Source organism: Mycobacterium sp. NGS59 (assembly GCF_059812345.1).
The window spans coordinates 1-230,686 of the sequence record NZ_JCALCN010000003.1 but is presented as its reverse complement, the minus strand read 5'-3'; the positions used below and the strand labels follow the sequence as shown (position 1 = coordinate 230,686).

The following is a 230,686-nucleotide window of genomic DNA, read 5'->3' as shown; positions in this document are numbered from 1 at the left end:
TGATTTCCTGATCGCCTCGGCCTGCCTGAATTCCACTGTCTCCGGGCTGGTGTCCCGCACCGTCCTCAACCGCCGCCTGCTGGCACCGGGGCAATTCCACGGTGCCAAGTTCTACCGAGAACTCGCCGACGACGACCAATCCGCGACATTCCTCGACTCGGTGTCTGCCCACTTCGAAACCGTGGTCGACGACGTGCGGCGCGGTGTCGCAGACGTTCAGGCCGGCGACCGCGCGCCGACATGGTCGGGTTGGGCGACGGTCGAACGGATTCAGCACCAATACGGCATCACCACCGCCAATTTCGTCAAGCCTGGCATTGGCGAGACCACGCGCGTCCTGCTGCGGCGGGTGCCGTGGCGCATTCTGCTGCGTGACCTCGACGGGCCAGAGCACCGGCACATCAGGATGTTGGCGCAGGCGCGCAACGTGCCGATCGTGCACGATCCCGACTTGGCATTTTCCTGTGTCGGGTTGATCAAGGACGTCAGCACATGAGCGTCCTGATCGCCTGCGACCTGGACCGCACCCTGATCTATTCGGATCGCCACTTCGCTGGCGAGGACCGTGCCTGTGTGGAGATCTACAACGGGTCGCCGGTGTCGTTCATGACGCTGGAGGCGGTCGAGCGGCTGCGCGCACTGGCCGTTCGGGTCCCGTTCGTGCCGGCCACCACCCGCACCATCGCTCAATATCAACGAATAGAGCTGCCGGGCAGCCCATTTCGCTACGCGGTGACCAGCAACGGCGGCAACATCCTGGTCGACTCCGCCGCGGATGGAGCGTGGAGCGCAGCGATGGCCGCCCGGATCCGGGACGGCGGGCCGCCACTGGAAGAGGTCGTCGCCGCGCTGCGGACCCGGATCAGCGACGAGTGGGTGCACAACCTCCGCATCGCCGAAGACCTGTTCTGCTACCTGGTGGTCGACGAGGACAAGATGCCCGTCAGCTTCCTCGACGACTGGACCGGCTGGTGCGCGGGCCGCGGCTGGGTGGTTTCCCGGCAGGGCCGCAAGATCTATGCGGTCCCCGAGGCGCTGCGTAAGTCGCATGCGGTCGCCGAGGTGCGCCGACGTCTCGTCGAGGACGGTGCCTTGTCCGATGCGGCGCCGTTGCTGGCCGCCGGAGACGGGGCGTTGGATGCCGATTTACTTAGCTACGCTGACGAGTCCATCCGCCCGGCGCATGGCGAGCTGCACGCACTCGACTGGCGTTCGCCGCGCACGGTGGTGACTTCCTCGAGTGGGGCCCGCGCGGCCGAGGAGATGCTAGCTTGGCTGGCCGAACGCAGCAGCGCTCAGTTGTAGGCGGTGCTGCCGTCCACTCCATGCGTCGTGCTGATCAGCTTGGCGATGCAGTGGTCCCGATCGATCTTCTTGCTCCGGCACCAGGCCAATGCGCCCTGCGGGCTGGAGTAACTCACATCCGCGATCGTCACCCAGTAATTCGACTCCGAGAACGTCGACCATTGGCCCGACCACAGCAGCCGGGCGCCGCCGTACGCGCTGTCCAGCTGCCGGTATTCGTTGAGCGCCATCCCGAGATCCCAAGTGACTCCATTGTCGACCGTGCCGGGTCGTTTAGAACTCAGCTGAGGAACCCAACGATTCAGATGTTGGCTGTACACGAAAGGCCGGTCACGGTCCGCGAGCTGGATGAGTTGTTGTTCCGGCGAATAGACCGCGGAGGGTCTGCGGCTTGTCGTCTCCGGCATCCGTGTCGTCGTCGTTTGATAGCTCGGCTGCGTGACCGTCTGCGTCACCGTTGTGCCGTCAGGCTGCTGATAGGCCGGGTACCCGGAGGTGGGGTAAGCGACCGTCGGTGACGATCCGCCTGAGTCGGACTTGTTGTTGGACACGACACCGACCACCAAGGCGACGACCGCAACGACCAACGCGGCGGCGATCACCATGAGCGTGGGCAGCAGGTATCTGCTGTTGTTGTTCTCCGCACGCTCTGTCGGGGCGAACCCAACGTCGAATCTCGGGGCGGAACCGAAGTAAGCCTGTTGCGTGGGCTCTTCCGGCTGCGGCGGGATGAAACCCGTTCTCGCCGAACTCGATTCGCTCTTCGGTGCGTTGAACGCGCGCTTGGCGGCACGCGCCAACGCCCCCGCGCTGCCATACCGGTCGTCCGGCTCTTTGGCCATACCGCGGGCAATGACGTCGTCGAGCGCAGCCGGCACTCGGGGATTCACCACGCTGGGCCGGGGCGGCGGTTGAGTCATGTGCGCCACCATCAGCTGATGGTGGCCGCCGGAAAACGGGGGACGACCGGTCAATGCTTCGTACAACACGCAGCACAGCGAGTAGACGTCAACTGCCGACGTGCTTTCCCTGTCGTCGAAACGCTCGGGCGCCATGTAGGCGAAGCTGCCCACCGCATACCCCGCCATCGTCAGGTGCGGATCGCCTGCGGCTTCCGCTATGCCGAAGTCCAGAAGATACGCAAAATCGGTGGGAGCGACGATGATGTTCTGCGGCTTGACGTCACGATGTACCAGCCCCTTGGCGTGCGCGGCGTCCAACGCGGCAGCAACTTGGCGGACGATCTCGACGGCCCGCTGTGGTCGGAGCGGCCCCTGCCGCAGCAGCTCGTGCAATGTCGGACCCTGCACCAGGCGCATGTCGATGTAGAGCGTGTGATCAATCTCGCCCCAGTCATGAATCGGGATGACATGCGGTTCATCGAGGATTGCCGCGGCGCGCGACTCGCGCAGAAACCGGGTGCGAAACGTCTCGTCGTCCGCGTACTCCTCGGGCAGCACCTTCAACGCGATCCTTCGGCCCTTGTCGGTGTCGAAGGCCTCATAGACCTCGCCCATGCCGCCCTTGCCGAGCAACTTGTTGACCTCGTACTTCCCGAAGGTCTCGCCAACTAGCGACTTCACAACTCCCCCTACTGCTTCTTCCCGGACAGTATCCATCGGGGGTCTGACACTTCGCAGAAGTTTGCCGAGAATGCCTGAAAGCGAGGCGGACGCGGCTGGGTCCTTGACGTCACGATGTCCAGGCACCGAAACAAGCGAGGCTGTTGAGAGAGTTGTTGCGGATGATTCAACTGGCCACGGCAAGCGCCTGCCGCCGAGTTTCAGCACTGCAACGGTGCCGGGCACTCATTTGCTGTTAAGCGTCACTTCTTCGGCTTGAGCGCCACGATCTTGTTGTTGCGGCCACCGACGTAGACGGTGCCGTTCCTGTCCACCGCCAAACCCCACGGGTTGTCGAGGCCGGTGAAGTGCAGCTCGACCTGGGTCGTCGACTTCGCGGGCAGTTTGAGGACCCGATCGTTCCCGGTGTCGTTGACGTACACCGCGCCGTCGCTGTCCAACGTGACGCCGCCGGGTTTCTTCAGACCCTGGAACTTCAGCTCCTGTTGATCTTTCGAGCCCGCGGGCAACATCAGCACTCGATTGTTGCCGCCGTCGCCCACATAAACCGTTCCGCCGCTGTTCACCACCAGACCGGTCGGACTGCTGAGGCCGGTGAACGGCACCTCCTCCTGCTGGTTCGAACCGTTGCGCAGCATCACGACCCGGTTCGTTGCGGTGTCGGCGACATAGACGGTCCCGCTGCCATCCACCGAGAGGCCGGTCGGATTCTCCAGGTCCTTGAACGGCAGCACTTCTTGCTTCTGTGAGCTCGCGTGAAGCACCAGCACCCGCCTGTTGCCGGAGTCGTTGACGTAAACCGAGCCGCCGTGGTCCGCTGTCACCCCGGTCGGGTAGTTCAGCCCGTCGAATGGCAGTACGTGCGGGGTATCCGAGCCCACGTACAGCGCCAGGATCCGGTTGTGTGGGCTGTCGGCGACATAGACCGTACCGGCGTAGTCCACCGACAGGCCTTGCGGTTCGGTCAAGCCGGTGAACGGCAGTGTCACCTGTTCGAACTCTTCGGTAGCGGGTCCTGAGTTGCCGCCGAAGGCGACCAGCCCCGCCACGACAGCGACCACGGCGACCAGAGCGCCCGAGACCGCGACGGCCTTGCGGCGCCACCACGGCTGCGACGGCGGACGCTGTACCTCCGGCGGCCGCCCCGCGGTCGGGGTTCGCACCGGGGACGGGGGCGGAGACGTCACCGGACGCGCCATGGTGGGTGGGCCGGGGTTCTGTTGTGGTGGTGGCGTCCGCGGGGCCGGTGCCCGCGGGGGCGGGGGCTGCGGCGGGGGAGTCTGAACCGGCGCGAATGCCGGTGAACGGGCGTCGGAGCGGGCTCCGTAGTGCGCATGGTCGACCACAACCGGTCGCATCTGGGTGGGCGACTCGTGCGGCGACGTGAGGGCCTGGCTGGCGGCGCGGGCCAACTCCACGGCGGTGTCGTAGCGATCGTCGGGGTGCTTGGCCATCCCTTTCGCGACGACGACGTCCAGCCCGCCCGGCAGGCCAGGATTCGTGCTCGACGGTCGCGGGGGAGGTGCGGTGAGGTGACTGGTGACTTGTTGCTGCAGGGTGGTGCCGGGAAAGGGGTGCTGCGCGGTCAGGCACTCGTAAAGCACACAGGACAGGGAGTAGACGTCCGAGCGCGCGTCGACGGTGGCGGTACTGAACCGCTCAGGGGCCATGTAGTGCCACGTCCCGACGAAGTCCCCGGCTTTGGTCAAGGCCAAATCGCCTGCCGCGCGCGCGATTCCGAAGTCGATGAGGTAGGCGAAATCGTCGTGGTCGAGCAAGATGTTGGACGGTTTGACGTCCCGGTGCAGCAACCCGTCGCGGTGCGCGGCGGTGAGCGCCTTGGCAACCTGATCGATGATGCCCACCGCCCGAACCGGAGCCAGCGGGCCGGTGTTGAGCTCGGCCTGGAGGTCGCGGCCCTCGATCAGTCGCATGTCGACGAACAAGCGTCCGTTGATTTCGCCGTAGGTGTGGATGGGAATCAGGTGTGGATTGTTCAGCCGTGCGGTCGAGTGCGCTTCGCGTCGGAACCGTTGCTGGAAGACCGGATCGTTGGAGATTTCGGAGGGCAGGATCTTGAGCGCGACGACCCGCTCGGTGCCGGTGTCATAGGCCCGCCACACCTCGCCCATGCCGCCACGCCCCAGCAACTCGATCAACTGGTACTTACCGAACGGAGTTCCCTCCAACGAACCCCTCCATCCATTTCCGCCAGCATCCGGCCAAACCATAATGCTCCCACTTTGGGGTGGATCGCTAGGCTGGTCCTGCCTGGCAGCGTCTTCGACGTAGCTTGTCTGCATTGCTCTACCTCCTGAACTCACTGCACCCGCGAGACGAAATGCGCTGTGGCGTACCCATGCGACTGCATGATCCGTGGCGAGACGGCTGACCACTCGCCAATATCTTTGTTGCCCATACTTTCCGAAGCCGCCCGTCCGATGCGCAGCGCCGAAGCTCGGGCCTGGGACAAGCCAATCGTGTTCTCGTGCAGCACTTCCCGTTTGCCGCGACTGAGGACGCACGGGCCGTCAGCGCGCCGGTTCTACCGGTTCGGCGCACCCGAACGTCCGGTTGGTTGCTCATGACAGCCAGCATCGCGGCAGCCGCAGCGCAGAACATCGGCGCAACCGCGCAGATCTTCGCATCTGGAGCGCGTAGTTGGGACCGGTAGCGGCGCGAGCAGCATTGACTGGCGCGCAAGCCCAGGAGAGGGGACGTCAGTGCGAGCGAGGCTCACGACCGGGCTCGGCGTCGTTGCCGTCGCGGTGTCTGCGGGGTGTTCGCCGGCCCATCGTGAAGTGCGGCCGTCGCCGACCATCACCGCGAGCCCCGGGCCGACGACGGTGCAACAGCTGTGCGACTCCCAATCGTGGCCACGGCCGCTGCCGGACGTCGTCGGCGGGCTGCTCTACCAGGCTAAAGACGGAGCCCTGGGGTGCTGGGACAACCTTCGGGCGGTCGCTTCCGACGGGCACGACCCGCTGCGCAACCCGGGCCGCGCCGGGGAGAAGACGTATCGGATCGTCGCCGTGTCGCCGGCGGTCGGCGCCCCGACCGGTCGCCATGCCCCCGTGACGCTCGAACTCGCCGAGGTCGTCCCCGCGGCGCCGCCCGCGTTTCGGCCGTGCGATTGGGTTACGACCGTCGAGGCTGCCGGCATCATGGGCGGTGCGGTCCGCGCGGAGCCGCTGGGCATCGACACCGGGTCGGTCGACATCGCCTGCCTCTATGACAAACCGGGCGACGAGGTAGCCGATGTGGAGATCGACCTGCAGCTGCCCGGCGCTTTCCCGGTCGACGCCGCCGCACAGTTCGCACTGACGACTGCGACGGGCCCCGGGACCGTTGTCGACGGGATCGGGATCAGGGCCGACTGCCTGGAAGAACTCACGACCACTCCGCCGGCCACCACGCTGCTCGTCCTGCTGGACGGCGGCCGCCTGCTGCGAGTGACCCAGGGCTACGGGTCCTGCGACAGGCTACGGCTATTGGCACAATTGGCGATCGGCCGCATTGGCGCGTAAGGCCACGCATTTCGGCCTGTGCCGGTCAGGCATCAGCAGCATCGATCCCGCCATGGGTCTGGCGCACCCATACGAACTGCCGAATAGCGGCTGCGCGCAACGTTATTCGAGACCCGGCCGGCCACGCCCGCAACGGCTCGGCGCCGCACACGATCTCGGGCCATTCCACCTGATACGTGCGAGCTCTCCAGGTGAGTGTGCCGCGTTGAGCGGTACGGAGATTCCGGTACCAGTCCGCCGTCGTGCGAACGCGCTTGGGCGGCAACGAAATCGATTAACCCAGCTCGAAAGAGTCTCGCGAGACCCGGAAGAAATGCTTGCTGTTGGTGTCGGTGCATTGCACACCCGACTGCTCGCTGACACAGGTGAACGTGCCGACGGTGATGCTCTGGCCATAGTTCAGCGTCGGCTCACCGGGCAATTTCGTTGTGTCACCGTGGCATTCGATAGCCCCCCGCCGGCCCGGGGTCAACGTGAATCTGTCCCCCCAGCTGATGTGTTTGGCGCATTCGGGAGGCGGCGGCGGTGTGTAGGTGTAGTCGCTGATGTCGCATTGGACGAGCTGGGCGTCCAGCGCGCAGGTGATGTTCCCCGACGGCGACTGGAAGTACTTCGACTCCGCGTGTGCGGCGGCCGGCAGGGCCAGAGCAGTCCCTGCCGACACCGCAGCCAACGACGTTATCCACCAGATCCGCATCGCCGAAGCCTAGCCGCCCGGGGATATCGGTGGGTGCCGTTACCCTGCGAACCATGCAGAGATCAGGCGGCCGGTTTGGTGCGTTGTTCTAAGCCGGCGCCGAAGTGATACGCAGGTTGCGGCGTCTCGGGTGAAGGGCGCATCACCGGTAGCGGTTGTTACCATCGCGCGGTGAGCCGAGTATCCAGGCGTGACGTGCTGAAATACGCGGCCGGGGCACCACTGGTCCTGGCTGGTCTGGTCACCGGGCCGCCCGCGGCGGCGGCCGGTATCGCCGGAATGACCGTCTTTCTCGACCCGGGCCACAATGCTGTCGCCGACGCGTCGATCAACCGGCAAGTCCCCAACGGTCGAAATGGCACCAAGCCGTGCAACACCTCGGGCACCGCCGCCGGCGACGGTTATCCCGAACACGCCTTCACCTGGGACGTCACCAACATGGTCGCGGCCAACCTGAACGGGATGGGCGTCAATACCCCGCTCTCCCGCGGTGACGACGCCTCCGCCGGTCCATGCATCGATGACCGCGCCGCCCGTGCCAACGCCGCGCACCCCGACGCGATCGTCAGCATCCACGCCGACGGCGGCCCCGCGTCCGGGCACGGCTTTCACGTCAACTACTCGGCACCCCCGCTGCAGCCGTCCCAGGAAGGCCCGTCGATTCAGCTCGCCAACGCGATGCGCAGCGCCCTGCTCGCCGCCGGCTTCTCCCCGTCCAACTACATCGGCTCCGACGGCTTGTACGGGCGGGCCGACCTCGCCGGCCTGAACTTCGCCGAATACCCGGCCGTGCTGGTCGAACTCGGCAACATGAAGAACGCCGACGACGTCGCCACCATGGAAAGCGCCGACGGGCGCGCCAGGTACGCCGCCGCGGTCACCCAAGGGATAGTCGCTTATCTCCAAGCCAAAGCGCGGTAGCCGTCGTGCGATCGTGGTGGTCGCCGCGCTGGTCGCGGCCGCCGCGGTCGTGACCGTCACCGCCGTCTACACCTACCGGACCGCGCCGTCTCAGGCTCCGGCTCCGGCTCCGGCGACGATGCCGCCCGGCTCGCCAGCGCCACCAAGGCCGTCGCCCCCGCAACCGGTCGATCTGGCCGCGGAATTCGTCGAGATGGCCCGCACGCTGAACGCCACCATGGGCCTGGCGGTCACCCCGGTCGGCGCCGCGCAGCCGGTGACCACATTCGGCGACTGGCACTCGGGCCCGGCCTGGTCGACCATCAAGGTGCCGCTGGTGATCGCCGCCTACCGGCAACAGGGCAGAGTCACCGAGCAGATGAGAGCCGCCATCGTCGCATCCGACAACGCCGCCGCCGAAGCGCTCTGGGAGCACCTGGGCGATCCGGGCGCCGCGGCGCTGAAAGTCGAGCAGGTCCTGCGGGAGACCGGCGATCCGACGACCGTTGAATCCCGAAGGCTGCGAAAGGAATTCACGGCGTTCGGGCAGACGATCTGGTCGCTGTCCGATCAGGTGCGATTCACCGCCAACGCATTCTGCAACCGGGCCAACGCACCCGTATTCGCGTTGATGGGCGAAATCGAGCCGCAGCAGAGCTGGGGAATCGGCACCATGCCCGGGGCGCAGTTCAAGGGTGGCTGGGGTCCGTCGCCGGCCGGCAAATACCTGGTGCGCCAGCTCGGAATCGTCGGTAGCTCCACCGGCAAGGTCGCGGTCGCGATAGCCGCAGAGCCGGCGTCGGGAACGTTCGAGGACGGCAGGCATGCCCTCGACGCCGCCGCCACGTGGCTGACCAGCCACCTCGACCAGCTGCCCGCCGGCCAATGCCAGGAGAGTGGTTAAGAAATCCTGGGCGCCGTGCCGCATAATCCCTACGGGAGGCGATAACGGTGTCAGCGGCAGATCAGCGTGTCGGCACGACCTTCGGCAAATACACGATCACCGGCGTGCTCGGCAAGGGCGGCATGGGGGAGGTCTACGAGGCGTACGACAACCAGATCGGCAGGACCGTCGCCCTGAAGATCATCAAGAGTCAGTACGCCAACGACCGCAAATACCGCACCCGCTTCGAGCGGGAGTCGCACTCCGCGGCGACATTGCAGGAACCGCACGTCATCCCCATCCACGGCTTCGGTGAGATCGACGGTTCGCTCTTCATCGACATGCGCCTGGTTCGCGGCAAAGACCTGGAGAGCTTGTTGGCGAAGGGTCCGCTCGAACCGGCGCGGGCCGTGATGATCGTCAACCAGATCGCGGCCGCCCTCGACGCCGCGCACGCCGACGGCCTCGTTCACCGCGACGTCAAACCGCAGAACATCCTCGTCACCCCGGCCGATTTCGCCTACCTGGTCGATTTCGGGATTGCCGAGTCGGTAGGTGAGAACACCCGACTGACCGCTACCGATATGCGTATCGGCTCGTGGGCGTACATGGCGCCCGAACGCTTCGCCAGCTCCGACATCACGCCCGCGGCCGACGTCTACTCGCTGGCTTGCGTCTTGTACGAAGCACTGACCGGCCAGTTGCCGTTTCCGGGCTTGACGCAGGGCGGTCTGGTCGCGGCCCATCTGTCGTCGCCGCCGCCGCGGCCGAGCTTGACGAATCCGAGGGTGCCGCCGGCACTCGACGACGTGATCGCCCGCGGTATGGCCAAGGAACCCGACGACCGTTACGGGAGCGCCGGGGCACTGGGCCGCGGTGCCGAACGGGCGCTGCACGCGGGCGCGCGCACCGCTACCGGCCCGATCGAACAGCCGACGACACAGGCCGCGACCCGGCCGCCCGCGCCGCCGCCACAGCAGTTGCCGTACCGATCACAACCGCCGTATCAGCAGGTCCACCCGCAGGCATTTCGGTCGTCGGAGCCGCAACCGATGGTTGCGAGCCGAACGCCGGAGCGCGACGCGCGGGGCTGGGTGGTTCCCGCCGTCATCGGGGGATGCGTGGTGTTGGTTCTCGGGGCGCTCGGCATGATCATCGGACTGCTGGCCCAGCGGGATTCGCCGCGGGCCCCGGCCGCGTCGTCGGCGGCGACGGTTCCGGCGACGATTCCGCCGTACACGGGGGACCCGGCAACATCGTCGAGTCCGCCGCAGCCCAGCCCGTCACGCCCCGCCAATGTCGCGCCGCCGCTGGTGACCGGCCCGGACCAGAGTGCCAATCGACAGACCTGCGACCAGGGTGTGCAGCTGAACGGGTCCCGCGGCGGGCGGGGTTCGCCGCAGACATCGTGTTATTTCGCCGAGTCAGTGCTGCAGGCGTATCTGTCCGCCTACGGCAATCTCACCAACGCGCCGCGAACGGTTTCGGCGCGCGGAGCCGTTTCCTGCTCGACGGTCCCGGGCGCGGAATGCGATGGGGGGAACTTCGTGATGCACTGCGTCGGTGACGGTCCGAACCCCTGGATCAGGTGCGCCGGCGGCAAGGAGGCGGTGGTCTACCTCTGGTAGCCCCCCGATGTTGCGGGGTATAGGGGCGCGTCGCCTTAAAACCGCCGCGAGTGCAAACCTGCACGACACCGACCTGCGGGGTATCGCTAGGTGAACCATCCCGGAGGGAGTACGGAATGAATGCACCCGTGACATCCACGATCGATGCGCTGGAATTGGACGAACAGCTCAATTCGGCACACCCGCCGCGCGTGGTCGACGTGCGGACCCCGGCGGAGTTCGAGACCGCCCACATCGCCGGGTCTTACAACGTGCCACTCGACATATTGCGTCAACACCACGGCGAGATCATCCGGCACCTCCCCGAAGATGTTGTGCTGGTCTGCAAGTCGGGTCAACGCGCATCCCAGGCCAATGACCTGCTGAGCAAGGCAGGGGTGAGTTCCGGCCGGGTCCTCGACAAGGGGTTCACCGGGTGGGAAAGCCGGGATCTCGACGTCGAGCGCGGCGCCGAACGGTGGGACCTCGAGCGCCAGGTGCGGCTCGTGGCGGGATCCGTCGTGCTGTCCTCGGTGGTCGGCAGTGTGGTTGTGCCGCAACTCAAGTGGTTGGCCGCCGCGATCGGAGGCGGACTGACCTACGCCGCCCTCTCCAACACCTGCGGGATGGCTGCTGCGCTGTCCAAATTGCCGTACAACCGGGGCGCGAATTCCGACGTCGGCACGATCGTGGCTCAGCTCAGGGACAACGGCTGATCACGATTCGGCACCGCGGTCAATGAGCGACCTTTCGTCTCCGGCAGCAGGTAGGTGCAGACCAGGCTGATGACGACCAGCGCCGCCAGCATCAGCCCGATCGCCCAGACTCCGTAGCCGCTCAGCAGTGGTCCGGCGATCAGCGGTGGCACCGCGCCACCCAGAATGCCGGCGATGTTCAGCGCCAGTCCGGCGCCGCTGTAGCGGTACTCGGTGGCGAACAGCTCTGGCACGAAAGACGTCATCGGCGCGTAGGCCGAACCGGCAATCGCGTAGGTCCCGACGATCGCCGCCGCGAACAGCACGGGATTCCGGCTGTCCACCAACGGAATCAACGCGAAAGTCCACGGCAACCCCACCGCCCACCCGCACAGGATGACCGGCCGCCGTCCCACCCGGTCACTCATGGCGGCCGACAACGGCACAACCGCGATCCAGGCCAGGCCGCCCAGCACCCCGGCGAACAGGATCACACTGCGGGACAAGCCGATATTGCTGTGCGCGTAGGTCATCAGGTAGCTGCCGGCCATGAAGACGAACGCGAAGACGGCCACGAAACTGCCCGACGAGAGCGCGACGACCCCGGATTGCCTGCCCAGCACCTCACGCAACGGAGCCCGATTGGCCGCTCGCCCTTGCTGTTCGGTGAACACCGGGGTCTCGGCGACGTTGATCCGGACGTACAGCGCCACCGCGATCAGCAGCCCGCTGAACAGGAACGGCACCCGCCAGCCCCAACTCGTGAACGCCGAACTCGTCTCTCCGATAGTGAGATTCACCGCCAGGAACGTCAGGCTGGTCAACAACATGGCGACCCCGGCGCCCAGCGCGGTGAACATGCCGTAGCGGCCCCGCAGGTCCGCCGGCGCGTACTCGGCGGCCAACAATGCCGAACCCGCCCATTCGCCGCCGACGGCGAACCCTTGCAACAGTCGCAACGTCAACACGATCACCGGTGCGGCGAGACCGATCGACGCGGCGCTCGGCGTCAGCCCCACCGCGACGGTGGCCACGCCCATAATCAGCATCGTGGCGACCAGCGTGGCTTTGCGGCCGAGCCGGTCCCCGAAGTGCCCGAACACCGCACCGCCCAACGGCCTGGACACGAATGCGGCCGCGAACGCGCTCATCGAGGCAACGGTTGCCATCGCGGGGCTCAGCTCCGGAAAGAACACCGTCGGGAACGTCAATGCCGCCGCGGCACCGTAGATGTAGAAGTCGTAGAACTCGACCGTCGTGCCCACCATGCACGCCAGCGCAATGCGTTTGGGGTAGCGGGCCACGGAGGGTCAGCGTATTCGGCCAGGGGGTGCCGTGTCCTCTGCTACGTTCGGCTCAGATGTTTCGTCGCAAACTGTCCGAAGCGAAGCACGTCATGCAACCTGCCGTGCGGCTACGCGACCAGGCAGAGGCGCTGGCCGGGCTGGTGAGCCGGGGAGAGAGTGTTCTCGACGTCGGCTGCGGTACCGGACACCTCTCGGCGTATCTGCGCGACATGTACGGGGCGGTGCCCACCGGCATCGACGTCAAGGATTCCCGGGTGGCCGACGTCGCGTTCGTCGAATTCGACGGGACCTCGATTCCGTTCGGCGACAACTCATTTGACATCGTCGTCCTCAGCGAGGTACTGCACCACAGCCACGACCCCGTCGGCTTGGCCGCCGAATGCCGACGGGTCGCGCGCCGCCGCATCATCGTGTTCGAGGACATGCCCGACGGTCCGCTCGGCAAGATCGCCCTGTACGCCCACGTGCACGCGTTTGCGCGATTTCACCGCTACCCGTTCGCCCCGGCCGGGTTCGACGAATACCGTAAGGCGCTGGCCTGGCTTCGGACGACCGCGATCAGCGTCGCCCGCATCCCGCAGCCGCCCGAATGGTTGACCGTGTACCCGCGGGTCTTGTTCGTCTACGAACTGACGCCCTGATCGCCGCGGATCGTTTCGACGGCGCAGGCCGGCATCACCGGCGGTCGGGTCAGGACCACGCGACCGGCAAGCTCTTGATGCCGTGAATGAACTGCGACAGCAGCCGCGCCGGTTCCTCGATGGCGACGATGTCGGGTATCTCGCGTCGCAGTTCGTCGAATACCACCCGGATCTCGCGGCGCGCCAGGTTCGCGCCCAGGCAGAAGTGCGCGCCGCCGCCGCCGAAGCCGACGTGCGGATTGGGGTGGCGAGCCACATCGAACGTCCACGGGTCGGCGAACTTGGACTCGTCCCGGTTGGCCGAGCAGTACCACAGCGAAACCTTGTCGCCCGCAGCCATTTTGGTGCCGCTGAGCTCGAAGTCGCGGGTCAGCGTGCGGCGCATGTAGATCACCGGCGAGGCCCAGCGCACGATCTCCTCTACCGCGGTATGTTCCAGTCCCTCGTAGTCCGCCCACCACTTCTCCCGCTGCTCGGGGTAGCGGGACAGCGCCAGCACGCCGTGACTGATCGCGTTGCGGGTCGTCTCGTTGCCGGCCACCACCAACAGGATGAAGAACATCGCGATCTCCGACGACGACAGCCGCTCGCCGCTCACCTCGGCTTCGACCAGCGCGGTGGTCAGGTCGTCGTGGTGGTTGACCCGGCGATCTTCAGCCAGAGCGGCGGCGTAGGCGCCGATGTCCATCGACACCTGGATGAACTCTTCGTAGTCGGTGGTCAGGTCGGGGTCGCCGAAGCCGAGAATCACGTTGGTCCAATGGAATATCCGTTGGTGGTCTGCCTCGGGGATGCCCATCATGTCGCAGATGATCTGCAACGGCAGCGGCCCGGCGAGTTCGCTGACCAGGTCGGCTTGCCCGTCGGGATGGTCGGCGATCATCGAGGTCACCAACTGGTGCGCGCGGTCGCGGACGGAGGCCTCGATGCGGGCAACGACCTTCGGGGTGAACGCCCGGCTGACGATCGAACGCAACCGTTGATGACGCGGGTCGTCCATCACGATCATCGATCCGAAATACTCGGCCAACTCCGGTGTCTGATCGTTGATGGTGATGCTGGGACTCGAGCTGAACACCTCCGGGTGTCGACTGGCGAAGAAGATATCGTCCAGCCTGGTCAACGCCCAGTGCCCGTTGCCGGCATCGAAACCGTCCATTTCGACCGCGGGCCAGAACGAGATCGGCGCCTCGCGTCGCAGCGTGGCGAAGGCGCCGTCGCGGTAGTCGTCGTCGCGGGCCCAGAAATCCAGTGAACCCAGCGCGATCTCGGAAATCGGAATCTCGGGCGGTCGCGTCCCGTTCACCCGCGGAACCAGGTTGCCGTGCGACGCCGAGCCCGGCCTGACTTTGAGGTCCATGCGATCCTCCTTGGCCCCCTTCGCCGTTGAAGGGGTCACACTCGCGAGCCTAGACCTCCGGGCCGATCCGGTGCGCCCGCTTTCCTCAGCCCGTCAGTGCGAACAGATCGCCCGCCCGGGCGTCCCGGTGGAATGCGCATCGTTGACCACATTGCCGTCGACCATGATCTTGCAGGCGATCGTGCCCTGACCCTGGGCGCTGAGCACGAAGACCTGCCCACCGAAAGCCTGGAATTCTGTCGACCACGGCAGCGCGACGTTCACCGCGCGCTGCTGACCGCTTCGGGACTGCCAGGAAATGTATTCGGCGACGCCCGGTCCGCTGACCTCGTAGCGAATCTGCGGAAATTCGCCCGGCTTGGGGGTGGCGTTGGCGACTCCACAGGTGGCCGCGAATGCGGTACCGACGGCGAACACGATCGAAGCTGCACGACGACTGGTCATGGTTGTCCATGTTGTCATCACCGAGGGGTGAATACGAGACCCTTTGGACGCAGAACTTAGGGTGAATCCCGAGACGGGGTGACGTGGAGGTGCTGATGTCGAAGCAGAGCGCGAAACGGGTCGTCGTGTGGGGCACCGGTTTCGTGGGCCGGATGGTGATCCCGGAAATCGTCAAGCATCCGCTGTTCGAGTTGGTCGGCGTCGGGGTCAGCAACCCGGACAAGGTCGGTCGCGACGTCGGCGACATCTGCGGGTTGCCCGAATCGATCGGCGTCACCGCCACCGATGACGTCGACGCACTGATCGCGCTCGAGCCCGACGCGCTGGTGCACTACGGACCCACCGCGATGCACGCCAAGGACAACATCTCGTTGATCAGCCGATTCCTGCGGGCCGGCATCGACGTGTCCTCCACGGCGATGACGCCGTGGATCTGGCCGACCATGCCGCAGAACCCGCCGAACTGGATCGAACCGATCACGCATTCCTGTGAACTCGGAGAGTCGTCCTGCTTCACCACCGGCATCGATCCGGGATTCGCCAACGATCTGTTCCCGATGACCCTAATGGGGTTGTGTTCGGAGGTGCGCAAGGTGCGGGCCTCGGAGTTGCTGGACTACACCAACTACGAGGGTGACTACGAGCGGGAGATGGGCATCGGACGCGAACCCGAGTACAGCCCGATGCTGGAAAACAGCGACGTGCTGATCTTCGCGTGGGGTGCCACCGTGCCGATGATCGCCCACGCCGCCGGCATCATGCTCGACGAGATGACCACCACCTGGGACAAGTGGGTGACCCCCAACGACCGTGAATCCGCCAAGGGGGTGATCAAGGCCGGTCACGTCGCCGCCGTCCGGTTCACCATCAACGGGATCTACCAGGGGGAGACGCGCATCCAACTCGAGCACGTCAATCGCATCGGGTTGGACGCGGCGCCGGACTGGCCGACGGGCAACGACAACGACGTCTACCGCGTCGAGATCGAAGGCACCCCGAGCATCGTTCAGGAGACCGCGTTTCGGTTCACCGACGGCTCGGGCCGGGACGCGGCCGCGGCCGGCTGCCTGGCCACCGGATTGCGGGCCCTGAACGCCGTGCCCGCACTCAACGAACTCTCCCCGGGCTGGGTCACCGCCCTCGACCTGCCGCTGATACCGGGCGCGGGCACCATCCGCTAGCCGGCCCGGCCGCCGTACAGCTTGCGCATAGCCGACACAAAGATTGGCTATAGGCCTTACCGCAAAAGTTGAGGTTAGGTGAGAATGCAGAGCGTTCCACCGCACACGGGGATTGGACCAGATGGCAGACGGAATTAGGCTCGCGCTGGGTCTGTCGATCGGCGCCACCAACCTGGCCGCCGTGACGCCGGACCACGCCATCACCCGCAAACCCGTGCTCACCCTGTTCCGGCAGCGGGCACCCGAAGTCGGGGTGCCGTCGGAGAATCCGAGGCTGGATCAGCCCGGCCTGGTGATCAGCGACTTCGTGGATCGGGTCGGCGACCGGGTGGGGATCGTAGCTGCCGACGGATCGACGCACCGCAGCGAAGCCCTGGTGGCCGACGGGTTGCGCGCGCTGGCCTATGCCGCCACCGGTGGGCGCGCGTTGCCCGAGAACGTTGCGGTGACCTACCCGGCCCACTGGAGCGCCTCGGCGATCGACGCCTTGGGCGCCGCGTTGAGCAGGGTGTCGGAGTGGTCGCAGTCCGGCAAGCCGTTGACGTTGATTCCCGATGCCGCGGCGGCACTGTTCGCGGTCCGCGCCAATCCCGGTATACCGGCCCGCGGGATCGTCGCGGTGTGCGATCTCGGCGGCAGCGGCACCAGCATCACGCTGGTCGACGCCGGTGGCGACTATCAGCCGGTGGCCCCGACCTTGCGGCACCACGACCTGTCCGGGGACCTGATCGACCAGTCGCTGTTGACGTACGTGATGTCGGAGTTGCCCGCGACCGGTTCGTTCGATCCGGCCGCCACCTCGGCGATCGGTTCGCTGAGCCAGTTGCGGACCGAATGCCGCAACGCCAAGGAACGGCTCTCGTCCACCACGGTGACCACCCTCGCCCACAATGTTCCCGGGATGCGCGGCGAGGTCCGGTTGACCCGCAACGAACTCGAGGAAACCATTCGGGGCGCCCTCGATGGATTCGTCGATGCTGTCGGACAAACGTTGAGCCGCAACGGGATTCACATATCCAACTTGGTCGCGATCGCGACGGTCGGGGGCGGTGCCGCCATCCCGGCGGTGACCACGTCATTGTCCGGGCGGTTCGGGGTGCCGGTGATCACCACACCTCGCCCACACCTGACCGCCGCCATCGGCGGCGCGTTGCGGGCAGCGCGCGGTCCCGCAGACACCAGCGCGACGGTGTTGACCCCAGCCGCGTCCGCCGCCGCCGCCGCGCTGGCGGCCCGATCTCAGGACAGCCCCGTCGACGGCGGATCAGAACTGAACTCCGACGCGCCGGTCTCGTTGATGCAGCCGGCGCTGGCGTGGTCGGAAGCCGCCGACGACGAATCGCGGGTGATGCCGGTGGCCTCAGACGAGGCACGCGGTTCCAGGCTGACTTCCGCGCGACCGCAGATGGCGTTCGAGCAGGAAAGCAAGCCGCAGCCGGAAGCCAAGAAGTCGCCGATTCCCTGGTATCGGTTGCCTGCTGTGCTGATCGTCGGCGCAATCGTGGCGGTGCTGATCGTGGGGGCGGCGGTGACGATCGCGCTGAACTCTCATGACCAGCGCACCACCCCGCCGGCGAGCACAACGTCGGTCGCTCCGAGTTCGTCGGCGCCGCCGCCGTCTTCGCCGTCGCCTTCGCCGACGCCGTCTCCGTCGTCGGAGACCCCGACCCCGGAACCGGCACCGCAGACGGAGACACCGCAACCCCAACCGACGCGGCAACCGACTCGACAGGCTCCGCCACCGACTACCCAGGCGCCTCCCCAGACGACACAGCCGCCGGCTCCAACTCAGCCGCCGGCCACCACTCAGCCGCCGGCGCCGCCGACGCCGCCGACCACCCCTCCGGCGGCGCCGCAACTGCCGCAGTTACCGCAGATTCCCGGGTTACCGCAGATTCCCGGGCTGCCAGGAGCGCCGCAGGGCCCGGGCTAGTTGCTCCCCGGCGTTCCGTCGGGTTTCCAGTGTGGGTCCCTGGTTTCCAGGGTGAAATGTTGGCTTTGCGGGTGCAGCCTGGGCGGGTTTTTCGGCCGATTTTCCCACCGTGGGCGCACACCGAACGCCGCCTCTTCACAATGAAAGCCAAGGATTCACACCGAAGTGTGGAATGGAAAGTCCGCTAATGTGCGGTTGACCGACCAGCCCAAGTCAGGTGTTCGCGGCTTCTTTCTCTTCCTTGTCTTGCTTGTCTTTGGACTCTTCTGACTTGTCTTTGGACTCTTCTGACTTGTCCTTGGACTCATCGGACTCGTCTTTCGCCTCGTCTGACTTGTCTTTCGCCTCGTCCGAGTCGCCTTCGTCCTCATCGTCCTCGTCGAACTTGCCGTCTTCCTTCGCGACCTTGATGATCTCTTCGTTGAACTCTTTGTCGCGATCGATGTTTTCTTCGGCGGTTTTCTTGGCGTCCTCTAGCAACTCCTCGTCGGACTTGTCCGCGAGCTCCGCGGTCTGGTCGGCCTCGGCGCCCCGCTCGCTGGTGTCGTTCAGGTCCTTTTCCTTGCCGCCGTCGTCACCCTTCGAGTTTTCTTCCTTGCCGCCGCCGTCACCCTTCGCGTTTTCTTCCTTGCCGCCGCCGTCGCCCTTCGCGTTTTCGGTTTTGTCCGAATCATCCTTGGAGGCTTCGTCTTTCGCCGATGAGTCGTCGTCGTCGTCGGAGTCCGACTTGTCGCGTTCGGCTTCTGCCTTCTTGGCCGGGGAATCCTCGTCGTCGGCGTACTTGGGATTGCCGTCGTCGTCGAGCCATTCGTTGACGGCCGTGCCGGTGATGGTTCCGCCGGACCCGGGCAGCACCAGCGTCGGCTGGTACTTGTAGGCCTCCCGCATCTCGGCGGCCTTTTCCTTTGCTTCGTCATCGGGTTCGGGTGCGCCGGACGTGTCGACCCCGCCACCGTCGTCGTCGCTGTTCTTGCCGCTTTCGCCTTTTTCGTCAGACTTCTTTTCGTCCTTCGGCTCCTCAGCAGTGTCCACGCCGCCGCCGTCGGTGGTGTCCTCGCTGTCCTTGTCCGCCGAGTCGTCGTCGTGTGCGCTCATGCTGATGCCCCTTTGAGTTGCGTTTGCGACCGATGCTCTGGGGGGTTACCCACTACGGCGTCACACCAAAACGCGCCGTTACCGCGAACCGCGCTTGACCAGCACGATCGAGGCCAGCGGAATGCGCATCGGCTCGGGCGCACGGGTCAACTGCTCAGCGACGGCGGTCTCGAGTTGCGTGACGAATTCGCCGGCTCGCGGGTCGCCGGTGCCGCCGTCGAGGCCGGCCGTCAACGTCGGGAACAGGGCTGCCCGGGCGAACGCCGCCCACTGAGCGCCGAAAGCCTCTGCGTCGGAGTCGGTTCGGTACCGGGCCCAGAAGCGGTCCTCGGCGTTGAACATCTCGAGCTGGTCGATCCGCAGGCCCTCGAACCAACCCCGCGGCGCGAACGGAGCCCGAAAGTCCTTCTCGGTCCGGGCAACCACCGGAATCACCATGCGCCGTAGCTCCTCGGGTCGCAGCAGGTGGTCATCGGTCAACTCGTGCAGAGCCGTCATGAGAGCCTCGTTCAACGGGCGATAGCCGAATTCGCCGTCGTCGTCGAGGGCCATCGTGAGCACCACCAGTCGTCCGCCCGGACTCAGTTCGCGTCCCCGGAACGCCACGAAGTTGTTCCAGTCGACCGCGGACTGGTGCTCGAAGGCCTTGCGGGCGTCGACGTTCTTGCTGAAGGCGACCTGTACGTGGTCGTCGAATTCCGGGGCGCCTTCTGGGACCCGGCTCAGCCATTGGACCGCCCACGATGTCCAGCCGAGGTTGACCGCGCAGGTCGGCAGGATCTGGTCGTAGAAGGATCGGCCGATGGCGGAGGTGAAGCTGGCCGCGTCGTGGTGCAGATAGCTGTCCGGGTCTTCGGACAGGGTCTGGAACAGGGCGGTGAAGTCGTTTTGCGGCACATCGGTGTGCGTCACCAGGATCGGGTGGTCGTGACGGGTGGTGCGGGCGCGCAACACCTTGATCGCGGCGCCCATCGGCTTCAGTGAGTTGTAGCCGGTGGCGGCACCGTAGTCGGCGACGACGATCGGCTGGGGAGGTCTGGGCAGCGGCACCTGGTGAGCGGCCTGCTCGAACAGCGCCACGGCCGGCAACAGTCCGGCCGCCTGCAGGCGCGACGATTGCGAGTACGTCGCGCTCTCCATCGGCTCTGGCCGCACGACGATGCTGGACTCAGGCAGTTCCATATCAGCCTTGCGTCGGGTAGCTCACCCCGGTGAGCCGTTCGGAGATGTCCCAAAGTCGTTGACAGTCAGCGTCATCGGCGGCGCGAGCGGGGATCTTGGCCTCGGTCACACCGCCGCCGGCGGCCTCGTACACGCCGCGCGGGCCGTAGAACACGCCGCCCTCGGCCGCCGGGGTGGCGGCGGCGTAGAGGGCGGGCAGGATCCCTTCGTCGATCTCCTGCCACATAAACGGCGCATAGCGCCAGGACGTTGTGTACAGGCGTTGCATCAGCGAAGGCTTCTCGCGACCGCGTGAGGGACCGCTGATCTGCAGGTTCGTCTTGGTCAATCCCGGGTGCGCGGCGTTGGAGACGATGCCCCAGCCGCCGGCGCGACTGCGCTTGTCGAGTTCCCGGGCGAACATCAGGACCGCCAGCTTGGACTGACCGTAAGCCGTCATCGGAGCGTATGACTTCTCGAACTGCAGATCGTCGAAGTGGATGCGGCCCCGGCGTGCGGCGAGACTGCTCAGCGACACCACCCGAGCGTTGGCGGCGGCACGCAACAGCGGCAACAGATGGCCGGTGAGCGCGAAGTGGCCCAGATGGTTACTGCCGAACTGCAATTCGAAGCCGTCCGAGGTGGTGTCGCGTTCCGGTGGGGTCATGACGCCGGCGTTGTTGATCAGGATGTCGATGGGTCGGCCCAGTGCGGTGAGGTGCTCGCCCAGGGCCGCGACCGAGGACAGTGACGACAGGTCCAGCGATTTGATGGTCAGCTTGGCATCGGGTACCACGCTGCGGATCTCCTCGATGGCCGCCTCACCCTTGGCTTGGTTGCGGATGGCCATCACCACGTCGGCCCCGGCCGCCGACAACCGCTTGGCCAGGCCGAACCCCAGGCCGCTGTTGGCTCCGGTGACTACCGCCAACTTGCCGGACAGATCGGGCACCGAGGCGACGAGATCGCTGGCCATCGGAGGGCTCCTTTTCGTTGTCGGATCGGGCGTGCAACCAGTGTCCCCTCCTGGGTCGGGTTAGCGCGCGGGACCCTGCTTTCTGTTGCCTTGTCGCGGTGACACACTGCGTGGATGAACAGCAGACGGGTCGCCAAGATCACGCTGGTGATGGCCATCGTGATGTTGGTGGTGTCGGTGGTCGGTTTCGTCACCACCCTGGTGCTCAACGCGTTCGTCCTCGACGATTTCGACGCCTATGGTGAGGTGCCCGTCCCCGGCAGCGGCAGCGTGCAGCTGCCGGCCGGCGACGTGACCGTCAGCCTGCACGCCCTGGTGGCCGGTGGGGGAAGGGGAGGCGGCCTACCGGTACCGCCGCTAGGCATCACCATCCGGCCGCCCGAGGGCGTGGCGCAGCCGCAGGTAACCGAAAGTATCGGCAGCACAACGACAATCAACAACGATGCACACGTGCGGGTGTGGAACGTGCGGGTGCCCGCGGAGGGCACCTATCAGGTGGTGACTGACGGTAAGGTCGGCGGATACATCAACCCGCGCCTGGCCTTCGGGCATCAGAGCTCATACGGGTATCTGGTGTGGGTGTTCGTCGCGATTTTCGTGATCGGGCTGATCGACCTGGCGGTGTCCATCGGCTGGCTGAGCCGGAGTCGGCGGGTGCTGCCGGTGAGTCAGCCGTTTCTGTCTGTTCCGGCGCCCCAAGCGTACGAGCCCTCCGGGGAGGGTGTGCGAGTCGAACGGCTCAAGACACTTGCCGCGTTGCGGGATTCGGGTGCGCTGACCGAGGACGAGTTCCAGGCCGAGAAGCGGCGCATTCTGGACGGGTTCTAGACCTCCCGCGCGAGGGTCCGCAGATGTACGCCGACACGCCGCTACGGCTGGCATTTTGCGCGCGCTCGCCAAGGGGACCGCGAGAGGACGGGTCGCGCTGGACGCTGCTCAGTGTCCGCGCTTGACCCACTGCTCGTAGTTGACGATCTCGTCGCCGATCGTCGTGTCGTCACCGTGGCCGGTGTGCACGACGGTGTCGCCGGGTAGTTTGCCGAGTTGCTCGGAGATCGACTGCAGGATGGTCGGGAAACTCGAGTAGGAGCGCCCGGTAGCGCCGGGGCCGCCGGAGAACAAGGTGTCGCCGCTGAACACGACACCGAGATCGTGGGCGTACCAGCACACCGAGCCGGGGGAGTGGCCGGGCGTGTGCAGGGCACGCAGTTCAGTCCCCGCGATCTTCACTGTCTCGTCGTCGGCAATGGCGCGAAAGTCGCTGTCCGGGTGCGTCATTCGCCACAACACCTCGTCGGCGGGATGAAGCAACACCGGCGCGTCGAGCGCTCGGCCGAGTTCGGGTGCCACGGTCACGTGGTCGTTGTGCCCGTGCGTGCACACCACCGCAATCACATGACGACCACCGACCGCTTCGATGATCGGCTCGGCGTCGTGAGCGGCGTCGAACACGATGACATTGGAGTTGTCGCCGACCAGCCAGATGTTGTTGTCGACTTCCCAACTGCCGCCGTCGAGTTCGAAGGTGCCGTGCGTCACTACGCGATCGATCGCCACCATTACAGCATCGCCACCGAGCGCAATACCTTGCCGTCGTGCATCTTGTGGAAAGCCTCCTCGATGTCGTCTAACCCGATCCGCTCGGAGACAAACTCCTCCAACGGCAACCGGCCCTGTAGGTACAGGTCGATCAGGGTGGGGAAGTCGCGCTCGGGCAGGCAGTCGCCGTACCACGACGACTTCAGCGAGCCGCCGCGGGAGAAGAAGTCGACCAGCGGCATGTCCAGGCGCATGTCGGGTGTCGGGACGCCGACCAGCACCACGGTTCCGGCGAGGTCGCGGGCGTAGAACGCCTGCTTCCACGTCTCGGGCCGGCCGACGGCGTCGATCACCACGTTGGCGCCGAAGCCGTCAGTCAAGTCCTGGATGGTCTCGACGACATCGAGTTCGCGCGCGTTGACGGTGTGGGTGGCGCCGAACTTGCGGGCCCAGTCCAACTTCGTGTTGTCGGTGTCGATGGCGATGATCGTGCGGGCCCCGACGAGCGCGGCTCCGGCGATCGCGGCGTCACCGACACCGCCGCAGCCGATCACCGCCACGGTGTCGTCGCGGGTGACGGCCCCGGTGTTGATGGCCGCGCCGATGCCGGCCATCACTCCGCAGCCCAGCAACCCGGCGACGGCGGGATCGGCCTCGGGATTGACCTTGGTGCATTGGCCGGCTGCGACGAGCGTCTTGTCGGCGAAGGCTCCGATGCCCAGCGCGGGCGTCAGTTTGGTGCCGTCGGTCAGCGTCATCTTCTGCTCGGCGTTGAAAGTGTCGAAGCACAGATGAGGCCGGCCGCGTTTGCAAGCCCGGCACTGTCCGCAGACCGCGCGCCAGTTCAGCACGACGAAGTCACCCGGCTCGACGGCGGTCACGCCCGGGCCGACCGCCTCGACCGTGCCCGCGGCCTCGTGTCCGAGCAGGAACGGGTATTCGTCGTTGATGCCGCCCTCGCGGTAGGTCAGGTCGGTGTGGCAGACGCCGCAGGCGGTGATGTCGACGACGACTTCACCGGGTCCCGGGTCGGGGATGACGATGTCGACCAACTCGACGGGCTCGCCTTTGGCTCGTGAAATCACGCCTCGCACTGTCTGACTCATGGGTTCAACCTACTGTTGGTCGCCATACATCGCGCGGCCGCCCGTCTAGTCGGCCGTCACGGTGTAGCGTCGCCCGCGTGACGGTCTCTCAAACCGAAACCGCCGAGGCGTTCAGTGAGCGAATAGTCGCCGCCATCGACAGCGCCAGCCTCGCGTTGTTGTTGAGCATCGGACATCAGACCGGTCTGTTCGACACCATGGCCGGCCGGGCGCCCGCCACCAGCACGCAGCTCGCCGAGGCGGCCGGACTCGACGAGCGCTATGTCCGGGAATGGTTGGGCGGCATGACCACTGGCCATGTCGTCGACTACGACCCCGCGACTTCTACCTACTCGCTGCCCGACCACCGGGCCCAAGCACTGACGCGCGCGGCAGGGCCGAACAATCTGGCCGGAGTGGCGCAATTCCTGCCGCTGCTGAGCAACGTCGAGCAGCAGATCATCGGTTGCTTCCGGGACGGCGGCGGGGTGCCCTACAGCGAGTTCCCGCGCTTCCACAAGCTGATGGCCGAGGAGAGCGGTGCCGTATTCGACGCCACTCTGGTCGACGTGGTGCTGCCGCTGGTTGACGGTCTCGTCCAGCGGTTGCACGACGGGATCGACGTCGCCGACTTCGGTTGCGGCAGCGGACATGCGATCAACGTGATGGCGCAGGCGTTCCCGGCGAGCCGCTTCACCGGCATCGACTTCTCGGACGAAGCTATCACCGTCGGCAAGGACGAAGCGGCCCGGCTGGGTCTGACCAACGCCGCGTTCGAAAGTCGCAATCTGGCGCAGCTGGATGACTCTGCCTTGTTCGACCTGATCACCGTCTTCGACGCCATCCACGACCAGGCGCAGCCGGCGCGGGTGCTGGAGAACATCCACCGGGCGCTGCGGCCGGGCGGCGTCCTGCTGATGGCCGACATCAAGGCGTCGAGCCGGCTCGAGGAGAACATCGGCCGGCCGATGAGCGTCTACCTCTACACGACATCCCTGATGCATTGCATGACGGTGTCGCTGGCTCTGGACGGCGCCGGGCTGGGCACCGCGTGGGGAACGCAGCTGGCGGTTTCAATGCTGCAGGACGCCGGGTTCGCCGACGTCACTGTGGCCGAGATCGACGGGGACCCGCTCAACAACTACTACATCGCGCACAAATGACCGCTCTCGAAGCGCTCGGCGACTGGCCCGTCTCCAACGCCGCCGCCGCCGTCGTCGGCCCGGATGGCGTGCTGGCCACCCACGGCGACACCGCCCGCGAGTTCGCGCTGGCGTCCGTCACCAAACCGGTCGTCGCGCGTGCCGCGCAGATCGCCGTCGAAGAAGGGGTGGTCGACCTCGACACTCCGGCAGGCCCGCCGGGATCCACCATCCGGCACCTGCTGGCGCATGCGTCGGGACTGGTGATGCTCTCCGGTGACGTGCTGGCCAAGCCGGGCGCCCGGCGCATCTATTCCAATCACGGCTTCGCCGTGCTGGCCGAGACGATCGAGCGGGAGTCCGAGATCGGCTTCGCCGATTACCTGGTCGAGGCGGTGTGCGAGCCGCTGGGCATGACATCGACCCGGCTGGATGGCGGCGCGGCCGAGGCGGGGTTCGGGGCGACCTCGACGGTCGACGACCTGGCGCTGTTCGCCGGCGACCTGCTGCGTCCGGCGCTGGTGTCCGAGCAGATGCACGACGACGCGACCAGCGTGCAGTTCCCGGGTCTGAACGGGGTGTTGCCGGGGTACGGCGCCCAACGGCCCAACGATTGGGGGCTGGGCTTCGAGATCCGGGACTCCAAGTCGCCGCACTGGACCGGTTCGCGCAACTCGGGACGCACCTACGGCCATTTCGGGCAGTCGGGCGGATTCATCTGGGTGGACCCGGACGCGGACCTGGCGCTGGTGGTGCTCACCGACCGCGATTTCGGCGACTGGGCTTTGGAGCCGTGGCCCGCACTCGCCGACGCGGTGCTGCAGCAGGAAAATGCACACTAGCGCAACACAGGCATCACAGGGCACAATAGACACGCACGACACACGAAAAATTGCTTGCTCGGGTTCACCAGGTCGTTGGGGAAGACGTCCCTCGTGGAACCGAAGGAGCAAAAGATGCGTGCGTCGAATCAGTTTGCCGACGTGACGGCCGGTGTGGTGTACGTGCACGCCTCGCCAGCGGCGGTGTGCCCGCATGTGGAGTGGGCGTTGTCGTCGACCCTGCAGGCCAAGGCGAACTTGGTGTGGACTCCGCAACCGGCCATGCCCGGACAGTTGCGCGCGGTCACCAACTGGGTGGGGCCGGTCGGGACCGGTGCCCGGTTGGCGAACGCGCTGCGCTCCTGGTCGGTCTTGCGGTTCGAGGTCACCGAGGACCCGAGTCCCGGTGTCGACGGCCACCGATTCAGCCACACCCCGCAGCTCGGGTTGTGGAGCGGAGCGATGAGCGCGAACGGCGACATCATGGTGGGGGAGAATCGGCTGCGCATGCTGATGGCGCAAGGCGCCGACACCCTGGCCGCCGAGATGGATTCGGTGCTGGGTACTGCGTGGGACGACGCACTCGAGCCGTACCGCGACGGTGGTGACACCGGTGAGGTGACCTGGCTCAGCCGGGGCGTGGGTTAGTTCCCCCCGCGAGCAGACGCAAAAGCCCCCAATTCGTGCCGAATTGAGGGGCTTTTGCGTCTGCTCGGCGGGTTAGGTGACCGGTTTCGCGGAGACGGGGATGTCGACGTTGCCCTTGCATGTCCCACTGGCTATGTCGGTGTGGAAGACGCCGGTGAGAATCCCGTACTGCCCCGGCGTGTAGACGGTTATCGATTTCGCGGGCGCGTACTCGACGGTGCCGTCGGGCAGCAGGCAGTCCCACTGCCACGTCATCTCCCGCACCCACTGCGCACCGTTCCAGGTGAATTCGATTGTCGGCGGCATGGATTCGTTTTTGGGTGGCGACGGGTTTGTCACGGTGGCGACGCAGACACCCGCCGCGCAGGTCGAACTGATGGTGACATTGCTGCGGTGCGCGAATTCGTTCTGACTGGCCGCCACGCTGGTGCCGCTCTTTGCGTTGGCCGACAGCGTGACGAGGTACTCCCCGTTCCAGGACGCGACTTCACTCGCATAGGCCACCGGCACCTGACACAGCAGAGCAACGAGAGCGGCGGACCCAACCAAGGCGGCGCTGCGGAAACCCGGCATGCCCGAAATGTCGCGGGCAGCGACCCTTTCGTTACACCTTGTTGGGGCGCAATACCTGCAGTGCCGCCGGCACGGCGGAGATCTCGGCGGGCAACGGGCAGGCGAAGTCGCCATCGGCGTACACGTTGATGCCGGGACATTCGACTGCGACCGTCTTGGCTCGCGCGGTGGTCACCGCATCGAGTTCCACGTGCGTTCCCTTGAGTGCGGTAGGGAAGAAGCGGACCAGTTCCATCCGCGACTCCGACTTGACCATGGTCAGGTCGAGCAATCCGTCGGTGCGATCGGCGTTGGGGCAGATCAGCATCCCGCCGCCGTAGCTGCGAGTGTTGCCCAAAGCCGTCATCGTCAGATCTGTTTCGATTTCCTGCTTTCCGTCGAGCACCAGCCGGAACGGCAACATGCGCAGCTGGGAGAGTTCGGCGAACATCGCGAGGTAATACCGGAGCCGGCCATGAGGCCACCTCATCCGGTTGGCCCGGTCGGTGACCAGCGAGTCGAATCCGGTTGCCGCCACGGTGCCGAACCATTTCTCGACACCGTCGGTGTCCTTGATGCGGCCCAGGTCGATGGTTTCCGCCCACCCGTCCACCACGACATCCGCGGCGGCTTCGGGATCCTTTGTGGGGATACCGAATTCGCGCGCGTGGTCGTTGCCGGTGCCGGCTGGGATGATCCCCAACGGCACGTCGGTACCCGCGAGCACCTGCAGCGCGTTGGTGATGACGCCGTCGCCACCGGTGACCATGACTGCGTCGGTGCCCTTTTCAACGGCGGCGCCGAGCAGATACCGGGCGCCCTCGGCGTTCTCGCCGACGATCTCGATGACGTCCACACCGCGCTGGTGAAGCCGGGCGACGGCCCGCTGCGATGCCTCGACCGCAGCGCCGTGCCCTGACAGCGGATTGGTCAGGGCGGTGACTTTCGCGATCTCGCGCCGACCCAACTGTCCGGTTGCCGGCTGCTGTCGCGTCACGGAATCAGCTTGCCGGGGTTGAGGATTCCGCTGGGGTCGAGCGTCGCTTTCACTGCGCGCAACACTTCGACGCCCAGATCGCCCACCTCATCGCGCATCCAGGCCCGGTGGTCGGCGCCGACCGCGTGGTGATGGGTGATGGTTCCGCCGGTGGCCATGATCGCGTCGCACGCGGCCTTCTTCGCGGCCCACCACTGCTCGAGCGGGTTTCCGCGCTGCCCGGCGACCACGGTGAAGTACAGCGAAGCGCCGGTCGGGTAGACGTGCGAGACGTGACACATCACCAACGCCGGGGTACCCGACTCACCCAGCGATGTCGTAAGTGCTTCGGTGACAGCGGCTTTGAGCGCCGGGATGTTGGACCAGTCGGTGGCGGTCTCCAGGGTCTCACAGAGCGCACCGGCGGCCAGCAGCGAGTCGCGCAGGTAGGGCGCGCTGAACCGGCCGTGTTCCCAGGTCTTGGCGGGTTCTTCGCCAAGTGACTTGCCGCCGTGGGCTTCCAGCACGGCGCGGGTCTCGGCGTGCCGGCTTTCGGTGTGTTCCGGGGTTCCCTCGAACAGGGTAAGGCCCAGGCAGCCGCCGGTGTCTTGCTTCTCGCCGATCGTCTCGTGGGTGGCCAGGCTGATTCCCGTCTCGGCTTCGTCGGACAGCCGCACGACGGTCGGTCCGGTGCCGGTCTGGGTGATCGCGCGCAAGGCTTCGACACCGGTGGCGAAGTCGGGGAAGGACCACGCCTCGTAACGGGTGGTCTCGGGGACCCGGTGCACCCGGAGGCGGACTTTGGTGATGACGCCCAGGGTGCCTTCGGAGCCGATCGCGACCTGCCGCAGGTCCGGCCCCGCCGCCGAAGCCGCCACCCGGCCCAGATCCCAGATCCCCACCGGGGTAACCATGCGCAGCCCGAGGATCATCTCGTTGAACCGGCCGTAACCCGCCGAATCCTGGCCCGAGGACCGGGTCGCGGCGAAGCCGCCGATGGTGGCGTACTCGAAACTCTGCGGGAAATGACCCAACGAGAAGCCGTGTTCGCCCAGCAGGCGCTCGGCTTCCGGGCCGGTGACGCCGGCGCCCAGTTCGGCGATCCCCGATACCTCGTCGAGGGAATGCAACTCGTCGAAGCGGCGCAGATCCAACGAGATCACCGCATTGAACTGACCGCGGGTGGGATCCAGGCCGCCGGTGACATTGGTGCCCCCGCCGAACGGGACGACCGCGATGCCGTGGTCGGAGCAGTAGCCCAATATTTCGAGCAACGTCTCGTCATCGCCGGGCAGCAGCACCGCGTCCGGCGCATCTTGGACGCCGCGGTCCTTGCGGCGCAGCATGTCCGGAGTGGACTTGCCCCCGGCGCGCAGCACCCGGTCGCGGTCCGCGGCGCGCAAGTACTGGGCGCCGACGATCTTGGCCAGCCCGTCCTGATCCTGTTTCGACAGACTCGAGGGACGCACCTTCACCTCGTCGAGACTGAGCTCGGCCTCGTCGGATTCCTCGAGCCCCACAACTTGTTTGAGCAGGGAACGGATTCCGTCGGAGAGTGGCTTGGCCGCAGCGGGATCTCCCCACGCGTTCCATTTCATCGGCGGAAGGTATTCCTCGGTGTGCGTCATGCGTTACAGTATTACACATGCTGTCAATCAGTAACGATGCGAATGTGGATGCCGGGGATCGCATCCTGGCGGCGGCAGCGAGCTGCGTGGTGGATTACGGTGCCGACCGGGTGACCCTCGCCGAGATCGCCCGTCGTGCCGGTGTTAGCCGCCCGACGGTATATCGGCGCTGGCCCGACACGCAGTCGATCATGTCGACAATGCTGACCAACCACATCCGAAACGTGATGCGGGAGGTGCCATTTGACGGCAATGATCGCGAGGCCGTGGTCAGACAGGTGGTGTCGGTGGCCGACCGGTTGCGTCGTGACGACGTGATCATGTCGGTGATGCACTCCGAGCTGGCCCGCGTCTACATCACCGAGCGGTTGGGCACCAGCCAGCTCTTTCTGATCGAGGGACTGGCGTCCCGGTTGGAGATGGCGCAACGGTCCGGCACGGTGCGGGCCGGCGATCCGCGTCAGCTGGCGACGATGATCCTGTTGATTGCCCAGTCCACCATCCAATCCGCCGACATCGTCAAACCGATCCTGGACGACGAAGCGCTCGCGACTCAACTCACCTACACACTGAACGGATACCTGTCCTGATGGCTGCCTCGACCGCTCTGAACGCCGCGCGCCGCACCGCAGACCTCGAGGCTCTGGCCGACGGGGAGCCGTTGGACGTCGTGGTGATCGGCGGCGGTATCACGGGCGTCGGCATCGCGCTGGACGCTGCGGCGCGCGGGTTGCGGACGGCGCTGGTAGAGAAGCACGATCTGGCCTTCGGCACCAGCCGGTGGAGTTCGAAGCTGGTGCACGGGGGGCTGCGCTACCTGGCGAGCGGCAACGTGGGCATCGCCCGGCGCAGTGCCGTCGAACGCGGAATCCTCATGTCGCGCAACGCTCCTCATCTGGTGCACGCGATGCCGCAGCTCGTGCCGCTGTTGCCGTCGATGAATCACGGGAAGCGCGCACTGGTGCGCGCCGGCTTTCTCGCCGGGGATGCGTTACGGGTGCTGGCGGGCACGTCGTCGTCGACACTGCCCCGGTCGCGCCGGATCTCGGCACGTCGCGTCATGGAGATGGCCCCGACGGTTTCGCGGGACGGACTGGCGGGCGGATTCCTCAACTACGACGGGCAGTTGATCGACGACGCCCGATTGGTCACCGCCGTCGCCCGCACTGCCGCCCAGCACGGCGCCCGCATCCTGACCTATGTCGCGGCCTGCGACGCCACCGCCACCTCGGTGCGACTGACCGACCAACGCACCGGTGAATCGTTCGACGTGTCGGCCGGCGCGGTCATCAATGCCGCCGGGGTGTGGGCCGGTGACATCGATCCGGCGCTGAAGTTACGGCCAAGCCGGGGAACACATTTGGTATTCGACGCCAGCGCATTCGGTAATCCTGTTGCGGCCCTGACGATTCCGATTCCAGGCGAGCTCAACCGCTTTGTGTTCGCCATGCCCGAACAGCTCGGCCGAATCTACCTCGGGTTGACCGACGAAGACGCGCCGGGACCGATTCCCGATGTGCCAGAACCCACTTCGCAAGAAATCTCGTTCCTGTTGGATACGGTGAACACCGCGTTGGGGACCAAGGTCGGGCCGCCGGATGTGATCGGCGCCTACGCCGGATTGCGGCCGCTCATCGATGCCGGCGGGGGCAAGACCGCTGACGTGTCGCGTGATCACGCTGTTTTCGAGTCTCCGACCGGAGTCATCAGCGTGGTGGGCGGCAAACTGACCGAATACCGCTACATGGCCGAGGATGTGCTGAACCGCGCCGTCGCAGTACGCCAGTTGCGCGCCGCTGAGTGCCGCACCCGCAACCTTCCGTTGATCGGGGCGTCGGGCAACCCGGGTTCGACGTCGGCGCCGCGTGCTGGGCTGCCGGAGTCGCTGGTGGCACGCTACGGATCCGAGGCGTCCGCCGTCGTCGCCAACGCGTCCTGCGAGCGGCCGACGGAACCGGTCGCCGACGGTATCGACGTCACCCGGGCGGAGTTCGAGTACGCGGTGACCCACGAGGGTGCCCTGAGTGTCGACGACATCCTGGATCGCCGCACCCGCATCGGTCTGGTGCAGCGTGACCGCCTTCAAGTGGTCGCCGTGGCCTCGGAGTTCCTGGCGGGCGTGGGTTGATCCGGTTCGACTCGGCCGGGTTCGGGTACGAATCCTCACGATGAACACCGACTGCTCACCGCAGAAGTGGGCGCGCGACGAGATCACCGTCACCGATCCCAGCGCCATGCGCCAGGCGATTGCGGGCACCGCGATCGGAAACATCATGGAGTGGTACGACTTCGGCATCTACGGCTTTATCGCTACCACGCTCGCGCAGGTGTTCTACCCCGGCAACAGCGCCAGCGCCGTCCACCTCATCGCCACCTTCGGCACGCTGGCCGCGGCGTTCGTGGTGCGTCCGCTCGGCGGCATGATCTTCGGACCGCTCGGTGACCGCATCGGACGCAAACGGGTGCTGGTGATCACGATTCTGATGATGACGGCCGGGACGACGATGAGCGGCTTGCTGCCCGGGTACAGCGCGATCGGGATGTGGGCGCCGATCCTGTTGGTCCTCGCGCGAGTGTTCCAGGGCCTGTCCACCGGCGGCGAGTTTGTGGGGGCCATGACGTATCTGGTGGAACAGGCGCCAGATCGTAAGCGCGGCATGCTCGTCGGATTTCTCCCGTTGGGCAATCTGATCGGATTCGTCGTCGCCGGATTCTTCGTGACGGGTTTGCAGGCGTGGCTGCCCTCGGAGGACTGGTTGGCGTGGGGGTGGCGGGTGCCGTTGCTGCTGGCGGCGCCGATGGGTCTGATCGCGCTGTACATGCGGCTGCGACTCGACGAGTCGCCGGCGTTCAAGCAGATGAGCGAGACCGCTGAGGAAGGTGGGCAGTTTCGGCGCACGGTCGTCGAGCAGTGGCGGCCGATGCTGATCTGCGCTGCCCTGGTGCTGACCTCGCAGGTCGCCGATTTCATGGTCACCGGATATCTGCCGACCTATCTGAAAACCGTTGTGCGAGTGAGCGAGACAGCGGCGCTAGTGATGATCGTGGCCACCTTGGCGGTGCTGATGGCGACAATCGTGTTCGTCGCGCGGTTGTCGGACCGGGTTGGCGTGAAGCCGATCATGCGGACGGGATGCGTCCTGCTGATCGTGGCCTCGATACCGGCGTTCCTGCTGATGCGATCCGGCGGGGCTTACCTGGTGGTCTTCGGCGGTGTGCTGCTGGTCGGGCTGATGGAACTGTGCTTCGACAGCACGACGCCTTCTGCGTTGCCGGCGCTGTTTCCGACCCGGGTGCGCTACGGCGCGCTGGCCATCTCCTACAACCTGTCGATTTCCACCGTCGGCGGTGTCACTCCGCTGATCGCGCAAGCGCTGATTTCGAGCACGGGCAACACCATGGTGCCCGCCTACATGCTGATGGTCGCCGGGGTGGTGGGCGTGGTGACACTGCTGTTCACACCGGAAGTCGCCGGCAAGCCGCTGCCGGGGTCGGGTCCCTCGGTCGAGACCGAAGAAGAGGCGGACGCGCTCGCCTGCTGATTTCTCCTCGCGAGCAGACGCAGAATCGCACTGTGAGGGGTTCCTGGATGCGATTCTGCGTCTGCTCGCGGGGTCAGCTGACCATGCGCGCGCGGCTCAAGTGAGTGGCAAGTCGCTCGGCCAAGCGGTGCGGTCGGTGTCTGACATCGGTGACCACAATTGGGACGATGGTCCATCCAGCCTCCTGGATGTCACCCAGGCGGTGCTTGTCTGCGAGCATCTCGTTGCGGCCCGCATGCCAATCGATGCTTTCGTATTCGGCCGCGAGACGTGCTTCGGGCCAGGCGAAGTCGACTCGCCAGAGTTTACCGCTGCGACCGTAGATCGGATATTGGAGCTCTGGACGGGGGAGCCCGTAGTCGATCATCACCAGCCGGGCTTCGCTTTCCATCGCCGATTCCGAGCGTCCGTCGGCGAAAGGCAATAGATCGCGCACAGCGACGATGCCGCGTCGCCCTCGCTGTTCGGCTGCGGCAGATTCGATTTCGTTACGGGTGCACTGCATTGAGCGTAGGGCGGCATCGAGAGTTGCCAGCGACCGCGGTCGACGGAGCTGCCGTGCGACCTCGACGGCGGTCCATGCGGGGGCGGTGGCGAGACGTCCGGCGACGTGCTGCAATCGTGCGCCATTGCGTTGATGCACCATCAGGCCGACTGTGGGACGCATGCGCACGCCTGGGTCGAGCACGTGAATCGCGACGGTGTTCTCTGTGTCAAAGCCCCAAAGCGCCGCGGCGGTGCCCAGACAGGGGACTGCTTGCCGCCCCATGAATACGTCTAGAGCTGCCAGGCGGCCGAGAAGATCTGGCTCTCCGGCCGCGTACACGCCGTACCACACCCGGACAAGTCGGCCGTTCTTCACGTTGACGTCGAGTTGTTGACGAGTCATTACCGTGAGCAACTGCGCGGTGGTGGCGAATCCGCCGGAATTCTCGAGTAGGGCTCGCGGGTCGGCGTGCATCGGCAAAGCATGGGACGCCGATGCCGCAGCGGTTAGTCACCGCTGGGGATAGGTGGTGAGCAGACGCAGAATCGCACGTTTTCTTGGGAAAACGTGCGATTCTGCGTCTGCTCGCGGGACAAAGGTGACCCCTGCGCGCGGTGGGGGGCGCCCCTGCTCGCGGTAGAGAGGTGACCTACAGGGGGATGTTCTTGTGGCGGCCGCGGCGGGCGGGAGCCTGAGCCAGCGCCTCGGTCAGCTTGCTGCGGGTGTGCGACGGGTCGATCTTCTCGTCCACCACACCGATGTCGATGGCACTGTCCACGCCACCGGCAATGCGCTCGTGCTCGGCGGCCAGCTCGTTGTGCAGCGCCTCGCGCTCGTGCTCGGGCGCGGCGGCCAGCTTGCGCTTGTGCAGGATGCCGACCGCGGCCTTGGCGCCCATCACCGCAACCTCGGCGTCCGGCCAGGCGAACACCTTGGTCGCGTTCAGCGAGCGGGAGTTCATCGCAATGTAGGCCCCGCCGTAGATCTTTCGCGTCACCAGGGTGACCCGCGGAACGGTGCACTCACCGAACGCGTGCAGCAGTTTGGCGCCGCGTCGCACCACGCCGCCCCACTCCTGGTCGACACCGGGCAGGTAACCCGGCACGTCGACGATGACGACCAGCGGGATACCGAACGCGTCGCACAACCGCACGAAACGTGCTGCCTTCTCGGCACTTTCGGAGTTCAGGCAGCCACCCAGGCGCAGCGGGTTGTTGGCCAGCACGCCGACGGTGCGACCCGAGAGCCGGCCCAACCCGACCACCATCGACGGCGCCCACTTGGCCTGGAATTCGGCGAACGGCGCGTTGTCGTCCAGGATCGCGGTGACGATCGGGTGCACGTCGTAGGCGCGGCGGGCCGACTCGGGCAGCAGCGCCCTGATGTCGGTGTCGCCGGCCTCGGCTTTGCTGCGGTCGAAATGCCCTTGCTGGCAGAACAATCCGACCAACTCGCGGCCACGCTGGTAGGCGTCGAGCTCGTCGTCGGCAACGATGTGGCACACACCGGACTTCTTGTGGTGTGTTTCCGGACCGCCCAGCGAGGCCATGTCCACGTCCTCGCCGGTGACGCTGCGCACCACGTCGGGTCCGGTGACGAAGACCCGGCTCTCCGGGGCCATCACGATGACGTCGGTCAGCGCCGGTCCGTAGGCGGCGCCGCCGGCCGCGAAGCCGACGACCACCGAGATCTGCGGAATGTAGCCCGACGCGCGGATCATCGCCTCGAACACCGTGCCGACCGCGTGCAGCGCCCGCACACCCTCGGCGAGCCGGGCACCGCCGGAGTGCCAGATGCCCACGATGGGGCTCTGTTCCTCGATGGCGAGGTCGTAGGCGTCGACGATGTGCTGGCAACCCTCGGTGCCCATGGCGCCACCCATCACGGTGCCGTCGGTGCAGAAGGCGATCGTGCGCACGCCGTTGACGGTGCCGGCTGCGGCGAGCAGACCGGAACGGTCCCGCTCGTGCAGCAGCTCGACACTGCCGTCGTCGAAGAACGTGTTCAGACGCAACAGCGGATCGCGTGGGTCGAGCGACTCGCCAACCGTCTCCGGGGCCATGATTGTCATCGCAGGTCTCCTAGTTCCGGGTGTTGCTCTGGTTTATCCGACGGACCTTGGCTTTTTCTTGGTGCTCCGTCAGTAACGCCCGAACGCGATGGCCACGTTGTGGCCGCCGAATCCGAACGAGTTGTTGATCGCGTAGTTGTAGTTGCCGTTCCGCGGCTTGCCGTGCACCACGTCCAGATCGATCTCCGGGTCCTGGTTAACCAGGTTCAGCGTCGGCGGAATCACCTGGTCGCGCAACGCGAGCACGGTCAGGATGGACTCCACCGCGCCGACCGCACCGACCGAGTGCCCGAGGGCGCCCTTAGGTGCGTACACCGCCGGCTTGTTGCCGCCCAGCGCGTTGTTGATTGCCCGGCCCTCGGCCACGTCGCCGACCTGAGTGCCGGTGGCGTGGGCGTTGACGTGGTCGATGTCGTCGGGGGACAGACCCGCGAGCTGGATCGCCCGGGAGATCGCGTGCCCGGCGCGGATTCCGTTGGGGTCGGGAGCAACCATGTGGAAGCCGTCGGAGGTGATGCTGGCGCCCATGATGCGCGCCAGGATGTTGGCGCCCCGGGCCTTGGCGTGCTCCTCGGTTTCGATCGTCATCAACGCCGCGGCCTCACCGAAGACGAACCCGTCCCGGTCCTTGTCGAACGGGCGACAGGCACCGGCGGGGTCGTCGTTGTTGGTGGACATGACAATTCGCATGTTGGCAAAACCGGCGATCGGCACGGCCTCGATTTTGGTCTCCACACCACCGCAGATCGCCATGTCGGCTTCACCGAGCGCGATCTGCTGCCACGCGTGGGCAATACCCTCGGCGCCGGACGCGCACGCCGAAATCGGGGTCATGACACCGGCTTTGGCGTGCCGTTCCAGGCCGATCGCCGCGGCCGCGCCGTTGGGCATGTACTTCTGCACGGTCAACGGGGAGATGGCGCGGAAGCCACGCACCCGCATGTCGTCGTAGCCGAAGACCAGCTCTTCGGCAGACCCCAAGCCGGTGCCGACGGACACCATCAACCTGTTGGTGTCGACCTCCGGCGAGCCGGCGTTCTCCCAGACCCGACGGCCGAGGATGGTCGACATCCGCTGCAGATAACCGGTCCGGCGCAGCTCGACGCGCGTGAGCTGGTCGTCGAACTCCTCCAACAGATGGCCGCCGATCTTGACCGGCAGATCGAACTCCTCGACGAAGTCGTCCTCGAGAGTCCGGATCCCACTTTGGCCGTCGAGCAGGCACTTCCATGTGTTCTCGGCGTCGGTTGCCAGAGCGGTCGTCATGGCAATGCCGGTAACGACGATGTTCGGGAAAGCCTTCCCGGTAACCAACTCTGTCATGGTTGTTGCCAACGTTCCTTCCTACTTGTCCGGCTCGTACCGGGCCGTGTGCGGGCCCGCGTCTCGCCGGACGCCGTGCTCAGTAGCGCCCGAAAGCAAGCGCCACGTTGTGACCACCGAAACCGAACGAGTTGTTGATCGCATAGCGGTACTCGCCGGAGCGAGGTTCGCCCGCGACCACATCAAGGTCGATCTCTGGATCGGGGGTCTCATAGTTCAGCGTCGGTGGAATGACTCCGTCCCGAAGGGTCAACACCGTCAGCACTGATTCCAGCGCGCCAACAGCGCCGATCGAGTGCCCGAGCGCCGACTTCGGCGCATAAACGGCGGCGGATTCGCACCCGGCCGCCCGGATCGCGTTGGCTTCGGCCGCGTCGCCGATCGGCGTCGCGGTCCCGTGTGCGTTGACGTGGTCGATGTCACCGGGGGACAGGCCGGCCAGCTCCATCGAACGGGTCATGGCCTTGCCGGCGCGTTCGCCGTTGGGGTCCGGCGCCACCATGTGGAAGGCATCCGAGGTGATACCGGCGCCCATCAGCCGGGCCAACGGCTTGGCGCCGCGGGCCTTGGCGTGCTCTTCGGTCTCGATGATCATCATCGCCCCGGCCTCACCGAACACGAAGCCGTCCCGGTCCTTGTCGAACGGACGTGACGCACGCTCGGGCTCGTCGTTGCGTGTCGACATGGCCCGCATCATCGAGAACGCCGCGATCGGCAGCGCTTCGATGGGCCCTTCGACCCCACCGCAGACGGCGAAGTCAGCATCGCCCATGACGATCTGTCGCCACGCGTGCGCGATGGCCTCGGAGCCCGACGAACAGGCCGACACCGGAGTGATGACACCGCCGCGGGCGCCGAGCTGCAAGCCCACCACCGCCGCGGCGCCGTTGGGCATGATCATCTGAACGGCGAGCGGGGACACCTTGCGGGGGCCGCCCTCGTTCATCAGGTCATAGCTCTCCACGATGCGCTCTGCGCCACCCAGTCCGGTGCCGACCACGACGCTGAAGCGGTCGGGATCGACCTCGGGGGCGCCTGCGGTCTCCCACAGTTGCCCGCTGAGCAACTTGGCCAGCCGCTGGACGTAGGACATACGCCGCAGGTCCAGTCGGCCCATGTGGTTGTCGACGGGTTCCTTCAGGTGCCCACCGATCTTGGCTGGTAGGTCCCATTTGGTGACGAACTCGTCTTCGAGGACGCGGATGCCGCTTTCGCCGGCCAACAAGCCCTTCCACGTGCTCTCGACGTCCGGCGCGATCGAAGTCGTCGCCGCGACGGCGGTTACCACAACGCTGGGGTAACCGCCATTAGCAGTGGAAGGCTTGGTCACTTGCTGTCCGCTTCCAGCCTGGACTTGACGTTGGCGACAGCCTCGGGGTTCTCGGTCTCCAGCTTGGCGCGCAGCGCCTCGGCGGCCTCGGGGTTCTCTTCCTCGAGCTTCTGGATGTAGGCGACGACGTCACCGACGGTGCGCAGACCGGCCAGGTCCTCGTCGGGGATCTTCACGCCGTACTTGTCCTCGGTCTGCACGGCGATCTCGACCATCGACAGCGAGTCGATGTCCAGGTCGTCGACGAACGACTTCTCCGGGGTGACCTCGGAGGGCTCGATGCCGGTGACCTCTTCGATGATCTCGGCAATACCGGCGATGATTTCTTCCTGACTGACGGCCACAGTAGTTCCCTTCGTGATGTGTTGTGTGTAAACCGATTTGACGTACTTTTGTGGGTTCTGGATCAGCGGCTGTTACAGATTCGCCAACTCGTCCAGATCTGCGGGTGACTTGACGGCGCGCGCCGGAACCCCCCGAAGTTCGCGTTTGGCGATACCGCTCAGAGTGCCCGCGGGCGGGAACTCCACGATCGCCGTGACTGTGTGCTCGCGGATGAACGCTGTGCACAGATCCCAGCGCACCGGCCGGGTCAGCTGAGAAACCAGGGTGGTCATCGCCGCGGCCGCATCGGCGACCGGCTTCCCGTCGTAGTTGGACAGCAGTGTGGTGGTGGGCTCGGCGGTGGTGATGCCGGCCGCGGCCGCGGCGTAACCGTCCAGCGCGGGTGCCATGAACTCGGTGTGGAACGCCCCGGCGACACCCAGCGCGCGCACCCGGGCCTTGGCCGGCGGGTCCTCGGCGAGCTTCTCCAGGGCGGTCAGCCGGCCGGCCGCGACGATCTGGCCGGCGGCGTTGCGGTTGGCCGGGACCAGGTCGAGCTGCTCGAGACGGGTCAGGACCTCGGTTTCGTCGCCGCCCAGGACCGCGGACATGCCGGTGGGCTCGGCGGCACAGGCCTTGGCCATCTCGGCGCCGCGGGTGGCGGCCAGCATGACGGCGTCGTCGGCGGCGAGCACCCCGGCGATCGCGTAGGCGGCGATCTCGCCGACGGAGTGACCGGCCACGATCGTGTCCCGGTCCGCCAGCAGGCCGCGCCTGGTCAGCTCCTGGTGGGCGAGCAGGGTGGTGGCCACGATCAGCGGCTGGGCGATCGCGGTGTCAGTGATCTCTTCCGTCGACGCGGTGGTGCCCAGTCGGGCCAAGTCCAGGCCGCTGGCCTGTGACCATGCGGCGATCTGGTCTGCTGCACCCGGCAGTTCCAGCCACGGCGACAGCATTCCTTCACTCTGGGAGCCCTGTCCGGGCGCAAGCAATGCGATCACGTGTCTAAGAGAACACTGTGAAGACGGTTTTGCGGGGTGTAACAGATTATGAACCTCGTCTTAGGTTTTTGTATACCTTCTACAAAATAGCCTCGTAAGCTACATGTTTGATACCGGGTCGCGATCTGTCATCTGAGTCACTATCTGCCCGAGGGGGCTCCGATACCCCCTCTGACCGGGGACGGAAGCTGCGGGACAGCAATGTTGGCGGCGTTCGCGGGATGCGTTGGGTAGTTGAGCTGACCGACCGTCGCCGCCACGCGCAGCACATATGCGTCACGCGGCTGAGTGGGATCGCGCCCGGTGAAGTCGGTGATCCGCTTGAGCCGGTAGCGGACGGTGTTTGGATGAACGAACAACTTCCTGGCACAGGCCTCAATCGCGCCGCCAGAATCTAAGAAAGCGTCCAAGGTTTCGACCAGGGTCGGGCCGGCGTCGGCCAGGGGGCGCATGACGTCGGTATGCAGCGCCACGATCGCCGAGGCGTCCCCCATCAAGGCCCGCTCCGGCAGCAATTCGCGGGCTAGGACGGGGCGCGGCGCCCCGCGCCACCCGGCGACGGCGTTCATCCCGGAGATCGCTTCGCTGGCGCTGTGGTACGCGGCCGTGAGCATCGGCGCGGTAGGGCCGATCACCACCGGGTCGTCGGAGAAGGCCGTCAGCAGTTCCTTCAAGAACTTGTCGGTCGGTGACAGGTGGCCGGAGACGATGGCAACCAGCCAGGTGCCGTGCACGTCGGTGAGGGCTGCGCGACCGTGCCGGGCCGCGATGTCGCGGACGTCCTGGCTGGCGCGGCCGCTGTCGGCGCTATCCCGCCCGGGTGCCGGGGTGCCCACCACAACGGTGGCCGGCGCGGTGGTGTCCCAGTTCAGCGCGGCCGCCCGGGACAGCAGTTCGGCGCCGGTGTCGCCGCGGACGACGGCGTCGACGACGCTGGCCTCCATCCGGCTGTCCCACGCGCCACGGGCCTCGGCGGCGTCGGCGTAGGCGGTGGCGGCGGTGAACGCCAGATCCCGGCTGTACTTGAGGATCCCCACTGTCAGGGCGGTCAACTGCTCTTCTGAGCGGGCCAGCAATGGCACCACCTCTTCGAAGAACTCCATGGTCACCCGGACCATGTCCACGGTGTGGCGCAGCGCGATGCGCCGGGTCAGGTCCTGGGGGACGAGCTCGAAGGCCTGGGCGGTGTAGCTGACGTTGCTGTGCGGGTCCTGCATCCACTCCACGAAGTTGACCACCGCCGTCTGCACCACCAGTGCCACGCTGGCGCGCTGCGAGGCTTCCAGGTCGGCGAAGAACGGCAACCGTTCCTGCATGGCGGAGACGGCCTCGGTGGACAGCCGGCCGGAGTACTGCTTCAACCGCCGCAACAGGGAGTCGGGCACGGTGTCCAGCATCTCCAGCGGCGACCGGAGGCGTTCACGCTGCGCAAACTGGTTGTCGTTCACACCTAAAAGCTACGCCCGTTTTCTGGAAGGTTCCGCCAAAGTCTCCGCTGGGGTGCGTCACGCTGGCGTGACGTTCGCCGACGAGTGCCACTCCAGCGTGACGCTCGGCGGCGTGCGGGGCCTCGACTCCCGGCGTGCGGCTGGCCGCGCGCTCGGCGGCGTGGAGGGAGCAGCTAGGCCACGCCTGGGTCTGAGGTCTGCTCGGGCGCGGCCAGCACGTCGTCGATCTTGTACTGCTGGGCGGCCTTGACGGCCACCGACTGGTCGATCTCACCGTCGCGGGCCAGCGCCTCGAGCACCGCCACCACCTGGGATTCGGCGTCGGTGTTGAAGTAACGCCGCGCGGCGGGCCGGGTGTCGGAAAACCCGAACCCGTCGGTGCCGAGGGTGACGTAGGTGCCGGGCACCCACGGCCGGATCTGTTCGGGCACCGCGCGCATCCAGTCCGAGACCGCGACCACCGGGCCGCGGCAGTCGGCGAGCACCTTGGTGACATAGGCCTCGCGCGGCGCCTGGTCCGGGTTGCGCAGCCGTTCCTTCTCCACGGCCACACCGTCGCGGTTCAACTCGCCCCAGCTGGTCACCGACCACACGTCGGCGGCCACGCCCCACTCTTCGAGCATCCCGGCCGCCTTGAGCGCGGCCGGCATCGACACTCCGGACACCAGGATGTGCGCGGAATGGCCGCGCTCCTCTTTGGCGGCGCGGTAACGGTAGATGCCGCGCAGCAGGCCGTCGGGATCGAAGTCTTCCGGTTCGGGTGGCTGCGCGTAGGGCTCGTTGTAGAGAGTGATGTAGAAGTAGACGTTCTCCGGGTTCTCGCCGAACATCCGCGCCAGGCCGCTCTCCACGATGTAGGCGATCTCGTAGGCGAACGCCGGGTCGTAGGACACCACCGCCGGGTTGGTGGCGGCCAGCAGCAACGAATGCCCGTCGGCGTGCTGCAGCCCCTCACCGACGAGCGTGGTGCGCCCGGCGGTGGCGCCCAGCGCGAACCCGCGGGTCATCTGGTCGGCCGCGGCCCACAGGCCGTCGCCGGTGCGCTGGAACCCGAACATCGAATAGAAGATGTAGACCGGGATCATCGGCTCGTTGTGGGTGGAATACGAAGTGCCGGCCGCGGTGAAGGACCCCACTGATCCGGCTTCGTTGATGCCTTCGTGCAGGATCTGGCCGACTTCGCTTTCCTTATAGGCCAGCATCAGCTCGGCGTCCACAGCGGTGTAGAGCTGGCCGTTGCGGTTGTAGATCTTGAGCGACGGGAACCACGAGTCCATCCCGAACGTGCGGGCCTCGTCGGGAATGATCGGCACGATCCGTTTGCCGATCTCTTTGTCGCGCAACAACTCTTTGAAGGTTCGGACCAGCGCCATGGTGGTGGCGACCTCTTGTTTGCCGGAACCCTTCTTGAGCGCTTTGTAGGTGTCGCGGCCGGGCAGCGTCAGCGCTTTGGCCTTGGTGCGGCGCTCCGGGACGAATCCGCCCAGGGTGCGGCGACGGTCCAGCAGGTAACGGATTTCGGGGGCGTCCGGGCCGGGGTGGTAGTACGGCGGCAGGTACGGGTCTTCTTCCAGCTTGTCGTCGCTGATCGGGATCCGCATCGAGTCGCGGAAACGCTTGAGGTCTTCCAGCGCAAGCTTTTTCATCTGATGGGTGGCGTTGCGACCCTGGAAGTGCGCGCCCAGTGAATAGCCCTTGATGGTCTTGGCCAGGATGACCGTGGGCTGTCCCTTGTGCGCCATCGCGGCGTGATAGGCGGCGTAGACCTTGCGGTAGTCGTGCCCACCGCGCTTGAGATTCCAGATTTCGGAGTCACTCATGTTCTCGACCAACGCCTTGGTGCGCGGGTCGCGGCCGAAGAAGTGGTCGCGCACGTAGGCGCCGTCGTTGGCCTTGTAGGTCTGGTAGTCGCCGTCCGGGGTGCTGTTCATCAGGTTCACCAGCGCGCCGTCCCGGTCGGCGTGCAGCAGTGCGTCCCACTCGCGACCCCACACCACCTTGATCACGTTCCAGCCGGCACCGCGGAAGAACGACTCCAGCTCCTGGATGATCTTGCCGTTGCCGCGCACGGGGCCGTCCAGGCGCTGCAGGTTGCAGTTGATCACGAAGGTCAGGTTGTCCAGGCCCTCGAGCGCGCCGACGTGGGCCAGCCCGCGGCTTTCCGGCTCGTCCATCTCGCCGTCGCCCAGAAAGCACCACACATGCTGATTGGAGGTGTCTTTGATGCCACGGTCGTGCAGGTAATGGTTGAACCGTGCCTGGTAGATGGCGTTGAGCGGGCCCAGGCCCATCGACACGGTGGGAAACTCCCAGAAATCAGGCATCAATCGCGGGTGCGGATAGGACGGCAACCCACCGCCGGCATGGCTGTGTTCCTGGCGGAAGCCGTCCAGGCGGTCTTCGCTGAGCCGGCCTTCGAGGTACGCGCGGGCGTAGATGCCGGGGGAGGCGTGGCCCTGGATGTAGACGTGATCGCCGCCGCCGGGGTGCGACTTGCCGCGGAAGAAGTGGTTGAACCCGACCTCGTAGAGCGCGGCCGAAGACGCATAGGTCGAGATGTGGCCGCCTACACCGACGCCGGGCCGTTGCGCGCGGTGCACCATGATCGCGGCGTTCCACCTGATCCAGGTCCGATACCGGCGTTCGACGTCCTCGTCGCCGGGAAACCAGGGTTCCAGCTCGGTCGGGATGGTGTTGACGTAGTCGGTCGAGGTGAGCGCCGGGATGGAGACCCGCTGCTCGCCGGCCCGCTCCAGCATTCGCAGCATCAGATAACGCGCGCGGGCCGGACCGGAACGTTCCAGTAACGCGTCAAATGACTCCAGCCACTCCGAGGTCTCCTCGGGGTCGATGTCGGGCAGGTAGGACGCCACACCCTCGCGGATGACCCGAACGCGATCGGGTTCGCTTGTGCTGCTTGATGTTTTGGCCAGATCGTTGCGGGCGAACTCGGTTGTCAACGCACTACTCCTGTAGTTGGCGGCGTAGCTACTTGATCGATCTCCCCCTATCGTGCCGCACTTGCGTCCCTGGCGGGTACCCACCGCCCGCCACTCCTAAGTCGATGCTCATGGGGCAATTGGGATAGCCACGCGGTAACGTCACATGCCGTGCTCATCGGATGGCGTGCCGTCCCTCGCAGGCACGTGGGGGAGTTCCCCAGGCGAGGCGCCCTGGCTCTGGGCTGTATTGCGCTGGTGACGATAGGGATCGTCGGCTGTACCAAGGTCACCGACGGCAACGGCGCGGCCGACACCAACCTCGCTCCTGCCTACCGGTCGTCGGTGTCGGCATCGCTCTCGGAGTCCGCGGTGTCCTCCAGCGCCAGGGAATCCCAACGGCTGCAGTCGGTGACCACGCGGGCGATGCGCACGTCGTGCGACGCGCTCGCGACCACCAGCAAAGAGGCGATCGACAAGGTCAACGCCTTCGTGGCCGCGTTCAACGCGGGAAAAAACACCGGCCCGACCGAAGGCCCGGCCATCGACGCACTCAACGCCAGCGCCACCGCGGTGGAGAACAGCTACAGCGACGCCCTGCCCGGCCAGATGCGCGACGCGTTCAACGCTTACAACGACGCCGCTCGCCAGGTGGCCAACGCGATCGGCACGCACGCCTCGACCGGCGAGTTCAACCGGCGGGTGGATCGGCTCAATGACACCAAGACCAAGGCACTGAAAATGTGCACGGGTTAGTCGTATGAACTCCGGTGGTGCCTGTGCGACGATAACGTCCATCGCGGTGGCGATCGCAAGCGCGGCGAAGCCGGCGCAGCGGGTCGCCACCATCCGGCTTTGTCGTGCGGTTGGTTGAGGGAGGTTTCACGGTGGTCGCGGCGGATCACGCCCCGAGCTACGCTCGCAAACTGGGCATCCAACCGGACCAGGTCGTCCAGGAGTGGGGCTGGGACGAGGACACCGACGACGACATCCGCGCCGACGTCGAGGATGCCTGCGGCAGCGAGTTGCTCGACGAGGACACCGACGAGGTCGTCGACGTCGTGCTGCTGTGGTACCGCAACGGTGACAGCGACCTGGTGGACATCCTGATGGACGCGATCAGCCCGCTCGCCGAAGACGGCGTGATCTGGGTGCTCACCCCTAAGACCGGCCGTCCCGGGCACGTGCTGCCCGCCGACATCGCCGAGGCGGCGCCGACCGCGGGCCTGATGCCGACGTCGTCGGTCAATTTGGGTAATTGGAGTGCGTCTCGTCTGGTTCAGCCGAAGTCGCGGACCGGGAAGCGTTGATGCTCGACGTCGGAGCCACCGCCCCCGACTTCACCCTGCGCGACCAGAACAACCAGCCCGTCGCGCTAAGCAGCTTCCGCGACAGCAAGAACGTGCTCTTGGTCTTCTTCCCGCTGGCCTTCACCGGAATCTGCCAGGGCGAGTTGGACGCGGTGCGCGACAACCTGCCCGAATTCGAGAACGACGACACCGCGGTGCTGGCCATCTCGGTGGGGCCGCCGCCGACCCACAAGATCTGGGCGGTGCAGAGCGGATTCACGTTTCCGGTGTTGTCGGACTTCTGGCCACATGGCGAGGTCAGCCAGGCCTACGGGGTGTTCAACGAACAGGCCGGCATCTCCAACCGCGGCACCTTCGTGGTCGACCGCTCGGGGATCATCCGGTTCGCCGAGATGAAGCAGCCCGGAGAGGCACGCGATCGGCGACTGTGGACGGATGCGCTGGCGGCGTTGTCGTTTTGAGTGCCGCGGGTGTGGGCGTGTAACCTGCGCCGGGGCATAGGGCGCGTAGCTCAGTGGTAGAGCTCTGGTTTTACACACCAGCGGTCGGCGGTTCGATACCGTCCGCGCCCACTTTCCGAGTCGCTCGAAAAGTCGGTCTGCACGAGACCTTCGATCAGGTTGGCTCCGACGCGCTTGCTCGCGGCTTCGCTTGTCCCAGGCAAGCGGATAGGACGGCTTCCCGCGCTTAATTGCGCTCAGCCGGAGGATGTCTCGCAAATCTGCCTCCGATAGCGACTCAGACACAAAGCTTTTCGGCGGGGCCGACTCTCAAGCGTCAGGGAGTTCTCTCGGTCGGCGCGGGCGCCGCACCGGCGGCTGACTGTGCCAGGCGCCACCGGCGCGGAACAATTCCGGTGGTCGGCCGCCGCGCGGGCTCGCTTTGGCCCGCTCACCGGTCGGCTCGACGTAGTTGTCCGGGTTCGCGACCGTCGGCGACGAAGTGGTAAGGCTGCGACGGAAATTGGCCGGATCGATCTCGGTTTGCCACAGCTCCTCGTACACGTTCTGCAGTTCCGACAGCGCGAACGTCTCGCCGACGAACGCCGTCGCCAAGTTGGTCTGCTCGAGCTGTTCAGCCGCCCGGTCTACCGCGTCGGACAGGATCCGGTGATGGTCGAAGGCCAGCGGGAGATTGCGCACCGCGTCGGTGACCGGCCATAAGCGGGCCGCGGCCGCATCGGTGCCGGCGCGCAACTCGCCCGGGTCCGGCGTCACCGCGAGGTACGCCACGGTGACCACATTGGTGCGCGGGTCGCGCCCGGGATCGCCGTAGGCGCCGAACTGCGCCAGGTGTTTGGGTGCGATCACACCGGTCTCTTCACGCAATTCCCGCCACGCCGCGTCGTCGAGAGTCTCGTCGGGCCGTTTGAACCCGCCGGGCAGCGCCCACATGCCGGCATACGGCTCGCCGCCACGCTGCACCAACAGCACGTGCAGACGGCCTTCCCGCATGGTCAGGATCACGATGTCGACAGTCACCGCGAAGGACGGGTAGGCCGAGGCGTCGTAGCCCTCCGGTGCGCGGTGCTCTGGTCTGTCCATGTGGGCATCGTAGGCAGATATTTGTCAGAATGACAATTAGCTGTTATAGTCATGCGGACAAATACCGGACGGACGAGGGGAGCGTCATGACAAATCACGCAGACACAGACGTAAACGAACTGCTTGCGCGGATCGCGAAATTGGAGGCCCTGCTTGCGCAGCAGTCGGCGGAAGAAGCCTCACGCGCGGACATCTGGTTCCTGCTGGACCGGTCCGGATCGATGAACACGATCGCCGAATACGTCGTGCAGGGCTACGACGAGTTCATCGCCGAGCAGCGCAAAGAGAAGGGCGAAGCGACGATGACGCTGGTCCAGTTCGACGGCGAGGACATTCACGACGTTCTTGTCGACGCCGAACCGCTCGACCGGGTCCAGTCAATCACCGGACGGTTCAGTCCCCGCGGGATGACGCCGCTACACGATGCGATCGCGCTGTTGCTGGACCGTGCCGAGGCGCACCTGAAGCGTGCAGGCGCCGATCCGGCCGATCAATTGGTGGTGATCTTCACCGACGGCCTTGAGAACGCCAGCCGGCGCTGGACCGCCCGGGCGATCAACAAACGCATCGCGGGGCTGCGGAAGGCCGGATGGACCTTCGTCTTCCTGGGTGCCAACCAGGACAGTTACGCCACCGGCTCGGCGATCGGCGTGGGTGCGGGCAACACGTCCAACTACACCGCCTCACCGACGGGCGTGCTGACCACCCATCGTGGGTTGAACCGGTCGGTGCGGGAATGGCGCGGCAAGTCCCGCAGTACCCGGCTCGCCGATGCCGACGACTTCTGGGGCGGAGTCAAGGAAGGTGAGGAAGAGGGCGCCCGTCGATAACAAACAAGAGGGGTCGCAAGGCGAGCGAGTCAGCGTGACCGGTCGAAAGTCAGGAGTTCATATGGCGACGTCTAATCCGTATCGCGAAGAGATCGAGCGGATTCTGCTCACTCACCAGCGCACGCGATACGCGAAAGTCCTTGATGGAATGAACCGAGGGCTCTCCGACGTCGAGATGTCACGTGAAGCTTCCGCTGCCGCAGAACCGTGCAATCCCGACAGCATCGGGTACGTGCGCAAGTTAGTGCGCCTCACGTTGGACGACGCCTTTGTCCCGGCGCCGTCCGACGCCGAAAGCCAGGCCGGCATTTATCGGGAACTGCTCAATTACTCACACTCGCCGGGGTTGCATCAGCACATCCTGACCCGTTTGAGGCAGCTTCAGCAGCGCGACCCGTCCATCAAACTGACCCCATTGGGTGACGTTCGTTTGGGTGCCAATGACGCCGCAAGGCCAAAGAAGCCAGAGCAGCGGTGTCCGGACTGCTTCGAAATCCACGCCGGGGAATGTTGGTGACGAACGCGGCGATGTCCCGGCCCGCCAATGTTTATCGCCGTGCTGGTTCGAGTCGCAGATTGTGCATGACAGCGCGAATCAGCTACGTGCAGGGAGGAATTCACATGAATAAAGTCGTCGAACGCCGTTTGGCGCTCTGGCCTGACTCGCGGACGCGCGCCAAGGCTGTGCAGCTTCTCTTTGTTAAAGGGTGGGAGCTACGGAAGGTGTTGGCGCTGTACCCAGATGAGGTAGTCAGGGAGGATCGAGGCGTCTTGCGTGGAGCTGCGCGCCGCGCGATCTGGGCGCACTACGCGCTGCTGCAGGAGGCCGTTGGTGAGCCCGACGTCGACCCTGAAGATGCTGCCGAAGTCAAGCGTCTGGTCGAAACGAAAGGGGTTGAGGTTGCTCGGTGTCGCACCGGCAGCCACCTGCCTGGATACGACACTTTCCCCGACCTAGCTTGGTACGAACGCCAGGCACCGCCAAGTTGGCCTATTGAGGCTGACGACGGGCGTCGCGCCCAGGTTGAGCGCGCAGAAATTCGCAGCGTCATGTGCCCACAGTGCTTCTGCATCCATGTTGGCGAATGCCCGTGACGGATGCTGAAAGCGGTTCGGTGAAACTGCTGGCGTGGTGAATGGCCATCGTATTTTGTCAAGCTTCCCTCAAAGCTTGCGCCATCGAACACCCGACGATTTCGGCCCCGACGCGGGTGACCACCCGTGTAATGCTCATCGGCACCTGATGCACAAACATGTGCGGGCGATATCGTGCTGGGGCATAGTGTCGCTGTGTATTTCGTAGGTTTGGACCTCGCCTGGGGTGCTGTCAGCCGCACCGGCATTGCGGTTGTTGACGACGCTGGCCAGCTGCAATTGCTCACCTCGGTGGTTACGGACGACGAAATCCTTTCTGCCGTAGCGCCTTACGTTGTCGGCGACTGCTTGGTGGCCATCGATGCGCCCTTGCTGGTCACTAACGAATTCGGCCGTCGACTGGCGGAGGCGGAATTAGACAAGCAGTTTCGGCCATTCCAGGCCGGCCCACGCCCGGCATATAAGTCGCACCCGGCCGGCATGTTCGATCCGCCTCGCGGCGCCGTGCTGACTCAAAAGCTGAAGCTCGACATCGATCCGATGTCGAGCGCGCCGCGACGCGCAATCGAGGTCTACCCACACCCCGCGATCGTGGTGCTGTTCAGGCTGGGATGCACATTGAAATTCAAGCGCGGTCGCGGTGCGAATGCCGCGGAGCGAACCATTGATCGGCGAAGCGAAATGCTCAGACTGATCGATCACATCGAGAGTCTGGCTAGCGCGCCGCTGCCGATGCAGGTAACCGGCCACAGCAGTTGGATGACTTTGCGTCGTTCGGTCGAGATGGCCACTCGGCCAATCCAATTGGATCGTGCGGAAGACCAGCTTGACTCGGTCATCTGCGCTTACGTGGCGATGCTCTGCACGTGCCGACCCGACCAAGTCGCCACCTTCGGCAATTTCCCCGACAATGGCTACATCGTCACGCCGGCTCTTCCGGCCGACTTGAAAGCCGACCGCCGACAGAGTCTGCGCGACGAAGCGGGCGAACCAGTGCTGCCAACTTGCCCCTGCGGATGTGGGCGGCCCGTCAGCAAACCCAACAAATTCGTCCCTGGTCACGATGCGAAGGCACTCCATCAACGAATCGCCCAGCAATGGGGGAATACTCTCGGCTTCATCGAATGGTTCGATGCGACATACGGATTCACTCCGCAATGAGCGACAGACAGCCGACGCCACGACATGAACGCGAGTCGGCACGTTCCTTGACGCCAGCGCTACGGCATCAAAGTCCACGGATCACGGTGCCGCCCGGGCGGTTCTGAGATCCAGGACCGGGCGCCGGCACGTACCGCAGCGTGCACCGCTCGTGCGATCCGGGCGCCGAATGTCGAGCGCGGTCCGCCGTATGCCTCCGCAGCCCCGTCCGTCGGGCAATGCACGACGATCGCGTCCGAGGCGGTGCCGGTGGCCCGTACCCCGGTCTCCTGCAAGGCCTGCACCTTCGCTTCGGTGGCGGTGGCCACCGCGTTGACCAGGGCGGCCGTCGACAGCCGTGCCGGCACCGCGACCACGATGTTGATCGTGCCCACCTGGTAGCCGTTGGTGAATGGTCGGTACTCGACGGACTGGTAGTCGGGGAACAGCGTCGTTTGCACGCCGGACGGTAATTCGCGGCGGAAGTCCCCGTCGGGCGCGGCCGCCCAGGCCGGGTTGGAGAGCCCGACCGTTGCGGAGGCATGCACTCCGCCGTCCGCGGCGAGGTGGTGGCGGGTCACGTCGACGGCGGTGAGCAACCCGCAGCCCGTCCCGACGAGGCCCAGCGCCGTACCGATCTCGGTGAGGTGACGGTCCGGATCGGTCCGGTCGTAATCCAGCGGGACGGTTGCGTTCACCACCCAGTCCCGGACGTCGATACCGCCGCCGAGCGGTCCGGAAGAGATGCACAGTCGAGGCTCGGCAAATTGCCACAGCAGGACCGGGATCTGCCGAGCTTGTTCCACCCGCGCCGTCAACTTGGGATGCATGGTCCCATCCTCGTGCGGGGGTGCAACGTCGCGAACGTCGGGCACCTCGTCGGATCTGCCCAGCACGACGTCAACACATCATCGGCCCACCGCGTGCGCATTTCGGACGGACGCTTGTCATAGTTGGCCGGTGGATGAGGCGCTCGTCGGGTTCGGCGCGGGCGTCGTCGTCGCAGTCTTGACCACACCCGTCGGAGTGTCAGGCGCAGTGTTTCTACTGCCATTGCAGATGAGCCTGCTCGGTGTGCCCAATCCCGCCGTGACCCCGACGAACCTTCTGTTCAACGTCATCTCCATCCCGGGAGCGCTGGCCCGGTATGCGCGGGTGGCGCCGCTGGGTAGTTCGCTGACCCGTTTGATGCTGCTCGGTACCCTGCCTGGTGTCGTCGTCGGCGCCGTGTTGCGGGTGTTGTTGGTTCCGGACCAGCAGACGTTCAGACTGTTCGCCGCCGCGCTGCTCTTCCCGTTAGGGGTGTGGCTGTGGCTGCAGCGCGCTTCGTCTCTACCCGTGCGCGCGCGCCCGGGGCCGTCGAACAATTTCGTCGTCACGCTCGCACTCGGTGTGGGCGTCGTCGGCGGCATCTACGGTATCGGCGGAGGCTCGTTGCTCAGCCCCATCCTGGTGGGCCGCGGCGCGCCCCTTGCCGAAGTTGCCCCGGCCGCACTGGTTTCGACGTTCGTCACGTCGATAGCGGGTGCCGCCACCTACGCCGTGTTGTCCGTGATCGCCCCGGGACACGACATCGCTCCCGACTGGACCCTCGGCATCGCCGCAGGCTTGGGTGGACTGCTGGGCGGGTACGCCGGTGCCCGGTTGCAACCGTGGGTATCCGAAGGTGCACTCCGACGTCTGTTGGGAACGTTGGCTGTCGGTGCAGCGGTGCTGTACGTCGTTCAAAGCTCCCGCTGAACCAAACGTGCAACTCTCCATATCGACCCTCCCGGTCGTACATTGACCAGATGGCAGACGCGGCAGACCGGGCCCAAGAGCTACGCCAGCGGCATTTTCAGTTGGAGCACAACCAACCTGTCACCGAGCGTGACGTCGAGCAGGCCGCGCAGCGGGCCGACGAAGCCCATGAGCGGGCCGCCCTCGCGCACCGCAAAACGGCCGAACGACACGACGAGTCGGCGCAGGTGCACGAACGAGTCGCGCAGGTCCACGAGGACGCCGCGTACGCCGGTGTGGGAGATCCCGACAAGCATCACGCGGCCGCCGAGCGGCACCGCCAGGCGGCCGCGGCCGACCGTGCAGCTGCGGCCGAGGACCGCCAGGCCGCGGACGAGGAATAACCCGGGACCCGACCGGGGTTGGGCTCGGGCCGCCGCTTAGCGCCCGTTGGTCCAAGGGGTGCAGCCATGCGTGATGAAGTGCCCGACCGCAGGCGCCGAGAGGTCCGCGGTCAGCGTTTGCCCCGTCCCCACGCTGTCTCCGGTGAGAAACGTCCAGTCGCCGGTCCACGTGCTGAACGTGCACTGCTGCACCGCGGGATCGCGCACCTCGACGCGGGCGGTGTAGACGCCGTGCGGAACCTGCCCGGGCACCGCGTACGTGCCCGGTCCGAACGTCGCATCTGCTTCGGCAACCGGACAGCCGATGAGGCCGAACAGCAGTAGGGACATCGCTGTCGGCGCCAGAATCCGCATCACCCAACGATAAGTTCCCGCAACCGGTCCCGCAGCGCGGGATCAGCGCTGGTGCAGCGGCAAGCGCAGCGCGCCTCATTTCAGGAATGACTCATCTCGTCGGCGTTTGCCGACCGCAAAGGCGGGTATCGCAGGCCCGACGAAGGAGCGCCCCGTGAGTTATCTGGACAGTGCAAAAAACCAAGTGCTGAGCGCAGTCAGCAAGGTTGTCGACATGCAGCAACCCAAAGCGACGGCGCAGACGGTGACCATCGCGGCACCCGTCGAACGTGTCGAACACTTCTGGCGTGACACCGACCAGCTGTCCGTCGTGCTCGGTGACATCGCGGACGTCGAACCCGGGGGAGAAGATCGCTACCGCTGGCGTCTGCAGGACCAGCCGGACGTCAGCTGGGAATCCCGGCTGGTCGTCGAGCCCGGCCGGATCCGCTACGTCGGTACCGCCGACGACAACGAACTCGTGGTGAGCTGGCAAGCCGCGCCACGGGATCTGGGCACCGAGGTCACGCTGCGAGTCAAGACGCCGGCGCCGGGCCTGCTGTCCGGGGCGGCGGCATACAAGGTCCTCTACCGGGTGCGCGCCCTGCTGCAGACCGGCGAGGTGCCGACCCTCCAGTCCAACCCCAGCGCGCGGAACTCCGCGCGGTAAGGAAAGGTTCATCGTGCGCGCACTGTGCTGGAACGGCGTCAACGACCTGTCGGTGGAGACGGTCGACGATCCCAAGATCCTCAACCCACACGACGTGATCGTCCAGGTCCGGCTGACGACCACATGCGGCTCGGACCTGCATTTCATCGACGGCTACCTGCCCGGCATGCGCCAGGGCGACGTCTTCGGCCACGAATTCATGGGAGTGGTGGTCGAGACGGGCTCGGAGGTGCGCGACACCAAAGTGGGTGAGCGGGTGGTGGTGCCGTCGTTCATCGCCTGCGACAGATGCTGGTACTGCGAGCACGAGTTGTATGCCTGCTGCGACACCACCAACCCGAACGCCGAACTGCAACAGCCGCTGCTCGGCTACCCGTCGGGCGGAATCTATGGCTACACGCACCCGTTCGGCGGTTACGCCGGTTCGCATGCCCAGTACGTGCGGGTGCCGTTCGGCGACGCGAACTGCTTTGCCATCCCCGGGGACATCACCGACGAGCAGGCGCTGTTCCTGTCCGACGCCGTCCCTACCGGTTTCATGGGCGCGGACTTCTGCGACATCTCCGGCGGTGACACCGTCGCGGTCTTCGGCGCCGGGGGAGTGGGTCTGATGGCGGCCCGCAGTGCGCTGCTGCTCGGCGCCGACCGGGCGATCGTGATCGACCGGATCCCGGAACGACTCCAATTGGCGCGCAACGGATTCGAACTGGAGACCATCGACTACACCGCCGTGGACAGCGTGCACGAGACGCTGCGGGAGATGACCGGTGGGCGGGGTCCGGATGCGTGCATCGACGCGGTCGGCATGGAAGGACACGGCACCGGGGTCCAGCAGCTCTACGACAAGGCCAAGCAACTGCTGCGGCTGGAGACCGACCGCGCCACCGCCTTGCGGCAGGCGATCCTGGCCTGCCGCAAGGGTGGGGTGGTCTCGGTGCTCGGGGTGTACGGAGTGACCGACAAGTTCCCGATGGGTGTGCTGACCAACAAGGGCCTGACCCTGAAGACCTCGCAGCAACACGGCCAGCGCTACATCGCTCGGTTGTTCGACTACGTCGAACAGGGTGATCTGGATCCCGCCAAGCTGATCACCCATGACCTGCCCCTCGAAGAAGGGGTGCGCGCCTACGACCTGTTCAAGAACAAAGAGGACAACTGCATCCGGGTGGCGATGCGGCCGTAGGGGGTTAGAGCGCTACGCAGCGGGCATAGCTGGTGGCATGACAATCGAGGCTGACGACGTCCGGCGCCTGCTCGACGCCGAGGACGCAGACGCTGCACTGGTTCTCATCGAAGGTCGGGTCGAAGTGAAGACACCGGCCGAACTGGAATCGCCGGATTACCGCGGCGCGTTGCAGGTCGCGACGCGCGCCGAGGTGCTGCAGGGCGTGGGCGATGCGGAGTTGTCGGACCGCGAACTCGCTGAGCGGGCTGAGGAACTCGACACGGCGGTGCGCAACTTGGGCGGCTGACAGGGGGGTTGCCTGTTCGCCGGCGCGTTGCTGAGATCAGGGCATGACTCAGCAGGAACCACTGAGCCACTCGAAGAGTTCGTGTCGCTGGATCGGTACGGCAATCGGGCGTTCCTGCATGGCCGCGTATGACTTCATCGTGGTCGGAGCCGGATCGGCCGGGTGCGCGGTCGCCGGACGCCTCGCCGATGAATCCTCGGCGACCGTGCTGCTCATCGAGGCCGGCGGCTCGGACCGGAAGCTGACAGTGCGTGCGCCCCTGGCGTTTCCGCGGCAGATGGGCACCGCACTGGACTGGGCGTACGAAACCGAGCCGGAGCCGGCGTGCGCGGACCGGCGCATCCAGCAACCCCGCGGCCGGGTGCTCGGTGGCACCAGCGCGATGAACGCGATGTTGTGGGTCAAGGGCAGCGACCTCGACTACGACGGGTGGCAACTTCCGGGCTGGACGTGGGACGACGTGGCGCCGGTCTTCGCTCGCATCGAGCACGGGCCGATGCGCGTCACCCGGGTGACCGAGCCCGACGAAGTGTCCCGCCGGTTTGTCGCTGCGGCGCGGGCGGCGGGCGTCGCCGCGGATGACGACGTGAGCGGACCGGGTCTCGACGGGGCGACCATCAGCCCGGTCACCATCTACAACGGGCAGCGCTGGACGACGGCACGGGCATATCTGCGGGGGCAGCGGAATCTGAGTATCGCGAAGAAGGCCACCGTCCTTCGGTTGATCATCCGCAACGGACGCGCGGTCGGTGTCGAGTTCCGTTGCAATCGGCGAGTGCAGCAGGTTTTCGCCGATCAAGAGGTCGTGCTGAGCGCGGGGGCATTCGGCACCCCGCAATTGCTGCAACTTTCGGGCATCGGACCCGCCGATCACCTGCGTGCCGTCGGGATCACACCACAGGTGGACAGCCCGAACGTCGGGCAAGGCCTGTCCGACCATCCCAACATGTTCGGCATTTGGCGGCTGGCCCCCGGATATATCGGGCTGGCCGACGCGGCCAATCCAAAGTGGTTGCTGCAGTGGCTGTTACACCGGACAGGCAAGCTGTCGAGCAACGGGTGCGAGGCGGTCGCCCACATCCGGTCCATGCCCGATCTGCCGGCCTGCGACTTTCAGTTGGTGATCACCCCGGGCGACGCGCTGGCCGACATCAAGACCGCCGCCTTCCCGCCGTCGTTGACGGTGATCCACTCCTACTGGACCCCGCAGAGCCGCGGCAGCGTGCTGATCCGCTCCGCCGATCCGGACCGGCCGCCGGCTATCCGGCTCAACCTGCTCCGCGAGCGCGCTGACATGGAGGCGATGATCCGGGCGGTGCAGCGGTCGCGGGAGATCGTCTCCACCGAGCCGCTCGCCTCCGCCGTCGACCGGGAGGTGTTACCCGGACCGGCCGCGGACCTCGAAGCGTGCATCAGACAGACCGTGATCACCACCGCGCACCCGGCCTGCAGCGTCGCGATGGGTTCTGAGCCCGACAGCGCGCTCGACGAGCAGTTGCGGGTGCGGGGTGTGGCGGGGTTACGGGTCGCCGATGCGTCAGCGCTGCCGCGGATTCCGCGGGCCAACACCAACGCGCCGTCGATCATGATCGGTGAACGGTGTGCCGATTTTCTGCTCGCCCCCGCTTGATGTCTTGGACGCGTCTGACGCGGTGTGGCAAGGTCGTGGGCGTGAGCGACCTCTCTGGCTCTCAGAGCAACAGGCAGACCTCGGGGCCGCCGGTGCGGCCGTTGTCGGCCGACCAGCAACCGGCGACGAAGGCGGACCTCTACGCGGCGGTGGACGCCATGCGCGCCGACATGCGTCAGCTGCTCGAGCAGATCAGCACGCTGATCAAGGACGCGCAGAAGTAGGTGAAGCCGTTTCGCATCGACGTGCCCGACGACGTCCTGGAGGATCTGCAGTCGCGGCTGGCGCGCACCAGATGGCCGGACGCCGAATGCGTGGACGACTGGAGCCAGGGCGTCCCGTTGCGCTACACCCGCGACCTGGCCGCCTACTGGGCCGCTGACTACGACTGGCGCGTCCGGGAGGCGGCGCTGAACCGGTTCGACCAGTTCGTCGACCAGTTCGACGGTCTGGACATTCATTTCATCCATCAGCGCTCGCCTCACGATGATGCTTTCCCGTTGGTGATCACCCACGGCTGGCCGGGCTCGGTCGTGGAGTTCCACAAGGTGATCGAGCCGCTGACCGATCCCACCGCGCACGGCGGCCGCGCCGAGGACGCCTTCCACGTGGTGTGCCCGTCGCTGCCGGGGTACGGCTTCTCCGGGAAGCCGGGCCGCACGGGCTGGGGCGTGCAGAAGATCGCGCAGGTGTGGGAGGAGCTGATGGGTCGCCTGGGCTATGACCGTTACGGCGCCCAAGGCGGCGACTGGGGCGCGGCGGTCACCACCCAGATCGGCCGCAACGGCGGGAACTGCGCGGGGATCCATCTGAACATGCCGCTCGGCACGCCGACGAAGGAAACGCTGGCCAACCCGACACCGGAGGAGCAGGCGGCGATGGCCGCGCTTGCCGAGCACCGCAAATCGGGGACCGGCTATTCCAAGCAGCAGTCCACCCGACCGCAAACGCTGGGCTACGGGCTGGTGGATTCGCCGGTGGGCCAACTCGCCTGGATTGTCGAGAAGTTCTGGGCGTGGATGGACTGCGACGGACACCCCGAGAACGTGTTGACGCGGGATGAGTTGCTGGACAACGTGATGATGTATTGGGTGACCGGCAGCGGCGCGTCCTCGGCGCGGCTGTACTGGGAGAGCTACAAAGTGTGGGGGGACAATTCGCGGGTCGAATTGCCTACGGGCGTAGCGGCTTTCCCGAAAGAAGTGCTGCGCGCGCCGCGCTCGTGGTGTGAGCCGAACTTCAACCTGACGCACTGGACGACGATGCCGCGCGGCGGGCATTTCGCCGCGTTCGAACAGCCGGAGTTGTTCGTCGAAGACCTCCGGAAGTTCTTCGCGACGGTGCGCTGACGGGATCAGACGATCCTGCGACCCCGTCGCGCCCGAGATCTCATGTCCCACAGATACAGCTCGTATCCCAGGATCCAGACGCGGTGCGGGATCAGCCGGTCGGCCAACCGCAGCGCCGCCAGCAGCCATTCGAATCGCCGCTGTTGAGATTCCGACCAGTCCAGCCGCATCATCGCCCGGAACTCCGGCGCCAGGAATCCCGTCGTCGCGAACAGATTGAACGGTCCGGCCAGCATCCGCACCGGCCACGGCATGAACGCCATCGAAGCCACCCCGCGCAGGTGCTCGCGCACCGGCGGGTCGATGCGCAGTTCGTCGAGGGAACGCTTCCAGTATTCGTCGAACGCGACCCGGTCGGCGGGCCACATGCGCTCGGGCACCTGCAGTGTGGTGGCCAGCCGCTTGGCGTCCTGGAACACCACGTCCGAGCTCGCGTCGTCGAGCGGGCCGTGCAGGTACTCGTGCTGCTCGACGAAATAGCGGTACAGACAGGCGGCGACCCACAGCTGCAACTTCGGGTCGAAGGCGTTGTAGGACACCGGGCTGGACGCCGTTGAACGAACCTGCCGGTGCGCGGTGTCCACGGCGTCGCGGATCAGCTTGCGGTCGGATTCGGTCCCGATGGTCGCCACGGCGAGGTAGGTGCCGGTGGTACGCGCCCGTTTGAACGGGTGCTTGTAGACATTGCCGCTGTCCACCGGGCTTTCCAGCACGCCGTAGCCGACACCCGGCAACGACAACTGCATGATGACGTTCGCGGCGGGCAGCAACGTCGCCGCCGGGTTCAACAGGTCGGCGACCCTGGTTACGGGCCGCTTCATCGCGGATCCTTACCCATGAGTCGAGTACATCATGTTCGGGTGGTTGGTGCGCCGAGAATCTCGGCGCGGCGGAGGGTAGAGCGAGTCATAGCGGGCGCTTGTTGAGGCATGGCTGATCTGATCGCTGCGCTCTAGCCGCGCCGGCCGGGTCGTGTGAGACGCTGCCGAGGTGTTCGTGTCACCGAATTCGGCTCGAAGCGTCGGCGTGTTGACCGGTTTTCTGGCCGATCTGGCGGTGGGCGACCCGCGGCGGGGACACCCGGTGGCGCTGTTCGGCACGGCCGCTGCGAACCTGGAACGGCTCACTTACCGCGACGCGCGGGCAGCCGGGGCAGTGCATGTCGGGGTGCTGGTGGGCGCGGCGGTGTTACTGGGCGTGGTGCTGCAGCGCAGGACCGGCCCGGTCGCGGCGACCGCGGTGGCTACCTGGGTTTCCCTGGGTGGATCTTCGTTGGCGCACACCGGTTCTCGGATGGCAGATCTGCTGGAGTCCGGTGACATGGCGTCCGCGCGCGCGTTGCTTCCCTCGTTGTGCGGTCGCGATCCGGCTGTGCTGGACCGGGACGGTCTGGCCCGCGCGGCGCTGGAATCGGTGGCCGAGAACACTTCCGACGCGCAGGTTGCGCCGCTGCTGTGGGCGGCGGTCGGCGGCGCACCGGCGGTGCTGGGTTGTCGCGCGGCGAACACTCTGGACGCGATGATCGGCTACCGCTCACCGCGGTACATCCGATTCGGTTGGGCCGCAGCCCGATTGGACGACATCGTCAACGTCGTGGGCGCCCGGGTGACGGCCGGATCAGTGATGATCTGCGCGCCCTTGGTAGGCGGATCTGCGCTCGGTGCGTTGCGCGCCTGGCGGCGCGACGCCGCCAGCCATCCCAGTCCGAACGCCGGCGTCGTCGAGGCGGCGTTCGCCGGTGCGCTGGGGGTGCGGCTGGGCGGACCCACCCAGTACCACCACGAGCTGCAGATCCGGCCGGCACTGGGCAACGGCCGCCCACCCACCGTGGCCGACCTGCGCCGCGCGGTGACCCTGTCGCGGGCAGTGCAGGCGGTGGCCACCCTGGTCGGGGTCGGCGTTGCCGCGCTCATCCACCCCCGAGTGGCGGGATGGGGAGAGCGCGCAGCAATGAGCCGATCCCATTGGTCAGCAACGAGATTCCGGTGACACTGGGTTGGCCCCAGTTGAGCGTGAGTCCCGGATCCGGCGACGGCACGAACGGGTAGGCGTTCGGCATGGCCGAGGGCGGAAGCAACCCGGCCCACACCAGGTTGGCCTGCACGCCTTGCGCGGTGCCCTGCAGCAGATAGGTGCCGACGGCGAACGGATCGATTAGCGGAAACAGGCTCGCCGGGGTGGGGAGATCCGCGTATTCGGAGTGCATTCCGCCGATGTCGCCGTAGCCGAGATCTACCAGTACCCGCAGATTCGGCTGGATCAGGTTGAGCAGCGGCTGCGGCAAGTTCAGCGGCCTCAGCAGCGGTAGGTCCTGGCTGGGAATCAGGTAATACGTTGTGCTGCCGGTGGACCCGGGGGAAACCGGGGCGACGATCGCCGACGCGACCTGTGCCGGCGTCAGGTATTCGTATGCGGGCGTGGGGCTCAAGTGCCCGTAGTACAGGCCGGCGATGGCGTTGGCGGACGCCAGCAGGTTCAGCGGGTAGCGCGGGAAGTGGGCGAAGCCGTCGTACTGGATGGTGTAGATGTCGGTGGGGTAGGCCAGGTTCGGCGTCGCTCCGCCGAAGGTCTGGTTGAAGCCCGGAATGTACAGACCGGTGAAGCGTTCGTAGAGACCACCGTTGGGATTGTTGGGGTTGCCGGCCAGGACGAACCTCAGATCGGCCGGGTTGGGTGCCGGTATGGAACCGTCGGCGATGCCGTTGAGGTAATTGGTCACGACGGTGGCGCTTTGGGAAAAGCCGAACACGATGGTCTGGGTGCCCGGCGGTTGAGCGGCGATGGCCTGCCGCAATATCTCGACACCGCGCGCGATCGACGTGTCGAAGGTGAGGCTGCTCAGCCCGGTCAGGGGCCACCCCTGCTCCGGGGTGGTCAAACCCGTCGGGATGGCGGTGGGAGCAATGGGCGCGATGTAGGTGTGGTAGATGTTCATCACGTAAGCGGGATTCGGAACCGGGTTGCCGGTGCCGCCCATGATCAGGGTGTTCACGCCTGCGAATGCCGAAATCGCTTCCGGCGCAACACTATTGAGTGCCGATGCGTTCCATGCCTCGGCGGCCAGGTAGGAGCCGGCCGCCGTGCTCAAGGTTCGGACGAACAGTTGGTGCACCCTGGCGATCTCAGCGCTGAGCGTCTGATACTCCTGGCCGAACTCGGCGAACAGTGCCGCGACCCGGGTCGACACCTCGTCGGCGGCGGCGGCAATTAATCCGGTGGTGGGACTGGCGACGGCCCCCTGCACCTCCGCCAGTGACGATTGAATCCTCGCCAGATTCATTGCAGCCGAACGCAAGAGGTCGGGTTCGACGGTCAGCGCTGACACATGCCCTCCTGTTTCTCGGCGCACTCCGACTCGTCCGGCGCCCAGGTGCTGGGCATCAGTGGCTCGCGCGGACCGCCACCGAACGCGTCACCGGTGAGCGTGGCCAGCCCCGCGGCTTCACCACCGGCCGTCCGCCGGGTGGCTCCCACGAACCCCAGCGGACCTGCGCCGCGATCGGAGCTGACGGCGGCGTCGGGGTCGGAAACGGGCTCGAGGTCCATGTATTCGTAGCCGCGACCCTTCACGTCGACCTTGGCACGCCGCTTACGGCGTTCCCGCGCTTTGTCCGCTGCGGAAGCCGCTGCCGCGGCCGGGGCCGCCGCGACGTCCGGCTGCGAAGCCCTCTTCTTGACCACAGTTCGGGTGCCGGCCGGGGAATCCATCCTGCCCGTGCCGCTGAGATACGGAAACTGCCCGGGACCCGCGCCCGGCGGTGGCGATGCGCTCGCAACGCTCGATGCGATCGGAGCCGCAGCCGGTACCGGGGCGGCCGGCGCGACAACCTGCGCCGGTACGGCCGGGCTCGAAACGGCCACCGTCGCAACCGGACCCGGCACGGTGGCGGGGTTCGCGGCAAGCACGTCGGTGGGACCCGGAACTGATTCCATGCCCGCATGCACATGCAGGGCTACCTCGGCGATACCCAGCGCGCCACCGGTGCCGAGGAGGGTGGGGCCGACCAGCAGCGGACTCAGTCCGGCCGCCAGCAGTGGGAAGGTGACCAGAAACTGGATGACCTGGATGGACAGGTCGTAGCCGATCGCCACACCACCGAAGGCGTAGGCCGCGAGCAGCAACAGCGGGTTGTCACCGGCCGCATTGAGCAGTCCCTGCATCAGCGCGGGATAGCCGCTCACCGGCGACGACAGGTCGGCGATCTTGGTGACGAACCACGTCATCGGGTCGGTGCCCGGGGGGACGCTGAAGATATACGAGACCAGGTCGCCACTGTCGCCGCCGACGGTGTTGAAGACTCGCTCCACGGCGGCAAGGAAATCTGTGATCGTCGAAAAAGGATCTCCGGCTGCTGCGGCCGGTTCTGCTTTGACGATCTGTGGTGCCGCGGTCGCGTCCGGCGACGCGGCCACCGCCGCAGCCGAGACCCCTTCATAGGCGCGCTCATGGTGGTGGCGGCCTGAATCCACATTCGCACGTAATCGGCCTCGTTCAGCGTGATCGGGATGGTGTTGATCCCGAAGAAGTTCGTCGCCACCAATACGCTGTGGACGGCATGGTTGGCTGCCAACTCGCCCAGCGTAGGCATGGCGGCCAGGGCCGCGGTGTAGGCGGTAGCCGCGGCCTCGTGCCGGGCGGCGGTCGCGGCGCTGTCCGCGCCGGCCTGCACCAGCCAGGCCAGGTAGGGCGCGTGGGCGGCCACATACGACTCGGCGCTCTGGCCCTCCCAGGCGCCGCCGCGCACCCCGCTCAACAGCGCGGTCAACTCGTCGGCCACTTGGGCGTACTCGGTGCTCAGCGTGCTCCACGCCGCGGCCGCAGCCAAGAGTGGACCCGGCCCCGGACCGCTCGACAGCAACGTCGAGTGCAGCTCCGGCGGGGAACCCATCCAGACCGTCATCGGCGGCTAGGCCGAGCGCTGGACCGACCGCAGGCGTGCCGCATCATGAGGCACCAGCTCTCTCCGGGGTGCTCCGCCCCGGGTTAGCAGGATGCGATGACGTGAGTGTCCTGGCTCTCGGATCACCGCTCGCCTCGCCTTCCAGCCAATGGCCGTGGCTTGTGAGGGTCGCTCCCCGATGACAGTGGCGGGACCGCGCCGGATTCGCACCGGCTTCCTGCATCATCATCGCCGTACAGGCGACATTGTCGCACTTGAGTCGGCCGGCGGATCGCACTTCGCAGAATCAAAGTCACCCCCGCAGAGCACCTGTTCCCCCGACCATAAACCTGGCGGGAGAGCTAGGCGGGCAATTTGCCACAATCCTGCGAATAATTTGCATGTAGTTAGCCGCCGCTCGGTGCTGGTGTTCGGCGTAGCAGTATTGCCCGGGTCGGCAGCACGAGCGTTGCGACGGAGGAAAAGCGTGCGACGAGACAGCCCAGCGGGACCCGGGCGCCCCCCGGCGATCCTGCGGTCGGCTCGGACGACACTTGTCGCGTGCGCGCTACTGGCGGCGATCAGCGCACTGGCCGGCATGGCACCACTGTTCGTCGTCGTAGAGGTGAGCCGGCGTCTCCTCGCGGGGAACACCGACGTCTGGCCGATCGTCGTGGTGGCGGTCATCGCGCTGGCGGCAAAGCAATTGGGTGTCCTGGCCGCCGGGGTGATGACACATCTGGCCGACATCCGGGTGTCGTTCCGGATCCGTCGGGAGTTGCTGGCCAAGTTGAGCCGGGTGCCGCTTGGCTGGTTCGGCGAGCGCAACTCCGGGATCGTCAAGAAGGCCGTCGAGGACGACGTCGCGGCCCTGCATCGGCTCGTGGCCCATTCGATCGTGGAAGTCAGTGCGGCGGCGGTGCCGCCCGTAGTGGCCTTCGGGTACCTGTTCGTCCTGGACTGGCGGATGGCGCTGGCGACGCTGCTGCCGGTGTGCGCCGGGCTGGCGGCGTATCAGCGCGCGGCGGCCAGTGCGGGAACCAAGTATCCGGAGTACATGGACTGGTTGAGGCGGCTCAACAGCGCGGCCGTGGAGTTCGTGAACGGCATCGGCGTGGTGAAAGCCTTCGGCACGCCGGGCGCGGCAAGTCGTCGGTTCCAGGAAGTGTCCCGCGCGTTCGCACACTTCTTCCTCGACTGGGCCAAATCCACCAGCGTGGCCAGCGTCACGGCGGAAATCCTGCTGTCGCCGCCCAGCATCCTGCTCGCGGTCGCGACGACCGGCGGGATCTTGACCGCCAACGGCGACCTCCCGCTGCAGAACTTCATCGCATTCGCCGTCTTCGGCACCGTCATCACGTCGAACTGGATGACGTTGCTGATGTCGATACACCCGTTGGTCACCGGGTTGCAGGTGTCCCGCGAAATCCGGGAACTGCTTGGGACTGCGGAACTTCCGGTGCCGGACCGCCCGGCCGAACTCGATCCCGCGACACCGGGCCCGGTGGTGCGGCTGCGCGGGGTGCGCGTCACCTACGGCGACACGGTCGCCTTGGCCGGGATCGATCTCTGTCTGGAGCGCGGCACGATCACCGCGCTGGTGGGCCCGTCCGGTTCCGGAAAGTCCACCCTGGCCAAGCTGTTGCCGCGGTTCGACGATCCGTGCGAAGGGGCGGTCGAGCTGTACGGGGTCGACCTGCGCCGGATCGACCCCGCGACGTTGTATCGGCACGTCGCGTTTGTCTTTCAGGACCCACACCTGTTGTCGGCCATGAGTATTCGCGACAATATCCGGCTGGGCCGTCCCGACGCCGACGAGCAAGCCGTGCGGGAAGCCGCCCGCCGGGCGCAGATCTTGTCCAGGATCGAGACGTTGCCACGCGGATTCGATTCGGTGGTCGGCGAGGACGCTGCGCTCTCGGGTGGTGAACGGCAGCGCGTCTGTATCGCCCGCGCGATCCTGGCCGACCGCCCGATCCTGGTCCTCGACGAAGCCACCGCCAGCGCCGACCCGGAAAACGAGGCCCGGATCCAAGACGCGCTGAGCGCGGTCGCCGCGGACCGGACGGTGCTGGTGATCGCGCACCGGCTCAGCACCGTCCGAGGCGCCGACACCATCGTCGTCCTCGCCGGCGGCCGCATTGCCGAAACCGGTAGGCACCCGGAATTGTTGGGGCACAACGGAATCTATGCACAACTGTGGAGACGGGAACGCGAGGCAGAACGTGGTGTCGCCGAGCAGTTGGAGGCATGGCGATGAGCACGATCATCCGTTACCTGTTCGACCTGCTCGATGACCGCGGCCGCCGGCAGCTGCGCACCATGCTCGTCGTGCAAGCCGTGCAGGGAGTGCTGCAAGGTCTGGGTTTCCTGTTCGTGGTTCCGTTGCTCGGCGTCCTCTTCGAACGACCGGTGCGGGGGGGTGATCTGTGGTTCTGGATCGCGGCGATCTGCGTGACCGTGGTCGCCCATCACGGGTTGCTGGCCTGGAGCACTTCGCTGGGCTATCGCGTCGGCACCGACGTGCTGACCAATTTCCACGATCGGATCGGAAATCATCTGGCCGCCTTGCCGATCGGCTGGTTCGGCGCCGACCGGACCGGGCCGATCGGGCGTCTGGTCGCCAAGGATGCGACGGATCTCGCGGATTTCCCGGCGCACCTGCTGCGATATCTGGTCGTCGGCGTGAGTGCGCCGGTCACGCTGATTCTAGGTAGTTACCTGAGCGACTGGCGGATCGGGTTGGCATTGACGCTCGGTGCGGTGCTGTGTGTGCTGTCGTTGCGGATGTTCACGTCGGTCGTGCACCGCAACGACGACCAGTACGAGCACGACATCGGCGTCACCGCGTCCCGGATCGTCGAATACGCCCGGCTGCAACCCACGCTGCGCGCCTACGGCGTGTTGAGCCACCGCGAACTCGGCACGATCGAGGATTCCCTTGTCCGGCAACAACGCTCGCAATCCCGGCTCACGATCCGCGGAGCGTGGGGTCTGATCGGGTGCTTCGGCACCATGCAACTGGTCGTCACCGCGGTGGTGGCGCTGACTGTTGTTCTGACGCTGCGCGGCGACGTGGCCCTGCCCACCATGATCGGTCTGCTGATTATCACCCTGCGGATGATCGACCCGTTGTCTCAGCTCGGCGATCTTGCCGGCCATGTCCAGGTCACCGCCGACGCGATCGTCCGGGTGCGCGACTTGCTGACGGTGCGGCCGCTGCCCGAACCCGAGCAAGGTGCGGCACCTGCCGGCACCGGCATCGAATTGCGGGACGTCCGTTTCGGTTACGACGGTGTCGAGGTGATTCGCGGTGTGAACGCCCGCATTCCCGCCGGCAGCCTCACCGCGATCGTCGGGCCGTCCGGGGCCGGAAAGACCACGCTGCTGCGGTTGATCGGCCGCTTCTTCGACGTCGACGACGGCGGCATTTCGATCGGCGGCTGCGACGTGCGTGAACTGGGCACCGGTACGGTTGCCCACCTGACCGCACACGTCTTCGAAGACGCCTACCTCTTCGACGCCAGCATCGCCGACAACCTGCGGATGGCCGATCCGGAAGCCGGCGCGGCCGAGTTGGATCGCGTGGCGGCGATCGCGCGCCTGGACGAGGTGATCCTGCGGCTGCCCGGTGGCTGGGAGGCGCGCGTCGGCGAGGCGGGATCGGCACTGTCGGGCGGGGAACGCCAGCGGGTGGCTCTGGCGCGTGCGCTGCTGAAGAGCGCGCCCATCGTGCTGCTGGACGAGGCCACTGCCGCGCTCGACGCGGTCAACGAAGCCGCGGTCGCGGCGGCGATCCGGGAATTGGCTCGGGACCGGACAATCGTCGTTGTCGCACACCGGCTTTCGACGGTGATGGACGCCGACCAGATCCTGGTCCTCGAAGACGGGCGCATCACCGCGCGCGGCCGCCACGAGGAGTTGCTGTCCGCCGGCGGCACCTATGCCCGGTTCTGGGCGCAACGATTGCGCGCCCGCGGTTGGCAACTAACGCGGTGAGAGCCGGAACAGGTTGAACTTGTAAGTGTCGACCATCGCAGGCATCAGCCGGGCCAGGACCGGCATCCCGTAACGCCGTAGCGGGGGCCAGGTTTGGGCGACGGCCGGCTGGGGTTTGGCCAGTGTTCGCGTGTCGAGCAGTTCGAGACCCTCGATGTCGCCGGGGTCGTCACAGATCCATTGCAGCCGCGCCTTCACCTGCGCCAGCGACTTGTTGCGGTCCTGGTTGCCGACCATGCGTTCGCCCGCGGTGTCGAAAGCCAACTGCGCGCCCGGAAACCGTTGGGACAGTTCGGCAACAGCGCGACGCACCTCGTCGCCGTCGAGGTAGATCAACACGGCCTCGCTCAGGAACAGATAGGGTCCCGCAGCGGCGGCGACCGTGTCGAACCAGTCACTGTCGAGTACCGAACCGGCCAGCATCCGGTAGCGGTCGCTGTCGCGAAAAAACTTGCGGCGCAACGCGATGCTGTCGGGAAGGTCGATGTCGAACCAGTGGACGCTGCCGTTGTCGAGGCGGTCGAATCTGGTGTTCAGCCCGGTGCCCAGTTCGACGACGGTGCCCGCCGGGTGCTCGCGCAGGAATTGGGCCACCCAACCGTCGAAGATCGAGGATCGATACACCGATCCGGACAGCGACGATCCGCCGAATCCGCTGAAGTCGTAGTCGATCGCGGCGACCAGTTCGCGCGCCCGCTGGTCACCGAGCACCGGACGACGCGACGCCGCGTCGCACGCTCGCGCGTACAGCGGAATCAGCAGTGTCTCTTGGACGTCGCCCAGGTCGGGAGCGGTCTTACTCATCGCGCCGCCTTCCGTGAACGTTTCGTCGCGCCTACCGGAGGCTACCGCCCAGGGCGTGTCCGAGGAGGTCGAGGAACCCCGCGGCGGCACCGATCGGACCGATGCCGATGGCGGGGATCTCGATTCTGCCGCCGGCGAAGTCGTCGGGTGGGAAGAAGTCCAAATCCAGTCCCAGGGCGTTGAAAGCTGAGCCGCCGGTCCCGTGATACAGCGGTCCGCCGGGACCGTCGACTACCTGGCCGGGGCTGAACAATCCGCCGAAGGCGACGCTGAGGCCGCTGAGCTTTTCGGCACCGGCGGAGCCGCTTTCGACGAACGGGTTGAAGATCGGCGCCAGCGGGTCGAGGTTGAGGGTGGCGCCGTTGAAGAAGGCGTTGACGACGCCGGCGGGTGTGTCGATCAAGTGGCCGAGGGCGGCGGTCGCGTTGCCGTTGGTGAGGTCGGCGAAGATGCTGCCCGCGCTGTTCCACAGCGCCACACCCGGGCTGACGAACGGGCTGACCGCGCCGAGCAGCACACCGCTGAACGGGGACGAGGCGAAATTGAGCACGGTCGAGAGCAACAGACCGTCCGGACCCGACGGGATGTAGCCGTCGCCGAGCAGCCCGGTGTACACCTGGACGTGCGCATCGTCGACCGGGACGATTTCCGGGGGTATGACGGTCCCGTTGGTAGCGGTCGTGACGCCGCCCAGGGTGTGGCGGATGACCGCCTCCGCGACGTTCTGGGGTGAGCCGACCAAGAAGACCGATTGGGCCGCGGTCGTCAGGTTGCCGAAGAACGCCGCGGGGTTGGTCGTCAGCTGCCGCAACCCGGTCGCGGCACCGCCGGCGAAGGTACCCAGGCTCTCCCGGGATGCGTCGACCAGTGTCAAGGCATTTCGAGCAGTGGTGGTGAACGTCTGTCGCCACGGCGCGAGCGGGTCGATGCCGGCGACGGCCGCGGCGTTGGCGGCTTCGGCCGCGGCGTAGCTGCCGGCGCTCGCGCCGAGCAAGCTGACGAACTCGCTGTGGAAGGCTTGCGCCGTAACGCTGACGGCCTGAAACTCCCGGCCGAAGCTGCCGAACAAGGAAGAGATCGCCACCGAGATCTCGTCCTCGGCGGCCGCGGCGATCCCGGTGGTCGGACCCGACACGCTCGCGGCGGCATCGGACAGGGCCGACCCGAGACCTGCCAGGTGCTGAGTTGCGCCGTGCAGCAACTCCGTTGTTGCGGTCACAAACGACATGAGGCAGATCTCCTCGGCTACTCAGGACGGCAAGAGCGGGACTGCGAGTCTGCGTGTTCGGGATGTTCGAGCCGATTCTGACAACGAAGTAGCGCACCCCGGGTGGGGCCCAACTTCGAACTTGTCGCCAGCGCCACCCAGAAACCCGTCCTGCGCATGATTTGCATGTAGTAATTTGCACCCAGGGTTACCGCTTGTCAACTCTCGCGAGGCGCGTCGCGGGGTGTCGTGTGGTAGGGCTGAACGTGTCCGAAATCGGCCGGCTCGTCTGTCTTCGAGGCTGACCAGAGGAGTGCAACAGTGGCGTTCGCGGCGACGGGACCCCCGCAGTCGGCAACCGCGGTCGACCCCTCCGGACGGATGTCCAGCGCCCCCGGGGTGGCCCGACGCGCGAACGAGGTGATGGCCGACATTGCGGCGCGACGGCCCGATGCGGTCGCGCTTCGGATGGTCGACGCGACCGGATGCGACGTCTGGACATACCGGCGCCTGTGGGACCGTGTCCGGCGGATCCGCGACGGTGCATTCGCCGATCTCCCGGCCGGGTCACGGGTGGTGATGGCCCAAGCCGGTGACGCCGACTACGTGGCCGGGTTTCTGGCCGCAATGGACGCCGGGCTGGTACCGGTGCCGCTGTATCTGCCGACGGTCGACGCGCCCGAACGGTTTCTGCAGCGCGCCCGGCACATTCTGCGTGACTGCGCGCCCTCGGCCGTCTACACCAGCGCCGAACTCGTCGATGTGCTGACCGGCGATCCGCTGCTGGACGGGCTGGCGTTGCGGACTCCCGACTCCGCCGTCGACGCCCCGAGGCGCGCGCCCGGCGGACCCGGACGGGTCGCGTTCCTGCAGTACTCGTCCGGGTCCACCGGAGAGCCGAAGGGGATCATCAACACCCACGAGTCGATGCTGCATCAGCTCGACATCGCGCGGCTGCTGTGGAACCACCCCGAGGACATCCACACGGTCAGCTGGCTACCGCTGTACCACGATCTCGGCATCTTCTGGGGCACGCTGTTGGCGCTGGCCACCGGTGGGATCGCGACGCTGATCCCGCCGGTGGAATTCGTGCGCAACCCGCGCATCTGGTTGCAGACCGTCCACGAGGTGCGCGGAAACTGGATCGCCGCACCGGATTTCGGATACCGGCTGTGCCTGGAGGCGTTCGATGAAACGGCGATCGAGTCCCTCGACTTGTCCTGTCTGCGGTTGGCGGTCAGCGGCGCGGAGCCCGTCCGTGCCGCCACGTTGCGTGACTTCGCCGCCAAGTTTCGCCCGGCGGGCCTGCGCGATGACGTGCTGTCGCCCCAGTACGGACTCGCCGAGGCCGGTCTGGCCGTATCCGGGACACACCACCGCCGTCCATGGGTACAAGCCGATTTCGATGCCGAGCAACTGAACCGGGGCCGGGCGGTCGAGGTCACCGCGCCCGCGCCGGACCAGCGCACCCACACGCTGATCAGTTGCGGCAACAGCACATTGGGCTGGGAGGTGCGCATCGTCGACCCCGACCGCCGCGCGGTCCTGCCCGACGGCGCAGTCGGCGAAGTCTGGGTGAGTGGCACCGGACTGCCGGACGGCTACTGGCGCCGGCCGCGACAAACCGCGGAAACGTTCGGCGCCACCACCACCGACGGCCGCGGGCCATACCTGCGCACCGGTGACGCCGGATTCCGCAGCGGCGACGAACTGTACATCTGCGGACGCTACCGGGATCTGATCATCGTCGGTGGCGGCAACTACTTCCCGAACGACCTCGAGTCGACCGCCGAACAGGCGCGTTGCGGCATCGCGAGCGGCGGCGCCTGCGCCGTACAGCCCCAAGGCTCCGAGCACTGGTGGCTGGTGGCGGAAACCGACGTTCCCGCAGCAGATCTCGCAGATTTCAGCCGGGTGCTGCGACGCAGGATTCTCGCGGTGCACCAGACCGCCCCGGAGCGCATCATCTGGGTGCACCCCCGCGTCTTGCCCAGGACGACGTCGGGGAAGATCAGGCGCCGCAAGACGCTGGACATGCTTGACGCCGGCGAATTCGAGATCGTGCAAAAGCTTTCGGTGTCGTCGGAAGCCGAAAGTCCGGTGTCCGAATTGGCCGGGTTTGTGGCGGGATTGCTCGGTGTGCAGACCCTTGGCGCCGATGTCGATCTGATCGGGCTGGGGCTGACCTCGATGATGACCGCTCAGGTTGTCGAATGGGCGGCGACCCGGTCCCGGCAGCTGGACTTCGCCGCCCTGTACGCCGAACCGAAGTTGGGCAACTGGCAACGGATCTACGACACCGCCCCCACCTTGCCCCCGCCGCGATCTGCCGCATCCGACACCCTCGCTACCACGGCGCTGCAACGCGCCTACTGGATCGGCCGCGGCGCGCAGCAGCCCCTGGGCGGGGTCGGCTGCCAGACCTACTTCGAACTCAGCGGCGCGACCATCGACCCGGCCCGGCTCGACACCGCACTGACCGCACTGGCACGCCGGCATCCGATGCTGCGCAGCAGCTTTCCCGATGCCTCCCGATGCCGCATCGCGCCCGACATCATCCACCCACCACTGCGGGTACACGAACTCGCCGACGCCACGCAGCTGGCCGAGATCCGCGACCGATTGCGCAGCCACAAGTTCGACGTCGAGCGCGGAGACAACTGGCGGGTGGAACTGACCCGCCTGCCAGACGGGTGCATCCTGCACTTCGCCGTCGATCTCATCATCGCCGACCTGACCAGCATCGGTATTCTGTTGCGCGATCTGGCGGCCCTGTACCGCGGCGACGAATTGCCTTTTGTTCCTTTCGGTTTCGGTGTGTCAGCGTCGGCGCCGGCGTTGTCGGGTGCCGTCGATCCACTCCCGGAGGGCCCGCAGCTGCCCCGTGCCGGCGAACGCGCCATCTCCTTCCGCCGCCGGCAACACCTGGTGCCCGCCGACGAGATCGCGGCCCTCGACCGGGCCTGCGTGCGGCACGACGTGACCCGTGCCGCGGCGTTCCTGGCCGCCTATGCAACAGTGCTGGGACACTGGAGCGCCACCGACGACTTCCTGATCAACGTGACGACATTCGGTCGCCCCGCCGACATCCCGGATGTGGTCGGCGATTTCACCAAGACCCACCTCTACCGCACGGGGCCGGATCGACCGACCGCATTCGCCGCCGCCGCGCGAGGCGCCCAACACGGCCTGCGCGCGGCACTGCGCGCAGCCGAATCCACCGCACTGCTGGAGGCTCAGCTGCGGGCGGGAACCGGCCACAGCGGCCTGGCGCCCGTCGTGTTCACCTACGCCGCCGGCACCACCGTGCTGCGCCAAAGTGACATGGCGACATTGGGATCCGTCGGCGAAGTGACCTCGATGACTCCGCAGGTGATCATCGACAACCAGATCGGCGCGCTGGGCGGGGACCTGATCGTGTCGTGGGACTACCGCGCGGGCTGTTTCCCGCCCCATGTCGTCGACGACATGTTCGGCGCTTACGTCGACCTGCTTCGAAGTCTCGGCACCCGCGACTGGTCCGCGCGGGTCACCATCGATCTCCCGCAACGGTCCCGGCTGGTGCGTCGGCAACGCAACGCCACCGCCGCTCCGCGGCCACCTGGCCTGCTCTACGACGCTTTCCGGCGACAGGCCGAGCTGGATCCGGACCGGGTAGCATTGCGCTGGGCCGCAGAAGAATTCGACACAGACGGCGATCCGATCGCCCGCTCGTCCACCTACATGTCCTACGGTGCGCTCGACGAACAGGCACGACGGGTCGCCGGGGCGCTGGCCGTCCGGCATGCGCCCGGGGACGTCATCGGCATTCAATTACCCAAGGGCCCCGCCCAGGTGGTCGCCGTGCTCGGAGTGTTGATGGCCGGCTGCAGCTACCTACCGGTCGGTGTGGAGCAGCCCGCCGAGAGGTTCTCCCGGATCCGTTCGCTGTCGGGTATGTCGGGGCTGATTCGGTCCGAGGACATCGAGTCGATGCTCCGCTCCGCTCCGGTGCAGCCGGTTACCGTGCACCCGGACGACACGGCCTACGTCATCTACACATCGGGCTCCACCGGTGCACCCAAAGGCGTGCTGATCTCGCACGCGTCGGCGCTGAACACCATCGTCGACGTCAACCGCCGCAACAGGATCGGGGACACCGACACACTGCTTGCGGTGTCCGCGCTGGACTTCGACCTCAGTGTCTACGACATCTTCGGCCCGCTCAGCTGTGGCGCCGCCGTCGTGGTCATCTCGGAGAAGTCCCGCCGCGACGCGTTCCGCTGGAACGCGATGCTGACGGAATTCAATGTCACCGTGTGGAATTCCGTGCCCGCCCTACTCGACATGCTGCTGATCGCGGCGGGGGACCGCGCCGCGGCGATGCCCGGTTTACGGACGGTGTTGTTGTCCGGCGACTGGATCCCGCTGGACATGCCGGACCGGCTGCGCCGGGCGGCCCCGGATACGCGCCTGGTCGCGATGGGAGGTGCGACCGAGGCCTCGATCTGGTCGAACGAATTCGTCGTGTCCGACGTCGACCCCGACTGGGCTTCCGTACCTTACGGATATCCGTTGTCCAATCAGAGATTCCGGGTGGTCGACGAATCGGGTGGCGACAGACCCGACTACGTCGCAGGAGAATTGTGGATCGGCGGGGCGGGTCTCGCGCGGGGCTATCACCATGCGCCCGAAATGACCGCCGAGCGGTTCGTGGTGGACGAGGCGGGACAGCGCTGGTACCGCACCGGTGATCTTGGCTGCTATTGGCACGACGGCACATTGCAATTCCTGGGTCGCATAGACGCACAGGTCAAGATCAACGGCCACCGCGTGGAATGCGGCGAGATCGAGCACGTGCTGCGCGGATACCCGCAGATCGAGGCGGCCGCGGTGGTGCCGATTCACACCAACACCGCGCTGGGCGCCGTGCTGGTCTGCAGCGCCACCGAATTCACCGATGCGGAAGTGGCGGCGCTGCGCCGGTACCTCGCGTCCCAGCTGCCGCAGTACATGATCCCGAAGTCCTTCGTCTGCCGGGCCGCACTTCCCCTCAGCGACAACGGCAAGGTCGACCGGCGTTGCGCCGCACTGGAAGTCGAGACCTTCGCGGCGGTGTCGACCGACCCGACGGGCAGCGGGTTGAGCGTTGTCGAACAGCAGGTGGCAGACGTGTGGTCCGAGGTGCTGGGCACCCCGATCACCCGGCGCGACGACAACTTCTTCGCCCGCGGTGGCGACAGCCTGCGCGCCACCCAAGTCGCCGCGCAGCTGCGCCGACGAGGGGTGCTCGGCGCAGACGTGGGCCAGTTGCTCGGCCGGCAGACCCTCGGCGAGTTCAGCTCGATCTGTGTTCTCGGTGAACGGCCGATCCGAGATCACGTGGCGGTGAGCCGAAGCGAATTCCCGCTGACCCGACTGCAGCAGGCGTATGTGCTGGGCAGCGCCGGTCTCCGGGGGAGTACCCGCGCACCAACATCTTTCGCCGTCGTTCTGGAGACCGACCACGTCGAGCTGGACCGCTTCGCCGCCGCCGTCAGCCGCTGCGTCGACGAATTCGCGGTGCTGCGCTGCGCATTGGAGTCCGACACCAGCCAACGCGTACATACCGACGTCGGACCGGTGGCCCTGGTCACGGTCGCCGGGTCCGACCCGGACGCGTTGCTGCGCCACATGGCGGACGAGTCGTTCGATCCCCGGGCGGTCCCGGCGATCCGGAGTTACGCGCTGTCCGGCTCGTCGCGCCATGTCGGTCTGCTGGTCAACTACCTGAGCCTGGACGCCCGCAGCCTAGCCACCGTGATCGCGACGATCGTCGCCGACTATCAACAGGATCCGCGGCCGAGACCGGTCGATCCGTCCGTCGACGTCTTCGCGCGCTTCGTCACCGAAACCATGCCTGTCGCCGAGGGATTCAGCGCGCCGCCGGTGCTGCCGCTTACCGGCCGTGACCCCGCCACGCCGACCCGTTTCGAACGTCGCAGCTTCAACCTGCGCCCGCGGGAGTTCGCCGAGCTGCGTGATCAGGCAGCGCAACAGGGCGTGACCCCCACCGCGCTGATCTTCGAAGCGTTCACCGACGCGCTGCATTCGATCGGCGCGGGCGAGCAGTTCGCCGTTGTCGTCCCGGTCTCACACCGACCCGACTATGCGCCGACCGATCGCGAGGTGCTTGGCAACTTCACCCGATTGGCGCTGTGCGACACCGATTATCGCGTCGTTCAGCCGGGCTCGCCGGAAGCGGTAAGCACCGCGCAGCAACAGCTGTGGCGTGCGGTCGGCAACAGCACGGATGCCACCGGCCAGCTGGCCGCGCTGCGCTCGGCCGATTCGACCGGCTATCCGGTCGTGTTCACCAGCACGCTGGGCCTCATTCCGGCTGGGCGGGCGGAGCTGGTGAGTGTCCGCTCGTTGACCCAGACACCCGGGATCTGGTTGGACTGTCAGGTCGAGGACGACCAGGGTGGTGCCCGGATCAGCTGGGACATCGCGGCCGGTATGGTGGCCGATCAACCGCTGGCGGCGGCGTTTGCACATTTCGAGCGCGCGGTGCGCCGGCATGCCGGTCAGGTCGAAGAGACCGTCGCCGAATCCTGTTGGGCCGCTGCGGTGATTGCCGAGGCAGCGGGTCTGTGTGACTCTGAGCGGATCCGCCCGGAGTATGCGCAGCTGGTGCGACGCTGGCGGGAATACGCGCCGAACCCGGCGCACGACGTGCGGCGGGCGTCGCGGCGACTGGCCGACATCGTCACCGGAGCGGCGTCACCGCAGACGCTGATCGGCGACCCGCAACTCGCCCCCGAGGTGATGCTGCTGGCCGACGAGCGGCTGCAACGGGCCCTCGACGAGCTGACCGAACGCATCTTCGGGCATGCCCGCCGACTCGGCCGCCGGCTACGCCTCCTGGAAATCGGCTCCCGGACCGGTCTGATCACCCGACGAATCACAGCGTCGGTCGGTGCGGTCCTCGACGAATACTTTTGCTACGAACCGAATCCGGTGCTGGCCGAGATCGCTGCCGGCCGAGAACTGCAGACCGTGCCCGTCACGTCACCGAGCAGTGCGCCCGCCGTGGATGTCGTGCTCTGCTGCGGCTCGTTGCACCAACTGCCCGAACCCGCGACGATCCTCGATGCGCTCCCGGTGACCGAGGGCGGCTGGCTGTGGGTGGCCGAGGTCTGCGAAGTCACCCCGGCGACACTGGCCGGCGCCGCCGTGCTCAACCCGGCGCTGCTCACGCCGGGCTCGTTGCACGCCCCGGACCAGTGGTGGCGGTTCGTCGCCCAAAGCCGTTGGCGACCAACGCAAATGGTGCAGGACGGCCCGGGCCTGACGCTCGTCGCCGACCAGCAGCCGCGGCTGCCTCGACCGCAAGCCGCGGACCTTGCCCACCGGGCACAGCCAAGGGCCGTCACGAAGACCGTCACTGGCGCTGACGAAGCCGTGCTGGCCCAGATAGCCGGGGTCTGGCAGCGGCACTTGCACATCGCCGCGGCGCCCGCCGCCACCGACGACTTCTTCCTGCTCGGCGGCGACAGCCTGGTGGCGACCCGGGTCTATGCCGAGCTACGCGCCGCCGGGTTCACAAGTCTGGCCCTCGTCGACCTGTTCAACTACCCGGTACTCGGCGAACTCGCCGCGCACGCCGGCGTACCCGCAGCGCCGGAACCGGTGCGGCAGACACCCCGGCCCCAGGCCGACCAGGGTGCCGAGTTTCCGCTGACCGCCGTGCAGCGGGCATATCTGGCCGGACGGCAAGGCGGGTTCATGCTCAGCGGCGTAGCGGCGCACTGCTACTTCGAGTTCGAGACAACCGGGTTCGACCGGCCGAGATTCGACGCCGCCGCACGTCGACTTGTCGCGCACCACCCCGGACTGCGCACCACGGTGGCATCCGCGACGACGGCAATCGTGCACGCGGCGCCGATCGAACCCGTCGTGCACGACTACGACGACGTGCGGGCACGAATGCGTGACCAGGTGATCAACATCGCGACGCGACCCGGGATCGACTTCGGCGTGCAGGTGGGCGGCGACGGGCGCAGCATCGTGGGTATCAGCATGGACAACGTCATGCTCGACGGGACCAGCATGATGATCACGCTGGCGCAGCTGGATTATCTCTACCGCGGCGGCACCAGCGATCAATTGCCGGCGTTGAAGACGACTTTCGCCGACTACCTGCGCACCCATCCCGAGTTGTCGCCCGACGCGGACGAAACCGCGTTGCCGCAGCTGGCCGCAAGCCGTGACTACTGGCGGGCGCGGTTGCCGACGCTGCCGCCCGCGCCCCCCTTGGCGCCCATGTCGGTGCTCTTCGACGTCGGCACACCGGTGTTCGAACGAGTGGAAGCCGTTGTCGCCGCGCCGGACTGGCAGCGCATCGGTGCGGCTTGCCGGAGTGAAAAGGTCACCCCGGCCTCCTTCCTGCTGGCCAATTACGCCCGAGTGCTCGCGCAGTGGACGGCCACCACCCACTTCTGCGTCAACGTCACCTTGTTCGACCGCGACCCGGGTGTCCCCGGGATCGAGGACGTCATCGGTGACTTCACCTCGCTACTGCTGGTGGAATGCAATGTCGATGCGACCCTGTCGATCTGGGAGCAAGCTCGTCGGCTGCAGCGGCAACTGATCACCGATCTGTCGCACCGGGTTGCGGACGGAATATGGCTGCAGCGAGAACTGCTGCGCCACCACGGCCGGCCGTCGGACGCGGTCTTCCCGGTCGTGTTCACCAGTGGGCTGGGCCTGCTCGATACGGCCGCCGCATCGGGATTCGATTTCGGCGCAATGACATTCGGCCTCTCTCAGACACCGCAGACGGTGCTCGACTTCCAGATGTGGGAGAAGGCCGGATCGTTGGCGCTGTCGTGGGACTTCGTCACGCAGGCGATCCCCGCGGAGGTGGCACGGTGCAACCTCGAGGCGATGGTCAGCGCCATGGCCGCGGCCGTCGCCTGCGGCGCGTCGGCGCAGGACGACCCACGCGACGAATTCGACGAACGCGTGTTGACGATTTGCGCTGCGGCGCTGGGCAGGCCGCGGGTCGAGGCGCACGACAACTTCTTTCAGCTCGGTGGCGATTCGGTTGCCGCCACGCGAGTGGTCGAGCAGCTGAGCCGGGAGGTGGCCGGCACCGCGACGCTACGGTTGCTGTTCGAGCATCCGGTGATCGGGGACTTCGCCCGCAGTCTCAGGACGGCTCTGGCGGCGAGCGCGGCCGAGGCGGACTTCGAAGAGGGCGTGCTGTGAGCGTCGCCGAGCTGATCGACCGGGTGCGCAGCGTCGGCGTACAGCTCTGGGTCGACGGCGAGAACCTGCGTTTCCGGGCGCCCCAGGGCGTCCTCGGCGCGGATCTGAAGGCGCAACTGTCCGCGGCCAAAGCCGACGTCATCGCGGCGCTGACGAGCGAGACGGAAGTGGTTCGGGCGCCGCAGGACAGGTTCGAGCCGTTCCCGCTGACCGACGTGCAGGCGGCCTATGCGGTGGGCCGCACGTCGGCGTTCCGGTGGGGTGGTGTCGGCTGTCACGGCTATGCGGAGTTCACCGTGGACCGCAGTGTCGCGACACCGAGCGCCGAGTCCTATCGGACCGCGTGGCGCAAGGTCGTCGAGGCCCACGACATGTTGCGCTGCGTCGTGCACCCCGACGGTTACCAAGTCATCCAGCCGGACCTGACCGACGGCATCGCCATCCGGGAGAGCACCGACAGTCGGCACATCGCCGGCGAACGCGCCCGTGTCGCCGACGAACTCGCGCAGCGCACCTACCCGCTGGGCGACGGCCCGATGTATGACGTCGTGGTCACGATCGGTCCGGAAGACACCGTGCTGCACGTGTCGGTGGACCTGTTGATCGCCGACTTCGTCAGCATCTTCCTCTTGATGACCGACTTCGGGCACTGTCTGCTGGACCCGGAATACACTCCCCCCGCAGCAGGTTTCAGCTTCCGCGACTACCTGCTCAATGTGATCCGCTACCGTGAGTCGGCCGCCGGATCGCACCGGCGGCAACGAGACCTGGACTACTGGCGGGCCCGGCTCGACCAGCTGCCGCCGCCGATTACGTTGCCGCTGTTGCCGTCCGCGCCCGAGGCCGAAGTAGCGCCGAGCTTTACGCGACGGTCGATGCGGTTGCCGGCAGACGAATTCGCTGCCTTCACCCGGCACGCGACAGCACACGGCGGCACCGCCAGCGTCGCGATCGCCGCCGCGTTCAGCTCGGTGCTGGGCCGCTACGGTGACCGCGACCACTTCTCGCTGACCCTGACGACCATGACTCGTCAGCTCTTCACCCCCGAGGTCGGCCGACTGGTCGGGGATTTCACCGGCACCAGCATGCTGGAAGTCGACGTCGGCGGGCAGCGCACGTTCGCCGACTTGCTGCGCGTGATCGGCGGTCGGTTGTTCGACGATATGGATCATGCCGGTGTCAGCGGGGTGGACGTCGCGCGCATGCTGGCGCACGGTGACGAAACCCGCGGCGAACTCTCGCCCGTCGTGCTCACCTCCACGCTGGGTGCCGGCGTGAGCGCCGAATCGTCGTTCCTGCGTCCCATACCGGGCCGGGGACTGAGCCAGACCCCCCAAGTGCTGTTGGATTGCCAGGTTTTCGCGCTCGACGGTGCGTGTGAGATCAACTGGGACACCCGCGACGACGGGATCGCCCCCGAGGTGCTCGACCGCGCGTTCGCCGACTTTCGCGCCGTGCTGGAAACCCTGAGCACCGACCCGCCGGCCTGGGACCGGCCGGTGCTGCCCGCAACCGCGCCGGCGCCCACCTCGGTGCGGGCTGCGCCGAACGCCTTGCTGCACTCGGGGTTTCTGCAGCACGCGGCCCGGACGCCGCAGGCGGTGGCGATCAGGCACGGGGATCAGTCCACCACCTATGCGCAATTGCTGGCCGCCGCTTCGTCGGTCGCCGCCGAGTTGTCGGCGGCCGGTGTGGACTCCGGTGATCATGTCGCAATCCGCTTGCCGGAAGGGCGAACTCAGGTGGCGGCGATCCTGGGCACCATGCTGGCCGGCGCCGCCTACGTCCCGCTGGACGTGACGTGGCCGGAGCGCCGGATCGCGCAGCTCAGCGAACAGTGTTCACCCGCTGTGGTGTGCGAACCCGGCGGACCGATCGAGCGGTTGCTGGCCGACCCGGCAGCCTGGCTGGCCCGGACGGCGCCACCACCGGATCGGGCGCAACCGGACGACACGGCCTACGTCATCTTCACGTCGGGATCGACCGGAATTCCCAAGGGCGTCATGGTGAGTCACCGAGCCGCACTCAACACCGTGGCCGACGTCAACGATCGACTGGGCATCTGCGTGACCGATGCGGTGCTCGCCGTGTCGCAGCACACCTTCGACCTGTCCGTCTACAACATCTTCGGGATATTGGCCGCCGGGGGCACCCTGGTGTTCGCGGCCGGCGGTAACGATCCGCAGGCCTGGCTCGACGCGATCTCGGCACACGGTGTCACCGTGTGGAATTCGGTTCCCGCGCAGATGCAACTGCTACTGGACCACGTCGACCGGCGGGCGACGTTGCCGTCGCTGCGCCACGTCATGCTGTCGGGGGACTGGATCCCGGTGTCCCAGCCCAAACAGATCGCCGCGTTGGCGCCGCGGGCGTCGATGCTCAGCCTCGGCGGGGCGACCGAGGCGGCGATCTGGTCGATCTGCCACCCGATGCAGGCACGACGGTACGCGCGCAGCGTCCCGTACGGTACCGCGATGCGCAACCAGAGTGTGCACGTGCTGACCCACCGAGGCGAGCCGGCCGCACCCTGGCAGGTCGGTGAGATACACATCGGCGGAACGGGTCTCGCGCAGGGTTACCTCAGCGATCCCTCCCGCACCGCGACAGCGTTCATCACACACCCGGTCAGCGGCGAGCGACTGTACCGGACCGGCGACTACGGCAGGCTCATCGACGACGGCGTGATCGAACTGCTCGGCCGTCGCGACAACCAGGTCAAGATTCGCGGCCACCGCATCGAACTGGCGGAGGTGGACTCGGCGCTGTGCAACCTGCCGGGAGTGCGGACCGCGTTGAGCGCGGCGCTCGGTCAGGCACCGCAGGATCGGATCCTCGCGGCCGCAGTGGTCCCCGACGCCGCGGCAGACGACGAGTTGTCCGAACGCCGTTGCCTCGCAGCGGCGATCCGGCGCGACATGGAGAAGGCACACCACCACCAGCTCGCCGACCTGGACACCGGGGCGATCCTGCGGTTCGCTGCGTCAGCCCGGGCGGCCGCACTGGACAGCATGTGCGCGGTGCTGGCCACCGCAATGAGCCCGCGCGAACGGGTCCCCGTCGACGAACTGGCGCGCCGGCTCTCGGTGCCCGACCGGTTGCAGCGGCTGTTCCAACGCTGGCTGGATGCGCTCGTCGACGAGAGGCGGGTGACGCGACACCCGGGATTCATCCTGGAACTCGAAGATTTCCACGAACTTTCGGACTGCGCCGTGGCCTGGCAGCGGGCACGCGAGTTGGGTGCGGCCGTGGACTACGGCGACGACCTGCTCGCATATGTGGGCGAATGCGTCGAGAACCTTCCCGGGTTGCTCGCCGGCACCGTCGATCCGCTCGGGTTGCTGTTTCGCGAGGGGACGGTTGACACCGCGACGGCCGCCTACCGCGACAACCTGCTCAGCCGGTACACCAACAGCCTGGTCGTGTCCGGCGTCGCAAGCCGCGCGAGCCGAGCAATGCCGGAGCGACCGTTGCGGGTACTGGAAGTCGGGGCCGGTGTCGGCGGCACCAGCGCGGGACTGGTGACCGCGCTCGCGCCCTACCCCGTGCGCTACACCTTCACCGACGTGTCGAACTTCTTCCTCGTCCGCGCCCGCCAGCAGTTCGCCGAGCACGACTTCATCGACTACCGGATGCTCGACGTCAACCACTCGGCCGCAGAGCAGGGCTTTCCGCCCGGTTCGTTCGACGTCATCGTCGCTGCCAACGTGCTGCACAACGCGACAAACATCGACGCCACACTCAACCGGCTGGACCTGCTCCTGGCACCCGGGGGAGCGCTGGTCTTCATCGACGCCACAGCGGTCAACCACCCGCTGATGATCTCGATGGAATTCAAGGAGGGCCTGCACGGCTTCACCGACGCGCGAGCCGGGACCAACGCCGCGTTTCTGTCATACACGCAGTGGCGCAACGCTCTCGAACGGTCGCCGTTCGGCGACGTGCAGACCTTCCCGCCCCCGGAACACCCGCTTGGCTGGCTGGGCCAACACGTCTTCTGGTGCGATACCGCCTCCACCGCTCACGCGCTGCGGACGGCGGACGTGACCCAGCGGGCAAGGCAGGTGCTGCCGAGTTACCTGGTGCCGCAACAGATCATCTGCCTACCCGCATTGCCGCTCACCGCCAACGGAAAGATCGACCGGACGGCGGTGACGGCAGAACTCGAGACCCTTCGATCCGCGGGTCGCGCCGGTGGACTGGCGACTGCGGGACGACCAGAAGACCTGGACGGCATGCAATCTCGCATCGCCGAGATCTGGGGATCGGTGCTCGGACTGGAACGTCAAGCTCTGACGCCGGCCTCGGACTTCTTCCTCTTGGGCGGTGACTCACTGCTGATGGCGCAGGCGATCGCCCGGATCCGTCGCGAGGTCCCCGAAGCCGCCGGGTTGGCCTGGGACGACCTGCTGCGCGCGATGGTCTCCGACTCCACCCTCGCCGCGGCCGCCGACGCGGTACGCGCACCGCGTTCGGCGCCGAGCCCGCCGGAGCAGCCGTCGCGCGTCTCGCCCCTGGTTTACCTCGGTGCGGGCCAAGGACTCCTCCGCGGTGCCGAGCTGGTGGTGTGCGTGCACGACGGCAGCGGGGGACTGGCCCCCTACCATCATCTGATTCCACACCTGAGCGCGGCCGGTATCATCGATTTGTATGGGCTGCAACGGGTTCCGGGGGACGGTTACTGCAGGATCGAACCTGCGGAGTTGTTCACCACGTTAGCCGCGCGATACTGCGCGCCGATCGTCGCGTTGGCACCCCGCAAGGTCCATCTGCTCGGCTACTGCATGGGGGGTCTGCTGGCCGCCGAGATAGCCAAGTGCCTGGAGGAGTCGGGCATCGACGTCGGCCCCGTGACCGTGGTCAGCTCCTACCGCGTCCCGATGGACGTCGAGGACGATGACGTCCTCGATTACTGTTTTGCGCAAATCCTCGGCGTGGCACCGGAAGTCCTCGGCCTGCAAGTCGACGACGACGCGGTCCGCGGCGCATTCGCCCGCGCCCGCGCCCGCTACGTCGACGTGATACCAGCCGGCGCCCTGCGCAGCGTCGCCGAACCCGTGCTCGCTGAATGCCTGCAGCGCAGCGCGCAAGCCGGTGACCCGAGGCTCGAGCTGCTGGCCGAATCCGGCGTGCTGGGTGAGTCCTGGGACGTCGAGTCTCTGCGCGAACTGCGCACGAGCTTCGTGCACAGCCTGCGGGCCGTCGTGCACGGAGCGGCCGAGCCGTTCCTCGGCGACATCCATTTCCTGCGGCAGCGCGGCGACATCCATTTCCTGCCGACACTGCAGGAAGACATGACCGCGTTCTGGGCGGATTACTGCCTGGGCGAGCTGACCATCAGCGACATCGACGGCGACCACTTCGATTGTCTCACTGGCGACAACGCGCGGTCCGTCGCCGCGATGTTGGTGGACTCGTGGACGCCCGGCCCGTGAAACGGGTCCTGCTGTTCGGCAGTACCGGCGCGGTCGGCCGCAGTTGCCTGGAGGTCCTGAAGCGGGACAGTGACACATCGGTGCTGCTTGCCGGTCGAGACGAGGGACGGCTGCGCGAGGCGGGATCCGATGTCGACACGGCCGTGGTCGACCTCACTGACCTGTCGGCGGTGGCGGATGTCGTCGCGGGGTGCGATGTCGTGATCAACTGCGCCGGGCCGTCACGACAACTCAGCGCTCAGGTGGCCGCTGTCGCCGTCGCAGCCGGGGTGCCCTACGTCGACCCGGGTGGTGACTCAGCGCTGCTCGACCGGCTCACGACGGCAACGGTTCCCATCCTCCTGCAGACCGGTGTGCAGCCCGGGTTGTCCGGATTGTTGTTGCGGTTGCTCGACGGGCGACAACCGGTCACCGTCTGGTGCGGCGGACTGCAACCGCTGACCGAGGCGTCGGTGCTCGAATATCTGGCCAGCCTGCACGACACGGACAGCCACCCCGGCGCCGCACTCTGCGACGGGGCGGTCCGCCGGATCGGCCGTAGCGACTGCGAGCCCGCCCCAGCGCGGTTCTTCCCGGGATCGGCCAGCGTCCACCCGCATCTGGATGCCGAAACAATGGCCGTGGCAGCGCATCTCGACATGGGCAATCTGTGTTGGCTCAACGTGTTCGACGGGGCGCACACCACGCGTGCGATGCAGTTACTGGCCCTGGACAACCAACAATCATGCGGCCCGGCGGAGGTGCTGTCGGCGGCCAGATTGGATCTGTTCGGGCGCCGACCGTATTTCGCGATCGTCGCGACCGCGGGCCCGACCACCGTCGCCTTCAGCTGTCCGGACAGCTACCGCGTGACGGGTGCGCTGACAGCATTCGCAGCCCTGCGGGTCGCGGACATGCCGGCGGGTGCCCGCGCGTTCTGGCGCATCGAGGAGCCCTGGCAGGCACTGAATTTCATGATCGACGCCGTGCCGCAGGCGGAATTGACATCGGCCGGGGCGCCGCCGCTGATCGAGGAGGGTTGCCTGTGACGCAGCGGCCGCGAGCACTCGTCGTCGGAGCGACTTTCGGTGCGGTCTACGCCGAAGCCTTGACGGCGCCGAGTTCACCGGTCGAGCTGATCGGCTTGGTGGCCAACGGCTCTGGGGCCTCCGCACGAGTGGCGGACGGCCTGGGACTGCGTCTGTATACGGATCTGGACAGTCTGCCGCCGGTCGACGTCGCGTTCGTGGTGGTGCGCGCCGGTGTGGTGGGCGGCGACGGCACCCGGATCAGTGCGCAATTGCTCACCCGAGGCATCCACGTCATGCAGGAACAACCGGTGCACGCCGACGAGATGCTGTCGCTGCTGCGGGTCGCCAAAGCGCACTCGACGACCTACGCCGTCAACGACTTCTACAGCCGCATCGCACCGATGCGCCAATTCATCGCCGCCGCACAGCGTCTCGACGGGCTGTCGCCCATCCGCTACGTGCATGCCCGATCGTCGGTTCACGTCGCCTATCCGCTGTTCACCCTCCTGAGCACCTTCCTCGGCCCGCTCACTCCGGCACGGATCACGGTGCCGCAACCCACGGAAGGCCCGCCCAGCGCCTTCGTCGCGGGCCGCGTCGTCCTCGGCGACGTCACAGTGGACGTGCTGATCCAGAACGAACTGTGCGCCGATGACCCCGACAACTACGCGCGGTTGATGCATACCATCACCGCCGGGTCCGATGCCGGCGAACTGGTCCTGGCCCATACCCATGGATCCACCCACTGGCATCGACGCCCGCATGCCGACGCGGGCGGGGCCGAGGTGCCGATCGCCCAACTCGTCGGCACCGCATACCAGCCCACCGCCGCGTGGGTGCGAAACGAGTTGTGGCCGGACGCAATCCGGCTGGCGGCGACTGACTTCGTCGAGTCGATCCAGCGTTCTCGCGGCCTGATCTCGCAGCGCTTCATTCGCGCGGCCCGGTTGTGGTCGGACTTCACCTCCGCCATCGGACCCGCTGCCGCACTGGATCCGACGCCACCGCGAGAGATCACGGCGTCGGAGTTGACGGCCCCGTGACGGTGCCGTCGACGCTCACAGCGCGCGTTCGCGCCCGATCCGCGCCAGATCGATTCCGTAAACCCGTCGCGCCACCGGCAATTGGGCCAACGCCGCGGCCACGAGAATGACGCCCGCCACCACCACTGGCGTGGTCGCGCGCATCTCGAGTCTCAGGTGGTAACCCAGACTGTGATAGGTGGACAGCAGGCCGTCGGCGAGCAGCGCGCCGCCGACCACTCCGAACGGGACCGCGAGTAAAGCGAGGCTGAAATTCTCCGCGGCGATCAGCCGGGACAACATGCCGGCACCCATCCCTTGGGCATGCAACGCTCCGAGCTCGCCGAGTCGCTCGGATATGTTGGCGGACATGGCGTTGTACAACAGCGCGGCCGCCATGACGGCCGCGAAGACGAGCATGATGCTGACCAGGGTGTCGTAGAGACTGAAGGCTTTCCGCATGGTCGATGCCAGCGATGTCGTCGAACGGTACGCGACGACTCCGGGTACCGCGGCCATCCGGTCCCCGAATGAGCGCTGGTCGGCACCGGGCTTGAGTTTGACCAGCACGCCGTTGACCGGAAGTCGATCGGCTTGTGCTCGTAGCCGATTCAGCGAGATGTAGACGACGGGTGAGAACGGCTCGTCGACGAATCCCGCTACCCGCTCGGTGAATCGCAGCCCGTACTGCGGGACCGCGATGTCGATGCGGTCGCCGAGGGAGGTGGACAACAGGTCGCGCAAACCGACCCCCAGCAGAACGCCTTCTTGCGGCAGCCGGTCGGCCCCGGATTCCGCCGGGAACGTGTGCATCTGGGGCTGCGGCGCCAGCCCGATCAGCTGGGTTTCGTAACGGTGTGCGCCGGCGGTGACCGTGACGCCGTGCGCGCTGTAAGGCTCCGCGGCGGTCACCTCGGGGTCCGTGCGCAGCCCGTCCACCACCGCATCGGTCGGCCCGGACAGCACGACTTCCCCGTCCTGCTTGGCGATTTGACCGAACTGCCGATTGACCATGCCGGGCAGGGTGTCGCGCATGCCGGCGAACACCATCACCAAGACGACCGCGACGGCAACACCCGTTACGGTGAGCACCGTCCGCCGACGGTTCCGACCGATGGCCCGCAACATCATTCGCCACCGCGCCGGTATCCGTCCCAGTAAAAGGCGTGAGCCGATCCTGATCCTGGGACCGCGCTGCAACGGTGGGGCTACCCGCATGGCTTCGGCGGGTGACATCCGCGCGGCCGCACGGGCCGGTGCCGACGCGGCCAGCAGCGCGACGGCGCATGCGGCGACGGCAGCGACCAGGTAGGTCACCGGCTGGATCGCGGTGAGACGCATCGGCAGCGCTATGGCAGTCGTGTACTTCGACGTAATCCACTGTGCCAACAGGTAACCGCCGAGCAGCCCGGGCGGCACGCCGATCGCCGCACATGCCACCCCGTAGGCCAGATAGTGCCGGCGCACGGCGCCCGCGGACAGGCCGTTGGCGATCAGGGTTCCGATGACGCCCCGCTGTGCGGCGACGATGCGGAAGAGCAGCACATAGGTGCCCAGCGCGACAGCCGCGAGGAACAACCACGGCAGTATCCCGGCGAGGCTGCCGAACTGCATGACGTCGTCGCGCAATGTGTGAAAGGACGGCTGATCCTCGCGTGCGACGAACTGCAGCCCGGCGTCTCCGGCAAGCCGGCGCACCGACTCGGTCAGGGCTGCGGCAGTCGAGCGGTCACGTGCGTAGACGGCCAACTGAGAGGTGGCATTCGGCAGCACGCGCTGCAATTCCTGGTCGGGCAGAAACACCACACCGAAATCCTCCGGAGTGGTGAGCACTTCCTGGGCCGAGCGCGCCGGCCACAGATATTCGGTCGACAACCCGGTGCCCGAGACGGTAAAGCGCTGCCAGCCTTGACTTCCCAGCAACTCGACGGTTCCCCCCGGATCGAGGTGATAGTGGTCGGCCAGATGCTGCTCGACCAGCACATGCCCGTCGCGAGGCAGTGCACCCGCCCGCACGTCGAGCAGCGACACGCTCGGCTGCTTCGCCTCGGGTACCCCGACGGCGCGGCCGTAGAGCGCGTGCCGGTTCACCCGGATCCCGACGTCGGCTTGATGGCGCGCCTCGACCAGCGGGCCGCCCGGCAGTGCGGCGACGGTATCGCGCAGGTGGAAGGCCCCCGGTCCGGACAGGACCGCGTCCGGCAGTCGTTGACTGGAATAGGACCGGTCGAAGGATTGATCGAGATTGCGGTAACTGTCGGTGGCGGCGACGAATACGGCCACACCGATTGCCATCACGACGGCGATAGCGGCGAATCGCCATCGTTCCCGCCACACGTCCCGGAGCAGTTTGCGGCGCAGGGCGCTGCTCACCAGTCCAAGTCCGTTGCGTCCACCGCGTTTTCGACGATCTCTGTCTTGCTGATCGCGCCCGCGTGTAACCACAGCACCCGGTCGGCCATGCGCGCGATCTCGGAGTTGTGGGTCACCACGATGACTGTCTGCCCACCGCCACGGGCCAGGTCGCCCAGCGCACCCAGGACGTGTCGCCCGGTGACCAGATCCAGGCTTCCGGTGGGTTCGTCGCACAACAGCAGCGGGGGTTGTTTGACGATGGCCCGGGCGATGGCCACCCGCTGTTGCTGACCGCCGGAAAGCTGGGCGGGAAAGCGGTCTGCAACGTCTCCGACACCCACCCGTTCCAGCGCGGCGCGACTGCGCGAGGGGGCGTCGGGCCCGGTCAGTTCGGCGAGTAGTTCGACGTTCTCCCGCGCGGTCAAGGTGGGCACCAGGTTGAAGAACTGGAAGACGAACCCGACCTGGTCGCGGCGGTACCGGGTGCGCGACTTGCGGTTCAGGCTTGCGACATCGGCGCCGTCGACCTCGACCTGACCCTGCGTCGGCTGGTCGATTCCGCCAATGATGTTGAGCAGGGTCGTCTTTCCGGACCCGGACGGCCCGAGCAGCACCACGAATTCACCGGCCCGGATTTCCAGGTTCACCCCGTGCAGGGCAACGACCCGGGTGGGCTCGGCGCCGTAGGTCTTGCCGACATCGGTCAGCCGCAACGCGAACGGTCTGGCAGAACTGCGCGCCGCGGGTGCGTCGCCGACGTCTGACCCAGCGCTCATCTGCTCACTATGGCATCCGGCCGCGCTAGCGTCGGCGTCCGTACCGATCGGCGAGCTTCTGCTCGACGGTCATCGGCTGGTCCGGTGGCGCGGGACCGCCGGTGGGTGCGTCGCGGGACTGAGCCGGACGGACCTGTCTCTCCCGGCGCCGAGCGCGGACCTCGGCATAGACGAAATATGCCAGCGCGGACGGGGCCACGACGCCGAACAGGATCCACTGGATGCCGTAGGACAGAAACGGGCCGGCATCCAGGTGCGGTACCCCGATCACGCCGAGCCCGCCGGGCTGGCTCTCCACCAACTGCAGATACGACCCGGCCAACGGCACCCCGGTCAACGCCGACACCTGACCCGTGCTGATCGAATACACCTGCTGGTAGCCGTCTCTGGTGAACGGCTCCTTGCCCGGCAGGGTCGCCTCGGAATCGCGCAGGCGCGCGGTGATGGTCACCGTGTGATCGGGTGGCCGCGGAATCGGCGGCACGTGCGAGCCGCTCTCGGGCCGAACGTAACCACGGTTGACCAGAACCGTCGGCCCGTCGTCGACGACGAACGGCGCCAGCACCTCGAACGCCTGGTCGCCGTCCACGACGCGGAGTCGGGCCAGCACCCGTACGTCCGGCAGGTAGTGGCCGGTGGCCGTCACCTGACGCCACTGCGCATCCGGGGCCGACGAATCCTGTTGCGGCAACAGTGTTTTCAGCGGTGCGGGCGGCGTGTTCAGCGAATCGGCGATCTGCTGGTTCTCCCGCGACGTCCTGGTGTTCTTGCCCAGCTGCCACGGTGCCAGCACGGTGAAGCACAGGTAGGTGAATGCGATGCACACCAGCCACAGCGCCACCCATCCCGGCCGCAGCAGGAACCCGAGACTGGGAACTCTGCGGGACATCAACCGGATCCGTTCTGCGCGAGTCTCTCGTCGACCCAATCGTGCAGACCGGGCAGCGCGGACTCGATGACCACGAACGCCTCCTCGAAGTCGCTGTGGTCGCCGTAGTAGGGGTCCTCGACGTCGAGCGCGTAAGCCCCCGACCGCGGGTCGAACGAACGCAGCATCCGCAGCCGCTGCTCCTCCACTCCCAGATCACGCAGCAGCCGGACATGGTTACGGCCCAACGCCACCACCAGATCGGCCTGCAGATGTTCGTCGTCGACCTGGGCGGCGCGGTGGTCGGTGGGATAGCCGTGGTCGCGCAGTACGCGCTTGGCCCGCCGGTCGGCTCCCTCACCGACATGCCAGTTGCCGGTGCCGGCGCTGGACACCCGGACGACGTCGCCCAGTCCGCGTTCCTGGATCTGGTGGGCGAACATCTTCTCCGCCATCGGGGAGCGGCAGATGTTGCCGGTGCACACGAACGTCACGTGCAGTTCGTGCTCAGACACCGAGCGCCCTGCGCAGCTCGTCGACCGTCGCGACGTGCGTCACGCCGGTGACGCCGATCCGGTCGGGGAAGTCGGCACGTCCATAACCCCAGCCGACCACCACGGTGTCGATGCCGTGCGCGGCGGCGCCGTCGACGTCGTGACTTCGGTCGCCGACCATCAGTACCCGCTCGGGCAGCGGCTCTAATTGGGTGATGGCGTGCGCCAGGACCTCGGTCTTGGACTTGCGGGAGCCGTCCGCGGTGGCGCCGGCAATGATCTCGAAGTGCTGCTCCACGCCGAAATGGGCGAGGATGCGCCGAGCCGTCGGCTCCAGTTTGGAGGTGGCCACCGCCAGCCGGATCCCGGCTGCCTGCAGGTCGGCCAGCAGCGCCGCGATGCCCTCGAACAGGGTGTTCATCGACCAGCCCCGCGCGCCGTACTCGGCCCGAAACGCGGCGATGGCCTCGTCGGCCCGCCCGTCGAGTTCCATGGCGTGAAACGTCTCGTCCATCGGCGGCCCGACGATGCGGGCCGCCAGGTCGCCGTCCGGGATGGGGGCGCCGATGTGGGTGAGGGCGTGGCGGAAGCTGGACACGATGCCCAGTGCCGAATCGGTCAGGGTGCCGTCCAGATCGAAGATCACCAGCTGCGGCGCCTCGTCCGCGATCGAGCGTGTCACGCCCCTCATTGTCCTAGATGGGTGGCGCAGGGCTGCGCCGGATGTCTGGCCTGGCCGATCGCGCACTAAGGTTTCAGTGATGGCACGTCCAGATCCGAGCGCGTCGAGCCGGCTTGCGCTGGCGCGTTATCACGGTGATCAAGACGTCGTGCCGGGCATGCTGGATTTCGCCGTCAATGTCCGGCACGCGCAGCCGCCGGCGTGGCTGGTGCAGCGGTTGAGCGCGCGACTGACCGACCTGGCCCGCTATCCCGGCTCCGCGGAACTGCACGCCGCCCAGGACGCTGCGGCCGCGCGGCACCGCCGGGCCCGGGACGAGGTGCTGCCGCTGGCCGGCGCGGCCGAAGGGTTCGCGCTGCTGGCCAACCTGCGCCCGCGTCTGGCCGCGCTGATCGCGCCCTCGTTCACCGAGCCGGAGGTCGCCCTGAGCGCGGCCGGTGTACCGGTGCGCCACGTCGTCTTACCGCCGCCGTACACCCTGGACGCCGCTCGGGTGCCGGAGGACGCCGATCTGGTGGTGGTCGGCAACCCCACTAACCCGACGTCGGTGCTGCACACCCGCGAGCAGCTGCTGGCGTTGCGCCGGCCCGGACGGATCTTGGTGGTCGACGAGGCTTTCGCGGACTCGGTTCCCGGCGAGCCGCACTCGTTGGCCGGCGACTCACTGCCTGACGTGCTGGTGTTGCGCAGCCTGACCAAGACGTGGGCGCTGGCCGGGCTGCGAGTGGGCTACGCGCTCGGCGCGCCGGACGTGCTGGCCCGGCTGACCGCCGCGCGCCCGCACTGGCCGGTCGGCACCCTGCAACTGGCGGCCATCGCCGCGTGCTGCGCGCCGCAGGCCGTCGCCGAGGCGGCCGCCGATGCCACGCGACTGATGACATTGCGCGCGGCGATGGTGGCCGGGTTGGAGTCGACAGGTGTGGCGGTGGTCGACGGCTCGGCACCGTTCGTGCTGTTCCGCAGCCCCGCCGCAGAGTCAATACGAAATAGTCTGCGCGACAAGGGAATCGCGGTGCGACGCTGCGACACCTTTGTCGGCCTGGACGACACGTATCTGCGGGCGGCGGTGCGTGCCGAATGGCCCGTCTTGGTCGACGGATTGGTCGAATCCATGGCCGAACTACCGGTCTGCGCGCACAGCGGAGGTACTCGGTGAGCGTGCGGTTGGCCGACGTGATCGGCGTGCTCGACGAGGCGTATCCGCCGCGGCTGGCCGAGTCGTGGGATTCGGTGGGGTTGGTATGCGGTGACCCGGCCGACCCGGTGGAGTCGGTGACCGTTGCGATCGACGCGACCCCGGCCGTCGTCGACGAAGTGCCCGAGGCGGGCCTGCTGCTGGCTCACCATCCGCTGCTGTTGCGCGGCGTTGACACGGTCGCGGCCAACACGCCCAAAGGTGCGCTGATCCACCGGTTGATCCGCTCGGGCCGCTCGTTATTCACCGCGCACACCAACGCCGACTCGGCCGCGCCCGGGGTGTCCGACGCGCTGGCCGACGCGCTCGGCCTCACCGTGGAGGCTGTGCTGGAGCGCTCGCCGGCGGTCGGTGACCTCGACAAATGGGTCATCTACGTGCCGCAGGAGAACTCGGACGCGGTGCGCGACGCGGTCTTCGGTGCCGGCGCCGGACACATCGGGGACTACTCGCATTGCAGCTGGAGCGTCACCGGCATCGGCCAGTTCCTGCCGCACGACGGGGCCAATCCGGCGATCGGCAGCGTCGGCACCGTTGAACGGGTGCCCGAGGACAGGGTTGAAGTCATCGCGCCCAGCAAGTCGCGCGGCGCCGTGCTGGCGGCGATGCGGGCCGCGCATCCCTACGAGGAGCCGGCCTTCGACATCTTCGCCCTGGCGTCACCGCCCGCCGGCACCGGACTGGGCCGGATCGGCACGCTGGCACAACCGGAATCGCTGCGCGACTTCGTCGCCCGCGTCGGCGCGTCCTTGCCGCAGACGTCGTGGGGGGTGCGGGCGGCGGGCGACCCCGACCAGCCGGTGTCGCGGGTGGCGGTCTGCGGGGGAGCGGGGGACTCGTTGTTGAGCGCGGTAGCCGCGGCCGATGTGCAGGCTTACGTCACGGCCGACCTGCGACACCATCCGGCCGACGAACACCGTCGGGATTCGCCGGTGGCGCTGATCGACGTCGCGCACTGGGCGAGCGAATTCCCGTGGTGCGCTCAGGCGGCCGCGGTGTTGCGGTCGCGGTTCGGGGCTTCGCTGCCGGTGCGGGTGTCCCCCCTGCGCACCGACCCGTGGAACCTGAGTGCAAGTGGGGGCGAATGCTGAGAACGAGACCAGGAGACCCGTCATGAAAGCCGAAGTGGCACAGCAGCGTTCGCTGCTGGAACTGGCGACGTTGGATGCCGAGCTGTCCCGCATCGCGCACCGCGCCGCCCATCTGCCGCAACGCGAGGCCTACGAGCGGGTGTATGGCGAGCACACCGCGGCCAGTGACCGGCTGGCCGCGCTGCAGATTGCGATCGAGGACCTGGACGCCGAAGTGTCGCGTCTGGAATCGGAGATCGACGCGGTGCGCAAACGTGAAGACCGCGACCGCTCATTGCTCGCCTCCGGCGCCACCGACGTCAAGCAGCTTTCCGACCTGCAGCACGAGCTGGAGACTCTGCAGCGTCGTCAGGCCAGCCTGGAGGACACGCTGCTGGAAATCATGGAACGCCGCGAAGAGTTACAGGCGCAGCAGGCCGCCGAGGCGAGGACCATCGAGGGGCTGCAGGCCGATCTGGCCGGCGCCCAGCAGGCCCTCGACGCGGCGGTGGCCGAGATCGACCAGACCCGCGGCGAACAGTCATCGCGGCGCGAAGTGTTGAAAGCGTCCCTGGACTCCGAGCTTTCGGCACTCTACGAACGGTTGCGGGCCGGGGGAGGACCGGGCGCCGGACCGCTGCAGGGACATCGGTGCGGCGCCTGCCGGATCGAAATCGGCCGCGGCGAATTGGCCCGCATCACGGCCGCCTCCGAAGACGAGGTGCTGCGCTGTCCGGAATGCGGTGCGATCCTGTTGCGAGTCAAAGGTTTTGAGCGATGAAGGTGGTCATCGAAGCGGACGGCGGATCGCGGGGCAACCCGGGGCCCGCCGGGTACGGCGCGGTGGTGTGGACCGCCGATCACCAGACGGTGCTGGCCGAGTCCAAGCACGCCATCGGCCGCGCGACCAACAACGTCGCCGAATACCGCGGTCTGATCGCCGGTCTGGACGACGCCGTGAAGATGGGTGCCACCGAAGCCTCGGTGCTGATGGACTCCAAGCTGGTGGTCGAACAGATGTCGGGGCGGTGGAAGGTCAAGCACCCCGACCTGGTGGAACTGCACGCCGAGGCGCGGTCGCTGGCGTCGCAGTTCCGCCGGATCAGCTACTCGTGGATTCCGCGGGAACAGAACGCCTACGCCGACCGGCTGGCCAACGACGCGATGGACGCCGCGGCCCAGACCGACCGTCGCGTCGACAAGGTCGCGGTGCCCGTTACCGAAGCGGCCCGCAAAGGTACGACGGAAACCCCCAACGAAATCACTACAGGACCGGGATGGACCGGTGCACGCGGCGTCCCCACCCGGCTGCTGCTGTTGCGGCACGGGCAGACCGAGATGTCGGCGCAACGCCGCTACTCAGGACGCGGCAATCCACCGCTGAACGAAATTGGTTGGCGTCAAGCGGGTTTGGCGGCGCGGTATCTCAGCCAGCGGCGCGGGATCGCTGCCGTCATCTCCTCGCCGCTGCAGCGCGCACATGACACCGCGACGACGGCGGCCAGGGCGCTGGGGGTGGAGGTCATCGTCGACAACGACCTCATCGAAACCGACTTCGGAGCCTGGGAGGGTCTGACCTTCACCGAGGCCGCCGAACGCGATCCCGAGTTGCACCGTCGGTGGCTTTACGACACCGGCACCGTCCCGCCGGGCGGGGAGAGCTTCGACGACGTGCTGCGGCGCGTCCGTCGGGGACGCGACCGCATCCTTGCCACCTATGGTGGCGAGAACGTGTTGGTGGTCTCCCATGTCACCCCCATCAAGTTGCTGCTGCGCATGGCGTTGGACGCGGGTTCGGGCATGCTGTACCGCATGCATCTGGACCTGGCGTCGTTGAGTATCGCCGAGTTCTACCCCGACGGCGCCTCGTCGGTGCGCTTGGTCAACCAGACGGCCTACCTGTAGCCGCCGAGCGTGCAGCCACTGTCAAAATCGAGCCGGTTTTTCGCAGCGGCGACACGCTCGGCGAACCTGCCCGTGGCCCCCTTCGCCGAACGTGTAACCACTGCCAAATCCAGGCCGAAATTTCGCAACAGCGACACGCTCGGCGCTCACCACCACGCCATGTTGTCTTCCACTTGACAATGGGGGCCGGTTTTTCCAGTGGCGGCACGTTCGGCGTGTTGAGAGTAGGTGGCGACAGCTGACACATTTCACGGCAAAGGGAGTACCGTGTTCGTCGCGGACGAGTTGGCCGGGCGGCCGCGGCTCGTGCCTTGTGGTAGCGAGTCGAGGAAAGTCCGGACTTCACAGAGCAGGGTGATTGCTAACGGCAATCCGAGGCAACTCGCGGGAAAGTGCCACAGAGAACAGACCGCCATCCTCGCGGTGGTAAGGGTGAAACGGTGCGGTAAGAGCGCACCAGCATCCCGGGTGACCGGAATGGCTAGGCAAACCCCACCCGAAGCAAGGCCAAGAAGGCCGCACCGAAAGTGCGGCTGCGCAGACGTTCGAGGGCTGCTCGCCCGAGTCTGCGGGTAGGCCGCTCGAGGCACCCGGCAACGGTGTGTCCAGATGGATGGTCGCCGCCGCGCCGCCGTTGGTTACCCCCGCGGCGGCGGGGAACAGAATCCGGCTTACAGGCCAACTCGTCCGCGCAAAGCCTCCGCCGATCCTTCCGACATGATGGTGCTTATGACAGTGAGCGCTTCCGTGAAACGGCCCGCCCGAACATCGATTGCCGTCGCGATGACGCTCGGACTGCTGGCCGCGCTGCTGGTGTCCAGCCCCGGACGCGCATACGCGGCCGACGCCTCCTCGGCCGGTGACATCCTGTCGATCGGCGACCCGGCAGCGCCGGGCCAGATCGAGTTGTATCTGGATCCGCTGTGCCCCCACAGCGGGAAGATGATCCGCGAGCAGGGCAGCGAAATCGGTCGCCGCATCGAGGCCGGCCGCCTGCACGTCAATCTGCGACTCGTCGATTTCCTCGAAAAGTACTCGGCCAGCGGCACTTACGACAGCCGCGCGATCTACGCGTCCTACGTCGTCGCCGATCAGTCCCGGTCGAGCGAGGTCACCTGGCGGTTCATCGAGCAGATCTTCTCCGCCGATCAGCAACCGGAAGAAGAAGGTCCGACGGATCTGAGCAACGATCAACTCGCCGGACTCGCCGAACGTGTCGGCGCGCCGCCGTCAGCACAGGCAATGATCAACCTCGGGTTGCCGATCCCCTACGACCCGCGCGCCATCGCCGCGAACAACCTCGTGTTGCTGCGCGCTCTGCCCCATCCCGGCGTGCCCATGGTCGTCATCGACGGTGAATCGATCGACGGCAACTCCAACTGGCTCGGCCGACTTCCGCGCTGAGCTCAACCTAGTCCGACTAGACTAAGTCGACTAGGCTGGTTTTCATGGCGACGGTCAACATCCACGACGCGAAGACACATCTGTCGCAGCTGCTCACTCGCGTCGAAAACGGCGAGAAGATCACTATCGCGCGGGCCGGTAAACCGGTTGCCGATCTGGTGCCTCACTCCCGTGCCGACATCGCCTTCGGCGGCCTCGCCGGCCAATTCAGCTACGACACAGACCACTTCGATGACACCGACCGCGACCTCAACGCCTTGTTCGGCATCGAATGACCGGGCTCTTGCTGGACACTCACGTCCTGATCTGGCTTCTCGAAGACAACCCGCGGCTGGGAATCGGCGCGCGCGAACGCATCACCGAAAGCCCGGCGGTTTTCGTCTCCGCCGCGTGCACCTTTGAGCTGGCCATCAAGTCGGCGCTCGGCAAGCTGACGCTGCCCGACCACCTCGACGAGGCGATCAGCCGCTCCGGCCTGCAGGACCTTCCGATCACGCGTCGCCACACCCTCGCCTGCGAGATGACCGGGCTACCGCACCAGGATCCGTTCGACACCATCCTGGTCGCCCAGGCGTCCGCGGAGCGGCTCACTTTGCTGACTGCCGACGCGAAACTCCTGACGGCGGTACCCGACGCGATCGACGCCAGGATCTGATGAGCCGCTCAGCGCCGGGCGCGCTTCACCGCCTGGTCCAGCTTGCGCAGCGCGGGGTCCAGCTGCGCGGTGCTGTTCTCGGCCAGATCGCTTTCCCGCTGATAGAGCAGACCGTAGGTGAAGGTGTCTTCGCCGGCGGCGTGCGCGGCGTCGGCCTGGGCTAACAGGTGTTCCCGGCTGACCGCGCTGTCCTGATGGTCGCCGAGCAACGCCTGGATCGCCTTGGCCTGCGCGGCGACCTCGTCGTCCCCGGTGGCCGCGGCGGTGTAGCGCAGCCGCTTGGCGCGTTTGCGGATGACATGCAGCGCCTCGTCCGCATCCTGGCCGGCGTCGTCTTCGGCTTTCTCCGCGGCTTCGGCCTTCTTCACCGCTTTGCGCACCCGCTTGTACGCCGCGTCGATGGTGACGGGCGCAGGTTCCTCGCCGAACGGGGTGACCGGCCGCTTGGCGACCAACGCGTCGAGCGCGTCGAGCAACCGGAAGTACCTCTTGGACCGCATCGCCACCAGCGAGCGTCGCAGCCCGATCTGGTAGCGGCGCCGGGCGCCCTCGACGAGACGCTCCCACACCGGGCCACGCACCAACGCCGCATCGAAATCGTTGAGCGCCTGCTCGTACCGCTCACCGAGCACCTCGGCGTCACGTGCTACTCCCAGCACACCGGCGAGTTCGCGCAGTTCGTCGAGAACCCATGCGCCGTCGGCCAATCCGAACAATTCCTGGGAATCCTTGAGCAGACTGCGGATCTTGCGGGTGATCACCCGCATCTGGTGCACGGAGTCGTAGACGTCGTCACGAACGGCACGATCCCAGGCGACCAGCTCCTCGACGTGCTTGGCAACCGCCCTATGCACCGGATCGGAGGGCGGCGGGGCGCTGGCCGGTTGCGCAGTCTTGTCGAGCACCCGCGCCAGCTTCGACCCGTGCCCGGCCGGCGCTGCCCCGGCGTCCAGCAGCCGATTGCTCAGCCGGTGGAGTAGCTCGTGGTTCGCGGTCTGGTCGGCGGCCTCGTCGGTGTCGAGAATCTCGAGTTCCCATTCGTGCCAATGCTGCTCGTGGGGGTCAGCGTCGTCGGAGCGTTCAGCGGCAGACCAGGCGGTGACGTGGTCGTCGCTGAACTCGGCCAGCGCCGCGCCCTCGCCGTCGTAGAGGACTTGGCGTTCGCGTCGCGTGGTGATGCGCGCGACCGGCTCGACCGGACGGTCACGCACGATGGCCAGCACCACGTCCAGCAACTCGGGCGGCACCGTGTCATCGTCGGATGAGTCCAACGAGGCGTGGATCTCGGTGCGCGAGTCAGGTCCGGCGGGCAACTTCAGATGCCAGCCGGCGTCAGTTCCGCCGGTACGGCGGCGCAGCGTGATCTTGTGGCGCGCCAAGTCCTGCGCCGGGGTGTCGAAGTAGACCGCATCCAGTTCCTGGACCGGCGACTTCTCCACCCGCGCCACCGCCGCGATGCCCTCGAAGGACGGCGACACCGTCGACTCCACCACGTCGAACTTGCGCTCGACCTCCAGATGTCGCGCCGACTTGGGCGCTTTACCGGGCATTTGTTCTCCAGTAAGAGGATCGGGGCGGGACGGGCAACCATAGAGTGCCACACCGGGGTTACGCGGCAGGTTAGCGTGGGTGCCATGACTGAGCAGTCGTGGAACGTCGTGATCGGCGAAGCCGACGAGCAGAGCACGGGCGTGCCGCCGGTGCCGACCACTGTGTACGAAGGCGACGAGGCCGGTGCGCGCGCTGCCTACGACGAGTTCACCGCGAAAGCGGAGGCATCGGGATACCGCTATGTGATGCTGCGCAACATCGGCGAAGTCGTCGACCTGTGGGGCACTCCGCCCGCGGTCGGGTAGCCGCGCCTAGAAGCAGTGCTCTTCGGCGGGGAACGTGCCGCTTGCCACCTCTTCGGCGTATTGGGTTGCGGCGCGCCGTAATTCGCCACCCACGTCGGCGAATCGCTTGACGAAGCGCGCGGCCTTGCCGCCGCTCATTCCGGCCATGTCCTGCCACACCAATACCTGGCCGTCGCAGTTGGGTCCGGCCCCGATTCCGACAGTGGGGATGGTCAGCTTGCCGGTGATCTGGGTGGCCAGTTCGGCCGGCACCATTTCCATCACCACGGCGAACGCGCCGGCTTCGGCGACGGCGATCGCGTCGGCGACGGTCTGTTCGGCGGCGTCACCGCGGCCCTGGACCTTGAACCCGCCCAGGGTGTTGACGCTTTGCGGGGTGAAACCGATGTGCGCCATCACCGGGATGCCGGCGGCGGTCAGGCACGCGATCTGCTCGGCTACCCGCTCACCGCCCTCGAGTTTGACGGCGTGCGCGCCGCCCTCCTTCATGAACCGGGTGGCCGAGGCCAGTGCCGCCGCCGGGCCGGCCTCGTAACTGCCGAACGGCAGGTCGGCGACCACCAGGGCGTGCGGCGCGCCGCGCACCACACCGCGGACCAGCGGGATCAGCTCATCGATCGAGATCGGCACCGTGGTGTCGTAGCCGTACACGACGTTGGCGGCGGAGTCGCCGACCAGCAGCACCGGGATGCCGGCCTCGTCGAAGATCCGCGCGGTGGAGTAGTCGTAGGCCGTGAGCATGCCCCAGCGGTGGCCTTCGGACTTCCATTTCTGCAGGTGAACGGTGCGAATCTTGGGTCGGGGCGCCGAAGCGGCGGCAGCGTTCGAACCGTAGACGTTCTCAGACATCGTTGTCCTAAAGGTGGTCGGGTCGATCCTCGTGGCCCAAATCAGGGTCCCCGGGTTCGTCTGACCCTGCCATTCTGCCATCTGGGACCTGCGGATGCACCGACCGGACCGTGTGAGAAGCGCCATCGCGCGACCTGCGTGCACCGCCGGTACCACCGCGCGAGGGTGCACACATCGCCAACGCCAGCGGCGTGTCGCCGTACCTCTGCGCACGTTCGCGGGGGAGAAGGCGAGCCCGGCAATTGGCCGCTGACCAGGGCCGTGGATGCCCTCTGGCAGCATGGGGAGCCATGTGCCTGAGTCGCCGCGCCCATCTCGCGCGCCTGCTGCTGGTCTGGACCGCTCTGGCCATCGCGGTGCTGACTCTGGCCGGCTGCGTCCACGTGGTCGCCGGGCGCGCACGCATGGCGGAGCCGCGGTTGGGCCAGCCGGTGGTGTGGACACCGTGCCGTAGCTCCAATCCCGCGGCCAAGATCCCCGGCAACGCGATGTGCGGGAAGCTCGCCGTGCCCGTCGACTACGCCCACCCCGACGGCGAGGTGGCGGCGCTGGGCTTGATTCGCTTCCCGGCGACCGGGGACAGGATCGGCTCGCTGGTGATCAATCCGGGTGGGCCCGGGGAGTCGGGCATCGAGGCCGCGCTGGGCATCTTCCAGACACTGCCCAAACGGGTCCACGAACGATTCGACCTGGTGGGCTTCGACCCTCGGGGCGTAGCGGGATCGCGGCCCGCGATCTGGTGCAACTCCGACGCCGACAACGACCGGCTTCGGGCCGAGCCCCAGGTCGACTACAGCCAGGCCGGCGTGGAACGCATGGAGAACGAGACCAAACAGTTCGTGCAGCGCTGCGTGGACAAGATGGGCAAGGGCTTTCTGGCCAACGTCGGGACGGTCGATGTGGCCAAGGACCTCGACGCGATCCGCAACGCGCTGGGTGACGCCAAACTGACCTACCTCGGCTATTCCTATGGCACCCGGATCGGCGCGGCTTACGCCGAGGCGTTCCCGCAGAATGTGCGGGCGATGATCTTGGACGGCGCCGTTGATCCGAACGCCGACCCGATCGAGGCGGATCTGCGCCAGGCCAAGGGCTTTCAAGATGCGTTCGACGACTTCGCCGCCGACTGCGCCAAGGATCCGGGCTGCCCGCTGGGCAATGACCCGGCCAAGGCTGTGGACGTCTACCACGATCTGGTGAACCCGCTGATCGATCCGGACAACCTGACCGTGAGTAGGCCGGCGAAGACGAAAGACCCACGCGGACTGAGCTACAGCGACGCCATCGTCGGCACCATCATGGCGCTGTATTCGCCCAACCTGTGGCACCACCTCAACGACGGGCTGACCGAACTGGCCGACGAACACCGCGGCGACACCATGCTGGCGTTGGCCGACATGTACATGCGTCGCGACTCACACGGTCACTACAACAACTCGACGGACGCGCGGGTGGCCATCAATTGCGTCGACCAACCGCCGATCACCGACCGTGCCAAGATCGTCGAAGAAGATCGCCGCGCCCGCGAGCTCGCCCCGTTCATGAGCTACGGGAAGTTCACCGGCTTCGCGCCGCTGGGCACCTGCGCGTTCTGGCCGGTGCCCCCGACCAGCCGGCCGCACCCCGTCTCGGCCCCCGGGCTGCCGCCGACCATCGTCGTGTCGACCACCCACGACCCGGCCACGCCCTACCAGGCCGGAGTCGACCTGGCCGCGCAGCTCAAAGGCGCGCTGCTGACCTTCAACGGGACCCAGCACACGGTGGTGTTCCAGGGCGACAACTGCGTCGACGACCACGTCACCGCCTACCTGATCAGCGGCACCACACCGCCGGGCGGCGCGACCTGCTGAGTCCTCTCCCGATCCCGCGAGCGTGAATCGCGCGACGGTACAGCGGTGTGTCGCGTCGTGTGATTCCCACTCGGCACAAGGCCGACAAGTGATCAAGGCGTGACCATTCCGCGTCCTGTTGCGGTATCCGAAGGTGAGACGATTTCGGCCATGTTGCGCCTGAGAACGGTGAGCTCGGCGCTGTTGTCGTTCGGACTGGTGTGCTGCGGACAGTCGGTCGCCGGCGCGACTCCCGAGCCCGACAGCGGGCAGACCCCGGTCCCGGCGGCGCCCGCCGCGACGCCACAACAGAGCTGGGGCTCCTGCCGCGACCTCGTCGGAGACACCACCGACATACCCACCGCGCAGTGCGCCACGGTGGCGGTGCCCGTCGACTACGACAAACCCGCCGGAGCGCAAGCGAAGCTCGCGGTGATCCGAATCCCGGCTTCCGGGCAGCGGATCGGATCGCTGTTGGTCAACCCGGGCGGGCCCGGCGCGTCCGCGGTGGACATGGTCGCCGGCATGGCGCCCAACCTTCAAGACACCGACATCGCCCGGCATTTCGATCTGGTCGGATTCGACCCGCGCGGGGTGGGCCACTCGACGCCGGAACTGCGCTGCCGCACCGACGCCGAGTTCGACGCCTACCGGCGCGATCCGATGGTGGACTACAGTCCCGCCGGAGTCGCGCACATCGAGCAGTTGTACCGGGAAATCGCCCAGCACTGCGCAGACCGGCTGGGTCAGGCATTCCTGGCCAACATCGGCACGGCGTCGGCCGCGCGCGACATGGACCTGGTGCGTCAGGCGCTGGGCGACGAGCAGATCAACTACCTCGGCTACAGCTACGGGACCCAGCTGGGCACCGCCTATATCGAGAGGTTCGCACCGCACGTGCGGGCGATGGTGCTCGACGGCGCCATCGACCCGATGATCGGCCCGATCGACCAGACCGTCAACCAGATGGCGGGCTTTCAGACCGCGTTCAACGACTACGCCGCGGACTGCGCGAAGTCGACCGCCTGCCCGCTGGGCACCGATCCAGCCCAATGGGTGAGCCGCTACCACGCCCTGATCGACCCGCTCGTCGCCAAGCCGGGCAAGACTTCGGATCCGCGTGGCTTGAGCTACGCCGACGCGACCACCGGCACCATCAACGCGCTCTACACGCCCCAGCACTGGAAGTATCTGACCAGCGGCCTGCTGGGACTGCAGCGCGGCACCGACGCGGGAGACCTGCTGCTGCTGGCCGACGACTACAACGGCCGGGACAAGCAGGGGCACTACGACAACGGCCAGGATGCGTTCAACGCGATCCGATGTGTCGACGCGCCGACACCGACCGACGCCGCGTCCTGGGTTTCGGCCGATCGGCGCCTCCGCGAGGTGGCCCCCTTTTTGAGCTACGGCCAGTTCACCGGTGCCGCTCCCCGCGACATCTGCGCGTTGTGGCCGGTGCCGGCGACCTCCACGCCGCACACTGCGGCACCGGCCCCGCCGGGCAAGGTCGTCGTCGTCTCGACCACGCACGACCCGGCCACCCCCTACCAGGCCGGCGTCGACCTGGCCCGGCAATTGGGCGGCACACTGATCACCTACGACGGAACCCAGCACACCGCGGTGTTCGACGGCAACAATTGCGTGGACGCGGCCGTGGTCCGCTACTTCCTCGATCTGACGCTGCCGCCACCCAATTTGCGCTGCCAGGGATGAGCACCGCAACGCGTCTGGCGAGGCATCGGTAACACGGATTTAACAGAGCATGCCTAGGGTGCGGGTATGGATCGGCAGAAGGAGTTCGTCCTCCGCACGCTGGAAGAGCGCGACATCCGTTTCGTCCGGCTGTGGTTCACCGACGTGCTCGGGTATCTCAAGTCGGTTGCGATAGCGCCGGCTGAACTCGAAGGGGCCTTCGAAGAGGGCATCGGCTTCGACGGATCGTCGATCGAAGGCTTCGCCCGGGTGTCGGAATCCGACACCGTCGCGCACCCCGACCCGTCGACCTTCCAGGTGCTGCCGTGGGCCGACAAAACCGACCACTACCACTCGGCCCGGATGTTCTGCGACATCACCATGCCGGACGGCTCGCCGTCCTGGGCGGACCCGCGCCACGTGCTGCGGCGCCAGTTGCAGAAGGCCAACGACCTCGGGTTCTCCTGCTACGTGCACCCCGAGATCGAGTTCTTCCTGCTGCAGCCCGGTCCGGAGGACGGGTCGGAGCCGGTGCCTATCGACAACGCCGGATACTTCGACCAGGCGGTGCACGAGTCCGCGTCGAAGTTCCGCCGCCACGCGATCGACGCGCTGGAATTCATGGGCATCTCGGTGGAATTCAGCCATCACGAAGGTGCGCCCGGACAGCAGGAGATCGACCTGCGGTTCGCCGATGCGCTGTCGATGGCCGACAACGTGATGACCTTCCGCTACGTCATCAAAGAGGTGGCGCTGGACGAAGGCGTGCGCGCGTCGTTCATGCCCAAGCCGTTCGGACAGCACGCGGGTTCGGCGATGCACACCCACATGAGCCTGTTCGAGGGCGACGTGAACGCCTTCCACAGCGACGACGACCCGCTGCAACTGTCCGAAGTCGGAAAGTCCTTCATCGCCGGGATACTCGAACACGCCTCGGAGATCAGCGCCGTCACCAACCAGTGGGTGAACTCCTACAAGCGACTGGTGCACGGCGGTGAGGCGCCGACCGCGGCGTCCTGGGGCGCGGCCAACCGCTCCGCGCTGGTGCGCGTTCCGATGTACACCCCGCACAAGACGTCGTCGCGGCGGGTCGAGGTGCGTAGCCCCGACTCGGCGTGCAACCCCTACCTGACGTTTGCGGTGCTGCTGGCCGCCGGACTGCGCGGCGTGGAGAAGGGTTACGTGCTGGGCCCGCAGGCCGAGGACAACGTCTGGGACCTCACACCCGAGGAACGCCGCACCATGGGCTACCGCGAACTGCCGTCCAGTCTGGACAACGCATTGCGTGCCATGGAATCCTCCGAGCTGGTCGCGGAGGCGTTGGGGGAGCACGTATTTGACTTCTTCTTGCGCAACAAGCGCGCGGAGTGGGCCAACTACCGCAGCCACGTCACGCCGTTCGAGCTGCGCTCCTACCTGTCGCTGTAGCTGATCGGCGACCGACAGGCCCACTGCGCTACCGTCATTGTCGTGGGCGCCACTCCTCATCGCTTCGCTCTGCATTGTCGTCGGCGCGTGTCGTGACCAAGCCGACGACGCAGCGACCCAAGCTGCCCAGCGTCGGCCGTCTCGGACTGGTGGACCCGCGAGCCGGTGCTCAGCTGTCCCAACTGGGGTGGGACCGCCACGACGACCAGGCGCACGTCGATCTGCTCTGGTCGCTGTCCCGCGCGCCGGACGCCGACGCTGCGTTGCGTGCGCTGATCCGGCTCTCGGAGAATCCCGACGCCGACTGGGACGAACTGAACGCGGCACTGCTGACCGAGCTCGGCCTGCGCGGTCGGTTGTTCGCGGTGCTGGGTTCCTCACTGGCGCTGGGAGATCATCTGATCGCCAACGCCCAGTCGTGGAAACTGTTGCGGGGCAAGGTCGAACTGCCGTCCCGCGCCGAGTTGCGCGCGGCGTTCCTGGAATGCGCCGAGGAATCCTCGGGCGCGCCCGCTACGGTCGTGCACCGGTTGCGGGCGAAGTACCGCGATCAACTGTTGGTCCTGGCCGCGCTGGATTTGGCCGCGACGGTGGAGGACGAGCCGGTGCTGCCGTTCACCACGGTCGCCGCGCAGCTCTCCGACACCGCCGACGCCGCCCTGGCGGCCGCGTTGCGCGTGGCCGAGAACACGGTGTGCGGCGACCGCACAGCACCGCGGCTGGCCGTCATCGCGATGGGCAAATGCGGTGCGCGCGAACTGAATTACGTCAGCGACGTGGACGTGATCTTCGTCGGCGAGCGTGCCGACCCGATCAGCAACCGCGTCGCCGGGGAGATGATGCGGCTGGCGTCGGAGGCGTTCTTCGAAGTCGACGCGGGGCTACGCCCGGAGGGTCGCAGCGGTGAACTGGTCCGGACGCTGGAGTCGCACGTCGCGTACTACCAGCGTTGGGCCAAGACCTGGGAGTTCCAGGCGTTGATGAAAGCCCGGCCCGCGGCCGGGGACCCCGAACTCGGCGAGCGATACCTCGAAGCGTTGATGCCGATGGTGTGGACCGCCTGCGAGCGCGAGGATTTCGTGCCCGAGGTGCAGGCCATGCGGCGCCGGGTGGAACAGCTGGTGCCCGCCGACATCCGCGGCCGTGAGCTCAAACTCGGCAGCGGCGGGTTGCGTGACGTGGAGTTCGCCGCGCAACTGCTGCAGTTGGTGCACGGCCGCAGCGACGACTCGCTGCACGTCGCCTCCACGGTGGACGCGCTTACGGCGTTGGGTGAGGGCGGCTACATCGGGCGCGAGGATACGGCGAACATGATCGCCTCCTACGAGTTCCTGCGACTGCTCGAGCACCGGCTGCAACTGCAGCGGCTCAAGCGCACCCATCTGCTGCCCGAGCCCGACGACGACGAGGCGGTGCGCTGGCTGGCCCGCGCGGCGCACATCCGCCCCGACGGACGCCACGACGCGGCCGGGGTGTTGCGCGAGGAACTCAAGCACCAGAACGTCCGGGTCTCCCGGCTGCACGCCAAGTTGTTCTATCAGCCGCTGCTGGAGTCCGTCGGCCCGGCCGGGCTGGAGATCGCCGGCGGCCGCATGACCCCGGAGGCCGCGGCGCGTCAATTGGGCGCGCTGGGTTACGAGGCGCCGCAGATCGCGCTGAAGCACATGTCGGCGCTGGTCAACCTCAGCGGCCGGCGCGGCCGGGTGCAGTCGGTGCTGATGCCGCGACTGCTGGACTGGCTGTCCTACGCGCCCGACCCCGACGGCGGGCTGCTGGCCTACCGCAAACTCAGCGAGGCGCTGGCCGCCCAGACCTGGTACCTGGCGACGCTGCGCGACAAACCGACCGTGGGCCGGCGTCTCATGCATGTGCTCGGCACGTCGGCGTTCGTGCCCGACCTGTTGATGCGAGCACCGGAGGTCATCCAGTCCTACGGAGACGGCGCGTCCGGGCCCAAGCTGCTCGAGACCGAACCGGTGGCGGTGGCACGCGCGCTGGTCGCCTCGGCGGGACGCTACAGCGACCCGGCGCGTGCCGTCAGCTCCGCGCGGACGCTGCGCCGTCGCGAGCTGGCCCGCATCGGCTCGGCGGACCTGTTCGGGATGCTCGAAGTCCGGGAGGTGTGCGCCGCGCTGACCTCGATCTGGGTCGCCGTGCTGCAGGCCGCGCTCAATGCGGTGGTGCGCGCCAACCTGCCCGAGGACGGGCGCGCGCCGGCGGCGCTTGCGGTCATCGGGATGGGTCGGCTGGGTGGCGCGGAACTGGGCTACGGCTCGGATGCCGACGTGATGTTCGTCTGCGAGCCGACCGCGGGTGTGCCGGACTCCCAGGCGGTGAAGTGGGCGACGACGGTCGCCGAGCAGGTCCGCAAGCATTTGGGGACGCCCAGCGTGGATCCGCCGCTGGAGGTCGACGCCAACCTGCGGCCGGAGGGCCGCAACGGCCCGCTGGTGCGCACCCTGGCCTCGTACGAGGCCTACTACGCGCAGTGGGCGCAGCCGTGGGAGGTGCAGGCCCTGCTGCGTGCGCACGCGGTGGCCGGCGACCCGGAGCTGGGCAGACGGTTCCTGCTGATGATCGACAAGACGCGCTATCCCGCGCACGGGGTGTCGGCCGAGACGGTGCACGAGATCCGCCGGATCAAGGCGCGCGTGGAGTCCGAGCGGTTGCCGCGCGGCGCCGACCCGAACACCCACACCAAGCTGGGCCGCGGTGGCCTGGCCGACATCGAGTGGACCGTGCAGCTGCTACAACTGCAGCACGCCCACGAGATCGAAGCCCTGCACAACACTTCGACGTTGCAGTCACTGGACGTGATCGCCGAGACCGGTCTGGTCGACCACGACGAGGTCGACCTGTTGCGGCAGGCGTGGCTGACCGCCACCGCCGCCCGCAACGCGCTGGTGCTGGTCCGGGGCAAGCCCACCGACCAGCTGCCCGGACCGGGACGTCAGCTCAACGCCGTGGCGGTCGCCGCCGGGTGGCACAACGACGACGGCGGAGAGTTCTTGGACAACTATCTTCGGGTGACGCGACGGGCGAAAGCGGTGGTGCGCAAGGTGTTCGGCAGTTGAGTCAGGAGATGGGGGCGCTGGGCGGCGTCGACTTCGAGGAGTTGAGCGCCGCGGAGGCGGGCCGGGTGACCGCCTTGTATGCGCCGCTGGCGCAGGCCGTCCGGGAACTCTTGGACGCGACCATCCGCACCGAGGCTGACGACGACGCCGTCGCTGCGGCGACGGCCGCGATCGCGTCGGTCACCGAATCGCTGCGGCAACGAACCCGCCCCGGCAGGGTCAGCTACCGCGTCGGCGACCGTCCCCTGCCGTTGGGCAATGCCGTTGTGGGCGTGTGCAATCCGATCGCGCCACCGATCGTCGTGCAGCACGAAGGCGGTGGGAGGTGCTGGTCCGAATTCGTCCTCGGCTGCGCCTACGAGGGTCCACCCACACTGGTGCACGGCGGCGTCAGCGCGTTGGTGCTCGACCACATGCTCGGCGAGGCGGCCAGCGAGGGACTCTCCAAGCCGCGCTTCACCGGGACCATCACGGTGAAGTATCTGCGCGGCACTCCGCTGGGGCCGCTGCGTTGCGACGCCTGGATCGAACGCAAAGAGGGCGTCAAAGTGTTTGCGCGGGGCACCATTTCGGATGCCACAGGTGTCACGGTCGAAGCCGACGGTGTCTTCATCGAGCCTTCTTGGGTGAGGAACGGGCAGTGAAGTTCTACGTCAGCAGCGCGTTCCTGAACACCCCGGAGATCATCGAAATAGCCAAGGCCGCAGACGAACTCGGCTACGACGGCATCGGCATCCCCGACCACGTCGTCAACCTGGAGACGCTGCAGACCCCGTACCCGTACACCAAGGACGGGCAACGACGCTGGCAGCCGTTCACCGACTGGCCCGATCCCTGGGTTCTCATCGGTGCGCTCGCACAGGTCACCACGCGGCTGAAATTCGTCAACACGGTCTACATCCCGGCGATGCGCAATCCCTATTCGGCGGCCAAAGCCATTGGCACCGCAGGTGTTTTGGCCTCCGGCCGGGTGGAGTTAGGTATCGGCGTGGGCTGGTGCCGCGAAGAGTTCACCCTGATGGGGGAGCAGTTCGAGGCGCGCGGCAAACGCACCGACGAGATGATCGAGTTGATGCGGGCGCTATGGCAACCGGGCTGGACCGAATTCGACGGCCGGTTCTACCAGGCGCCGCGCCTGGAGATGCAGCCGACGCCGCCGCCGATACCGGTGTACGTCGGCGGCCTCAGCGACATCGCGCTGCGCCGCGCCGCCCGCCACGACGGTTGGATCGGGGATCTGATCAAGACCGAGCGTGCCGTGGAAGCCGTCGTCCGGCTGCGCCAGCTGCGGGACGAAAACGGTTTGTCCATGGACGGTTTCACGGTCCTGACCCCGCTGACCGACGCGTTCACCGCCGCCGACTACCGGCGCGCCGAGGAGGCCGGCATCACCGGCATCATCACCATGCCGTGGATGTTCTACAGCGGCCCGGATGCGTCGCTGTCGGACAAGATCGACGGCATGCGGCGCTTCCGCAAGGATCTGGGTCTCGACGGGTGATGATCATCGGGCGCCGCCCGAAGCTCTGAGGTGTCGGTCACCTGACCTGAACGGCGGTCTCGAGACTGACTTCGGCGATATCGGAATGGCTCCGGCCGCCGGTGGCGCCCAGAGTGCTTATCCAAACCAACACGAATGTCGTTGGCGCGGAGGCGGTTACCGGAATGACGTTGTGGCCGGGATGCACGGCGGTGGGGGGACTGAGTTCGGCGGTGTCGGAGAGCTTCGCGGGCGTTGCCGTCGCCGATGACCGGATCTGTATCACGGTGCCGGTGCTGTTCAGGTCGACGGTGACAGTGCTGAGCGATGTCGGTTGCGGAGCCTGCAATAGCAGTCCCACACCGTCCTTGAACCTGGGGAACGGCTGCGGGTCGAAGTAGGTGTCGGTCGACCAGGCGGTGCCGGGGTTGCCGTCGATCGCCAGGCCTGCGGAATCCGGACTGTCCGGCGCACCGCCGGGGGAGAACACCACTGCCTGAAGCGGTTTGAGCGGTCCCGGGCCGGCTGCCGCCAGTGTCGGCAGGGCCGAGGGCTGGGACGTCTGGGTCGCCTGGAGCCCCAGCTTGTGCCCGTCCATCGCGACGTCGGTGTCCAAGACGCCCACCACCCGGCTGAGTGTGGTGGCGAAGCTGAGCAACAGCACCAGGACGATCGCCGCCGCCGTCCCGAGGCATGTCTTGACGAGCTGACGGCGCGCGTGTTCGGCCCGCTCGGCTGGCCCGAAATTGCGGAAGCCGGCATAGCTACCCGGGGCGGGTACCGCAAGCAGCTCCTGAGTGGTGGCGGGATCCGCGGCGTGTTTGGCTTCGGCACTGGCTTCGCGCAGCAACGTCGTGAGTGTCTTGGCGCTGCGGATACCCTCTCCGTCACGAACCAGGCCGGCGGCGGTGGACGAGATGAGGAACGGAACACGCGGGTCGAAGGCTGCGGGTTCCTTGATGCGACCTTCGGCATCCAGTTCGGCGTGACGCCAATCCTGGCTCACACCTTCGGTTTTGAAGGGCCAGCGGTTGACCAGCAGGGCATACATGACCGCACCGATGCCGCGGAGGTCGTCACGTGCAGTCGCGTCCGGCATCGTCGCCGGAAAGGCCAACGCGGCACTCCCGTCCCTGCTGACCCGGATTCGAGCCGGATGGTCGATAGACAACATCAATCCAGCCCGATGCGCGGCGTCCGCGGCTTCGGCAAGCGATGACACGGCATCTGCGACGCGGGCGGGCGACAGGCCGATATCGGCTACTTCTCTCAAGGTGGCACCGCGTAGCCATTCGGAGACCACCACCCCGCCGCAGTAGTCGCGACCCACGTCGATCACCGTTGCCAGGTGGGGCGAGTCGATGCCCCGCAGACTCGCGGTGCGGGCAAGGATCGCATCGACAGTCGCTTTGGGCAGGGCATTCTCCGGATCGACGACCGTGACCGCCAGATGCTGCCCGGTGACCGTGTCGGCGGCTTGCCAAAATTGCAGATGCGGCGACTCGCCGTAGAACAGCATCAACCGGATCCGGCCGCTTGCGATGGTGGCGCCCGCGACCAGGGGGTTCCGCTCTCCACTGGGCGAACGCGGTTCGGTCCACAGATAGGAGATCCGTGTCGTTGCCTCCGGCGCAAAGGGCTGGCTGCCGGTCATCGCTTCGTCTCGTTCCCGCAAGGCATCGCTCGCATCGCCCGGGACGCGAACCGATGCTGTGAATGGTTGCTCATTCACATAGCCGCGCCTGTGCCGTCCCAAACCCCCACGCGGCTGCTCGCCGATTGCCTCGTTGCCGCCGACCGCGACCGACAAAGACGAAACCACCCTTGCCGCAACGGATTGCGGCGCGGGTGGCTTCGTCGAAAAAGGGGTCCAGCAGGGGGTGATACGGGTTACACGTCGTAGTACAGCGCGAACTCGTACGGGGTCGGCCGGATCTGGACCGGCAGGATCTCGTTCTCCCGCTTGAAGTTGATCCAGGTCTCGATCAGGTCCGTCGTGAACACCCCACCCTCGGTGAGGTACTCGTGGTCCTCTTCGAGCCGGTCGATCACCGCCGACAGCTGGGTCGGAGCCTGCGGGATGTTGGCGGCCTCCTCCGGCGGCAGCTCGTAGAGGTCCTTGTCGACCGGCGCCTGCGGCTCGATCTTGTTCTTGATGCCGTCCAGGCCGGCCATCAGCATGGCCGAGAACGCCAGGTACGGGTTGCCCGACGAGTCGGGGCAGCGGAACTCCAGCCGCTTGGCCTTCGGGTTGCTGCCGGTGATCGGGATGCGGACACACGCCGAGCGGTTGCGCTGGCTGTACACCAGGTTGATCGGAGCCTCGTAGCCCGGCACCAGGCGCTTGTAGGAGTTCACCGTCGGGTTGGTGAACGCCAACAGCGACGGCGCGTGGTGCAGTAGACCGCCGATGTAGTGGCGTGCGGTGTCCGACAGGCCGGCGTACCCGGTCTCGTCGTACATCAGCGGGGTGCCGTCCTTCCACAGCGACTGGTGGGTGTGCATCCCCGAACCGTTGTCACCGAACAGCGGCTTGGGCATGAACGTGACGGTCTTGCCGTTCTGCCACGCGGTGTTCTTGACGATGTACTTGTACAGCTGCATGTCGTCGGCGGCGTGCAGCAGCGTGTTGAACTTGTAGTTGATCTCGGCCTGACCGCCGGTGCCAACCTCGTGGTGGCCCTTCTCCAGGCTGAACCCGGCGTTGATCAGGTTGGTGAGCATCTTGTCGCGCAGGTCGACGTAGTGGTCGACGGGCGCCACCGGGAAGTACCCACCCTTGGGGCGGACCTTGTACCCGCGGTTGGGGCTGCCGTCGGCCTCGTTCGGGGCGCCGGTGTTCCACCAGCCCGAGATGGCATCCACCTCGTAGAACGAACCGTTGGTGCGTGAGTCGAAGCTCACCGAGTCGAAGATGTAGAACTCGGCCTCGGCGCCGAAGTAGGCGGTGTCGGCGATGCCGGTGCTGATCAGATAGTTCTCGGCCTTGCGGGCGACGTTGCGGGGGTCGCGGGAGTAGGGCTCGAGGGTGAACGGGTCGTGCACGAAGAAGTTCAGGTTCAGCGTCTTGGCTTCGCGGAACTGGTCGATCTTGGCCGTCACGGGGTCCGGGAGCAGCAGCATGTCGGACTCGTGGATCGACTGGAAACCGCGGATGGACGAGCCGTCGAAGGCCAGGCCGTCCTCGAACACGCTCTCGTCGAAGAACGAAATCGGGATCGTGAAGTGCTGCATGATTCCCGGCAGGTCGCAGAAACGGACGTCGACAAACTCGACGTTTTCGTCTTTGGCAAGTTTGAAGACGTCGTCGGGCGTCTTATCCGTCACAGAAGGCTCCTTTTACTCGGTGATTCGCGGCCGACGCTAGGGACGTGTTGTTACAAGTCCGTCAACCCCGTATTGCGCGGGCGTTACGTACCACGGCACCGCAGCAGAGCTCGGGCAAGTCCGGAGCCCTATTGTTGAAGCCATGGCCCGCAAGATCGTAACCGGTCACGTGTCAGTGCGGCACTGCGCTGTACCGGCACCCGGACATGTGGTGACCGGACGAACACGGTGACGCAGGAATCGACTGCCGGTTATCCGGGTCAGGCGCTGGGCTTGCCGCAGTCCGGGTCGGGTTCGCTGGCCCCGATGGGGCGCCGGTTGCTGGCCCTGCTGGTCGACTGGCTGATCGCGGGCGGGCTTGCGCTGCTGGCTCTGACGCTCGGTGCGATCCCGGACACGGTCTTGTCCACGATGCAATTGGTCATCTGGCTGGTGCTGGGTGCGGTGTCGGTGCGACTGTTCGGTGTCAGTCCCGGTCAGCTGGTGCTGGGACTGCAAGTGGCGGCCGTGGACGGTCGGCTGCCGATCGGCATCGGACGGTCTTTGGCACGTGGCGTGCTGATCTTCCTGGTGGTCCCACCGCTGTTCACCGATGCCGACGGGCGGGGGCTGCAGGACAGGCTGACCAACACCGCGATACTGCGACGCTGACGGGTATGGGCTATTTGCGGCGCACGGTGCGCTGGACGCCGCGCATCTTGCCCGAGTTCGGCAGCGGCCCCTTCGGCAGCATGCCGGTGCCGGCCCGCGATCCCAGCGCGGCCAACCGCGACTCGAGTGAGTCCATCTGCTTGGCGGAGATGTTGGCCGGCAGCCGGGTCAGGTGGCGCTCCAGCTTGGCCAGCGGAATCTCGCCCTCGCCGTTGCCGACGATGATGTCGTAAATCGGAATGTCGCCCACGATGCGCGCCGTGCGCTTCTTCTCCTGCGCCAGCAGCGGCTTGACGCGGCCCGTCGACCCTTCCCCGACGAAGATCACACCCGGCCGGCCGATCACCCGGTGTACCGCGTCGAAGTGACCGGTCTGCGCCACCCCGGGGGTCACCCGCCACTTCCCGCGCATGTTGTCCAGCACCCATGCCGCCGCCCCGGCCTGGCCCTCGGCTTGGCGGTAGATGCTTTTCTGGGCGCGGCGTCCGAAGATGATGAACGCCACCAGCGCGCCCAGCACCAGGCCGAACACCGGCATCATGATTGCGGTGAGACCGCCGGCCCAAATCCCGACCCCCACCGACGTGCCGGCGATCAGCACGAACGCGACGATCATGTACGGCAACAGCCGCTTGTCCTGCTTGCGCTGGATGTTGAACGCCTGCCACAGCTGCTTGCGACGGTCTCTGGACGCCGCCTTGCGGGCGGCCGTCGCCTCGGCCTTGGCGGCCTTGTTCTCGGCAACAGTTCGGGGTTTGGCCATAGTCACCAAGGATACGTACGCGCCGGTTACCCGGGCGTCGAGGTGCGCGCGGTTCGGGCCTGTTCGTAGAGCCGCCCGGCCCGATACGAGGAGCGCACCAGCGGCCCGGCCAACACGCCGGCGAAGCCCAACCCCTCGGCGTATTGCGCCAAGCCGACGAACTCCTCGGGAGTGACCCACCGTTCGACGGGATGGTGTCGGGCCGACGGGCGCAGGTACTGGGTGATGGTGACGATGTCGCAACCCGCCGCGTGCAGATCGGCCAGCGCGATGCGCACCTCGTCGGGAGTTTCGCCCAGGCCGAGGATGAGATTGCTCTTGGTGACCAGGCCGGCCTTGCGCGCCGCGCCCAGAACGTCCAGGCTGCGCTGGTAAGTGAACGCCGGCCGGATCCGCTTGAAGATTCGTGGCACGGTTTCGACGTTGTGCGCCAACACTTCTGGACGTGATTCGAAGACCTCGGCGAGCCGGGCGGGTTCGCCGTTGAAGTCGGGGACCAGCAGTTCGACACCGGTGTCGGGGTTCAGCTCCTTGATGGCGCGCACCGTCTGCGCATACAGCCAGGCTCCGCCGTCGGGCAGGTCGTCGCGGGCGACTCCGGTGATGGTGGCATACCGCAACCCCATGGTGTGGACGCTCTCGGCGACCCGGCGCGGTTCGTCGCGGTCGAGGTCGGCCGGCTTTCCGGTGTCGATCTGACAGAAGTCGCAGCGGCGGGTGCACTGGTCGCCGCCGATCAGGAAGGTGGCTTCCCGGTCCTCCCAGCATTCGAAGATGTTGGGGCAGCCGGCTTCCTCGCAGACCGTGTGCAGACCCTCGCGCCGGACCAGGCTCTTGAGCTCGGTGTACTCCGGCCCCATCCGGACCCGCGTCTTGATCCACGGCGGTTTGCGCTCGATGGGTGTCTGGGCGTTGCGCACCTCCAGACGCAGCAATTTGCGGCCTTCGGGTGCGACAGTCACGACGTCGATGTTACGCGGGTGATGTCGTGTTCCCGGACCGGAAGCAGACCGTCGAGGGCAGCGCAGACGGCGTCGGCGACGGCGCCGCGTACCTCGTCGACAGTGACCGTGCGCTGCAGTTCGGAAGACAACGACGTCACGCCGGCGTCGCTGATGCCGCACGGCACGATCGCGGTGAACGCAGCCAGGTCGCAGTCGCAGTTGAGCGCGAACCCGTGCAGCGTCGTCGCGCGTGCCACCCGGACCCCGATGGCGGCGACTTTGCGCGCCGGCCGGCCGGGGATCCACACTCCCGAGCGTCCCTCGACCCGTCCGGCTTCCACCCCGGCCTCGCGGCACACCCGGATGAGGGCTTCTTCCAGGCGCCGCACGTAATTCACCACGTCCAACGGTTCGGCCAGCCCGATGACCGGGTAGCCGACCAGCTGGCCGGGGCCATGCCAGGTGATCTTGCCGCCGCGATCGGTGTCCACGACGGGAGTGCCGTCCAGCGGGCGTTCCTGGGGTTCGGTGCGACGTCCGGCGGTGTAGACGGCGGGGTGTTCCAGCAGTAACAGCGTGTCGGGGCCACCGGCGACCCGGGAGTCGGCCAGCTCGCGCTGCAGTTGCCAGGCGGCACCGTAGTCGACGCTGCCCAGCTGGCGGATGTCGATCGCGCTGGTGGCGGCGCGGATCGACTCCGTCACCTTGGTCACGAACGCCACGCTACCGGCCGGAGCCGCCCCGAGCGCCACGGCGGGGCGTCGGCTTGGGTCACTGTGTCGTTCGGTGTGAATCGTGGGCGTTCAGTGTGAATCGTGGGCTTCGCGAGTGAAGCCTGGGCGGAATCGCGCCGACTTTCCCACCATGGGTTCACTCCGAAAGCCGTCATTTCACAACCAACGCCGAGGATTCACGCTCAAGGCCGTGGACCGGCTCGAGCAAGCTGCCGCGTGAACCGCGCCTGTGAAAGTTTCCTGGCATGTTGCGAGAAAGCCCCGCCGAAGCTTGCTCAGACGCGCGCTAATCCCCGTCGCGGCGGGCGGTGGCGTAATGCAGCGCCTCACCGATCGTGTTGTGGTGAAACTGAAAACCCGCCCGCTCCAAGGCCGTCGGAATGGCCCGCTGACCGGTGAGCAGTCCCTCGTCGGCGAATTCACCGAGGGCCGCGCGCACCGCGAAGCCGGGCAGCACCAACGGAGTCGGGCGGTTCATCGCGCGCCCGAACGCGGTGGTGAACTCGGCGTTGGTGACCGGCGCGGGCCCGGTCATGTTGACCGGACCGGACAACGTGGGGTGCGAGATGGCGAACAGCAGCGCGCGCACCTGGTCTTCAAGGCTGATCCAGGACATGTACTGCCGGCCGCTGCCGAGCCGGGCGCCCAGACCGATCGAGAACACCGGACGCATCATCCGCAGCGCGCCGCCCGACGGAGCGACCACCACGCCGGTGCGGGCCAACACCACCCGGGTGCCCTCGTACTGGGCCGGCAACGTGGCCGCTTCCCAATCCACACACAGCTGAGCCAGGAATCCCCTTCCGGCCGGGGCGTTTTCGTCGACCACGCGGTCCTTGGTGTCGCCGTAGTAGCCGACCGCGCTGGCGTTGATCAGGGTGCCCACGCCCGCGTCGGCGACGGCGGCGGCCAGCACTTCGGTCGGTGCGATGCGGCTGTCCCGCAGGCTCTGCTTGAACGCTCCCGACCACCGCCGCTGGCCGACGTTGACGCCGCACAGGTTGACCACCACGTCGACGTCGACGAGCGCGTCGGGGTCGAACTCGCCGCCCTCTGGATCCCAGTGCAGCTCTTCGGAATTGGCCGGCGCGCGCCGCACGATCCGCAGCACGTCATGGTCGGCCGCGCGCAGCGCCGCGCGCAACGCCGAGCCGATCAATCCAGATGAACCCGCTATGGCGACAACGGCTTTGGCCACAGTACGGAAGCTTCCCTACAGTCCTAGATCGGCCTCGAAGGCACCCTCTTCGAGCCGGTGCTTGACGGTGGTGAGGAAGCGCCCGGCGTCGGCACCGTCGATGAGGCGATGATCGTAGGTCAGCGGCAGATAACTGATCGAGCGGACCCCGATCGACTCGTTGCCCAGGTCGTCGACGATCACCCGGGGCCGCTTGACGATGGCGCCGGTGCCCAGCATGGCGGCCTGCGGCGGCACCAGAATCGGGGTGTCGAACAGCGCGCCCTGGCTGCCGATGTTGGTGATGGTGAACGTGCCCCCGGAAAGCTCGTCGGGCTTGAGTTTGTTCGAGCGTGCCCGGGAGGCGATGTCGGCGATGGCGCGGGCCAGCCCGGCCAGCGACAGGTCGCCGGCGTTGTGGATGACGGGGGAGAGCAGCCCCTGCTCGGTGTCGACGGCGAACCCGAGGTGCTCGGCGTCGTAGTAGGTGATCTCCTTGCTCTCTTCGTTGTAGCTGGCGTTGACGTTGGGGTGTGCCTTGAGGGCGTCGATGACCGCGCGTGCGATGAACGGCAGATAGGTCAGGTTCACGCCCTCGCGTTCGGCGAACGCCGCCTTGGCCCGCGCGCGCAACGCCACGATCCTGGTCATGTCGACCTCGTGGGTCTGGGTGAGCTGGGCCGTGAGTTGCAGTGATTCGCGGGTCTTCTTGGCGGTGATCTGACGGATCCGGCTGGCCTTCTGCGTGGTGCCGCGCAGGTGCGCCAACGAGGACGTCGCGGCGGCAGGGGCTTTCTTCTCCGGCGCGGCTGCGGGCGCTTCGGCGGCGGGCGCGTCTTTCTTCGCTGTCTTCTTCTCGGCAAGCGCCAGCACATCCTGTTTGCGGATGCGGCCGCCCACGCCCGTGCCGGTCACCTCGGACAGGTCGATGTTGTTCTCCGAAGCCAACTTTCGCACCAGCGGAGTGACATACGGGGTGCCGTCCGATTCGGTGGGCTCTTTGTGAGTCGACGCGGGTTCGGCCTTGAGCGGCTCGTTGGCCTTTCCCTTTGGTTCCGCTTGGGATTCGTCCTCTGGCTCTTTTTTCGGTTCCTTTTTGGGCTCTTTTTTCGGCTCTTCCTTGGCTTCTTCTTCTTTGGCCTCTTCCGGGGGCGCTTGCTCGGCGTCTTCCTCGGACTCGGGCTCTTTCTTCTGCTTCGGCTCGGACTCTTTCTTCGCCTCTTCCTTGGGCTCGGACTTCTTGGGTTTCGAGCCCGAGTCCTTGCTGCCGACGCGCGCCAACTCACCGCCGACCTCAACGACGTCGTCCTCTTCGGCGGTGATGCTCACCAGGACACCGGCCACCGGCGACGGGATCTCGGTGTCGACCTTGTCGGTGGACACCTCCACCAGCGGATCGTCGACCTGCACCGAGTCGCCGACGCTCTTCAGCCAGCGCGTCACGGTGCCTTCGGTGACCGACTCGCCGAGTTCGGGCATCAACACCGGGGTCGAATCCCCGTCGCCGGAATCCTCACCCGATTCGTCTTTCGCCGGCTCGGGCTCGGACTCGTCGTCGTCCTGCGCCGGTTCTTCCTCTTCGGCAACCGATTCCTGCTGGGCGGGCGCACTGTCGTCGTCGCCGCCGTCGTCGGTGTCGTCTTGGGTGTCGTCTTGGGTGTCGGCGCTGTCTTCGGCGTCACCGCTGTCTTCGGTGTCGTCGCTGTCGTCGCCGTCGGTGTCGTCCTCGGAGTCACCGATGACGGCAAGCTCGCCGCCGACCTCCACCGTGTCGTCTTCCTGGGCGATGATCTTGGTCAGCACGCCCGCGGCCGGCGACGGGATCTCGGTGTCGACCTTGTCGGTCGAGACCTCGACCAGTGGCTCGTCGAGCTCGACCGTGTCGCCTTCCTGCTTGAGCCAGCGGGTCACGGTTCCCTCGGTGACGCTTTCACCAAGTGCCGGCATCTCAACGGAGAAGGCCATCTTTGTTGACTCCTCGATCGGTCGTCGGTCGGCACAGCTCGACCTCTGGCTTACCACATGGTCGTGCACCGGGTACGAAACCCGCGTGGATGTCAAAACTCATCCTGTCACGTGCGGTCGTCGCAGCACATGCAGGGCGCGTGACTGATCCACCGACCGGCGCCGCGCCGCTGCTACGGTGGGCCACTGGTACAGACAGCAAGTCGCAGGTGGCGGAGGTTCGATGCCGGCAACACAACACGCACCACAACAGTTCGTCGACAGCGCCGACGGCACCCGGATCGCCGTGTACGAAGAGGGCAATCGGGAAGGGCCGCCGGTGGTCCTGGTACACGGCTGGCCGGACTCGCACGTGTTGTGGGACGGGGTCGTACCGCTGCTGGCGCAACGATTCCGGATCATTCGCTACGACAACCGCGGCGTCGGATTGTCCTCGGCTCCCAAACCGGTCTCGGCCTACACGATGGCTCGTTTCGCCGACGACTTCGCCGCGGTCATCGGCCAGTTGAGTCCCGGCCAACCGGTGCACGTGCTGGCTCACGACTGGGGCTCGGTCGGGGTGTGGGAGTACCTGACCCGGCCCGGCGCGGGCGACCTGGTCGCGACCTTCACTTCGGTGTCCGGCCCGGCGCACGATCAGCTGATCCAGTTCATCTTCGGCAGTCTGCGGCAACCGTGGCGTCCGCGCAGGTTCGCCCAAGCGGTCAGCCAGGCCGTGCGGCTGACCTATATGGCCTTCTTCTCGATCCCCGTGCTGGCGCCGCTGCTGCTGCGGTTGGCGTTTCGCAGTGCGGCGGTACGCCGCGCCGTCGTCGACAACATCCCGGTCGAGCAGATCCGTCATTCCGACAACATCGCCAGCGACGCGGCGAATTCGGTCAAGGTGTATCCGGCCAACTACTGGCGCTCGTATTCCGGCAGCTTCCGCCGCCGCGGTGTGCATGTGGTCGACGTACCGGTGCAGCTCATCGTCAACACGCGCGACAAGTACGTGCGGCCGCACGGGTACGACGAGACCGCTCGCTGGGTGCCGCGGTTGTGGCGCCGCGACATCCGGGCCGGGCACTTCTCCCCGATGTCGCACCCACAGGTGATGGCCGCCGCCGTGCAGGACTTCGCCGATCTCGCCGAGGGCAAGCCGACCAGCCGCGCGCTGCTGCGCGCCCAGGTGGGCCGTCCGCGCGGCGACTTCGGCGACACGCTGGTGTCGATCACCGGCGCCGGCAGCGGCATCGGGCGCGAGACCGCGCTCGCGTTCGCCCGGGAGGGCGCCGAGATCGTGATCAGCGACATCGACGAGGCCACCGTGAAAGAGACCGCCGCGCTGGTCGCGGACCGCGGCGGGGTCGCGCACGCCTATGTGCTGGACGTGTCGGACGCCGACGCGGTCGAGGCGTTCGCCGAGCGGGTGTGCGCCGAGCACGGGCTGCCCGACGTCGTCGTCAACAACGCCGGGGTCGGGCAGGCCGGGGCGTTCCTGCATACCCCGGCCGAGCAGTTCGACCGGGTGCTGGACGTCAACCTCGGCGGCGTGGTCAACGGCTGCCGGGCCTTCGGGCGCCGCCTGGCCGAGCGCGGCACCGGCGGGCACATCGTCAACGTGTCCTCGATGGCCGCCTACGCACCGCTCGGCTCGCTGAACGCGTATTGCACCTCGAAAGCGGCGACGTTCATGTTCTCCGACTGCCTGCGCGCCGAGCTCGACGCCGCCGACGTCGGGCTGACCACCATCTGCCCGGGTGTGATCGACACCAACATCATCGCTACGACCCGGTTCGACACGCTGGTCGGGATCGACGACGAGCGGGTCGACGGCCGGCGCGGCCAGTTGGACAAGATGTTCGACATCCGCCGCTACGGTCCGGACAAGGTGGCCAACGCGATCTTGTCCGCGGTGAAGAAGAACAAGCCGATCCGGCCGGTCACCTTCGAGGCCTATGCGCTTTACGGCGTCTCGCGGGTGCTGCCGCAGGCACTGCGCAGCACCGCACGCGTGAAGGTGATCTAAGGCTGCGTGCCGACCGGTGCGCCCTCGGTGCGCCGAAGGGCGAACGCAGCGGCGATGCCGGCGATGCCGATCACCGTCAACGGGATCATCCACGTCCGACGGCTCGACACCGACGACTGACACGCGCTCACGAAATCGGTGTGCGGGATGATCTGGTTGAGGATCGGGATGTTGGCGCCGTTCCTGTCGTTGGCGGCCCGCGCGCCGCTCAGGTCGCTGGCTATTCCATTGCCACAGCTAATCGTTCCGCCGTTGCTGTTGGACACGGTCACCGGGACAAGCAGGCCGATCACGCCTGCCAGCAAAAGTGCAGCACTTACTGCGATTATCAACCGTCGCACCGTCATCATCCGCCCTTCCCGCGCAGGGTTTCCCGTCGAAAAGATGTTTAGCCGCGTGCGACCCCCGCTAAACGCGTGCGGGGTCGGTTCGGTCGGGGACGCCCGAGGGGCAGTAATCCGGCGTGGTTGGGGTATCCGGCAGGCGACGAACGAAGAAAGGACTTGCCGATGACGTTGACCGAGGAGCTGGCGACGAACCGGGACGTCGAGGCCTCCGTACTGGGTGCCCTCGCCGAACGACTCGAGCCGGCTCAGGTCGCCTAGGCATGGAAGCCGTCGACGCCGTCGTCATCGGGGCCGGACACCACGGTTTGGTCGCGGCGGCGATGTTGGCCGACGCCGGCTGGGACGTGCTGGTGCTGGAGGCTCAACCCGAACCGGGTGGGGCGGTGCGCAGCGCCGAACTGACGCCGGGTTACATCACCGATCTGTTCAGTTCCTACTACCCGATGACGGTGGCGTCGCCGGCGATCACCGAGCTGCGGCTCGAGGAGCACGGCCTGCGCTGGTCGTACGCGCCGGCTGTGGTGGGGCACCCGCGCGACGGCGCGGACGACGACCCGCCCGTGCTCTACCCTGACCCGGCGCGGACGGCTGCGGAGTTCGGCCGTCGTGAGCCCGCCGACGCCGACAACTGGTTGCGGGTAGTGGAGTTGTGGGACAAGGTCAAAGACCCACTGCTCAATGCGATGCTCTCACCGTTTCCACCGACTGGCGCTCTGCTGCAGTTGCTGTGCAAGCTCGGCACTTCCGAAGCGATACGCCTCGCCAATCTTCTTGTCCAGCCGGCCAATTCGATGGCCCAACGGATGTTCGACGGAGAGGCGCCGCGAATCATGCTGCTGGGCAATGCAATGCACGCCGACATCCCACCCGACGCCCCGGGCAGCGGCGTCATGGGCTTCCTGATGACGATGCTTGGTCAGGACGTCGGCTGGCCGGTGCCCGTCGGCGGCTCGGGCCAACTGACGGCAGCGCTGGTCAAGCGCGCATCGTCGGCGGGCGCACGCATCGAGTGCAACCAGAACGTCGCCCGCATCCAGGTGCAGGCCGGCCGGGCGGTCGGGGTGACGACGGCGTCCGGCCGCACGGTTCGGGCGCGCCGCGCGGTGGTGGCCGATGTGACTGCGCCGCAACTGTTCTGCCAGATGTTGCCACCGGACACGTTGCCGGACAGCCTGTTACAGGACCTCGAGCACTTCGAGTGGGATCCGCCGGTGGTCAAGGTCAACTATGCGTTGGACCGCCGCGTGCCCTGGCGTGCGGAGCAATTGCGCAGCGTCGGCACGGTCCATCTGGGCGCCGACGGCGACGGGTTGGTGCGCTGGATGGCGGACCTGAACACGCGGGTAGTGCCCGAGCGTCCGTTCATGCTGCTCGGTCAGACCACGACGGCGGATCCGACGAGATCACCGGAGGGCACCGAAAGTGTCTGGGCGTACACGCATTTGCCGCGGGATATCTACGACGATGAGTCGGCGGAGCGGCTGGCCGAGTCGATGGATCAGGTCATCGAGGAACATGCGCCGGGATTCTGCGCCGGGGTGATCCACCGCCACCTGCAGCGACCCTCGGATCTGGAAGCCAGTGACGCGAACCTGTATCGCGGCGCGGTCAACGGCGGGACGTCGCAGTTGCAGCAGATGCTGATCTTCCGTCCAGCGCCGGGAATGGGCCGGGCCGAGACGCCGATCGAGCGGCTCTACCTGGGCAGCGCGTCGGCATCGCCGGGCGGTTCGGTCAACGGCGCCTGCGGGCGCAACGCGGCCAAGGCCGCGCTGGCCGCCGACGGGCTGACCGGCTGGCCGCGGCGGAAGCTGAGCCGTGCGGTGATCTCGCTGCTGACGAAATGACGCCTTACCGCGCAGCCGTCGCCGAACGTCACGCTGGCGCGGCATTCGTCGTCGAGCGCCACGCCAGCTTGACGCTCGGCGCGTAGAGAGCGGGGACAGGCGCTCGTCAGCCCTTTTCGCAGATGTCTTCCAGCACCGCGAACATGGTGCGGGTCGGGACGCCGGTGCCGCCCTTGGGTGAGTAACCCCAGGCGCTGCCGGTGTTGTAGGCCGGGCCGGCGACGTCGATGTGTGCCCATTGCACCGAGTCGGCGACGAATTCCCGCAGGAACACCCCCGCCACCAGCATCCCGGCGAACCGCTGCCCGCTGATGTTGGACAGGTCGGCCACGTTGGACTTCAAATCGTCCTTGAGTTCGTCGGGCAGCGGCATCGGCCAGCCGTTCTCGCCGACGCGCTGCGAGATCTCGGCGACCCGGTCCCGGAAGTCGTCGCTGCCCATCACCCCGGGAATGCGCGCTCCCAGCGCTACCGTCTGCGCACCGGTCAGCGTGGACGTCTCGATCAGATAATCCGGGTTGTCCTCACACGCCCGCACGATCGCGTCGGCCAGGATGAGCCGGCCTTCGGCGTCGGTGTTCTGCACCTCGACGGTGATGCCGCCGTACTGGGTCAGCACATCCCCGGGCCGCTGCGCGGTCGCCGACGGCATGTTCTCGGCCATCGGAACGGTCGCGATGACGTCGATCGGCAGCTCCCGCTGCGCGGCCAGAATCACGGTGGCGATCACCGCGGCCGCTCCGCCCATGTCCGAGGTCATGTGGTGCATCGAAGCGGCCGGCTTGATGGAGATGCCGCCGGTGTCGAACGTGACGCCCTTGCCGACCAGCGCGACCTTCTTGGCCTGTCTGGCGTTCTTGGCCAGCCGCGAGCCGCGATGGGTCAGCCGCACCAACCGCGGCAGGCGCGAGGAACCCTGACCGACACCGATCAGCCCGCCGTACCCGGCCTTCTTCAGCTGCTTGTCGTCGAGGATCTCCACCTCCAGGCCCGCCGATTCGCCGAGTTCTTTGGCGCGTCTGGCGAATTCGGCAGGAAACAGATGGCTGGGCGGAGTGTTGACGAAGTCGCGCGCGGTGGCCACGGCGGCCGCCACGGCCGCACCGTGCGCGCTTTGCCGTTTGGCGTCCTTCGCGGTAGACAGCACGGTGATCCTGCGCAGCCCAGGGTCTTTCGGCGCCGTCTTGGCGCTGCGGAAAGCGCTGAACCGGTAACCCCCCAGGATCAAACCCTCGACCAGCGCCGACGTCACGTCCTGACCGGGCAGCTCACCCAGCGTCGTGATCACCGCCTCGGCTTTGCCCAGTGAACGCGCGGCCACACCGGCCGCGCGGCGCACCACGTCGGCCGGCCATTCGGTGCGGGCCTTGCCCAGGCCGACGGTCAGCACGCTGGCCACCGGCAACGACGACACCACCAGCCGGTGGGTCTGCTCGGTGCCCCCGGTGGCGCCCAGCGCCTGCAGGCCGGCCTCGATCTCGGTGACCGCCTCGGCCGGCAGCAACGTCTCGGCCGCCGCTACCTGAGCGCCGGTCTGTTCGTCGTCACCGGACGAGACGACCGGGACCAGTAACACCGCGGACCCGGCCCCGCGTTTGGGCAGCGCGGTCGCGACGGTGACGGACGGGGGTTGGTAACCGGTGGTAGCCACGGGCAACCACCCTAGTCACTGCGGCCTAGGTTGGCTTCTCCGCCGGGTTGTCGAGCAGTTCGTAGGCCGGCACCGGAGCGTCGAAACCCTTGAGCGTCAAGGGTCCGACGGGGGCGCTGCGCCACTTCGGCAATGCGCCGTGCAGCGCCGAATCGACCAGGATCTGTCCCGGTGCTGCCGCCGAGACGAGTCGCGCGGCGAGGTTCACCGGGTTGCCGAAGTAATCGCCGTTGATGGCCAGCACCGTGCCGTGCGCCAGCCCGGCTCGCACCTGCAGTCCTTCCTCGCGTGCCTTGGGATGGCCGACGAGATCGAGCGCCGCCGTGGCGAGCTGTTCGGGTGACCCGCACACCCACATCACTTCGTCACCGATGAACTTGACCACCCGGCCGCCGTCGGCGTGCACCACGTCCGACACCGCTGCGGCGAACTCGTTGAGCAGTTCCGACAACTGCGCGGGGGTCAGCGCCTGGGTGAGCGCGGTGAACCCGGAGAGATCGGCAAAACCGATGCCGCACACCACGCTTGACGATGTGTCACGGATGACGCCCTCGAAGTGGGTGCGAGCACTGGTCAGGTGATGACGGTGCACGATGTCGATCAATGCCCCGATCCGCGGCACGAACTCGGCGATCGCGCGGTAGGCCTGGGCGGTGGCGAACTCGTCGTGGGTGTGGGTCATCTGGATGTCGGGGGCACCGAGGCGGATCATCGTCGACTCGGCTTCGGCGAGCCGGGCCATCGCGGCGCCCAGCACCCGCAGCAGCCCGAACGCGCCGTCCTCGCCCACCACACCCTTGAGCGCGACCCACGTCTGGAGCGCCTCGACGTCGGCTTGGCTCAGGGCGGGCACGTCGGAACCGGCGATGGTCAGCCCCAGCAACCCCCAGGCATGCGCCACCTCGCCGGCCGACAAACCGAGCTGCTCGGCGGCGGCCGCCACGGTGTAGATCGGGCGTCCCGACCAGCCCAGGACGTCCCCGGCCAGCCCGAACAGGCGCCCGCGCCGCTCAGCTTCGGCCATCTCCTCGACAGTGAAACCAAGCTCGTCCAGATACTTGATCAGGTCGGCGCGCTCGCGTGCGTTCGCGATTCCGGCGGCTTCCAGGCCATCCCAGTCGAACACCTGCCCAAGTTTGCCACCAGCGGCAGACATTAGGGTGAGACAGCGTGAGCGAGGCGCGGGAACTGCAGCAAGGCCCTCTGGAAGAACGGCATCGTGAACTGGGCGCCACCTTCGCCGAGTTCGGGGGCTGGTCGATGCCGGTCTCGTATGCCGGGACCGTCGGCGAACACAACGCGACCCGTGCCGCGGTCGGCTTGTTCGACGTCAGCCATCTCGGGAAGGCGCTGGTGCGCGGTCCCGGCGCGGCGCGGTTCGTCAACTCCGCGCTGACCAACGACCTGACCCGGGTCGGTCCGGGCAAGGCGCAATACACGTTGTGCTGCAACGAATCCGGCGGCGTCATCGACGACCTGATCGCCTATTACGTCGACGACGACGAGATCTTCCTGGTACCCAACGCCGCGAACACCGCCGCCGTCGTCGACGCGCTGCAGGCCGCCGCGCCCGCGGAGCTGACGATCACCAACCTGCATCGCGACTACGCGGTGCTCGCCGTGCAGGGACCGAAGTCCTCGGACGTGCTGGCTGCGCTCGGTTTGCCGACCGACATGGACTACATGGGCTACGCGGACTCGTCGTATTCCGGTGTGCCGGTACGGGTTTGCCGCACCGGATACACCGGCGAACACGGCTACGAACTGCTGCCGCCGTGGGAGTCCGCGGGGGTCGTGTTCGACGCCCTGGTGGCCGCGGTCTCCGACGCCGGTGGCCAGCCGGCGGGTCTGGGCGCCCGCGACACGCTGCGTACCGAGATGGGCTATCCGCTGCACGGACACGAGCTGTCGCCCGACATCTCGCCGCTGCAGGCGCGGTGCGGGTGGGCGATCGGCTGGAAGAAGGACGCCTTCTTCGGCCGCGACGCGATGCTGGCCGAGAAGCAGGCAGGTCCGCGACGGCTGCTACGCGGGCTGAAGATGCTCGGCCGCGGCGTGCTGCGCCCCGGGCTCAACGTGCTCGACGGCGGGTCGACGATCGGGACCACCACGTCGGGAACGTTCTCGCCGACCTTGCAGCGCGGCATCGCGCTGGCGCTGATCGACACCGACGCCGGGGTGCAGGACGGCGGCCAGGTCACCGTCGACGTCCGCGGCCGAGCGGTCGACTGCGAGGTGGTGCGGCCACCGTTCGTCGAGCTGAAAACGCGGTAGCCGGGGCGATTCGCGTGCCGAAAATGCGTTGGCGCACGGTTATACAATCGGCCCCATGACCGCCGCCCCCCTCGAGTTCACGGTTGCGCGCGCGGCCAACCCGGCCACCGAGACCGAGCGGGCGGCGATCCTGGCCGACCCCGGTTTCGGCCGGTACCACACCGACCACATGGTTTCGATCGACTACGTCGAGGGTCGGGGCTGGCACAACGCCCGCGTGCTCGGCTACGGCCCGATCGAGCTGGATCCGTCGGCGATCGTGCTGCACTACGCGCAGGAAGTGTTCGAAGGACTCAAGGCCTACCGCTGGACCGACGGCTCCGTGGTCTCCTTCCGGCCCGACGCCAACGCCGCCCGGTTGCGCTCGTCGGCGCGGCGGCTGGCGATCCCGGAACTGCCCGAACAGTTCTTCATCGAATCGCTGTGCCAGCTCATCGCGGTCGACAACGACTGGGTGCCCAAGGCCGGCGGCGAAGAGGCGCTGTACCTGCGGCCGTTCATCATCGCGACCGAGCCCGGCCTCGGGGTGCGCCCGGCCAAGGAGTACCGCTATCTGCTGATCGCTTCACCCGCCGGCGCCTACTTCAAGGGCGGCATCAGCCCGGTCACCGTCTGGATTTCCACGGAGTACGTGCGGGCCAGCCCGGGCGGTACAGGTGCGGCCAAGTTCGGCGGCAACTACGCCGCCTCGTTGCTGGCGCAGGCCGAGGCCGCCGAACACGGCTGCGACCAGGTGGTGTGGCTGGACGGCGTGGAACGCCGCTACGTCGAGGAGATGGGCGGGATGAACCTGTTCTTCGTGCTCGGCAAGGGCGGCTCGGCGCGACTGGTCACCCCCGAACTGTCGGGTTCGCTGCTGCCCGGCATCACGCGAGACTCGTTGCTGCAGTTGGCTCTTGACGCCGGTTTCGCGGTCGAGGAACGCAAGATCGACGTCGACGAATGGGAGAAGAAGGCAGCGTCCGGTGAGATCACCGAGGTGTTCGCGTGCGGCACCGCCGCCGTCATCACCCCGGTGGCGCAGGTCAAGTACGGCGAGGACGAGTTCACCATCGCCGACGGCACGCCGGGCGAGGTCACGATGGCCCTGCGCGACACGTTGACGGGGATCCAGCGGGGCACCTTCGCCGACACCCACGGCTGGATGGCGCGGCTCGATTAGGGGCGAGCAGACGCAGAATCGCATTCCGCGGGTCTCCCGCGTGCGATTCTGCGTCTGCTCGCGCTCAGAAGGCGACCAGCGTCACCGCGGTGACCGTCGTGGTCACTTCGATAGCGGCGCCCAGCACGTCACCGGTGATGCCGCCGAACCGCCGCACGCAATGCGCGACGAACAACGCCCCGCACCCGACCGCCAGCAGCACCGCCACCGGCCCCTGCCAGGGCCGCGCCCCCACCGGGACCGCGGCGATCAGCAGAACCAGCAGCCAATCCAGCACCACCCAGACCGGCTGGGTGCCCGCGACCTGCACACCCAACGCGCTGCCCTCGGCCGCGGGCACCGAGCGCCGGCACGCCAACACCGCGGTGCATCGACCGGCGAAGACGGCCAGGACAATCGCTCCCGCGCCCAGCGCGCATAAAGCAAAGCCCTGCAACCCCATGACCATGACCACCGCCGCCACCCCGAACGGCCCCGTCGACCCGTCGCGCATCACCGCGAGCGCACGCTGCGGCTCGCCGTAGCAACCCAGCCCGTCAGCCGTGTCGGCGACACCGTCGACGTGCAGGCCCCGCGTCGCCAACAGCAGGACCCCGACGGCGAGCCACCCGGACAACGGGCTGGCCGAACCGAACGCAGCGGCCCCGGCCCAGGCCACCGCCGCCGCCAATCCGCCCAGCGCCACACCGACCACCGGTAGCGCCGTCATCGCCCCGCGACCCATTGCCGCGGCCTGTGACCCCGGGACCGGCAGCACCGTTCCGAACGCGAAAGCCGTTGCCACCGAACGGATCACGATGTAGGTCCGGTGACTCCCGCGTCGGTGAACGTCGCCATCGAGGACAGCGCCGCCACCGCGGCCCGCAGCACCGTCAACGCCACCGCGGCGCCGGTACCCTCACCCAGCCGCATGCGCAGGTCGAGGATCGGCTCCAGTTCCAGCGCCGTCAGGGCCAGCGTGTGACCCGGTTCGGTGGACCGGTGCCCGGCCTGCCACCATTGCCGGGCGCCGGGCGCCAACCGCTCGGCCACCAGCGCCGCGGCCGTCACCGCCATGCCGTCCAGCAGCACCGGCGTGCGCCGGATCGCGGCCTGCGCGCAGAAGCCGGCCATCGCCGCGAAATCCGCACCGCCGCAACGGCGCAACAATCCGACCGGATCCTCGGAGCGGGCCCGGAACAGGGCGTCGCGCACGGCCGCGGTCTTGCGGGACCAGGCGGCGTCGTCGATACCGGTGCCGGTGCCCACCACCGCGACCGGCTCGGTGTTGGTCAGCGCCGCCACCAGCACCGCGGCCGGGGTGGTGTTGCCGATGCCCATGTCGCCCGCGATCAGCAGATCGGCGCCGGCGTCCACCTCGTCGTCGGCGATCTGCTGACCGGACGCGATCGCCCGGTCGACCTCCTGCTGGGTCAGGGCGTCCTCGACGGCGATGTCGCCGCTGCCGCGGCGCACCTTGTCGCTGACCTGATTCGTCAGGCCCAGCACGTCGTCGCAGTCCACCGCCATATCGACGATCCGCACGGTCGCGCCGGCGACCTGCGCCAGCGCGTTGATGGCGGCCCCGCCGGCTTCGATGTTGGAGACCATCTGGGCGGTCACCTCCGGCGGATAGGCCGAGACCCCCGACCGCGCCACGCCGTGATCCCCGGCGAACACCACCACCCGGGCCCGCTCGAATTGCCTTGGCGGACAGGCGCCTTGGCAGGACGCCACCCAGACCGAGAGCTCCTCCAACCGTCCCAGCGCGCCCCGCGGCTTGGTCAGGGTGTCCTGGCGGACGCGGGCGGCCGCCGCGGCGCCCGGGTCGGGCGGTGACACCGGCGCGAACCCGATCACACCGGCGCCTTGACCGTCAGCGCCTGTCCGGCCACCACCAGCACCACCCGCTCACACAGCGCCGCGGTGCGCTGGTTGAGGGTGCCCAGCTCGTCGGCGAACCGGCGGCCGGACGCGCTGGCCGGGACCACCGTCAACCCCACCTCCGGGCTCACCAGCACCAGTGTCGAGGCGAACGTGCCGACCGCGCACAGCAACTCGTCGAGTGGCGCGTTCACCGATCCGCCGTCCCAGCCGTGGCGGTCCAGGGTGCTGGTCAACCAGGTACCCAGGTCGTCGACCAGAGTCGGAGTAGTGGGGGACTGACGCAACGCGCCGGCCAGATCGCCGGTTTCCACCGTCGTCCAATGAGCGGGGCGACGATCGCGGTGGTTGGCGACGCGCCGCGACCACTCCGGATCGGACCCGTCGACCGGACCCGCCGCCAGATAGCGGACCGCCTCGCCAGGTGCCAGTGCTTCGGCGATGGCTTCCTCCGCCCACCGGGACTTGCCCGATCTGATGCCGCCGAGTACCAGCGTGCGCACCGGGAGTCAGTCGGCTTTCGGGCGGCTGCCGCGCTCGACCTGGGGCCGGGGCATCCGCATGCGCCGCATCTGCGAGGCCCGCCCGGCCGCGTAAATACCGAGCTTCCAATGGCTTTCGGTGTTGTCCGGGAATTTCGCGTCGACCAGCTTGCCGACCTTGCGGCCCAACACGATCCCGTCGATCATCATCAACGCCATCAGCAGCAACATCGCCGGCGACATGTAGTACTGCAACTGCGGCACGGCGAACATGACGGCCAACAGGAACAGCGCCGACGGCATGAACAGGCCGAGCACGTTGCGTCGGGCGTCCACCACGTCGCGGACGTAGCGGCGGACCGGCCCCTGGTCGCGCGGCAGCAGGTAGGCCTCCTCACCGGCCTTCATGCGTTCCTGACGCTCGGTCATCCGGGCTCGGCGGGCGTCCCGTTCGGCGCGGCGCTCCTCGCGGCTGAGTTTCGGGCCGGCCAGCGACTTGCGCCGCGCGCGCGCCTCGGCGGCGGTCATCGGCGCGGGCGCGACCGGACCCTTGCGGCCCTGCCGCCGAGCCTCGTCGCGCTTGGGCGTCGGCCGTCCCTTGGGGCCGGTGGTGCGTGACGCGCGAGACGGCGCCTGGGCCGAACCGGCTTCCTGCTCGGTCGAGTCCGGCGTGTCCTCACCTTCGGCCCCGCTTTTTCCGGAGCCTCTATTGCGGCCCAACAACTTCACGACCGCCAGGTTACTTCGCCGCGCCCGGCCCGCTGAATGCGCCTGTTATGCCTGCGGCGGCGGGCGGGTTAGACCTACGCTGCCAGTAATGAACGGCTCGCAGGCGTCGGATGATGCTGCCGGTGACTTCGGGCCCGGCCGCCTCCAGCTGCCCGCCATGCGGGTGTTGGTGGCCCCCGATTGCTACGGGGACAGTCTGTCCGCGGTGGAAGCGGCCGCCGCCATCGCCACCGGCTGGACACGCTCACGTCCGGGCGACTCGTTCATCGTCGCCCCGCAATCCGACGGGGGGCCGGGCTTTGTCGAAGTATTGACCAGCCGGATGGGCGGACTGCGTCGACTGCGGGTGTGTGGCCCGTTGGACACCGACGTCGTCGCCGACTGGGTGTTCGAGGAACGCTCGGCGACCGCCTATCTGGAATGCGCGCAGGCTTGCGGGCTGGCTCTACTGGACGGTCCCCCCACGCCGGAGACCGCGATGACCGCCCACAGCAAGGGCGTCGGCCAACTGATCGCCGCCGCGCTGCAGTCCGGCGCCCGGCGGATCGTGGTCGGTTTGGGCGGCAGTGCCTGCACCGACGGCGGCCAGGGCATGGTCGACGAACTCGGCGGGCTGGACCTGGCGCGCAAACGGTTGGCCGGTGTCGAGCTGATCGCCGCGTCGGACGTCGAATACCCGCTGCTGGGCCCGTGGGGTGCGGCCCGCGTGTTCGCCCCCCAGAAGGGGGCCGACACGGCGACCGTCGCCAGGTTGGAGGTACGGCTGGAGGCCTGGGCGCTGGTATTGGACACCGTCGCCGGACGCGACGTGAGCGCGGAGCCCGGCGCGGGTGCCGCCGGCGGTATCGGGGCCGGACTGCTCGCGCTGGGCGGTCGCTGCGAGTCCGGGGCGGCCATTGTGGCCGAACTCACCCATTTCGCCGACGACCTCGAAGACGCCGACATGATCGTCACCGGCGAGGGGCATTTCGACGAGCAGTCCCTGCACGGCAAGGTCGTCGGGGAGATCGCGGCCGCCGCCCGCCCGCTGGGCATACCGGTGATCGTGCTGGCCGGGCAGGTGTCGGTGGACAAGGCCACCACCCGCGTGTCGGGCATCATGTCGGCCCTGGCGATGTCCGAATACGCAGGTTCGGTGCGGTTGGCACTGGCCGACGCGGCGAATCAACTGATGGGATTGGCGTCCGAGGTGGCCGCGCGACTCGGGAATAGCGGCCCGCCGGGGTACCGTTGAACCAGTGGGTTTTCACCCGAACAGTCCCCCGGACATCGAGCGGGAGAGCCGGGCGGAATCCACCCGACATATCAGGCATGTAGGAGAAGCAATGACGGTGCAGAACGAGCCGACCGCCACGGCCCACGGGGTGATCCTGACGGACGCCGCGGCCGCCAAGGCGAAATCCCTGCTGGATCAGGAGGGACGCGACGACCTGGCGCTGCGTATCGCGGTGCAGCCGGGCGGGTGTGCGGGCCTTCGTTACAACCTGTTCTTCGACGACCGGACGCTGGATGGCGACCTGACCGTTGAGTTCGGCGGGGTGACCCTGACGGTGGACCGGATGAGCGCGCCCTATGTGCAGGGCGCCTCGATCGACTTCGTCGACACCATCGAGAAGCAGGGTTTCACCATCGACAACCCGAACGCCACGGGTTCGTGCGCGTGCGGCGACTCGTTCAACTGAGCTAGTACTGCCCTCCGGTGCGCAGCACGTAGGAGCACACCAGGATCTGACCGCGCTGGAAGAGCAGCTGCGCGATGCCTTGCACCTCTTTGCGCGCCGGTCCTCCGGTGCTGGGTGTCGCGTTCATGCTGAACAACGCCTGAGCCTGGTACTGCGACAGGTAGACGATCTTGTCGATCGAGGTGACTTCCACCTCGGCGAACTGCTTGCGGAACGCGTCGCTGCTGAGCTTGGCCAGCGCCTGGTCGGAGCGCTTGTCCTTGACCGCGTCGTAGATGCCGCACATCGCGTTGCGGACGATGACGTCGGTGTCTTTGTGCGCCAGGGCGTTGAGGTAGGTCTGGATGACCGACTTGGCGGACGCCTCGGAGAACGTGGTCCTGGTGTTGGACCCGTTGGTGCGGACCCCGTAGACGATGGCCGTGGTCAGGCCCGCTATCAGTGCGATCGTCAGCAGGATGCCCAGCAGTAGCCGGCGACGCCGTCGTTCCGGGTAGGGGACCGGTGCCGGCGGCCCGGGATGATAAGGCGCCGGTCCGCCCCCGTCGGGCGGGAAGTCGAGGGTTTCAGGCTGGTTGGGGCCGGTCTCGGGGTACGGCTGGCTCTGCTGAGGTCCTTGGTCGCCGACCGGGAGGTTCGGCGGGTGCGGACCGGCCATCGTTGTTCTCCTACGCTGTGGGGTGAGAGGAATGAGCGGGTTGCCGTCCGAGTCCGGAGTCCGGCAACCGGGTGAGTTCTCTAGGCAGGCTAGCGCAACGGCTGCGGGCAGCAGCGTTGGTTGTCCGGCCGGCGTTCATGAGAGGCTAGACGACCTTAGAAACGAAGGGCGGAGATTTAGTGACCATCGCGGTAACCGGTTCCATTGCCACCGACCATTTGATGCGGTTTCCCGGTCGGTTTTCCGAGCAGTTGCTGCCAGAACACCTGAGCAAGGTGTCGCTGAGCTTCCTGGTCGACGACCTGGTGGTGCATCGCGGGGGAGTGGCCGGAAACATCGCCTTCGCCATCGGCGTGCTCGGGGGCAGCGCCGCGCTGGTCGGTGCGGCCGGCAACGACTTCGCCGACTACCGGGACTGGCTGCAGTCGCACGGCGTGAACTGCGACAACGTGCTCATCTCCAACACCGCCCACACCGCGCGGTTCGTCTGCACCACCGACACCGAGATGGCCCAGATCGCGTCGTTCTACCCCGGAGCGATGTCGGAGGCCCGCGACATCAAGCTGGCCGAGGTGGTGCAGAGCATCGGCACCCCCGAGTTGGTGATCATCGGCGCCAACGACCCGGCGGCGATGGTCGTGCACACCGACGAGTGCCGCAAGCTGGGGCTGGCGTTCGCCGCGGACCCGTCGCAGCAGCTGGCCCGGCTCTCGGGCGAGGAGATCAAGCAGCTCATCGACGGTGCAGCGATCCTGTTCACCAACGACTACGAATGGGATCTGCTGCTGTCCAAGACCGGTTGGTCGGAGGCCGACGTGATGGCGCAGGTCGATCTGCGGGTGACGACGCTGGGCGCCAAGGGTGTCGACATCGTCGAACGCGACGGCACGTCGCTGCACGTCGGGGTGGTGCCCGAGACCAGCCGCACCGACCCCACCGGCGTCGGCGACGCCTTCCGCGCCGGGTTCCTGACCGGCCGCAGTGCGGGACTGAGCCTGGAACGGTCGGCGCAGCTCGGTTCGCTGGTCGCGGTGCTGGTACTGGAATCGACCGGAACCCAGAACTGGGAGTGGGACCGGTCGATCGCGGCCGCGAGGCTGACCAGCGCTTTCGGCGACGAGGCGGCCTCCGAGATCGCCGCGGTGCTCGCCTGAGTCGTTACCCCGCGAGGAGACGCAAAAGCGCCCATTTCTCGCCGAAAATGGGTGCTTTTGTGTCTGTTCGCGCTCAGAGCTCGACCGGGTAGACCGGTTCGCTGATCTGGGGCACCACGCTGTGCTCGACGAAGATCGCGTGCCACAGCATGAAGATCAGCAGCGTCCACAGTCGTCGGCTGTGGTCGGCGGCGCCGAGACGGTGCTCGTCGAGCATGCGACGCACCGCGGCGACGTCGATCAGGTGGCCGGCCTGCGACGACTCGACCATCTCGTAGGCCCATTCCAGCAGTTCACCGGCGCGCAGCCAGTGCCGGATGGGCACCGGAAAGCCCAATTTGGGCCGGTGCAGCACGTGCGCGGGCACGATCGGATCCAGCGCGCGCCGCAACGCGTACTTGGTGGTGGTGCGGGTGATCTTGGCCTGATAGGGCAGCCGCGACGCGACGGCGAACACCTCGGGATCCAGGAACGGCACCCGCAACTCCAGCGAGTTGGCCATCGTCATCTTGTCGGCCTTGACCAGGATGTCGCCGCGCAGCCAGGTGAACAGGTCGAGGTGCTGCATCCGGGCCACCGGATCCCAGCCGACCGACTCGGCATAGATCGGGGCGGTGACGTCGGTGTGGGTCCACTCCGCCCGAAATCCGGGCAGCACGTCGCGCAACTGCGCGTCGGAGAAGCTGCGGGCGTTGCCGTAGTAGCGCTCTTCGAGGGTCAACGAGCCACGGTGCAACAGGCTCTTGCCGCGCATGCCTTCCGGCAGCGGCTTGGACACCCGGCCCATGGACCTACGCAGCGGCCGGGGCAGATAGTCGAAAGGCTTGAGCGACAACGGTTCCCGATAGATCGTGTAACCACCGAACAGCTCGTCGGCGCCCTCCCCGGACAACACCACCTTGACGTGTTTGCGGGCCTCGCGGGCGACGAAGAACAGCGGGACCAACGCCGGGTCGGCGACCGGCTCGTCGAGGTACCAGACGATTTCGGGCAACGCACCGACGAACTCCTCGGCGCTGACCACCTTGGCGATGTGCCGCGCGCCGATCGCCTCCGCCGAAGCCACCGCCACGTCGAGTTCGGAGAAGCCCTCGCGCTCGAAACCGGTGGTGAAGGTGATCAGCCGCGGGTTGTGCCGGATCGCCAGCGCCGCGATTGCCGTGGAGTCGATGCCGCCGGACAGGAACGACCCGACCGTGACGTCGGCGCGCATGTGCTTGGCCACCGAATCCTCGAGCACCGCGGTGATCTCGTCGTAGCGGGCCTGCTCGGTGTCCGACGTGATCGGCACCGCCCCGAAGCGCGGCGCGAAGTAGCGGGTGACGTCCGGTTCGGCGCCGGGGCGGATGACGGCATAGCAACCCGATTCGAGCCGGCGCACCCCACGGTGCAGCGTCTCGGGCTCCGGCACGTACTGCAGCACGGTGTAGTGCTGCACCGCGCGCTCGTCGATCCCAGAACCCGCAGCGTCGAAGCCGACCAATTCCGCCAGGTCCAGTAAGCACTTCTTCTCGCTGGCCACCGCGGTGCCGCCGGTGCCGGTCGCCATGAACAGCGGTTTGATGCCGAACGGGTCGCGGGCGCAGAACAGCTCCCGGGTGACGGTGTCCCACAGGGCGAACGCGAACATGCCGCGCAGGCGGGTGAGCACCTCGGCGCCCCAGAAGTGGAATCCGGCGACGATCGCCTCCCCGTCGCCGTCGGTGGTGAATACGTCGCCGTGTTCCGCGCGCAGTTCCTCACGCAGTTCCAGGTAGTTGTAGATCTCGCCGTTGAAGACCAGCACGTAGCGACCCGGCGCGTCCGGCGGCCCCCAGCGCAGTGGCTGATGGGAATGGGCGATGTCGATGATGGACAGCCGGTTGAACCCGAAGATCACCGAACCGTCGGCGTCCGGGTCCGCCCAGGTGCCGGATTCGTCCGGACCGCGGTGCCGCATCAGGTGCGATGCGCCGCCGATCGCGTCGTCGGCCCGGTCGATGTGCGCCGGGTCAGCCGCACCCGTAGCGCCTGGTTGACCGGCCGGAGCGGCGACGAAGGCCAGCAGTCCACACACGGCGCCCCAGTATGCCGCACGCGGCCGATACCTGCGCGATGCCGCTGCCCGGGCCCCGTCCGGCGGGTCGGGGTGACCAGGCAGTCGCCTGCCGGGTGGGCGTGGTCTACGCTGCGTAGTATTCGACATCCGAGTGAGCCGAGTCGGCTGACAGGCCGGTCGGCCCAGCTTGTGATACAGGAGGCGCCAACGTGACACGTCGCGGGCTCGACCGTTCGCAAAGCCTGTCGCAGTGCAGTTCTGGACGCGCTGGCGGTTTGGCCCGCCGTCTGCGTCCGGTGTTGCTGGTCGCGACTCTGGGTCTGCTGGCGTTCACCCTCAGTGGCTGCACCTGGCAGGACGCGCTGGCGCTCGGCTGGCCCGAGGGCATCACCCCCCAGGCCCACGCCAACAGGCAACTGTGGATCGGCGCGGTGATCGCTTCTTTCGTCGTCGGGATCATCGTGTGGGGCCTGATCTTCTGGGCTTCGGCCTTCCACCGGCACAAGAAGACCGACACCGAGCTACCTCGGCAGTTCGGCTACAACATGCCGTTGGAGCTGGTGCTCACCGTCACGCCGTTCCTGATCATCTCGGTGCTGTTCTACTTCACGGTTGTGGTGCAGGAGAAGATGACCCACCTGGCCGACGACCCCGAGGTCGTGATCGACATCACCGGTTTCCAGTGGAACTGGAAGTTCGGCTACCAGAGCGTCAACTTCAAGGACAAGACCTTCAAGTACGACGGTCTCGACGAGGCGAAGAAGCGGGCGATGACGTCCAAACCGGAGGGTAAGGACAGGCACGGTGAGGAGCTCGTCGGACCGGTCCACGGACTCAACACCGAGGACCGCACCTATCTGAACTTCGACAAGGTCGAGATCCTGGGGACCAGCACCGAGATCCCGGTCCTGGTGCTGCCGGCCCACAAGCGCATCGAATTCCAACAGGCTTCGGCCGATGTGATCCACGCCTGGTGGGTGCCGGAGTTCCTGTTCAAGCGCGACGTGATGCCCAACCCGGTCGCGAACAACAGCGTCAACCGGTTCCAGGTCGACGAGATCGTCCGGACCGGCGCGTTCGTCGGTCACTGCGCGGAGATGTGCGGCACCTACCACGCGATGATGAACTTCGAGATCCGCGTGGTCGAGCCCAACGACTTCGTGGCCTTCCTGCAGCAGCGCATCGCCGGTAAGACCAACGCCGAGGCTCTGCAGGCGATCAACCAGCCGCCGCTGGCGATCAAGACCCGTCCGTTCGACACCCGCCGCGGCGAATTGGCCCCGAGCCCAAGAGGTTAGGACAACTCATGCACATCGAAGCCAGGCTGTTCGAGTTCGTCGCCGCGTTCTTCGTGGTGGTGACGATCCTCTACGGAGTGCTGACCGCCATCTTCGCCGTCGGCGGTGTGGAGTGGGCCGGTACGACCGCGTTGGCGCTGACGGGCGGGCTGGCGTTGATCGTCGCCACCTTCTTCCGGTTCGTCGCGCGTCGTCTGGACACCCGGCCCGAGGACTACGAGGGCGCCGAGATCAGCGACGGGGCAGGGGAATTGGGTTTCTTCAGCCCGCACAGCTGGTGGCCGATCATGATCGCGCTGTCCGGGTCCGTCACGGCCACCGGAATGGCCTTGTGGTTGCCCTGGCTGATCGTCGCGGGCGTGGTGTTCATCCTCGCCTCGGTAGCCGGACTGGTCTTCGAGTACTACGTTGGTCCCGAAAAGCACTGAGCGCTGCCCAGAAGGTCACAATCAGGGCATCAGTTGATCGGTGCCAGTTTGCCGCGGCGGCTGTGTCCCAACCGGTTGGGTAGGGTTTCCGAGGCACCATGAGAAATCACCGAGCGCGTGTGCGCGGATCCAGTCGCCCAGTCACGCGCGCCGGTCGGGTAGTTGGACAGGGTAGGCAGACATGAGCGGGCCGTATCCGCCGGGATGGGAACCTGACGAATCCGACCGTGCCGGTGAGCCCACCGATCTGGACTCCGGTGGCGACGCACTCGACTACGAACTGTCAGACCCAGACCACGGTGACGGGCCGGATTCGCTTGATGCCGTGGACGTTCCAGCAGACCCCGCAGAAACCGACACCCACTCCCGGGCGTACTCGGCGCCGGAGTCCGAGCAATTCCTCAGCGGCCCGTACATCCCGGCCGATCTGGCGCTCTACGACTACGACAGTTACGACGCCTTCGACCGTGACGAGGACTCCGCTCCGCGCTGGCCCTGGGTGGTCGGCGTCGCGGCGATCGTGGCCGCGATCGCGCTGGTCACGTCGGTGTCACTGCTCGTGACGCATTCCGATTCCCGCCAACTCGCCAACCCCGATACCACCACTTCGTCGTCGACATCGCCGGTGCAGGACGAGATCACCACCACCAAGCCGCCGCCGTCGTCCTCCGAGCCGCCGCCACCGCCGCCGTCGTCGTCGGAGCCGCCACCGCCGCCGCCGCCATCGTCGTCCGAGCCGCCGCCACCACCGCCACCTTCGGCCACTGCGCCGCCGCCGTCACCTTCGGCCACTGCGCCGCCGCCTGCGGCACCCAGCCCGAGCGCGGCGGCCCCGCCTCCGGCGCCGACCACGACCCTGACCGGTCCGCGACAGGTCACCTATTCGGTGACCGGCAGCAAGGCTCCGGGCGACATCATCTCGGTCACCTACGTCGACTCCTCCGGCCGGCGCCGGACCCAGCACAACGTCTATATCCCGTGGTCGATGACGGTCACGCCGATCTCGCAATCCGATGTCGGTTCGCTGGAGGCCTCCAGTCTGTTCCACGTCAGCAAACTGAACTGTTCGATCATCACTAGCGATGGGACGGTATTGTCCGCCAACACCAACGACTCACCGCAGACGAGCTGCTGAATGGTCGGCAGATATTCCGCGTACCGGCGCGGGCCGGATCCGGTGGTCAATCCTGACATCATCGACCGCGTCATGATCGGTGCCTGCGCCGCGATCTGGCTGGTCTTGGTGGGCGTCAGCGTGGCAGCCGCCGTCGCCTTGACGGACCTGGGCCGGGGGTTCCACAAAATGGCGCGGAGCCCCCACACCACGTGGGTGCTGTATGCGGTCATCATCGTCTCCGCGCTGGTCATCGCGGGCGCCATCCCGGTGTTGCTGCGGGCCCGGCGGACGACGCAGGCCGAGCCGGTGGTCCGGTCGAGGGCGCTGCAGGGGCGTGGGCCCGCCAGGCAGCCGGTCCGGGTGGGCGGACGCCCCGGCTCGCGCGCGTTGGCCGAGCCGACGCGCCGGGACGCGGTGAAAGCCTATGGGGGCGTTGACGAGTGGTCCGGTGAGGCCGTCGACCGGCTCTGGTTACGCGGCACGCTCGCCCTGACCAGTGCCATCGGCGCCGCACTGACCGGCGTCGCGTTGGCGACCTACCTGATGGCCGCGGGACACGAAGGGCCTTCGTGGGTCAGCTACACGTTTGCCGGACTGATCGCCGCGGGCATGCCGGCGATCGAATGGGCCTACGTGCGACAGCTGCGTAGCGGGCAAGCCGGCCACTAGGCCACTAGCGGCGCGTCACCGCCGCCGGCCACTAGCGGCGCGTCACCGCCGCCGGCCACTGGCGGCGCGTCACCGCCGCCGGACCGGTCCCGCTGATCGTGCCTCTAGTGGTGCTCGCCGTTGGAAGAACCGTTACCGGAGCCGTTGATGCCTTCCTGGTGCTCCCGCAGCGCCGTGAGGACACGGTGTTCGGCAGCGTGGCTCGCCTCCCGCAGCGCCGAGTCCTCCGTCGTCGGGTCCGCGCGCAGGAAACTGCCGCTTCCGGGTGTGCCGGCCGAGCCCAGCTTGTTCATCTTCTTGGGCAGCGGGGCACCCTGGTACTCCAACGGCAGCGGGTGGCCGTGGTCGTCGACGGGGCCCAGTGGCTGATGCAACTCGATGTAGGCGCCGTGGGGCAACCGCTTGATGATGCCGGTCTCCACGCCGTGCTCGAGCACCTCGCGGTCGCTGCGCTGCAGGCCGACCGCCCAGCGGTAGGCGACGAAGTAGACCAGCGGCGGCAGGATCACCATGCCGATGCGGGCGATCCACGTGGTCGCGTTCAGCGAGATGTGGAACTTGAACGCGATGATGTCGTTCATGGCCGCCAGCGTCAGCACCATGTAGAAGGCGATCGCCATGGAGCCGACGGCGGTGCGCACCGGTGCGTCCCGCGGTCGCACCAGCAGGTTGTGGTGCTCGTAATCCCCGGTGAAGCGCTTCTCCAGGAACGGGTAAATGGTCAGCAGCACGAAGATCAGGCCCATGATCAACGCCACCCACACCGAAGCCGGAATGGTGTGGTGGAAGAAGTAGAACTCCCATGGCGGCCAGATACGGGCCAGGCCTTCGGTCCACATCATGTAGAAGTCCGGCTGCGAACCGGCGGAGACCTGAGATGGCTTGTAGGGTCCGAGGTTCCAGATCGGGTTGATCGTCAGCAGCCCGCCCATCAGACCGAGCACGCCGACGATGGCGGCGAAGTACGCACCGGACTTCACGGCGAACACCGGCATGACCCGGACGCCGACGACGTTGTGCTCGGTGCGGCCGGGACCGGGGAACTGGGTGTGCTTCTGGAACCACACCAACGCCATGTGGACACCGATCAGGGCCAGGATGATCCCCGGCAGCAGCAGGATGTGCAGGGCATACAGCCGCGGGATCAGGATGGTGCCGGGGAAGTCGCCGCCGAACAGGGCCCAGTGCAGCCAGGTCCCGATCACCGGCATGCCCAGCGTGATCGAGGAGAGCGCCGCCCGCAGACCGATCCCGGAGAGCAGGTCGTCGGGTAACGAGTAGCCGAAATAACCCTCGAACATGGCCAGGATCAGCAGCAGCGAACCGATGACCCAGTTGGCCTCGCGCGGCCTGCGGTATGCGGCGGTGAAGAAGATGCGCGCCAGGTGCACCATGATCGCCGCCGCGAAGATCAGCGCGGCCCAGTGGTGGACCTGGCGGACGAACAGGCCCCCGCGGACCTCGAAGGAGATGTGCAGCGCCGACTCGTAGGCGCGCGACATCTCCACGCCGCGCAGCGGCTGGTAGACGCCGTTGTAGGTGACCTCGGCCATGGACGGGTCGAAGAACAGCGTCAGGTACACGCCGGTGATCAGCAGCACGATGAAGCTGTACAGGGCGATCTCGCCGAGCAGGAACGACCAGTGGGTCGGGAACACCTTGTTGAGCTGACGACGCACCGCGGCCGACGGGTGGTAGCGAGTGTCGACCGCGTCGCCCTGGCCGGCCAGGACGTCACCGATTTTCGGAGGGCTCAGTTTAGGACTCATGAGGTTGTGCGCTCCCAGAATGCCGGTCCTACGGGTTCGACGAAGTCGCCGTTGGCGACGAGATACCCGTTCTTGTCGATTGTGATCGGCAGCTGCGCCAGTGCACGGGCCGCGGGACCGAAGATCGGCTTGGCGAAGTGCAGGGCGTCGAACTGCGACTGATGGCACGGGCACAAGATGCGGTAGGACTGCTGCTCGTACAGCGAGGCCGGGCAGCCCAGGTGCGAGCAGACCTTCGTGTAGGCGAAGAACTCCCCGAAGTTGAAGCTTTCCTGACCCTTGCGCTTGACCACCCGGTCCACGTCGCTGGGTTTGATCCGGATGAGCATCACCGGGTTACGGATGCCCATGGCGATTTCCGACAGTTTCTCGTGCGATTCCACCGTGGTTCCGTCGCCGTCGGATTCGCGCCAGGGGAAGACGGTCTCCATCCCGCCGGCGTCGATGTCCTCGGGACGCATCTTCACGAACGGCGGGCCGTCGTGGGCGCCCGTGGCCCGGGCCAGGAAGATGGTCTCGCCCTTGAACCGTGGTGTCCAGCCCGACGTCCACAGTTCCGCCTTCATGCCCTCGGCGGTGGGAACGACCGGCTTCCACGGGTTCTTGATCAGGCCGCCGGCAAACGCGACCAGGGTGCCCAGACCGAACGCGCCCAGGCCGATGCCGAACGAAAGTCCGATCAGCTTGCGGCGTCCGACCGTCGACCCTTCATAGGCGTCGGCCAGGTTCGCCACCACCGTCTTGCGGTCGATCTCGCGGGATGCTCCGTCGTGGCGGTCCTGGATCGTGATCTCTTGTGGGATAAACCGTTTCTGGTACAGGACCGCGCCGATGGCGATCGCCAGAATGGAGCCGCCGAACGTCAGCCCATAGAGCGGGGTGGCCAGCGAGTACCAGAAGTTGCCCGGTGTCCCGCTCGGTTTGTACTCCCACGGCCAGAACAGGAAAACCACCAGCAGGGCAAGCCCCAGTCCACCGCCCAGCAAAAGCCAGCGTGCCACCGAGCGCTCCGCGCGCTTCTCGGCTTTGGTGCCCTCAACGGGCCAGCGGGACTCTTTGTAGACGATCTGGACGCCGTCCATCTCGCTGCCCAGGTCCAGCAGTTCCTGCCGCGACATGTTGGCCAGCGCGCCGTCGTCCGGCTCCTTGCGACCCAGGTGGGTGTCGGTGTCGGTGTCCGAGCTGGCCTTGCGGCCGGCGTCGTGCGTCACGTCAGAACCCTCGCTCACGTCCGTGCCCCAATCCACAGTGCCAGCCCGATAGCAGCGACCATGCCGATGATCCAAGCGGCCATGCCCTCGGGTGCGGGTCCGAACCCGCCCAGTCCGTAGCCGCCCGGCGACGGCTCCTCAGCCGTGGTCCGCACGTAGGCGATGATGTCCTTCTTCGCTTCCAGCGACAGCTGCCGGTCGGAGAACTTCGGCATGTTCTGCGGACCGGTCAGCATGGCGGTGAGGATCTGCTGCTCGTTGGCCGGTCCCAGGTCCGGCGCGTATTTCCCGGACGACAGCGCGCCGCCCTTGCCGGTGAAGTTGTGGCACGACGCGCAGTTCAGCCGGAAGAGGTCGCCGCCGCGGCCGAGGTCGGTGCCGCGCAGCGACTCCATCTGCAGGCTGCCGTCGGGGTTGCGCAGCACGGTCGGGCCGCCACCCCTGGCTTGCACGTAGGCGCCGATCGCGTCGATCTGGTGTTCGTCGAAGACCGGTTCCTTGCGCTGTGCCTGCGCCTCACCGCGCATCGCCGGCATGCGTCCGGTCGACACCTGGAAATAGATGGCCGCCTCGCCGACACCGATCAGGCTGGGGCCGTGGTCGGGCACCCCCTGCAGGTTGGCGCCGTGGCAGGACACGCAGGACGTCTCGAAGAGCTGCTTGCCGGTCCGCTGCAGCGCCGAGCCCGATTCGTCGGCCACGGCCACCTGCGGTGTCGGCGTCAGCACCGCTGCCAGGCCACCGGCGATGGTCAGCGCGATCAGCAGCAACAGGCCGCCGGACAGGCGACGGCGCAGACGCCGGCGGGACCGGGCCTTACGCTCACCGCTACCAGATCGGGTAGACCCCAATTTCCTCAACCGACACTCCTCTTTTGCTGGATTCGGAGCCGCGGGCTCATCGGATGAAATAAATGACCGCGAACAGCGCGATCCACACGATGTCGACGAAGTGCCAGTAGTACGAGACGACGATGCTGGCGGTCGCCTGAGCCGGGGTGAACTTACTCATCCTGGTGCGGATCAGCAGGAAGATGAACGCGATCAGACCGCCGGTGACGTGCAGGCCGTGAAACCCGGTCGCCAGGTAGAAGACGCTGCCGTAGGCGCTGCCGGGGATGGTGGTGCCGTGTTGAACCAGGTGAACGTACTCGTAGGCCTGGCCCAGGATGAAGAACAACCCCATCCCGAAGGTGAGTAGATACCAGCGGCGCAGCCCGAAGACGTCGCCCCGTTCCGCGGCGAACACACCCATCTGGCAGGTGAACGACGAAGCGATCAGTACCAGCGTCACCGGCACCGCCTGATACAGGTTCAGCTCGGTCGGCGGCGGCGGCCAGTTCCCGGCTGCCTGCGCTCGCGCCGTGAAGTAGAACGCGAACAGGCCAGCAAAGAACATGAGCTCGCTGGAAAGCCACACTATGGTGCCAACACTGACCATATTCGGCCGATTCAGCGAATGCACTCGCGACGTAATCGCAGTACCCGAGGTCCCTACAGCACTCGTCACATCCGCAAGTATGACGCTTTGTAGTTGTCGAGCACTACCCGGGTGACATTTTTCGCGTAATTCGGCGTGGCGGCGGTTGGGTGGCGGTCGGGTACGCGTGGGACCATCGGCGCGTGGCTGCGTCGTCTGAGGCTGTTCCGTCCGGGGGTCTTCCCGGTGCGGCACCGTCCTGGCCGCGGGTGCTGGGGCGTCTGACCGAGCGGCAGAATCTGACGCGGGGGGATGCCGCCTGGGCCATGGACCAGATCATGGGCGGAGACGCGCAGCCGGCTCAGATCGCGGCGTTCGCGGTGGCGCTGAAGATGAAGGGTCCCACGGCCGACGAAGTCAGCGAGTTGGCCGGTGTCATGCTCGACCACGCCCGCCCCATGCCTGTCGACGCGCTGCCCGAGGACGCGGTGGATGTCGTCGGTACCGGAGGTGACGGGTTCAACACCGTCAACCTGTCCACCATGGCCTCGATCGTGGTGGCGGCGGCCGGCGTCCCCGTCGTCAAACACGGCAACCGCGCGGCCTCGTCGCTGTCCGGCGGCGCCGACACGCTGGAAGCTCTCGGGGTGCGCATCGACCTGGAACCCGAACAGGTCGCCCGCAGCCTTCAAGAGCTGGGGATCGGGTTCTGCTTCGCGCCGCAGTTTCATCCCTCCTACCGGCACGCGTCAGCGGTGCGTCGCGAAATCGGAGTACCCACGGTTTTCAATCTCCTTGGGCCGCTTACCAATCCGGCCCGGCCGCGGGCCGGCCTGATCGGTTGCGCGTTCGCCGACCTGGCCGAGGTGATGGCCGGGGTGTTTGCCGCCCGCCGGTCGAGTGTGTTGGTGGTGCACGGCGACGACGGGCTCGACGAACTGACCACCACCACGACGAGCACCATCTGGCGGGTGCAGGCGGGCACCGTGGACAAGCTGAAGTTCGATCCCGCGGGGTTCGGTTTCGCCCGCGCCGACATCGACGAGCTGCGCGGTGGCGACGCTCAGGTCAACGCCGCCGAGGTGCGGGCCGTGCTGGCCGGGGAGAAAGGTCCGGTGCGCGACGCCGTCGTGCTCAACGCGGCGGGGGCACTGGTGGCCCACGCGGGGTTATCCAGCCGCGCTGAATGGTTGCCGGCGTGGGAAGACGGGTTGCGCCGCGCCGCCGACACGATCGACAGCGGGGCGGCCGAACAGTTGCTCGCGCGTTGGGTGCGGTTCGGTCAGCAGGTGTGAATCGGCCTGCTCACCGGCCAGCCGCGCCGAGCGGGCCGTGGCCGCCCACGCCGCCCAAGCGCCCGCCGCCCGCAGTGGCGACGCCCAACCGTCACCGCTGATTCGCACGATCCGCACTCCCGGCGTGGCCAGCCACCGGGCGATCAGTGCGGTCTCTTCGACCAGCGCGCCGCCGAGCGGTGCCGGCGCCGGCAGGACCGCCTGGGCGCCGGCGACAAGGGTCTCGACGACGGGCATCGGCGGCACACCGCGCGCGGCAGTCCCCGCCGCGGCCAGTTGGCCGTGCCGGATGACGGCCAGCTGGTAGCCGTCCTTGCCGTCGGGGCCGTCCGGCTTGGCGACGATCAACTCGGGCAGCGCGGTCAGGGCCCGCAGCCGCTGGCCTCGCCACAGCACCTCGACGGCGGTGGCGATGTGGTCGCGCAGGCGGGCCGCGCTCTCGTAATGATGCCGTTCTGCCAGCGCGGTGACCGCCGCCGCAGCCGCGGCCAGCGGGGTGTTGTCGGTGCCCTCGATCAACCCCGTGGCACGGCGTACCGCCTCGGCGTAGTGCTCGGGACCCACGTCCCGGGCTGCCGGGCACGGCGATATCTCGACTTCGGCACACGCCGGACCGTGCCGGGCCGACCGGGCCAGCCTTTTGGTGCAGGTCCGTACCCCGGTGAACCGGGCAAGCAGGGCGGCGGTGTCCGCGGCCTCGGTGCGGGACCGGAACGGTCCGACGGCGCGGTCATGCCCGGGGTTGCGGACCACCGAGAACCGCGGGAACGCCTCGTCGGTGAGCACCAGCCACCACCAGCGGTGCGGGAACCGCGACCGGCGGTTGTAGGGCGGGGCGTGAGCGACCAGCAACCGGAGCTCACGCACGCCGGCTTCCAGCGCGTGCGCGCACTCCACGTGGTCGATCGCGCCGGCCAGGGCGACCATCTCCTTCATCCGGCCTCGCGGATCGGCGCCGTTGAAGTATTGGCTGACGCGACGTCGCAGGTCGACGGCGGTGCCGATGTAAAGCACCTCCGACGCCGGTCCGCGGAACAGGTAGACACCGGGGCGGCGCGGCAGTCCGTCGGCCAGCACCCGCTTGCGCCGCTGAGCGGGCGTGACGTCGGGCAGATACGAGCGCAGTTCGGTGTAGGTGTGGATGCCCTGGTTGCCGACCCGTTCGATGAGCGCGTGCAGGACGTCCACGGTGGCGCGGGCGTCGTCGAGGGCGCGGTGAGTGGGCTGGGTTGCCACCGCGAACAGCCGGGCCAACTCCGCCAGTCGCACGCTGGGGGCTTCCTCGCGGCTCAGCACCCGCCGCGCCAACCGCACCGTGCACAGCACCTTGGGGCGAGGCCAGTTCAGCTGACAGCGCTCGGCGGCGGCGCGCAGGAACCCGATGTCGAAACCGGCGTTGTGGGCCACCAGCACCGAGTCGGCGGCGAACTCGAAGAACATCGGCAGCACCGCGTCGATGGGCGGGGCGTCGCACACCATTGCCGTGGTGATCCCGGTCAGCTGGACGATCTGCGGCGGGATGCTGCGCTGCGGGTCGACCAGGGTGGCGAACTCACCCAGCACGACGCCGCCGCGCACCTTGACCGCGCCTATCTCGGTGATCGCGTCGGGTACGACGCCGGGGTGCCCGACCGCGCGCCCGCCCGTGGTCTCCAGGTCGACCACCACAAAGGTGGTCTCACGCAGCGAAGGCTCTTCGCCGGCGTCCCACCCGTCCAGTCCGGCGAAGCTGAGTTGACTCCCACCGGTAGCACTCATGGGCGTGACGTTAAGCAGGGGCACCGACACCGTCGGCGTTGCCACGCCGAACGTTGTTGTCGGTGCCGACCGTTACCGTGCGGATCAGCTCGATTTATGGATGCGAGCTCGGACGAAAGGACTCAGATGGCACTCAGCAGCGGAGCTGAAAGGGAGCGCCGTACCGTCGACGCCGGGGCGCTCCGGCCCGGGGAGTCGGTGGTCATCGACTGCGACGATTGCGCCGTGCGCGGGCCGGGGTGTCGCGAGTGCGTGGTCAGCGTGTTGCTCGGCGTGCCCGAAACCCTTTCCTACGACGAGCAAGTCGCGTTGCAGGCGCTCGCCGAGGTGGGATTGGCGCCGCGGTTGCGGCTGGTCCCGATCCGGCGCGGACGTGAGCCCGGGGTCGCGTGAGGCTCGTGTATGGTCGACGACGGCAAGATCCCTGCACCACATAGAAATGACAGAAATCTTCCTAATTTCTTAAGCCCTCCCTTTGGACAAACGCCGATATCGTTTCGTAACCTGTTTGAGACCTAAACCCGCTCGACGCATTGGCGTCGATGGCAGTTTAAGGAAGCAAATCTTGAGGCTCGACTTTTGGCATTCGACTGTGCGCGTCATCAAGAGGTCTGCCCTCGGTTCGTTAGCGAGCTTCGTCGTGTTGTCCGGCATTTCGGCCGCGGGTGTGATGGCCGATCCCGCCGAGGACGCGCTGGCAAAACTCAACGAGCTGTCCCGGCAGGCTGAGCAGACCACCGAGGCGATGCACAGCGCACAACTCGACTTGAACGACAAGTTGGGCGCCTTGCAGGCCGCGGAGCGGAAGCTGGCTGACGACCAGGCCGCCGCGGACGCCGCGAAGGCGCGATTGGCCTCGTTCCAGACCGCGGTCAACAAGGTTGCCGCAGCCGCCTACATGGGTGGTCGCACCGACGGGCTGGACGCCATGCTGACCGCGGAGTCGCCGCAGCTGCTGATCGACGGTCTGGCCGTGCAGCGGGTGATGGCGCGTCAAATGTCAACTCAGATGGCCAATTTCAAGGCCGCTGGCGAGCAGGCCGCCAAGGCTGAGCAGGTGTCTGCGAAATCGGCGGCCGACGCCAAGGCCGCCGCCGAGCAGGCCGCCGCGGTGCGGGCCAACCTGCAGCACAAGCAGAGCCAGTTGCAGGTGCAGATCGCCGTCGTGAAGTCCCAATACATGGCGTTGACGCCCGAACAGCGCACCGCCATGGCCAATCCCGGACCGGCGCCGGAGGGTGTGCCGGGTGCGCCGGCCCCCGAGGCGTTGCCGCCCGGCGCGCCGCCCGCGCCAGACGGTGCGCCGGCTCCCGGTCAGGTGCCGCCGCCCGGCGGTTTCACCGGAGCGCCGTTCACCGAACCCGGTGGCGGTGGCGGGGACCGTGCGGTGGTCGTGCAGGCCGCCTTGACCCAGATCGGATCGCCGTACGTGTGGGGTGGCGCTGCGCCCGGCGGATTCGACTGCTCCGGGCTGGTCATGTGGGCGTTCCAGCAGGCGGGCATCTCGCTGCCGCACTCGAGTCAGGCGCTGGCACACGGCGGCCAGCCGGTGTCGCTCGGCGAGCTGCAACCCGGTGACGTGCTGACGTTCTACTCCGACGCATCGCACGCCGGCATCTACATCGGCGACGGGATGATGGTGCATTCCTCCACCTTCGGCCAGCCGGTTCGGGTGGTGCCGATGAACTCCTCCGGCCCGATCTACGACGCCCGCCGCTACTGAGATTCGCGTGGCAGTGCCGCGCCTGCTGCTGGCAGGCGTACTGCTCGCTGAGTTGATAGCGGCGCTCGTCCTCCCGGTTCATCCGATGACGGCCACGCACGATCGCGTGGTGCGGGCGGTCAACCTCGGCGGACCTGACGCGGACCGTCTGCTGTCGCGGGTGTCGGTGCACATGCGTTCCGCGGTGGATGCAGTCGTGGACTTCTGGGGTGCCGATTGGCCACCCGAGATCCCGGTGGTGACCACCGGTTCGGACGAGCAGTTCCGAGTCGCGGCCGGCGGCGGTCCGGCCGCACAGTGGACGGACATCGCGGCGGTGACGGTGGCCGATCGTGTCGACCCGGCGCACCGCACGGTGGCCAACGCCCGGATCGTGTTCGCCCCTGGCGCAGCCGGCATGAGCGACAGCGCACTGCGAATTGTGCTGTCCCACGAGCTGTTTCATTACGCGGCGCGGGCCGACACCGCGCTGGACGCCCCACGCTGGCTGACCGAAGGGGTGGCCGACTACGTCGCCCGACCCCAGCCCGCGGTGCCGGCCGGCTCTGCCACGTCATTGCCGTCAGACGACGATCTGGACGCCCCCGGCCCGCTGCGCTCGCTGGCATACGACCGGTCCTGGTGGTTCGCGCGATTCGTCGCCGATACCTATGGGGCCTTGAAACTGCGCGAACTGTACGTGGCGGCGTGCGGTGTCGGGCACGCGGATGTGCCCGGCGCCGTCCGCGCGGTCCTCGGCCTGGATCTGCCCGGCGTGCTGACGCACTGGCAGCAGTGGATGGCCAGTCGCGCCTGATCCGCGCCGCTACCGGGTCGCGCGTGCCTGCCGCGCTAACGTGACGTGGTGAGCCGGGTCTTGCTGGTAACCAACGACTTTCCCCCGCGACGTGGCGGCATCCAGTCGTATCTGGGGGAATTCGTGGACCGCCTGGTCGACTCCGGTTCGCACACCATCACGGTGTATGCGCCAAAGTGGAAGGGCGCCGGGGAGTTTGACGAAGCCGCGGGCTACCGGGTGGTGCGCCATCCCACCACACTGATGCTGCCGGTCCCGACGGTGGACATGCGGATGCGCCGGCTGATTGCCGAGCACGACATCGACACAGTCTGGTTCGGTGCTGCCGCGCCACTGGCGTTGTTGGCGCCGCGGGCCCGCCAGGCCGGGGTGGCGAGGGTGCTGGCCAGTACCCACGGTCACGAAGTGGGGTGGTCGATGCTGCCGGTCGCGCGGTCGGTGCTGCGCCGGATCGGTGACGGGACCGATGTGGTGACCTTCGTCAGTCGTTACACCAGATCCAGGTTCGCGCCCGCCTTCGGGCCGGGGGCCTCGCTGGAATACCTGCCACCCGGGGTGGACAGCGACTGGTTCCGGCCGGATCCGGCTGCCCGCGCCGAATTGCGCGCGCGGTATCGGCTGGGTGATCGGCCGACGGTGGTGTGCGTGTCGCGGCTGGTGCCGCGCAAGGGCCAGGACATGCTGATCCGTGCATTGCCGTCGATCCGGCGCCGGGTCGACGGTGCCGCTCTGGTGATCGTCGGCGGCGGTCCGTACCTGGAGACGCTGCGCAAGCTGGCCCGGGAGAACGGCGTGGCCGACGACGTGACGTTCACCGGTGGCATCCCTGGCGACGCCCTGCCCGCCCATCATGCGATGGCCGACGTGTTCGCGATGCCGTGCCGGACCCGCGGAGCGGGGATGGACGTGGAGGGTTTGGGCATCGTCTTCCTCGAGGCGTCGGCGACGGGGGTGCCGGTGGTCGCCGGCGACTCCGGTGGCGCGCCGGAAACGGTGCAGCACAACGAGACTGGATTGGTGGTGGATGGAAACTCGGTGAACCAGATCGCCGAAGCGATCGCCGGGTTGCTGACCGACCGCGACCGGGCGGCGGCGATGGGCGCCGCCGGCCGGGAGTGGGTGACGGCACAGTGGCGCTGGGACACGCTGGCCGCGCGCCTCGCCGACCTGCTGCGTTAGGCGTGCCGAGCAGTTAGGTGTGCCGAGCAGTTCGGCGTGCCGAGCAGACGCAAAAGCCCCCATTTTCGTGCCGAAATGGGGGCTTTTGCGTCTGCTCGCGCGGGGAGGCGGCTACTCCTTGTCGTAGATCGCCTCGATGTCGGAAGCGAACTTCTCGGCGACCACGTTGCGCTTGACCTTCATCGTCGGCGTCAACTCACCGGTGTCCTCGGTGAAGTCGACCGGCAGGATCCGGAACTTGCGGATCGACTCGGCATTCGACACCTGCAGGTTGGCCTGCTTGACGGCAGTGTCCACCTCGGCGACCAGGTCGGGGTCGGTGGCCAGGTCGCCCACCGAGGCACCGTCGGATTTGCTGTTGCGGCTCTTCCAGCCGTCGAACGCCTCCGGGTCGATGGTGATCAGCGCGCCGATGAACGGCTTGTTGTCGCCGACCACCATGGCCTGACTGATCAGCGGGTGCGACCGCAACTGGTCCTCGAGCACCGCGGGTGCGACGTTCTTGCCGCCGGCGGTGACGATCAGCTCCTTCTTGCGGCCGGTGATGCTCAAGAAGCCGTCCTCGTCGATCGAGCCCAGGTCGCCGGTGCGGAACCAGCCGTCGGTGAATGCCTCCTCGGTGGCCTGCTCGTTCTGCCAGTAGCCGCTGAACACCACGCCGCCGCGCACCAGCAGTTCCTTGTCGTCGGCGATCTTGAGGCTGTTGCCGGGCAGCAAGCTGCCGACGGTCCCGATCTTCAGGCCGTTGATCTGGTTGACCGTGATCGCGGCACTGGTCTCGGTCAAGCCGTAGCCCTCGTAGATGGTCAGTCCGACCCCGCGGTAGAAGTGGCCCAGCCGCGCGCCGAGCGGTGCACCGCCGGAAACCGCGGCGTGGCAGTCGCCACCCAACGCAGCGCGCAGCTTGTGGTAGACGAGCCGGTCGAACAGCGCATGCTTGGCGCGCAGCACCAGCCCGGGCTTGCCGTCGTCGTAGGCGCGGCTCCAGTCCACCGCCGTCTGCACCGCGGCCTTGAATACGGCGCCTTTGCCGTCGTTGGAGGCGTTCTGCGAGGCGGTGTTGTACACCTTCTCGAAGACACGCGGAACCGACACCACCACAGTCGGTTTGAACTCCGCGAACAAAGGCAGCAGATTCTTGATGTCGCTGGTGAAGCCTACGGTGACTTTGCTGGTGAACGCCGACAGCGTCAGCGCCCGAGCCAGCACGTGCGCCAGCGGCAAGAAGACCAGCAACCTCTGCCCCTCACACAGCAGCGTCGGAAGGCACTCCCGGGTGCCGCGAATCTCGTACAGCAGGTTGGAGTGGGTGAGTTGGCAGCCTTTGGGCCGTCCGGTGGTGCCCGAGGTGTAGATCAGCGTCGCGGGGTCTTCGGAGCGCAGTGCTTCCTGGCGCGCGGTCAGCTCGGCGGCGTCGACGGATTCGCCGGCCTCCACCAGCTGCTCGAGTGCCTTGGGGCCGGATCCGTCGATGTGCAGCACGCGGCGCAACGCGGGCAGTTCACCGGTGAGCTCGGTGACGGTCGCGGCGTGCGCATCGGTTTCGGCGAACGCCAGCACCGCCTCGGAGTTCTGCAGCACCCACCGCACTTGCTCTGCCGAGGACGTCTCATAGATCGGCACGGTCACCGCGCCCACCGCCAGGATCGCCAGATCCAGGATCGCCCACTCGTAGCGGGTGGCCGAGAAAATCGACACCCGGTCGCCGGCCTCTACCCCGAGAGCGATCAAACCCAGTGCGGCAGCGCGGATTTCGGCGGCGGCCTGGGCGCAGGTGACGTCGGTCCACTCGCCGTCGACCTGCCGCTGGTAGATCACGTAGTCGGGGTCGTTACGTTCGTGTTCGAAGACCACGGCCGCGACGTTGTCGTGTTCGTCGACGGAAAAGCGGGCCGGGACACTGTACTGACGCACTCTATTTACCTCGCTTGACCTGACGTGGCGGTTGACGGTGGTCGGCTTGTCGTAACCCAGCCTAGTGCGGTCCCTGCGGCACTTCGGAGGCGAACCGGTTCGACGCGGGCGGGTATGTGAAGCTGTGGCGATGAACAGCATCCAGATCGCTGACCAAACATATGTCGCCGCCGACGGAGCGCTGGTCGGGGCTGCCATCGCCGATCCGTCCAAATGGCGTCGCTGGTGGCCTGACCTGCAGCTGCAGGTCACCGAGGATCGTGGGGAGAAAGGCATCCGATGGATGGTCGCCGGAGCCTTGACGGGCACGATGGAGGTCTGGCTGGAGCCGTCCCTGGACGGGGTGGTGCTGCACTACTTCCTGCACGCGGAGCCCACCGGCGTTTCGGCTGCGGAGCTGGCCAAGCTGAACCTGGCGAAAGTGACGCACCGGCGCCGGGTGGCGGGCAAGAAGATGGCGTTCGAAGTGAAGACGACGCTGGAAGAGTCGCGTCCGGTCGGCGTTTCTCCGGTAGTTTGACCGGGTCGAGGTTTGCCTCGATACGGTCTGGAAACTCGGCATGGAAGAGTACCGTTTTGCAGGAGAATTGGGGCGCTCCGGCAAACGATCGGGCGGGGAAAGGGAAGTAACCAGGTGGCGGACAAGACCGAGCAGACGATCTACATCGATGCGGATCCGGCTGAGGTGATGAAGGCCATCGCCGACCTCGAGTCCTACCCGGACTGGATCAACGAGTACAAGAAGGTCGATGTCCTCGAAGCCGACGACGACGGCTACCCGAAGAAGGCGCGGATGCTGATGGACGCGACCATCTTCAAAGACACCCTGATCATGAACTACCAGTGGCCGGCGGACCGGAAGTCGCTGAGCTGGACTCTGGAATCCAGCTCGCTACTCAAGTCGCTGGAAGGCTCATACCTCTTGGCGCCCAATGGTTCTGGTACTGACGTCACTTATCAGCTGGCGGTCGATCTGGCCGTGCCGATGATCGGCATGCTCAAGCGCAAGGCCGAACGCAGGCTGATCGACGGCGCGTTGAAAGATCTGAAGAAACGAGTCGAGGGCTGAGTGATTCCGTCGCCCTCACCCCGGCCCGGATCAGTCTTTTCGTCGGCAAAGGCGGGGTAGGGAAATCCACCCTGGCATCCGCGACCGCGGTCAGCGATGCCAGCGGTGGTCAGCGCGTGCTGATCGTGTCCACCGACCAAGCCCACTCGCTGGGCGACGTGCTGGGTGTGCCCGTCCCGCCGACCGGTACCGACGAGGCCGTCCGCGTCATCGCCGACGACCCGGAGACCGGTGGCGGTTTCCTGGACGCGCTGGCCCTGGACACTCTGGCGCTGCTGGAGAACCGGTGGCGCGACGTGGTGGCGGCACTCGACGCCCAGCTTCCCGGCTCCGACCTGACCAGCCTTGCCCCCGAAGAACTTTCGGCCCTGCCCGGTATCCAGGAAGTGCTCGGCCTGCACGCGGTGGGTGAGCTCGCCGCGTCGGGACGATGGGACCGCATCGTCGTCGACTGTGCTTCCACTGCCGACGCGTTGCGGATGCTGACCCTGCCGGCCACCTTCGGCCTCTACGTCGAACGCGCGTGGCCGCGGCACCGCCGGCTCAGCGTCGGCGCCGACGACAGCCGTTCGGGGGCGGTGGTCGATCTGCTGGAACGCATCAGCGACAGCGTCGATCAGCTCAGCACGTTGCTGTCCGACGGTGACCTGGTCAGCGCCCACCTGGTGCTCACCCCCGAGCGGGTGGTCGCCGCCGAGGCGGCCCGCACCCTGGGGTCGCTGGCCCTGATGGGCGTGCGCGTCGAAGAACTGCTCGTCAACCAGGTCCTCGTCCGCGACGAGAACTACGAGTACAGCAGCCTGCCCGACCATCCGGCGTTCTATTGGTACGCCGAACGTATCTCGGAGCAACGCGCCGTCCTGGAAGAACTCGACGCCACCATCGGTGACGTGGCGCTGGTCCTGGTGCCGCACCAGGCCGGTGAGCCGATCGGTCCCAAGGCCCTGGCGGGACTGCTCGACAGCGCCCGGCACCGGCGCGGCGACGCCCCGCCCGGCCCGCTGCGCCCCGTCGTCGACCTCGAATCGGGGTCGGGACTGGAATCGGTGTACCGACTGCGGCTAGCGTTGCCCCAACTCGATCCCGGATCCCTGACGTTGGGCCGGTCGGACGACGACCTGGTCATCAGCGCGGGCGGAGTGCGGAGGCGGGTTCGACTGGCCTCGGTGTTGCGGCGGTGTACGGTGCTTGACGCCCAGTTGCGGTCCAGTGAGCTGACAGTTCGATTTCGACCAGATCCGGAGGTATGGCCAAGGTGAGTAGGGCTCATACCGATATCGCCCCCGAACTGCGCCGGCTCGCGCAGGCGATTCTGGACGGGATCGACCCGGGCGTGCGCGCGGCGGCCACGATGGCGATCAGTGCCGGAGCCGGCCAGTGCCAGCAGGTGTGGTGCCCGGTGTGCGCGCTGGCCGCGGTGGTCTCCGGCGAACAGCACCCGTTGGTGACGGTCATCGCCAACCACAGCGTGGCCCTACTGGAAGTGGTGCGGGCCATCGTCGACGACATCGACCAAACGGTGGCAACCGACTCGTCGGATACCGATCAGTCCGTCGACGGGGCCGGCGTCGGCCAGGACCCGGTGAGCACCAATGGCAACGCGAAAACGCGCTACCAGCCCATCCCGGTTACGCTGCAGGATTGAGCCGGCTGGTGCGAGGTGGTCGGAGCCATCGTTCGGTGGGTACAGTTGGCGCAGACACCGTCCGGTGCGGGGCATGAGGGAGAACCATGTGGTACTACCTGTTCAAGTACGTCCTGTTAGGCCCCTTGCTGTCTCTGCTCGGCCGCCCGAAAGTCGAAGGGCTGGAACACGTTCCGAGTTCCGGTCCGGCGATCCTGGCCAGTAACCACCTGGCGGTGATGGACAGCTTCTTCCTCCCGCTGGTGGTCCGACGCCGAATCACGTTCCTGGCCAAGGCCGAATACTTCACCGGTACCGGGTTCAAGGGCTGGTTCAATCGCTGGTTCTACACCGCCGTCGGGCAGGTGCCGATCGACCGCAGCGATTCCGAGGCCGCGCAGGCCGCGTTGGACACCGCAAGCCAGGTATTGGGTCAGGGCAAGCTGCTCGGGATGTATCCCGAAGGCACCCGGTCGCCGGACGGCCGGCTCTACAAGGGCAAGACCGGGCTGGCCCGCCTGGCCCTGCAGACCGGCGTCCCGGTGATCCCGGTGGCGATGATCGGGACCCACAAAGTCAACCCACCCGGCACCAGCCGGTTGCGGTTCGGCCGGGTGACCGTCCGGTTCGGCGAACCGATGGACTTCTCCCGGTTCGACGGCCTGGCCGGCAACCACTTCATCGAGCGCGCCGTCATCGACGAGGTGATGTACGAGCTGATGGGACTGTCCGAGCAGGAGTACGTCGACATCTACGCCGCCAGCGTCAAGGACGGCAGCGCCGACAAAGACGATGCGGAGGGATCCAAAAGGGGTTCCTCGGATGCCACCCGAATCCCCGAGACGGCCGTCGGCTGACGGACGTTAGGCGGCCGGGACCGGCGTGCGTTCGCGCGTGGCGGTCCGCTCCGTCGTCAGCTTCGCGGTGACGGTGGCGCCGGCCACGACGAGCACCGCCAGCGCCCACCACACGTAAGACATCCCGACCAGCTGTCGCCACAGGGACGCCGTCGTCTCGTGGTGCTTGGGCATCAGGTCGATCGGCGTCCACTTCATCAGCGCCACGCCGGTGAGGCTGACGACGGCCAGCGCGATGTTGCGGCGACGCCACGCCAGCACTCCGGTGACCAGTACCGCAGGCAACATCCAGACCCAGTGGTGCGACCACGACACCGGCGAGACGACCAGCCCGAACAGGGCGACGCAGATGACGGCCAGGGTCGGCTCGTCGGCGCGCAGCACCCGGCGCATGGCCCAGATCGTCAGGCCCAGCACCAGCAGGCTGGCCAGCACCCACAGCGGGAAGCGTTCGTGCTGATCAAGTCCCAAGCGGGCCAGTGAGCCGACGATGTTCTGGTCGGTGTTGAGCGCGGCCGAGCCGATGCGGTCGGTGTGGTGAAGGGTGTGCGTCCAGTAGTCCCACGAATCGCTCCAGGCCAGCGCGAAACCCACCAGCGTGGCGCCGGCGAAGGTCGCCAGCGCGGTCAGGGCGGCCCGGTTGTCCTTGCGTAACAGGAAATACAGCAGGAACACCGCGGGGGTCAGTTTGAGCGCGATGCCCACGCCCAGCAACAGGCCCCGCGGCCAGGGCGTGCGCCGTGGCAAGCAGTCGGCGATCACCAGGGCCATCAGCACCGCGTTGATCTGGCCATAGGCGAAGTTCGAACTGGTGGGTTCCAGCCAGATCACCGCCGGGGCGATCACCAGCACGGCCAGCCACAGTCGGCGCAGCCAGGCCGGACCTGGTAACCAGCGGGACTCCGCCCACACGTCCAGCCGGGTCAACACGATCATGGTCGCCACCGGCAACACCACCAGATTCAGCGCCGTGATCACGTGGCTGGCGACCGGCATGCCCAGCCAGGCGAACGGGCTGAACACGATCGCGGCCAGCGGGGGATAGGTGAACGGCAGATCCACGATCGGTGTGTGGAACAACACATTCCCGTCGTAGAGCGGACGGCCGTCCAGCCAGGCCTGCGCGCCCATCTGATAGACGTCGATGTCGATGCGGTACGGGACGTTTGTGAACAGCTGACGGCACGCCCTGGCCAACCCCAGCGCAGCCACCAACCAGGCCAGGCACCACAGCGAGACCCGCCCGACTCGACTGCCCACGTCGGGCGACCGCCATCTACTCATGTCGAGGACAGCCTAATCGTTGTCGCGCCAACTCCGGCCCGCGCGCGTCACTTGATTGCGCGACCAGACGCAAAAGCACCCCCAAACCGGCCGGTTTGGGGGCTTTTGCGTCTGCTCGCCAGCGGGAGGTGCCCCGGGTCGGCGGACTAGGCTGCGGCGGTGCGGTACTTCTACGACACCGAGTTCATCGAGGACGGCCGCACCATCGAGCTGATCTCGATCGGCGTGGCCGCCGAAGACGGCCGCGAGTATTACGCGGTGTCCACCGAATTCGATCCGGGGCGGGCCGGGACCTGGGTGCGGGAGAACGTCCTGCCCAAGCTGCCGTCACCGGCCTCCCAGCTGTGGCGTTCGCGCAGTCGGATCCGTGCTGACCTGGAAGAGTTCCTCCGCGTCGACGGCCCGGACCCGATCGAGCTGTGGGCCTGGGTGGCCGCCTACGACCACGTCGCGCTGTGCCAGTTGTGGGGTGCGATGCCGGCGCTGCCCAAGGCGATACCCCGATTCACCCGAGAGCTGCGCCAGTTGTGGGAAGACCGCGGTTGTCCGCGGTTGCCACCGCGTTCCCGCGACGTGCACGACGCGCTGGTGGATGCCCGGGATCAGTTGCGCCGCTTCCGAATTATCAGCGGGGAGTAGCGTTCGCCCTGATCAGCCGGGTGCAGGCGGCCACGGTTACGATGGACCGATGAACTGGACCGTCGACATTCCGATCGACCAGCTGCCGCCGTTGCCGCCGTTGCCCGCGGATCTGCGGGCCCGGCTGGACGCGGCGCTGGCCAAGCCGGCCGTGCAGCAGCCCAGCTGGGACGAGGACCAGGCGGCGGCGATGCGCACGGTGCTCGAGAGCGTGCCGCCGGTGACGGTGTCCTCGGAGATCATCCGTCTGCAGGAACAACTTGCCCAGGTCGCCCGGGGTGAGGCGTTCCTGCTGCAGGGCGGCGACTGCGCGGAGACCTTCACCGACAACACCGAACCGCATATCCGGGGCAACATCCGTACCCTGCTGCAGATGGCCGTGGTCCTGACCTACGGCGCCAGCATGCCGGTGGTCAAGGTGGCCCGCATCGCCGGTCAGTACGCCAAACCCCGGTCGGCCGACATCGACGCCCTCGGCTTGAAGTCCTACCGGGGTGACATGATCAACGGCTTCGCCCCCGACGCCGCGGTCCGTGACCACGATGCGTCGCGGCTGGTCCGCGCCTACGCCAACGCCAGCGCCGCAATGAACCTGGTGCGTGCGCTCACCTCGTCGGGGTTCTCGTCGCTGCACCTGGCGCACGACTGGAACCGCGAATTCGTGCGTACCTCGCCGGCCGGCGCCCGCTACGAGGCGTTGGCCGCCGAGATCGACCGCGCGCTGCGGTTCATGAGCGCCTGCGGGGTGGCCGACCGCAACCTGCAGACCGCCGAGATTTACGCCAGCCACGAGGCGTTGGTGCTCGACTACGAGCGGTCCATGCTGCGGCTTTCCGAGGGCGAGAACGGCGAACCGCAGCTCTATGACCTGTCGGCGCACACCGTGTGGATCGGGGAGCGCACCCGTCAGCTCGACGGCGCGCACATCGCCTTCGCGGAGGTGATTGCCAATCCGATCGGCGTCAAGATCGGCCCGACGATGACGCCGGAACTGGCCGTCGAATATGTCGAGCGACTCGACCCGCACAACAAGCCGGGCAGGCTGACCCTGGTGAGCCGGCTGGGCAACAACAAGGTGCGCGACGTGCTGCCGCCGATCATCGAGAAGGTCCAGGCCGCCGGTCACCAGGTGATCTGGCAGTGCGACCCGATGCACGGCAATACCCACGAGTCGTCGACGGGGTACAAGACCCGGCACTTCGATCGGATCGTGGACGAGGTGCAGGGCTTCTTCGAGGTGCATCGCGCCTTGGGCACCCATCCGGGTGGCATCCACGTCGAGATCACCGGCGAGAACGTGACCGAATGCCTGGGCGGCGCGCAGGACATCTCCGACCACGATCTGGCCGGTCGCTACGAGACGGCGTGCGACCCGCGGCTGAACACCCAGCAGTCCCTCGAGCTGGCCTTCCTGGTCGCGGAGATGTTGCGCGACTAGCCGCACCCCGGGCGAGCAGACGCAAAAGCCCCCGATTTCGGCACGAAATAGGGGCTTTTGCGTCTGCTCGCGCAACCTAGAGCAGGCCGCTGAGGTGCGCTCCGAGGATCCAGGCCCCGGTCGCCACGAGCCCGGTCAACGTCAGCACCACGACCACCCAGATCAGCACCATGCGGCGCCGGTGCTGACGCTCCCAGACGAACTCGTCGATCGGGATGCCCGCGAACACCCCGTCGTCGACCTCGAACTCCGTCGCCGGTTCGACCGGCGGGTCCGGTTCCGGCCAGGCCTCGGGCTCGCGGGTGAACTGACGGGTCGGGTTCGGACGGGGTGCGCCGCCCGCGCGGCTGTGGTGCAGCGCCGCCGACCGGTGTTGGGCGGAGTCGCGCGGCGCCGGCACCCGGAAGTCGGGCAGGTTCAGCTCCTCGGCGATCGCCTCCACGTCGGCGGCCATCTCGATCGCGTCGGCGTAACGCTGCGCCGGGTCGGCGGCCGTCGCGCAGGCCACGAAGTCGTCGAATTGCGTTGGCACACCGTCGATCACGGCGCTCGGCGGCGGCACGTCGGCCTCCAGCCGCTGGTAGGCGACCGACAGCGCGGTGTCGCCGGTGAACGGGGTGCCCCCGGTCAGCAGTTCGTAGGTGAGGATCCCCACCGAGTAGACGTCGCTGCGGGGACCGGCGCTGCCGTCACGCACCTGCTCGGGGGACAGATACGCCGCGGTGCCCAGGATGACGCTGGCAGAGGTGATGCCCGCGGCCGCAACGGCGCGTACCAACCCGAAATCGGCGATCTTGACCTCGCCGTCGTCGGAGATCAGGACGTTCTCGGGCTTGACGTCGCGGTGCACCAGGCCGGCCCGGTGCGCGGCGGCCAGCCCGCTCAGCACGGGTCGCAGCACCGCCACCACCGCGTGCGGCGGCATCGGCCCGCGCTCGGTCAGCAGTTCGCGAAGGGTGCCACCTTCGACGAGTTCCATCACCAGGAACGGGTAGCGACCGTCCTGGCCCTGGTCGTAGACGGCCACCAGACATGGATTCTTCAGCCGCGCGACGGTGCGTGCCTCGAGCTGGAACCGTGTCAGGAATTGCTGGTCGTCGCAGTAGCGCGGGTCCATCACCTTCAGGGCCACCGGCCGGTCGAGCCGGGTGTCGAGCCCGCGGTACACCGTCGAGGTTCCGCCGCTGGCGATCTTCTCCTGCACCAGATAGCGGCCGTCCAGCACGGCGCCGTGCAAGGGATCCCCAACCACGCAGGCAATGGTAGGTGGACGGGGATATTTTCCTGGCAGAAGGCGCAGACGTGGCCGCCCGGCAGTTCTAGACTGACCTGGTGGGCAGCATTCCCGCCGGCGACGATGTCCTTGATCCCGACGAGCCGACCTTCGACCTGTCCCGGGTGGCCGAATTGCTCGGCATTCCGGTGAGCAAGGTGCAGCAGCAGTTGCGCGAAGGTCACCTGGTCGCGGTGCGCCGCGCCGGCGGCGTGGTGGTGCCGCAGGTCTTCTTCACCACCTCGGGCCACGTCGTCAAGAGCCTGCCCGGTCTGTTGACGATCCTGCACGACGGCGGCTACCACGACACCGAGATCGTCCGTTGGCTGTTCACCCCGGACCCGTCGCTGACGGTCACCCGCGACGGCTCGCGCGACGCCCTGAACAACGCCCGCCCGGTCGATGCGCTGCACGCCCATCAGGCGCGCGAAGTGGTGCGGCGCGCCCAGGCTATGGCGTACTAGCGAGCGGCTCCTCGGCCGGCGTGTCTTCCTCGGGGTCCGGTGCGCGGTAGATCGAACGCCAGGCCACCAGCGCGAAGGCGGTCGCGAGCCCGACGTGCAGCCAGGAATACATTCCGTGCGACCCGTCGGGTTTGAAGATCACCATGATCCAGGTCGAGAACCCGGCGATGGCGGCCATCGCGCGACGCGACTGCGCCAGCGGAGCGAGCACCGCCAGCGGCCAGGAGTAATACCACGGCAGCGCGGCCGGCACGAACAGCACCACGACCAGCATCGCGGCGAAGATGCCGGTCAGGGCGGCGCGGTCGTCGCGCCGGAACCGCCACCACAGCACCGGCAGCGACACCGCGATCACGACGATGCCGACCAGCCGGGCGATCCGCAGCACGGAGTAGAACTGCACAGCGAAAAACCCGCTGGTCAAGGCATGGATCAGGTTCGCGGCGGCGGTCGGCACGGTCAGCCAGTTGATGATCTTCACCGATCCGGCCAGCGCGGTCAGCCAGCCCAATCCGACCCCGGCCGCCAGCGACAGCACACCGAATACCGCGACACAGATCAGCAACGCGGACAGCGCGGCAACCGCGAACGCCTGCACCGGCCGCCAGTCGCGGTCGTCGCGCAGATGACGCATCCACACCCAGCCCAAAAACGGCAGCGCGAGCCCCGCGGTGGCTTTGACCGCGATCGCGACGGTGAGCAGCGTGATACCGGCGACGTGGTGCCGCTGCAAGGTCAGCGCGATGCCGGCGGCCATCAGGCCCACCATCAGCATCTCGTTGTGCACCCCGCCCATCAGATGGATCAGCACCAGGGGGTTCAGCACGCAGATCCAGAGTGCGGTGGCGCCGTCGGCGCCAATATGGCGCGCCAGCCGGGGGGCGGCCCAGATCAGCAGCGCCAGACCGGGCAGCATGCACAGGCGCAGCAGCATCGTTCCGGCGATGACGTTGTTGCCGACGAGCACCGTCACCAGCTTGGCCACCAGGATGAACGCCGGGCCGTAGGGCGCGGTGGTGATCGTCCAGATGGGACTCACGTCGTCCAGCAACGGGTTCGGGTTGCCGACCGGCCCCACCGCGTAGGGATCGAAGCCGTCGCGCAGCAACGCGCCCTGCGCCAGATACGAATAGGTGTCGCGACTGAACACCGGAACCGACAACAGCAGCGGGGCCAGCCAGAAAGCGGTGGTCGCGCGCATCGTGAACTCGCTGACTCCCTCGCCGAGCAACCGCCGCCCCAGCCGCAACCACGCGATCAGCATCAGGCTCACGCCGACCCAGAGCAGGATCGACGACAGCACCAGTCCGTGGCCGAAACGCATCCAGGACAGATGAATCGACTCCAGTAGCGGGTCATGCTGGCGCGTGCTACCCGCGCCCAGGCCGCCGATCGTGATCAGGACAGCACCCAGGAACCCCAACCGCGCCGGACCGCCCTCCGGCGCTCTGGCGAACGCGGACAGTCGCGAAATGCGTTGTCCCACAGTTATTTTCGGAACAGTGCTGGCGGCCTGCGGGGCCGGTGTCGGAGTGGTCATCGGCTCACGCGGACCGATCGGTGGCTGCCTGGGCCAGCTCGGCCAAGCCGGCTTTGGCAGACGCGTTGATCGGTGCCGCGGCCAAGGTGGCCAGGGCCCGGTCGGTCAGCTCGGTGATCCGGTTCTCCGCGGCCGTCAGTGCGCCCACCCCCTCGATCACCTCGCGTAGTTCGGACACCTGGTCCTCTGTCAGATCGGTGCCGATCGACGTGCGTAACAGATTGGCGGCCAACGGATCCGATTCCGCGGCCAGTTGCGTTGCCTCGGCCAGCAGCGCGGTGCGTTTGCCTGAGCGCAGGTCGTCGCCGGACGGTTTGCCCGTCACCGCGGGATCGCCGAAGACGCCCAGGACGTCGTCGCGCAGCTGGAACGCCACTCCGAGGTCGGTCCCGAATCGCTCGAAGGCCGCCGTCACCTCGGGCCGGTCGGCGGCGGCGGCAACCCCGAGCTGCAACGGGCGCGTCACTGTGTAGCAGGCGGTCTTGTAGGTGGCCACGGTCATCGCCGCCGTGACCGATTCGTCCACCGAGCCCGGTACGGCGGCCTCGGCGACGATGTCGAGGTACTGGCCGCCCAGCACCTCGGTGCGGATCGCCGACCAGACCCGCTCCACCCGCGGCCGCACATCGGCTGACAGGCGCGCGCGGGAGACGATGTCAGCGGCCCAGGTATGCGCGACGTCGCCGAGCAGGATCGCCGCCGATACCCCGAACTGTTCGGCCGGGCCACGCCACCGACGTTCCCGGTGCCGGGCCGCGAAGTGCTGGTGGGCGGTCGGCCGGCCGCGTCGGGTCGCCGAGGCGTCGATCACGTCGTCGTGGATCAGGGCAAACGCGTGCAGTAGTTCCAGCGCCGAAAACAGCAGCAGCACATCGGAATCGGGCCGGTGGTCGGTGACCGCGTCCCATCCCCAGTAGGCGAACACCGGCCGCAGTCGCTTGCCCCCGCTCAGCACGAAATCCTCGAGCCAGCCGGTCAACTCGGCGAAGTCGGTGCCGCACGGAAATTCCAGGTAGCCGGCTTCACCGCGACGGTCGTGCAGGTACCGTCGCAGCTGGTCGGTGACGGCGGCGGCCACCTCGACGGTTGCCGATGCTGCCGATGCTTCCAGGCTCAGCGCAGCGCCCCTTCCTCACTCGGCATACCTCTGGCCCGACAGTGTATGCCGCGCGGCGTTTGCCCGATCCGCGCAACGGCTGCCGCCAGCGCCTGATGAGCGTGAAAATCGCGCCCCTATGCTGTCGTGGGGGTTTGTCCAAGGTTTGCGCGACGCAGCGCCAGACGAGTCAGCTGAAGAATGAGGAATCGCGTGACGCTCAACACCATCGCGCTCGAGTTGGTGCCGCCCAACGTCGAGGACGGTCGGGAGCGGGCGCTGGAAGACGCGCACAAAGTGGTGCGGTACTCGGCCGAGTCCGGTCTGGACGGTCGGCTCCGGCACGTGATGATCCCGGGCATGATCGCCGAGGACGACGACCGCCCGGTGCCGATGAAGGCCAAGCTGGACGTGCTGGACTTCTGGTCGATCATCAAACCGGAACTGCCTGGCCTGCACGGCCTGTGCACCCAGGTCACCGCGTTCATGGACGAGTCGGCGCTGGGACAGCGGCTCACCGCACTGACCGAGTCCGGGATGCAGGGTGTGGTCTTCGTCGGGGTGCCGCGCACCATGAACGACGGGGAAGGCGACGGTGTGCCACCGACCGAGGCGCTGTCGATCTATCGCGACGCCGTGGCCAATCGCGGTGTGATCGTGATCCCGACCCGGGAAGGCGAACACGGCCGGCTCAATTTCAAGTGCGACCAGGGTGCCACCTACGGCATGACCCAACTGCTCTACTCCGACGCCATCGTGGGGTTCTTGGCCGACTTCGCCAAGCAGACCGACCATCGGCCCGAGATTCTGTTGTCGTTCGGGTTCGTCCCCAAAGTCGAGAGCCGGGTCGGGCTGATCAACTGGCTGATCCAGGACCCGGGTAACGCCGCGGTGGCCGGGGAGCAGGAGTTCGTCAGGACTTTGGCCGCCAGTGAGCCCGCCGACAAACGTGCGCTGCTGGTCGACCTCTACAAGCGGGTCATCGACGGAGTCGCCGACCTCGGCTTTCCGCTGAGCATCCACTTCGAGGCGACCTACGGCGTGTCCGGCCCGGCCTTCGAGACTTTCGCGGAGATGCTCGCCTACTGGGCGCCGACGGCCCCGGCCTAACTGGACGACTGGTCGCCGGACGCGGTGAACCGCGGCGAACGGTCCCGGCTGGCCCAGGCCAACGCCGCCACCACGCCCGCGGCGGCGAACGACGCGATGCCCAGCCAGATCCCCGCCCCGGTGAACGACCGAGTGTTGGGATCGGTGTAGCGGGCGGTGGCGCTCATCGTGCTCACCACGCCCGGCTTGAGCTTCCACTGCACGACCTCGGGCTCGATCCGGTCGCCGTTGGTGGACGTCACGGTTCCAGGGAAGGCGACGGTCAGCTCGACCTCGGCCTCGGGATCGGTCACCGATGTCAGGTCGGCCCGGCCTTCCAGGATCACCAGGTTGCCGTTGCGGCGCAGCGACAGGTTCACTCCGGCGGCGTCGGAGTTCAGGTGGGCCAGCTGCGGCAGTTCGGCGAAGGTCAGATCGGCGAAGACCGCCTGCGAACCCACGTAGCCGTCGCTTTCGTAATTCGAGATCGCGACCTTCTGGCTGAACGGCAGGTTCGTGTCCAGCTGCGGTCCGGTGTCCTTGTTGTTCTTGGGTTTGGCCGCGGCGATGATCTCGCCGGACACCAGGTCGTCGGGGGAGATCGTGATCGACGCCCGGACTCGCAGGCATCCGGTGGCCAACGGCACCAGCATCAGCAGCATCACGACGGCCAGCAGCCGACGACGGCGGTCGCTGGAAATGCGGCGAGATCCCCGGACCGGTAGCGCGGAAAGGCTGGCGGGCACCAGGTCATCGTGCCAGACCGGGTGAGCCGCCCGTTCAGAGTGGCAGCGCGCGCCCCAGAATCGCGAAAGCCCGGGGATCCCCGGCGAAATAGTAGCTGCGGATGACGTCGGTGAACCCCAACCGGCGGTACAACCGCCAGGCGCGGTTGCCCTCCCCGCTGGTCTCCGGCGTGGACAGCAGGACGTTGGCTTCGTCGCGACCGGTCAGAAGCCGACGGGCCAGCGCCTCACCGAGGCCGTGACCCTGCGCGCGGGGGTGGATGTGCAGCTCGGTGAGCTCGAAGTAACTGGTCATCAGCCGGTCGATCGCCGGGGCGGGGAAGCCGCTGCGCTGCAAACCGAGGATGACCTGCTGCTGCCACCACTGTCCCGGCGCCCCGGGATAGCCGTAGCCGACCCCGACCAGCGGCGCGTTGCTCAACTCGGCCGCCGTCGGAGGGTCACCCGCCGGTCGGCGTGCGTCGGCGACTTCGACGGCGGCGACCGCTTTCCAGCCGGGTCGCCGGGTGTGTTCCAGCCACATCGCGGCCCGCTGATTCTCGGTGCCGCGCGGATAGCGCATCGCGTCGACGTAGACCTTCAGCGCGTCGGTGAGGCGGCGCTCCATGTCTTTCGGGGGCAGGTCGATGAGGAAGGTCGCCAACGCGCGGTGTCCTCCTCGGCTTCGGTTGGGTCCGGTCGGGTTCCAGTATCGGACGCCGTCGTCGCGCGGCGACGGGCAGTCTGTCGACATCGTGTGACGGGTTGCACCCGCGACCGCCGCGGACCATCGCGTTGCGTCGGCTGTCGAGGCGATAGAATCGTTTGCGAATCATTGGTACCGCGAACAATGACCTCGTATCATCGGAGTTAATTGCCCCACAACGGGCTATACGTGTGCTATCGGTGAAGACACCACAGTGTTTCGGCAAGGAGGGACGAATGCCACTCTCCGATCATGAGCAGCGAATGCTCGATCAGATCGAGAGCGCTCTCTATGCCGAGGATCCCAAGTTCGCTTCGAGTGTCCGCGGCGGCGGCTTCCGCGCCCCGACGGCACGGCGCCGGCTGCAAGGCACGGCGCTGTTCGTCGTCGGTTTGGCGATGCTGGTCTCCGGGGTGGCATTCAAAGCCACGATGATCGGAAGTTTCCCGGTGCTGAGCGTGCTGGGGTTCGTCGTGATGTTCGGCGGCGTGGTGTACGCGGTCACCGGCCGCCGGCTGGCCGGCAGGCCGGATCACGGCGGGTCGACGTCGGGTGCGTCGCGTCAGCGTCGACCCAAGGGTGGCAGCGGTTCGTTCACCAGTCGTATGGAGGATCGGTTCCGCCGCCGGTTCGACGAGTAGTACAGCGCGCCAACACATGACGGGGTAGCCAGACGGCTGCCCCGTTCTCGTTTGCCGGCCCCGCCACGATCGCAGATGCAGCCCCGCGGACACGCCCGCCATGCCGGACGACGCCACCTTGTGCCCGATTCGTAGCGCAGTTGTGCCCATCTGCCCCACTGCGCCCCACCTCGCTCCCGACGGGGTGGTTTAGGCCCCTGAAATGCGCGTTTTCCTCTTCGCTCTAGGGCCTTCCGCGGGAGCTGACCGCGCTGGGCGGCGGTCTGATCGGCAGTGGGCGGCTTCGGGACGCGCGGAGGGGGTGTTTTTGGGGAGAAGTGGGGGATTGTGGGGTATGGTAGCCGAAGCGTTTGGGTGCGAAGCAAGTTGGAGGTGCCGCAGTGTTTCTCGGCACCTACACGCCCAAGCTCGACGACAAGGGGCGGCTCACGCTGCCGGCCAAGTTTCGCGACGCGTTGGCAGGGGGGTTGATGGTCACCAAGAGCCAGGATCACAGCCTCGCCGTCTACCCGCGGTCGGAGTTCGAACAGCTGGCGCGGCGGGCGAGCAAGGCGCCCCGCAGTAATCCCGAAGCCCGGGCCTTCCTCCGTAACCTCGCTGCCGGCACCGACGAGCAGCACCCCGATGCCCAAGGCCGGATCACGCTGTCTGCCGACCATCGCCGCTACGCCGGCCTGTCGAAAGACTGCGTGGTGATCGGTGCGGTCGATTTCCTCGAGATCTGGGATGCCCAGGCCTGGAACAACTATCAGCAAATCCATGAAGAGAACTTCTCCGCGGCCAGCGATGAAGCACTCGGCGACATCTTCTGAGGTGCATGCCCGTGCACCGTGGTCTCTGCCCGAACCGACCCTGGCGTACTTCCCCAACGCCAGGTGCGTGCTTTCGGACAGAGACCACGGTGCGCGGTCACCGGTAGGCCGATACAGCCCGGGAGGTCTTGCGGTGGCACACCAACCGACTTCCGGCCCTTCCGATTTCGGTCATGTGCCGGTGCTGGCGCACCGTTGCCTGGAGTTGCTCACCCCGGCGCTGACCCGCTATCACCCCGACGGCTCCGGTGCTATCCTCGTCGACGCGACGTTGGGCGCCGGCGGGCACGCCGAGCGATTCCTCACCGAGTTGCCGGGCTTGCGATTGATCGGACTCGACCGGGACCCGACCGCGCTGGACATCGCCCGCGACCGGCTGGCCCCATTCGCCGACCGGATTACGCTGGTGCACACCCGCTATGACGGCATAGCCACCGCCCTGGGCGAATCCGGTTACGGCACAGTCGAATCCGTTGACGGGATCCTGTTCGATCTGGGTGTGTCGTCGATGCAGCTCGACCGTGCCGAGCGCGGGTTCGCCTACGCCAAGGACGCGCCGCTGGACATGCGGATGGATCCGTCGGCGCCCCTGACAGCGGCCGACGTCGTCAACACCTACGACGAAGCCGAGCTGGCCGGCATCCTGCATCGCTATGGCGAGGAGCGGTTCGCCCGACGCATCGCCGCACAGATCGTCCGACGCCGCGCCCGCGCCCCGTTCACGTCGACCGGCGAGTTGGTGGCCCTGCTCTACGAAGCCATCCCGGCCGCCACCCGCCGATCCGGCGGACATCCGGCCAAGCGCACCTTCCAGGCACTGCGCATCGCGGTCAACGACGAGCTGGAGTCGTTGCGCGGTGCCGTGCCGGCGGCGCTCGACGCGCTCGCGTTGGCCGGTCGCATCGTGGTGCTGGCCTATCAGTCCCTGGAGGATCGGATCGTCAAGCGCGCCTTTGCCGAAGCGACCGCCTCCCGTACACCGCCGGGTCTCCCGGTCGAACTTCCCGGCCACGGGCCGCGATTCCGGTCGTTGACGCACGGCGCAGAGCGGGCGGACGAAGCCGAAATGGAGCGCAACCCGCGCAGCACCCCGGTGCGACTGCGGGCGCTGCAACGAATTGAGCACGCAAGCGGGAAGGGCTATGCATGAGCACACAGCGCGAGGCGTCCAAACGTCGTGACACCCGACGGGGTGGCGCGGGCCGGCCCAGTGCCCGCACCGCTGCCGACGTGTCGTCGCGCCGCAACCGGTCGCGCACGCCGGCAGCGCCGAGCCGCGAGGCGCGCGTGCCCCGTTCGGGACCTCAGACCAGCCCGATATCCCGCCCGGTGGATCGACCGGTCCGGGCCAAGAACGCCAGTCAGGCCAAGGCGCGCGCCAAGGCTCGCAAAGCCAAAGCGCCCAAGGTGATTCGGCCCAAACTGACCGAGCGGCTGGCCGCCCGCCTGACCGAGATCGACCTGCGGCCCAGCACCCTGTTGAGTCGGGTGCCCTTCGTGGTGCTCGTCATCGGTTCACTCGGTGTGGGACTGGGTTTGACCCTGTGGTTGTCCACCGACGCCGCCGAGCGCTCCTACCAGCTCAGCCATGCCCGGGAACGGACCCGGATGCTGCAACAGCAGAAGGAGGCGCTGGAACGCGATGTCCGGGAGGCCGAGTCGGCGCCCGCATTGGCCGAGGCGGCGCGCAAACAGGGCATGATTCCCACCCGCGACACCGCCCATCTGGTCCAGGCGCCCGACGGCACCTGGGTGGTGGTGGGTAACCCCAAACCGGCCGACGGGGTCCCGCCGCCGCCGTTGAACGCCAAGTTGCCCGACGAGACTCCGCCACCGCCGCCCCGGCCGGCGGCCCCGCCGCCGGAGGTCGCGGTGCGGGTCGCGCCCGGTGCCACCGACCCGAGTGTGCCGGCCCACTCTGGCCCACAGGTGCTGCTGCGCGGGCCGGACGGTGCGTCGACGGTGGTGGGGCCCGGTGCTTCGGGGGTGCCCGGACAGGTGCCGGCGGTGCCCGGACAGGTGCCGGCGGTGCCCGGACAGGTGCCGACGGTTCCGGGAACGGTGCCGGGTGCGACGGTGCCGGGCGGTCAGCTGCCGGTGCCGGGTGCGACGGTGCCGGGTGCTCAGCTGCCGGTGCCGGGTGCGACGGTGCCGGGTGCGCAGCTGCCGGTGCCGGGGGCGACAGTGCCGGCCCCCAACTCAGTACACGCCGACCTGTTGCCGACGGTGCCCACGGTGCAGCCACCGGCGGTGTTGCCCGCGCCGGCTACCGCTGAACAACCGGTCCCGCTCCCGACGGTGCCGGGGGCCGCGCGATGAACCGCGGCGACCCGCGCCGCGCCCCCCGTCCGGCCCGTGACACCAAACATCCGAAGCGCTCCCGAAAAGCCACCGAGGCCAAGGCATCTCGCGTCCGGTCGGATTCGGTGCCCGCCGGGCACTCGGCACGAGACCGGCGCACCCGTCAGGCCGTCGAGGTGGTCGGTCGCGGCGCCTCCTTCGTCTTCCGGCACCGGGCCGGTAACGCCGTCATCCTGGTGTTGATGGTGGTGGCTGTCACGCAGTTGTTCTACCTGCAGGTGTCCAACGCTTCGCAGCTCAACGCACAAGCGGCCGGCCAGCTCAAGGTCACCGACGTCGAACGGGCGATCCGCGGCGCCATCGTCGACCGCCACAACGACCGGCTCGCGTTCACCATCGAGGCACGCGCACTGACCTTCCAACCCAAGCGGGTTCGTCAGCAGCTGGAGGACGCCAAGAAGAAGTCGCCGCACGCGCCCGACCCCCAGGAACGGCTCAAGGACATCGCCAAAGAGGTCGCCGGCAAGCTGAACAACAAGCCGGACGCCGCGACAATCCTGAAGAAGCTGCAGAGCAACGAGACGTTCGTCTACCTGGCCCGCAACGTCGATCCCGCTATCGCGCAAGCGATCTCGGCGAAATTCCCCGAGGTCGGCTCGGAGCGTCAGGACCTGCGTCAGTACCCCGGCGGGTCACTGGCGGCCAACATCGTCGGCGGCATCGACTGGGACGGCCACGGCCTGCTGGGCCTGGAGGACTCCCTGGACGCGATGCTGGCCGGCACCGACGGGTCGGTCACCTACGACCGCGGCTCGGACGGCGTCGTCATCCCCGGCAGCTACCGCAACCGGCACAAGGCGGTGCACGGTTCGACCGTCCAGCTCACCCTCGACGACGACATCCAGTTCTACGTCCAACAGCAGGTGCAGCAGGCCAAGAACGTATCCGGCGCGCACACCGTCTCGGCCGTCGTCCTCGATGCCAGGACCGGTGAAGTGCTGGCCATGGCAAACGACAACACCTTCGACCCGTCGCAGGACATCGGGCGCCAGGGCGACCGGCAGTTGGGCAACCTGCCGGTGTCCTCGCCTTTCGAGCCGGGCTCGGTGAACAAGATCATCACCGCGTCCTCGGTCATCGAATACGGACTGTCCAACCCCGACGAGGTGCTGCAGGTCCCGGGCACCATCTCAATGGGTGGGGTCACCATCCACGACGCCTGGGAGCACGGCGTGATGCCCTACACCACCACCGGGGTATTCGGGAAGTCCTCCAACGTCGGCACGCTGATGCTGGCCCAGCGGGTGGGCCCAGAACGTTTCTACGACATGGTGCGCAAGTTCGGGCTGGGTCAGCGCACCGCTGTCGGGCTGCCCGGTGAGAGCGCCGGCCTGGTGCCGCCGATCGACCAGTGGTCGGGCAGCACCTTCTCCAATCTGCCTATCGGACAAGGGGTTTCGATGACCCTGCTGCAGATGGCCGGCATGTACCAGGCGATCGCCAACGACGGCGTGCGGATCCCGCCGCGCATCCTCAAGGCCACCATCGCCGCCGACGGCACCCGCACCGAGGAACCCCGTCCCGACGGCGTCCGGGTGGTCTCGGCGCAGACCGCCCAGACGGTGCGCGGCATGCTGCGCGCGGTGGTGCAGCAGGACCCGATGGGCTACCAGCAGGGCACCGGGCCGGCCGCGTCGGTGCCCGGCTACCAGATGGCAGGCAAGACGGGAACCGCGCAGCAGATCAACCCCGGCTGCGGGTGCTATTTCGACGACGTCTACTGGATCACCTTCGCCGGGATGGCCACCGTCGACAATCCCCGCTACGTGATCGGCATCATGATGGACAATCCGCAGCGCAACGCCGACGGCACTCCCGGCCACTCGGCGGCGCCGTTGTTCCACAACATCGCGGGCTGGCTGATGCAGCGCGCGAACGTTCCGCTGTCGCCGGACCCGGGCCCGCCGCTCACCTTGCAGGCGATGTAACTACCGGCCGCGCGCTGCCCGTCCCGGACGGGCGTGTCCGCTGCCGCGGCTAGGTAGGGTGTCTTGGCCGATCATCCCGATCAGGCCGACCCGACGGAGGTGGTGACGGAGGTGGCGTCGGTGCCAACGGATCTGCGCCCCAGCACCGGCGCGGGCGTGCCGCTGGCCGCGCTGGCCGCGCAGGTGGGCGCCGTGCTGACCGCCGGACCGGACCGGCTCACCGTGCTCGGCGACCTGACGGTCACCGGGGTGACGTTGCGCGCCCAGGAGGTGCGTCCCGGCGACCTGTTCGCCGCCCTGCCCGGGTCCAAAACCCACGGCGCCCGCCACGCCGGGCAGGCCATGGAACGCGGGGCCGTCGCGGTGCTCACCGATGCCGACGGCGTGGCCGAACTGGGCGGCGGGGACGTCGAGGTGCCGGTGCTGGTGCATCCGGCGCCGCGCAGCGTGCTGGGTGGGCTGGCCGCCACCGTGTACGGACGCCCGTCCGGCCGGGTGACGGTCGTCGGGATCACCGGCACCTCGGGCAAGACCACGACCACTTACCTGGTCGAGGCGGGGCTGCGGGCCGGTGGCCGGGTGGCCGGGCTGATCGGCACCATCGGCGTCCGCATCGACGGTGCCGACATCCCCAGCGCGCTGACCACCCCGGAAGCTCCCGCGCTGCAGGCGATGTTCGCCGCGATGGCCGAGCGCGGGGTGGACACCGTGGTCATGGAGGTGTCGAGTCACGCGCTGAGCCTGGGCCGGGTCGACGGCACCGAGTTCTCCGTGGGGGCCTTCACCAACCTCTCCCGGGACCATCTGGACTTCCACCTGACCATGCAGGACTACTTCGAGGCCAAGGCGCTGCTGTTCGATCCGGCTTCTGCGTTGCGTGCCCGCACCGTGGTGGTGTGCGTCGACGACGACGGCGGTCGCGCGATGGCCGAGCGGGCGGGTACCGCCATCACCGTCAGTGTCACCGACCGCCCCGCGCAGTGGCGCGCCGTCGACATCACCCCGCGGGGCCCGGCGGGTCAGGAGTTCACCGCGATCGACCCCGCCGGCGGCCGGCACCGGATCGGCATCGACTTGCCGGGGCATTACAACATCGCCAATTGCCTTGTCGCACTGGCGGTTTTGGACGCCGTCGGCGTGTCCCCGGAGCAGGCGGCGCCGGGGCTGAGGCAGACCCGGGTGCCGGGCCGCCTCGAACAGGTCGACCGGGGCCAGGACTTCGTCGCGCTGGTCGACTACGCCCACAAGCCTGAGGCGCTGCGCGCGGTGCTGACCACTCTGCTGCACCCCGACCGACGGCTGGCGGTGGTGTTCGGCGCGGGCGGTGACCGCGACCCCGGCAAGCGCGCTCCGATGGGCGCCATCGCCGCCGAGCTGGCCGACCTGGTGATCGTCACCGACGACAACCCGCGCAGCGAGGATCCCGCGGCGATCCGCAGGGAGATCCTGGCAGGCACCGCCGACGCTAAAGCGCAAGTGGTCGAGATCGGTGACCGTCGCGAGGCGATCGGGGCCGCGGTGGCCTGGGCCGGACCGGGTGACGTGGTGCTGATCGCCGGCAAAGGGCACGAAACCGGGCAGAGCGGAGGCGGGCAAACGCACCCGTTCGACGACCGGGTCGAATTGGCGCAGGCTTTGGAGCGGCACCGATGATCGATCTGACCATCGCCCAGATCGCCGAGATCGTCGGCGGCACCCTGGCCGACATCACAGCCGAGCAGGCCGCCAGCACCCACGTCACCGGGAGCGTCGAGTTCGACTCGCGCGCCGTCGGGCCGGGTGGGTTGTTCCTGGCGTTACCGGGCGCACGCGCCGACGGGCACGACCACGCCGCTTCCGCGGTCGCCGCCGGCGCCGCCGTGGTACTGGCCGCCCGACCGGTCGGGGTGCCGGCCATCGTGGTGGCCCCACAGCAGGCGCCCGACGGCCGGGCCGGCGTGCTCGAACACGACGTGGACGGGTCCGGCGCGGCGGTGCTGGGCGCGCTGGCCAGGCTGGCAAAGGCGGTGGCCGCCGACTTGGTGGCGAATGGGTTGACGATCATCGGGATCACCGGATCCTCGGGCAAGACCTCGACCAAGGACCTGGTCGCCGCGGTCCTGCAACCACTCGGGCAGGTGATCGCCCCGCCCGGGTCGTTCAACAACGAGTTGGGGCATCCCTGGACGGTGCTGCGGGCCACCCGCGACACCGACTTTCTGGTGTTGGAGATGTCGGCGCGCCATCCCGGCAACATCGCCGCGCTGGCCGAGATCGCTCCGCCGGCGATCGGCGTCGTCCTCAACGTCGGCACCGCGCACCTGGGGGAGTTCGGCTCCCGCGAGGTCATCGCACAGACCAAATCCGAACTGCCGCAAGCGGTTCCGTCGTCCGGGGTGGTCGTACTCAACGCCGACGACCCGATGGTCGCCGCGATGGCGGAGGTGACCGCGGCCCGCGTCGTCCGGGTGAGTCGCGCCAGCGGCGACGTCTGGGCCGGACCAGTCTCCCTGGACGAACTGGCGCGACCACGGTTCACCCTGCACGCGGGTCAAGCACACGCCGAAATCGAGCTCGGCGTATCCGGCGACCACCAGGTGAGCAACGCTCTGTGCGCGGCCGCGGTCGCGCTGGAATGCGGTGCCGACGTGCAACAGGTCGCGGCCGCGCTCGCCCAGGCGGGAGCGGTGTCGCGGCATCGGATGCAGGTGAGCACCCGCGCCGACGGGGTGACCGTGATCGACGACGCCTACAACGCCAACCCCGATTCGATGCGCGCCGGACTGCAGGCGCTGGCCTGGATGGCGCACGCCGAACGAACGGGTGAACCGCGACGCAGCTGGGCGGTACTGGGGGAGATGGCCGAACTCGGTGACGACGCGATAACCGAGCACGATCGCATCGGTCGGCTCGCGGTGCGCTTAGATGTGTCTCGACTCGTTGTCGTGGGAACCGGGAGGTTGATGAGCGCCATGCACCACGGAGCGGTCATGGAGGGCTCGTGGGGGTCGGAGGTTGTCGACGTGCCCGACCGTGAGGCGGCCCTGACGCTGTTGCGCGCCGAGCTGCGCCCCGGCGACGTCGTCCTGGTCAAAGCCTCCAATTCGGCCGGCCTCGGTCAATTGGCCGACGCGCTGGTGGCCGACGGCGAAAGCCCGCGCCCGTGAGGCAGATCCTGATCGCGGTGGCGATCGCGGTGACCGTGTCGATCCTGCTGACCCCGGCGCTGATCCGGCTGTTCACCCGGCAGGGGTTCGGCCACCAGATCCGGGAGGACGGCCCGCCCAGCCACGCCACCAAGCGGGGCACGCCCTCGATGGGCGGGGTGGCGATCCTGGCCGGCATCTGGTGCGGCTACCTGGGCACGCATCTGTTCGGGTTGCTCTTCGACGGCGACGGGGTCACCGCGTCCGGTCTGTTGGTGCTCGGCCTGGCTACCGCGCTGGGCGGCGTCGGCTTCCTCGACGACCTGATCAAGATCCGGCGCTCGCGCAACCTGGGACTGAACAAGACCGCCAAGACGATCGGCCAGATCGCCGCCGCCGTGCTGTTCGGGGTGCTGGTCCTGCAGTTCCGCAACAACGCCGGCCTGACCCCGGGCAGTCTCAACTTGTCCTATGTGCGCGACATCGCCACCATCGCCTTCACGCCGGTGGTATTCGTGCTGTTCTGCGTCGTCGTGGTCAGCGCCTGGTCCAACGCCGTCAACTTCACCGACGGGCTCGACGGGTTGGCGGCCGGCGCCATGGCGATGGTCTCCGGGGCCTATGTGCTGATCACGTTCTGGCAATTCCGCAACGCGTGCGCCACGGCGACGGTGCTGGGACTGCCGGGAGCTCTGCAGGGCTGCTACGACGTGCGCGATCCGCTGGATCTGGCGCTGGTCGCGGCCGCCACCGCCGGCGCCTGCATCGGGTTTCTGTGGTGGAATGCCGCGCCCGCCAAGATCTTCATGGGCGACACGGGGTCGCTGGCGCTGGGTGGCATCATCGCGGGCCTGTCGGTCACCAGCCGCACCGAGATCCTGGCCGTGGTGCTGGGTTCGTTGTTCGTCGCCGAAGTCACCTCGGTGGTTCTGCAGATCCTGACGTTCCGGACCACCGGACGCCGGATGTTCCGGATGGCGCCGTTCCACCATCATTTCGAGTTGACCGGCTGGGCCGAGACCACGGTGATCATCCGGTTCTGGCTGCTCACCGCCATCACCTGCGGTCTGGGGGTGGCACTGTTCTACGGCGAATACCTGTCCACGATCGGACCCTGACGTGCTGGGCCCGTTGACGTCGGGTGCGCCCGTGCTGATCGCGGGTGCGCGCGTGACCGGCCGGGCGGTACTGGCCGCGCTGACCCGGTTCGGTGCCGTTCCGACGCTCTGTGACGACGACCCCGCGATGCTGCGCCCGTACGCCGATGCCGGGGTGGCGACCGCGGATCCGGCGGCAGCGATCGCCGGAATCGACTCCTATGCGCTGGTCGTCACCAGTCCCGGTTTCCAGCCGAGCACCCCGGTGTTGGCCGCGGCCGCGGCGGCGGGGGTGCCTATCTGGGGCGATGTGGAGCTGGCCTGGCGGCTGGATGCGGCCGGCCAGTACGGGCCGCCGCGGCGCTGGTTGGTGGTGACCGGTACCAACGGGAAGACCACCACGACCTCGATGCTGCACGACATGTTGAGCGCCGGTGGGCTACGCAGTGCGCTGTGCGGCAATATCGGGGACCCGGTCCTGGATGTGCTGGCTACGCCGTCCGACGTGCTGGCCGTGGAGTTGTCCAGTTTCCAGTTGTTCTGGGCACCTTCGTTGCGGCCCGAGGCGGGTGTGGTGCTCAACATCGCCGAGGACCACCTGGACTGGCACGGCACGATGGCCGACTACACCGCCGCCAAGGCCCGGGTGCTCACCGGTCGGGTGGCCGTCGTCGGACTCGACGACGTCCGGGCTGCCGCGTTGGCCGACACCGCGCCGGCTTCGGTGCGGGTCGGTTTCCGGCTCGGCGAACCTGCCGCCGGCGAACTCGGCGTGCGGGACGGATACCTGGTGGACCGAGCCTTCGCCGGCGACCTGCCGCTGGCGCCGATCGCCTCGATACCCGTGCCGGGTCCGGTCGGGGTGTTGGACGCGTTGGCGGCGGCGGCGCTCGCGCGCAGCGTCGGCGTCCCCGCGACGGCGATCAGCGACGCGTTGACCGCTTTCCGGCCGGGCCGGCACCGATCGGAGGTGGTGGCCGTCGCGGACGGCATCACCTACGTCGACGATTCCAAGGCCACCAACCCGCACGCCGCGGAAGCTTCGGTGTTGGCGTATCCCCGGGTGGTGTGGCTGGCCGGTGGCCTGCTCAAGGGCGCTTCTGTGGACGCCGAGGTGGCCCGCATCGCATCGCGGCTGGTCGGGGTGGTCCTGTTCGGCCGGGATCGGGCCGAGGTTGTCGAGGCGTTATCGCGACACGCGCCCGATGTCCCCGTCGTACAGGTTGTGACAGGCGAGGATGTTGTGATGCATGCGACAGCTGAGGCTCCTGTTACTAAAGTGATACAAGTTAACGTTGCCGCGGAGACCGTCGGCACTCGCGTGATGGCCGCAGCGGTGGCGGCGGCCCGGGACCTCGCCACCCCGGGCGACACCGTGCTGCTGGCGCCGGCCGGCGCCTCGTTCGACCAGTTCAGTGGCTACGGCGCACGTGGTGACGCCTTCGCGGCGGCGGTCCGCGCCGCGCTGCGGTAGGCGGCATGGGTATCACGCTGACCCGGCTGCTGCGCCGGGACGCCAAGACGGACGACGAAAGCCCTGACGACGCGACCGACGTGACCGACGTCGCCGAGCAGGAGTCGACCGCAGCGAACCCGGCGCCGACAAGTCCCACGGCACCGTCCGGTCCGCGCAACCGGTTCGGCGCCTGGCTCGGGCGGCCGATGACCTCGTTTCACCTGATCATCGCCGTCGCCGCATTGCTGACCACGCTGGGCCTGATCATGGTGCTGTCCGCCTCGGGCGTGCGTTCCTACGACGACGACGGTTCGGCCTGGATCATCTTCGGCAAACAAGTCATGTGGACATGCGTCGGCCTGGTCGGCTGCTACCTGGCGCTGCGGATGTCGGTGCGATTCATGCGGCGCATCGCGTTCACCGGCTTTGCGTTCACCATCGTGTTGCTGGTGCTGGTACTGGTTCCCGGGATCGGCAAGGAAGCCAACGGCTCGCGCGGCTGGTTCGTGATCGCCGGGTTCTCGATGCAGCCGTCCGAGCTGACCAAGATGGCGTTCGCCATCTGGGGTGCGCACCTGCTGGCCGCCCGACGCATGGAACGCGCGTCGTTGCGCGAGATGCTGATTCCGCTGGTGCCCGCCGCGCTGGTGGCGCTGACCCTGATCGTCATCCAGCCCGACCTGGGTCAGACGGTCTCGCTGGGCATCATCCTGCTCGGCCTGCTCTGGTACGCCGGTCTTCCGCTGCGGGTGTTCCTGGGTTCGCTCTCGCTGATCTTCGTTGCCGGCGGCATCCTGGCGGTCTCCGCCGGTTACCGCAACGACCGGGTGCAGTCCTGGCTCAATCCCGAGAACGACCCGATGGACTCCGGTTATCAAGCCCGACAGGCCAAATACGCGCTGGCGCACGGCGGCATCTTCGGCGACGGCCTCGGTCAGGGTGTCGCCAAATGGAACTACCTGCCCAACGCCCACAACGACTTCATCTTCGCGATCATCGGCGAGGAACTGGGCCTGATCGGCGCGGTGGGTCTGCTCGGCCTGTTCGGCCTGTTCGCCTACACCGGGATGCGCATCGCCCGCCGCTCGGCTGACCCGTTCCTGCGGCTGCTGACCGCGACGACGACGATGTGGGTGCTCGGACAGGCCTTCATCAACATCGGCTACGTGATCGGCCTGCTGCCGGTGACCGGTCTGCAGCTGCCGCTGATCTCGGCGGGCGGCACGTCGACGGCGGCGACCCTGACCCAGATCGGCATCATCGCCAGCGCGGCCCGACATGAGCCGGAAGCGGTGGCCGCGCTGCGCGCGGGGCGCGACGACAAGGTCAACCGGTTGCTGCGGCTGCCGCTGCCCGAACCGTACGTCCCGACCCGCCTCGAGTCCTTCCGCGACCGCAAACGCGCTCAGCCGCAACCCAAGCCGTCGACACGGCGCGTGGCCGGCCCGCCGCGGCAGGCTGCGCCGCGCACCGCCGAACGGGCGGGTCGCCGGTCTGGGGGAAGCCCGCACTTGCAGAAGAGGCATCATGGATCTGGCCAGCAGTACGCCGGCCAGCGCCGAACACGGCGCGCACGCGCATTGGAAGGTCAGCGTTACGGGTGAACGACAAGGTCAGCGAACCGACCGGCGGGCCAGGGGCTAGTCCTCTGCCCGCCGGTGCCGCGTTCTCGGTCGTGTTGGCCGGCGGCGGGACCGCCGGTCACGTGGAACCCGCCATGGCCGTCGCCGACGCCCTGACCGCGCTGGACCCGCAGATCCGCATCACCGCCCTGGGCACCGCGCGCGGACTGGAGACCCGACTGGTGCCCGAACGGGGCTATCACCTCGAGCTGATCACGCCGGTGCCGTTGCCCCGCAAACCCAGCGGTGACCTGGCCCGGCTGCCACCGCGGGTGTGGCGCGCGGTCCGCGAGACCCGCGCCGTGCTCGACCGAGTGCACGCCGACGTCGTCGTCGGGTTCGGCGGGTACGTCGCGCTGCCCGCCTACCTCGCCGCCCGTGGCGTCGGGAGGCGCCGCCGGATCCCGGTGGTGATCCACGAGGCCAACGCGCGGGCCGGGCTGGCCAACCGGGTCGGCGCCCGGTCGGCTGACCGGATCCTGTCCGCGGTGCCGGATTCGGGTCTGCGTCGCGCCGAGGTGGTCGGGGTGCCGGTGCGGGCGGCCATCACCGCGCTGGACCGTGCGGGCCTGCGGGCCCAGGCGCGCGCGCACTTCGGATTCGCCGACGACGCGCGGGTGCTGCTGGTGTTCGGCGGTTCGCAGGGCGCGGTCTCGCTCAATCGCGCGGTGTCCGGTGCGGCCGCCGATCTGGCCGCCGCGGGGGTGTCTGTACTGCACGCCCACGGCCCCAAGAACACCCTCGAACTGCGTACCCCCGAAGCCGGCGAACCGCCCTACGTCGCGGTGCCCTACCTGGATCGGATGGACCTGGCCTACGCGGCCGCCGATCTGGTGATCTGCCGGTCCGGGGCGATGACGGTCGCCGAGGTGTCGGCTGTCGGACTGCCGGCCATCTACGTGCCGCTGCCGATCGGCAACGGCGAGCAACGGCTCAACGCGCTGCCGGTGGTCAACGCCGGCGGCGGGATGGTCGTCGCCGACGCGGCCCTGACGCCGGAACTGGTGGCCCGAGAGGTGTCCGGGCTGCTCACCGATGCGCCCCGGCTGGCGGCGATGACGATGGCGGCCGCCCAGGTCGGGCACCGCGACGCGGCACGGCAGGTGGCCCAGGCGGCACTCGACATCGCCCGCGCGGCAGGAATACGGCGTTGACCGCCGCGCAGTTGCCGCCCGAGTTGGCGCGGGTGCACATGGTCGGCATCGGCGGGGCGGGCATGTCGGGCATTGCCCGCATCCTGCTGGACCGGGGTGGCATGGTGTCGGGTTCGGATGCCAAGGAGTCGCGCGGCGTGCATGCGCTGCGGGCCCGCGGGGCGGTGATCCGGATCGGACACGACGCGTCCTCGCTGGATCTGTTGCCCGGCGGCGTCACCGCGGTCATCACCACCCACGCCGCCATCCCGAAGACCAACCCCGAACTCGTCGAGGCCCGCCGGCGCGGCATTCCGGTGCTGCTGCGGCCGCTGGTACTGGCCAAGCTGATGGCGGGGCGCACCACGCTGATGGTCACCGGCACCCACGGCAAGACGACGACGACGTCGATGCTGATCGTGGCGTTGCAGCACTGCGGGCGCGATCCGTCGTTCGCGGTCGGGGGGGAGTTGGGGGAGGCCGGCACCAACGCCCATCACGGCAGCGGCGACCTGTTCGTGGCCGAGGCCGACGAAAGCGACGGCTCGCTGCTCGAATACACGCCCAACGTTGCCGTCGTCACCAACATCGAGTCCGACCACCTGGACTTCTACGGCAGCACCGAGGCCTACATCGGGGTGTTCGATTCCTTCGTCGAGCGGCTGGCGCCCGGCGGTGCGCTGGTGGTATGCACCGACGACCCGGGTGCCGCCGCGCTGGCGCAGCGCACCGCCGAGCTGGGTATCCGGGTGCTGCGCTACGGGTCGTCGGGTGCCGTCGACGCGCCGTTGGCAGCGACGTTGCTGTCCTGGGAGCAATCGGGCACCGAGGCGGTCGCCCACATCCAGTTGGCTGACGAAATCGATCCCGATTCCCGGCCACGGGTGATGCGGTTGTCGGTGCCGGGCCGCCACATGGCGCTCAATGCGCTGGGGGCGCTGCTGGCGGCGATCGAGATCGGGGCGCCGGTCGACGAGGTGCTCGACGGCCTGGCCGGTTTCGAAGGTGTGCGGCGCCGGTTCGAGTTGGTCGGAACCGCCGACTCGATCCGGGTGTTCGACGACTACGCGCACCATCCGACCGAGATCGCGGCGACGCTGGCCGCCGTGCGCTCGGTGGTGCAGCAGCGCGGAAGTGGTCGTGCGATGGTGGTGTTTCAGCCCCATTTATATTCTCGGACAAAGGCTTTCGCGAAGGAGTTCGGTCACGCGCTGGACGCGGCGGACCAGGTGTTCGTGCTCGACGTCTACGGCGCCCGCGAGCAGCCGCTGCCCGGGGTGAGCGGCGCGAGTGTCGCCGAGCATGTGAGCGCACCGGTGCGTTATGTGCCGGATCTCTCGGCGGTGGCCGAGGAGGTGGCCGCTGCCGCCGGACCCGGTGACGTCATCGTCACCATGGGCGCCGGCGACGTGACGCTGCTGGGACCCGAGATCGTCGACGCGTTGCGGGCGCGCGCCAACCGCAGCGCACCCGGACGCCCGGGGGTTTTGCAGTGAGCGAACCCGAGGCCCGACCGGCCGAACCGGTTCCCGACCAGGCAGACGCCGGCGAAGCGGCTACCGAGCCGATCGCCACCGACGCCCCGGCCGGCACGGACCCCGCCGAGGAAGAGGACTTCGAGGGGCCGCGGCGGCGCGCCCGCCGGGAACGCGCCGAGCGGCGCGCCGCCCAGGCCCGCGCCACCGCCATCGAGCAAGCCCGCCGCGAAGCCAAGCGCCGCGCCCGCGGCGCGGTCCTGCCCGAACCGAAACCCGTGGCGCGCGGCGTCGTCCGGGGCCTGAAGATGCTGCTTGCCACGGTGATCCTGGTGGTGGTCGGCGTGGGGTTGGGTTTGATCCTCTATTTCACGCCGGCGATGTCGGCCCGCAACATCGTCGTCACCGGGACCGGTGTGGTGACCCGCGAGGACGTGCTGGAGGCGGCGCAGGTGCGGGTCGGCACGCCGTTGCTGCAGATCAACACCAGTCAGGTCGCCGACCGGGTGGCGGCGATCCGGCGCGTGGCCAGCGCCCGGGTGCAGCGGGAGTATCCGTCGGCGCTGCGGATCACCATCGTCGAGCGGGTCCCGGTGGTGGTCAAAGACTTCCCGGACGGGCCGCATCTGTTTGACCGCGACGGGGTGGACTTCGCGAACGATCCGCCGCCACCGGCGCTGCCCTACATCGAGGTGGAGAATCCGGGGCCGACCGATCCGGCGACGCTGGCCGCGCTCAAGGTGCTGCTGGCATTGCGTCCCGAGGTCGCCTCGCAGGTCGGGCGGGTTGCCGCGCCGTCGGTGTCCTCGATCACGCTGACGTTGTCCGACGGCCGGGTGGTGATCTGGGGGACCACCGACCGCGCGGAGGAGAAGGCCGAAAAGCTCGCGGCGCTGCTGACTCAGCCTGGCCGCACCTACGACGTGTCCAGCCCGGACCTGCCGACGGTCAAGTAGCGCGGTCTTCTCCCGCGTCGAGTGTGCGTCGGCGGTCCTGCGTTCCGCGAGCGTCACGCTAGCGTGGCCGCCGACGCCGAGCGTCACGCCAGCGCAACACTCGGCGCATAGGAAAATTCACGCGCGGCGCGTCGGCGCGCCTGCGGGGTTAGCGCCCGTCGTACCCATACGGTTCTGGTTACGCGGAACTACTTGACATAACTCTAACTCTATGGTTGAGGTTGAGGGTTTTGCAAGGAGACACACCGCAGGACGACATAGGGGAACTGAGCCCTCAGGGAGGAAGACGAATGATGACCCCCCCACACAACTATCTGGCCGTCATCAAGGTCGTGGGCATCGGTGGCGGCGGCGTCAACGCCGTCAACCGGATGATCGAGCAAGGCCTCAAAGGCGTGGAGTTCATCGCGATCAACACCGACGCGCAGGCGTTGTTGATGAGTGACGCCGACGTAAAGCTCGACGTGGGCCGCGACTCGACGCGCGGACTGGGCGCCGGCGCCGACCCGGAGGTCGGCAAGAAGGCCGCCGAGGACGCCAAAGAAGAGATAGAAGAGCTGTTGCGCGGCGCCGACATGGTGTTCGTCACCGCCGGCGAGGGCGGCGGCACCGGCACCGGTGGCGCACCCGTCGTCGCCAACATCGCCCGCAAACTCGGCGCGTTGACCGTCGGCGTGGTCACCCGGCCGTTCTCCTTCGAAGGCAAGCGGCGCAGCAACCAGGCCGAGAACGGAATCGCGGCCCTGCGCGAGAGCTGCGACACGCTGATCGTGATCCCCAACGACCGCCTGCTGCAGATGGGTGACGCGGCGGTGTCGCTGATGGACGCCTTCCGCAGCGCCGACGAGGTGCTGCTCAACGGCGTGCAGGGCATCACCGACCTGATCACCACCCCCGGTCTGATCAACGTCGACTTCGCCGACGTCAAGGGCATCATGTCCGGCGCCGGCACCGCGTTGATGGGCATCGGCTCGGCGCGCGGCGAAGGCCGCTCGCTCAAGGCCGCCGAGATCGCGATCAACTCGCCGCTGCTGGAGGCGTCGATGGAAGGCGCGCAGGGTGTGCTGATGTCGATCGCCGGCGGCAGCGACCTCGGCCTGTTCGAGATCAACGAGGCCGCATCGTTGGTGCAGGACGCCGCGCACCAGGACGCCAACATCATCTTCGGCACCGTGATCGACGACTCGCTGGGCGACGAGGTGCGCGTCACCGTGATCGCGGCGGGCTTCGACGCCGGACCGGGCCGCAAGCCCGTCACCGGCACCGAAACCGGTGGCGCCCATCGCATCGAGACCGCCAAGGCGGGCAAGCTCACCTCGACGTTGTTCGAGCCGGTCGACGCGGTCAGCGTCCCGGTGCACACCAACGGCGCGACGCTGAGCATCGGTGGCGACGACGATGACGTCGACGTGCCGCCCTTCATGCGCCGCTGAGGTCTCGATTTGCTTGCCACTGCGCGACAAGCCAGCCTCGAAACATGATGGCCACGTGTCGACGCGCTCTGGGGGGCAACGGATTACGGATACTCAGGACGTGAGCATCCGTATCCGCCGGGTGACCACCACCCGGGCGGGCGGTGTGTCCAAGCCGCCTTACGACACCTTCAACCTCGGTGACCATGTCGGTGACGATCCCGGCGCCGTCGCGGCCAACCGGTCCCGGCTCGCCGCGGTCCTGGGACTGCCGGAGCGACGGCTGGTCTGGATGAACCAGGTGCATGGAGTCCGGGTGGAGGTGGTCGAGAAACCCCGTGAGGCAGCCGTCGCCGACACCGACGGGTTGGTAACGGCCACGGCGAGATTGGCGTTGGTCGTGCTGACCGCCGACTGTGTGCCGGTGCTGCTGGCCGACGCGCGGGCCGGTGTCGTCGGCGCGGTGCACGCCGGTCGGGTCGGCGCGCAGCACGGGGTGGTGATCCGCGCGGTAGAGGCAATGGTGGGCCTGGGCGCGCAGCCCGCCGACATCTCCGTGTTGCTGGGCCCGGCGGCCGGCGGCAGTCGCTACGAAGTACCCGCCGCGATGGCCGACGAGGTCGAAGCGACGCTGCCGGGCAGCCGCACCACCACCGCCGCGGGCACGCCCGGCCTGGACTTGCGGGCCGGAATCGCTTGTCAGCTACGCGATTTGGGAGTGACGTCCATCGACGTCGACCCGCGTTGCACCATCGCCGACACGACGCTGTTCAGCCACCGGCGCGGCGCGCCGACCGGTCGGTTGGCGTCGTTGGTCTGGATGGAATGACGCCGATGGCCACCGAGATCCCCGCGCGGGGACACGAAGGCGACCGTCAAACGGAATTGACGTTGGCGTTGGCGGCGGTGCGATCACGGTTGGCCGCGGCGGCGGATGCGGCCGGTCGCAATGTCGCAGAAATTGAGCTGTTGCCAATTACCAAATTCTTCCCAGCAACCGACGTCGCGATTTTGTCCCGATTAGGTTGTCGGGCCGTTGGCGAATCGCGCGAACAGGAAGCGTCGGCGAAGGTGACTGAAGTCACGCGATTGCTGGCGGCCGCCGAACAACACGGCGGATCCCGTGATTTGCAGTGGCACATGGTCGGCCAGATTCAGCGCAAGAAAGCTCGGTCATTGGCGCGCTGGGCGCATACCGCGCACTCGATCGACAGCCCGCAGTTGGTGACCGCGCTCGACCGGGCGGTGACGGGCGCGCTGGCCGATCGCCGGCGCGACAATCCGCTGCGCATCTATGTCCAGATCAGTCTGGACGGGGACGTGTCGCGCGGCGGCGTGGACGTCGACGCACCGGACGAGGTGGACCGGATCTGTGCTCAGGTGGACAGCGCGCAGAGCTTGGAACTGGTCGGGTTGATGGGCATCCCACCGCTGGAATGGGAACCCGAACAGGCCTTTGACCGGCTCCAATCCGAGCATCAGCGGGTGCTGGAGGGGTTTCCGAAGGCGGTCGGGCTGTCCGCCGGCATGTCCGGGGACCTCGAAGTCGCCGTGAAACATGGTTCGACGTGTGTGCGTGTCGGTACCGCGCTAATGGGGCAACGGCGGTTACGGTCACCGTGAATAGTCACAGAAGTAACACCTTCATCACAGATAACAAAGATCCCAAGCTAGAAGGGGCCGCAAGATGAGCACACTGCACAAGGTCAAGGCCTACTTCGGTATGGCTCCGATGGAGGAATACGACGACGAGTACTACGACGACCGCGCACCCTCCCGCGGTTATTCGCGGCCCCGATTCGACGACGAATACGGACGTTATGAAAGTCGGGATCGCGATTATGACGACCCGCGCCGCGACCCCCGCGCCGAGTTGCGCGGCGAGCCGGCCGACTACCCGCCGCCGAGCAGCTACCGCGGCGGCTACCCCGACGAACCGCGCTTCCCCACCGGCGGGTTCGAACGGCCCGACATGAGCCGGCCCCGACTGGGGTCGTGGCTGGGGCGCGGTGGCGCCACCCGCGGTGCGTTGGCGATGGACCCGCGCCGGATGGCGATGATGTTCGAAGAAGGCCACCCGCTGTCGAAGATCACCACGCTGCGGCCCAAGGACTACAGCGAGGCGCGCACCATCGGCGAACGTTTCCGCGACGGCACGCCGGTGATCATGGACCTGGTGTCGATGGACAACGCCGACGCCAAGCGCTTGGTCGACTTCGCCGCCGGCCTGGCGTTCGCGCTGCGCGGCTCGTTCGACAAGGTCGCCACCAAGGTGTTCTTGCTGTCGCCGGCGGACGTCGACGTGTCGCCCGAAGAGCGTCGCCGGATCGCCGAAACCGGTTTCTACGCTTACCAATAACGCGTAGTCGCTGCCACACAGCCCGTTAGGTTCCCAGTGGACCGAGCGGGCTGTGCGCATGCCGGTCCGCCACGAGATGTGTGCGGCACGGACAGGTCGGTAGGCTTGCGGTCGCCGCTATGCCGGCGGCGACAGACATCCTCATCGATAAGGTCGGGCACTCGTTGGCGCTGTTCTTTCAGATCCTTGGATTCACCCTCTTCGTCTTCTGGCTGCTGCTGATCGCTCGGGTCGTCGTCGAGTGGATCCGCTCGTTCAGCCGGGACTGGCGCCCCACGGGCATCACCGTGGTGATCCTCGAGATCATCATGTCGATCACCGATCCTCCGGTGAAGCTGCTGCGCCGGCTGATCCCGCCGATCACCATCGGCGCCGTCCGTCTGGACCTGTCCATCCTGGTGCTCCTGCTGATCGCCTTCATCGGCATGCAACTGGCTTTCAGCGCTGCCGTCTAGGGCGCCGCCATCTCGGTTGGAATCTGATTTGAAGACGGTTCGGCCACGATTCGGCGTCAACTTTGACGTGTGTTTTTTGAAATCTAAGGAATGTGTTTTATTGGCTGCAGAGCTCTAAAGAGATTGAAATCTGTCCTTATTTATTACTCCAATCGGCAACCGCCGAGTCTGGTGTGACAGGATGGACGGCAGTTGCGCGACGGCTACCGCATCGTTCTACACTTTCCAGATTGTTTGACCGTCCAGGAACTCGAGGGGACAAAGAATGCCGCTTACACCTGCCGACGTCCACAATGTGGCGTTCAGTAAGCCGCCCATCGGCAAGCGCGGGTACAACGAGGACGAGGTCGATGCCTTCCTTGACCTGGTGGAGAACGAGCTGACCCGGCTGATCGACGAGAACGCCGATCTGCGGCAGCGGATCGCCGAACTCGATCAGGAGCTGGCCGCCGGTGGCGGGGGAGCCGCGGCGGCCCCGACGGTCGCCCAGCCGATCCCGGCATTCGAGCCCGAACCCGAGCCCGCCAAACCGGCCCCGGTGGCGGCACCGGCCCCGTCTACCTCGTCCAACGAGGAGCAGGCCCTCAAGGCGGCCCGCGTGTTGAGCCTGGCCCAGGACACTGCCGACCGGCTGACCAGCACCGCCAAGGCGGAGTCGGACAAATTGCTGTCCGATGCGCGCACCAACGCCGACCAGATCCTCAGCGAGGCGCGGCACACCGCCGAGACCACGGTTGCCGAGGCGCGTCAGCGTGCCGACGCGATGCTGGCCGACGCCACCTCGCGCTCCGAGAGCCAGTTGCGCCAGGCGCAGGAAAAGGCTGACGCTCTGCAGGCCGACGCCGAACGCAAGCATTCCGAGATCATGGGCACCATCAACCAGCAGCGCACCGTGCTGGAAGGCCGCCTCGAGCAGCTCCGGACGTTCGAACGCGAGTACCGGACCCGGTTGAAGACCTACCTGGAATCCCAGCTCGAGGAGCTCGGCCAGCGTGGTTCGGCGGCTCCGGTGGATTCCAGCGCCGACGCCGGTGGGTTCGACCAGTTCAACCGCGGCAACAACTAGCCTTCGCCTGAACGCGCGCCGGCACTCGGCCGGTTGGAGGATGACCAATGCTGATCATTGCGCTCGTATTAGCCCTGATCGGTCTCGTCGCGCTGGTGTTCGCGGTGGTGACCAGCAACGAACTGGTGGCGTGGGTGTGTATCGCCGCCAGCGTGCTGGGCGTGATCCTGCTGATCGTCGACGCGGTGCGGGAACGCCAGCAGCGTGACGCCGACGCCGACACCGACGACGACGAGGACGCCGAGGAGGACGAGCCCGACGAGGGCGCCGAGGAGGCCGTCGACTATCCGGACGAGGCCGACGAGGAGACTTCCGAAAGCTCCAAGTAGGGGACCGATCACCCCGGCGGCGTCGTCAACAGCTCCCGTACCTCGTCGTCGCTGACCTGGTGGAAGTCGGCGTAGACCTGTCCGACGGCGCTGAAGTCCGCGGGCATGGTCGCGCACACCACGTCGTCGGCTTCGCGCTCCAGGACCCGGCACGCCGAGAGCGGTCCGACCGGAACCGCGACCACGACCGCCTGCGGTCCGGCGGCGCGCACCGCCCGCACCGCCGCCAGCATGCTGGCGCCGGTGGCGATCCCGTCGTCGACCAGGATCACGATCTTGCCGCGTGGGTCGACAGCCGGTCGCTCGCCCCGATACGCCCCTTCGCGCCGCCTCAACTCGGTGGTCTCGGCGTCGATGACTGAGCGCACCTGCTGTTCGGTGATACCCAACTGCTCCACCACGTCCTCGTTCATCACCACCCGCCCGCCGCTGGCCAATGCGCCCATGGCCAGTTCGGGTTGGTAGGGCACTCCGAGCTTGCGTACCAGGAACACGTCGAGTTCCGCGCCCAGCGCCGCGGCGACCTCCCACCCGACCGGGACACCGCCGCGAGCCAGTCCGAGGACGACCAGGTCGGGTTGGGCGCGGTAGGACGCCAGCGCGTCGGCCAGTACGCGACCGGCTTCGCGGCGGTCGCGGAACTCGCGGGTCGGCGTCCGCCGCAGAAAGCCACGCCGTCGGTTCATCAGTCGCACTCCGGAAACTGTGCTCGCAACTACAGAAGCCTACTGACTCTTCCTGTTGCCGGGCGGTCCGGGCACGGGGCGAGTCGGGCGGAGAGCAACTGGGCGCCAGTACGGTGCGCTCGTTAAATCTGGATTACCGGCGTATTTCCGGGACATTGTCGGAAATCCTGGTTCCCGCGTGAGCAGGCGCGCTTAATGAACAGGTCACCCACCGCCGGCCGACGCCCGAACCGGTCGGTCCTGTCGTTAGGAGAACCCCATGTCTTTCGTGACCACGTACCCCGCCGCCTTGATGGCCGCGGCGGGTGCACTGCAACACCTCGGGACGGCATTGGCCGCGGAGGATGCTGCCGCCGCGCCACCGACGACCAGCGTCGTGCCGGCCGCCGCCGACGAGGTGTCCGCGCTACAGGCCGCACAGTTCGCCGCCTACGGCTCCTGGTATCAGCAGGTCAGCGCGCAAGCCAAAGCCGTGCATCAACAGCTGGTCAACACCCTCGGATCCAATGCGAACGCGTACGGCGAGACCGAAGCGGCCAACCAGAGCGCGGCCGGCTCGCAATCGCTGTCCGACGCGACCAGCGCGGCATCCGCGGCAGCCGCCAGCCCGGCGGCCCCGACGACGTCCGACGGCGCCATCATCGCGACCCCGTTCAATTGGTTCCAGAACGTCGGCGCCGCGGCGTCGAACTTCATCGCGTTCGGCCAGGGACAGTTCCTGCCGGGTTCGGTGGGCTGGTATCCCGAGATGGCCGACCTCCCGCCGCTGGGCGCCGGCGCGGCGCCCGCGGTGACGGCACCGCCCGTGGCTGGGCCGCCGGCGGGCGCAAGCCTCGGCGGCGCCGCGTCGATCGGCGGGATGTCGGTGCCGCCGAGTTGGGCGGCGGCGGGCGCGCCTGCGGCCGGAGTCACGCCGGCAACGCTGACGGGCGCGGGCTGGACCGGTGCCGCGGTGAACTCCGCGCCGATGACGACGGTGCCCGCCGGCCTGCCCTCCATCGCGTCGGTCGGGCGTTCAAGTACCGGGTTCGGGGCGCCGCGTTACGGCCTCAAACCGATGGTGATGCCCAAACCGACCGTTGTCTGAATCCCCATTCACTTTCACCAGAAAAGGACCGACAGATGGCTTTTGATTTTGGCGCGCTGCCCCCGGAGATCAATTCGACCCGTATGTACACCGGCCCGGGAGCGGCGCCGATGATGGCCGCCGCCGCGGCCTACAGCAATCTCGCCGCCGAACTGAGCAGCACGGCGACGGCCGCGGAGTCGGTGATCTCGACGCTGACCGACGACGAATGGCGTGGCCCGTCCTCGGCGGCGATGGCCGCCGCCGCCACCCCGTATGTGCAGTGGCTGCAGACCACCGCGGCGTCGCTGCAACACGCGGGCGACCAGGCGATGGCGTCGGCGGCCGCCTACGAGACTGCGTATGCGATGACGGTGCCTCCGGCGGTCGTCGCGGCCAACCGCGCCCAGCTCGCGGCGCTCGTCGCCACCAACATCCTTGGTCAGAACACGCCGGCGATCGCGGCCAACGAAGCGCTCTACAGCGAGATGTGGGCCCAGGACGCCGCCGCGATGTACGGCTACGCCGCATCGTCGGCGCTGGCCGCCCGGCTGGACCCGCTGACCGCACCGACGCTGGTAGCCGGCCCGGGTGCCCTCGGTGCGCAGAGCGAAGCGGGTAGTCAGGCCGCTGGCACCTCGCTACCCGCGCTGGTGTCCAGTACACCGAATGCTGTTCAGGCACTGGCTAATCCGGCGGCGGCGGCGCCGGCGTCACCCGTCGGCGATTTCTTCAGCGACCCCCTGGTGCAGAGCATCCCCAACGGCATTATCGACATGGCGGCATGGAACGGTTTCAACGCCATCGTCACCGCGGTGCTGTACTCGCACACCTTCGACGCGGGCTTGATCAGCAGCCACTTCCTGCCGGATCTGGGCGCCATCGGTATCGGGCCGGCCCAGATGGCCGCGGGTCTGGGTTCCGGTGGCGCGACTGCTGCGTCGGTGTCCTCGGTTGTCGGCCAGGCGGCGACGGTCGGCAAGCTATCGGTGCCAACCGCGTGGTCAGCGGCCACCCCGGCCGCGCTCGCCGCGTCCACCGCGCCGGTGGCCGGTTCGGGCTGGACGGTGCCGGTGGAGGAGGGCGCCGGGGTGACCAACGTGGCCGCCGGGATGCCGGCCTACGCCTCGGCCGGGCGGGGCGGCTACGGCGCCAGTCCGCGCTACGGGATCAAGCCGACCGTGATGCCGCGGCAGGTGCTGGTGTGATCAGTTGGCTGCGATTCACTTCGCTCGCCTCAGTCGCGTGTCCGAGGGGGGACTTGGCCACTTACGACACGGGTTCTGACCTGGCGAATCGGTACCTGATCGTCATCCATGCCGGGGTCGACCCACCTCTGACGTCGAGCGGTCGGATTAGGGGTCGAGTTGGGCGGGGGCGAGTCGGCACCCGGCGGCTTGGGCTCCGGCGTGCAGGCGTCGGTCCCAAACGGCGACGATCAGGCCGGGTTCGCCGACTGCCAACGCGCTGGCCAGATGGACAGCGTCGGCTTCGCGCAAGGCATGGGCGCGGGCGAGGCGGCCGGCGTGCTGTTCAACCGTGGCGGTGAGTTCGATTGGGCGGGTGGCGGCCCAGAAGTCCTCCCAGTCACGCTCGGCGTCGGCGAGCTCGGATTCGGTTAGGTCGTGATTGCGGGCTGCTGCAGCGAGTGCGGCGCGGACTTCGGGGTAGGCCAGGCGGCTGGACAATGCGGCGTCGCAGCCGTCCCACAGCGCGGATGCCAGCGAGCTTCCTGTCTCGGTGGTGAGAAGTTTAACGAAGGCGCTGGCGTCGAAGTAGACGAGCGGCACCGGTCAGCGCCGCTGGTCGCTGACCTGGTCAGACACCGGCCGCCGCGGTCGGGGCCGGGACCGTCCCGCAGCGACGGGCCGCTGCGCGGTGGCCCTGGCAATCACGCCTTCGGCCGTGAGACGCTCCAAGGTGCCTGCGCTGTCCAGCGCAGCGAGTCGCGCGACCGGAATCCCGCGGTCGGTGATGACGACCTCATCACCAGCCCGAACTCGATCGAGCCAATCGCTAAGGTGCGCGCGCAACTCGGTCACGGATACCTCCACACCGTGAACTGTACACTCGCTGAACCGTGATTTGTACATGTCACTTCTGAGTGTGGCAACGACGACCTGAGAGATTGACCCGCGCAAGCCGGAGGCGAGGTGGCAACGGGCCGGTACACCGATTCGTCCGCGGTGCTGGCGACGCCGAGACGGTCGATATTATGGTGGCTGGTGGCCTTCCGTCCAAGCTGCATCCGAAGGTGTTGCGGCGGAAGGTGTTTGCCGTCCCCGGTGGGACTTCGGCGCGGCTGGCGTTCGTGGTCAGCTGTATGAAGACGGCAGCGCCTCGGTGTCGGACGCCGGGTCTAGCTTGCAGCAGCGGGCTCTTGAATTCTCTGCGTGAGGTGCTGTGTGCGGTGACTGCCGACGATCGCCTTCATTGGCGTTCTGTTGCCAGCGACCCGATTGAACGACTCTCCCAGTAGTAACAGTTGGCCTGAGTCGCGAAGAACCTCGACATCCCTTGGATCGTATTCGTATGACGGAGCGTGCTTCAAGCTGGTGTAGGCGTCCCAGAACAGTTGGCTCCACATGTCCAGTTGGTGGCATTACCCCGAGACCGTGGCTAAGAGACCGAAATCACAACTACCCGTTTGAAATTCAATAGCCCACAACTGACTAGGAACATAAGGGGTAACCGAGCTTCAACTTGGGTGCGATTGCTGAACAACCGTTTTTACTCAATCGTCACGTCGAGGGGCTCGCCCATCGGGCGGCCAGGAGTCGGTACCCGACTCAAGCGGAATATTCAAGGATCGAAGCAGGATCGAAAAGAGCCGCCAATTGGCGATCGCTCCGACAAGTTCGACCAAAACCGCGTGATCGCCATTGAATGCCTTGTGGCACGCGGCCCAGTTTTCCTCGGCAATGACCCCGTCACGTACCACATCATCGGTCGCCGCCAGGACCGCACGCTCGGCATGGCCCAGACGATTGGAACTCTGCCAGTCACGCACCGCCAGAAGGTCATCCGAAGCCACACCGAGCAGCGTCGCGATTCGCCAATGCTGTGTCCACTCATATACCGACCCCGTTACCCAGCCGATGCGCATGATGATCAATTCGCGTAGCCGGGCGTCGAGCACACCGTTAAATAGCAGCGCCTCAAGCATTCCGTACAGGGCCACTGCGAGGCTCGGCTGGTGAAGTGCCACGCGAAATACTGACAGTTCTGCCATCTCTGCGGGCAGCCCACACTCGGCAGCCCGCAGCCGGGCCTGCTCAAGGTCGAGCATCGGTACGCGTTCCGTTCTCGTCACGTGTGACCTTCCTCTGTTGAAGCTCCGCATGCTGTGAGGGCGTGGGCACGAAGACGTTGTGCAGGGCCGCACTCGATTTGGCATTTTCATCTGCAAGCGAACTGAGCAGCGGCGCGAGACCAGCGAATCCGGTTGATTCTCTTGTGATCCGGTCGAACGGCCAGCGGCGCGTGGCCAGAATCTCGAGGGCTGCCCGGTAGGCGGGATACTCCACGCCGAGTGCACCGGCGATGTGTAATTCCTTATACACCAGCGTGTCTGGTTCAAAGCCGGGCGCGCCGCCTCCGCCGCGGGTGCCAGCAACCACGACCCTGCCGCCAGGCCTGGCAAGGGCGACGGCGTCGGCGAACGCGGAGGGTGCTTTGGCGGTGACATCGATGACCACGTCGGCAAGCTGTCCGCCTGTCTCACGCTGGAGCGCTGTCACTGCATCGTCCTGCGATACGTCGATGGGCAGGTCGACACCGAATGATCTGGCTATGGCCAGTCGCTGATCGTCGCGTGGACCGATGCCGGTCATCGCGACGAAAGCGGCTCCCGCCTCTTTCGCCGCCACCGCCGCGCAGATCCCGCGGATGCCCGGTCCCAGTATCGCTACGATACCCCCCGCCTTGGTGTCGGGAAGAGTTTTCCCCCATTGGATACCGGCCCCGAGAGGGTTGAACAACGTGGCGAGAACGGGGTCCATGTCTTCGGCAATCGGGAGTAGCATCGCGTCCCACGGAAGCTCCACATGGGTGGCGTATCCGCCCCATAACCCGGCGCCGATCTCCACGTCGACGAACCCGAACATGGTGGCGATGCCGTTCACCGCACATCGCCGGTATTCGCCGCGGCGACACTCCGGGCAGTCTCGGCAGGACCGGAACACCTCGACGGCCACGCGCTGGCCGGCCCGGACGCACCAGCGTTCGCTGGCCGCATTGCCGACATGTTCGACGATGCCGACGATTTCGTGACCTGGAACGAATGAGAAGCCGGCAGGCAGGTGTCCGGTGAATTGTTCGTGATCTGTACCGCATAGACCACATGCTTCAACTCGCAGGATCGCACCGCGGTCACCGACGTCGGGGATGGTCATCTGGCGCCGCTCCAGATTCCGCGGTCCGGTCAACACCATGGCCTCGGCGATCATGGAAGCTCGAATCCCGTGGACGACCCTGTGTTTCGGAGGCAAACCGTTCTGCCAACGTACATCTCGCCCGCCATCGCCTCGGCAATCTGCGGATCGTCGCTGCGTGCGACGACTCTTCGCCCGTCGGACAGGTGCGCGATGGTCGGTGTCCATCGAGGTCGCCCGTCTCGGTCGTATTCGACCGTGTACCCGTCCACTGTCGCGCGACCGGTCGCCTCGTCGACGCCTGCGACGGCCAGCCGCGATGAATCGATCGGAGTTTGTTCGTCTGCCGTGTCGATCAGTCGCCACCCGGTTGGTGGAGGGGTGGCCGACCACACACCGACCGAATGTTTCGTCGAATACCAACCGAGGCCGGTGACGACGTCGTCCCCGCGATGGGTGACTTCGCCTACGCCGACCGCCACCGGAGTACGCGCTTCTACCGACAATCGATCACTCGCTCAGGGCCACGGGCTGTTGTGAGACACGAATGCGATGGTGTCATATCTGCAGTCAAGCCACAATGGTGTGCGCCCGCGGCATACTGGCTGTTGTGTCGACGAAGTTGGTGCGATGGGGTGCCGCCGCGCCGTCAGATCGTGATTCCGCTCGCGACCGATTGCTAGATGCTGCCGAGCGGTGCCTAGAGAGTTGCGGCGTGGTAGGCACGACCATGGAGGACATCGGCAGAACAGCGGGTGTCTCCAGGGCAACGGTGTATCGCTACTTCCCTAATCGGGAGGCGGTGATGTCGGGCGTCATCATTCGCGCCGCCGAGCGCTATCTCGATCGCATCAACCCCCGGATCGCGGAGCACACCGATCTGGGCTCCGCTCTCGTCGATTTCGTGGAATACACAGTTGAGGCCGCGCGCCGCGAAGAGATCATCGGATTGTTGTTCGGCAGCGACGAGGAACTCGCCGGCGTTGGCCTCGCGGCGGGGACCTCGACGTCACTCTTCGAACTCGTCACCGAGTTTCTCCGTCCCATCTTCAGGAGACACTGGAGTTACGTAGAACCGGGCGTCTCCGTCGACGACGCCGCCGAGTGGGTTCTCCGCACGATACTGAGCCTGCTGACTGTTCGAGGACCGCGGGAGCGCAGTCGTGACGGGCTCCGGACATTTCTTTCAAGGTTTCTCCTTCCCGCAATCCTGGCGAGCGACCATTGTCGACCGATGTGACAGACAAGGCGTAATGTCTCAACCACAGCTGAGGTAGGAGGCCGGACATGTCTGTGCAGTTCACCGCGTTCAACCAGCAGGTCGCTGAACAACTGCAGAGCGCAGCAGAAACCACGGGCGGGCTGGCCGGTTACCTCGGCTTCCGGCACACTGAATTCACTGCTGGACGGCTCGTCGCGGAGATGGACGCACGCGACGACCTGAAGACGCCTTTCGGCAACTTGCATGGCGGCTGCTTGTCGGCCATGGTCGACCATTGCCTTGGAGTGGTGTTTTATCCCGTGATTCCGATGGGATCCTGGGTCGCGACGACGGAGTTCAAACTGAATTTGCTTCGTCCAGTCTCCAGCGGAACCTGTGTAGCCACGGCTGAGATCATCTCGCTGGGCAGAACCAGCGGTGTGGCACGTATCGACATCTGCAACGACGGCAGAGCGGTGTGTGCGGCGCAGGGCACCGTCACCGTCGTCGCACCGAAGGCCATCTCTTGATGTCTGCAAACAGAGCACATGATTCGTCCGCTCCTGTCGTCGAGCGCGTGCCCACGGTGGATGGGCTCTCGCTGGCGGTCGACTTCTACCGCTGTGACGGACCGCGGGCGGTCGTGTTGCTCCTTCACGGCGGTGGTCAGAGCCGGCACGCCTGGGATGTCACCGCCCAACGATTGCATCAGCGGGGCTACACCGTTGCCGCCTACGACGCAAGGGGACATGGTGACAGCGACTGGGATCCAGACGGACGCTATGACATCGAACGGCTGGGGTCCGACCTGTTGGCCGTGCGCGCGTACGCCGGCTCCGCCCGCCCAGTTGCCGCGATCGGGGCATCGTTGGGCGGTTTGACCATCCTCGGCACGCACTTGCTCGCCCCATCGGAGCTATGGCAGGCCGTCGTCCTGGTTGACATCACTCCGCGAATGCAGATGCACGGCGCCCGCCGAGTCCTATCGTTCATGTCGGCCCATCCCGAAGGTTTCGACAGCCTAGAGTCGGCCGCTGACGTGATCGCCGCCTACAACCCGCACCGCCCTCGCCCCGAAAACGTCGACGGCCTTCAAAAAGTCCTCCGCCGACGTGGAGACGGTCGCTGGGCCTGGCGATGGGATCCGGCGTTTGCGACGTCGAATTTTCAGTTCCTGCAGAGTGATTCAGACGACGGCGCAGAGGAGTTCGAGATGATGAGCGCATTCCTTGTCGATGGCGCGCGACAGGTGTCCGCGCCGGCGCTGCTGGTCCGCGGCCTGCTGTCGGACATAGTCTCCGAAGAGACAGTGAAGGATTTCCTCACCTTGGTTCCCCACGCGCAAACCGTTGACGTGTCGGGCGCGGGCCACATGGTTGCTGGCGACAACAACGACGCATTCTCGACGGCGGTCGTCGACTTTCTCGACCGTACCGTTTGACGCCAGTCGTCGGGCTGCGCGGGAGATCCCAGTTCGCCACCTATTCTGCTCGTATGCCAACTGATTCGGCGCGGATGTCGTTTCGCCGACATATCCGCGAGCAGGTCTTGAGGGCGACACGGGAACTCACCATTGAGAAGGGCTGGGAACAAGTCCGAGTGAGTGAGGTCGCCGAACTTGTCGGCGTCTCCCGACCGACGCTATACAAGGAGTTCGGCGATAAGCAGGGACTTGGTGACGCGCTCGTGGTGGCCGAGGGTCAGCGCTTCCTGGAGGGTATCCACGCCATCCTCGCCGAACACACCGGCGACGTTCAGGGCGGCATCACCGCAGCGGTGCGGTTCACCCTGCGTGAAGCAGAAGCCAGTCCGCTCCTGAAGTCGGTGCTGACGTCCAGCCACTCAGGGGATGATCGCGCCGGTGCGCCGACGACGGGCGTTCTTCCTCTCCTGCCGACATCGGCGTCCCTGCTCCAGCTCTCCTCCGCGGCTTTGGTCGCGTGGTTTCACGACCACTTCGCCGATCTCGACTCCGAAGACGTCGAGGAGGTCGCAGACGTTCTGGTGCGGCTCACCGTGAGTCACGTCGTCCTTCCCTCCGCGGACATCGCCACCACGGGTGCGCGGATCTCGCGGGTGGCGCTCCGCTACCTCGGCGTTGGCTATAGATAGCTGTGACTTGAGCGGTCTTAGCCTCGATCCACTGACAATGGACTGTTTGTCGGGGTGTCGGGATAAGGAAAGTGCGTTCTGAGCTGGGAAGATTGATATTGTTCAGGCAACAATCGGTCCAGTTCGAGAACGGCACTTCCGGCGCGAGTGTCCCACACGTTCACCCCGCGGTCCGATGTGTTCGATGAGGACATCTGGTGTCGTGCGCGGGCCTGGTGCCGGTGATGGCGCTGGCTGAGCAGGCAGGCCTATCGGAGTTGTTGGCCAACAAGATTCACATCGCAGCTCCCAGGGTCAAGTCGAGGTCGGCCAATCCGGCTCCGAAACTGGCCACCCTGATCGCGAGCATGTACGCGGGCGCGGATTACATCGATGATGTCGACCTGGTCCGCGCTGGCGGCATAAAAACCCTTTTTCCGCCGGGTGTATCCCCCGTCAACGATGGGAACGCTGTTGCGGGAGTTCACTTTCGGTTATGCCCGCCAATTGGATTCGGTGCTGGCCGAGCATCTGGCCGGCTTGTGTGACCGGGTGAATCTGCTGCCCGGCGCGCAGGCTCGGGCCTTCATCGAACACCCGGGGAGAGGCGACGCTGCAGAAAGACGCCGCAAAGGTCGGGATCTCCGGACCCGCCGGGACAGCTCAATGTGGTGAGAGCCGAAACTCGCTCGGAGAGCGGCCGGTCCATCGCTTGAAGGCGTGTGAGAAGTTGGCGAGGTCGCTGTATCCGAGATCCGTGGCGATCTCACTCACCGATAGGGATCGGTCGAGTAGCTGCAGCATCGCGCGCTCGCGCAGGAATGCTTGGCGCAACTCGCGAAAGGTGGTCTCCTCTTCGGAGAGGCGCCGCTTGAGTGTGCTGGTGGACATCGACAGCTCATGTGCGAACCAATGTTTACTTCGGCGTCCGGGCTCCTTCTGCAGCAGCCGTCTCACCTTCTCCGAGAACGACGTGGTTTCGCTCCGCTGGTCGAGAGTTCGCTGCAGATCGACGATGGCGAGTCGGTATGCGACGGGATCGGAGAACCGGCACACCTCGTTGAGCGTGTCCGCGGGAACATGGAGGAAGGACATCGGAGCGTCGAAGAACAGGCGCCCGGCGGTAAGGTCGTCCTCGCGATCTTTCAAGGCGGCGGGCGCTGGCCAACTCAAGTGGAGTGTGAGGGTCGGCGCCGCACGGACGAGCATGTCCAGCAGTCGCAACAACGCCAACCCGGCGTACGTGACGGCGAGGCAGTCCAGGGCACGATCGCTGGTGTGTCCCCAGAGCCCGACGGTGAGGCCTTGGTCATCTGGATGAAACTGTGCTTTGACAGCCGTCGTGATCAACGGCAGATAAGTCAGCAGCTCTACGATCTCGGCCACTGAGCCCGCGCTGACCAGCGGAACACTCAGCGGGCCGAAGGACGTCAACTGTGCCTGTTCGGCTAACGCAAATCCGAGCAGCGTTGCCTGATCGATGTCTAGACCGGGGTACGCCTCACGAAACCACCGTAACGGGGCCTGGATATCACGCTGAATCAGCGTCGCCTCGTCGGTTCCTTCGCGAGCCATGATGTTGCGAAGCCGCGCGACGGCGTCTGGGTCAAACGCCGGGCTCTCGAGCATTTGCACGAATGCGAGTGGGGGCACACCCGCGTCATTGGGGTTCACTGACCATGGCCCCTTTGAGCCGAAATCACAAGTTTCTGACTCCGGCGAACATAGCCGCAGCGCTCATCTGGCGCAAGACTTGTGTCAAGTAACTGAGGACACGCAAGGAGCCTGGCTATGGCAGTTGTCACATTTGTCTCCCACGGCGGCGAGAAGTATGAGGCGCCTCTCGAGGAAGGTCAGTCACTGATGCGGGTCGCGACCAACAATGCGGTGCCCGGCATCGACGGCGACTGCGGAGGCGAAGCCGCGTGCGGCACCTGCCATGTGATCGTCGATCCGCAATGGTCCGATCGGGTCGGCCTCTCCGGGGCCAATGAAGAGGAGATGCTCGCGATGAACCCCGAGCGTCAGCCGACCTCCCGGCTGTCCTGCCAGATGCAGGTCTCTGAGGCGTGGGACGGTTTGATCGTCCATCTGCCCGAGTTCCAACTGTGATGACGAAAGAGAGGTGAGACGTGAGCAATATTCGCGAGGCAGTCACTGCCAAGGCTCAGGCAACAATTCCGATGGACCGAATAATCCAGGGCGCCCACCTCTACGACAGAACGCGGCGCTGGGTCACCGGCACCAACGGTGAAAAAATCTTCATCGAGCGACCGATCCCGCCGGCTGACGAGGTTGAACTGACCGACATCGACCTTAGCAATCCTTTCCTCTATCGTCAGGGTCGCTGGAAGTCCTATTACGAGCGCCTACGCAACGAGGCTCCCGTGCACTATCAGGCCCACAGCGCGTTCGGCCCGTTCTGGTCGGTGACGCGGCATGCCGACATCGTGGCCGTCGACAAGAACCACGAGGTCTTCTCCTCCGAGCCGTTCATCGTCATCGGGAGCCCGCCGCGCTTCCTCGACATTGCGATGTTCATCGCGATGGACCCCCCAAAACACGACCGGCAACGGCAGGCTGTCCAGGGTGTGGTCGCACCGAAGAACCTGCGTGAGATGGAGGGCCTCATCCGCGAGCGGGTGGTAGACGTGCTCGACGCTCTGCCGCTTGGCGAACCGTTCAACTGGGTGCAGCACGTCTCGATCGAGCTAACCGCGCGCATGCTGGCCACGCTGCTGGACTTCCCGTTCGAGCAGCGGCGCAAGCTCGTCCAATGGTCCGATCTCGCCACCTCCATGGAGCAAGCCAACGGTGGGCCCTCGGACAACGACGAGATATTTCGCGGCATGGTCGATATGGCTAGAGGTCTCAGCGCTCACTGGCGGGACAAGGCAGCCCGGACAGCTGCCGGAGAGCTGCCCGGCTTCGATCTGATCACCATGTTGCAGAGCGACGAGAGCACCAAGGACCTGATCGATCGCCCGATGGAGTTCTTGGGCAACTTGGTATTGCTGATCGTGGGTGGCAACGATACGACCCGCAATTCCATGAGCGGTGGTGTTCTGGCGCTGAACGAGTTCCCTGACCAGTTTGAGAAGCTGAAGGCGAACCCCGAGCTGATCCCCAACATGGTCTCGGAGATCATCCGGTGGCAAACCCCGCTCGCGCATATGCGCCGGATCGCCAAGGCCGACACTGTGCTCAACGGGCAGTTCATCCGCAAGGGCGACAAGGTCCTGATGTGGTACGCCTCGGGCAACCGCGACGAGCGCGTGTTCGATCGGCCCGATGACCTGATTATCGATCGGGCCAACGCCCGTAACCACATCTCCTTCGGTTTCGGCGTGCACCGCTGTATGGGTAACCGGCTGGCCGAGATGCAGTTGCGGATCCTGTGGGAGGAGCTGCTTCCGCGGTTCGAGAACATCGAGGTCGTCGGTGAGCCCGAGTACGTGCAGTCCAACTTCGTGAGGGGGATCAGTAAGCTGATGGTCCGCCTCACCCCGAAAGGTGGCGCATGACCGTGCAGCGAGCGGTCATCGCGGGGGCCAGCCACGCGGGCACCCAGCTCGCCGCCAGTCTTCGCCGAGAAGGGTGGGACGGCGAAATCGTCCTCGTCGGCGATGAGTCGGCGTTGCCCTACCAGCGGCCCCCGCTGTCCAAGTCGTACCTGGCCGACAAATGCGAACTGGCCGAACTCGCGATCCGCAACTCGGATTTCTACGCCAAGCAGCGGATCCGACTCCTGGATGCGACGGTGGCGGCGGTCGACCGCTCGGCTGGTCATGTCGTGCTGAGTACCGGCGACGCACTGCCCTACGACAAGCTCGCGCTGTGCACTGGCGCCCGGCCTCGTCGGCTCCCCACCCCGGGAGCGGACCTGGCCGGAGTCTTCTACCTACGCACCGCCGCGGACGGCGAGATGATCCGAGAGGCCGCCGGCCCCGGGCGTCGGGCGGTGATCGTCGGCGGCGGCTACATCGGACTGGAGACAGCCGCCTCGTTGCGTGCACTGGGTCTGGAGGTCACCCTGCTCGAGGCGACCGGGCGCGTCCTTGAACGGGTCACCGCCCCGGAGGTATCGGAGTTCTTCGACCGGATCCACCGGGAGGAGGGCGTCAACATCCGGACGGGCACGCTGGTCGAGGCTCTGTCCGGCGACGGCAGGGTCCGCGAAGTAATCCTGGCCGGTGGCGAATCAATTCCCGCCGACCTCGTCATTGTCGGCATCGGCGTGGAGCCGAACACCGAGCTCGCCGCCACCGCGGGCCTGGTCGTCGACAACGGCGTCGTGATCGACGATCAGGCCCGGACTAGCGACCCCGACATCGTGGCCGCCGGGGACTGCGCCAGCCACGACATGGCCCGTTACGGCCGTCGCATCCGCCTGGAGTCCGTGCCGAGCGCGGCCGAGCAGGCCAAGGTCGCCGCCGCGACCGTCTGTGGGAAGTCCAAGAAGATAGCGGCCCTTCCATGGTTCTGGTCAGATCAATACGACCTCAAGCTCCAGATCGCCGGTCTCAACACCGGGTACGACGAGGTCGTCCTCAGCGGCGACCCGACCCGGGAGCGCGACTTCACCTGCTTCTACCTCCGTGCCGGCGAGCTTCTTGCCGCCGACTGCATCAACCGTCCCCGCGACTTCATGTTCAGCAAGCGGGTCATCACGCAGCAAGTCGCCGTCGAACGGGCCGAACTGGTGCTCGCCGGCTCGGACTGAGGTGCCGGCGGTGCGTAGGCGGTGGGAACGACGACGGCGGATGCGACGCGTGTCTTGGAGAGGTACTTCAGTGACAATTGCCATCCAGCCCCGCTGGCAAAGGAACGCTAGCGGCTGCCCGGCGGTCGCCTTGGCGCAGCGCATCAGGACCTAGTGGGGTTTCCCAACGAGCATGACGATTCTTTCCGGAGGAGCAGCGTCAGAAGTCGGTGCCTGTTCTGTTCTGTTCTGTTCTGACAATGAGGTTAGTTGAGGTTGACGGTGGCGGTATTTAGGGACGAGGACGAGGTCTATGCCTTCCTGGGCGGGATCTTTCGGCGGGGTTTGGAGAAGGAGGGTCTGGCGGACAAGCTCGCGAATTCGGGTGTGGTGTTGCGGGTGCATTACACAGATCCGGATGCGGTTGTGACGGTGGACATGCCGAACAAGGTGGTGGAGACCGGAGCGGCCAGTACCGCGGTGCCCAACGTGGAGTTGTTCATGTCGGCAGACACGGGGAACAAGTTCTGGTTGGGGAAGGTGAACTTGACGATGGCGATGGCCAAGGGAACGGTACGTGCGAAAGGTCCGGTGCCGAAGTTGATCAAGTTGATCCCGCAGGCCAAGAACCTGTTCCCCGAGTACCGGTTGATGCTGGAGAGCCAGAATCGGCAGGACCTCATCGATGCGTGACCCTCGCCTCACCGCGGGCTGTAGGGCGGGTGTGCGATGAGGAGCACGATGCAGGACGTTGCGTTGACTGTGCCCGCGATCGTGGCCCATGCTTCGGCAGTCCATGGCGATCGCGAGGTGCTGACTGCGCGCGGACCCCGGCAGATCTCTGGGGTGTCCTATCGCGAGGTGGGTGAGCGTGCGGCACGGTTGGCAAATGCTTTGCGCCAGATCGGCATCCGTGGAGATGAGCGTGTCGCGACGCTGCAATGGAGCAACCAGGAGCATCTGGACTGTTACGCGGCGGTGCCGTCGATGGGCGCGGTGCTGCATACGTTGAACCTGCGGCTGCCGCCGGAACAGCTGACGTGGATCGCCAATCATGCCGAGGATCGGGTGATCATCGTCGACAGTACGGTGCTTGCCCTTTTGGCGGCGGCGTTGCCGTCGATGACCTCGGTGCGCACGGTGCTAGTGACCGGAACCGGCGATCTTGCCGCGGTCGAGGGGTGCGGAAAGGACGTCCTACGGTACGACGATGTGGTGGCCGCCCAGTCGAGTACGTTCGAGTGGCCCGATGTCGATGAGCGGTCGGCTGCAGCGATGTGCTATACGAGCGGTACCACCGGGCACCCGAAAGGTGTTGTCTACAGCCATCGTTCGACGTGGTTGCACTCTCAGGCGGCGTGCACCTCGAATGCCTTGGGCATCGGTCATGACGACACGGTGTTGGCGATCGTTCCGATGTTCCACGCCAACGCGTGGGGGTTGCCGTATGCGGCGATGATGGCCGGCGCGCAGCTTCTGCTGCCTGACCGTTTCCTGCAGGCGGGGCCTTTGGTGGAGATGATCGAGGCGGTGCGGCCGACGATGGCGGGGGCGGTGCCGACAATCTGGACCGATGTTCTGCATTACTTGCGCGACAATCCTGGCCATGACGTGAGTTCGCTGAAGATGGTGGCCTGCGGTGGTTCGGCGGTTCCGCGGTCGTTGATGACCGCCTATGACGAGCTGGGCATCCGCATTGTGCAGGCTTGGGGGATGACTGAGACTTCCCCGCTGGCCTCGGTCGCTCTGCCGCGGAGTTCTGATACCCCGGAGAGGTCGCTTCACCTGCGCGCAACCCAAGGCCGGGTGGTGGCCGGTGTGCAGGCCCGCATCGTCGATGACAGCGGTGCAGAACAACCGTGGGACGGAAAATCGGTGGGGGAGATTCAAGTCCGCGGCCCGTGGATCACTCAGTCGTATTACGAGAATGACAGTCCGGCGGCGTCGCCGGACGGGTGGTTGCGTACCGGGGACGTCGGGACGATCAGCGCGGACGCGCTCATCGCGCTGACCGACCGCTCCAAGGATGTCATCAAGTCCGGGGGCGAATGGATCTCCTCGGTGGAATTGGAGAACGAGTTGGCCGCTCACCCTGCGGTGCGCACCGCCACGGTGATTGGAGTGCCCGACGACAAGTGGCAGGAACGGCCGCTGGCGGTGGTCGTCCTGGCTGCCGCCCGCACCGCCACCGCGGCGGAGCTGACCGAATTTCTGCGTGCGCGGGTGGCCAAGTGGTGGCTACCGGAACGGTGGGCGTTCGTCACCGACATTCCGCTGACTTCCACTGGCAAGTTCGACAAGAAGAAGCTGCGCCGCCAGTTCGCCGACGGTGACCTCATCATCGAGACGCTGGCGTGAATCATCAATCCACTGCGACCGAAACACTGACGTTAAGGAGACACACATGAAGACACGTGCTGCAGTGCTGTGGGGCCTAGGAGAAAAGTGGGAAGTCGAGGACATCGAGTTGGATCCTCCCGGCCCCGATGAAGTGCTCGTCCAGCTGACCGCGACCGGGTTGTGCCATTCCGACGAACACCTCGTGACCGGCGACCTGCCCATTCCGCTGCCCGTCGTCGGTGGCCACGAGGGTGCCGGCACCGTGGTCGAAGTGGGTGCGGGTGTCGAGAACGTCGCCGAGGGCGATTCGGTGATCCTGACGTTCCTGCCGTCGTGCGGGCACTGTTCCTATTGCGCGCGGGGGATGGGGAACATGTGCGACTTGGGTGCCGCGCTCATGATGGGACCCCAGATCGACGGCACTTACCGTTTCCATGCCAGGGGTGAGGACGTCGGCCAGATGTGCCTGCTGGGCACGTTCTCGGAATACACCGTGGTCCCCAAGGCGTCTCTGGTCAAAATCGACCAGGGGACACCGCTGGACAAGGCGGCGTTGATCGGGTGTGGTGTGACGACCGGGTACGGGTCGGCGGTGCGCACCGGTGAGGTGCGTGCCGGGGATACCGTGGCGGTGATCGGAGCCGGTGGCATCGGCATGAATGCGATTCAGGGTGCCCGCATCGCGGGCGCGTTGAACATCGTGGCTGTCGATCCGGTGGCGTTCAAGCGTGAACAAGCCGGCGGTTTCGGTGCGACGCATGCCGTTGCCACGATCGACGAGGCCTGGTCACTGATCAGTGACATCACCCGCGGCAAACTCGCCGATGTCTGCGTCTTGACCACCGATGTCGCCGAAGGGTCCTACATCGGCGAGGCGCTGTCCTTGGTCGGTAAACGCGGCCGTGTGGTCGTTACCGCGATCGGGCACCCCGAAGACACCTCGATGTCGGGTTCACTGCTGGAATTGACGCTGTATGAAAAGCAGATCCGCGGCGCTCTGTACGGTTCTTCGAACGCCGCCCACGACATCCCGCGGCTCGTCGAGCTCTACAACGCCGGACACCTCAAGCTGGATGAGCTGATCACCCGTGAGTACACCCTCGATCAGATCAACGAAGGCTACGCGGATATGCGATCGGGCCGCAACATCCGAGGACTCATCCGATTCTGATAAAGCAGCCGAAGCGCGGGAGCGCGACCACGGGAGCAAGCGAGCTGAGTACAACGGTTGAGTGCTGCGCGTCTGTGGCTCTTACCGTTGACGTGTTGATGCAGGACTAGCGATCGAAAGTCAATGTGCCCCATCGCCATAGGCTGTCGAGATGCGCGGCTGAGGTTGGCTGCGGTCACGCGTGTTGGTGTTGGCACCTACTGTCAGCCGGGAAGCCGTGATGAAACGTAGCTTTTGACGAGTCTCAACAGTGCTACTGACAAGGAAGGAAGCGGCGATGACGAGGATTCAAGTTCCCTATCCCCATAGGAGGGGAGGGCACTGTGGTTCCGGTGCGCTTCGTGACCTTACTGAATGGGCCCAACTCGGATGGGGGACAGAAGCACTCAGTGAAGGATTGGTCTTCACCCTCGGCGGAGTCTTGGACTTCTCGTACGTCCGCTCTACGCAGTTGTTCCCCCAGGTGTACCTGGTAGGACGAGGAAGCGACCTGGAACAGGATTACCTCTCCCGGGTTGGCGCAAAGTTCGTCGTGCGATCGACCGATGACCCGGACGTGGGATGGGCATTTGTGACCGACGAAATCGACAAAGGTCGACCCGTCATGGTCTGGGCTGACATCGGCGAACTTCCTTACCTGCGCGTCCGATTGCACATGAGCCGTCACGACATTGTCATCACCGGATACGATGACGAACAACGGGTCGCCTATGTGGTCGATAATGACCGCGAGACAACCCAGACGGTGGCCTACGACGACCTACGCCGGGCGCGGTCCTCGGTCGGGTTTCCCACACCTACCCGGCACACCACATATCACGTCGACTGGCCAGAGCGAGTGCCAGACCTTGGGCCGATCGCGGCCGCTGCACTCGCCGCGAGCGCAGCGTTCATGCGCGGCGGTGCCGTAGGTGCGCCGCTACTGCGCATCGAGGCAGCTGAAGTCGAATCTTCCGGTTTGAAGGGTGTGCAGGACTTCGCCGATGACGTAGGGCATTGGCCAACGCTGTTCGATGACGATGCCCTGACCGCGGCATTGTTCGGGCTCGGGGCGTTCATCGAGAAAGCCGGTACCGGCGGCGGGCTCTTTCGTACGCTGCAGGCAGACGGTTGCCAGAACATCGCCGATCTCCTAGATGACGCCGCCACTGCCGAAGCGGCTGCCGCGGCCCGACATGCTTCCAAAGCGTGGTCTACGCTTGCGGCCGCAGCCACGGATGCCGGCACATCGCTACGGAGTCGTAGTCTAGCTGCGGCCAAAGTCGCCGCGACGATCCCGGACGCCGAAACGCGCCTCGTCGAAGCCCTCGAAACGGCCAGTCGATCCGTTGGCACTGTCGATACCGGCATCGAAGCTCATCTGAAAGGCTATCTGTGAGTGGCACTTCAAATCAATCGAGTTTCCTGAAGACTACTGGTTTCTCGATTGGCAGCATGACGATGTTCAGCGCTTCGCCCAGAACGCGGTCGGTGACGTTCGTGACCCTTGTGCAGAAGGCGAGGTTGACCGTCACCGCTGTGGGGGACAGGATTTGGTATGACCCCTATAGCACCGACGACGACCCCGAGCATTATCGGGCGAGCTATGCGGCGACAGCGTCGAGGGCGTATTGCGGGGCAGGACCAAATGGCTGATAGTGACGGAACTGGAAGGTGTACCGCAGCGATGATCTCGGCGGGCTAACGAGTCCTTTACATACTGTCTTCGGGCGATCAGCCCAGCCGACGTCGGCGCAGTTCTTCAGTCGCATGGTGGTCCATGCACTGCGTGGTCCTATTTAGGAGGATTTCGTCATCGACGAGCAAGCGGAAGAAGATTCGGCCATCGCGTGGTGGCATAACTTTCAGAATCGTGTTATCGCCGCCGACGGCGACTACCTCGATGCGCACCATCCGTGGTGCCTTGGTTGCGGCACAGACAATCCGCACGGTCATCGCCTGCGAGCGCGTCGGCGTGGCGACGGGGTGGGCGCCAGGCATATCTTCGACGGCCGACATCGCGGCGCACCCGGGATCGCACATGGCGGCGCAGTCATGACGGTTCTTGACGACACGGTGGGCATGCTGCTCTACGTCGTCGGTGAGATGGCCGTCACCCGTAAGCTCGACACCGAGTTCTTCGCGCCGGTATTGCTGGGGGTTCCCTACGAGGTCAGCGCGGAGCTCGTGTCCAGAACCGGCCGGAAACTCGAAGTGCGGACAGAATTGCGCGAGGAAGCCACCGGCCAGCTGGTCGCGTCCGCGTCCGGGTTATTCGTCGTCGTCACGCTGGATCACTTCACTAGCTCCATACAGAAGGCGTCGTCAATACGCTGCACTGCGCGACCACCCTGGGAAGGATGACTCAACCCGTAAATCTGCTCATTTTTCAACCGGCGCAGGCTGCTCAGGATTGAACCGGGGCCGACAGGGGGTTTGCTAAGCAAACGCGTACTCGACCACATCGTGGTGTACCAGCCTTCGGTAGCGTGACGCCGCAGCGTGTCGGCGAAAATACCGCCGGTCTCATCTGTTGTGGCCCGCCGGGGAGTTGATATCGACCTGGATGTGCGAAGCGGCCGGGTCAGGTTTCTGGCCGAGGGTATACAGGCCAAGACTGCCGAGAAAACCCGCACAATGCTCGATAAGCACTTCGGTCGATAGGTTTAGTTGTCCGTCTATCCAGCGACGGAGAATCTCGAACAGGCCCCCGACACCGTAGGTAGCGGCGAGATCTGCGACCTGAATCACCTCGCTGGGTATATCGAGATGCAGGCGGGCCTCTCTGAGGACGAGCTCCGCAAATTCGGACATCAGTTCGCTTCGCAGCTGCCGAAGCAGGGGTTCAGCGCCCGATTCGACAAACAATATGCGGGCCATGCTGGGATCGTTCTCGATCATCTGAACCAGGGCCTTTATCGGAGCGTAAGCGAGTTCTTGAGGAGCAACGGTGTCATCCGGTATCGCCTTGGTGATCACGGCTTGGAAGGTGGTGGAGATCTTGGTGAACATCGCACGCAGGAGCGCGTCTCTGTCGCGAAACTGCTGGTAGAAGTACCGGCTCGTCACTCCTGACTCCGTACACACAGCGGTCACGGTGCACGCGGCGGCTCCCTGCTTGCCCATGAGCGCGACCGCGGCGTCAATCAGCAGTGCGCGGCGCTGCGCATCGCGTTGAGTTGCGGACAGCCCGCCATAAACACGTGCTGGACTCATGCCCTACATTCTGGCAGTCTCATGTGACAAGGCCTAAAGTCAGATCACGCAACGGAGGAAGGACCCCGTCAAGATGCCGGAAGATCGAGCCTCGACCAAGAGCCGTGTATTGCCAAAACCCCGGCGCGTTCGTTTCCCCATGCCCACCTCCACGAAGCGGCGACACTTCGTGGATGGCGACCTGGTGATGAGCCATTTCATCTCGGTGCTTTCTGCGACCTTCCCGGAAGGGGAAGACTTCTTCATCCGCTCGGTCAAGTATTTCCAGAGTTCCATCGACGATCCCCAATTGCTGACAGCGGTCAAGGGTTTCATCGGGCAAGAGGCCACACACCGACACCAGCATCGGCTCCTCAACGAACGGCTCCAGGCCATGGGTTATCCGACCGCGCGGATCGACCGCCACGTCGCACGCCTGATCAAGCGATTGGAGCGGCGCTTTTCGCCAGAAATGCGGCTGTCGATGACCTCTGCATTGGAGCACTACACCGCGACGCTCGCTGAAATCATTCTCACCAGCGATGACGCGCAGAAGCTCATCGGACAGACAGAGGTTCGACCGATTCTGCTGTGGCATGCGTTCGAGGAGTCGGAGCACAAAGCCGTCGCCTTCGACGCCTATCGGCTGATTGGAGGCACCGAGCGCACCCGCGTACGGGGCATGCGGATCGCCTCTGCAATTCTGTTCGGCGAACTCATTCTGCAGACTGCGCTGTCGATGGCCTCTGACAAGGCCTCGTATAACCCGGTCACGTTGGTGCGTAGCCTACGTCGCTTCAGTCGCACCCCGATGTTCACCGCCGATGCGCTGCAGCGATTCCGTTCGTACAACCGCCCCGGCTTCCACCCTGATGATTGGGACAGCACCGCGGTCCTGGAGCGATGGAGCAAGGAACTGTTCGACCAAGACGGCTCACAGAAGGTCATCGCTCAGCCGGGGTAGCAAAAGTGCGTGAGGAGGGCGACGCAGAAAGACACTGTTTCTGCGTCGTTCCTCCAAACAATCGACAGCGCGCCTGTCGTCACGGATTGGATGCCCGGTGGCGGGTCAAGGCGACAGTCATACAGACAAGTGCAGTCGGCCTCGAAACTCACGGAAAGGTTAAGCCTCAGCCGCTGACGACGTAGCGTTGAGCCAAGGTTTCAGCCAGTCGGCTCGTGTGCGCGACCACTTCCTTTTCGGTCACCGCGAGCAAACCGGAGTGCCAGGCCGTGATGACTTCGACGAACCCCCCCACCGCAACCAAAGTGTCCATACGAAGGGCCGTCTCGTCGGCGTCTTCTCTGAGATGTGGCCGGCTTGCCTCGACGACCAACTGCGTTGCCTCCTGCAGCGCCACAGCGCGGCGATCTTGCAGCGGTGAGCTACCTACATGCTGAGCGAGGAGGATGTGCGCCCGGCCAGGATCGCGTGCGATCCGGTCGACCACGATGGCGATCGCCGCGGTGATGGTTTCGATCGGCGGCCGATCCACACGCTCGTCGAAGAGCGCGGAAACCTCGCCGAGCATGTCATTGCGAACGCCATCCCACGCTGCGACGAGAAGATCCTCGCGCGTCTTGAAGTCCTCGTAGAAGTATCGATCGTTGAGCCCTGTCCGGGCGCACACGCCGCGCATAGTCACTGCGGCCCAACCGCTCTCACTCCAAATCTCGGTCGCAGCCTCGATCAATTGCTGCCGTCGCTCTGCTCGACGCTCAGCACCGGTCCGACCACCCCAGCGCGTGTTTCTCGACCGCACATCAAACATCTTGACAAAACGTCGGGCTCACGACCAAACTGGTGGCATGCGACACCAATGGTGGCTGATGCCCCCAAATCAATGGTCTCCCGCACCGGAAATCAGTGTCGCGATCCGAAAGGCAAGCAGATGAGGTTCTTGCCGTTCGGTAGTTCACCAGGTAGAACCCACCGCGCCCACGCAGTAGTCACAGGCGCAGGGAGCGGTATCGGCCGCGCGTTCGCCGTTGAGCTTGCACGCCGAGGTGGACGTGTTGTGTGTGCGGACAAAGACCCCATCACTGCGAAAGAGTCGGCCGAGTTGGTGAGGCAGGCCGGCGGCGAGGGTTTCGACGTCGTATGCGACGTCACCGACCTTGAGCAGGTCCGTAACCTCGCTGATGCCAGTGAAGACTGGTTTGGCAAGGCGGCGAGCCTGGTGATCAACAACGCCGGAATCGGTGCGGGCGGCAATCGCATCGGCGCTACGTCGGTCGAGGACTGGAACGCTGCGATTTCTGTCAACCTTTGGGGTGTTATCTACGGGTGCGAGACTTTCGTTCCCCGGCTCCGGAGCAACGGCCGTGGCGGAGTGATCAATGTGGCGTCCGCCGCGAGTTTCGGCTCGGCGCCCCGAATGGGGGCATACAACGTGAGTAAGGCCGGAGTGCTCGCTCTGTCCGAGACCTTGGCGGCCGAACTGAGCGGTACTAACGTCAATGTCACAGTGCTTTGCCCCACCTTCGTCAAGACGAACATCGCCAAAAATCCTCAGATTGAGGAGTCGGCGGCGAAACTCGCGACCAACCTGATGAGGTGGACCGGCATTTCGCCGGATCAAGTGGCTCGAACGACCTTGAACGCGCACGATCGCGGACAAATCTATGTAGTGCCCCAACTGGACGCGAAAATTTTGTGGCAACTGAAAAGAGCTTTACCCGGTCAGTTTACGCGGGCGTTGGGGCTGGTGGAGCGCGTGGCCTCATGGAACGATCCAGCCGAACAGAGGGAGCAGTGAAATGGCGTTCGCATATAGCGACATGCTCGAGACGATCAAGAACAAGCAATGGGCTCTCGCCGATATCGATTGGGGCGCCCCTGGTGCGGAGTTGATCACCGACGAACAGCGTCCCAAACTCAAGCAATTCATGTCCGACGTGGTGTGGATTGAGCATGTCGGAGCGCGCGCCTTTGCTGCGATGGCCCCGAAGGCGCCCTTCGAAGCGCTCGGAGACATTTACCGTTACTTTCACGCCGAGGAGCAGCGTCACGCCAACGCCGAACTTGCTCTGATGCGTCGCTGGGGCATGATCGAGGAAGGCGAAAAGCCTGTACCGAATAAGAACATCCGTCTCGTGATCGAGTGGCTAGATCGGTACGCTGAGGCTCTTCCTCTGACTGTCATCGGCGCCGCGATTCCCGCACTGGAGACCGCGCTGGACGGGGCCCTGCTGAAATTTCTCCTTGATGAGGTCGACGACCCAATTTGCGGGGAAGTATTCAATAAGGTCAACAGCGACGAATCGCGGCACCTTGCAGTAGGTTTTCAAGTCCTGAATGACCTCGGCGCCAGTCCCATGCGAATCCATGCAATCCAAACGGTCGGCGCTGTGATGGACCCCCGTATTCTCACTGGCGCGTTGCTGTATATACCGCTTCTCACGCGCATGTTGATGAATCTCAACGCGATGGGGCTATCCGAAGAGAAGCTGTACAACGCGGTGACGCGATATGGCAATGTCGGGGACCGCAGTGAGCACACGCGGAGGGTGCCTGGATATCACATCTTGAAGGCCCACATGTCCTCCTCGATCAAGCGGTCCCAACCCCTTCACTTCGTTTCCCAGCGCTTAGGCAATGCGATCGACATCTTCCCCGTGCAAGTACTCGGGCGACCGCCTTCATGGACGGATGAACTGACCTATGAACCGGTCGCTAAATGACGGACACGGTAACGACTTTGATCGTCGGCGCCGGCTTCGCGGGTATCGGTACGGCGATGAGAATGCTTCAAGCGGGCGTTAACGACTTTGTCATCTTGGAGCGATCACATCGCGTCGGGGGCACCTGGCGTGACAACACTTACCCCGGCGCCGCCTGCGACATTCCGTCATTGCTGTACTCCTACTCGTTCGAGCCGAACCCAGGCTGGACTCGCGCATACTCGGGGAGCGCAGAGATCCTCGCCTATATCGACGCGATTGTCGCGAAATACGATCTTGGGAGGTTCATTCATTTCGGTGCGGACGTGAGTGCACTGGAATTCGACGAGGATGCCGGAGAGTGGGTTGTCGACACGACCGGCGGCAGGCGGTATCGGGGCCGTTCAGTCGTGATGGCTAGCGGACCACTTGCTGACGCCAGTTTCCCGGATATTCGTGGCATCGAGTCGTACGAGGGGAAAAAGATTCACAGTGCTCGGTGGGACCACTCCTATGACATGAGCGGTAAGAGGGTGGCGGTTATCGGGACCGGGGCGAGCGCTGTGCAGATCGTTCCCGAATTGGTCCAGTTGGCGGCGTCGGTCAAGGTGTTTCAGAGGACGCCCGGCTGGGTCCTACCGAGGGTGAATTTCCGGCATCCGGCCTGGGCGCGTTCGACTTTCAAGCGCATGCCGGCAACCGAACAGGCCCTACGAGGTGCGTGGTTTTGGGCGCATGAGGTCATGGCCGTGGGCATGGTTTGGGATACCGCTGCCACATCTGTCATCCAAGCGGCCGCGAAGGCGAATCTGCGTCGGCAGGTGAAGGATACCTGGTTGAGACGTCAGCTAACACCGCAGTTCAGACCTGGGTGCAAACGCATGCTTATGACTAACGACTATTACCCTGCTCTCCAGGCCGATAACTGCAAACTCGTCAGCTGGCCGATCGCCACACTGGCTCCGAACGGAATTCGAACCGCCGACGGCATCGAGCATGAGGTGGACTGCATAGTATTCGCGACAGGCTTCGATGTGTGTAAACGCGGTACGCCATTTCCGATCCTGGGGCGCGACGGGCGAAAACTCGAAGACGCGTGGTCTGAGGGGAGATTTGCCTACAAGAGCGTGAGTGTGGCCGGGTATCCGAATTTGTTCTTCACTTTCGGGCCTAATTCCGGTCCTGGCCACAACTCCGCTCTTCTATATATGGAGGCGGCAATCGATTACATCGTAAAAGCGATCGAGCTCTTGCGCGACCAAGGTAACGGAGTCCATACCCTGGATGTGAAAGAGAATAGCCAAAACGCGTACCACTCCAATATTCAGCGGCGGTTACGACGCACGACATGGAACTCGGGTTGCAGCAGCTGGTATTTAACAGAGGATGGCTATAACGGCACGATGTATCCGGGCTTTGCGACTCAGTTCACCAGGGAACTGTCCCGTCTGGATATGCGGGATTACGATATCACTCGGCGTGACGATGCTGACCTGAAGTTGACACAAACACGCTGAACTGCAGCAGCGGATAGGGTAAACATCAAAGCGCACGTGAGGAAGTAATGGGTTCTGAGTCTGGGCAGCACTACGAAATTGTAATAGTCGGAGCCGGGTTTTCTGGGATTGGTACAGCGATCAGCCTGTTGAAGGCCGGATTTGCGGACTTTCTTATAGTCGATGACGCCGATGGCGTCGGCGGTACATGGCACTGGAATACGTATCCGGGAATAGCGGTCGATATTCCGTCCTATAGTTACCAGTTCTCTTATGAGATGCGAACATCCTGGTCACGTACTTACGCTCACGGGGATGAGTTGAAGGCTTATGCAGAGCGGTGTGTAGAAAAATACGGACTCCAAAATTACATCCGGTTCAACACGACTGTGGACGAAGCCTGTTTCGACGAAGGCGCCGCACTATGGCGGCTGAGCTGCTCCTCTGGTCAGAATCTGACCGCGCGTTTTGTGATAAATTGCTCTGGCGTTCTCAGTCGGCCGAAGTGGCCTGATATTCCAGGAGTGCGCGACTTCGCCGGCGTGACGCTGCATACGGCCAGATGGGACCATACGAAAGATCTCACCGGTAAGCGGGTGGCGGTGATCGGGACTGGGGCATCTGCGGTGCAGCTGATTCCCGAAGTCGCGAAGATCGCATCAAGTCTGACGGTCTTCCAGCGAACGCCGATTTACTGCTTGCCGAAGCCGGATTTCTCCATACCGAGCTGGGCCGCGACAGTGATGCGGTTGGTGCCAGGGGCACAACTGATGACGCGCACTGCGAGTCAGGCGTTCGTCGAGTTCACATTTCCCATCGCAGCTCATTTTCACTCGTTGATCCCTGTGTCGGACCTCATGGAAGAGGCGGCGAAACGCTATATGCGTCGGGCGGTCGACGATCCGGTGACTCGAGACCAACTCATTCCTCGCTATTCGTTGGGTTGTAAGCGACCGAGTTTCCACAATTCCTATCTCGCAACGTACAACCGTCGCAATGTTTCGCTCGAGACCAGCGGCATCACCCATGTCGACCATGCCTCGGTTCACACTGAAGATGGCAAGAGTTATCCGATCGATGTCATGGTCTTGGCCACCGGGTTCAAAGTGATGGAGTCGGGCAATATGCCGACTTATGTGCTGAAGGGACGCGGTGGAGTGGAGCAGTCTGCCTGGTGGGATGAGCACCGCCTCCAAGCCTTCGAGGGTGTGAGCGTCCCAGGGTTCCCGAATCACTTCAATATCTTCGGTCCCTATGGTTACAACGGCTCCTCGTACTTCACACTCATCGAGGCGCAAAGTCGGCATATCGTCCGCTGTCTTCGTCGTGCGCGCACGCTGAAGGCTGATTACGTAGAGGTCAGACAGCAGGCGAACGATCGCTACTTCGGTGACATGGTTAGCCGCCGACATCGACAGGTTTTCTGGCAGCCGAGCTGTTCCAATGCCAACAGTTACTATTTCGACAAACACGGCGATGTTCCGTTGCGTCCGTCAACTACCCTGGAGACTTACTGGCGTAGCCGCACCTTCCGGCTCTCCGATTACCGATTTGAACGTCGCGCAGAATCCGTTGGCGCACGGTGACCAACACTGATGCGGCGGACCGGCGCCCCAGTCTTGCAAGTCATTTCGTGGCAATGACTTCGCGAAACACACTGCGTCCGCTGTCGCAACTCATCCCGTCGAGCGCCCACGGCCTCGCGGTGATGGATCGCGTACTCCGGATGGCGCTTGTGGGATCGCGGCCCCGCCGAAGCGTGGCGGTTCGCACAATAGATACCGAGTTCGCCGGGAATCAGATACGCGGGGATTGGATCACTTCTCCTGCAGTCGATCCACACGCGGTTCCGTTGCTCTACATTCATGGCGGCGCCTACTCCATGTGCTCACCGGCTACCCACCGCGGCCTGCTCGGTGAACTTGCCTCCGCGAGCGGTCGGCCCATCTTTGCGGTGAGGTATCGGCTAGCTCCACGCTATCCCTTTCCCGCTGCCGCCGACGATGCACTGAACGCATACCGCTGGCTCGTCACAGGGCAGCCTTCGGCTTCCGGCGAACGCGGTGTTGCGGTGGCCGGGGACTCGGCGGGCGGCCAGCTCACGATGGCCACCGCCCTTGGCGCACGTAGTGACGGACTGCCGCTGCCGGATTCGATGCTTCTCATGTCTCCGGTCCTGGATCTGACATGTGAACTCGCGAGGGCACGCGAACTTCGCCGCCGTGATCCTTTCGCCTCTGCTCGGTCCGCGGCCCGCGCTCTTGACCTGTACGTGGCTGGTGCAGATCACCGCAATGAGCGAATCAGCGTGCTCGACGCAGACCTCAGGTCCATGCCACCGATCCTGATTCAGGTAGGCGGAAGAGAAATGTTGATCGATGACTCGAGGCATCTTGCCGACCGCCTCCGATCGGCCGGATCAAGCGTTGAGATACAGGTGTACCGGGGACAGATCCACGTGTTCCAAGCCATGTTCCGAATCCTGCCCGAGGCTCGTGAGGCGATCCACCGCGCTGGAAACTTCCTGAAAGCTTCGGCCCACCGGTGAAAGTGTTGGGACCGTGGATGCTCCACTGCCACCGCGCCATCAACTGCTTCTTAGCTGTCTCATGACAGGCGGCTTTGCGAGGGATCCTCGAGGACACGATCCGTCGATAGTGATCATCGGGGCCGGCGTCGCGGGTATCGCCATGGCCCATCAGCTGAAGAGGGACGGATTCACCAACTTCACCATGGTGGAAAAGGCTGCAGACATCGGCGGCGTCTGGCGCGACAACACCTATCCAGGAGCGGCTTGCGACGTGCCGTCAGCGTTGTACTCACTCTCGGACAAGCCCAACACTCGTTGGTCGAGACGTTATGCAGAACAGCCCGAGATACTCCAATATCTTCGCCGACTCGTCCTGGCCGACGGAATGGACCTGCATTTGCGCACGCGGACCGAAGTCGTCGAGATGACCTTCGATGAACAGGCCGGCCGTTGGCGTTTGGTGACCGGATCCAGCGAGACGATCTGGTGCGATGTCGTGATTTCGGCCGTGGGGCAGCTCTCGCGACCTCATACGCCGAATATTGCCGGCGAAGACACCTTCGAGGGGCCGCGTTTTCATTCGGCGCGTTGGGACCATTCGGTATCGCTGCGCGGCAAGGAAGTAGCCGTCATCGGGACAGGCGCAAGCGCGATACAGTTTGTGCCACGGATCGCACACGAGGCACAGCGCGTAACGCTGTATCAGCGCACGGCGCCTTGGATTTTGCCGAAGTGGGACAGCAGGTACGGACGTCTTCACCAACAGCTGATTAAGGTTCTGCCGCTGTGGCTGCGTCTTGAGCGTTTCGCGGTATGGCTGATTTTTGAAGTGCTCGCAGTGACGTTGGTCGACGCGAAGCCCTTGTCACGCATTCTCGGCGCGGTCGCCCGCTACCACCTCCATCGGCAGGTTGCCGATCCAATGCTGCGCCGGCAACTCACGCCATCAGATGCGCCGGGGTGCAAGCGGGTGTTGTTCTCGAATGATTACTACCCCGCGATTGCCAACGGTGAAGTCTCGTTGGTGACCAACGCGGTTGCGAAGCTTTGCGACAAGGGAGTCGTGACCGACGATGGCGTACTCCATCGCGCGGATGTCGTCATTTACGGAACAGGTTTCCGCGCTACCGACTTCCTCGCCCCGATGCGTGTTCGCGGCTGGGGCGGAGTGACTCTGGACGAGGTGTGGGGGACGCAGGCGCACGCATACCTGGGCATTACAGTCCCGATGTTCCCGAATCTCTTTCTCCTCTATGGCCCGAACACGAATGTCGGTTCCGGGTCGATCATTTACATGATCGAGTCTCAGGTCCGCTATGTCGGTGCCCTCATCAAGATTTTGGCGAGTGACCCAGGGCGTACGGTCGACGTCAGGCCAGACATCGAGCAAAGCTACAACACACGATTGAGCCGGCGGCTGCGAAGGTCGGTGTGGGCGCTTTGCGCGAGCTGGTACACGACCTCGAGTGGCGCGATCCCGACGAACTGGCCTGGGCCTACATTTGCCTACCGGATCCTCACCCGCAAACCACGCAGTCACGATTATCTATTCAGGCACGTTGAACGCCTTCAGTTAGACGGCCCGAGTGAGAACCGCGCGAGGCTGCGCAGATGATCCGGGTCGCAGGCGGTGTCTAACATTTCACTGTTAACTGTTCGAATATTGACATTCAGCACATCTATGTAAACTATTACCAGATACCCGTGCAGCAGAGCGCCCAGGAGGCATCGTGGCTAATCAGCTTCTCGCAATCACGCGTCACCCCAAGGAGCGGTTGACGTCTGTCCTGTTGGCGCCCGCCCCCCGCGTCGTCGATGACAAATGGCGACAGTGGAGTCGGGACTGGAGAGTCCGGGAACTTGCGCCGGCCCCCGCCGGATCTGGGCTGAGAGCCGTCCTAGGGGACGCTGGACTCCCGTTGCTGGGGCACACTGTCGACTACATCCGATTTGGTTCAGAATTCAGTCGGGAGCGTTACGAACGTTTGGGCTCGGTGTCGTGGATGGGCGCATTCGGTACCAAAATGGTGGTCATCGCCGGTCCAGACGCAACGCGTGAGGCGTTCACAAGCGAAGCCAAGGCCTTTTCTCAAGATGGCTGGTCCTTCCTGATCGATGCTTTCTTCCATCGCGGGTTGATGCTCATGAGCTTCGACGAACATTTGATGCACCGGCGCATCATGCAGGAGGCGTTCACGCGTCCTCGCCTGACCGGATATGTCGGGCAGGTGGCCCCGTGCGTTCGCGCAGCCGTGCCCGCGTGGCCGACCGGTCCGTCGGTCCGGATCTACCCGTTGTTGAAGAATCTCACCCTCGATATTGCCACGGATGTCTTCATGGGTGGCCGCGGCAAGGACGAGAGCGCTGCTGTCAACGAGGCGTTCGTGTCCACTGTTCGCGCGGCGAGTTCCTTTGTGCGAGTTCCACTCCCGGGCACCAGGTTCCGCGCCGGCGTGCATGGGCGGCGCGTGTTGGAGGACTACTTCTCCCGACACCTGCCGGCCGCGCGTGCAGGCGAGACCGACGATCTATTCGCCGCCCTCTGCCAGGCGACCACAGAAGACGGTGAACGGTTCTCCGACGAGGATGTGATCAACCACATGATCTTTCTCATGATGGCCGCCCATGACACCTCCACGATCACCACCACTGCTGTCACCTACTTCCTCGCTAAACATCCTGAGTGGCAGGAGAAGGCAGCGGCGGAGGCGCGGTCCTTCGGTCACGATTCGCCAGATATCGACGAACTGGAGCGGATGACGGTCCTCGATCTGATCCTCAAAGAAGCTCTGCGTCTGCTGGCGCCCGTTCCGCTGGTGATGCGCAAGACCGTCCGCGATGTCGCCATCGACGGCTATCACATCCCCCGTGAAACCTTGTGCGCAATCACACCCGCCGTAAATCACTTCGACCGCAGAATATGGAGCGACCCGGACCGTTTCGATCCGTCGCGCTTCGATGAGCCCCGGCGCGAGGACCAACAGCACCGATTCGCCTGGGTGCCGTTCGGCGGGGGGGCGCACAAATGCATTGGGATGCAGTTCGGCACACTCGAGGTGAAGGCAATCCTGCACCAGATGTTGCGTACCTACACTTGGACGGTCCCAAACGACTATCACGTGCGTTGGGACAACACCTCGCTGCCCATTCCCGTGGACGGACTGCCTGTGACGTTGCGGCACCGATGAGCGGTGAGAACTCGCCTTACCTGGAGCCCACGGAGTTCCTCGATTGGCAACATGAATCGGTACGCGACTTCGTTGCATCGGCGACCCGCGGCGCGGTCGACGACACCACGAAGGCCATAGCCATCTTCACTGCGGTCCGCGACTCGATTTGGTATGACCCCTACACCGTGACCGATGACCCGCATGCGTATCGCGCCAGCACCATCGCAACTGCAGACCGCGCTTACTGCGTCCCGAAGGCGGTGCTCTTGACGGCGGCCTGCCGAGCAGCAGGCATCCCAGCGCGGCTGGGGTTCGCCGATGTCCGAAACCACCTTCAGACCGAGACATTGCGTGAGCGGATGGGCGGTACCGACGTCTTCGTCTACCACGGATACAGCCTCATGCATCTCTGCGGTGTCTGGGTCAAGGCAACTCCGGCGTTCAATCGCGAGCTATGCGCACGGTTCGGCGTCCCGCCAATTGATTTCGACGGGCGCACAGACGCCCTGCTGCACGGGTTCGCCGGTGACGGCACACAACACATGGAATATCTGAGGGATCGAGGCGCCTTCGACGATCTACCGCTGGCAGAGATCCTGCAAGCGCTCAGAACCCACTACGGGACGCTCATAGGCGATGCGAGTCGCCATCCAGACCTGTTCGCCTGAAGGGCCGATGCGTAATGCACAGCACGATGCAAGACGTCCAGCTCACAATCTCGGCAATTGTCCGCCATGCCGCCTCCATTCACGGAAACAGCGAGGTGATCACCCCCGACGGAATTGGATACCGAAGTATGTCCTACCGTAGCGTCCTGGGGCGAGCGGGCCGACTTGCCAATGCGTTGCGCGGGCTCGGAATAACGGCAGATCAACGGGTGGCCACTTTTCAGTGGAGTAACCAAGAACATCTCGAGGCCTACTGCGCGGTTCCCTCCATGGGCGCGGTGCTGCACACCCTCAACATTCGTTTGGCTCCAGAGCAACTCGCGTACATCGCCAACCATGCCAGCGATCAGATCATCCTGGTGGATGCGTCGGTTGCGCCATTGTTGGCTAGTGCGCTACCAGCGATGGAGTCGGTGCATACGGTCATCGCCACCGGGGGCGGCGACCTCGCTCCGCTGCAGCGATGCGGGAAGACGGTGTTGCGTTACGAGGAGATCCTGGCGCAGCAACCGGAGACTTTCGATTGGCCCGAGATCGATGAGCGTTCCGCCGCGGCCATGTGCTACACCAGCGGGACTACTGGAAATCCCAAAGGTGTTGTCTACAGCCACCGTTCGACCTACCTACATGCACTGACCGCCTGCACGTCGAACGCCCTGGCAGTGAGCGAGGCCGACCGTATCCTGGCCATTGTCCCGATGTTTCACGCCAATGCGTGGGGACTGATCTACGCGGCGTTGATGTCTGGTGCGGACTTGGTATTACCCGATCGCCATCTGCAAGCCGCGCCGCTGGTGTCGATCATCGAAGAGACTCAGCCGACTATCGCCGGTGCAGTGCCGACGATCTGGAACGATGTCGATCGATACCTGGAATCGAATCCCGCCCGGGACATCTCCTCACTTCGGCTGGTTGCCTGCGGGGGATCGGCAGTCCCCGTCTCGCTGATGCGGGCATTCGAAGACAAGTACAACGTGCCTATCGTGCAGGCATGGGGCATGACCGAAACCTCGCCGCTGGCTACCGTCGCACGCGCAGCGCACGGAGTAGGCGAGACCCGTGCGTGGGAGATGCGCGAAAGCCAGGGTCGGCCGATGTGCGGTGTCGAGATCCGGTTGCGTGACGACCACAAGAAGACAGTGCCGTGGGACGGTCGATCAGCGGGTGAAATACAGGCGCGAGGCCCGTGGATCACCGGCGCCTACTTCGGCGACGATGATCCGGACAAGTTCGACGGAGGGTGGCTGCGCACCGGCGACGTCGGCCGGATCGACCCGGACGGGTATCTCACGCTGACCGATCGTGCGAAGGACGTCATCAAGTCAGGTGGAGAATGGATCTCCTCAGTCGAGCTGGAAAACACGCTGATTGGTCACCCGGCGATCTACGAGGCTGCGGTGGTGGCAGTTCCCGACGACAAATGGCAGGAAAGACCGCTCGCCCTGGTCGTGGTTCACCGTGGAGCCGAGGTCGACATCGACCGACTGCGCGCGTTTCTGTTGGACAAGGTCGCCAAGTGGTGGATCCCGGAGCGGTGGAGCTTCGTGTCTGAGATTCCCCGAACAAGCGTCGGGAAATACGACAAGAAGGCCATACGCGCGCGTCACTCCGCCGGCGAGTATCAGATCGAAACGTCCTAAGAAATCAAACCCATTGATATTGAACAGCCGAGAGGGAATCCTGTGACAGCATCAATTTCTCCCTGGATGAGCGCCGAATTGCTCGAGCTTCGTGACCTTGCCGCGAAGTTCTTCTCGACCGAATTGGCCCCACATGCGCAACGTTTCGCAGACCAGCACCAAGTTGACCGAGAATTGTGGCACAAAGCCGGCGAACTAGGCCTGCTCTGCATGTCCATACCCGAAGAATACGGCGGGGGAGGCGGCACATTCGCGCACGAAGCCGTCGTACTCGAAGAGCAAGCCCGAGTCGGGGACAGCTCATGGGGCGCAGGGCTGCACAGCGGAATCGTCGCGCACTACATCCTCCAGTATGCGGCCGAAGAACTACGGAGGCAGTGGCTGCCCAAGATGGCCTCAGGCGAAATGATCGGTGCTATCGCCATGACGGAGCCAGGGACCGGTTCTGATCTGCAGAGTGTCAAGACCAAAGCAATTCTTGACGGTGACGAGTACGTGATCACCGGCGCAAAGACCTTCATCACCAACGGTCAGCAAGCCGACCTGATCATCGTCGTCGCCAAGACAGATCCAAGTCAGGGCGCCGCCGGCATCTCGCTGATCGTCGCCGAAGCCGATCGACCCGGATTCCGGCGCGGCAAGGTCCTCGACAAAATCGGCCAACGCGGACAAGACACCTCCGAGTTGTTCTTCGACGACGTAAGAGTGCCCCGCTCGCACCTCCTGGGCGAGACCGAGGGTCAGGGTTTCATTCAGCTGATGACGCAGCTACCTCAAGAGCGGCTCATCGTCGCGGTTGGGGCGGTCGCGGCGATGGAACTTGCCGTGGAGCAGACACTCAAATACACCCGTGAGCGGGAAGCGTTCGGACGGCCCGTCTTCGGCTTCCAGAACACGAAATTCATCTTGGCCGAAGCTGCAACCGAAACGCGCATCGCACGAGTATTTTTGGACTACTGCATCGACCTACACCTCGCGGGCCAACTCGACGTCCAGACCGTCGCCATGGCGAAATGGTGGACCACTGAGCGAGCGATGAAGGTGCTCGATGACTGTTTGCAGCTCCACGGCGGATATGGGTACATGACCGAGTACCCCATCTCGAGATTGTGGGTGGACCAGCGCGTGCAGAAAATCTACGCCGGCACAAATGAGGTGATGAAGGAAATCATCTCGCGTTCCCTATGACCCTGAACGATTAGCCACCTGCACATTACTCACCTGGGAGGATTGATGGCATCTACAGAGGTGCCATATCGCCACGAAATGGGTGGACATTGCGGATCGGGTGCCCTTCGGGAGTTGATACCAGATGCTCCTATCTTCAGGCAATGAGTTCTTCAGGCAATGAGTTCGTTGGTTCTTCTGCTGGGTTGGCGGAGGGCGTGGTAGATCTCGCGGGCGATGTACGCTTGATGCAGCGCATGATCTCGTTCTTGGTTTTGCCTTCGGCCAGGCGGTGAACGAAGTAGTCGCGGGTGGGCTGGTGACGGCGCATGCGCACCACCAGGATGACGTGCAGGGCACGGTTGGCGTCGCGATTGCCTCCCCAATTGAGCCGGTGGCGGATCGTTTTGCCGCTGGAGGCTTCCAGTGGGCTGACCCCGCAGAGTTTGGCGAAAGCGGCGTCGCTGCCGATCCGAGCGGGGTTGTCGCCGAGGGCGGTCAGCAGCGTGGCAGCGGTGTCGGGCCCGACGCTGTAGCTCGGGTGCGGCGGTGGCGGTGATGGTGTCGACGTGGCGTTCGAGTCGGGCGGCTGCGGTGTCGAGCTGGTGGCAACGTGCCGCCATCGACTTGATAGCAGTAAAGAAAGTTCTCACATCGCAGGCCAGCGGCGGTCAGGCGGGCGTTGGTCGCGCCTGCTGCCCGCGGCGTCTCGATGCGGCGAGGAGCGAGGACAGTCCTGGCTTGTCGTGGTGCCAGGATGCCGTGGCCGTTGAGATGTACAGCGCTCGTCGTCGTGTGCAAGCTTGTGTGGCGGCGGACGGAGGGCGAAGCGTAGCGAGCGGCGCGGACGGGAGCGCCAGCGGACGGGAGCAGAGGGAGTGTAGCGAAGCCCGCAGGTAGCCGCCGGTTCCTCGCGGGCTATGGCGGCCCGGGCTCCGCTGAGCATCAGTTGCGGGTCTGCGCCATGGCGATGGGACTCGTAGGATGGCGGTTGTGAGCGGGATGCTGGCGCAGCGTGCACGGCGAGAGGCCGAGACGCGACTGGTGGGGCAGCTGCGGCGGTTGGCGCATGTGCGGGGTGTCGCGACGACTGCCGAGCGGCTGAGTCGGCGGTTCGATGCCCAGACAGCGGACTCTTTGGTGGCAGCGGCGTGGCTGCACGATATCGGCTACGCACCGTCGTTGCGCCGGACCGGGTTTCATCCGCTCGATGGCGCAGAGTTTGCCCGGGCGGCGGGTTTTCGGGAGCTGGTCGCCTCCCTGGTGGCGTTCCATACTGGGGCGCACGCGGAAGCTGCCGAGCGCGGCTTGTCAGGTTTAGCGGCGTTCAGCGATCCGCCCAGCGATGTTCTGGATGTGTTGACCTTTTGCGATCTGACGACCGGGCCGGACGGGGCGCCGGTATCACCGCGAGATCGATTGATCGAGGTGTTGGGCCGCTATGGACCCGAGGACCCGGTGCACCGCGCGGTCGACGCGGGGCGCGACGAACTGTTGGCGGCGGTCCGACGGGTACGCGATTGGCTGTAAACCCAGCCGGTTAGCCGAGGTAGGGGCTGTCGCGGTGTTGCAGGTAGTGCTCGATGCGCAGTCGCATCGACGGGTGCATGTCCAGATTGGGGATGTCGTCGGGATCGGTCCAGGCGATGTCGGTGCTTTCGTGATCGATGGCCAGGGTACCGCCGAGAACCTTGGTGGTGAAGGACAGAGAGAACTGTTGGCGGACTTCGCCATCGGTGAACGCGACGACATGCTGCGGGTTGGTGTAGACACCGACAAGGCCGGTGACTTCAATGTCGAGCCCGGTTTCCTCTTTGACTTCCCGGACGGCGGTGTCGGCAATCGTTTCGCCGATGTCGTGTCCGCCGCCGGGTAGCGCCCACAGGGTGTTGTCGCGGCGTTTGATCAGCAGGATACGACCCTGTTCGTCGGTGACGATGGCCGAGGCTGACGGAACGACGCTGTTGGGCAGCGGGGCGTTGGGGTCGTTGTAGTAGTCGGTTCGCATAGGGTTCAGCCTTTCGCGCTGAGCGGTCTGGCGCGATCCCAGACCTGGGTGAAAGCGTCTTCGAGGGTGGCCCAGAGCCGTGGTTCGTGGTGGCGCGACAGCACAAGCACGGGGTTGTTGCGCCCGGGTGAGCCGTAGATGTGGAAGTTGACGATCATGGCGTCGTCGACCCGGAAGATCGACGTGTAGAGCGTGGTGTCGTGGGTGCGGATATCCAGCCCCGGGGTATCGGCATGCGGGGCGAGCAACTCCACGGACGTGCGGCAGCGGGCGATGACGGCCTCGCCGATGCCTTCCTCCTTGCCGCGCAGGATCGTGGTGGCAGTGTCAGGATCCCCGACGAGAAACCGCACCGCCACACCGCGGGCGGCGGCGTCGAGCAGAATGTCGAGGAAGCCGTCGAGGGTGTCAAACAGGAACGTGGCCGCCAGGACGAGGATGTCGATGCCGGTGGTGGCGTCGCCGAAATGCTGCTGCCACGTCGTGATCGGCAGCTGGGTGCGGCTGGCATACAGCGTCGCGGTGAACGGACCACCCAGCGACGTCGTCGCCAGCGCGCTCGCGGTAGGGGCAGGATACTGGTTGGGCCACAGGTTGTGCGGTGTGCAGCCAAGCAGCTTAGCGGCGCGGCGGGCGTTGTCCTCGCGGACGTTGTAGTCGATGTTGGCCAGCCAGCGGCGCACCGTCTTGATATCCACGCCCACCGCAGTGGCGAACCTCTGTGGGGAGAGTCCCTTGGCGTGCAGCCGTTGGGTGAGGCGATCGTTGGGGATCGTGGCGGCCTCGGCGTCGCCGTCCTGATCGCCCGTCGTCTCAGCGCACATCTTTCCGTGTCATCCCTGTCCATCCTCAGCGCGTGGTTCCTAGTTTGCCATGCGACTGCCGCCGCCCCGCGGCGGTGATGCCCGTCCGATGCCCACGGGCATGTCCCTGTCGTGTCCGAAATGTCTGCGGCAGTGTCGGCAATGCCTGCCAACGTCCCTCGCTACGTCCGCGATGTCCACGTGAACTGAGCCCAGCGCCGCAACGGGCGCAAACAGATCACGAAAGGAACAGCGGGACAATGCGTTTAAGAATCGACACATCAGGCACACGGTTCATCGTCACCCGAGCGGCCGAGCCGCGGCTGAACTTCGAGACCGGCAGCCCAAAAGTGGACACCGCCACCGGCGTGCCACTGTATGCCGCGCAGCTGTTGGCGTTGGATGACACCGGTGGTGAAGTGCTCAACGTCACCGTCGCCGGGGATCCGAAAGTGACAGTCACCCAACCTGTTTCAGTCGCGGGTCTGGTTGCTATCCCTTGGGCTCAAGGTGATCGCAGCGGCGTGGCGTTCCGTGCCGACGCCATCACCCCCACCAACCCCGCGGCTGCGCCGAGCGATCAAGCGTCCCGCGCGCAGAAATAACCCCATTTGCTGGGGCGCGGCGCTCGTGGGTGTCGCGCCCCAGCACGTGAGCTGCTATCGACCATTCACTCACCAGAGGGACGCCTGTCATGGCATCAAACTACAAAAACAGCAAGAACTCTCAATCCAACGACGACGACTGGATCACCGACCTCATCCTCTCACTGTTCAAAGCGGCCGGGTATCTGCTGTGGTGGGCGGTCCTGTTCCCGGCCATCAGCATCCCGATCATCGCCAGCGTGGCGATGGCCATTACCCATGGCTCACGCGCGGGTCTGATCATCGGTATTGCTTTCGCTGCCGCGTATGCGGGCTGGGCGTGGCTGGACCCGCGATCGTTTCACGGATGGGTCACCGAGCCGGTGCGGCGGCGCTGGTTGACCTGGTCGCGCTACACCCGCACCTGGCAATCGGTGTGCACCCTGCACGGCCTGACCGCCACACTTGGCGAACGCACCTTGGTGCCGACCTTGCAGTCGGTGCGCATCGGCAAGACGACCGACGTCCTGGCGCTGCGAGTGGTCACCGGCCACTCCCTGGCTGATTGGCACAAGCAATCCGAGGCGCTAGCCGCCGCCTGGCGTGCCGACCGGATCGCCATCCGCGCGACCGCGCCCGGAGAGCTACGCATCACCCTGATGCGCGGCGACGTGCTGGCCGACCCGATTGCCCTGCCCATGCCCACGACGGCGACTGCGGTGGATGTGGGGTCGGTGCGGGTCGGGATCACCGAAACCCGCCACTGGTGGCACCTACCTCTGCTTGGCCACCACCTGCTCGTGGCTGGCGCGACCGGCGCGGGGAAAGGTTCAGTGTTGTGGTCACTGATCGCTGGCCTCGCCCCCGCCGTGAAAACCGGACAAGTGCGGCTCTGCGTCATCGACCCGAAAGGCGGCATGGAACTGGGCGCCGGAGCACCCATGTTCACGGTGTTCACCCACGACGCCACTGGCACCACCCTGTACCTGCTGCGGCAACTAGTGGAGGTGATGCACGCCCGCGCCAATCGGTTACGGGGCAAGACGCGCATGCACACCCCGACTCCGACTGAGCCGTTATTCGTGGTGGTGATCGATGAGATCGCCGCGCTGACTGCGTATGTGACCGACCGCAAGGTGCGCAGCGAAATTGAACAGCTGTTGGGCCTGCTGCTCTCCCAAGGCCGGGCCGTCGGCATTTCGGTGGTGGCAGCGGTGCAAGATCCGGCCAAAGACACCCTGCCGGTGCGGCAGCTGTTTACCGTGCGAATCGGGTTGCGGTTGACCGAAGCCACCCAAACCACCATGGTTTTGGGCCAGGGCGCCCGCGACGCGGGGGCCGACTGCGATCACATCCCCGACACCACTCCCGGTGTGGGCTACATGATGATCGATGGCACGGCCCAACCGGTGCGGGTACGGGCATTTCACGTCGCCGACCACGACATCGCCACTCTGGCAGCACGATTCCGGCCACCTCGTGCCGCGACCCGAACCAACCAGTCCAACAGCGGGCGCACCGACACCGCCCGGGGTCAACGGTGACTACTGCAACGACAGCCCCCACGCTGGTGTTGCCCGGGGTTCCCGGCTCGATCGACACCAATGCGGTGGTGGATCAGATGGTGCGCCGCGCGTCCTCGACGGGGTTCGAATCGTGGTGGCGGCGCGCGGAATCTGTTGGCTTCTGCGCCCACCCCATCCAACTCAGAGGTACCGACGAGATAGGCCGCGATCGGGTGGTGTGGACACGGTGCAACAACCGCCGCGCACAGGTATGCCCATCGTGCTCAGACCTGTACGCCCGCGACACGTGGCAGCTCGTGCACGCTGGCACCGCCGGCGGCCACCACAACATCCCCGCAGCAGTGGCCGATCGTCCGCAGGTGTTCGTCACCCTCACCGCACCTAGCTACGGGCCTGTTCACGCCGCCGCGCGTGCAGGCGACAAGAAGCAGCGTGTGTGTCGCGACCACCACCACACTGGCGGCTACCGCCGATGCCCGCATGGAAAACCACTGTGGTGCAGCACAACCCACGGCGAAGGTGATATCTATGCGGGACAGCCGATCTGCGCGGACTGCTACGACTACACCGGGCATGTCCTGTTCACATGGCACCTGCCCGAACTGTGGCGACGCTTCACCATCACCCTGCGACGCACACTGCGCCGAGAGCTACGTGCTTCGGGCGCCGACCCGGATGCGGTGCAGGTCAGCTTCATCAAAGTCGTCGAACTGCAAGCCCGGCTCATCCCGCACATTCATGCCCTGATCCGCCTCGACCCGCCCGACAGCGATGACTCTGGCGGTCATGACTGGCATGCGCCCCTTGCGGCAACCGAACTGGCCACCATCATCCAACAGGCCGTTCGAACCGTGGCCGTGACGGTCACCGACTCATCCTCAAATACAGCGACACGGGTGATCAGGTTCGGCACACAAGTCGACACCCAACCCATCGACAACCGGCACGCCGGCACGGACGGCTCTGCTGTGCAGGAGGATTCACCACACGGCGGGGTTCTTCCAGGCCGCCGCGTAGCTCGCTACCTCGCGAAATACGTCACCAAATCCTTAGCTGACGTCGGGATCAGCGCGCGACGCATCTCCACCGAGGCCATCGCTGACCTCGATGTCTGCGACCACGTTCGGGCGATCCTGACCGCCATCAGCCAACTCGCCGATAAGGGACTGGCCGGTGTCGGTCGGTGGCTGCACACCCTGGGCTACCGGGGCCACATCACCAGCAAATCCCGCCGCTATTCCACCACGATGACCGCGCTGCGCGAACGTCGCGCGGCCTGGACCCGTGAACAACGTTTAAAAAGCACTGCGCACCAACATGATCTCGGCCTCGACTCCACCGATGGCGATGATCTGGTGGCATGGGAATTCGATCGTGCCGGCCCCACCAGCCTCGGCGACCGGACCCTCATCTACTCCGCGGCCGTCCAACACATCCACACCCGCCGCATCGGACTGATCGAAGTCCGTGGCCAAGCCCGCAATCAACAATGGGATCCGCCAGGGGGAAGCGATGGCTGACAGGTCCCGAGCAGCACGTGCTCGCTCCGGGTGTGACGCTCGTCCCGATGCGCCGACGGTGTCAGAGGGGGGTGTTGAAATTGTTGTGCCCAACCAATATCGACTTCCGTCCGAGGCCAACCGCGCGCTGGTACACGTGATAATGGCTGTGCGTGAGCTACCCCGGGTTTTGTACACACTCGGTTACTGGTGTGCCT

The 230,686-nt window shown here is 66.6% G+C and carries 200 protein-coding genes, 1 tRNA gene, 1 other RNA gene, 7 pseudogenes and 1 riboswitch (1 of these 210 cut by a window edge); of the genes and pseudogenes, 131 read left to right on the top strand and 78 right to left on the bottom strand.

The annotated features are described in order from the left end of the window. Both AC5Y46_RS06145 and AC5Y46_RS06140 read left to right on the top strand, forming a co-directional pair. A protein-coding gene (locus AC5Y46_RS06145; RefSeq protein ID WP_499945323.1) for a cysteine protease StiP family protein crosses the window boundary here: on the top strand, nucleotides 1-496 show its final stretch. 614 nt of this gene lie to the left of the window's left edge; the window shows 496 of its 1,110 coding nt (coding positions 615-1,110); its start codon lies beyond the left edge, outside the window; it ends in the stop codon at nucleotides 494-496. Next, nucleotides 493-1,305, top strand: coding sequence for an HAD family hydrolase (locus tag AC5Y46_RS06140; protein ID WP_499990415.1), 813 nt, complete (start codon nucleotides 493-495; stop codon nucleotides 1,303-1,305). Before AC5Y46_RS06145 ends, AC5Y46_RS06140 begins: the two co-directional genes overlap by 4 nt. Here the strand turns inward: AC5Y46_RS06140 and AC5Y46_RS06135 are convergent. Both AC5Y46_RS06135 and AC5Y46_RS06130 read right to left on the bottom strand, forming a co-directional pair. After that, entirely contained in the window at nucleotides 1,296-2,888 is a 1,593-nt protein-coding gene (locus AC5Y46_RS06135) for a serine/threonine-protein kinase (protein ID WP_499990414.1), read from the bottom strand. The two genes, AC5Y46_RS06140 and AC5Y46_RS06135, sit on opposite strands and share 10 nt — an antisense overlap. A gap of 242 nt (nucleotides 2,889-3,130) precedes the next feature. After that, nucleotides 3,131-5,077: a serine/threonine-protein kinase PknD gene (locus AC5Y46_RS06130; RefSeq protein WP_499945349.1), complete on the bottom strand. Its 1,947-nt coding sequence runs from the start codon at nucleotides 5,075-5,077 to the stop codon at nucleotides 3,131-3,133. 534 nt (nucleotides 5,078-5,611) lie between these two features. Here AC5Y46_RS06130 and AC5Y46_RS06125 point away from each other — a divergent pair. Further along, nucleotides 5,612-6,415 carry a hypothetical protein gene (locus AC5Y46_RS06125; protein ID WP_499990412.1) on the top strand — a complete coding sequence of 268 codons (804 nt, stop codon included), beginning with the start codon at nucleotides 5,612-5,614 and terminating at the stop codon, nucleotides 6,413-6,415. Nucleotides 6,416-6,689: 274 nt separating this feature from the next. Here the strand turns inward: AC5Y46_RS06125 and AC5Y46_RS06120 are convergent, their stop codons facing one another. Then, nucleotides 6,690-7,112 carry a DUF6636 domain-containing protein gene (locus AC5Y46_RS06120; protein WP_499990411.1) on the bottom strand — a complete coding sequence of 141 codons (423 nt, stop codon included), beginning with the start codon at nucleotides 7,110-7,112 and terminating at the stop codon, nucleotides 6,690-6,692. 171 nt (nucleotides 7,113-7,283) lie between these two features. Here AC5Y46_RS06120 and AC5Y46_RS06115 point away from each other — a divergent pair, with 171 nt between their 5' ends. The 4 genes from AC5Y46_RS06115 to AC5Y46_RS06100 all read left to right on the top strand — a co-directional run bounded on the left by AC5Y46_RS06115 (nucleotide 7,284) and on the right by AC5Y46_RS06100 (nucleotide 11,218). Then, nucleotides 7,284-8,033 (top strand): Rv3717 family N-acetylmuramoyl-L-alanine amidase, encoded by a 750-nt coding sequence (locus tag AC5Y46_RS06115; protein ID WP_499990410.1) that lies wholly within the window; start codon nucleotides 7,284-7,286, stop codon nucleotides 8,031-8,033. Nucleotides 8,034-8,046: 13 nt separating this feature from the next. Continuing rightward, nucleotides 8,047-8,916, top strand: a complete 870-nt coding sequence (locus AC5Y46_RS06110; protein WP_499990408.1) for a hypothetical protein — start codon at nucleotides 8,047-8,049, stop codon at nucleotides 8,914-8,916. Nucleotides 8,917-8,963: 47 nt separating this feature from the next. Beyond that, a complete protein-coding gene (locus tag AC5Y46_RS06105; protein ID WP_499990406.1) occupies nucleotides 8,964-10,523 on the top strand; it encodes a serine/threonine-protein kinase in 1,560 nt (519 codons plus the stop codon). Nucleotides 10,524-10,639: 116 nt separating this feature from the next. Beyond that, nucleotides 10,640-11,218, top strand: a complete 579-nt coding sequence (locus AC5Y46_RS06100) for a rhodanese-like domain-containing protein (protein WP_499990404.1) — start codon at nucleotides 10,640-10,642, stop codon at nucleotides 11,216-11,218. Here AC5Y46_RS06100 and AC5Y46_RS06095 read toward each other — a convergent pair. Continuing rightward, nucleotides 11,197-12,465, bottom strand: a complete 1,269-nt coding sequence (locus AC5Y46_RS06095; protein WP_499990482.1) for an MFS transporter — start codon at nucleotides 12,463-12,465, stop codon at nucleotides 11,197-11,199. The genes AC5Y46_RS06100 and AC5Y46_RS06095 overlap by 22 nt on opposite strands. A 92-nt stretch (nucleotides 12,466-12,557) precedes the next feature. Here AC5Y46_RS06095 and AC5Y46_RS06090 point away from each other — a divergent pair, with 92 nt between their 5' ends. After that, on the top strand, nucleotides 12,558-13,145 hold the full coding sequence (locus AC5Y46_RS06090; RefSeq protein ID WP_499990403.1) for a class I SAM-dependent methyltransferase: 588 nt from the start codon (nucleotides 12,558-12,560) through the stop codon (nucleotides 13,143-13,145). 49 nt (nucleotides 13,146-13,194) lie between these two features. Here the strand turns inward: AC5Y46_RS06090 and AC5Y46_RS06085 are convergent, their stop codons facing one another. Continuing rightward, the gene (locus AC5Y46_RS06085) at nucleotides 13,195-14,505 is read right to left on the bottom strand and encodes a cytochrome P450 (RefSeq protein WP_499945365.1); all 1,311 of its coding nucleotides are present in this window, start codon (nucleotides 14,503-14,505) and stop codon (nucleotides 13,195-13,197) included. 93 nt (nucleotides 14,506-14,598) lie between these two features. Beyond that, complete coding sequence (locus AC5Y46_RS06080; protein WP_499945367.1) at nucleotides 14,599-14,949, bottom strand: MmpS family transport accessory protein; 351 nt, start codon at nucleotides 14,947-14,949, stop codon at nucleotides 14,599-14,601. A gap of 95 nt (nucleotides 14,950-15,044) precedes the next feature. On the opposite strand from AC5Y46_RS06080, the gene AC5Y46_RS06075 reads away from it, so the two are divergent. Then, nucleotides 15,045-16,130, top strand: a complete 1,086-nt coding sequence (locus AC5Y46_RS06075) for an NAD(P)H-dependent amine dehydrogenase family protein (RefSeq protein WP_499945369.1) — start codon at nucleotides 15,045-15,047, stop codon at nucleotides 16,128-16,130. A gap of 121 nt (nucleotides 16,131-16,251) precedes the next feature. After that, a complete protein-coding gene (locus AC5Y46_RS06070) occupies nucleotides 16,252-18,063 on the top strand; it encodes an Hsp70 family protein (RefSeq protein ID WP_499945371.1) in 1,812 nt (603 codons plus the stop codon). 213 nt (nucleotides 18,064-18,276) lie between these two features. On the opposite strand, the gene AC5Y46_RS06065 is transcribed toward AC5Y46_RS06070, so the two are convergent. The 3 genes from AC5Y46_RS06065 to AC5Y46_RS06055 form a co-directional block, all read right to left on the bottom strand. After that, a complete protein-coding gene (locus AC5Y46_RS06065) occupies nucleotides 18,277-19,158 on the bottom strand; it encodes a hypothetical protein (protein ID WP_499945373.1) in 882 nt (293 codons plus the stop codon). A gap of 78 nt (nucleotides 19,159-19,236) precedes the next feature. After that, complete coding sequence (locus AC5Y46_RS06060; protein ID WP_499945375.1) at nucleotides 19,237-20,340, bottom strand: class I SAM-dependent methyltransferase; 1,104 nt, start codon at nucleotides 20,338-20,340, stop codon at nucleotides 19,237-19,239. A 1-nt stretch (nucleotide 20,341) separates the two neighbouring features. Further along, nucleotides 20,342-21,295 carry an SDR family oxidoreductase gene (locus AC5Y46_RS06055; RefSeq protein WP_499945376.1) on the bottom strand — a complete coding sequence of 318 codons (954 nt, stop codon included), beginning with the start codon at nucleotides 21,293-21,295 and terminating at the stop codon, nucleotides 20,342-20,344. A gap of 114 nt (nucleotides 21,296-21,409) precedes the next feature. On the opposite strand from AC5Y46_RS06055, the gene AC5Y46_RS06050 reads away from it, so the two are divergent. Beyond that, entirely contained in the window at nucleotides 21,410-22,123 is a 714-nt protein-coding gene (locus tag AC5Y46_RS06050) for an SHOCT domain-containing protein (RefSeq protein WP_499990401.1), read from the top strand. A gap of 108 nt (nucleotides 22,124-22,231) precedes the next feature. On the opposite strand, the gene AC5Y46_RS06045 is transcribed toward AC5Y46_RS06050, so the two are convergent. Both AC5Y46_RS06045 and AC5Y46_RS06040 read right to left on the bottom strand, forming a co-directional pair. Next, a complete protein-coding gene (locus AC5Y46_RS06045; RefSeq protein WP_499945379.1) occupies nucleotides 22,232-22,855 on the bottom strand; it encodes an MBL fold metallo-hydrolase in 624 nt (207 codons plus the stop codon). Next, the gene (locus AC5Y46_RS06040) at nucleotides 22,855-23,940 is read right to left on the bottom strand and encodes an S-(hydroxymethyl)mycothiol dehydrogenase (protein WP_499990399.1); all 1,086 of its coding nucleotides are present in this window, start codon (nucleotides 23,938-23,940) and stop codon (nucleotides 22,855-22,857) included. Before AC5Y46_RS06040 ends, AC5Y46_RS06045 begins: the two co-directional genes overlap by 1 nt. 77 nt (nucleotides 23,941-24,017) lie before the next feature. Between AC5Y46_RS06040 and AC5Y46_RS06035 the strand changes: the two genes are divergently transcribed. From AC5Y46_RS06035 to AC5Y46_RS06025, 3 genes are all read left to right on the top strand, one after another. Then, entirely contained in the window at nucleotides 24,018-25,082 is a 1,065-nt protein-coding gene (locus tag AC5Y46_RS06035; RefSeq protein ID WP_499990397.1) for a class I SAM-dependent methyltransferase, read from the top strand. Then, the gene (locus AC5Y46_RS06030; RefSeq protein ID WP_499990395.1) at nucleotides 25,079-25,903 is read left to right on the top strand and encodes a serine hydrolase domain-containing protein; all 825 of its coding nucleotides are present in this window, start codon (nucleotides 25,079-25,081) and stop codon (nucleotides 25,901-25,903) included. Before AC5Y46_RS06035 ends, AC5Y46_RS06030 begins: the two co-directional genes overlap by 4 nt. Nucleotides 25,904-26,017: 114 nt before the next feature. Then, entirely contained in the window at nucleotides 26,018-26,530 is a 513-nt protein-coding gene (locus AC5Y46_RS06025; RefSeq protein WP_499945384.1) for a DUF3145 domain-containing protein, read from the top strand. A 72-nt stretch (nucleotides 26,531-26,602) separates the two neighbouring features. On the opposite strand, the gene AC5Y46_RS06020 is transcribed toward AC5Y46_RS06025, so the two are convergent. From AC5Y46_RS06020 to AC5Y46_RS06010, 3 genes are read right to left on the bottom strand one after another with little or no spacing between them, the layout of a single operon-like run. Further along, the gene (locus tag AC5Y46_RS06020; RefSeq protein ID WP_499990393.1) at nucleotides 26,603-27,103 is read right to left on the bottom strand and encodes an Rv2253 family sensor-like surface protein; all 501 of its coding nucleotides are present in this window, start codon (nucleotides 27,101-27,103) and stop codon (nucleotides 26,603-26,605) included. A gap of 31 nt (nucleotides 27,104-27,134) precedes the next feature. Continuing rightward, on the bottom strand, nucleotides 27,135-28,079 hold the full coding sequence (locus AC5Y46_RS06015) for a diacylglycerol kinase (protein ID WP_499990392.1): 945 nt from the start codon (nucleotides 28,077-28,079) through the stop codon (nucleotides 27,135-27,137). Continuing rightward, entirely contained in the window at nucleotides 28,076-29,656 is a 1,581-nt protein-coding gene (locus tag AC5Y46_RS06010; protein WP_499990481.1) for an FAD-binding oxidoreductase, read from the bottom strand. The genes AC5Y46_RS06015 and AC5Y46_RS06010 overlap by 4 nt, the downstream gene beginning before the upstream one ends. 47 nt (nucleotides 29,657-29,703) lie before the next feature. On the opposite strand from AC5Y46_RS06010, the gene AC5Y46_RS06005 reads away from it, so the two are divergent. The 3 genes from AC5Y46_RS06005 to AC5Y46_RS05995 all read left to right on the top strand — a co-directional run bounded on the left by AC5Y46_RS06005 (nucleotide 29,704) and on the right by AC5Y46_RS05995 (nucleotide 33,228). Beyond that, the gene (locus AC5Y46_RS06005) at nucleotides 29,704-30,276 is read left to right on the top strand and encodes a TetR/AcrR family transcriptional regulator (RefSeq protein WP_499945387.1); all 573 of its coding nucleotides are present in this window, start codon (nucleotides 29,704-29,706) and stop codon (nucleotides 30,274-30,276) included. Further along, complete coding sequence (locus AC5Y46_RS06000; RefSeq protein WP_499990389.1) at nucleotides 30,276-31,814, top strand: glycerol-3-phosphate dehydrogenase/oxidase; 1,539 nt, start codon at nucleotides 30,276-30,278, stop codon at nucleotides 31,812-31,814. The genes AC5Y46_RS06005 and AC5Y46_RS06000 overlap by 1 nt, the downstream gene beginning before the upstream one ends. Nucleotides 31,815-31,920: 106 nt before the next feature. After that, a complete protein-coding gene (locus AC5Y46_RS05995) occupies nucleotides 31,921-33,228 on the top strand; it encodes an MFS transporter (protein ID WP_499990480.1) in 1,308 nt (435 codons plus the stop codon). A gap of 73 nt (nucleotides 33,229-33,301) precedes the next feature. On the opposite strand, the gene AC5Y46_RS05990 is transcribed toward AC5Y46_RS05995, so the two are convergent. The 8 genes from AC5Y46_RS05990 to aceE form a co-directional block, all read right to left on the bottom strand. After that, nucleotides 33,302-34,189: a type IV toxin-antitoxin system AbiEi family antitoxin gene (locus tag AC5Y46_RS05990; protein WP_499945389.1), complete on the bottom strand. Its 888-nt coding sequence runs from the start codon at nucleotides 34,187-34,189 to the stop codon at nucleotides 33,302-33,304. Between the two features lie 175 nt (nucleotides 34,190-34,364). Beyond that, nucleotides 34,365-35,786, bottom strand: a complete 1,422-nt coding sequence (locus AC5Y46_RS05985; RefSeq protein ID WP_499945390.1) for an acyl-CoA carboxylase subunit beta — start codon at nucleotides 35,784-35,786, stop codon at nucleotides 34,365-34,367. 69 nt (nucleotides 35,787-35,855) lie between these two features. Next, nucleotides 35,856-37,109, bottom strand: coding sequence for a 3-oxoacyl-ACP synthase KasB (gene kasB / locus AC5Y46_RS05980; RefSeq protein ID WP_499990385.1), 1,254 nt, complete (start codon nucleotides 37,107-37,109; stop codon nucleotides 35,856-35,858). Between the two features lie 79 nt (nucleotides 37,110-37,188). Beyond that, nucleotides 37,189-38,439 (bottom strand): 3-oxoacyl-ACP synthase KasA, encoded by a 1,251-nt coding sequence (kasA, locus tag AC5Y46_RS05975; protein ID WP_499945392.1) that lies wholly within the window; start codon nucleotides 38,437-38,439, stop codon nucleotides 37,189-37,191. Continuing rightward, on the bottom strand, nucleotides 38,436-38,783 hold the full coding sequence (gene acpM / locus AC5Y46_RS05970; RefSeq protein WP_463824563.1) for a meromycolate extension acyl carrier protein AcpM: 348 nt from the start codon (nucleotides 38,781-38,783) through the stop codon (nucleotides 38,436-38,438). Before acpM ends, kasA begins: the two co-directional genes overlap by 4 nt. Before the next feature lie 72 nt (nucleotides 38,784-38,855). Beyond that, a complete protein-coding gene (locus tag AC5Y46_RS05965; protein ID WP_499945393.1) occupies nucleotides 38,856-39,764 on the bottom strand; it encodes an ACP S-malonyltransferase in 909 nt (302 codons plus the stop codon). A 140-nt stretch (nucleotides 39,765-39,904) separates the two neighbouring features. Then, complete coding sequence (locus tag AC5Y46_RS05960) at nucleotides 39,905-41,212, bottom strand: PucR family transcriptional regulator (protein ID WP_499945394.1); 1,308 nt, start codon at nucleotides 41,210-41,212, stop codon at nucleotides 39,905-39,907. Between the two features lie 173 nt (nucleotides 41,213-41,385). Continuing rightward, complete coding sequence (aceE, locus tag AC5Y46_RS05955) at nucleotides 41,386-44,172, bottom strand: pyruvate dehydrogenase (acetyl-transferring), homodimeric type (protein ID WP_499945395.1); 2,787 nt, start codon at nucleotides 44,170-44,172, stop codon at nucleotides 41,386-41,388. Nucleotides 44,173-44,322: 150 nt separating this feature from the next. Between aceE and AC5Y46_RS05950 the strand changes: the two genes are divergently transcribed. From AC5Y46_RS05950 to AC5Y46_RS05935, 4 genes are all read left to right on the top strand, one after another. Further along, nucleotides 44,323-44,907 carry an Rv2240c family protein gene (locus AC5Y46_RS05950; RefSeq protein WP_499945396.1) on the top strand — a complete coding sequence of 195 codons (585 nt, stop codon included), beginning with the start codon at nucleotides 44,323-44,325 and terminating at the stop codon, nucleotides 44,905-44,907. A gap of 131 nt (nucleotides 44,908-45,038) precedes the next feature. After that, entirely contained in the window at nucleotides 45,039-45,461 is a 423-nt protein-coding gene (locus AC5Y46_RS05945; RefSeq protein WP_499945397.1) for a DUF3052 domain-containing protein, read from the top strand. Further along, the gene (locus AC5Y46_RS05940) at nucleotides 45,461-45,922 is read left to right on the top strand and encodes a peroxiredoxin (protein ID WP_499945398.1); all 462 of its coding nucleotides are present in this window, start codon (nucleotides 45,461-45,463) and stop codon (nucleotides 45,920-45,922) included. The genes AC5Y46_RS05945 and AC5Y46_RS05940 overlap by 1 nt, the downstream gene beginning before the upstream one ends. A 39-nt stretch (nucleotides 45,923-45,961) precedes the next feature. Next, nucleotides 45,962-46,033 (top strand) — tRNA-Val (locus tag AC5Y46_RS05935). A 198-nt stretch (nucleotides 46,034-46,231) separates the two neighbouring features. Here the strand turns inward: AC5Y46_RS05935 and AC5Y46_RS05930 are convergent. Continuing rightward, entirely contained in the window at nucleotides 46,232-47,005 is a 774-nt protein-coding gene (locus AC5Y46_RS05930; protein WP_499945399.1) for an NUDIX hydrolase, read from the bottom strand. Nucleotides 47,006-47,091: 86 nt separating this feature from the next. Between AC5Y46_RS05930 and AC5Y46_RS05925 the strand changes: the two genes are divergently transcribed. The 4 genes from AC5Y46_RS05925 (at nucleotide 47,092) to AC5Y46_RS05910 (ending at nucleotide 50,091) form a co-directional block, all read left to right on the top strand. Next, nucleotides 47,092-47,835 carry a vWA domain-containing protein gene (locus AC5Y46_RS05925; protein ID WP_499945400.1) on the top strand — a complete coding sequence of 248 codons (744 nt, stop codon included), beginning with the start codon at nucleotides 47,092-47,094 and terminating at the stop codon, nucleotides 47,833-47,835. A 61-nt stretch (nucleotides 47,836-47,896) separates the two neighbouring features. Next, nucleotides 47,897-48,352 (top strand): hypothetical protein, encoded by a 456-nt coding sequence (locus AC5Y46_RS05920; RefSeq protein ID WP_499945401.1) that lies wholly within the window; start codon nucleotides 47,897-47,899, stop codon nucleotides 48,350-48,352. A 104-nt stretch (nucleotides 48,353-48,456) separates the two neighbouring features. After that, a complete protein-coding gene (locus tag AC5Y46_RS05915; protein ID WP_499945402.1) occupies nucleotides 48,457-48,930 on the top strand; it encodes a hypothetical protein in 474 nt (157 codons plus the stop codon). A gap of 195 nt (nucleotides 48,931-49,125) precedes the next feature. After that, nucleotides 49,126-50,091: a DUF429 domain-containing protein gene (locus AC5Y46_RS05910; protein WP_499945403.1), complete on the top strand. Its 966-nt coding sequence runs from the start codon at nucleotides 49,126-49,128 to the stop codon at nucleotides 50,089-50,091. 59 nt (nucleotides 50,092-50,150) lie between these two features. Here AC5Y46_RS05910 and AC5Y46_RS05905 read toward each other — a convergent pair whose 3' ends face one another. After that, on the bottom strand, nucleotides 50,151-50,900 hold the full coding sequence (locus tag AC5Y46_RS05905; protein WP_499945404.1) for an adenosylcobinamide amidohydrolase: 750 nt from the start codon (nucleotides 50,898-50,900) through the stop codon (nucleotides 50,151-50,153). A 130-nt stretch (nucleotides 50,901-51,030) separates the two neighbouring features. Between AC5Y46_RS05905 and AC5Y46_RS05900 the strand changes: the two genes are divergently transcribed. After that, nucleotides 51,031-51,810, top strand: coding sequence for a TSUP family transporter (locus AC5Y46_RS05900; protein WP_499945405.1), 780 nt, complete (start codon nucleotides 51,031-51,033; stop codon nucleotides 51,808-51,810). Between the two features lie 50 nt (nucleotides 51,811-51,860). Beyond that, nucleotides 51,861-52,193: a hypothetical protein gene (locus AC5Y46_RS05895; RefSeq protein WP_499945406.1), complete on the top strand. Its 333-nt coding sequence runs from the start codon at nucleotides 51,861-51,863 to the stop codon at nucleotides 52,191-52,193. Between the two features lie 36 nt (nucleotides 52,194-52,229). Here AC5Y46_RS05895 and AC5Y46_RS05890 read toward each other — a convergent pair whose 3' ends face one another. After that, on the bottom strand, nucleotides 52,230-52,547 hold the full coding sequence (locus AC5Y46_RS05890; RefSeq protein WP_499945407.1) for a hypothetical protein: 318 nt from the start codon (nucleotides 52,545-52,547) through the stop codon (nucleotides 52,230-52,232). 154 nt (nucleotides 52,548-52,701) lie between these two features. Here AC5Y46_RS05890 and AC5Y46_RS05885 point away from each other — a divergent pair, with 154 nt between their 5' ends. From AC5Y46_RS05885 to AC5Y46_RS05860, 6 genes are all read left to right on the top strand, one after another. After that, complete coding sequence (locus tag AC5Y46_RS05885) at nucleotides 52,702-53,196, top strand: SRPBCC family protein (protein ID WP_499990377.1); 495 nt, start codon at nucleotides 52,702-52,704, stop codon at nucleotides 53,194-53,196. A 13-nt stretch (nucleotides 53,197-53,209) separates the two neighbouring features. After that, nucleotides 53,210-54,379, top strand: a complete 1,170-nt coding sequence (locus tag AC5Y46_RS05880; protein WP_499990376.1) for a zinc-dependent alcohol dehydrogenase — start codon at nucleotides 53,210-53,212, stop codon at nucleotides 54,377-54,379. Between the two features lie 37 nt (nucleotides 54,380-54,416). After that, nucleotides 54,417-54,668 carry a hypothetical protein gene (locus AC5Y46_RS05875; protein WP_499945410.1) on the top strand — a complete coding sequence of 84 codons (252 nt, stop codon included), beginning with the start codon at nucleotides 54,417-54,419 and terminating at the stop codon, nucleotides 54,666-54,668. Nucleotides 54,669-54,786: 118 nt separating this feature from the next. After that, the gene (locus AC5Y46_RS05870) at nucleotides 54,787-56,298 is read left to right on the top strand and encodes a GMC family oxidoreductase (RefSeq protein WP_499990373.1); all 1,512 of its coding nucleotides are present in this window, start codon (nucleotides 54,787-54,789) and stop codon (nucleotides 56,296-56,298) included. 41 nt (nucleotides 56,299-56,339) lie between these two features. After that, the gene (locus AC5Y46_RS05865; RefSeq protein ID WP_499945412.1) at nucleotides 56,340-56,522 is read left to right on the top strand and encodes a hypothetical protein; all 183 of its coding nucleotides are present in this window, start codon (nucleotides 56,340-56,342) and stop codon (nucleotides 56,520-56,522) included. After that, nucleotides 56,523-57,647 (top strand): epoxide hydrolase family protein, encoded by a 1,125-nt coding sequence (locus AC5Y46_RS05860; protein WP_499990372.1) that lies wholly within the window; start codon nucleotides 56,523-56,525, stop codon nucleotides 57,645-57,647. Between the two features lie 5 nt (nucleotides 57,648-57,652). Here the strand turns inward: AC5Y46_RS05860 and AC5Y46_RS05855 are convergent, their stop codons facing one another. Then, complete coding sequence (locus tag AC5Y46_RS05855; protein WP_499945414.1) at nucleotides 57,653-58,468, bottom strand: oxygenase MpaB family protein; 816 nt, start codon at nucleotides 58,466-58,468, stop codon at nucleotides 57,653-57,655. A gap of 169 nt (nucleotides 58,469-58,637) precedes the next feature. On the opposite strand from AC5Y46_RS05855, the gene AC5Y46_RS05850 reads away from it, so the two are divergent. Continuing rightward, nucleotides 58,638-59,636 (top strand): cobalamin biosynthesis protein, encoded by a 999-nt coding sequence (locus AC5Y46_RS05850; protein WP_499990370.1) that lies wholly within the window; start codon nucleotides 58,638-58,640, stop codon nucleotides 59,634-59,636. Here AC5Y46_RS05850 and AC5Y46_RS05845 read toward each other — a convergent pair. After that, on the bottom strand, nucleotides 59,557-60,972 hold the full coding sequence (locus tag AC5Y46_RS05845) for a PE-PPE domain-containing protein (RefSeq protein WP_499990369.1): 1,416 nt from the start codon (nucleotides 60,970-60,972) through the stop codon (nucleotides 59,557-59,559). The genes AC5Y46_RS05850 and AC5Y46_RS05845 overlap by 80 nt on opposite strands. Further along, nucleotides 60,960-62,548 (bottom strand): annotated as a pseudogene (locus AC5Y46_RS05840) (PPE family protein). The gene AC5Y46_RS05845 and the pseudogene AC5Y46_RS05840 overlap by 13 nt, the downstream one beginning before the upstream one ends. Before the next feature lie 83 nt (nucleotides 62,549-62,631). Then, nucleotides 62,632-62,811: riboswitch (cobalamin riboswitch) on the bottom strand. Nucleotides 62,812-63,014: 203 nt separating this feature from the next. Here AC5Y46_RS05840 and AC5Y46_RS05835 point away from each other — a divergent pair. After that, the gene (locus AC5Y46_RS05835) at nucleotides 63,015-64,787 is read left to right on the top strand and encodes an ABC transporter ATP-binding protein (protein ID WP_499990367.1); all 1,773 of its coding nucleotides are present in this window, start codon (nucleotides 63,015-63,017) and stop codon (nucleotides 64,785-64,787) included. Then, the gene (locus AC5Y46_RS05830; protein WP_499990364.1) at nucleotides 64,784-66,526 is read left to right on the top strand and encodes an ABC transporter ATP-binding protein; all 1,743 of its coding nucleotides are present in this window, start codon (nucleotides 64,784-64,786) and stop codon (nucleotides 66,524-66,526) included. Before AC5Y46_RS05835 ends, AC5Y46_RS05830 begins: the two co-directional genes overlap by 4 nt. Here AC5Y46_RS05830 and AC5Y46_RS05825 read toward each other — a convergent pair. After that, a complete protein-coding gene (locus AC5Y46_RS05825; RefSeq protein WP_499990363.1) occupies nucleotides 66,515-67,330 on the bottom strand; it encodes a class I SAM-dependent methyltransferase in 816 nt (271 codons plus the stop codon). The two genes, AC5Y46_RS05830 and AC5Y46_RS05825, sit on opposite strands and share 12 nt — an antisense overlap. A gap of 31 nt (nucleotides 67,331-67,361) precedes the next feature. Then, on the bottom strand, nucleotides 67,362-68,558 hold the full coding sequence (gene gjpA / locus AC5Y46_RS05820) for an outer membrane porin GjpA (protein ID WP_499990362.1): 1,197 nt from the start codon (nucleotides 68,556-68,558) through the stop codon (nucleotides 67,362-67,364). Nucleotides 68,559-68,858: 300 nt separating this feature from the next. Between gjpA and AC5Y46_RS05815 the strand changes: the two genes are divergently transcribed. The 4 genes from AC5Y46_RS05815 to AC5Y46_RS05800 are packed head-to-tail and all read left to right on the top strand — an operon-like array spanning nucleotide 68,859 to nucleotide 85,253. Next, a complete protein-coding gene (locus AC5Y46_RS05815; RefSeq protein WP_499990360.1) occupies nucleotides 68,859-77,768 on the top strand; it encodes an amino acid adenylation domain-containing protein in 8,910 nt (2,969 codons plus the stop codon). Further along, entirely contained in the window at nucleotides 77,765-83,200 is a 5,436-nt protein-coding gene (locus tag AC5Y46_RS05810; RefSeq protein ID WP_499990359.1) for a non-ribosomal peptide synthetase, read from the top strand. The genes AC5Y46_RS05815 and AC5Y46_RS05810 overlap by 4 nt, the downstream gene beginning before the upstream one ends. After that, on the top strand, nucleotides 83,182-84,228 hold the full coding sequence (locus AC5Y46_RS05805) for a saccharopine dehydrogenase NADP-binding domain-containing protein (protein ID WP_499990358.1): 1,047 nt from the start codon (nucleotides 83,182-83,184) through the stop codon (nucleotides 84,226-84,228). The genes AC5Y46_RS05810 and AC5Y46_RS05805 overlap by 19 nt, the downstream gene beginning before the upstream one ends. After that, complete coding sequence (locus AC5Y46_RS05800) at nucleotides 84,225-85,253, top strand: Gfo/Idh/MocA family oxidoreductase (protein WP_499990355.1); 1,029 nt, start codon at nucleotides 84,225-84,227, stop codon at nucleotides 85,251-85,253. Before AC5Y46_RS05805 ends, AC5Y46_RS05800 begins: the two co-directional genes overlap by 4 nt. Before the next feature lie 15 nt (nucleotides 85,254-85,268). On the opposite strand, the gene AC5Y46_RS05795 is transcribed toward AC5Y46_RS05800, so the two are convergent. From AC5Y46_RS05795 to AC5Y46_RS05775, 5 genes are read right to left on the bottom strand one after another with little or no spacing between them, the layout of a single operon-like run. After that, a complete protein-coding gene (locus tag AC5Y46_RS05795; RefSeq protein ID WP_499990353.1) occupies nucleotides 85,269-87,605 on the bottom strand; it encodes an ABC transporter permease in 2,337 nt (778 codons plus the stop codon). Continuing rightward, nucleotides 87,602-88,363 (bottom strand): ABC transporter ATP-binding protein, encoded by a 762-nt coding sequence (locus tag AC5Y46_RS05790; RefSeq protein ID WP_499990351.1) that lies wholly within the window; start codon nucleotides 88,361-88,363, stop codon nucleotides 87,602-87,604. Before AC5Y46_RS05790 ends, AC5Y46_RS05795 begins: the two co-directional genes overlap by 4 nt. Nucleotides 88,364-88,388: 25 nt before the next feature. Beyond that, nucleotides 88,389-89,252, bottom strand: coding sequence for an SURF1 family cytochrome oxidase biogenesis protein (locus AC5Y46_RS05785; RefSeq protein WP_499990350.1), 864 nt, complete (start codon nucleotides 89,250-89,252; stop codon nucleotides 88,389-88,391). Continuing rightward, nucleotides 89,252-89,746, bottom strand: a complete 495-nt coding sequence (locus tag AC5Y46_RS05780) for a low molecular weight protein-tyrosine-phosphatase (RefSeq protein ID WP_499990349.1) — start codon at nucleotides 89,744-89,746, stop codon at nucleotides 89,252-89,254. The genes AC5Y46_RS05785 and AC5Y46_RS05780 overlap by 1 nt, the downstream gene beginning before the upstream one ends. Further along, nucleotides 89,739-90,371 carry an HAD-IA family hydrolase gene (locus tag AC5Y46_RS05775; protein ID WP_499990479.1) on the bottom strand — a complete coding sequence of 211 codons (633 nt, stop codon included), beginning with the start codon at nucleotides 90,369-90,371 and terminating at the stop codon, nucleotides 89,739-89,741. Before AC5Y46_RS05775 ends, AC5Y46_RS05780 begins: the two co-directional genes overlap by 8 nt. Nucleotides 90,372-90,486: 115 nt before the next feature. Between AC5Y46_RS05775 and cobC the strand changes: the two genes are divergently transcribed. The 8 genes from cobC to AC5Y46_RS05735 all read left to right on the top strand — a co-directional run bounded on the left by cobC (nucleotide 90,487) and on the right by AC5Y46_RS05735 (nucleotide 96,636). After that, nucleotides 90,487-91,563, top strand: coding sequence for an Rv2231c family histidinol phosphate aminotransferase CobC (gene cobC, locus AC5Y46_RS05770; protein ID WP_499990348.1), 1,077 nt, complete (start codon nucleotides 90,487-90,489; stop codon nucleotides 91,561-91,563). Beyond that, nucleotides 91,560-92,693 carry a Nif3-like dinuclear metal center hexameric protein gene (locus AC5Y46_RS05765; RefSeq protein ID WP_499990347.1) on the top strand — a complete coding sequence of 378 codons (1,134 nt, stop codon included), beginning with the start codon at nucleotides 91,560-91,562 and terminating at the stop codon, nucleotides 92,691-92,693. The genes cobC and AC5Y46_RS05765 overlap by 4 nt, the downstream gene beginning before the upstream one ends. Before the next feature lie 22 nt (nucleotides 92,694-92,715). Further along, nucleotides 92,716-93,453 carry a zinc ribbon domain-containing protein gene (locus tag AC5Y46_RS05760; protein WP_499990346.1) on the top strand — a complete coding sequence of 246 codons (738 nt, stop codon included), beginning with the start codon at nucleotides 92,716-92,718 and terminating at the stop codon, nucleotides 93,451-93,453. Next, complete coding sequence (locus AC5Y46_RS05755; protein ID WP_499990345.1) at nucleotides 93,450-94,577, top strand: bifunctional RNase H/acid phosphatase; 1,128 nt, start codon at nucleotides 93,450-93,452, stop codon at nucleotides 94,575-94,577. The genes AC5Y46_RS05760 and AC5Y46_RS05755 overlap by 4 nt, the downstream gene beginning before the upstream one ends. A 281-nt stretch (nucleotides 94,578-94,858) precedes the next feature. Beyond that, nucleotides 94,859-95,267: RNase P RNA component class A (gene rnpB, locus AC5Y46_RS05750), an RNA gene on the top strand. A 93-nt stretch (nucleotides 95,268-95,360) separates the two neighbouring features. Beyond that, complete coding sequence (locus tag AC5Y46_RS05745; RefSeq protein WP_499990478.1) at nucleotides 95,361-95,981, top strand: DsbA family protein; 621 nt, start codon at nucleotides 95,361-95,363, stop codon at nucleotides 95,979-95,981. Nucleotides 95,982-96,025: 44 nt separating this feature from the next. Continuing rightward, a complete protein-coding gene (locus tag AC5Y46_RS05740; RefSeq protein ID WP_499990344.1) occupies nucleotides 96,026-96,256 on the top strand; it encodes a type II toxin-antitoxin system Phd/YefM family antitoxin in 231 nt (76 codons plus the stop codon). After that, nucleotides 96,253-96,636, top strand: coding sequence for a type II toxin-antitoxin system VapC family toxin (locus AC5Y46_RS05735; RefSeq protein WP_499990343.1), 384 nt, complete (start codon nucleotides 96,253-96,255; stop codon nucleotides 96,634-96,636). Before AC5Y46_RS05740 ends, AC5Y46_RS05735 begins: the two co-directional genes overlap by 4 nt. Nucleotides 96,637-96,644: 8 nt before the next feature. On the opposite strand, the gene AC5Y46_RS05730 is transcribed toward AC5Y46_RS05735, so the two are convergent. Next, nucleotides 96,645-98,186, bottom strand: a complete 1,542-nt coding sequence (locus AC5Y46_RS05730; protein WP_499990342.1) for a CYTH and CHAD domain-containing protein — start codon at nucleotides 98,184-98,186, stop codon at nucleotides 96,645-96,647. A gap of 84 nt (nucleotides 98,187-98,270) precedes the next feature. Here AC5Y46_RS05730 and AC5Y46_RS05725 point away from each other — a divergent pair, with 84 nt between their 5' ends. Beyond that, the gene (locus AC5Y46_RS05725; protein WP_499945696.1) at nucleotides 98,271-98,492 is read left to right on the top strand and encodes a hypothetical protein; all 222 of its coding nucleotides are present in this window, start codon (nucleotides 98,271-98,273) and stop codon (nucleotides 98,490-98,492) included. 6 nt (nucleotides 98,493-98,498) lie between these two features. Here AC5Y46_RS05725 and panB read toward each other — a convergent pair whose 3' ends face one another. Beyond that, entirely contained in the window at nucleotides 98,499-99,341 is an 843-nt protein-coding gene (panB, locus tag AC5Y46_RS05720) for a 3-methyl-2-oxobutanoate hydroxymethyltransferase (protein WP_499990340.1), read from the bottom strand. A gap of 290 nt (nucleotides 99,342-99,631) precedes the next feature. On the opposite strand from panB, the gene AC5Y46_RS05715 reads away from it, so the two are divergent. The 6 genes from AC5Y46_RS05715 (at nucleotide 99,632) to AC5Y46_RS05690 (ending at nucleotide 108,868) form a co-directional block, all read left to right on the top strand. After that, the gene (locus AC5Y46_RS05715; protein ID WP_499990339.1) at nucleotides 99,632-101,191 is read left to right on the top strand and encodes an alpha/beta hydrolase; all 1,560 of its coding nucleotides are present in this window, start codon (nucleotides 99,632-99,634) and stop codon (nucleotides 101,189-101,191) included. A gap of 141 nt (nucleotides 101,192-101,332) precedes the next feature. Further along, nucleotides 101,333-102,886: an alpha/beta hydrolase gene (locus tag AC5Y46_RS05710; protein WP_499945755.1), complete on the top strand. Its 1,554-nt coding sequence runs from the start codon at nucleotides 101,333-101,335 to the stop codon at nucleotides 102,884-102,886. Between the two features lie 66 nt (nucleotides 102,887-102,952). Further along, nucleotides 102,953-104,293: a type I glutamate--ammonia ligase gene (gene glnA, locus AC5Y46_RS05705; RefSeq protein WP_499945700.1), complete on the top strand. Its 1,341-nt coding sequence runs from the start codon at nucleotides 102,953-102,955 to the stop codon at nucleotides 104,291-104,293. 74 nt (nucleotides 104,294-104,367) lie between these two features. Then, nucleotides 104,368-107,367 carry a bifunctional [glutamine synthetase] adenylyltransferase/[glutamine synthetase]-adenylyl-L-tyrosine phosphorylase gene (locus AC5Y46_RS05700; protein ID WP_499990338.1) on the top strand — a complete coding sequence of 1,000 codons (3,000 nt, stop codon included), beginning with the start codon at nucleotides 104,368-104,370 and terminating at the stop codon, nucleotides 107,365-107,367. After that, nucleotides 107,364-108,011 (top strand): PaaI family thioesterase, encoded by a 648-nt coding sequence (locus AC5Y46_RS05695; RefSeq protein ID WP_499990337.1) that lies wholly within the window; start codon nucleotides 107,364-107,366, stop codon nucleotides 108,009-108,011. Before AC5Y46_RS05700 ends, AC5Y46_RS05695 begins: the two co-directional genes overlap by 4 nt. Continuing rightward, the gene (locus tag AC5Y46_RS05690; protein WP_499990336.1) at nucleotides 108,008-108,868 is read left to right on the top strand and encodes a TIGR03619 family F420-dependent LLM class oxidoreductase; all 861 of its coding nucleotides are present in this window, start codon (nucleotides 108,008-108,010) and stop codon (nucleotides 108,866-108,868) included. Before AC5Y46_RS05695 ends, AC5Y46_RS05690 begins: the two co-directional genes overlap by 4 nt. A gap of 37 nt (nucleotides 108,869-108,905) precedes the next feature. Here the strand turns inward: AC5Y46_RS05690 and AC5Y46_RS05685 are convergent, their stop codons facing one another. Together AC5Y46_RS05685 and glnA (AC5Y46_RS05680) are read right to left on the bottom strand one after the other, a co-directional pair. Continuing rightward, the gene (locus tag AC5Y46_RS05685) at nucleotides 108,906-110,501 is read right to left on the bottom strand and encodes a protein kinase family protein (protein WP_499990335.1); all 1,596 of its coding nucleotides are present in this window, start codon (nucleotides 110,499-110,501) and stop codon (nucleotides 108,906-108,908) included. A 236-nt stretch (nucleotides 110,502-110,737) separates the two neighbouring features. Continuing rightward, on the bottom strand, nucleotides 110,738-112,174 hold the full coding sequence (gene glnA, locus AC5Y46_RS05680; RefSeq protein WP_499945707.1) for a type I glutamate--ammonia ligase: 1,437 nt from the start codon (nucleotides 112,172-112,174) through the stop codon (nucleotides 110,738-110,740). Nucleotides 112,175-112,402: 228 nt separating this feature from the next. Here glnA (AC5Y46_RS05680) and AC5Y46_RS05675 point away from each other — a divergent pair, with 228 nt between their 5' ends. After that, nucleotides 112,403-112,825 carry an RDD family protein gene (locus AC5Y46_RS05675; protein WP_499990333.1) on the top strand — a complete coding sequence of 141 codons (423 nt, stop codon included), beginning with the start codon at nucleotides 112,403-112,405 and terminating at the stop codon, nucleotides 112,823-112,825. A 10-nt stretch (nucleotides 112,826-112,835) separates the two neighbouring features. Here the strand turns inward: AC5Y46_RS05675 and AC5Y46_RS05670 are convergent, their stop codons facing one another. The 5 genes from AC5Y46_RS05670 to sucB all read right to left on the bottom strand — a co-directional run bounded on the left by AC5Y46_RS05670 (nucleotide 112,836) and on the right by sucB (nucleotide 118,408). Next, nucleotides 112,836-113,588 (bottom strand): DUF4191 domain-containing protein, encoded by a 753-nt coding sequence (locus AC5Y46_RS05670; RefSeq protein WP_499945710.1) that lies wholly within the window; start codon nucleotides 113,586-113,588, stop codon nucleotides 112,836-112,838. Nucleotides 113,589-113,614: 26 nt separating this feature from the next. Continuing rightward, nucleotides 113,615-114,550 carry a lipoyl synthase gene (lipA, locus tag AC5Y46_RS05665; protein WP_499990331.1) on the bottom strand — a complete coding sequence of 312 codons (936 nt, stop codon included), beginning with the start codon at nucleotides 114,548-114,550 and terminating at the stop codon, nucleotides 113,615-113,617. Beyond that, nucleotides 114,547-115,236, bottom strand: coding sequence for a lipoyl(octanoyl) transferase LipB (gene lipB, locus AC5Y46_RS05660; RefSeq protein ID WP_499990477.1), 690 nt, complete (start codon nucleotides 115,234-115,236; stop codon nucleotides 114,547-114,549). Before lipB ends, lipA begins: the two co-directional genes overlap by 4 nt. Before the next feature lie 316 nt (nucleotides 115,237-115,552). After that, nucleotides 115,553-116,464, bottom strand: coding sequence for a TIGR01777 family oxidoreductase (locus tag AC5Y46_RS05655; RefSeq protein WP_499990328.1), 912 nt, complete (start codon nucleotides 116,462-116,464; stop codon nucleotides 115,553-115,555). A 15-nt stretch (nucleotides 116,465-116,479) separates the two neighbouring features. Next, nucleotides 116,480-118,408, bottom strand: coding sequence for a 2-oxoglutarate dehydrogenase, E2 component, dihydrolipoamide succinyltransferase (sucB, locus tag AC5Y46_RS05650; protein WP_499990324.1), 1,929 nt, complete (start codon nucleotides 118,406-118,408; stop codon nucleotides 116,480-116,482). A gap of 223 nt (nucleotides 118,409-118,631) precedes the next feature. On the opposite strand from sucB, the gene AC5Y46_RS05645 reads away from it, so the two are divergent. After that, a complete protein-coding gene (locus AC5Y46_RS05645) occupies nucleotides 118,632-120,416 on the top strand; it encodes an SDR family oxidoreductase (RefSeq protein ID WP_499990321.1) in 1,785 nt (594 codons plus the stop codon). On the opposite strand, the gene AC5Y46_RS05640 is transcribed toward AC5Y46_RS05645, so the two are convergent. Further along, complete coding sequence (locus tag AC5Y46_RS05640; RefSeq protein ID WP_499990319.1) at nucleotides 120,413-120,763, bottom strand: aminopeptidase; 351 nt, start codon at nucleotides 120,761-120,763, stop codon at nucleotides 120,413-120,415. The genes AC5Y46_RS05645 and AC5Y46_RS05640 overlap by 4 nt on opposite strands. 260 nt (nucleotides 120,764-121,023) lie before the next feature. Here AC5Y46_RS05640 and AC5Y46_RS05635 point away from each other — a divergent pair, with 260 nt between their 5' ends. Continuing rightward, a complete protein-coding gene (locus tag AC5Y46_RS05635; RefSeq protein WP_499990317.1) occupies nucleotides 121,024-122,610 on the top strand; it encodes a phytoene desaturase family protein in 1,587 nt (528 codons plus the stop codon). Nucleotides 122,611-122,716: 106 nt separating this feature from the next. On the opposite strand, the gene AC5Y46_RS05630 is transcribed toward AC5Y46_RS05635, so the two are convergent. Together AC5Y46_RS05630 and AC5Y46_RS05625 are read right to left on the bottom strand one after the other, a co-directional pair. Continuing rightward, nucleotides 122,717-124,261, bottom strand: a complete 1,545-nt coding sequence (locus tag AC5Y46_RS05630; RefSeq protein ID WP_499990316.1) for a leucyl aminopeptidase — start codon at nucleotides 124,259-124,261, stop codon at nucleotides 122,717-122,719. A 25-nt stretch (nucleotides 124,262-124,286) separates the two neighbouring features. Beyond that, complete coding sequence (locus AC5Y46_RS05625; protein ID WP_499945721.1) at nucleotides 124,287-125,417, bottom strand: adenylate/guanylate cyclase domain-containing protein; 1,131 nt, start codon at nucleotides 125,415-125,417, stop codon at nucleotides 124,287-124,289. A 14-nt stretch (nucleotides 125,418-125,431) separates the two neighbouring features. Here AC5Y46_RS05625 and gcvT point away from each other — a divergent pair, with 14 nt between their 5' ends. Together gcvT and AC5Y46_RS05615 are read left to right on the top strand one after the other, a co-directional pair. Next, nucleotides 125,432-126,535, top strand: coding sequence for a glycine cleavage system aminomethyltransferase GcvT (gene gcvT, locus AC5Y46_RS05620; RefSeq protein ID WP_499945722.1), 1,104 nt, complete (start codon nucleotides 125,432-125,434; stop codon nucleotides 126,533-126,535). Nucleotides 126,536-126,590: 55 nt separating this feature from the next. Further along, nucleotides 126,591-127,697: a branched-chain amino acid aminotransferase gene (locus AC5Y46_RS05615; protein WP_499945724.1), complete on the top strand. Its 1,107-nt coding sequence runs from the start codon at nucleotides 126,591-126,593 to the stop codon at nucleotides 127,695-127,697. 64 nt (nucleotides 127,698-127,761) lie between these two features. Here AC5Y46_RS05615 and AC5Y46_RS05610 read toward each other — a convergent pair whose 3' ends face one another. Genes AC5Y46_RS05610 through AC5Y46_RS05595 form a run of 4 tightly spaced genes read right to left on the bottom strand, consistent with a single transcriptional unit; the run spans nucleotide 127,762 to nucleotide 130,771 of the window. After that, entirely contained in the window at nucleotides 127,762-128,493 is a 732-nt protein-coding gene (locus tag AC5Y46_RS05610) for an adenosylcobinamide-GDP ribazoletransferase (RefSeq protein ID WP_499945725.1), read from the bottom strand. Then, nucleotides 128,490-129,536, bottom strand: a complete 1,047-nt coding sequence (cobT, locus tag AC5Y46_RS05605) for a nicotinate-nucleotide--dimethylbenzimidazole phosphoribosyltransferase (protein WP_499945726.1) — start codon at nucleotides 129,534-129,536, stop codon at nucleotides 128,490-128,492. The genes AC5Y46_RS05610 and cobT overlap by 4 nt, the downstream gene beginning before the upstream one ends. Continuing rightward, nucleotides 129,533-130,063, bottom strand: a complete 531-nt coding sequence (locus tag AC5Y46_RS05600) for a bifunctional adenosylcobinamide kinase/adenosylcobinamide-phosphate guanylyltransferase (RefSeq protein WP_499990313.1) — start codon at nucleotides 130,061-130,063, stop codon at nucleotides 129,533-129,535. The genes cobT and AC5Y46_RS05600 overlap by 4 nt, the downstream gene beginning before the upstream one ends. A gap of 6 nt (nucleotides 130,064-130,069) precedes the next feature. After that, nucleotides 130,070-130,771: a DUF3043 domain-containing protein gene (locus tag AC5Y46_RS05595; RefSeq protein WP_499945729.1), complete on the bottom strand. Its 702-nt coding sequence runs from the start codon at nucleotides 130,769-130,771 to the stop codon at nucleotides 130,070-130,072. Nucleotides 130,772-130,928: 157 nt separating this feature from the next. Between AC5Y46_RS05595 and AC5Y46_RS05590 the strand changes: the two genes are divergently transcribed. Both AC5Y46_RS05590 and AC5Y46_RS05585 read left to right on the top strand, forming a co-directional pair. Beyond that, nucleotides 130,929-132,005, top strand: a complete 1,077-nt coding sequence (locus AC5Y46_RS05590; protein ID WP_499945758.1) for a glycerate kinase family protein — start codon at nucleotides 130,929-130,931, stop codon at nucleotides 132,003-132,005. A 91-nt stretch (nucleotides 132,006-132,096) separates the two neighbouring features. Beyond that, nucleotides 132,097-132,453: a HesB/IscA family protein gene (locus tag AC5Y46_RS05585; RefSeq protein ID WP_499945730.1), complete on the top strand. Its 357-nt coding sequence runs from the start codon at nucleotides 132,097-132,099 to the stop codon at nucleotides 132,451-132,453. 1 nt (nucleotide 132,454) lies between these two features. On the opposite strand, the gene AC5Y46_RS05580 is transcribed toward AC5Y46_RS05585, so the two are convergent. After that, nucleotides 132,455-133,111, bottom strand: coding sequence for an Rv0361 family membrane protein (locus tag AC5Y46_RS05580; RefSeq protein ID WP_499945731.1), 657 nt, complete (start codon nucleotides 133,109-133,111; stop codon nucleotides 132,455-132,457). A 179-nt stretch (nucleotides 133,112-133,290) separates the two neighbouring features. Between AC5Y46_RS05580 and AC5Y46_RS05575 the strand changes: the two genes are divergently transcribed. Then, nucleotides 133,291-134,265, top strand: coding sequence for a carbohydrate kinase family protein (locus AC5Y46_RS05575; protein WP_499945733.1), 975 nt, complete (start codon nucleotides 133,291-133,293; stop codon nucleotides 134,263-134,265). 73 nt (nucleotides 134,266-134,338) lie between these two features. Here AC5Y46_RS05575 and asnB read toward each other — a convergent pair whose 3' ends face one another. Then, the gene (asnB, locus tag AC5Y46_RS05570; RefSeq protein ID WP_499945734.1) at nucleotides 134,339-136,321 is read right to left on the bottom strand and encodes an asparagine synthase (glutamine-hydrolyzing); all 1,983 of its coding nucleotides are present in this window, start codon (nucleotides 136,319-136,321) and stop codon (nucleotides 134,339-134,341) included. Between the two features lie 191 nt (nucleotides 136,322-136,512). On the opposite strand from asnB, the gene ctaC reads away from it, so the two are divergent. The 4 genes from ctaC to AC5Y46_RS05550 all read left to right on the top strand — a co-directional run bounded on the left by ctaC (nucleotide 136,513) and on the right by AC5Y46_RS05550 (nucleotide 139,815). Then, a complete protein-coding gene (gene ctaC, locus AC5Y46_RS05565; protein WP_499945736.1) occupies nucleotides 136,513-137,601 on the top strand; it encodes an aa3-type cytochrome oxidase subunit II in 1,089 nt (362 codons plus the stop codon). 8 nt (nucleotides 137,602-137,609) lie between these two features. Further along, nucleotides 137,610-138,029, top strand: coding sequence for a cytochrome c oxidase subunit 4 (locus AC5Y46_RS05560; RefSeq protein ID WP_499945737.1), 420 nt, complete (start codon nucleotides 137,610-137,612; stop codon nucleotides 138,027-138,029). Nucleotides 138,030-138,210: 181 nt separating this feature from the next. Next, nucleotides 138,211-139,164, top strand: coding sequence for an MmpS family transport accessory protein (locus AC5Y46_RS05555; protein ID WP_499945739.1), 954 nt, complete (start codon nucleotides 138,211-138,213; stop codon nucleotides 139,162-139,164). Beyond that, nucleotides 139,165-139,815 carry a DUF2561 family protein gene (locus AC5Y46_RS05550; RefSeq protein ID WP_499945741.1) on the top strand — a complete coding sequence of 217 codons (651 nt, stop codon included), beginning with the start codon at nucleotides 139,165-139,167 and terminating at the stop codon, nucleotides 139,813-139,815. A 104-nt stretch (nucleotides 139,816-139,919) separates the two neighbouring features. Here the strand turns inward: AC5Y46_RS05550 and qcrB are convergent, their stop codons facing one another. The 4 genes from qcrB to ctaE all read right to left on the bottom strand — a co-directional run bounded on the left by qcrB (nucleotide 139,920) and on the right by ctaE (nucleotide 144,304). Continuing rightward, a complete protein-coding gene (gene qcrB / locus AC5Y46_RS05545; protein ID WP_499945742.1) occupies nucleotides 139,920-141,584 on the bottom strand; it encodes a cytochrome bc1 complex cytochrome b subunit in 1,665 nt (554 codons plus the stop codon). After that, entirely contained in the window at nucleotides 141,581-142,741 is a 1,161-nt protein-coding gene (gene qcrA / locus AC5Y46_RS05540) for a cytochrome bc1 complex Rieske iron-sulfur subunit (protein WP_499945759.1), read from the bottom strand. Before qcrA ends, qcrB begins: the two co-directional genes overlap by 4 nt. Nucleotides 142,742-142,809: 68 nt before the next feature. After that, a complete protein-coding gene (gene qcrC, locus AC5Y46_RS05535) occupies nucleotides 142,810-143,655 on the bottom strand; it encodes a cytochrome bc1 complex diheme cytochrome c subunit (protein WP_499945744.1) in 846 nt (281 codons plus the stop codon). Nucleotides 143,656-143,692: 37 nt separating this feature from the next. After that, nucleotides 143,693-144,304, bottom strand: a complete 612-nt coding sequence (gene ctaE / locus AC5Y46_RS05530; RefSeq protein ID WP_499945745.1) for an aa3-type cytochrome oxidase subunit III — start codon at nucleotides 144,302-144,304, stop codon at nucleotides 143,693-143,695. A 113-nt stretch (nucleotides 144,305-144,417) separates the two neighbouring features. Between ctaE and trpD the strand changes: the two genes are divergently transcribed. Beyond that, nucleotides 144,418-145,509 carry an anthranilate phosphoribosyltransferase gene (gene trpD / locus AC5Y46_RS05525; RefSeq protein ID WP_499945746.1) on the top strand — a complete coding sequence of 364 codons (1,092 nt, stop codon included), beginning with the start codon at nucleotides 144,418-144,420 and terminating at the stop codon, nucleotides 145,507-145,509. Here the strand turns inward: trpD and AC5Y46_RS05520 are convergent. Then, nucleotides 145,447-147,267, bottom strand: a pseudogene (locus tag AC5Y46_RS05520) (DEDD exonuclease domain-containing protein); the annotation flags it as partial. The gene trpD and the pseudogene AC5Y46_RS05520 overlap by 63 nt on opposite strands. A gap of 126 nt (nucleotides 147,268-147,393) precedes the next feature. Between AC5Y46_RS05520 and AC5Y46_RS05515 the strand changes: the two are divergent. The 4 genes from AC5Y46_RS05515 to pimB all read left to right on the top strand — a co-directional run bounded on the left by AC5Y46_RS05515 (nucleotide 147,394) and on the right by pimB (nucleotide 150,965). Then, entirely contained in the window at nucleotides 147,394-147,660 is a 267-nt protein-coding gene (locus AC5Y46_RS05515; RefSeq protein WP_499945748.1) for a hypothetical protein, read from the top strand. Nucleotides 147,661-147,832: 172 nt separating this feature from the next. After that, complete coding sequence (gene ripC / locus AC5Y46_RS05510; protein WP_499945749.1) at nucleotides 147,833-148,990, top strand: peptidoglycan hydrolase RipC; 1,158 nt, start codon at nucleotides 147,833-147,835, stop codon at nucleotides 148,988-148,990. 85 nt (nucleotides 148,991-149,075) lie between these two features. Further along, on the top strand, nucleotides 149,076-149,786 hold the full coding sequence (locus tag AC5Y46_RS05505) for a gluzincin family metallopeptidase (RefSeq protein ID WP_499945760.1): 711 nt from the start codon (nucleotides 149,076-149,078) through the stop codon (nucleotides 149,784-149,786). 48 nt (nucleotides 149,787-149,834) lie between these two features. Then, entirely contained in the window at nucleotides 149,835-150,965 is a 1,131-nt protein-coding gene (gene pimB, locus AC5Y46_RS05500; RefSeq protein WP_499945751.1) for a GDP-mannose-dependent alpha-(1-6)-phosphatidylinositol monomannoside mannosyltransferase, read from the top strand. Nucleotides 150,966-151,076: 111 nt separating this feature from the next. Here the strand turns inward: pimB and AC5Y46_RS05495 are convergent, their stop codons facing one another. Next, nucleotides 151,077-152,879, bottom strand: a complete 1,803-nt coding sequence (locus AC5Y46_RS05495) for an AMP-dependent synthetase/ligase (protein WP_499990304.1) — start codon at nucleotides 152,877-152,879, stop codon at nucleotides 151,077-151,079. 130 nt (nucleotides 152,880-153,009) lie between these two features. Between AC5Y46_RS05495 and AC5Y46_RS05490 the strand changes: the two genes are divergently transcribed. The 5 genes and pseudogenes from AC5Y46_RS05490 to AC5Y46_RS05470 all read left to right on the top strand — a co-directional run bounded on the left by AC5Y46_RS05490 (nucleotide 153,010) and on the right by AC5Y46_RS05470 (nucleotide 156,429). Then, complete coding sequence (locus AC5Y46_RS05490) at nucleotides 153,010-153,399, top strand: polyketide cyclase / dehydrase and lipid transport (RefSeq protein WP_499990302.1); 390 nt, start codon at nucleotides 153,010-153,012, stop codon at nucleotides 153,397-153,399. 114 nt (nucleotides 153,400-153,513) lie between these two features. Further along, on the top strand, nucleotides 153,514-153,948 hold the full coding sequence (locus AC5Y46_RS05485; RefSeq protein WP_499990301.1) for an SRPBCC family protein: 435 nt from the start codon (nucleotides 153,514-153,516) through the stop codon (nucleotides 153,946-153,948). After that, nucleotides 153,945-155,207, top strand: a complete 1,263-nt coding sequence (locus AC5Y46_RS05480; protein ID WP_499990476.1) for an ArsA family ATPase — start codon at nucleotides 153,945-153,947, stop codon at nucleotides 155,205-155,207. Before AC5Y46_RS05485 ends, AC5Y46_RS05480 begins: the two co-directional genes overlap by 4 nt. Then, nucleotides 155,204-155,465: pseudogene (locus AC5Y46_RS05475) on the top strand (hypothetical protein); the annotation flags it as partial. The gene AC5Y46_RS05480 and the pseudogene AC5Y46_RS05475, both read left to right, overlap by 4 nt. A 214-nt stretch (nucleotides 155,466-155,679) precedes the next feature. Next, a complete protein-coding gene (locus tag AC5Y46_RS05470; RefSeq protein ID WP_499990300.1) occupies nucleotides 155,680-156,429 on the top strand; it encodes a lysophospholipid acyltransferase family protein in 750 nt (249 codons plus the stop codon). Nucleotides 156,430-156,435: 6 nt separating this feature from the next. Here the strand turns inward: AC5Y46_RS05470 and AC5Y46_RS05465 are convergent, their stop codons facing one another. Then, entirely contained in the window at nucleotides 156,436-157,713 is a 1,278-nt protein-coding gene (locus tag AC5Y46_RS05465; RefSeq protein ID WP_499990299.1) for a glycosyltransferase 87 family protein, read from the bottom strand. Nucleotides 157,714-157,872: 159 nt separating this feature from the next. Here AC5Y46_RS05465 and AC5Y46_RS05460 point away from each other — a divergent pair, with 159 nt between their 5' ends. Then, nucleotides 157,873-158,352: a polyadenylate-specific 3'-exoribonuclease AS gene (locus AC5Y46_RS05460; protein ID WP_499944996.1), complete on the top strand. Its 480-nt coding sequence runs from the start codon at nucleotides 157,873-157,875 to the stop codon at nucleotides 158,350-158,352. A gap of 49 nt (nucleotides 158,353-158,401) precedes the next feature. Continuing rightward, on the top strand, nucleotides 158,402-159,790 hold the full coding sequence (locus AC5Y46_RS05455; RefSeq protein ID WP_499944998.1) for a class II 3-deoxy-7-phosphoheptulonate synthase: 1,389 nt from the start codon (nucleotides 158,402-158,404) through the stop codon (nucleotides 159,788-159,790). 76 nt (nucleotides 159,791-159,866) lie between these two features. Here AC5Y46_RS05455 and AC5Y46_RS05450 read toward each other — a convergent pair whose 3' ends face one another. After that, the gene (locus tag AC5Y46_RS05450; RefSeq protein WP_499945146.1) at nucleotides 159,867-161,051 is read right to left on the bottom strand and encodes a protein kinase domain-containing protein; all 1,185 of its coding nucleotides are present in this window, start codon (nucleotides 161,049-161,051) and stop codon (nucleotides 159,867-159,869) included. A gap of 71 nt (nucleotides 161,052-161,122) precedes the next feature. On the opposite strand from AC5Y46_RS05450, the gene AC5Y46_RS05445 reads away from it, so the two are divergent. Beyond that, entirely contained in the window at nucleotides 161,123-161,527 is a 405-nt protein-coding gene (locus AC5Y46_RS05445) for an Rv2175c family DNA-binding protein (RefSeq protein ID WP_499945000.1), read from the top strand. On the opposite strand, the gene AC5Y46_RS05440 is transcribed toward AC5Y46_RS05445, so the two are convergent. Together AC5Y46_RS05440 and AC5Y46_RS05435 are read right to left on the bottom strand one after the other, a co-directional pair. Next, complete coding sequence (locus AC5Y46_RS05440; protein ID WP_499945002.1) at nucleotides 161,514-163,067, bottom strand: alpha-(1->6)-mannopyranosyltransferase A; 1,554 nt, start codon at nucleotides 163,065-163,067, stop codon at nucleotides 161,514-161,516. The genes AC5Y46_RS05445 and AC5Y46_RS05440 overlap by 14 nt on opposite strands. A gap of 4 nt (nucleotides 163,068-163,071) precedes the next feature. Beyond that, entirely contained in the window at nucleotides 163,072-164,145 is a 1,074-nt protein-coding gene (locus tag AC5Y46_RS05435; protein ID WP_499945003.1) for a polyprenyl synthetase family protein, read from the bottom strand. Nucleotides 164,146-164,376: 231 nt separating this feature from the next. Between AC5Y46_RS05435 and AC5Y46_RS05430 the strand changes: the two genes are divergently transcribed. Beyond that, nucleotides 164,377-165,273, top strand: coding sequence for a mycobacterial-type methylenetetrahydrofolate reductase (locus tag AC5Y46_RS05430; protein ID WP_499945005.1), 897 nt, complete (start codon nucleotides 164,377-164,379; stop codon nucleotides 165,271-165,273). Here AC5Y46_RS05430 and lppM read toward each other — a convergent pair. After that, the gene (gene lppM, locus AC5Y46_RS05425) at nucleotides 165,270-165,953 is read right to left on the bottom strand and encodes a lipoprotein LppM (protein WP_499945147.1); all 684 of its coding nucleotides are present in this window, start codon (nucleotides 165,951-165,953) and stop codon (nucleotides 165,270-165,272) included. The two genes, AC5Y46_RS05430 and lppM, sit on opposite strands and share 4 nt — an antisense overlap. Before the next feature lie 79 nt (nucleotides 165,954-166,032). Then, nucleotides 166,033-166,641 (bottom strand): GNAT family N-acetyltransferase, encoded by a 609-nt coding sequence (locus tag AC5Y46_RS05420; RefSeq protein ID WP_499945007.1) that lies wholly within the window; start codon nucleotides 166,639-166,641, stop codon nucleotides 166,033-166,035. A gap of 278 nt (nucleotides 166,642-166,919) precedes the next feature. Here AC5Y46_RS05420 and AC5Y46_RS05415 point away from each other — a divergent pair, with 278 nt between their 5' ends. The 20 genes from AC5Y46_RS05415 to AC5Y46_RS05320 all read left to right on the top strand — a co-directional run bounded on the left by AC5Y46_RS05415 (nucleotide 166,920) and on the right by AC5Y46_RS05320 (nucleotide 188,910). Continuing rightward, complete coding sequence (locus AC5Y46_RS05415) at nucleotides 166,920-167,324, top strand: SCO2097 family morphological protein (RefSeq protein WP_499945009.1); 405 nt, start codon at nucleotides 166,920-166,922, stop codon at nucleotides 167,322-167,324. Between the two features lie 380 nt (nucleotides 167,325-167,704). After that, nucleotides 167,705-168,136: a division/cell wall cluster transcriptional repressor MraZ gene (mraZ, locus tag AC5Y46_RS05410; RefSeq protein ID WP_499945011.1), complete on the top strand. Its 432-nt coding sequence runs from the start codon at nucleotides 167,705-167,707 to the stop codon at nucleotides 168,134-168,136. Nucleotide 168,137: 1 nt separating this feature from the next. Continuing rightward, a complete protein-coding gene (gene rsmH, locus AC5Y46_RS05405; RefSeq protein WP_499945148.1) occupies nucleotides 168,138-169,286 on the top strand; it encodes a 16S rRNA (cytosine(1402)-N(4))-methyltransferase RsmH in 1,149 nt (382 codons plus the stop codon). After that, on the top strand, nucleotides 169,283-170,455 hold the full coding sequence (gene ftsL / locus AC5Y46_RS05400; protein WP_499945013.1) for a cell division protein FtsL: 1,173 nt from the start codon (nucleotides 169,283-169,285) through the stop codon (nucleotides 170,453-170,455). Before rsmH ends, ftsL begins: the two co-directional genes overlap by 4 nt. After that, a complete protein-coding gene (locus tag AC5Y46_RS05395; RefSeq protein ID WP_499990294.1) occupies nucleotides 170,452-172,425 on the top strand; it encodes a peptidoglycan D,D-transpeptidase FtsI family protein in 1,974 nt (657 codons plus the stop codon). The genes ftsL and AC5Y46_RS05395 overlap by 4 nt, the downstream gene beginning before the upstream one ends. 63 nt (nucleotides 172,426-172,488) lie before the next feature. After that, nucleotides 172,489-174,078 carry a UDP-N-acetylmuramoyl-L-alanyl-D-glutamate--2,6-diaminopimelate ligase gene (locus AC5Y46_RS05390; protein WP_499990293.1) on the top strand — a complete coding sequence of 530 codons (1,590 nt, stop codon included), beginning with the start codon at nucleotides 172,489-172,491 and terminating at the stop codon, nucleotides 174,076-174,078. Continuing rightward, nucleotides 174,075-175,571 (top strand): UDP-N-acetylmuramoyl-tripeptide--D-alanyl-D-alanine ligase, encoded by a 1,497-nt coding sequence (locus AC5Y46_RS05385; protein ID WP_499990292.1) that lies wholly within the window; start codon nucleotides 174,075-174,077, stop codon nucleotides 175,569-175,571. Before AC5Y46_RS05390 ends, AC5Y46_RS05385 begins: the two co-directional genes overlap by 4 nt. Then, nucleotides 175,568-176,668 carry a phospho-N-acetylmuramoyl-pentapeptide-transferase gene (gene mraY, locus AC5Y46_RS05380; protein WP_499945020.1) on the top strand — a complete coding sequence of 367 codons (1,101 nt, stop codon included), beginning with the start codon at nucleotides 175,568-175,570 and terminating at the stop codon, nucleotides 176,666-176,668. The genes AC5Y46_RS05385 and mraY overlap by 4 nt, the downstream gene beginning before the upstream one ends. 1 nt (nucleotide 176,669) lies before the next feature. After that, nucleotides 176,670-178,121, top strand: coding sequence for a UDP-N-acetylmuramoyl-L-alanine--D-glutamate ligase (gene murD, locus AC5Y46_RS05375; protein WP_499990291.1), 1,452 nt, complete (start codon nucleotides 176,670-176,672; stop codon nucleotides 178,119-178,121). Between the two features lie 5 nt (nucleotides 178,122-178,126). After that, a complete protein-coding gene (ftsW, locus tag AC5Y46_RS05370) occupies nucleotides 178,127-179,707 on the top strand; it encodes a putative lipid II flippase FtsW (RefSeq protein WP_499945024.1) in 1,581 nt (526 codons plus the stop codon). Next, entirely contained in the window at nucleotides 179,704-180,879 is a 1,176-nt protein-coding gene (gene murG / locus AC5Y46_RS05365) for an undecaprenyldiphospho-muramoylpentapeptide beta-N-acetylglucosaminyltransferase (RefSeq protein WP_499945025.1), read from the top strand. The genes ftsW and murG overlap by 4 nt, the downstream gene beginning before the upstream one ends. Further along, nucleotides 180,876-182,354, top strand: coding sequence for a UDP-N-acetylmuramate--L-alanine ligase (murC, locus tag AC5Y46_RS05360; protein WP_499945027.1), 1,479 nt, complete (start codon nucleotides 180,876-180,878; stop codon nucleotides 182,352-182,354). The genes murG and murC overlap by 4 nt, the downstream gene beginning before the upstream one ends. Next, nucleotides 182,351-183,289 carry a cell division protein FtsQ/DivIB gene (locus tag AC5Y46_RS05355; protein WP_499945028.1) on the top strand — a complete coding sequence of 313 codons (939 nt, stop codon included), beginning with the start codon at nucleotides 182,351-182,353 and terminating at the stop codon, nucleotides 183,287-183,289. The genes murC and AC5Y46_RS05355 overlap by 4 nt, the downstream gene beginning before the upstream one ends. A gap of 293 nt (nucleotides 183,290-183,582) precedes the next feature. Further along, nucleotides 183,583-184,722: a cell division protein FtsZ gene (gene ftsZ / locus AC5Y46_RS05350; RefSeq protein ID WP_180919026.1), complete on the top strand. Its 1,140-nt coding sequence runs from the start codon at nucleotides 183,583-183,585 to the stop codon at nucleotides 184,720-184,722. A gap of 100 nt (nucleotides 184,723-184,822) precedes the next feature. Next, nucleotides 184,823-185,530 (top strand): peptidoglycan editing factor PgeF, encoded by a 708-nt coding sequence (gene pgeF / locus AC5Y46_RS05345; RefSeq protein WP_499945030.1) that lies wholly within the window; start codon nucleotides 184,823-184,825, stop codon nucleotides 185,528-185,530. Next, entirely contained in the window at nucleotides 185,527-186,324 is a 798-nt protein-coding gene (locus AC5Y46_RS05340; RefSeq protein WP_499945031.1) for a YggS family pyridoxal phosphate-dependent enzyme, read from the top strand. Before pgeF ends, AC5Y46_RS05340 begins: the two co-directional genes overlap by 4 nt. 64 nt (nucleotides 186,325-186,388) lie before the next feature. Next, nucleotides 186,389-187,060, top strand: a complete 672-nt coding sequence (locus AC5Y46_RS05335; protein ID WP_499945032.1) for a cell division protein SepF — start codon at nucleotides 186,389-186,391, stop codon at nucleotides 187,058-187,060. Between the two features lie 164 nt (nucleotides 187,061-187,224). Next, complete coding sequence (locus AC5Y46_RS05330) at nucleotides 187,225-187,515, top strand: YggT family protein (protein ID WP_499945149.1); 291 nt, start codon at nucleotides 187,225-187,227, stop codon at nucleotides 187,513-187,515. Nucleotides 187,516-187,780: 265 nt separating this feature from the next. Next, the gene (gene wag31 / locus AC5Y46_RS05325) at nucleotides 187,781-188,581 is read left to right on the top strand and encodes a DivIVA-like cell division protein Wag31 (protein ID WP_499945034.1); all 801 of its coding nucleotides are present in this window, start codon (nucleotides 187,781-187,783) and stop codon (nucleotides 188,579-188,581) included. A gap of 47 nt (nucleotides 188,582-188,628) precedes the next feature. Next, the gene (locus AC5Y46_RS05320; RefSeq protein WP_499945036.1) at nucleotides 188,629-188,910 is read left to right on the top strand and encodes a hypothetical protein; all 282 of its coding nucleotides are present in this window, start codon (nucleotides 188,629-188,631) and stop codon (nucleotides 188,908-188,910) included. Between the two features lie 8 nt (nucleotides 188,911-188,918). Here AC5Y46_RS05320 and AC5Y46_RS05315 read toward each other — a convergent pair. Further along, nucleotides 188,919-189,605 (bottom strand): annotated as a pseudogene (locus tag AC5Y46_RS05315) (phosphoribosyltransferase); the annotation flags it as partial. Between the two features lie 250 nt (nucleotides 189,606-189,855). Between AC5Y46_RS05315 and AC5Y46_RS05310 the strand changes: the two are divergent. Together AC5Y46_RS05310 and AC5Y46_RS05305 are read left to right on the top strand one after the other, a co-directional pair. Then, the gene (locus AC5Y46_RS05310) at nucleotides 189,856-190,683 is read left to right on the top strand and encodes a PPE family protein, SVP subgroup (protein WP_499945037.1); all 828 of its coding nucleotides are present in this window, start codon (nucleotides 189,856-189,858) and stop codon (nucleotides 190,681-190,683) included. A 35-nt stretch (nucleotides 190,684-190,718) separates the two neighbouring features. Next, entirely contained in the window at nucleotides 190,719-191,870 is a 1,152-nt protein-coding gene (locus AC5Y46_RS05305; RefSeq protein ID WP_499945039.1) for a PPE family protein, read from the top strand. 147 nt (nucleotides 191,871-192,017) lie between these two features. Here the strand turns inward: AC5Y46_RS05305 and AC5Y46_RS05300 are convergent, their stop codons facing one another. From AC5Y46_RS05300 to AC5Y46_RS05280, 5 genes and pseudogenes are all read right to left on the bottom strand, one after another. Continuing rightward, complete coding sequence (locus AC5Y46_RS05300; protein WP_012394840.1) at nucleotides 192,018-192,452, bottom strand: type II toxin-antitoxin system VapC family toxin; 435 nt, start codon at nucleotides 192,450-192,452, stop codon at nucleotides 192,018-192,020. A 3-nt stretch (nucleotides 192,453-192,455) separates the two neighbouring features. Next, nucleotides 192,456-192,910 (bottom strand): annotated as a pseudogene (locus AC5Y46_RS05295) (type II toxin-antitoxin system Phd/YefM family antitoxin). Nucleotides 192,911-193,396: 486 nt separating this feature from the next. Further along, entirely contained in the window at nucleotides 193,397-193,975 is a 579-nt protein-coding gene (locus AC5Y46_RS05290; RefSeq protein ID WP_012394838.1) for a carboxymuconolactone decarboxylase family protein, read from the bottom strand. Next, nucleotides 193,938-195,110: a zinc-dependent alcohol dehydrogenase gene (locus AC5Y46_RS05285; protein WP_012394837.1), complete on the bottom strand. Its 1,173-nt coding sequence runs from the start codon at nucleotides 195,108-195,110 to the stop codon at nucleotides 193,938-193,940. The genes AC5Y46_RS05290 and AC5Y46_RS05285 overlap by 38 nt, the downstream gene beginning before the upstream one ends. After that, a pseudogene (locus tag AC5Y46_RS05280) lies at nucleotides 195,107-195,475 on the bottom strand (TLP1 C-terminal extension domain-containing protein); the annotation flags it as partial. The gene AC5Y46_RS05285 and the pseudogene AC5Y46_RS05280, both read right to left, overlap by 4 nt. A gap of 275 nt (nucleotides 195,476-195,750) precedes the next feature. Here AC5Y46_RS05280 and AC5Y46_RS05275 point away from each other — a divergent pair. The 5 genes and pseudogenes from AC5Y46_RS05275 to AC5Y46_RS05255 form a co-directional block, all read left to right on the top strand. After that, a complete protein-coding gene (locus AC5Y46_RS05275) occupies nucleotides 195,751-196,275 on the top strand; it encodes a TetR/AcrR family transcriptional regulator (RefSeq protein ID WP_008256180.1) in 525 nt (174 codons plus the stop codon). 53 nt (nucleotides 196,276-196,328) lie between these two features. Beyond that, nucleotides 196,329-196,766 carry a PaaI family thioesterase gene (locus AC5Y46_RS05270; RefSeq protein WP_041325313.1) on the top strand — a complete coding sequence of 146 codons (438 nt, stop codon included), beginning with the start codon at nucleotides 196,329-196,331 and terminating at the stop codon, nucleotides 196,764-196,766. Then, on the top strand, nucleotides 196,766-197,677 hold the full coding sequence (locus tag AC5Y46_RS05265) for an alpha/beta fold hydrolase (RefSeq protein WP_012394833.1): 912 nt from the start codon (nucleotides 196,766-196,768) through the stop codon (nucleotides 197,675-197,677). The genes AC5Y46_RS05270 and AC5Y46_RS05265 overlap by 1 nt, the downstream gene beginning before the upstream one ends. A 92-nt stretch (nucleotides 197,678-197,769) precedes the next feature. Next, complete coding sequence (locus tag AC5Y46_RS05260) at nucleotides 197,770-198,348, top strand: TetR/AcrR family transcriptional regulator (protein ID WP_172827193.1); 579 nt, start codon at nucleotides 197,770-197,772, stop codon at nucleotides 198,346-198,348. Nucleotides 198,349-198,495: 147 nt separating this feature from the next. Continuing rightward, a pseudogene (locus tag AC5Y46_RS05255) lies at nucleotides 198,496-198,921 on the top strand (IS1380 family transposase); the annotation flags it as partial. 69 nt (nucleotides 198,922-198,990) lie between these two features. Here AC5Y46_RS05255 and AC5Y46_RS05250 read toward each other — a convergent pair. Next, the gene (locus AC5Y46_RS05250; RefSeq protein ID WP_046188922.1) at nucleotides 198,991-199,956 is read right to left on the bottom strand and encodes a helix-turn-helix transcriptional regulator; all 966 of its coding nucleotides are present in this window, start codon (nucleotides 199,954-199,956) and stop codon (nucleotides 198,991-198,993) included. Nucleotides 199,957-200,118: 162 nt separating this feature from the next. On the opposite strand from AC5Y46_RS05250, the gene AC5Y46_RS05245 reads away from it, so the two are divergent. The 7 genes from AC5Y46_RS05245 (at nucleotide 200,119) to AC5Y46_RS05215 (ending at nucleotide 207,918) form a co-directional block, all read left to right on the top strand. Then, nucleotides 200,119-200,439, top strand: a complete 321-nt coding sequence (locus AC5Y46_RS05245; protein WP_012394830.1) for a 2Fe-2S iron-sulfur cluster-binding protein — start codon at nucleotides 200,119-200,121, stop codon at nucleotides 200,437-200,439. A gap of 71 nt (nucleotides 200,440-200,510) precedes the next feature. Further along, entirely contained in the window at nucleotides 200,511-201,851 is a 1,341-nt protein-coding gene (locus tag AC5Y46_RS05240) for a cytochrome P450 (RefSeq protein WP_046188902.1), read from the top strand. Continuing rightward, on the top strand, nucleotides 201,848-203,050 hold the full coding sequence (locus AC5Y46_RS05235; protein WP_012394828.1) for an NAD(P)/FAD-dependent oxidoreductase: 1,203 nt from the start codon (nucleotides 201,848-201,850) through the stop codon (nucleotides 203,048-203,050). The genes AC5Y46_RS05240 and AC5Y46_RS05235 overlap by 4 nt, the downstream gene beginning before the upstream one ends. 261 nt (nucleotides 203,051-203,311) lie before the next feature. Further along, nucleotides 203,312-203,722, top strand: a complete 411-nt coding sequence (locus tag AC5Y46_RS05230) for an SCP2 sterol-binding domain-containing protein (RefSeq protein WP_016889191.1) — start codon at nucleotides 203,312-203,314, stop codon at nucleotides 203,720-203,722. Between the two features lie 48 nt (nucleotides 203,723-203,770). Beyond that, on the top strand, nucleotides 203,771-205,387 hold the full coding sequence (locus tag AC5Y46_RS05225; RefSeq protein ID WP_081283115.1) for a fatty acid--CoA ligase: 1,617 nt from the start codon (nucleotides 203,771-203,773) through the stop codon (nucleotides 205,385-205,387). Nucleotides 205,388-205,433: 46 nt separating this feature from the next. Further along, a complete protein-coding gene (locus AC5Y46_RS05220; RefSeq protein WP_012394825.1) occupies nucleotides 205,434-206,540 on the top strand; it encodes an NDMA-dependent alcohol dehydrogenase in 1,107 nt (368 codons plus the stop codon). A 277-nt stretch (nucleotides 206,541-206,817) separates the two neighbouring features. Beyond that, nucleotides 206,818-207,918 (top strand): BtrH N-terminal domain-containing protein, encoded by a 1,101-nt coding sequence (locus AC5Y46_RS05215; RefSeq protein ID WP_042789224.1) that lies wholly within the window; start codon nucleotides 206,818-206,820, stop codon nucleotides 207,916-207,918. 335 nt (nucleotides 207,919-208,253) lie between these two features. Here AC5Y46_RS05215 and AC5Y46_RS05210 read toward each other — a convergent pair whose 3' ends face one another. Next, nucleotides 208,254-208,538 (bottom strand): hypothetical protein, encoded by a 285-nt coding sequence (locus AC5Y46_RS05210; RefSeq protein ID WP_012394823.1) that lies wholly within the window; start codon nucleotides 208,536-208,538, stop codon nucleotides 208,254-208,256. On the opposite strand from AC5Y46_RS05210, the gene AC5Y46_RS05205 reads away from it, so the two are divergent. Then, a complete protein-coding gene (locus AC5Y46_RS05205; protein WP_016889187.1) occupies nucleotides 208,506-208,883 on the top strand; it encodes a PaaI family thioesterase in 378 nt (125 codons plus the stop codon). The genes AC5Y46_RS05210 and AC5Y46_RS05205 overlap by 33 nt on opposite strands. A gap of 162 nt (nucleotides 208,884-209,045) precedes the next feature. On the opposite strand, the gene AC5Y46_RS05200 is transcribed toward AC5Y46_RS05205, so the two are convergent. Next, nucleotides 209,046-209,735, bottom strand: a complete 690-nt coding sequence (locus AC5Y46_RS05200; protein ID WP_012394821.1) for a TetR/AcrR family transcriptional regulator — start codon at nucleotides 209,733-209,735, stop codon at nucleotides 209,046-209,048. A gap of 73 nt (nucleotides 209,736-209,808) precedes the next feature. On the opposite strand from AC5Y46_RS05200, the gene AC5Y46_RS05195 reads away from it, so the two are divergent. Beyond that, nucleotides 209,809-210,678, top strand: a complete 870-nt coding sequence (locus tag AC5Y46_RS05195) for a metal-dependent hydrolase (RefSeq protein ID WP_012394820.1) — start codon at nucleotides 209,809-209,811, stop codon at nucleotides 210,676-210,678. Nucleotides 210,679-210,844: 166 nt separating this feature from the next. On the opposite strand, the gene AC5Y46_RS05190 is transcribed toward AC5Y46_RS05195, so the two are convergent. Next, a complete protein-coding gene (locus tag AC5Y46_RS05190; RefSeq protein WP_074319847.1) occupies nucleotides 210,845-211,477 on the bottom strand; it encodes a TetR/AcrR family transcriptional regulator in 633 nt (210 codons plus the stop codon). Nucleotides 211,478-211,606: 129 nt separating this feature from the next. Here AC5Y46_RS05190 and AC5Y46_RS05185 point away from each other — a divergent pair, with 129 nt between their 5' ends. The 10 genes from AC5Y46_RS05185 (at nucleotide 211,607) to AC5Y46_RS05140 (ending at nucleotide 224,069) form a co-directional block, all read left to right on the top strand. Next, a complete protein-coding gene (locus AC5Y46_RS05185) occupies nucleotides 211,607-212,473 on the top strand; it encodes an SDR family NAD(P)-dependent oxidoreductase (protein WP_012394818.1) in 867 nt (288 codons plus the stop codon). 1 nt (nucleotide 212,474) lies between these two features. Beyond that, nucleotides 212,475-213,398, top strand: coding sequence for a hypothetical protein (locus AC5Y46_RS05180; protein WP_012394817.1), 924 nt, complete (start codon nucleotides 212,475-212,477; stop codon nucleotides 213,396-213,398). Beyond that, nucleotides 213,395-214,894, top strand: a complete 1,500-nt coding sequence (locus AC5Y46_RS05175) for a flavin-containing monooxygenase (RefSeq protein ID WP_012394816.1) — start codon at nucleotides 213,395-213,397, stop codon at nucleotides 214,892-214,894. The genes AC5Y46_RS05180 and AC5Y46_RS05175 overlap by 4 nt, the downstream gene beginning before the upstream one ends. 47 nt (nucleotides 214,895-214,941) lie before the next feature. Continuing rightward, nucleotides 214,942-216,459 carry a flavin-containing monooxygenase gene (locus AC5Y46_RS05170; RefSeq protein WP_012394815.1) on the top strand — a complete coding sequence of 506 codons (1,518 nt, stop codon included), beginning with the start codon at nucleotides 214,942-214,944 and terminating at the stop codon, nucleotides 216,457-216,459. Continuing rightward, a complete protein-coding gene (locus AC5Y46_RS05165) occupies nucleotides 216,456-217,421 on the top strand; it encodes an alpha/beta hydrolase (protein WP_012394814.1) in 966 nt (321 codons plus the stop codon). The genes AC5Y46_RS05170 and AC5Y46_RS05165 overlap by 4 nt, the downstream gene beginning before the upstream one ends. 61 nt (nucleotides 217,422-217,482) lie before the next feature. Beyond that, nucleotides 217,483-219,018: a flavin-containing monooxygenase gene (locus AC5Y46_RS05160; RefSeq protein WP_012394813.1), complete on the top strand. Its 1,536-nt coding sequence runs from the start codon at nucleotides 217,483-217,485 to the stop codon at nucleotides 219,016-219,018. A gap of 115 nt (nucleotides 219,019-219,133) precedes the next feature. Next, a complete protein-coding gene (locus AC5Y46_RS05155; protein WP_012394812.1) occupies nucleotides 219,134-220,591 on the top strand; it encodes a cytochrome P450 in 1,458 nt (485 codons plus the stop codon). Beyond that, the gene (locus tag AC5Y46_RS05150; protein WP_012394811.1) at nucleotides 220,588-221,241 is read left to right on the top strand and encodes a transglutaminase-like domain-containing protein; all 654 of its coding nucleotides are present in this window, start codon (nucleotides 220,588-220,590) and stop codon (nucleotides 221,239-221,241) included. Before AC5Y46_RS05155 ends, AC5Y46_RS05150 begins: the two co-directional genes overlap by 4 nt. Before the next feature lie 14 nt (nucleotides 221,242-221,255). Further along, the gene (locus AC5Y46_RS05145; protein WP_016889183.1) at nucleotides 221,256-222,881 is read left to right on the top strand and encodes a fatty acid--CoA ligase; all 1,626 of its coding nucleotides are present in this window, start codon (nucleotides 221,256-221,258) and stop codon (nucleotides 222,879-222,881) included. Between the two features lie 66 nt (nucleotides 222,882-222,947). After that, nucleotides 222,948-224,069: an acyl-CoA dehydrogenase family protein gene (locus AC5Y46_RS05140; RefSeq protein WP_016889182.1), complete on the top strand. Its 1,122-nt coding sequence runs from the start codon at nucleotides 222,948-222,950 to the stop codon at nucleotides 224,067-224,069. Between the two features lie 136 nt (nucleotides 224,070-224,205). Here the strand turns inward: AC5Y46_RS05140 and AC5Y46_RS05135 are convergent, their stop codons facing one another. Continuing rightward, on the bottom strand, nucleotides 224,206-224,520 hold the full coding sequence (locus tag AC5Y46_RS05135) for a transposase (protein WP_231973737.1): 315 nt from the start codon (nucleotides 224,518-224,520) through the stop codon (nucleotides 224,206-224,208). Nucleotides 224,521-225,041: 521 nt separating this feature from the next. Between AC5Y46_RS05135 and AC5Y46_RS05130 the strand changes: the two genes are divergently transcribed. After that, complete coding sequence (locus tag AC5Y46_RS05130) at nucleotides 225,042-225,578, top strand: HD domain-containing protein (RefSeq protein ID WP_012394808.1); 537 nt, start codon at nucleotides 225,042-225,044, stop codon at nucleotides 225,576-225,578. Nucleotides 225,579-225,588: 10 nt separating this feature from the next. Here AC5Y46_RS05130 and AC5Y46_RS05125 read toward each other — a convergent pair whose 3' ends face one another. Together AC5Y46_RS05125 and AC5Y46_RS05120 are read right to left on the bottom strand one after the other, a co-directional pair. Beyond that, a complete protein-coding gene (locus AC5Y46_RS05125; protein WP_012394807.1) occupies nucleotides 225,589-226,056 on the bottom strand; it encodes an NUDIX hydrolase in 468 nt (155 codons plus the stop codon). Between the two features lie 5 nt (nucleotides 226,057-226,061). Then, the gene (locus AC5Y46_RS05120) at nucleotides 226,062-226,880 is read right to left on the bottom strand and encodes a hypothetical protein (protein ID WP_012394806.1); all 819 of its coding nucleotides are present in this window, start codon (nucleotides 226,878-226,880) and stop codon (nucleotides 226,062-226,064) included. A gap of 239 nt (nucleotides 226,881-227,119) precedes the next feature. On the opposite strand from AC5Y46_RS05120, the gene AC5Y46_RS05115 reads away from it, so the two are divergent. From AC5Y46_RS05115 to AC5Y46_RS05105, 3 genes are all read left to right on the top strand, one after another. Then, the gene (locus AC5Y46_RS05115) at nucleotides 227,120-227,464 is read left to right on the top strand and encodes an SCO3933 family regulatory protein (RefSeq protein ID WP_011893911.1); all 345 of its coding nucleotides are present in this window, start codon (nucleotides 227,120-227,122) and stop codon (nucleotides 227,462-227,464) included. A gap of 89 nt (nucleotides 227,465-227,553) precedes the next feature. Further along, complete coding sequence (locus AC5Y46_RS05110) at nucleotides 227,554-228,987, top strand: FtsK/SpoIIIE domain-containing protein (RefSeq protein ID WP_012394805.1); 1,434 nt, start codon at nucleotides 227,554-227,556, stop codon at nucleotides 228,985-228,987. Next, nucleotides 228,984-230,489, top strand: coding sequence for a replication initiator (locus AC5Y46_RS05105; RefSeq protein WP_012394804.1), 1,506 nt, complete (start codon nucleotides 228,984-228,986; stop codon nucleotides 230,487-230,489). Before AC5Y46_RS05110 ends, AC5Y46_RS05105 begins: the two co-directional genes overlap by 4 nt. The last annotated feature ends 197 nt before the right edge of the window (nucleotides 230,490-230,686 follow it).

Excerpts from the sequence above, each read along its gene's own strand:
- AC5Y46_RS06140 (WP_499990415.1), top strand. The coding sequence starts at position 493 with ATGAGCGTCCTGATCGCCTGCGACCTGGACCGCACCCTGATCTATTCG.
- AC5Y46_RS06120 (WP_499990411.1), bottom strand. The coding sequence starts at position 7,112 with ATGCGGATCTGGTGGATAACGTCGTTGGCTGCGGTGTCGGCAGGGACT.
- AC5Y46_RS06100 (WP_499990404.1), top strand. The coding sequence starts at position 10,640 with ATGAATGCACCCGTGACATCCACGATCGATGCGCTGGAATTGGACGAA.
- AC5Y46_RS06095 (WP_499990482.1), bottom strand. The coding sequence starts at position 12,465 with ATGGTGGGCACGACGGTCGAGTTCTACGACTTCTACATCTACGGTGCC.
- AC5Y46_RS06090 (WP_499990403.1), top strand. The coding sequence starts at position 12,558 with ATGTTTCGTCGCAAACTGTCCGAAGCGAAGCACGTCATGCAACCTGCC.
- AC5Y46_RS06085 (WP_499945365.1), bottom strand. The coding sequence starts at position 14,505 with ATGGACCTCAAAGTCAGGCCGGGCTCGGCGTCGCACGGCAACCTGGTT.
- AC5Y46_RS06080 (WP_499945367.1), bottom strand. The coding sequence starts at position 14,949 with ATGACCAGTCGTCGTGCAGCTTCGATCGTGTTCGCCGTCGGTACCGCA.
- AC5Y46_RS06075 (WP_499945369.1), top strand. The coding sequence starts at position 15,045 with ATGTCGAAGCAGAGCGCGAAACGGGTCGTCGTGTGGGGCACCGGTTTC.
- AC5Y46_RS06070 (WP_499945371.1), top strand. The coding sequence starts at position 16,252 with ATGGCAGACGGAATTAGGCTCGCGCTGGGTCTGTCGATCGGCGCCACC.
- AC5Y46_RS06065 (WP_499945373.1), bottom strand. The coding sequence starts at position 19,158 with ATGAGCGCACACGACGACGACTCGGCGGACAAGGACAGCGAGGACACC.
- AC5Y46_RS06060 (WP_499945375.1), bottom strand. The coding sequence starts at position 20,340 with ATGGAACTGCCTGAGTCCAGCATCGTCGTGCGGCCAGAGCCGATGGAG.
- AC5Y46_RS06055 (WP_499945376.1), bottom strand. The coding sequence starts at position 21,295 with ATGGCCAGCGATCTCGTCGCCTCGGTGCCCGATCTGTCCGGCAAGTTG.
- AC5Y46_RS06050 (WP_499990401.1), top strand. The coding sequence starts at position 21,410 with ATGAACAGCAGACGGGTCGCCAAGATCACGCTGGTGATGGCCATCGTG.
- AC5Y46_RS06045 (WP_499945379.1), bottom strand. The coding sequence starts at position 22,855 with ATGGTGGCGATCGATCGCGTAGTGACGCACGGCACCTTCGAACTCGAC.
- AC5Y46_RS06040 (WP_499990399.1), bottom strand. The coding sequence starts at position 23,940 with ATGAGTCAGACAGTGCGAGGCGTGATTTCACGAGCCAAAGGCGAGCCC.
- AC5Y46_RS06030 (WP_499990395.1), top strand. The coding sequence starts at position 25,079 with ATGACCGCTCTCGAAGCGCTCGGCGACTGGCCCGTCTCCAACGCCGCC.
- AC5Y46_RS06025 (WP_499945384.1), top strand. The coding sequence starts at position 26,018 with ATGCGTGCGTCGAATCAGTTTGCCGACGTGACGGCCGGTGTGGTGTAC.
- AC5Y46_RS06020 (WP_499990393.1), bottom strand. The coding sequence starts at position 27,103 with ATGCCGGGTTTCCGCAGCGCCGCCTTGGTTGGGTCCGCCGCTCTCGTT.
- AC5Y46_RS06010 (WP_499990481.1), bottom strand. The coding sequence starts at position 29,656 with ATGAAATGGAACGCGTGGGGAGATCCCGCTGCGGCCAAGCCACTCTCC.
- AC5Y46_RS06005 (WP_499945387.1), top strand. The coding sequence starts at position 29,704 with ATGCTGTCAATCAGTAACGATGCGAATGTGGATGCCGGGGATCGCATC.
- AC5Y46_RS06000 (WP_499990389.1), top strand. The coding sequence starts at position 30,276 with ATGGCTGCCTCGACCGCTCTGAACGCCGCGCGCCGCACCGCAGACCTC.
- AC5Y46_RS05995 (WP_499990480.1), top strand. The coding sequence starts at position 31,921 with ATGCGCCAGGCGATTGCGGGCACCGCGATCGGAAACATCATGGAGTGG.
- AC5Y46_RS05990 (WP_499945389.1), bottom strand. The coding sequence starts at position 34,189 with ATGCACGCCGACCCGCGAGCCCTACTCGAGAATTCCGGCGGATTCGCC.
- AC5Y46_RS05985 (WP_499945390.1), bottom strand. The coding sequence starts at position 35,786 with ATGACAATCATGGCCCCGGAGACGGTTGGCGAGTCGCTCGACCCACGC.
- kasB (WP_499990385.1), bottom strand. The coding sequence starts at position 37,109 with ATGACAGAGTTGGTTACCGGGAAGGCTTTCCCGAACATCGTCGTTACC.
- AC5Y46_RS05940 (WP_499945398.1), top strand. The coding sequence starts at position 45,461 with ATGCTCGACGTCGGAGCCACCGCCCCCGACTTCACCCTGCGCGACCAG.
- AC5Y46_RS05930 (WP_499945399.1), bottom strand. The coding sequence starts at position 47,005 with ATGGACAGACCAGAGCACCGCGCACCGGAGGGCTACGACGCCTCGGCC.
- AC5Y46_RS05925 (WP_499945400.1), top strand. The coding sequence starts at position 47,092 with ATGACAAATCACGCAGACACAGACGTAAACGAACTGCTTGCGCGGATC.
- AC5Y46_RS05920 (WP_499945401.1), top strand. The coding sequence starts at position 47,897 with ATGGCGACGTCTAATCCGTATCGCGAAGAGATCGAGCGGATTCTGCTC.
- AC5Y46_RS05915 (WP_499945402.1), top strand. The coding sequence starts at position 48,457 with ATGAATAAAGTCGTCGAACGCCGTTTGGCGCTCTGGCCTGACTCGCGG.
- AC5Y46_RS05905 (WP_499945404.1), bottom strand. The coding sequence starts at position 50,900 with ATGCATCCCAAGTTGACGGCGCGGGTGGAACAAGCTCGGCAGATCCCG.
- AC5Y46_RS05895 (WP_499945406.1), top strand. The coding sequence starts at position 51,861 with ATGGCAGACGCGGCAGACCGGGCCCAAGAGCTACGCCAGCGGCATTTT.
- AC5Y46_RS05890 (WP_499945407.1), bottom strand. The coding sequence starts at position 52,547 with ATGCGGATTCTGGCGCCGACAGCGATGTCCCTACTGCTGTTCGGCCTC.
- AC5Y46_RS05875 (WP_499945410.1), top strand. The coding sequence starts at position 54,417 with ATGACAATCGAGGCTGACGACGTCCGGCGCCTGCTCGACGCCGAGGAC.
- AC5Y46_RS05870 (WP_499990373.1), top strand. The coding sequence starts at position 54,787 with ATGGCCGCGTATGACTTCATCGTGGTCGGAGCCGGATCGGCCGGGTGC.
- AC5Y46_RS05855 (WP_499945414.1), bottom strand. The coding sequence starts at position 58,468 with ATGAAGCGGCCCGTAACCAGGGTCGCCGACCTGTTGAACCCGGCGGCG.
- AC5Y46_RS05830 (WP_499990364.1), top strand. The coding sequence starts at position 64,784 with ATGAGCACGATCATCCGTTACCTGTTCGACCTGCTCGATGACCGCGGC.
- AC5Y46_RS05825 (WP_499990363.1), bottom strand. The coding sequence starts at position 67,330 with ATGAGTAAGACCGCTCCCGACCTGGGCGACGTCCAAGAGACACTGCTG.
- gjpA (WP_499990362.1), bottom strand. The coding sequence starts at position 68,558 with ATGTCGTTTGTGACCGCAACAACGGAGTTGCTGCACGGCGCAACTCAG.
- AC5Y46_RS05790 (WP_499990351.1), bottom strand. The coding sequence starts at position 88,363 with ATGAGCGCTGGGTCAGACGTCGGCGACGCACCCGCGGCGCGCAGTTCT.
- AC5Y46_RS05785 (WP_499990350.1), bottom strand. The coding sequence starts at position 89,252 with ATGTCCCGCAGAGTTCCCAGTCTCGGGTTCCTGCTGCGGCCGGGATGG.
- cobC (WP_499990348.1), top strand. The coding sequence starts at position 90,487 with ATGGCACGTCCAGATCCGAGCGCGTCGAGCCGGCTTGCGCTGGCGCGT.
- AC5Y46_RS05760 (WP_499990346.1), top strand. The coding sequence starts at position 92,716 with ATGAAAGCCGAAGTGGCACAGCAGCGTTCGCTGCTGGAACTGGCGACG.
- AC5Y46_RS05755 (WP_499990345.1), top strand. The coding sequence starts at position 93,450 with ATGAAGGTGGTCATCGAAGCGGACGGCGGATCGCGGGGCAACCCGGGG.
- AC5Y46_RS05745 (WP_499990478.1), top strand. The coding sequence starts at position 95,361 with ATGACGCTCGGACTGCTGGCCGCGCTGCTGGTGTCCAGCCCCGGACGC.
- AC5Y46_RS05740 (WP_499990344.1), top strand. The coding sequence starts at position 96,026 with ATGGCGACGGTCAACATCCACGACGCGAAGACACATCTGTCGCAGCTG.
- AC5Y46_RS05735 (WP_499990343.1), top strand. The coding sequence starts at position 96,253 with ATGACCGGGCTCTTGCTGGACACTCACGTCCTGATCTGGCTTCTCGAA.
- AC5Y46_RS05730 (WP_499990342.1), bottom strand. The coding sequence starts at position 98,186 with ATGCCCGGTAAAGCGCCCAAGTCGGCGCGACATCTGGAGGTCGAGCGC.
- AC5Y46_RS05725 (WP_499945696.1), top strand. The coding sequence starts at position 98,271 with ATGACTGAGCAGTCGTGGAACGTCGTGATCGGCGAAGCCGACGAGCAG.
- panB (WP_499990340.1), bottom strand. The coding sequence starts at position 99,341 with ATGTCTGAGAACGTCTACGGTTCGAACGCTGCCGCCGCTTCGGCGCCC.
- AC5Y46_RS05715 (WP_499990339.1), top strand. The coding sequence starts at position 99,632 with ATGTGCCTGAGTCGCCGCGCCCATCTCGCGCGCCTGCTGCTGGTCTGG.
- glnA (WP_499945700.1), top strand. The coding sequence starts at position 102,953 with ATGGATCGGCAGAAGGAGTTCGTCCTCCGCACGCTGGAAGAGCGCGAC.
- AC5Y46_RS05685 (WP_499990335.1), bottom strand. The coding sequence starts at position 110,501 with ATGACCGGCAGCCAGCCCTTTGCGCCGGAGGCAACGACACGGATCTCC.
- AC5Y46_RS05670 (WP_499945710.1), bottom strand. The coding sequence starts at position 113,588 with ATGGCCAAACCCCGAACTGTTGCCGAGAACAAGGCCGCCAAGGCCGAG.
- sucB (WP_499990324.1), bottom strand. The coding sequence starts at position 118,408 with ATGGCCTTCTCCGTTGAGATGCCGGCACTTGGTGAAAGCGTCACCGAG.
- AC5Y46_RS05645 (WP_499990321.1), top strand. The coding sequence starts at position 118,632 with ATGCCGGCAACACAACACGCACCACAACAGTTCGTCGACAGCGCCGAC.
- AC5Y46_RS05640 (WP_499990319.1), bottom strand. The coding sequence starts at position 120,763 with ATGACGGTGCGACGGTTGATAATCGCAGTAAGTGCTGCACTTTTGCTG.
- AC5Y46_RS05635 (WP_499990317.1), top strand. The coding sequence starts at position 121,024 with ATGGAAGCCGTCGACGCCGTCGTCATCGGGGCCGGACACCACGGTTTG.
- AC5Y46_RS05625 (WP_499945721.1), bottom strand. The coding sequence starts at position 125,417 with ATGTCTGCCGCTGGTGGCAAACTTGGGCAGGTGTTCGACTGGGATGGC.
- AC5Y46_RS05615 (WP_499945724.1), top strand. The coding sequence starts at position 126,591 with ATGACCGCCGCCCCCCTCGAGTTCACGGTTGCGCGCGCGGCCAACCCG.
- AC5Y46_RS05590 (WP_499945758.1), top strand. The coding sequence starts at position 130,929 with ATGCGGGTGTTGGTGGCCCCCGATTGCTACGGGGACAGTCTGTCCGCG.
- AC5Y46_RS05585 (WP_499945730.1), top strand. The coding sequence starts at position 132,097 with ATGACGGTGCAGAACGAGCCGACCGCCACGGCCCACGGGGTGATCCTG.
- AC5Y46_RS05580 (WP_499945731.1), bottom strand. The coding sequence starts at position 133,111 with ATGGCCGGTCCGCACCCGCCGAACCTCCCGGTCGGCGACCAAGGACCT.
- AC5Y46_RS05560 (WP_499945737.1), top strand. The coding sequence starts at position 137,610 with ATGCACATCGAAGCCAGGCTGTTCGAGTTCGTCGCCGCGTTCTTCGTG.
- AC5Y46_RS05555 (WP_499945739.1), top strand. The coding sequence starts at position 138,211 with ATGAGCGGGCCGTATCCGCCGGGATGGGAACCTGACGAATCCGACCGT.
- AC5Y46_RS05550 (WP_499945741.1), top strand. The coding sequence starts at position 139,165 with ATGGTCGGCAGATATTCCGCGTACCGGCGCGGGCCGGATCCGGTGGTC.
- qcrB (WP_499945742.1), bottom strand. The coding sequence starts at position 141,584 with ATGAGTCCTAAACTGAGCCCTCCGAAAATCGGTGACGTCCTGGCCGGC.
- AC5Y46_RS05515 (WP_499945748.1), top strand. The coding sequence starts at position 147,394 with ATGGCACTCAGCAGCGGAGCTGAAAGGGAGCGCCGTACCGTCGACGCC.
- AC5Y46_RS05505 (WP_499945760.1), top strand. The coding sequence starts at position 149,076 with ATGACGGCCACGCACGATCGCGTGGTGCGGGCGGTCAACCTCGGCGGA.
- AC5Y46_RS05490 (WP_499990302.1), top strand. The coding sequence starts at position 153,010 with ATGAACAGCATCCAGATCGCTGACCAAACATATGTCGCCGCCGACGGA.
- AC5Y46_RS05470 (WP_499990300.1), top strand. The coding sequence starts at position 155,680 with ATGTGGTACTACCTGTTCAAGTACGTCCTGTTAGGCCCCTTGCTGTCT.
- AC5Y46_RS05465 (WP_499990299.1), bottom strand. The coding sequence starts at position 157,713 with ATGAGTAGATGGCGGTCGCCCGACGTGGGCAGTCGAGTCGGGCGGGTC.
- AC5Y46_RS05455 (WP_499944998.1), top strand. The coding sequence starts at position 158,402 with ATGAACTGGACCGTCGACATTCCGATCGACCAGCTGCCGCCGTTGCCG.
- AC5Y46_RS05440 (WP_499945002.1), bottom strand. The coding sequence starts at position 163,067 with ATGACCACTCCGACACCGGCCCCGCAGGCCGCCAGCACTGTTCCGAAA.
- AC5Y46_RS05415 (WP_499945009.1), top strand. The coding sequence starts at position 166,920 with ATGCCACTCTCCGATCATGAGCAGCGAATGCTCGATCAGATCGAGAGC.
- ftsL (WP_499945013.1), top strand. The coding sequence starts at position 169,283 with ATGAGCACACAGCGCGAGGCGTCCAAACGTCGTGACACCCGACGGGGT.
- AC5Y46_RS05395 (WP_499990294.1), top strand. The coding sequence starts at position 170,452 with ATGAACCGCGGCGACCCGCGCCGCGCCCCCCGTCCGGCCCGTGACACC.
- AC5Y46_RS05385 (WP_499990292.1), top strand. The coding sequence starts at position 174,075 with ATGATCGATCTGACCATCGCCCAGATCGCCGAGATCGTCGGCGGCACC.
- ftsW (WP_499945024.1), top strand. The coding sequence starts at position 178,127 with ATGGGTATCACGCTGACCCGGCTGCTGCGCCGGGACGCCAAGACGGAC.
- ftsZ (WP_180919026.1), top strand. The coding sequence starts at position 183,583 with ATGACCCCCCCACACAACTATCTGGCCGTCATCAAGGTCGTGGGCATC.
- AC5Y46_RS05340 (WP_499945031.1), top strand. The coding sequence starts at position 185,527 with ATGACGCCGATGGCCACCGAGATCCCCGCGCGGGGACACGAAGGCGAC.
- AC5Y46_RS05335 (WP_499945032.1), top strand. The coding sequence starts at position 186,389 with ATGAGCACACTGCACAAGGTCAAGGCCTACTTCGGTATGGCTCCGATG.
- wag31 (WP_499945034.1), top strand. The coding sequence starts at position 187,781 with ATGCCGCTTACACCTGCCGACGTCCACAATGTGGCGTTCAGTAAGCCG.
- AC5Y46_RS05320 (WP_499945036.1), top strand. The coding sequence starts at position 188,629 with ATGCTGATCATTGCGCTCGTATTAGCCCTGATCGGTCTCGTCGCGCTG.
- AC5Y46_RS05310 (WP_499945037.1), top strand. The coding sequence starts at position 189,856 with ATGTCTTTCGTGACCACGTACCCCGCCGCCTTGATGGCCGCGGCGGGT.
- AC5Y46_RS05305 (WP_499945039.1), top strand. The coding sequence starts at position 190,719 with ATGGCTTTTGATTTTGGCGCGCTGCCCCCGGAGATCAATTCGACCCGT.
- AC5Y46_RS05285 (WP_012394837.1), bottom strand. The coding sequence starts at position 195,110 with ATGATCGCCGAGGCCATGGTGTTGACCGGACCGCGGAATCTGGAGCGG.
- AC5Y46_RS05265 (WP_012394833.1), top strand. The coding sequence starts at position 196,766 with ATGTCTGCAAACAGAGCACATGATTCGTCCGCTCCTGTCGTCGAGCGC.
- AC5Y46_RS05250 (WP_046188922.1), bottom strand. The coding sequence starts at position 199,956 with ATGCTCGAGAGCCCGGCGTTTGACCCAGACGCCGTCGCGCGGCTTCGC.
- AC5Y46_RS05245 (WP_012394830.1), top strand. The coding sequence starts at position 200,119 with ATGGCAGTTGTCACATTTGTCTCCCACGGCGGCGAGAAGTATGAGGCG.
- AC5Y46_RS05240 (WP_046188902.1), top strand. The coding sequence starts at position 200,511 with ATGGACCGAATAATCCAGGGCGCCCACCTCTACGACAGAACGCGGCGC.
- AC5Y46_RS05235 (WP_012394828.1), top strand. The coding sequence starts at position 201,848 with ATGACCGTGCAGCGAGCGGTCATCGCGGGGGCCAGCCACGCGGGCACC.
- AC5Y46_RS05225 (WP_081283115.1), top strand. The coding sequence starts at position 203,771 with ATGCAGGACGTTGCGTTGACTGTGCCCGCGATCGTGGCCCATGCTTCG.
- AC5Y46_RS05220 (WP_012394825.1), top strand. The coding sequence starts at position 205,434 with ATGAAGACACGTGCTGCAGTGCTGTGGGGCCTAGGAGAAAAGTGGGAA.
- AC5Y46_RS05215 (WP_042789224.1), top strand. The coding sequence starts at position 206,818 with ATGACGAGGATTCAAGTTCCCTATCCCCATAGGAGGGGAGGGCACTGT.
- AC5Y46_RS05210 (WP_012394823.1), bottom strand. The coding sequence starts at position 208,538 with ATGTCGGCCGTCGAAGATATGCCTGGCGCCCACCCCGTCGCCACGCCG.
- AC5Y46_RS05200 (WP_012394821.1), bottom strand. The coding sequence starts at position 209,735 with ATGAGTCCAGCACGTGTTTATGGCGGGCTGTCCGCAACTCAACGCGAT.
- AC5Y46_RS05195 (WP_012394820.1), top strand. The coding sequence starts at position 209,809 with ATGCCGGAAGATCGAGCCTCGACCAAGAGCCGTGTATTGCCAAAACCC.
- AC5Y46_RS05185 (WP_012394818.1), top strand. The coding sequence starts at position 211,607 with ATGAGGTTCTTGCCGTTCGGTAGTTCACCAGGTAGAACCCACCGCGCC.
- AC5Y46_RS05180 (WP_012394817.1), top strand. The coding sequence starts at position 212,475 with ATGGCGTTCGCATATAGCGACATGCTCGAGACGATCAAGAACAAGCAA.
- AC5Y46_RS05175 (WP_012394816.1), top strand. The coding sequence starts at position 213,395 with ATGACGGACACGGTAACGACTTTGATCGTCGGCGCCGGCTTCGCGGGT.
- AC5Y46_RS05170 (WP_012394815.1), top strand. The coding sequence starts at position 214,942 with ATGGGTTCTGAGTCTGGGCAGCACTACGAAATTGTAATAGTCGGAGCC.
- AC5Y46_RS05160 (WP_012394813.1), top strand. The coding sequence starts at position 217,483 with ATGACAGGCGGCTTTGCGAGGGATCCTCGAGGACACGATCCGTCGATA.
- AC5Y46_RS05150 (WP_012394811.1), top strand. The coding sequence starts at position 220,588 with ATGAGCGGTGAGAACTCGCCTTACCTGGAGCCCACGGAGTTCCTCGAT.
- AC5Y46_RS05145 (WP_016889183.1), top strand. The coding sequence starts at position 221,256 with ATGCACAGCACGATGCAAGACGTCCAGCTCACAATCTCGGCAATTGTC.
- AC5Y46_RS05140 (WP_016889182.1), top strand. The coding sequence starts at position 222,948 with ATGAGCGCCGAATTGCTCGAGCTTCGTGACCTTGCCGCGAAGTTCTTC.
- AC5Y46_RS05125 (WP_012394807.1), bottom strand. The coding sequence starts at position 226,056 with ATGCGAACCGACTACTACAACGACCCCAACGCCCCGCTGCCCAACAGC.
- AC5Y46_RS05120 (WP_012394806.1), bottom strand. The coding sequence starts at position 226,880 with ATGTGCGCTGAGACGACGGGCGATCAGGACGGCGACGCCGAGGCCGCC.
- AC5Y46_RS05115 (WP_011893911.1), top strand. The coding sequence starts at position 227,120 with ATGCGTTTAAGAATCGACACATCAGGCACACGGTTCATCGTCACCCGA.
- AC5Y46_RS05110 (WP_012394805.1), top strand. The coding sequence starts at position 227,554 with ATGGCATCAAACTACAAAAACAGCAAGAACTCTCAATCCAACGACGAC.